This is a genomic window from Streptomyces sp. NPDC046335 (assembly GCF_055587985.1).
Window position 1 is genome coordinate 278,681 of sequence record NZ_JBVJFF010000010.1, and the last position, 177,751, is coordinate 456,431.

A 177,751-nucleotide genomic window follows, 5' to 3' on the forward strand; every position below is an offset into this window, starting at 1 on the left:
TCCGTCCTCGTCGAGGACGAACGCCTCGGTGTGGTCGACCGGCTTGCCGATGAGCACGCTCTCGTCGGTGGCGGCGAGGGGGTGGACCGTGGAGCAGACCGCGTTCTCCGAGGGGCCGTACTCGTTGAACAGGCCTACCTCGGGGAGCCGTCGGTAATGCTCCTTCGTCAGGCTCGACGTGAACCACTCCCCGGCGACCGTCACGCACCGCAGGCTCCGCAGCCGCTGGGCGTCCATGGCTCCCAGGAGGCGCTTGTACAGCACGGGAGTGATCAGGAAGTGGGTGACGCCCGCGCTCTCCATGAGACCGGTCAGATAGCGCCGGTCGGTGATGCGGTCCCTGCGGGGCAGGACCAGGCGCGTACCGGTGGTCAGGGAGCAGAAGGTGTCCGCCACGGAGCTGTCGAAGGACGGCCGCGGAATTGCCAGATTCACGGCGTCCGTGCCGAAACCGTAGTAAGAATTGCGCCACGTCAGAGTATTGACGATCGCGTGGTGTTCGACGGCTATGCCCTTGGGTGTCCCGGTCGTTCCCGACGTATAGATCACATACGCCAGGTCGGACGGCGTGGCCACCGGTTCGGGGTCGGATTCGGGGGTTTCGAGTGTGTCGGTCATGACGTCGATGACGAAGAGTTCACCGTCGAAGAACACCGCTCCGGCCGCCGCCGACGATTCGATCACCATCGCCCTCGGCGCCACGTCCTCGATGATCCGCTGCGTCACGCCCGGCGGATTGTCGGGATCGAGGGGGACATAGGCGCCGCCTGCCTTGAGGACGGCCAGTTCGGCGATGATCACGTCCGGCGGGTGCCTGACCAGGAGCGCCACCCGGTCGTCCGGCCGGACTCCGCCGGTCTCCCGCAGGTGGTGTGCCAGTCTGTTGGCGCGGCGGTTGAGTTCGCCGTAGCTCAAGAATTCGCCTTCGAATTCCAGGGCAATGTTTCCCGGGACGTTTCTGGCACATTCCTCAAAAAGGAAAGTCAGGGTCTTCGGATCGTCACGGTTCGTGGACAAACGTCCCCCTGCGGAATTGTCGTGAATTCTCGACTCGCGTAGCCTAGCCCCCACCGAACGGGTGATCAAGGGGGCCTTTAATTCATTCTTCGGCGTCATTCCGGCAGTACGGTCCTACGCCCAAACACCCGAAGATCGGTGCGCCCTAACGGTCGAGAGCACGGACGAGTGCGCCGGTCGTCGCGGCCCGTGCCGTCTGGGGAAAGAAGTGGCCGCCCGGTATCCGTACGACCTCGAACGGTCCCGCGCAGAGCGCCCGCCAGGTCTCCGCCTCCTCGGCCGTCACCACGGGGTCCTCGTCCCCGTACATCACCGTGACCGGGGTGGTGATGTACGGCTGCGCGGACGGCGGCCGGTAGTCCACCTGGGCGGTGAAGTCCGCGCGCAGCACCGGGAAGAGCCATTCGCGGAACCCGGGCCGGCTGAGCCCGGCGGGATCGGCGCCGAGCCGCTTCCAGACCAGTTCGATCTCGTGGTCGTCCACGGGCCGCTCCATCCGCGTCGTCCCGGGGGCGGCCGCCGCCAGGACCACCAGCCGCGTCGGCGGGCGCCCCGCCAGCGTCAGCCGGTGTGTCAGTTCGCAGGCCAGGACGGCGCCGAAGCTGTGCCCGACCAGGACCAGCGGGTCCGGGAGTGCGAGCACGCTCGGCAGCACGTCGTCCATCAGCTCGTCCACGGAACTGAGCGGCGTCTCCCGGCCGCGCTCCTCACGCCCCGGTCCCACGTGGGCGTAGAGATCGAGCTCGTCGGGGAGCAGCCGGCGCCAGGAGGCGAAGCCGGTCGCTCCCCCGCCCGCGCACGGGAAGCAGACCAGGGCGGCGCGGGCCCCGTCGCCCGCGCCGGGACTCGGGTCCGTGCTCGGATTCGTCCTCGGGTTCACACCCGGATTCGTGCTCGGGTTCACACCCGGATTCGTGCTCGGCTTCGTACTCGGTGGACCGAAGCGGCGCAGCGGCGCGCTGCCGCGCCCGGCGTTGCTCTGCATGTACGCACCACCCAAGGGGATTCGCGACGGGCACAGCGGGGAGGGACGGAGCGGGGCCCCGAGGGTTACGGCGCCGCCGGTGTGACGACGGGCCAGGTGCGCTCGCCCCGGTCGCGGAGCAGTTCGGCGGTGATGCCGCGTTCCGCGCTGAGCTCGGTGAGGACGCCGGCCTGCTGGACGGGCTCGGCCTCCGGGTCGTATTCGGAGCCGGTGAGGTGCTTGAGCCAGGGTTCGAGGCCCATGGCGTAGGCGTAGACGTGGCGGGCGTTGAGCTGCTTGGCGAGCTGGTCGGCCTGGGCGGCGTTGCTGCCCTTGAGCCGGCGGCCCGCGTTGTGCTCGCGGGACAGCTTCTTCTCGAGGAGCGGCCCGTACAGCCAGTTGAGGGGGGCTCCGACGCATTCGAGGCCGATGAAGAGCGCGTCGAGCGGTGTCTCGGCGAGGCCGGGGATGTTGTCGTACAGCGCGGGTTCGAGCGGCGTGATGTCGGTGGCGAAGAGCAGCCTGCGGCCGCCGGCCCGGACGAGAGGCACCATCTTGGTGCGGATGTCGAGGTCCGCGTGTTCGCCCACGAAGGGCAGGGCGGTGACCTCGGCCTGGTCGGCTATGCGGTAGGTCTCCAGTTCGGACAGCTCCCGCACGTCGCCGAAGCCGAGGGCTTGCAGCATCGTCTTCAGGCTGGGGTCGGCCAGCGAGCCGCCCGAGGCACGGGGGACGACGATCGTGCCGATGCGGGCGCGGAGTTGGAGGAGGGTCTCCAGGGAGAAGTGGTCGGAGTGGAAGTGGCTGATGACGACGGCGTCGATGTGCCGCGGGAGATCCTCGATGGTGTAGTGCTCGTGGCCGTCGCCGGCGTAGCCGAGGAGGGGGTCGAGGAGGACGGAGGCGCCCCCGGTCTCGATGAGCACGGACGCGTGGTTGAGGTAGCGCACCCTGACCTCGTCGGGCGGGGGCGGGGTGTGGGGCGTCGGCGGGATCTCGTGGAAGAGCGCGGCGAAGGCGGGGAGTTCGGCGTCGGCGACACCGAGGCGCTCCGCGAGGAGCGGGACGTCGACCGGATCGAGGCGCGCCGCGAACAGTTCGTCCCACAGCGGGGAGTCGAAGGGCAGGTCGATGTCCAGGCGGTCGGGGCGGGGAAGGACCGGGCTGCTGTACACGAAGGGCTGGGGGCTCGGCGCGGCGGTGAGGGAGACGCACTGGCCGTGGCGCTCGTAGGCCGGGGAGGTGTACATCAGCGACTCGAAGAAGCGGAACGTGGGCCGGTGAGCGGTGTCGTAGACGAGCTCGACGCGCCCGCGGAGCGAGTCGGGGACCAGGGGGTAGAGGGGCTCCATCGGTCCGCCGAGGGCCTTCTCCCCCAGCAGCGCGCGGAGTTCGTCGATGTCGTCGGCGAGCCGCAGCCTGGCCTGGCCGTCCTTGGCCATGGTCTCGCGGACGGCCTGGATGTCGTCGTGGGAGGCGCCCTGCGGGTCGAGGAAGGGCGCGCCGTAGCGGTGGGGGTCCGCGATGACCGACTCGTGGATGTGCGGGGCCTTCAGGTAGCTGTCCACGATGGGCAGGAGGCGGTCCCGCAGGTTGAGGGCGCCGGTGTGGGGTGCCAGGAGATAGGGCCACGCGTACCAGCGGTGCAGCAGGGGCTGAGCGACCACGGACGGGCGAAGGTACAGCTTCTGGTGTGCCGGCACGGTACTTCCCTCACTGTCGATGTTGTCGGTGGGTGGGGACGGTTCGCGGCATGGGCGTACGTGCGCGCGTCACTGAGGGGACGCAGGGCCGGGGGGTGTGCGGCCTGGTCCAGGAGGAGAGGTTCGGGGCACCGGGGGGTGGGAGCGGTCGTGGGGGGACGGGTCGGTCAGCTCCTTTACGCACCGTCGCGGATGTCTACCACAGACAGCAGTTTCCGAATCCACTGATTTCGGCGGGCAGTTGAGCAGCGATCACATCGATGGATGTATCTCTAACTTTGATCCCCCGAATGGTTCAAGAAGAACGTAAAGTGACATGGATTACATGGAGCAGGGCCACGCATTCGTGCTTCAATCAGCCCTCTTCGGGCCCTGTCAGGGCGTTGCCCGGCCACCACGGGCGAAGTCGCGCCGACAGGAAACGGCGTTCCGTACCTGCCCGTTGATTACTTCGGCGCACAACTGGACATGAATCTCCGGTTACGCACTTCGGCGCCGCCGGTATCGCGGGGTATCGCGGGCAGTTGTCGGGGCCGGCCTCGGTGAGCGGAACGTCAGCGCACTCGTCCCCGGGGTTTGAGCGGCACGGGCGGCAGCTCGGGTGCGGCCAGCGGATCTCCGTCGTACCCCTTCACTTCACCGAATCGCGCCCCATTCATCCAGTCCGCGCGCGCCTGGGCGATATCGTCCTGCGACCTGCCGACGAAGTTCCACCACATCACCAGCTCCTCCTCGAACGGCTCGCCGCCCAGGAGCATCAGGGAGGCGTCCGACGCGGCGCGCAGCGGAAGTCCGGTGCGGCCGCAGCCCAGATAGAGCATGGAGCCGGGCAGTACGGGGACGCCGTCGACGTGGGCCTCGCCCGACATGGAGAGGACGGCGTACTCGAAGTCCGGCTCCAGCGGGAGGCATACGTCCGCGCCGTCGGACAGCGTGAGGTCGGCGCCGACGATCGGTGTGTACGCCGTACCGGGTGAGCGCGCCCCGTCCAGGCCGCCCAGGATCAGCGTCGCCGTCAGGCCCGGGGCGGTGACCCGCGGGAGCTCCGCGTGGTGCTCGAAGCGCGGGTCCGTGTGGCGGTCGCCGCCGGGCAGGGCGACCCACAGCTGTGCGCCGTGCAGCAGGCGCGCGTGCCCTCGCGGGCTCTCCTCGGAGTGGGAGATCGCCCGGCCCGAGGTCATCAGGCCGAGCTCCCGGGGGCGGATGGTCCGCACGCTGCCGGTGGAGTCGCGGTGCAGGACCTCGCCCTCGTGCAGCCAGCTCACGGTCTGTAGACCCATGTGCGGATGGGGCGGGACCTGCATGCCGGGCTCATCGGCGATGTCATCGGGGCCGTAGTGGTCAACGAAGCACCAGGCGCCGACCATGCGCCGGCCGAGGTTGGGCAGCAGGCGGCGGACCTCCGTGGACTCGCCGAGCCTGATCTGCCGGGGGCTGAGGAGTTCGCGCACCGGTTCGGCGACGACGAAGCCCCGGCCGCCGCACCGGGTCGGGACCGCCTCGCGGGCAAGATTGCTCATGCCGCACAACCTAGTCCCGCCGGGTTCGGGACGGCAGTCATGGCGCGGCACCACGCGGGTGCGTCGTATGCCCGAGGGCCCCGTCAGGACCGGCCGGAATGCGCCGGCGCAAGGATGGGTTACAGGGGGCGAAGGAGGCAGACAGTGGAGATGACCTATTACGACCACGGGACGGCGGCGGAGCGCTGGGAGCGCGCGCGGCAGTTCTTCGACGCCAAGGAGTACGCGACGGCGGCGCGCATCCTCGACGCGCTGGCCGACGAGGTGCCCGAGCAGGTCGCCCCGCGTCTGCTGCTCGCCCGCGCCTACTACCACTCCGCTCAGCTGCGGCGTGCCGAGACGGAGCTGCGCAAGGTGATCGATCTCGACCCGGTCGAGGGCTACGCCCGGCTCATGCTGGGCCGCACCCTGCAACGGCAGAGCAGGGCGGCCGAGGCGGCGCCGCAGCTGCGGATGGCCGCGGCGCTGAACGGCGACTTCACCGAGGACGAGGCTCGGATCTGAGGTCCCGCACGGCACGACGAGGCCCCCGCGGGCCCACCGCTCGCGGGGGCCTTCGCCGTCGCGTCGCCCGGTTCGCGGCGGGGCCCGGCGTATCGTCGCCGCCACGAGCGACCGTGACCGCGATGCGAGGGCGAGGGCCGAGATGCGGAAAGTCGTGTGGGCGATGTCCGTCTCCTTGGACGGCTTCATGGAGGGGCCGGACCGCGAGATCGACTGGCACCTGGTCGACGACGAGCTGCACCGGCACTTCAACGAGGAGACCGCGGCGATGGGCGCGTTCCTCGACGGCCGTGTCACCTGGGAGCTGATGGCCGGCTTCTGGCCGACCGCCGACCAGCATCCGTCGAGCGAGGCCGAGGCGGAGTTCGCGGGCATCTGGCGGTCGAAGCCCAAGTACGTCTTCTCGCGCACCCTGAAGGAGGCGGGCTGGGGCACCACGATCCTGCGCGAGGTGGTGCCCGAGGAGATCCGCGCGCTCAAGGAGCGGGCCGACGGGGATCTCGGCCTCGGCGGGGCCGAACTGGCCTCGTCGTTCCTGCGCCTCGGCCTGGTCGACGAGATCCACACCTACGTCCACCCCATCGTCCTCGGCGGCGGCAGAGCCATGTTCCGGGCGCCGGTCCCCCGGGCCCACCTGCGGCTCGCGGACACCCGGACCTTCGGCAACGGCGTCGTGCGGCTCCGCCACCTGGTCCTCAACTAATGCGCTTTAGCGCCGCCTTGCCCTAGCGATTGCGGCTGTCTCCCCGTAAGAATTGCGGCGACTTCGATCCAGGGGAGAGATGAGCATGAAGAGGCGCAGCGTCCTGCTCGCGGCACTGGCATTCACCGCCGCGTCCGGCGGTACGGCCATGGCGGCGAGAAAGCCGGCCGCGGCGGCGAAACGTGTGGTCGTCTATTACCAGACGCAGTACACGAACGGCACCTACGTCTCGCCGCTCGCGCTCACCGAGCACCGCACCGGCGTGACGGACGTGCTGGTCGCGGCGGTGCACATCAACGACCTGGGCGGCCCGTACGCCCCCGTCCATCTCAACGACGACCCGCCGAACGCGGCCAAGTTCGACCGCATGTGGGCCGACCTGAAGACGCTGCAAGGCCAGGGCGTGCACGTGCTCGCGATGGTCGGTGGCGCGGCGCCGGGCAGCTTCACGCGGCTCGACGAGGAATTCGACACGTATTACCCGTTGCTGCGGGACTTCATCCGGGAGTACGGGCTCGACGGTGTCGACCTCGACGTCGAGGAGGACATGTCGCTCGCCGGAATCGAGCGCGTCATCAGAGCCCTCCGTGCCGACTTCGGCGCCGGATTCCTCATTACGCTCGCGCCGGTCGGCAGTGCGCTCAGCGGCGGCGGAAATCTCTCCGGATTCGACTACGACGCCCTTTACCGCAGCCGCGGCGGTGACATCGCGTGGTTCAACGCCCAGTTCTACAACGGCTGGGGCCGCATGAGCTCGACGTCCAGTTACGACGCCATCATCGCGCGCGGCCTGATACCCGCCGACAAGGTGGTGGCGGGCACGCTGACCTCGCCGGCCAACGGCGGCAGCGGCTATGTCGACATGGCGACGCTCAAGTCGACGCTGGGGAAGCTCGCCTCGAAGCACCCAGGGTTCGGGGGCGTGGCCGGCTGGGAGTACTTCAACTCCGAGCCCGGCGGCACGGCCGCGCCCTGGAAGTGGGCCGCCGAGGTCTCCTCGGCGCTGACGGCACGCCGCTGAGCGTGCTCCGTCAGGCCCACAGGGCCTCGGCGACGGCCACCCCCACGAAGGCCGCGCCGAGGCCCGCGCCGACGCTGCCGAGCGCGTTGGCCACCGCGGAGAACCCGGCACCGGTCTCGGCGAGCCGCAGCGTCTCGTAGGAGAAGGTCGAGTACGTGGTCAGGGCCCCGCACAGTCCGGTGCCGAGGAAGAGCTCCAGGTGCGAGGAGGCGGCCCCGGCGGTGACGGCTCCGGTGAGGACCCCGAGGATCAGGGAGCCCGCCACGTTCACGCCGAGGGTTCCCCAGGGGAAGGCGGTGTTCAGCCGCGTCCGGACCGCGCGGTCGGTGAGGTAGCGCAGGGGCGCGCCGATCATCGCCCCGGCGATGACGAACAGCCAGTTCATCCGCGCACCGCCCGCACGAGGCGGCGCGTCGTCCACGCCGCGCCCCACACCGCCAGGAGCGCCGCGGCGAGGGTCAGCGCCAGATAGGCGAGGCCCGTGCGGACGTGGCCGCCGTCGACCAGGCGTTCGATGTCCGTGGCGTACGTCGAGAACGTGGTGAAGCCGCCGAGCACCCCCGTACCGAAGAACGGTCTCAGCAGGGGGTGCGCCGGCCACACGTCGGTGATCAGGACCATGAAGGCGCCGATGACCGCGCAGCCGACGGCGTTCACCACGAGCGTCCACCAGGGGAAGGCGTCGTCGGCGGCCGGCCAGAGGAGGGAGGTGCCGTAGCGGGCGGAGGCTCCGACGGCACCGCCCACGGCCACCGCCGCGAGGATCTTTCCCTGGCCGCGTGTGAGGCCCTGCCGCGGCTCGGGGCCGATGGAATCGATGTCCGGGTCAATGGGTTCCGCGGCCGTTCCGGGGCGTCTGGTTCCGGGGCGTCCGGTTGCCCTGGGCATGTTCCTCCTACTCGCATGCGCCCGTCGTCGGGCGCGCTCGTACGCAAGTAGGGACCGTTGGCGGCATCCTTCGCCGCGGTTCGGGTACGGCGGGCCCCACCGCCGCGCGGCTGCCCCCCGAGGGGGACCGCCGCTGTCATCAGGCTACCTTTCGCCCCGGGAGCGGCCCGACCGGACGGGACGGTCAGCCGCGGTACGTCTCCAGGAGCCGCAGCCACACCTCGCTGATCGTGGGGTAGGCGGGGACCGCGTGCCACAGGCGGTCGACCGGGATCTCCCCGGCCACCGCCATCGTCGCCGAGTGGATCAGCTCGCCCACTCCGGGGCCGACGAAGGTGACGCCGAGCAGTACCTCGCGGTCGAGGTCGACGACCATGCGGGCGCGTCCGCGGTAGCCGTCCGCGTAGAGGCCCGCGCCCGCGACGCCGGACATGTCGTAGTCGACGGCGCGCACCCGGCGGCCCGCGGACTCCGCCTCCGCGAGGGTCAGGCCCGCCGACGCGGCCTCGGGGTCGGTGAAGACGACCTGCGGGACGGCGTCGTGATCGGCGGTGGCCGCGTGCGCGCCCCAGCGGTCGCTCTCCAGGATCGGCACGCCCTGGGCGCGGGCGGCGATGGCGGCGCCCGCGACGCGCGCCTGGTACTTGCCCTGGTGGGTGAGGAGCGCCCGGTGGTTCACGTCGCCCACCGCGTAGAGCCAGTCGCTGCCCGTCACGCGCAGGCTCTCGTCGACGTCGAGCCACGAGCCGGGCCGCAGGCCGACGCTCTCCAGGCCGATGTCGTCCGTGCGCGGCGCGCGGCCGGTGGCGAAGAGGATCTCGTCCGCCTCCAGGGTCGAGACGTCGTCGAGGGTGGCCCTGACCGTGCCGCTCTCGCGGGTGACGGCGGTGACCGAGACGCCGGTGCGGACGTCCGCGCCCGCCTCGGTGAGGGCCTCGCGCACCAGCTCGCCCGCGAACGGCTCCATGCGCGGGAGCAGCCCTTCGCCGCGCACCAGCATCGTCACCTCGGAGCCGAGCGCCCGCCAGGCGGTGGCCATCTCGACGGCGACGACGCCACCGCCGACCACCAGCAGGCGGCCGGGCACGTGATCGGCCGCGGTGGCCTCGCGGCTGGTCCACGGCTTGACGTCGGCGAGCCCCGGCAGATCGGGCAGGGCGGCGCGGGTCCCGGTGCAGACGGCCACCGCGTGGCGCGCCTCGATGATCTGCTCGGTGCCGTCCGTGCCGGTCACCGAGACCTTGCGCGGCCCGGCGACGCGCCCGTGGCCCCGGTACAGCTCGACGCCGACACCCTCCAGCCATCCGACCTGGCCGTCGTCCTTCCAGTTCGAGGTGTAGTAGTCGCGGTGGGCGAGGACCTCCGCGGCGTCCAGTGGGCCCCGCACGGCTTCGCGCAGCCCGGGCACGCGCCGCGCGTCGGCGCGGGCGATGACGGGGCGCAGCAGCGCCTTGCTGGGCATGCACGCCCAATAGGAGCATTCACCCCCCACGAGTTCGCTCTCCACGATCGCGGCACTGAGGCCCGCCGCGCGGGCCCGGTCGGCCACGTTCTCCCCCACGGGACCTGCTCCGATGACTACTACGTCGTACGTCTTGGCATCCGTCATGAGGACAGTCTCACCGCAGGTGTGCGCCGTGGCCACATGGGTAAGCGCGCCGGACATGCCGGTGCGTGCGCGGTTCGCCGCGCGCGCATGACGGGCGGAATACGTTCGCACCATCGGCCGTTACCGAAAGCGGTCATGCCTCACACAGGAAGCAGGGACACACCATGAGCACGACGATGGAGCTCACCAAGGAGAACTTCGACCAGACGGTCACGGACAACGGATTCGTCCTGATCGACTTCTGGGCCGAGTGGTGCGGCCCCTGCAAGCAGTTCGCCCCCGTCTACGAGAAGGCGGCCGAGGCCAACCCGGACCTCGTCTTCGCCAAGGTGGACACGGAGGCGCAGCCCGAGCTGGCCGCGGCGTTCAACATCCAGTCCATCCCGACGCTGATGATCGTGCGCGACCAGGTGGCGGTGTTCGCCCAGCCGGGCGCGCTGCCCGAGTCGGCGCTCACGGATGTCATCGGCCAGGCGAGGAACCTGGACATGGACGAGGTCCGCAAGCAGGTCGCCGAGGAGCAGTCCAAGCAGGCGGAACAGGGTCAGTAGGGCGCACCACGGGGAGCCGCGGACCGGCGGTTCAGCTGGACTCGCGGTGCACGACGTCCGCCCCGAGCACGTCGTGCACCTCGGGTTCGGTCCCCGGGTCGCGGACCACGCGGTCGACGAGTTCGGCGAGGCCGCTCCCCGAGGGCAGCTCGACGCGGACGGTGCTGAGCCGCGGCCGCAGCAGCCTGCCGAGCATGAGGTCGTCGGAGCCGATGACGGCCGTCTCGTCGGGCACCGCGATGCCTTCGTCCTGAAGCGCCCGCAGCAGCAGCATCGCGTACTCGTCGTTGTACGCGAAGACGCCGTCGATGCCCAGTGAGCGCCAGCGCGCCGCGAGCCGCGCGGCGGACGCCTCGTCGTAGGCGAGGGGCACCTCCGTGATGGACGCGCCGGTGATGCGCGCGGCGCGGAGCGCCTTGCGGAGTCCCTCGACCCGGGGCTCCGAGAAGATCTCCAGGCCTTGTTCCTCGGGGACGATCGCGCCGATCCGGCGCCTTCCGCGGGCCAGCAGGTGCAGGGCCGCGGCCTCCCCCACCCGGCGGCCGTCCATGAGGAGCGCGTGGGCGCCCTCGACGCGCTGCGGGCCGAGGGTGAAGACGGCCTTGGCGCCGGACCGCTTCAGGACGGTCACGCCCTGCGGTCCCAGCGCGGAGGCGTCGGGCGCGAGGACCGCGACGGGCCGCAGCTCGGCCCAGGCGCGGGCCGCGGCCTCGCCGGTCATGCCGAGGCTCGCGTACTGCACGACGGTGTAGTCGAGGCGGCTGAGCGCCCACTGCAGTTCGTTGAAGAACCGGCTGAAGAGCGGGCCCAGCGGGATCTCCGACGTGGGCATGAGGACCATGCGGCTGTGCCCGGCGCGCAGGCTGCGGGCGGCGGCGTGCGGGACGTAGCCCAGTTCCTTGGCGGCGGCGTGGACGCGGCGGCGCGTGGGCTCGCTTATCCGCACGGCGCTGGTGTTGTTGAGGACGTAACTGACGGTCGCGCGGGAGACCCCTGCCAGACGTGCGACGTCGGCGCTGGTCGGCACGGAGCCCTGCGCGGTCTCCTTGTTCGGTATCTGCACCATGACACCGGCATCTTCGCAGATCCCCGCAAGGGCCCTTTTGGTGGGCAAGCCATGTACTTTCCGGCAGCCTCGCGCGAACTTCCCCGGCCCCGTTCCCCGTTGGGCTACCGGCCGGTTAACGTGCGGGCACCCGTCCCGACCGGAGGTGTCCCCACATGACCGCCGACCGTGCCGAAGGGCTCGCGCACTCCGCCCGCGCGCTGGCCGCGGGAGAGGTGTCCTCGCGGGAGCTGACCGAGCGGGCCCTGGCCAGGATCGAGGCGGCGCAGCCCACGCTCAACGCCTTCAAGCGGGTACGGAAGGACGCCGCGCTCGCCGAGGCGGACGCCGCCGACCGGCAGCTCGCGGCGGGCGGACCCTTCGAAGGGCGGCCGCTGCTCGGTGTGCCGCTGGCCGTGAAGGACGACATGGACGTGGCGGGCGAGCCGACCGCGTTCGGCTGCCGGGGCGAGTTCCCGCCCAAGAGCGAGGACTGCGAGGCCGTGCGCAGGCTGCGGGCGGCCGGTGCGGTCGTCGTCGGCAAGACCAACACCTGCGAGCTGGGCCAGTGGCCGTTCACCGAGGGCCCCGGCTTCGGCGACACCCGCAACCCGTGGAACACCGCCCACACGCCCGGCGGTTCGTCGGGCGGCTCGGCGGCGGCGGTCGCCGCGGGCCTGGTCCCGGCCGCCCTCGGCTCGGACGGGGCGGGCTCGGTGCGCATCCCCGCGGCCTGGACCCATCTGGTGGGGATCAAGCCGCAGCGCGGCCGGATCTCGACGTGGCCGTGGCCCGAGGCGTTCCACGGGATCACCGTCAACGGCCCGCTCGCCAGGACCGTCGCGGACGCCGCGCTGCTGCTCGACGCGGCGAGCGGCAGCCACCGGGGCGATCTGCACCGGCCGCCGGCGGTGCGCGCGGCCGAGGCGGCGACGCGGGAGCCGGGGCGGCTGCGGATCGCGCTCTCGCTGCGCATGCCGTTCACCGGGACGCCCAAGCGGCTGCACCCCGCGGTGCGGCAGCGGGTCGTGGCGCTCGCGGACCGCCTCGCCGCGCTCGGGCACGACGTGGCGGAGGCCGACCCCGCCTACGGCCTGATCGGCCCGGCCTTCGTGCCGCGCGCCACCGCGGGCATCGCCGAGTGGGCGCGGCACGTGCCCGACGCCGCGCTCCTTGACCGGCGCACGCGCGAAGCGGCGCGGACGGGGCGGCTGCTCGGCGGCGCCCCGCTGCGGCTCGCCCGCCGCTTCGAGGCCGCGCTGCACCGCAGGGTGGGCGCCGTCTTCACCGCGTACGACGTGGTGCTCACGCCGACCACGGCCACCCCGCCGCCCCGCGTCGGCGCCCTGGCCGCCCTGAGCGGCTGGCGCACCGACCAGGCGATGATCGCCGCCTGCCCCTACGCCTGGCCGTGGAACGTCCTCGGCTGGCCGGGCGTCAACGTCCCCGCCGGGCATGTGCGGGGCGGCCTCCCGGTCGGCGCGCAGTTGCTCGGCCCCGCGGGCAGCGAGCCGCTCCTGATCTCCCTCGCCGCCCAGTTGGAGGCGGACCAGCGGTGGTACGAGCGGTGGCCCGAGCCGGTCCCCGGCCCCGCGCCCGCCGGATGATCAACGCCCGGCCCCGCCGGCCTCCGCCGCGAACGCCGTCTCGAACGCCGTCTCGAAGGCCGCGCGGGTCACCGCGCCCTTCGTGCGGTCGAGCACCCCGAACACGACGTGGCCGAACTGCCCGGCGAACCTGCCGCCTTCGCCGAGCAGCGCCCGGAAGGCGCCCGCGACCCGCGCGGGGTCGTTCATGAAGACGCCGCAGCCCCACGCGCCGAGCACCAGGCGGTCGTAGCCGCACGCGAGCGCCGTCTCCAGGACGCGCTCGGCGCGCACGGCCACCGCGCGCGGAACACCGGCCGCCCGCTCCGGGGCCGCGCGGCGGATCACCCCCGCGTTGGGCGCCGCCGCGGTGAGGAAGCCGACGGTGTACGCGGACTCCAGGAGCCGCCCGCGGTCGTCGCGGAAGACCGGGACGCCCGGCGAGTGGATCACGCGGTCGCTGTAGAACGGGTCGCGGTCGGCGCGGTGGTGGTCGTAGAAGGCGCGGACCTCCTTGACGCAGGTGTAGAGCGCGGAGGCGCGGCACAGCGCCTCCTCCTGCGCCTGCGCGCCGTTCAGATAGCCGCCGCCGGGATTGCGCGCGGACGAGAAGTTGAGCACCGCCACCGGTGACTCCGCGCCCTCCGTGAGCCTGCGCGCCGCCTCCAGGCTGCTCTCGCCGGTCACCTCCAGACGCGTCGGCACGGGCTCGCGCGGCACCACCGCGACCGGCTCGGGCCCGTACATCCGCGTGCCTGCGCGAGCGGCGGCCACCTCGTCGGCGATGGACACTTTCCGGCCACCGGGCGCGGCGTACCCGCCCGCCGCGATGATCTGCTCGGTCTCGTGCGCCTGGCCGCGCAGTCTGGTGCTCAACCGCGTGCCCCCGTGTCTTCCATGAACGCATGGTGAGCCGTGCGCGTCGGGCGGCGCAACAGAAATTCCCGGTGCCGAAACGGCCTGAGGGGCACTCTTGTGCACAACGCCCGAAGGGTTTTGGGTATACCGAGCACTCGCGCGAACGGAAGGATCTCCGCATGCCTGAGGGAGACTGTACGAAGCACCGTCCGCCGCCTCGCACCGAGGCGCCGGACGCGGTGACGGAGGCCGAGGTGGAGGCGTTGATCCGCGGCATCTGCTTCAAGACCGGCCCACCCCGTACCGTCGGTGTCGAACTGGAATGGCTCGTTCATGAACCGGGGCAGCCCCATCTGCCCGTCCCTTCCGCCCGCCTCGAAGCGGCCTTGACCGCACTGCGGGCCCTGCCTCTGAACGCCCCCCTCACCGTCGAACCCGGCGGCCAGCTGGAGCTCAGCTCGCTGCCCGCCGCCTCACTGACCGAGTGCGTGACGGCCATGCGGGCCGATCTCGAAGCCGTCCGGCGCACCCTGCACTCCCATCGCCTCACCCTCAGCGGATTCGGCGCCGACCCGTGGCGGCCCCCGGCCCGCGTGCTGCGCGAACCCCGCTACGACGCGCTGGAGGCCTCCCTCGACCGCGGCGGCCCCGCCGGGCGCCGCATGATGTGCTCCACGGCCTCCGTGCAGATCTGCCTGGACGCGGGGCACGAGGAGCCGGGCCCGCTGGGGTACGCGCGCCGCTGGCGTCTCGCGCATCTGCTCGGGCCCGTCCTGGTCGCCTCGTTCGCCAACTCGCCGCTGTCGGAGGGCCGTCCCACCGGCTGGCGGTCCACGCGGCAGGCCGTGTGGGCGGGCATCGTGCCCGGCAGGTCCGGCGCCCCGCCGCTGGAGGGGGAGCCGCGCGAGAACTGGACCCGGCACGTCCTCGACGCGCCGGTCATGTGCGTCAGGACCCCGGAGGGCGAAGGACCGTGGAGCGTCCCCGACGAGCTCTCCTTCCGCTCCTGGGTCCGTTCCGCCGACCCCAGACCCCCGACCCGTGACGATCTCGACTACCACCTGACCACGCTGTTCCCGCCGGTCAGGCCGCGCGGCCACCTGGAGCTGCGCATGGTCGACGCCCAGCCCGGCGAGGACGGCTGGATCGTGCCGCTCGCCGTGACGAGCGCGCTCTTCGACGACCCGGAGGCCGCCGAGACCGCCTACCGGGCCGTCAAGCCGCTGGCCGAGCGGGACGGACCGCCGGGTTCGGCCACCGGGCCGCACAGCTCGCTCTGGCTGGACGCCGCGCGCCACGGCCCGGCCGACGCCGAGCTGCGCGAGGCCGCCGTCGTCTGCTTCGCCGCCGCGGGCGACGCGCTGGCCCGGACGGGCGCCGACACGTCCGTGCGGGACGCCGTCGCGACGTACGCCGAGGAGTACGTCGCCCGGGGCCGCTGCCCGGCCGACGACCTGCTCGACGCCTCTCGACCGCACGACACCACGGGGAAGGACGCACACCGATGACCGGCGCAGGCACCGAACCGGAAGTCCTCAGGGAACGCGCGCTCGCCGCCCTGCTGTCCGCGCGGCAGCGCACCACCGTCCTGACCGGCTGCGTCGAGGACGGCGAGCTGACCGCACAGCACTCGCCGCTGATGTCACCGCTCGTCTGGGACCTGGCGCACATAGGCAACCAGGAAGAGCAGTGGCTGCTGCGCGCGGTCGCGGGCCGCGACGCCATGCGGCCCGAGATCGACTCGCTGTACGACGCCTTCGAGCATCCCCGTGCGCAGCGGCCGAACCTGCCGCTGCTCGCCCCCGCCGAGGCCCGCGGCTACGCGGCCGAGGTGCGCGGGCGCGTCCTGGACGTGCTGGAGAGGACGCCGTTCCACGGCACCGCGCTCACCGAGGCGGGCTTCGCCTTCGGGATGATCGCGCAGCACGAGCAGCAGCACGACGAGACGATGCTCATCACCCACCAGCTCCGCTCGGGCCCCACCGCGCTCGCCGCCCCGGACCCGCTGCCCGGCCCGCCCTTCACCGGGCCCGCCGAGGTCCTCGTCCCCGGCGGCCCGTTCACGATGGGCACCTCCACCGAGCCATGGGCCCTGGACAACGAACGCCCCGCGCACCGCCGCCTGGTGCCGCCGTTCTTCATCGACACCACGCCGGTGACGAACGCCGCGTACCAGCGTTTCATCGCCGACGGCGGCTACGACGAGATGCGCTGGTGGACGCCCGAGGGCTGGGCGACGGTCCGGAAGAACAAGCTGCGCGCGCCGCTCTTCTGGCGCCGGGAGGGCGGCCAGTGGCTGCGGCGCCGCTTCGGGGCCGTCGAGCCGGTGCCCGCCGACGAGCCCGTCCTGCACGTGAGCTGGTACGAGGCGGACGCCTACGCGCGCTGGGCGGGCCGGCGCCTGCCCACCGAGGAGGAGTGGGAAAAGGCCGCCCGGCACGACCCGGCGACGGATCGCTCCCTGCGCTACCCCTGGGGCGACGAGGACCCCACCCCCGAGCGGGCCAACCTGGGCCAGCGGCACCTGCGCCCCGCCCCCGCGGGAAGCTACCCCGCGGGCGAGTCACCGCTGGGCGTACGGCAGCTCATCGGCGACGTGTGGGAGTGGACGTCCAGCGGCTTCCTGCCCTACCCGGGGTTCACCGCCTTCCCCTACAGGGAGTACTCCGACGTGTTCTTCGGCGGTGACTACAAGGTGCTGCGCGGGGGCGCGTTCTCCGTGGACGCGGTGGCCTGCCGGGGCACCTTCCGCAACTGGGACCATCCGGTGCGGCGGCAGATCTTCTCCGGGTTCCGCACGGCACGGGACCCAAGCCCCTCGGAGGCCGCGGCCACGGGGAGCCGCTGATGTGCCGTCACCTCGCTTTCCTCGGCCCGTCACAGCCGCTGGGAAGCCTCATCGTCGCGCCCCCGCACGGCCTGTACCGCCAGTCGTGGGCGCCCCGGCGCCAGTGCCACGGCACCGTCAACGCCGACGGCTTCGGGGTCGGCTGGTACGCGCTCGGCGACCCCGAACCCGCCCGCTACCGGCGCGCGGGGCCGATCTGGGCCGACGGCTCCTTCGCCGACCTCGCCCGGGTCGTGCGCACCGAGGCACTCCTCGCCGCGGTGCGGGACGCCACCGAGGCGGGCGCGGACGGCGAGGCCGCGGCGGCTCCCTTCGCGGCCGGGCGCTGGCTGTTCAGCCACAACGGCGCGGTGACGGGCTGGCCCGGATCTCTCGCCGCGCCGGCGCGGGGCCTTCCGCCCGCCGAGTTGCTCGCGATGGAGGCGCGCTGCGACTCCGCGCTGGTGTGGGCGCTCGTCCTGCACCGGCTGCGGCGCGGCGACGAGGAGGCGCAGGCGCTCGCCGACACCGTCCTGGAGGTCGCAGCGGCGGCCCCCGGCTCGCGCCTGAACCTCCTGCTGACCAACGGCGACACGATCGCCGCGACCGCCTGGGGCGACACCCTCTGGTACCTCGCGGAACCCGGCCGCCGCACCGTCGTCGCCTCCGAGCCCTACGACGACGACCCCCACTGGCGCGAGGTGCCGGACCGCACCCTGCTCGCCGCGAGCCGCACCGACGTACTGCTGACACCGCTCAAGGAGCCTTCCGCGTGAGCCCGTTCCTGCTGACCCGCACCCTGCCCGAGGACGCCACCGGAGCCGCTCTGCGCGCCGATGTCCTGCACGGCCTGAGCCGCACGCCCAAGACACTGCCGCCCAAGTGGTTCTACGACGCGCGCGGCAGCGTCCTCTTCGAGGAGATCACCACCCTGCCCGAGTACTACCCGACGCGCGCCGAGCGCGAGATCCTGGTCACCAGGGCCGCCGAGATCGCGCGGATATCCGGTGCCCGCACGCTGGTCGAGCTGGGGTCGGGCTCCTCCGAGAAGACCCGCCATCTGATCGACGCCATGGAGTCACTGCACACCTACGTCCCCGTGGACGTCAGCGAGAGCGCGCTGACCGGCGCCGCGAACGCCCTGATCGCCCAGCGGCCCTCGCTCGCCGTGCACGCCCTGATCGCCGACTTCACCCGCGGCCTCGCGCTGCCGGGCACCCCGGGGCCCCGTCTGGTGGCGTTCCTCGGCGGCACGATCGGCAACCTGCTGCCCCCGGAACGGGCCGCGTTCCTCGCCTCCGTACGCGATCTCCTCTCCCCCGGCGACGCGCTGCTCCTCGGCACGGACCTGGTCAAGGACCCCTCGGTGCTCGTCTCGGCGTACGACGACCGCTCGGGCGTGACGGCCTCGTTCAACAAGAACGTCCTGGCGGTCATGGACCGCGAGCTCGGCGCCGACTTCGACCCCGCGGCCTTCGAGCACGTCGCCGTCTGGGACGAGGAGAACGAGTGGATCGAGATGCGGCTGCGCTCCACCGTCGACCAGACGGTGAAGATCGCCGCGCTGGAGCTCGCCGTCGACTTCGCCGAGGGCGAGGAGATGCGCACGGAGATCTCGGCGAAGTTCCGGCAGGAGGGTGTGCGCACCGAACTGGCCGCCGCCGGTCTCCACCTGGACCACTGGTGGACCGACGAGAGGGGCCGCTTCGCCCTGTCGCTGAGCACGGCCGCGTAGAGCCGTACGGGTTCCGGCCCCGCCCCCCGGCGGGGCCGGAAGCCCTCACATGCCGCCGAGTTCCTCGGTGATGCGGTCCGAGGCCTTGCGGGCCTCGGTCGCCGGGTCACCGCCCGTGAGGACCGCGGTCATGTAGCCCTTGATGGGGTTGTCGGCCTCGACGGCCGCCCAGCGGGGCGAGTTGGGGGTCGCCCGGCCGTTCGCCGCGCCGACGGCCATGGCCGCAGCGCCCTCCTCGCCCGAGACGACCGGGGCCAGCTTCGCCTTGTTCGGGACGTAGTTCATGGTCCTCGCCAGCTCGGTCTGCCACTTCTTGCCCGCCAGCGCCTCGATCACCTCGACCGCGCCCTTGTGGTCGTCGCTGCGCTCGGGCACCACGAAGTCGGAGCCGCCGGTGAACACCGCGCCGGGCTCGCCCGCCTTCTTGCCCGGGACCGGGAAGTAGCCGAGCTTTCCCTTGAGGTCGGGGTTCTTCTCCTCGATGGCCCGTGCCGCGCCCGGCACCGCGATGATCTGGGCGACGTCGCCCTTCGCGAAGACCCCGGTCTGCGCCGGGTGCTCCTCGTCGGCGTCGCGCGGGCCCCTGCCGAGCGCCTGGAGGCGCTGGTAGAAGTCCATGCCGCGCAGGGCCGCCGCCGAGTGCAGGCCGCCGCGCCAGTTGCCGGAGGACTCCTTGGTCTCCGCGGCGAGTTCGCCGCCCTCGTCCCAGATGAACCCGGCCAGTGTGTACCAGTCCTGGCCCGCCAGGTAGATGCCCTGGTCGCCGCCGGAGTTCAGCTTCTGGGTGGCCGCGAGCCACTCGGCGCGGGTGCGGGGCGGGCGGGTGATGCCGGCCTTCTCGAAGAGGTCCTTGTTGTAGATCACCACGCGGTTGGCGGCGTACCAGGGGATGCCGTACTGGGCGCCGTCGTAGCGGCCCGGTTCGGCGAGGCCGGGCAGCCAGTCGTCCATGCCGAGGTCGCGCGCGGACTCCAGTGTGAGGTCGTACAGGCCGCCCTCGTCGACGTACTGCGCCACCTGGGTGTTGCCGACCTCGATGACCTCGGGCCCGTCGCCGTCCTCGGCCTTGAGCACCTTCTTGACCTTGCCGGTGATGCCGTTCCACGCCTGGACGCGGATGTCCAGGTCGATGTCGTCGTGCTCCTTCTCGAAGTCCTCGGTGAAGCGCTCGACGAACTTCGGTGACGCACTGCCCTTCATCAGCCAGACGGTGACCGTCCTGCGCTCACCTCCCCCGGGCAGCAGGCCGCAGCCGGCCAGCAGGACAGTGGAGGAGAGAACGAGCGCCAAGGGCATGGCGGCACGGCGGTGCGGCTTCACGTGGGTCACTTTCTGCCTGCGGACAGGGCAAGATCAGCCCGACGTGGGGGGTGAGCGGATGGCTCGAACGGGTACGGCTGAATCTTGGTATGTACCAATGAGTCGGTCAAGGGGTGTTCGTCATCTCGCGGATACGGACCGGCTGGGGCACGGTGGAATGACGCACGCCCTGACGTCATTCCACGGCCGGGAGGAACCCCCTCATGTCGGACCACACCTACCGCGTCACCGAGATCTACGGCACCTCGCACGAAGGCGTCGACCAGGCGATCCGCAACGGCATCGCGCGCGCCTCGCAGACCCTGCGCGGCCTGGACTGGTTCGAGGTCACCCAGGTCCGCGGCCACATCGAGGACGGCCAGATCCAGCACTACCAGGTGGGCCTCAAGGTCGGCTTCCGCCTGGAGGACGGGGACAGCGCGTAGCCCGGGGCGAGGCCACCGCGGGAATGTTGCCGGGCGCCGGGCGTTGACCCCTGTGTGAGCTCAGTGATCGCCGCGACCCGGTTCTCCGTCCTTGACCGCTCCCGTACCCGCGAGGGGCACGAGGGCCCCGAAGCGCTGCGCGACACCGTGCGCCTGGCGCGAGACCTGGAGAGCCTCGGCTACCACAGGTTCTGGGTCAGCGAGCACCACGGCGTGCCCGGGGTCGCGGGCTCCGCGCCCACGGTCCTCGCGGCGGCCGTCGCCGCGGCCACCCGCACCATCCGGGTCGGCACGGGCGGCGTGATGCTGCCGAACCACCAGCCGCTGGTCGTGGCCGAGCAGTTCGGCGTCCTTGAGTCGCTCTTCCCCGGCCGGATCGACATGGGGCTCGGCCGTTCCGTGGGCTTCACGGACGGGGTGCGCAAGGCCCTCGGGCGCGACCGGCACGACGCCGACGACTTCGCCGCGCACCTGACCGAGCTGCTGGCCTGGTTCCGCGGGACGTCGGGCACCGGCGTGCGGGCCCGCCCGGCCGAGGGGCTCACCGTCCCGCCGTTCGTCCTCGCCGTGGGTGAGGGCGCGACGATCGCCGCCGAGGCCGGGCTTCCGCTGGTCATCGGCGACATCAGGGGCCGCGAGAAGATGCTGCTCGGCATCGACACCTACCGCCGGGCGTTCCGTCCTTCGCCCTGGCGGGCGGAGCCGTACGTCGTCGTCGCGGGCACCGTCGCCGTCGCGGCGAGCGAGGACGCGGCGCGCCGGCTGCTCATGCCGGAGGCCTGGTCGATGGCGTACTCGCGTACGCACGGCACGTTCCCGCCGCTCCCGACCGCCGAGCGCGTGGAGTCGCTGACGATGACGGACAAGGAGCGCGGCTTCTACGAGGCGGGGCTGCGCGGCCACGTGTACGGCACGGAGGAGCAGGTCACCGACGCGCTGGAGGGCGTGATCAAGGAGAGCGGCGCCCAGGAGGTCATGGTGACCACCAGTACGCACGACAGGGACGGTCTCCTGGACTCCTTCCGGCGCCTTGCCCGCCTCGCGGAGCTGCCCGCGGCCTGAGGCCCCCGGGGCCCCGTCCGCGCCGCCCGCCGGGATCGGCCCGGAGCCGGCGCGGACGAGCACGGTGCCCCCGAGGTCCGGGGGAAGATCCACCGGGAGCACCGCGGTCTCGGAGCCTGTGTCTCAGGCTCTCAGGTGGTGGCCAGCGCCTCGGTCGGCGGCAGCCGGGCCGCGCGCACGGCCGGGTAGAAGCCGGCGAGGCCGCCGATCACCAGCGTGGCGCCGACACCGCCCGCCATGGCCCACACCGGCACCACCGACGGCCAGCCCTGGTAGGAGGCATAGCCCCCGGTGACAGCGATGCCGAGCAGGACGCCGCCGAGGCCGCCGAGGGCGGAGAGCAGCAGCGCCTCCGCGAGGAACTGGGTGCGGATCTGGCCGCGGGTGGCCCCGAGCGAGCGGCGCAGGCCGATCTCGGAGCGGCGCTCCAGGACCGAGATGACCATGGTGTTGGCCACCCCGACCCCGCCGACGAGCAGGGCGACGCCGCCGAGTCCGAGGAGCAGCCCGCTGAGGGCGTCGTCGGTGGCCTCCTTGGCGGCGAGCGCGTCGGAGGGCCGTGAGACCTCGGTCTCGCTGGGCGTCTCCGGGTTGGCGGTGGCACCGAGGACGGCCTGGACGTCACCGACGGAACCTTCGTCGGCCCGGGTGTAGATGGCCGTCGGATAGCCGTCGAAGTCCAGTTCCCGCTCGGCTACGGACCAGCCGACCAGCGCGGCGGAGTCCAGGGAAGGGACGAGTTCGTTGGCGGCGAGCAGCCCCACGACGGTGAACCACTGCCCGTCGAGCCACACCCGCACGTCGTCGCCCGCCCGGTGCACGCCGAGCTGCTCGGCGGCCTTGGGTCCAAGGACGACGGCCGGATAGCGGCTGTTGGCGGAGTTCAGCCAGCGCCCGTCGACGATCTCGGCGCCGACCGACTTCGGCAGGTCGGTGCGGGCGGCGGTGACGGTCAGGCCGCCGGTCTCCTGCTTCGGCGTGCGGTCGTTGCGGTAGACCTTCGCGTCCGTCCTGCCGACGGCGGAGACCGACTCGACGTGGTCGATGTTGCCGATCATGGACACGGCCTCGACGGGCAGATGGGCGTCGCTCCCGCTGAAGGACGTGCCCGGCGTCACGGTCAGGAGGTTGGTGCCGAGCGCCGCCAGGCGGCGGTCGAGGTTCTCCGTGGACGAGCTGGAGATGCCGACCACGCCGACCATGGCGGCGATGCCGATGGCGATGCCGAGCGCCGAGAGGAACACCCTCATCGGGCGCGAGCGCAGCCCCGAGCCGCCGACCCGCAGGACGTCGGCGGGGTTCATCCGGGCGGGCCGCGGCGGGCGCGGCGGGCCGGGACCCGTCGCGGGATCCAGCTCCTTGGTCGCGTTCATCGTGCTCATCGCAGGGCCCCCTCCGGGACGAGGGCCGTGGAGGGTCCCCCGTCGGCGTCGCCGGAGTCGTGTTCGATCCGGCCGTCCTTCAGCCGCACTTCCCGGGGCAGGTTCGCGGCGATGTCCCGGTCGTGCGTGATGACCACCACCGTCGTGCCCGCCTCGTGCAGTTCGTGGAGCAGCTCGATCACGACCGCCCCCGAACGCGAGTCCAGCGCGCCCGTCGGCTCGTCGGCGAGCAGCAGCGGCGGGTCGCCGAGCACCGCGCGGGCGATGGCCACCCGCTGCTTCTCGCCGCCGGAGAGCTGGTGCGGCTCGTGGTGGAGGCGGTGCCCGAGGCCGACCCGGCGCAGCGCCCGTTCGGCCAGGTGCCGCCGCTCACCGCGCGAGCGCCCGCTGTACAGCAGCCCGTCGGCCACGCTGTCCAGCGCCGGTACGCCGAAGGCCAGGTGGAACTGCTGGAAGACGAAGCCGATGGTGCCGGCCCGCAGCGCGGACAGCTCGCGGTCGCTGAGCGCGGACACGTCGTGCCCGTCGATGTGGACGCTGCCCGCCGATGGGCGGTCCAGGGTGCCCATGATGTTGAGCATCGTGGACTTGCCGGACCCCGAGGGGCCGACGATGGCGAGGAGTTCGCCGCGGCGGATGAGCAGGTCCGCGCCGTGCAGGGCGGCCACGTCTCCGTAGGTCTTGGAGACTTCGGCGAGCTCCACCACGGGTCCCGCGGGGGCGCCGGGGGTCTGCGAGGTCACTTGGGGACCCCCACGACGGTGCCTTCCTTGATGCCGGTGCCCGACACCTCGACCTTGCCGTCGGCGAACATGCCCGTCTTCACCGTGCGGTACTCGGTGCCGTCGGCGGTGACGACCTCCACCGCGTAGCCGCCACCGCGCTTCGCCGTCAGGGCGTTGACGGGGACGACGAGGACGTTCTCGCGTGAGTCGGCCTCCAGGGTGACGTCCACGGCCGCTGCCTGGTAGCGGCCGAGGCCCTTCTGGTCCTTCACCGTCAGCTCGACCGGCAGGGTGGCTTCGTCGCTGCCGCTGTCGGAGCCTCCGCCACCGGAGTCGGCCGCGTCGCCCGCTTCGTCGTCCTGCGGGGTCGACGGCGTCCCGATGTCGGTCACCGCGGCCTCGACCGTGGTGTCGTCCGGGAGCTTGACCGTGGCCTTCGCGCCCTTCTCGACCAGGTCCTCGAACTGCGCGTCCAGGTCGACGGCCACGATCCGCTCGGTGCCCGTCCAGGAGAGCAGGTTCCCGCTCAGGGCGGCGCCCGGGGCGGCCTTCACGTCGGCGACCCGGCGGGCACCGGAGGCGACCACCGCGTCCCGCGGCGTCACCGTGCCGGTCTCCTCGCGGTTCAGGTCGTCCTGCCACTGCCGCACCGCGTCGGCCGTGTCCGCCGTATACGTGTCGTCGGCCGTGAACCCCGTATATCCGAGGGCGCGGAGGTTCTTCTCCAGCATGGTGACGTCGGCGCCCTCCGTGCCGGGCTCCAGGGTGCGGTAGAGCGGGAACGAGCCGTACAGGAGCGGGACTTGCCGCTGGTCGACGCGGTAGACGGGGTCGCCGCGCTTGACGACCTTGCCCTCCTCGGGCAGCCAGGTGATCGTCCCGCCGCTCCCGCCGCCCGAGGTGCCGTCCTGTCCGCTCTGGCCGCTGCCCGAGTCGGCCGCGGCGGCCGGGGCCTGGACGGCCATGGCGTCGCCGTAGCCGAGGCTGCCGTCCACGGTCTCGGAGTCGGTGAGCGTGGTGCGCTGCACCTTCGCCGTCGCCGGCGGCCCCGAGGGCGCGGCGCTCGCGGAGTCCGTGCCGTCTCCGCCGAGCGATCCGGTGGCGGCGACACCCGCCGCCGCGGCGACGGCGATCGCCGCGAGCACCAGGAGGGAGGTGCGCAGGGGCCGTCGTTTGCGGCCGTCGCCGGAGGCCTTGTCATCGGCCCCCTCGCCGCCGTCGCCGCCGTCCGTGGCGCGTTCGGCGACGGCGCCCTCGTCCCGTTCGGCGACGGCGCCCTCGCCTCGTTCGCCGTCGTCCGCCTTGGCGAGGACTCCCGTCGACGTGCTCGCCACACCGCCGGAGGTCCGGCGTTCGAGTGCGCCCGACGCCTCGCCCCGGGCGGCCGGGGTCTCGGTTTCGTCCGGGGTCGTCACTGGGGGCCTCCTCCGCCACCGAACTGGACGCTGCCGCCCGGGTACTTGCTCTGGCACTTCTGCATGGCCTCACGGAACTTCGGGTCACCGGGGTCCACGCCGCTGCCCGCGATGTCGATGGCCATGCTGGAGCCGTTGACCTCCGGGTCGGGGAACTTCGGTACGCCGTTCTGGCGTACGCACTTGGCCCAGGCCGCGACCTTGGCCGAGTCGATGGTGCCGCCGCCACCGCTGCCGCCGCCCGGTCCCTGGCCCTGCGGTGCCAGGTCCTGGCAGGACTTCGACGCGTCCTTGAACGCCTGGGAGTCGGGGTCGACACCGTCGTCCGGGCTGAGCCTGATGCCGCCGCCGTCGGGCTGCGGGTCGGGGAAGTCCTTGACGCCGTTCTTCCGCATGCACTCCGAGTAGGCGAGCGCGCGGTCGGCCGGGGCCGAGCTCTTGCTGGACGACGCGGCGGACGATCCGTCGCCCGAGCAGGCCGTCAGAAGTGTTCCTGTGAGAAGAGCCGATACCGCCAGAAGCGACTGTGCGACGGCTCGCTTGTGTGTGTAGGACATGAGGCCAAGTTCTACGCAGTGGGCGGTCACACCCAGGGCACAGAACGGGGCTCGCGCACAGCGCCCTTACGGGTGCCAAGACCTGGCCGCGGGCAGGCCGGAGTGCCGCGTCGCCCTGGCGACGCGGCTGCTTTCCGTACCCCCCTCGGTTCAGCCCGGGACCCGCGACGACCACTCCCCGTATCTGCGGAAGCCGTAGAGCAGGGCGCTCTCGCGGTCGTAGCGCTCCACGGCCCGCACCGCCCCGACGACGATCACGTGGTCGCCGGAGGGGTGGGTGCGCTCCAGGGCGCACTCGGCGACGGCGTGCGCGGCCTCGATCAGCGCGGGGCTGCGGGTGTGTCCCGCGGGCCGCCAGGCGACCCGGTCGAACCGGTCGGGCGCCCCCGACGCGAAGAGCGCCGCGACCCAGTCCGCGTCACCGTGCAGCAGGTTCACCGCGAACGCCCCGCTGGTGAGCACCGCCCGGAGCGTGGGGCTCCCGGTGCGCAGACACAGCAGGAGCGTCGGCGGACTCACGCTCAGGCTGCACAGCGAGGAGCACGTCATGCCCCGGGGGGCGGCGCCGACGTCCATGGCCGTCACCACCGAGACCCCGGTGGGAAAGGCGGCCATCATGTCGCGGAACTCGGTGTCCATGCGTACCGTCACACCCGCTCGCGCATCCGGCGGAAGTACTCGTTCTGTGTCGGCAGGCTGCTCACCAGCGACCGCGCCTTGTCCCTGATCCCCTGGAACGCGGCCAGGGCGTCCTTCTCGTCGACCAGCTCCAGGGCGGGCGAGGGCCTGACGTCGATGCCGCCGGTGCCGAGCAGGATGCAGTTGTACGAGTAGGGCGGCAGCCCGTGGTAGCGGGGGTAGACGGTGCCGGCGTCCGGGACCTTGCTCTCCCACAGCTCCAGGCGCTCGGCCAGCGAGTCGGGCACGGTCCGGGTCCTGGTGTCCCGCCAGTACTGGTTGTCCTGCCGCTTCGCGCCCCGGTAGTGCAGGACGAGGAACTCCCGTACGCCGTCCATCACGTTCATGACCGCGCTGTTGTACTGCTCGCGCAGCGGCGGGTCCCAGTCGGCCGCCGGGTAGTACTTGACCAGTTGCTCGATCGCGTAGTGGATGAAGAAGATGCCGGTCGACTCCAGGGGCTCGACGAAGCCGCTGGACAGGCCGATGGCCACGCAGTTGTTGACCCAGGAGCGCCGGGTCCGCCCGATGCGCATCCTGATGTGGTTGGCACTCGCGTCGGCGGCGGCCGGTCCGACGAACTCACGCAGCGTGCGCTCGGCCTCCTCGGGCTCCAGGTAGTCGCGGGAGTAGACATAACCGGTGCCGATCCTGCTGATCAGCGGAATCGTCCAGATCCATCCGGCGTCCTTGGCGGTGGCCGTGGTGCAGGGCCGGAGGGGGTCCTTGTCCATGTCCATCGGCACCTGGAGGGCGACCGCGCTGTCGTTGGGCAGGGTGTCCTGGTAGGAGACGAACGGCTCGGCGAGCGCCTTGTTGATGAGCAGGCCGCGGAAGCCCGTGCAGTCCACGAAGAGGTCTCCGTGCAGCGACCCGTGTTCGGCGGTGCGCACATGGGAGACCCAGCCGCGCTCGTCGAGGCCGACGTCCACGACGTTGTCGACGACGTGCCGGACGCCGCGTGCGGTCGCGTACTTCGTCAGGTACTTGGCGAGGAGGTGGGCCTCGAAGTGGTAGGCGTAGGGGAACTGGGCGCCCTGGTACTCGGCGATCGTGTTCGGCGGTCCCTCGGACTCGACGAACTCCTGCTCCAGGAGCCGGTTGTCGAGGTGGCGCGGGCAGCGGCCCGCGTCGATGAGCGAGGCCATGACGAAGCAGTCCTTGTCGAACCGCTTGCTGCCGGGGTACCGCAGCCACCAGTCGGTCAGCGGGAAGCCCTTGACCGACTTGAGCTGCTCGAAGGGGTGGTAGAAGTGGTGTCCGGGCTCGCGCCAGTCCTCGAACCGGACGGCGAGTTTGTACGTGGCGTTGCACGCGGGCATCCAGTCCTCCTCGGCCAGGCCGAGGAACTCGAAGAAGTGCCTGATGTCGCTGAACGTGGCCTCGCCGACGCCGATCGTGCCGACGTCCGCCGACTCCACGAGCGTGACGGCGACGCGGTCGCCGAAGGCCGCCGTCAGATAGGCGGCCGTCATCCAGCCCGCCGTGCCGCCGCCGACGATGACGACGTCGCGTACGGCTCCTGTGCCGCCCGTCGCCCTGCCGTCAGCCGTCCTGCCGCCGGTGGCCGAGCTGTTCGCTGCTGCCGGTCCACTCATGATTCCCCCACCCCTGATTTCCCCTGATGTGCTCTGGATCTTTCGCTGTTCCTCCGTGCGCGCGGTGGCACCTCACCAGGCCACCGACAGGCGCTCCACCCCGTACGCGGTCGAACGGACGCGGAAGGCCACGTCCTCGGCCGGCTCGGCGAGGCGGAGCGCCGGGAAGCGGTGCAGCAGCGCCGCGAAGGCGATGCGCAGTTCCTGCCTGGCCAGGGCCGCGCCCAGGCAGTGGTGTATGCCGTGGCCGAAGGCGACGTGGGCCACCGGGTCACGGGTGAGGTCGAGCCGGTCGGGCCGGTCGGTGAGCGCCGGGTCGCGGTCGGCCATCGGGATCGAGCAGACGACGGTGTCCCCCGCCTTGATGCGCCGGCCCGCGACGGTGACGTCCTCCAGGGCGGTACGGGGCGTGGGGGCGTGCGGCACGGACAGATGGCGGAGCAGTTCGTCGACCGCGCGGTCCATGGTCTCCGGGGCTCGGCGCAGGGCCGCGAGCTGGCCGGGGTTCTCGAGCAGGGCCAGCGTGCCGAGGCCGATCATGCCGGAGATGTTGTCGAGCCCGGCGAGCATCAGCAGCACGCAGATGCCGCGCAGTTCCTTGTCCGTGAAGTCGTCGCCGTGGTCGCGCACGAGCGTGCCGAGGAAGCCGTCGTCGGGATCCTTGCGCGCCGCGGCCACGAGCGCGGCCAGGTAGCGGGTGAACGCGTTGCCCGCGTCCGCGCGCCGCCCGCGCCCCTGCCCGGTGGCGAGGTGCGCGTGGCAGCGGCGGAGGAATTCGCCGCGGTCGTCGCGCGGCACCCCGATCAGCTCGCACAGGACGGCGCCCGCGACGGGCTCGGCGAACTGCGCCACGAGGTCGGCGGGCGGCCCGGCACGCTCGATCACGTCGAGGCGCTCGGTCACGATGGCCTCGATCCGCGGTTCGAGCCTGCGGATGCGCCGGTGGGTGAACTCCGGGGTGAGCATCTTGCGCAGGCGGGTGTGGTCGGGCGGGTCGTAGTCCATGAGCTGCCCGATCGCCTCGTCGGGGCGGTACTCGTCGGCCCCGCCGGGCGTGCCGACGCGGCGGCGGGTGGAGAACCGCACGTGGTCGCCAAGGACTTGGCGCACCTCGTGGTAGCCCGTCACCAGCCAGACGGTCCCGTCCCCCGCGTGCGGGCCGGCACCGTCCATCTCGACGACGGGCCGCCCCCCGGCCGCCCGGCGCAGCTCGTCCGCGGGGTCGAGGCGTGTCCTGCGGGTGTGGACGGGGATGGGCGGCGCGTCCTGCGGCATGGCGTCTCCTACCAGGTCTACCGGGTCTACCAGGTCACGGGCAGCGACTCGACGCCGTAGATGCCCGTCGGCGCCTTGTAGCGGAGGTCCTCCGGTGGTACGGCGAGCCGGAGGTCCGGGAAGCGGCTCAGCAGCGCGGGCAGGGCGATCCGCAGCGTCATCCGGGCGAGCGGCGCGCCCAGGCAGTGGTGGATGCCGTGCCCGTACGCCATGTGGTTGGTGTCCGCGCGGGTGATGTCGAGGTCGTCCGGCGGCGCCCCGGGGCACTGGGCGCGGTTGGCGGCGAACAGCGAGCAGAGCACCACGTCACCGGCCTTGATGACCTGCCCGGCGAGCGGTACGTCCTCCAGGGCGGTGCGCGGTGACGCGGTGGCGACGACCGTCGCGTACCGCGTCAGTTCCTCCACCGCGCCGTCGATCAGGTCCGGCCGCGACCGGAGCAGGGCGCACTGCTCGGGGTGGCGCAGGAGCGCCAGGACGGACAGGCCGAGGGTGCCGCCGACGTTGAGGACGGAGGGCGCGAGAAGGGTCGCGACGGTGCCGGTCAGCTCCTCGTCGGTCATGTCCGTGCCGTGCTCGCGGATCAGCGCGCTCAGCAGGTCGTCGCCGGGGCGGCGGCGCTTGCGTGCCGTGAACTTGGTCATGTAGGCCATGTACGCCTTGCCCGCCGCCATCCGCTGCTCACGGGAGCGGACGTCGGTGCGGCTGATGTCGAGGTTGCGGGCCAGTTCGGCGTGGTCGTCGCGGGGGATGTCGAAGAGCAGGCAGCCCACCAGGCTCGGGATGGGCGCGGCAAAGTGCCGGATCAGGTCGGCGGGCCGCCCGGCGCGCTCCAGGGCGTCCAGGTGGTCCCCGACGATCTCCTCGATCATCGGTTCGAGGCGGCGCATCCGCCGCTGGGTGAACTCCGGTGTCTGCATCTTGCGCAGCCGGGCGTGCTCGGGCGGGTCGTACTGGAGGAGGTTGCCCGCCTGGACGAGCCGCCTCGAATCGGCGTCGTTGTCGGCGGGCGGCAGGGTGCTGAACCTGTCCGCGTCGCCGAGCACCGTGCGCACCTCGTCGAATCCGAGGGCCAGCCAGGTGCGTTCCGACGTCGCGGGGACGTCCAGTTCGACGAGTGGTGTGCGCCCGGCTGTCTCGGCGAGGCCGGGTACGGGGTCGATCCCGTTCCGCTGCTCGTGCGGGGGGACCTCGGTCGGCTTCGGCATCTCTCGGTTCCTCTCCCCTGTTCAGCCGTGGCTCGACGCGCGGAGCTTCTGGGCGACGACGCGCCCGATGTGTGCCACGGCCGCGGGCTGGAACAGCTCGTAGTGGCCGGCGTCGACCTCGTGCGTCTCGATGGCGCCCTCGATGTACGGCTGCCAGGTCGCCGCCGCGCCGCTCACCGGCAGCTCGGCGGGGCGGTCTCCGGTGGCGACGAACAGCAGCAGGTCACCGCCGAAGCGGGGCGGGGTGTGGTCCGGCGCGAAGGCCGCCGCGTTGCGGATCACCTTGCGCATCTTCGCGAGCAGTTCGTCGCTCACCCCCATGCGTACGGCGTCGATGTCGCCCGGCATCGCCCGGTCTTCGTCCTGCCCGCCGGGGGCCGCGCGACGCCCGGAGCCTTCGCCGTCCGCCGGTGCCGTGCCGTCCGCCGGTCGCGTGTCCTCGTCGGTGACGACCCTGCCGACGTTGCCGGGGTAGGCGTCGAGCACCGCGAGCAGCGCCACTTCCTCGCCCTGTTCCTCCAGGCGGGCGGCGAGCGCCTGGGCGATCAGACCGCCGAGGGAGGAGCCGAGCAGGTGGTAGGGGCCCGTGGGCTGGACGGAGCGGATCTGCTCCAGGTAGTCCACCACCATGTCCTCCACGCTGCGCGGCATCGGCTCGGGCCCGGCGAGGCCGCGGGACTGGAGGCCATAGACCGGCCTGTCCTGCGGGAGGTGCCGAAGGAGGCTGCCGTAGCTCCAGCTCAGGCCCATGGCGGGGTGCACGCAGAACAGCGGGGGCCTGCCGCCCTCCGTACGCAGCGGAAGCAGCACCGCGAGGTCGCCGTGGCCGCGGCCCGCGCGGCGTGACGTGGCGTTGCGCCGCTCGCGCAGCCGCTCCTCCGCCTTGTCCCGCAGGGTGAGCAGGCCCGTGGCGGTGCGCTTGGCCCGTTCGCCGGTGCGCAGCATCCGCTCTCCGCCGGGCCCGAAGGGGCAGGCGACGAAGCGCTCGCCGGTGCGGCCGGGGCCGCTCGCGTAGCCGCGGGCGAGTGAGGCCGAGGTGATGTAGAGGTCGCCCACCACGCCGGGCGGCACCGGGTGCAGGAACTCGTCGACCACGAAGGCGCGGGTGTTCGGCAGCAACGCGCCGGGGTGGGTCGGTTCACCGGCGTCGGCGTCGGCGTCGGACCATGGGCCCACGGTCTCGGCCGGGCCTCGCAGGCTCTCGGGCGTGCCGTCCACGGCTGTGCCGAACCGTACGCCGCCGCCACCGCAGAGCGCCGCGAGCAGGGGGGCCGCCAGGTCGGCGGCGGAGCGCCGGGCGTCCAGCGTCACCGGCCGCCCGGACGCGCGGTGGGCCGTGTGGTTGCTCAGCGCCCGGTGCTCGATCACCGCGAAGCCGGCCGGCTGCTCCACCGTGGGCAGCAGGAGCGCCGCCTGGCCCGGCAGCGCGAGGCGCCCCCCGCGCCCGGGAGCGGTCGTGACCGGGGCGACCGACGCCGGGCCGTCCGCCCGCACCACCGGCACCGTGAGGTCGGCGGGCAGCCGCGCGGCGGTGTCCGCCGTGCAGAGCAGGGCGGCGGGGCGGCCGCCGTTCAGGACGGCGGTGCTCTCGTCCAGGGGCCTGTCCGGTGCCGTGAGGAGGCACGCGGCACCGGACTTGAGCACAGCAAGGAGGGCGGTGGCGAGTCCGGCCGCGGGTGCCATGGCCACCGCGACGACGTCCTCGGGCCCCACGCCGAGCGCGGTCAGCCGGCGGGCCGCCGTATCGGCGTGGGCGTCCAGTTCGGCGTAGGTGAGGATGGCGTCCGGGCCGGTGACGGCCACCTCGTGAGGTGTGCGGGCCACTCGCTCGGCGAGGACGTCGACCACCGTGCGTCCGGGCGGCCGGGCCGCCGTGCCGTTCCAGCCCTCCACCACCTGACGCAGCTCGTCCGGGCCGAGGAAGACGTCGATCTCGCTCAGGCGCGCCCCCGGCCGTGCCGCGACCTGTTCGAGGACACGGACGAGGCGTTGGGCGAGCGCGGTGGCGGTGGAGTGGTCGAACAGCTCGGTGGCGTACCGGAGTTGGCCTTCGATGCCGTCCGGTGTGCCGTCGGGGCGGTGCCGTTCGGTGAGGCCGAAGCGCAGGTCCAGTTCGGTGGCCGCCGCGCCCGCCTCGACGCGGGTGGTGTGCAGGCCGGGCAGCTCGGAGGGGTCCCACTCCTCGGTGCCGTCGTCGCGCACGTCGAGCAGCACCTGGAACACGGGGTGGCGTGCCGCGGAGGGCGGTGGCGCGAGGGCGTCCACCAGGTGGGCGAAGGGCACGTCGTCGTGCCTGCGCGCCTCACGGCCGCCCTCGGTCACCCGGTCGAGCAGTTCGAGGAAGGTGGGGTCGCCGGAGGTGTCCGTACGCAGGACGAGCGGCCCCGCGAAGGGGCCCACCACGCCCTCCAGGTCTCCCTCGCTGTCACGGCGCGGCAGCTCGGTGGCGAGCAGGATGTCGTTGCCCGCGCCGAGCCGGGTGAGCAGCAGGGCCAGGGCGGCGTGGAGCACCGCGGACGTCGGGGAGCCGCCCGGTTCGGCGGCGTCGACGAGCCGCTGGTGGGTTCCGGCGTCCACGTGCAGCGGCACGGTGTCCGCGCGGTGGGAGGCCAGGGCGGGGCGCGGACGGTCGGTGGGCAGCTCGATCTCCGGGTCGGCGTCCGCCAGGGCGTCCTTCCAGTAGGCGAGTTCCTCGCCGATCAGACTGTCCGGCTCCCGCGCGCCCTTCAGGAGCTTCTCCTCCCAGAGGGCGTAGTCGGTGAACTGCAATGGCAGCGGTGCGCGTTGCGGGGCGCGGCCCTCGCGTCGCGCGCCGTAGGCCGCGCCGAGGTCGCGCACCAGGACGTCGAGGGACAGGTCGTCCGTGGCGATGCGGTGCACCACGAGCAGCAGGACGTGCTCGCTCTCGGAGAGCGTGCACAGGTGCTGCTTCCAGGGCGGCTCCGTGGCCAGGTCGAAGGTGTGGCCCGCGTGCTCGGCGAGCAGTTCCGCGAGCTCCTCCTCGGTGACCCGCTGCCGCGTGGGCTCGGGCCGGGCGGCTTCGGCGTCGAGGACGCGCTGCCGCGGCCGCGCGTCCCGGGAGCCGCCGCCGACGAAGACGGTGCGCAGGATGTCATGGCGGGCCGCCACGTCGCCGAGGGCCGCCCGCAGCGCGTCCACGTCGAGATCGCCGCGGAGCCGCAGCGCGACCGCGCTCCGGTGCGCGGCGGTGTCGCCGCCGAGCCGGCCGAGGTGCCAGGTGCGGAGCTGGCCGGCGGTGACGGGCACCTCGTCGGGGCGGTCGTCGACCGGTACGAGGGCGGGGCGGGCCTTGGCGGTCAGCATCCGGGCCACGCCCATCGGCGTCGACTCGCCGAAGAGGCGCCGCATGCCCAGCTCGACGCCGAACTCCTCGCGCACACGGGCGACGAGGCGCATCGCGAGGCCCGAGTCACCGCCCAGGTCGAAGAAGTTGTCGTCGACGCCGACGCGTTCGAGGCCGAGGATCTCGGCGAACAGGGCGCACAGCCTGGCCTCCGTCTCGCCCTGCGGCGCCCGGTCGGAGACGCGCTCGGCGAGGTCGGGGGCGGGCAGCGCCCGGTGGTCGACCTTTCCGTTGGGCGTCAGGGGCAGCGCGTCGAGGACGGTGACCGCCGAGGGAACCATGTACTCCGGCAGGGACGCGGCGACGTGCTCGCGGATCTGCCGCAGGTCGGCTTCCCGCCCGTCAGGAACGATGTAGGCGGTCAGGCGTTTGTCGCCGGGGCGGTCCTCCCTGGCGACGACCACGGCCTGGCCGACCGCCGGGTGGGCGGTGAGGACGGCCTCGATCTCGCCGGGTTCGACGCGATGGCCGCGTATCTTCACCTGCGCGTCGGCGCGGCCCACGAAGTGCAGCTCGCCCCCGGCCGTCCACTGGGCGAGGTCCCCCGAGCGGTACATCCGGGTGCCTTCGGCGAAGGGGCAGGCCACGAAGCGTTCCGCGGTCGGGCCCGGCCGCCCGATGTAGCCGCGCGCGACGCCCGCGCCCGCCACGTACACCTCACCGGTCACCCCGGCGGGCACCGGCCGCAGGAAGCCGTCGAGGACGTGGACACGGGTGTTCTGGATGGGCCGTCCGATGGACGGGGGCCGGTCCGCCGGAGAGGTGCTCTCCGCGAGCGGTACGGCGGTGGTGATGACGGTGGCCTCGGTGGGGCCGTAGGTGTTGCAGACGCGGGCCTGACCGGTCCAGCGGCCCGCCAGGTCCGCGGTGAGTCGCTCGGCGCCGAGGACCCAGTTGCGCACCCACGGCACGTCGGCCGGGTCGAGGAGGCTCAGCAGCGAGGGCACCACGCTGGCGGTGCTCACCCCGGCCGAGCGGATCATCCGGGCCAGGGCTGCGGGGTCGGTGCGCTCGTCCTCGGTGGCGATGGCCAGGGTGCCGCCCGCGGCCAGGGTCGTCGCCACGTCCAGGACGGCCGCGTCGAAGCTGAAGGAGGCGAACTGGAGCGCGGTCACGCCCTCGGCCATCGCGAGGACCGGCCGCATCGCCTCGGCGAGGTTGACCACACCCTCGTGCGGCACCGCCACGCCCTTGGGGTGCCCCGTCGACCCCGAGGTGTAGATGACGTACGCGAGTTGGCCCGGCTCGGTGAGCACGACGGGCGGCTTGGCCGACTGGGCCGCGACGGTCTCCTCCACCTCGTCAAGGCGCACGGTCCGCGCGGCGGCCGACGGCACCCCGGTCAGGCTCTGTGCCGTGCCGAGGACGATCTCGGCCCCGCTGTCCTCGATGAGACGGCGGAGCCGGTCCGGCGGGTAGGCCGGGTCCAGCGGGACGAACGCGCCGCCCGCCTTCCACACCGCGAGCAGGGCGACCACCAGGCCGGTCCCGCGCGGCAGACACAGCCCGACGCGGGTCTCGCGGCCCACGCCGGCGCCGGCCAGGTACTGGGCGAGCCGGTTGGCCCGGCGGTCGAGCTCCGCGTACGACAGTGTCTCGGAGCCGCAGCGCAGCGCGGGCGCGTCCGGCGACCACCGGGCCCGCTCGTCGAAGGCGTCCACCCAGGTGCCGGGCGGCACCGCGCGCGCGGTGTCGTTCCACTCCTCGACGAGCCGTGTCCGCTCCCGCGGCGCCAGTACGTCGATGTCGGCGATCCTGGCCTCCGGATCGGCGACCATCTGGGCGAGCACCCGCACGACGCGCGCGAGGACGGCCTCCGCGGTGTCGTGGTCGAACAGGTCGGGCCGGTGGTCCAGCTTGCAGCGCAGCCGCTCGCCCGGGGTGACGACGAGGGTGAGCGGGTAGTGCGAGGCGTCGCGGGCCATGCCTGACGGACGCATGACCAGCGCGTCGTCCGACGGTGACCCGGCGGGCGGGTGCGGGAAGCTCTCGTAGAGCACCAGCGTGTCGAAGACCGCCGCGGGGCCCGCCAGTTTCTGGATCTCCAGGAGGCCCACGTGCTGATGGCCGAGCAGCGCGGTCTGCCGCTCCTGGAGGTCCGTCAGCGTGTCGGCCACCGACCGCGCGCCGTCGAGCCGCACCCGTACGGGAAGCGTGTTGATGAGCAGGCCCACCATGGTCTCCACGCCCGGCAGTTCGGCGGGCCGCCCCGCCGTCGTGCTGCCGAACACCACGTCGGTGCGGCCCGCGAGGCGCGCGAGGACCAGCGCCCAGGCGGCCTGGACGACCGTGTTCGCCGTCAGGCCCTTGCTACGGGCCAGCTCCGCCACGCCCCGCGAGAGGTCCTCCGGCAGGTCGGTGACGACGTGTTCGGGGAACGTGGGCAGCCGCGTCGGGTCCGCGGGCACCACCCGCGTCGGCTCGTCGGCGCCCGCCAGCTCCTTGCGCCAGGCGGCCCGCGCCGCCTCCTTGTCCTGCCGGGCCACCCAGGCCACGTAGTCCCCGTACGACGCGGCGCGCCGCAGCGCCGACGCGTCGCCGCCCGCCTCGTACACCTGGGAGAGCTCGCCGAGCAGGACCGGCATCGACCAGCCGTCCATGAGGATGTGATGCAGCGTCATGACCAGGTGGTGCCGGTCATCGCCGAGCCGTATGAGCAGCAGCCGCAGCAGCGGTGCGACCGCGAGGTCGAAGCGGTCGGCCAGTTCACCCTCGGCCAGCTCCCGCAGCCGGGCCCGCGCCTCGGCGTCACCGAGCCCCGAGACGTCCGCCTCGGTCCACGGCACCGTCACGTCGCGCACCACGACCTGGACGAGCTGGGCCCCGCTCACCGGACGGAAGCAGGCCCGCAGCGCCGGGTGCCGGGCGACCAGCGCCTGCCACGAGGCGCGGAGCCTGGCGGCGTCCAGGGGCCCCTCGATGTCCAGGGCGGACTGCACGGTGTAGACGTCGGGCCCCTCGTCGGCGAGGCCGGCGTGGAACAGCAGGCCCTCCTGCAGCGGTGAAAGCGGCCACACGTCCTCGACCAGAGATCGGGTCATCGCTCCTTCTCCTCATTACGGTTGGGGCCTGGTGGGGGCCTGTCGGGAACGGTTTCCCTCGGCGAGTGCCGCTTCGAGCTCCTCGATCTGGTTCTGTGCGAGGTCGAGCAGGGGGAAGTCGGACGGGGTGTGACCGCCCGCTCCGGGGTCGTCGGTGTGGGCGGCGACCCCTTCGAGCACGGCGAGCCAGGCGCGGCCGAGCCGTTCGGCGTCGGCCGCGGCGAGCACCTGCCCCGGCCAGCTCAGGGTGATCTCCAGTTCGGGCCCGTCCGCCGTGTCCCGGATGACCGCGCCCGCCGCGATGGCGTGGGTCACGGGCATGTCCGGGGCGGCCGAGCCGCCGACCGCCGTGCCACCGGCCGGCTGCCAGGGCCCGACGGGCCCCGTACGCGTACCGGTGGCGAAGCGGCCGAGGTAGTTGAAGCCGATCTGCGGTGCCGGTGAGGCCTCCAGGGCCGGTCCGGTCCCGGAGTTGAGCCGGCGCAGCAGTTCGTACCCGAGCCCGTCGCCGGGCACCGCCCGCACCTGCTCCTTCACGGCCTTGACCAACGTACCGGCCGCCGGGCCGCCCGCCATAGCGCTGTCCAGGTCGGCGCCCGCCACGTCGAGGCGCACGGGGCGGACGCTGGTGAACCAGCCGACCGTGCGCGACAGGTCCACGTCCGCCACGCTGTCGCGGCCGTGCCCCTCGATGTCCACGAGCACCCCGGTGTCACCGCCGGGACGCCAGTGCGCGACAGCTCCCGCGAGCGCGGCGAGCAGCACCTCGCGCACACCGCAGTGGTAGGCCGCCGGGGTCTTCGCCACCAGAGTCTCGGTCTGCTCCTCGGGCACGGTCCACGACTGGTGGAGCAGGGTGTTCGCGACATCGACGGCGGGGTCCAACGCCCGTGCGCCCAAGGTTGGTTCGGGCGCTCCGAGCAGCTTCTTCCAGTCGTCGAGTTCGGCGACCCGGCCCGCGTCGGCCGCCTGTGTCACGAGGTGGTCCGCCCAGCGCCGGAATGATGTCGGGACCGGGTCGAGCGCCGGTTCGCGCCCGGCGGCCACTGCTTCGCACGCCGCCCGCAGGTCGGGCACGAGGACGCGCCAGGACACGCCGTCGACGACCAGGTGGTGCACGGCGAGGACGAGCCGGCCGACCCGTGCGGGCCCGGCGTCCACCCACACGGCGCGCACGAGTTCACCGGAGGCGGGGTCGAGCCGCTCGGCGGCCTCGCGGGCCGCGTCCGCCGCGACCTCGTCGATGTCGTCCGCGTTCGCCTCGACACGGCTCACGAGCCGCGCCGCGTCCACGGAACCGCGCTCGCCGACCACCAGCTTCGGCTCACCGGGCACGGTGCGTGCCCGCAGCATGTCGTGGGCGTCCAGTACGGCGGCCAGGCCCGCGGCGAGAACCGGGAGCCCCAGCCCGTCCGGCGCGCCCAACGTCACCCACTGGGCGAACCCCGGCCGGGTGGCCCGCTCGCCGAAGGCCCGCATCACGGGCGTCCACGGCACCTCGCCGACTCCGGTGCCGTCGGCCTCGGCGGGCCGCCCCGCCACCTCAAGGACGGCTGCCAGGCGCTCGGGGGTCTTCTCCTCGAAGACCTGGCGCGAGGTCAGCACGAGGCCCGCGCGGCGGGCCCGCGAGGCCATTTGCATCGACATGATCGAGTCTCCGCCCAGCTCGAAGAAGCTGTCGTCGACGCCTACGCGGTCGAGCCCGAGGACCTCGGCGAACAGCTCGCAGACGATCCGCTCCTCCTCGGTCCCCGGCTCACGGCCGCCGCTCCTCCCGGCGAAGTCGGGGGCGGGCAGGGCGGCCCGGTCCACCTTGCCGTGGGGCGTGAGCGGCAGCCGGTCCAGCGGCACGACGGCCGTGGGCACCATGTACTCGGGGAGCCGCTGGGCGAGGAACGCGCGCAGGGTGGCGGGCAGATCGCCCGAGGTGTGCCCGGCCGTGGCCGGGCCGCCGGGCCCGTCGTCCGGCCACGAGGCGGAGGCCGGGCCGTCGGGCGGCTCCGGGTCCGTGCCGCGGGGCGTGTCCGCGACGACGTACGCCACGAGGCGCCGGTCACCGGGGCGGTCCTCGCGTGCCACGGCCACGGCCTGCGCGACGCGGGGATGTTCGGTGAGGGCCGCCTCGATCTCGCCGGGTTCGATCCGGTGGCCGCGGATCTTGAGCTGGTCGTCGGCGCGGCCCGCGAAGACCAGTTCGCCCCCATCGGTCCAGCGGACCACGTCACCGGTCCGGTACATCCGCTCGCCACCGGACCCGTAGGGGCACGCCACGAAGCGCTCGGCGGAGAGCCCGGCCCGTCCGAGGTAGCCGCGGGCCAGGCCGGGGCCCGCCACGTACAGCTCACCCGCCACCCCGGCGGGCACCGGCAGCAGGAAGCCGTCGAGCACATACGTCCGTACGCCCGCCATCGGGCCGCCGATCGGCACCACGTCACGGCCGGGCGTCAGCGGGGCGCTCATCGTCGCGCAGACCGTCGTCTCGGTCGGCCCGTACGCGTTCACCATCCGCAGGCCGTCCGACCACCGGTCCACCAGGCTCACCGGGCAGGCCTCACCGGCCACCACCAGCGTCTCCAGGGCCTCCGGCAGCGCGTCCTCCGCCGCGAGGACGCTCGGCGGCACCGTCACGTGCGTCGCCCCCGCCCGGTCGAGCGCCTCGGCGAGGGACACCCGGGGCGGCAGCGCGTCCGGTGGCGCCAGGGCCACCGAGCCGCCGGACAGCAGGGCCATGCACAGCTCGGAGACCGCCGCGTCGAAGCTCGGCGACGCGAATTGCAGCACCCGCGACTCCGCCCGTACCCGGAACCGCTCGATCTGCGCACGCGCCAGGTTGCCGAGACCGGTGTGCGTGACCACGACGCCCTTGGGCCGGCCCGTCGAACCCGAGGTGTAGATGACGTACGCCGCGTGGGCTGCCGTCAGCGGCGACAGCCGCTCCCCGTCGGTCGGCGGGTGGGCCGGATACCCGGCGACCTCCGCGGCCACCGCCGGGTCGTCGACGACCACCAGGCGTCCGGAGTAGTCGGCGGGCACCACGTCCCGCGTCCCCGTGCCGCACACCAGGACCTGCGGCCCGGCGTCGCCGAGCACCCGCGCGATCCGGTCCGCCGGGTACGCCGGGTCCACCGGCACGAACACCCCGCCCGCCATCGACACCGCGAGCAGCGTGACCACCAGGGACGCCGACCGCTCGGAGACGACCGCCACGCGGCGCTCGGGGCCGACGCCCAGGCCGATCAGATGGCGCGCGAGGCGAGCGGCGTCCGCCGCCAGCTCCCCGTACGAGAGCGACCGCTCCCCGTCCACCACGGCGATCGTGTCCGGCGTCCACGCGGCCTGGCGGCGGAACAGCTCCGGCAGCGGTACGCCCGCCGGCACACCCTCCGTACGGTTCCACTCCTCCACGACCAGTCCGCGCCCTGCGGCACCGGTCACGTCCACCCGGCCCACGGGCACCGCCGGGTCGGCCACCACCTGCTCCAGCACCCGTACGAGCGAGGCGACCATGTCCTCGGCCCTGGCCCGGTCGAAGACGTCGGGCCGGAAGACGAGGTCACCGCGCATCCGCTCGCCCGGCGACACGACGAACGTCAGCGGGTAGTGCCCCATGTCGCGGGGCGCGCCGACCGGCCGGACGGCGAGTGCGTCCGGGTCCGGCGCGCCGGCGGGCGGCAGCGGATAGTTCTCGTACACGACGAGCGTGTCGAACACCGCGCCTGACCCCGCGAGTTGATGGATCTCGGAGAGCCCCACGTGCTGATGCCCGAGCAGCTTCACCTGCCGTTCCTGCAGGTCGGTGAGCATGTCGGCCACCGGCTGCCCGGCCGCGAGAGCCACCCGTACGGGCAGGGTGTTGATGAAGAGCCCGATCGCCGTCTCCGCCCCCGGCAGGTCCGTGGGCCGTCCGGCGACCGTGGCGCCGAACACCACGTCCGTACGTCCGACGAGGCGCGCGAGGAGCAGCGCCCAGGCGCCCTGCACGGCGGTGTTCAGCGTCAGGCCGCGCGCCCGGGCCAGCTCGGCGAGCCCGCGCGACAGCTCTGCGGGGAACTCGAACCGCACCCGCTCCGGCTCCACCGGCACGACGGCCGTCTCCGCGGGCACCACCAGCGTCGGCGCGTCGAGTCCCGCGAGTTCCTTCTGCCACGCGGCGCGCGCGGCGCGACCGTCCTGCCGGTTCAGCCACCCCAGGTAGTCCCCGTACGAGGCGGCCGACGGCAGCAGCCGCTCGTCCCCGGCCGCGTCGTACGCGGCGGAGAGGTCGCCGATCAGGATCGGCAGCGACCAGCCGTCCATGATGATGTGGTGGCTGGTGAGCACCAGCCGGTGGCGGTTCTCGCCGAGCCGCACGAGCAGCAGCCGCAGCAGGGGTGCCGCCGACACGTCGATGCGGTCCGCCCGTTCGCCCTCGGCGAGCCGCTCCAGCGCGGCGAGCGCGTCCGGCTCCGCGCGTCCCGTCAGGTCGGCCTCGCGCCACGGCAGCTCCACGTCCCGCGCCACGACCTGCACGGCCTCGCCCGACGCGAGACGGTGGAAGCCCGCCCGCAGGATCGGATGCCGGCGCAGCAGCGCCTCGCAGGCCGCCCGGAGACGGCCGGTGTCGAGGGGCCCGTCCAGCGCCAGCATGCGCTGGCTCTCGTAGAGGTCGGGGCTCGCGTCGTCGTACGTGGCGTGGAACAGCATGCCCTGCTGCAACGGCGACAGCGGCCACACGTCCTCCAACGCCGGTACAGCCGCCTCCAGTTCGGCCAACCCGTCCTGCGTCAGCGCGTCGACCAGGGGGAAGTCGGAGACAGTGTGCCCTCCGGCGCCTGGCCCGCCGGTGTGCTGGGCCAGGCCGCCGAGCATCTCCAGCCAGATCCGTCCGAGCCGCTCGACGTCGGCCTCGTCGAGCAGGGCCGCGGGCCAGCTCAGACTGACCTCCAGCGCGGGCCCGTCCGGGGTGTCCCTGACCACCGCGCCCACGTCCAGGGCATGGGCGACGGGCGTCCCCGGATCGACCGCACCGCCGATCGCCGCGACACCGGCGGGCTGCCATGCATCGGCGGCCCCGGGGCGGGCGCCGGCGGCGAACCGGCCGAGATAGTTGAAGCCGATCTGCGGGGTAGGTGCCGCGGCGAGTACGGGAGCGGTCTCGGGGTTGAGGTGACGCAGCAGGCCGTGTCCCAGCTTGTCGCCGGGCACGGCCCTGACCTGTTCCTTGACCGCCTTGACCAGCTCACCGGCGGCGGCTCCGCCCGCGAGGGCCTGCGGCAGTTCGATGCCGGTCACGTCCATCCGCACCGGGTGCGCGCTGGTGAACCACCCGACGGTACGGGACAGATCGACACCCTCGACCGCCTCCCGGCCATGCCCCTCCACATCCACCAGGACCTCACGCTCACCGTCCGGCCGCCAACGCGCGACGGCCCCGGCCAACGTGGCGAGCAGCACGTCGTCGACTCCGCAGTGGAAGGCGGTGGTCGTGCGGGCCACCAGGGCCGCGGCTTCCGGCACGTTCCAGGTGCGGCGGCGTTGGGTCTCGGCGGTGTCGATGGCGGGGTCGAGGGGGCGGTTGCCGAGCGGCGGTGACGCTGTGCCGAGGTGAGTCCCAAGGTGAGCTGTCCAGTCCGGCAGCTCGGCGGTGCGGTGCTCGGAGACCGCCTCGGCGGTGAGGAGTTCGACCCAGCGGCGGAACGAGGTCCCGGGCGGGTCGAGTGCGGGTACCTGACCTGCGGCGACCGCCTCGCACGCGGCCTGGAGGTCCGGGGTCAGGACACGCCAGGACACCCCGTCGACCACCAGGTGGTGGACCACCAGCACGAGACGACCGTCCTGACCGTCCCCCGCGTCGACCCACACCGCCTGAACCATGACTCCGGCGGCCGGGTCCAGACGGCGGACGGCGTCACGGGCCGCGCTCGCCGCCAGTTCGTCGATGTTGGGGGTTGGTTCGGGGCTTTCGGTTGGTTCGAGGCCTTCGGTTCGTTTGGAGCTCTCGGTTGGTTTGGGGCTCTCGGTTGGTTCGGGGTTTTCGGTCGCGGCGGTCCTGCCGGGCGCGGCGGTTTCGGCGGACGCGGCGGACGCGGCGACCACGCCGGGCTCAGCGGTCCTGCCGGACGCGCCGGTCTCAGCGGTCCTGCCGGACACGGCGGGCGCGGCGGGCGCGGCGGGCGCGGCGGTCACGCCGGACACGGCGACCACGCCGGACACGGCGGTCCTGCCGGACACGGCGGACGCGGTATCGACGCGGGTCACCAGCCCTGCGGCGTCGACGCTACCTCGCTCACCGACGATCAGCTTCGGCTCGCCCGGCACCGTGCGGGCCCGCAGCATGTCGTGTGTATCCAGTACGGCAGCCAAGCCCGCGCCGAGAACATCGAGCCCCAGCCCCGCCGGAGCCACCAACGTCACCCACTGCGCGAAGCCGGGCCTCGCCGCCCTCTCCCCCAACGCCCGCATCGCAGGCGTCCACGGCACCTCACCCACACCGGCGCCGTCAGCCTCGGCAATCTGCCCTGCGGCCAACACCGCCACGGCCGCCAGACGTTCCGGCGTCTTCTCCTCGAAGACCTGGCGGGGGGTCAGGACCAACCCTTCCCTGCGGGCCCGCGACGCGAGCTGCATGGAACTGATCGAGTCACCGCCCAGCTCGAAGAAACCGGCGTCCACGCCCACGCGGTCCAGACCCAACACCTCGGCGAACAGTCCGCAAAGGATCTCCTCCGCCTCCGTACGAGGCTCACGACCACCCGCTCGCTCAGCCAAGTCGGGCGCAGGCAGAGCCGCCCGGTCCAACTTCCCGTTCACCGTCAACGGCAGCGCATCCAGGACCACCACGACCGCCGGAACCATGTACTCCGGCAACTGGACGCCCGTCTCATCACGTATCGCCTGGACATCCACGTCTTCGACGTCCGTCACGATGTACCCGATCAGGCGTTTGTCGCCGGGTCGGTCCTCGCGTACGACGACGGCCGCCTGCCAGACAGCGGGGTGGGAAGCAAGAACCGCCTCCACCTCGCCGGGCTCCACCCGGAAACCCCGGATCTTCACCTGCTCATCCGCACGCCCCGCGAACGCCAACTCCCCGTCGGAGGTCCAACGGGCGAGGTCACCGGTGCGGTACATGCGCCCGCCGGCTGCGAACGGGCACGCCACGAAGCGTTCCGCGGTCAGGCCCGGCCGGCCCACGTACCCCCGAGCCACGCCGGGGCCTGCTATGTACAGCTCGCCCGTCACTCCCGGTGGGAGCGGCCGCAGGAAACCGTCCAGGACGTAGGTGCGTACGTTGCCCAGCGGGCGCCCGATCGACGGCGATGGGTCACTCGGGCTTACCGCAGCGTCCACCGGCCCGGCAGTCGCCATGACCGTGGCCTCCGTCGGACCGTACGTATTCCAAACCCGCGCCCGGCCCGACCAACGACTCGCCAGATCCGCCGTCAGCAACTCCGCACCCAGCACCCAGTTCCGCACACCCCCAACCGCCGCCGGGTCCAGCACACCCAGCAGCGAGGGGACAACGCTGGCCGTGCTCACCCCGGTGCGCTCGATCATCGCCGCCAGCGCGATAGGCTCCGCCCGCTCCCCCGCCGAGGCGACGGCGAGTGTTCCGCCACCGGCCAGCGTCACCGCCACATCCAACACCGCAGCATCAAAGCTGAACGACGCGAACTGAAGCACAGTGACACCCTCGGACACACCCAGCACCGGGCGCATCACCTCCGCCAGATTCGTCACACCACCGTGCGCCACCGCCACACCCTTGGGACGACCCGTCGAACCCGAGGTGTAAATGACGTACGCGAGCTGATCCGGACCGGCATACCTCACACCCAACGGCTCAGCGGACTCCTCCGTGATCGCCGCATCGTCCATGGAGACAGCCCGCACCCCACCCAGGCGCACCGAGTCGTCGCCCACGCCGAGCACAACCCCCACACCACTGTCCTCGACCATGAACGCCAGCCGCTCCACCGGATACTCCGGATCCAGCGGAACAAACGCGCCCCCCGCCTTCCACACCGCCAACTCCGCCACCACCATGTCCACCCCACGCGGCAAACACAGCCCCACCCGCGACTCAACCCCCACACCCAAACCCACCAAAAAGCGAGCCAACCGATTCGCGCGAGCGTCCAACTGCACATAAGACAAGCCTTGCTCAGCACCCGACAGCACTGCTACCGCATCCGGCGTCCGCGCCACCCACCCCTCGAACGCCTCCACCACCGAACCCGCCACCACCCGACGAGCCGTGTCGTTCCACCCCTCCACCACCGAGCCCGGCTCCGACGCTCCCAGTACGTCGATCCGGCCTACCGGCGCCGTCGGGTCGGCCGCCATTTGTGCGAGGGCCCGTTCTAGCCACTGGCCCACCTGGTGGGCCTGCGGCTGGTCGAAGAGGTCGGGGCGGTACGTCACCCGTATCTGGAGGCGTTCGTCGGGGACGACGCTGACCGCCAGGGGATAGTGGGTCCCCGCCTGGGTGCGTAGCTGGGTCATCGTCAAGCCGTCGCCATCGCCGTCACCGGAGCCGCGGCCGGTGGCCGGCGACTCGTCGCGCGGGTAGTTCTCGAACATCAGCATCGTGTCGAATACCGCACCCGAACCCGTGACGGCCTGGATCTCCGGCAGACCCACATGCTGGTGGGCCATCAGTTCCGACTGCTTCTGCTGGAGCCCCGCCAGCAGGTCCGCCACGGGCTGTGCGCCGTCGAGCCGTACCCGTACCGGCAGGGTGTTGATGAACAGGCCCACCATGCTTTCCACGCCCGGCAGTTCCGCCGGGCGGCCGGCCACCGTGGCGCCGAACACCACGTCCGTACGTCCCGCGAGGCGCGCGAGGACCAGCGCCCACGCGCCCTGCGCGACGGTGTTCAGGGTCAGCCCATGCAGCCGGGCCAACTCCGTCAAGGCGTCGGACGACTCCTTCGTGAGCCGCAGCGCGATCTCCTCCGCTACGGACTGGGCGCTGTCGTTCAGCGCCGAGGGAGCGACGAGGGTCGGTTCGTCGGCGCCTGTCAGCTCCGCCCGCCAGGCGGCACATGCCGCCTCCTTGTCCTGGTCACCGAGCCACGCCAGGTATTCCCCGTACGAGGCCGCGCGCTTCAGTACGGAGGCGTCGCCGCCCGCCGCGTACAGCGCTGAGACCTCGTTGAACATGACCGGTGTCGACCAGCCGTCCGCCACGATGTGGTGGCTGGTGACGATCAGCCGGTGCCGTTCGGCGGCGAGCCGCACGAGCAGCAGCCTCAGCAATGGTGGCGCCGTCACACCCATCCGCGCCGCCCGCTCCTCCTCGGCGAGACGGTCGAGACCGGCCAGGGCGTCGGACTCCGTACGTCCCGTGAGGTCGGCCTCGCGCCAGGGCAATGTGACGTCATCCGCCACGACCTGCACGGCCTCACCGGAGGCCAGGCGGTGGAAGCTCACCCGTAGCGCCTCGTGGCGCGCCAGGAGTGTCTCCCACGACGTTCGCAGCAGGCGTGGGTCGAGCGGCCCGTCCACGGCCAGCACGCGCTGGCTCCGGTAGACGTCCGGCCCGTCCTCGTCGAACGTGGCGTGGAACAGCATGCCCTCCTGCAACGGCGACAGCGGCCAGACGTCCCGCAACGCCGGTACCGCCGACTCCAGGTGCTCGACGTCGTCCTGGGTCAGCACGTCGTCGAGCAGGGGGAAGTCGGTCGGGGTGCGTCCGCCCGCGGCCGGGTCGGCGGTGTGTGCGGCCAGGCCTCCCAGCATCCGGGCCCAGGCCCGGCCGAGCCGCTCGACCCGTTCTTCGTCGAGGACGGCGGACGGCCAGCTCAGCCTCAGTTCGAGCTGGGGTCCCTCGGCGGTGTCCGTGACGGTCGCGTTGGCCTCCAGTGTGTGCGGCAGGGGCAGGTCCGGGGCGACCGAACCTCCGATCGCGGCCGCTCCGGCGCTCTGCCAGGCGGCCGTCGGCCCCTTCCGCGTACCGGTGGCGAACCGGCCCATGTAGTTGAAGCCGATCTGCGGGGCCGGTGCCGCCGCGAGTACGGGAGCGGTCTCGGGGTTGAGGTGACGCAGCAACGCGTATCCGAGCCTGTCCCCGGGCACGGCCCGCACCTGTTCCTTGACCGTCTTCAGCAACTCACCGGCGGCGGCTTCGCCCGCGAGGGCTCGCGGCAGGTCGATGCCGGTCACGTCCATCCGCACCGGGTGCGCGCTGGTGAACCAGCCGACGGTACGGGACAGATCCACGTCCCCGAGCGGCTCGCGGCCGTGGCCCTCGACATCGACCAGGACCTCGCGCCCACCGTCCGGCCGCCATTGCGCGACGGCACCGGCCAGCGCGGCGAGCAGCACGTCGTCGACTCCGCAGTGGAACGCCGCGGTCGTCCTGCCGAGGAGCGTCGCGGCCTGTTCCGACGGCACCGCCCAGGTCCGCTGGTGCAGGGTGCGGGCGGTGTCCGTCGACGGGTCCAACGCGCGATCGCCGAGCGGCGGTGACGCCGTGCCGAGGTGGGCCCCGAGGTGGGTCGTCCAGTCCGGCAGCTCGGCGGTGCGGTGCTCGGAGGCCGCCTCGGCGGTGAGGAGTTCGGCCCAGCGGCGGAATGACGTGCCGGGCGGGTCGAGTGCGGGTGTCCGGCCCGCGGCGACCGCCTCGCACGCGGCCTGGAGGTCCGGGGTCAGGACGCGCCACGACACCCCGTCCACCACCAGGTGATGGGCCGCGAGCACCAGCCGGCCCACCTGCCCGGGGCCCGCGTCCACCCACACCGCCTGGACCATCACCCCGGCGGCCGGGTCCAGGCGCTCGGCAGCCTCGCGGGCCGCCCTCGCCGCCACCTCGTCGGGGGCGTCGAGTTCGTCGAGCCCTTCGGCAGTGGCCTCGACGCGGGTCACCAGCTCTGCCGCGTCGACCGACCCTCGCTCACCGACGATCAGCTTCGCCTCGCCCGGCACCGTGCGGGCCCGCAGCATGTCGTGCGTGTCCAGTACGGCGGCCAGGCCCGCGCCGAGTACGTCGAGCCCCAGCCCGGCAGGTGCGCCCAGCGTCACCCACTGTGCGAAGCCCGGCCTCGCCGCCTGCTCGCCCAGGGCTCGCATCACCGGGGTCCACGGCAGCTCGCCCACGCCCACGTCCTCGACGGTGGCCGCGCGTTCCGCCGCGCCCGCCGCGTCCACGACCGTCGCGAGGCGTTCCGGGGTCTTCTCCGTGAAGACCTGGCGCGGCGTCAGGACGAGTCCGGCCCTGCGGGCGCGCGAGGCGAGCTGCATCGAGCTGATCGAGTCGCCGCCCAGCTCGAAGAAGCCGTCGTCGGCGCCGACCCGCTCCAATTTCAGTACCTCGGCGAACAGGGCGCACAGGGTTTCCTCGGTCGGTGTGCGCGGCTCCCGGCTGCTCGCCCGGGAGGCGAAGTCCGGCGCGGGCAGGGCCGCGCGGTCCACCTTTCCGTTCACCGTCAGCGGCAGGGCGTCGAGGATCAGGACGGCCGCCGGGACCATGTATGCGGGCAGGCGTGCCGCCACGTAGGCGCGTACCGCCTCGGCCTCAACGGCCTCGGTGCGCTCCGTGCGCTCAACGGGCCCGACGCGCCTCTGTTCGGGCACGACATAACCGATCAGCCGTGTGTCGCCCGGGCCGTCCCGGCGCGGCACCACCACGGCCTGCGCCACGGCCGGGTGCGCGGCGATAACCGCCTCGACCTCGCCCGGCTCCACCCGAAACCCACGGATCTTCACCTGCTCGTCCGCACGCCCCGCGAACACCAACTCCCCCTCGGGAGTCCAACGGGCCAGGTCACCGGTCCGGTACATCCGTCCACCAGAACCGAACGGGCACGCCACGAACCGTTCCGCCGTCAGCGACGACCGGCGGAGGTAGCCTCGCGCCAGGCCCGCGCCCGCCGCGTACACCTCGCCCACCGTCCCCGGCGGCACCGGGCGCAGGAAGGCGTCCAGCACGTACACCTGCCGGTTGCCCAGGGGGCGCCCGATCGGCAGTACGGGGCCGCCGGCCGTGCCCACCGGCAGCACATGCCATGTGGCGCACAGCGTCACCTCGGTCGGCCCGTACAGATGCCGCACCGCGACCTGCGGGCACACCTCCCGCACCCGTGCCACCGACCCGGCGGGCACGACGTCTCCGCCGGTCAGCACCTCGCGCAGCCCCGTGAAGCAGTCCGGGGACTCCTCCGCGAGCACCCTGAACAGGCCCGCGGTGATGTGCACCGCGGTCACCCCGCCCTCGACCGCCTCCCGCACCCGTCGCGCGTCCACCGCGCCCGGACCGGCGATCACCACCCTGCCGCCCGCGACGAGCGGCACCCACACCTCGAACAGCGATACGTCGAAGGCGTGCGGGGCGTGCATGAGGACGGCGTCCCCTGCGCCCACCGACCACCCCCGGTCTCCGGCGAGGCTCGCGACGCCGCCGTGCGGCACCGCGACGCCCTTGGGCACGCCCGTCGACCCGGACGTGTACATCACGTGGGCCAGGTCGTCCGCGCCCACCGCGGGCTTCGGCGCCGGGGCACACCGGGCGATCGCCGACCGCACCGCGGGGTCGTCGAGGACCACCGCGGCCGTCCCCGCCCGCTCCGGCACGGCCTCGCGGGTCTCCCGTGTGCACAGGACCGCCACCGGCTCGGAGTCCGCCATGAGGAACGCGATCCGCTCCGCCGGGTACTCCGTGTCCACGGGCACGTGGACGGCTCCCGCCTTCCACACGCCGAGCAGCGCCACCAGCAGCTCGGCCGACCGGCTCATGGCGAGCGCGACCCGGTCGCCCCGGCGCACTCCCGCACCGGCCAGGTGGGTGGCCAGCCGCCCGGACGCCTCGTCCAACTCCCCATAGGTGAGGCGGTGTTCGCCGTCCTCCACGGCCACCGCGTCCGGTGTCCGCTCCACCTGTGCGGCGAACAGTTCGGGCACCGAGGCGCCGGGCACGGGGGCCGCCGTCGCGTTCCACTCCTCCACCACGAGCGCGCGTTCCGCCGTGCCGGCCACGTCCACCCGGCCCACCGGCATGGACGGGTCCGCCACCATCTGTTCCAGGACGCGCACCAGCCGCCCGAAGACCGCGTGCGCGGTGGCATGGTCGATGACGTCGGTGCGGTGGTCGAGTTTGACGCCCATCCGCTCGCCCTCCGGGGCCACGACCAGCGTGAGCGGATAGTGCGCGGCCTCCACTCCGTCGATGAAACGGACGGCGAGGCTGTCCGGGTCCGGCTGCTCCTCCGGAGGGCGCGGGTAGTTCTCGTACACGACGATCGTGTCGAAGACGGCTCCGGGCCCCGCCAGCTTCTGGATCTCCGGGAGTCCGATGTGCTGGTGCGCCATGAGCGCGGACTGCCGCCGCTGAAGGTCGGCGAGGAGTTGCCGTACGGGCTGCGCGCCGTCGAGGCGTACGCGCACGGGCAGGGTGTTGATGAACAGGCCGATCATCGTCTCCGCGCCCGGCAGGTCGGTGGGCCGCCCCGCCGCGGTGGCGCCGAAGACGACATCCGTGCGCCCGGTGAGCCGCGCGAGGAGCAGCGCCCAGGCCCCCTGCACCACCGTGTTCACCGTCAGCCCCTGGGTGCGGGCAAGACCCACCAGGCCCTGGGTGAGTTCTTCGGAGATGTGGTTGATCAGGCTCTGCGGGGTCACGGGGGCGCGGCCCCGGTCAGCGGGCGCCACGAGCGTCGGCTCGTCGACTCCGGCCAGCTCGGCGCGCCAGGCGGCGCGCGCGGCTGCGCCGTCCTGCCGGTGCAGCCACGCCAGATACTCCCGGTAGGAGGTCGTGCGGGGCAGTGCGCGTACGTCGCCGCCCGCCGCGTACGCCGTGGTGAACTCGTTGAAAAGCACCGCCATCGACCAGCCGTCCATGACGAGGTGGTGGCTGGTGACCACGAGACGGTGCCGTTCGGCGTCGAGGCGGATGAGCAGCAGGCGCAGCAGCGGCGGCACCGCCGGGTCGAACCGTTCCGCGCGCTCCTGTGCCGCGAGCCGTTCGATCGCGGCGGACGCGTCGGCCTCCGTGAGCCCGGAGAGATCCTCCACCGTCCACGGCAGCGCGGCCTCGCGGGCCACGACCTGCACCGCCTCGCCCGACTTTCGGCCACGGAAACCCGCCCGCAGCGCGCTGTGCCGGGCGAGCAGCGCCTCCCACGTGGCGCGCAGCCTGCCCATGTCGAGCGGTCCGACCAGCTCCAGCATCCGCTGCCCCTGGTAGACGTCCGGGCCCTGGTCGTCAAAGGCGGCGTGGAACAGCAGGCCTTCCTGCAACGGTGACAGCGGCCAGACGTCCTCTACCTGGGATCGGTTCATGGTTCTGTCTCCTCACAGCGGCCAGTGCGTGGCTCAGTGACTCAGGTGGCTCAGGTGACTCAGGTCGCTCAGGTGTGGTCTTCGGCGAAGTCGGCCTCGAACTCGTCGACCTCGTCCTGCGCGAGGTCGAGCAGCGGGAAGTCCGACGGGGTGTGACCGCCCGAGGCGGGCGCGACGGTGTGGTGCGCCAGGCCGAGGAGCATCTCCAGCCAGGTACGGCCGATGCGTTCGGCGTCGGCCTCGTCGAGCAGGGCGGCGGGCCGGCTCAGGCTGATCCGCAGCTCGGGCCCGTCCGGGGTGTCCCGGACCATGGCGCCGGCCTCCAGGAGGTGCGTCAACGGCGTGTCCGGGTCGGCGGCGCCTTCGAGCGCGGCCTCTCCGACCGCCTGCCAGGGCCTCGCGGATTCCGAGCGGGTACCGGCTGTACGAGGGTGCGTGCCGGTGGCGAAGCGGCCCATGTAGGTGAAGCCGACCTCCGGGGCCGGTGCCGCCGCGAGTACGGGGGCGGTCCCGGGGTTGAGGTGGCGCAGCAACTCGTATCCGAGCCCGTCCCCGGGCACGGCCCGCACCTGCTCCTTGACCGCCTTGACCAGCTCACCGGCGGCGGCTCCACCCGCCAGGGCCTGCGCCAGTTCGATCCCGGTCACGTCCATCCGCACCGGGTGCGCACTGGCGAACCAGCCGACCGTACGGGACAGATCCACGTCCCCGAGCGGCTCGCGACCGTGCCCCTCCACGCCCACCAGAACCTCACGCCCACCGTCAGGACGCCACAGCCCCAGCGCCCCGCCGAGCGCGGCCAGGAGCACGTCGTCGACCCCGCAGTGGAACGCGGTGGTCGTCAGGTTCAGCAACGTCTCCACCTGCTCCCTCGGCACGTCCCAGGTGTGGTGCCGCAGGTCGCGCACCGTGTCGGACCCGGGGTCCACCGCGCGTCGGCCGAGGGGGCGTCGCGGTGTACCCAGCAGCCGCCGCCAGCCAGGCAGTTCGGCGGTGCGGTGCTCGGAGACCGCCTCGGCGGTGAGGAGTTCGGCCCAGCGGCGGAACGAGGTCCCGGGCGGGTCGAGTGCGGGCTCCTGACCAGCGGCGACTGCCTCGCAGGCAGCCTGGAGGTCCGGGGTCAGGACACGCCAGGACACCCCGTCGACCACCAGGTGGTGGACCACGAGCACGAGGCGACCGTCTTGCCCGTCCCCCGCGTCGACCCACACCGCCTGAACCATGACGCCGGCGGCCGGGTCCAGACGGTGAACGGCGTCACGGGCCGCGCTCGCCGCCACCTGGTCGAGCTCTTCGGCGGTGGCCTCGACGCGGGTCACCAGTTCCGCCGCGTCGACGGAGTCCCGCTCCCCGACGATCAGCTTCGGCTCGCCCGGCACCGTGCGGGCCCGCAGCATGTCGTGCGTGTCCAGTACGGCAGCCAAGCCCGCGCCGAGAACATCGAGCCCCAGCCCCGCCGGAGCCACCAACGTCACCCACTGCGCAAAGCCGGGCCTGGCCGCCCTCTCCCCCAACGCCCGCATCGCAGGCGTCCACGGCACCTCACCCACGCCCGAGGCGTTGGCCTCGCTGTCGGCCCCGACAGCCTCCGCGACGCCCGCCAACCGCTCGGGGGTCTTCTCCTCGAAGACCTGGCGGGGGGTCAGGACCAACCCTGCCCTGCGGGCCCGCGAGGCGAGCTGCATGGAACTGATCGAGTCACCGCCCAGCTCGAAGAAGCCGGCGTCCACGCCCACGCGGTCCAGACCCAACACCTCGGCGAACAGCGCACACAGCGTCACCTCCGCCTCCGTACGCGGCTCACGGCCACCCGCTCGCTCAGCCAAGTCGGGCGCGGGCAGAGCCGCCCGGTCCAACTTGCCGTTCACCGTCAACGGCAGCGCATCCAGAACCACCACGACCGCCGGGACCATGTACTCCGGAAGGCGCGTCGACATGTACGCACGCAACTCCTGCGGGTCGACGTCCGCGACCACGTATGCGGCGAGGCGCCTATCGCCGGGGCGGTCCTCCCGTACGACGACGGCGGCCTGCCGGACAGCAGGGTGCGCGGCAAGGACCGCCTCCACCTCACCCGGCTCCACCCGGAACCCACGAATCTTCACCTGCTCATCCGCACGCCCCGCGAACACCAACTCCCCCTCGGGAGTCCACCGGGCCAGGTCACCGGTCCGATACATCCGCTCACCCGACCCGAACGGGCACGCCACAAAACGCTCAGCCGTCAGGTCCGGCCGTCCCACGTAACCCCGCGCCACGCCAGGACCTGCCACATACAGCTCGCCCGTCACACCCGGCGGGAGCGGCCGCAGGAAACCATCCAGGACATACGTACGTACGTTGCCCAGCGGGCGCCCGATCGACGGCGACGGATCGGCCGGGCCCACCGCAGCATCCACCGGCCCGGCAGTCGCCATGACCGTGGCCTCCGTCGGACCGTACGTATTCCAAACCCGCGCCCGGCCAGACCAACGACTCGCCAAGTCGGACGTGAGCAACTCCGCACCCAGCACCCAGTTCCGCACACCCCCGACCGCCGCCGGGTCCAGCACACCCAGCAGTGAAGGGACGACGCTGGCCGTGCTCACCCCCGTGCGCTCGATCATCGCCGCCAGCGCGGCAGGCTCCGACCGCTCCCCCGCCGAGGCGACCGCCAGCGTCCCGCCACCGGCCAGCGTCACCGCCACATCCAACACCGCAGCATCGAAACTGAACGACGCGAACTGAAGCACGGTGACACCCTCGGACACGCCCAGCACCGGGCGCATCACCTCCGCCAAGTTCGTCACACCACCGTGCGCCACCGCCACACCCTTGGGACGACCCGTCGAACCCGAGGTGTAAATGACGTACGCAAGCTGATCCGGACCGGCATACCTCCGTATCGGCTCAGCGGACTGCCCCGTGATCGCCGCGTGGCCCATTGGCACGGTCCGCACCCCACCCAAACTCACGGGGTCACCCGTACCGAGCACAATCTGTGCGCCACTGTCCTCGACCATGAACGCCAGCCGCTCCACCGGATAGCCGGGATCCAGTGGTACAAACGCGCCCCCCGCCTTCCACACCGCCAGCTCCGCCACCACCATGTCCACCCCACGCGGCAAACACAGCCCCACCCGCGACTCAACCCCCACACCCAAACCCACCAAAAAGCGAGCCAGGCGATTCGCCGCCGCGTCCAACTGCACATAAGACAAGCCTTGCTCAGCACCCGACAGCACTGCTACCGCATCCGGCGTCCGCGCCACCCACCCCTCGAACGCCTCCACCACCGAACCCGCCACCACCCGACGAGCCGTGTCGTTCCACCCCTCCACCACCGAGTCCCGCTCCGACGGACCCAGTACGTCGATCCGGCCGACCGGCGCCGTCGGGTCCTCGATGATCTGCTCCAGTACCCGTGTGAGTCGCCGGCCCGCCTCGGCGGCCGCTCGGCGGGAGATGAGGTCGGGGCGGGAGGTGACGCGGACCGTGAGGTCGTCGGTCAGGAGGACGCCGAGGGTCAGGGGGTAGTTGGTCGCCTGGTGGCCCGCCGAGGCGGAGAAGGTGGGCAGGTCGGGCGTGGGTGGGGCGCCGGGGGGCTGGGGGTAGTTCTCGAAGACCATGAGTGTGTCGAAGACGGCGCCGGGGCCCGCGAGGCGCTGGATCTCCGCGAGGCCCAGGTGCTGGTGGGCGATGAGCGCCGACTGGTCCGCCTGGAGCTCCGCCAGCATGTCGGCCACGGGCTGCGCGCCGTCGAGCCGTACCCGCACCGGCAGGGTGTTGATCAGCAGGCCCACCATGGCTTCCACGCCCGGCAGTTCGGCGGGGCGGCCGGCCACCGTGGCGCCGAAGACCACGTCCGTGCGGCCTGCGAGGCGTGCGAGGACCAGCGCCCACGCACCCTGGACCAGTGTGTTCACCGTGAGGCCGTGCGTGCGGGCCAGTTCGACCAGGGCGCGGGTGGGCTCCGCCGGGAGCCGTACCGTGCTCTCGTCCGGCAGGGCCATCGGCCGGCCCGTGTCCGCCGGGGCGACGAGGGTCGGTTCGTCGGCCCCCGACAGTTCCTGCCGCCAGGCGACGCGTGCCGCCTCCTTGTCCTGCCGGCCCAGCCAGGCCAGGTACTCCCCGTAGGACGCCGCGCGCCGCAGCACGCCGGGGTCGCCGCCCGCTTCGTACACCTCCGCCAGTTCGTTCAGGAGGACCGGCATCGACCAGCCGTCCATGAGGAGGTGGTGTGACGTGACGATGAGGCGGTGGTGGCGCTCGCCGAGGCGGATGAGCAGAAGCCGCAGCAGCGGCGGGACGGCGAGGTCCAGGCGCTCGGCCCGTTCCTGCGCCGCCAGCTTCTCGATCCGGTCGGCCACGGCGGCACCGGAGTCGGTCGTACCAGGATCGACGGCACCGGAGTCGGTCGGGCCTGACAGGTCGGCCTCGCGCCAGGGGAGCCGCACGTTCCGCGTGATGAGTTGTACCGCCTCGCCCGACTTTCGGCGGTGGAAGCTGGCGCGCAGGGCGGCGTGCCGGTCGAGCAGGGCCTCCCAGGAAGCACGTAGCCGAGGCGCGTCCAGCGGTCCTTGCACCGCCACCGTGAACTGGACGGCGTAGACGTCGGGGCCCCGGTCGTCGAACCCGGAGTGGAACAACAGCCCTTCCTGGAGCGGCGACAGCGGCCACACTTCGGTCAGTGCCGAGCCGTGGGCGGCGGTTGAGGACTTCACCGGGACAGGCCTCCCTCTAGTTTCGCTGCTATCGCCTGGAACTGGTCGATCTCGTCCTGGTCGAGGTCGAGCAGGTGGAAGTCGGACGGGGTGTGGCCACCCGCGTCCGGGGCGTCCGTGTGGGCGGCGAGGCCGCCCAGGAGCCGCACCCAGGCCTCGCCGACCCGCTCGGCGTCGTCCGCCGCCAGGAGGCGGTCGGGCCAGCTGAGCGTGACGGTGAGCTCCGGTCCTTCCGGTGTGTCGCGGACGACCGCGATGCCTTCGAGCACGTGCATCGCGGGCAGGCCGTGCCCCGCGGTGCCACCGACCGCCGCCGCGCCCGCCAGCCGCCAGGCCGCGACCTGCCCGCTCCGCCCGTCCGCGGCGAACCGGCCGAGGTAGTTGAAGCCGACCTGCGCTTCGGGCGCGGCGTCGAGGGCCGGGCCGGTGCCGGAGTTGAGGCGGCGCAGCAGCTCGTATCCGAGGCCGTCGCCCGGCACCGACCGCACCTGCTCCTTCACGGCCTTCATCAACGTACCCGCCGCCCTGCCGCCCGCCATAGCGGCGTCCAGGTCGGCGCCCGTCACATCGAGCCGCACGGGGTGGGCGCCGGTGAACCAGCCGACGGTGCGCGACAGTTCGGTGTCGCCCAGCGGTTCGCGGCCGTGCCCCTCGACGGTCACCAGGAGTCCGGCGCCGGTGCCGGGCCGCCAGTGCGCGACGGCGCCGGCCAGCGTCGCCAGGAGCACGTCGTCGACACCGCAGTGGTACGCGGCCGGGGTGCGGCTCACCAGGGTGTCCGCCTGCCGTGGCGGCACCACCCAGGAGCGGCGGCGCAGCGTCTCCGCCGTGTCGACCGCGCGGTCCAGTGGCCGCCGGCCCAGCGGGCGGCGGGTGGCGCCGTCACCCAGCAGCTCCAGCCAGTCCGGCAGCTCGGCGACGCGCCGCTCCTCGTACGCCTCGGTGGCGAGCAGTCGCGACCAGCGCCGGAACGAGGTGCCCGCCGGTGGCAGCTCGGGCGGGCGCCCCGTGGCCGCCGCCTCGCACGCGGCTCGCAGGTCCGGGAGCAGGATGCGCCAGGACACGCCGTCCACGACCAGGTGGTGCGCCACCAGGACGATCCGGCCGGTGCGGCCGGGGCCCGCGTCCACCCACACGGCGCGCACCATCACACCGCGCGCCGGGTCCAGCCGTCCGGCCGCCTCCCGTGCCGCCCGCCCCGCGATCTCGTCGAGCGCCCGCGTCTCACCGGGGCCGGCATCGGGGACGTCGGGCACGGCCTTCGCCTCATCGGAGCCGGCCTCGGGCAAGGCTTCCGTCGCGTCGGAGCCGACCTCGGGCACGGCTTCCGTCGCGTCGACGCGGGAGACGAGTTCCGCCGCCGCGGGCGCTTCGTCGGGCTCGGGGACGATCAGCTTGGGCTCGCCCGGGACCGTGCGGGCCCGCAGCATGGCGTGCGTGTCGAGCAGGGCGGCCAGGCCGGCCGCCAGTACGTCGGTGCCGAGGCCTGCGGGGGCGCCCACGGTCATCCACTGGGTGAACCCCGCGTCGGTCGCCCTCTCGCCGAACGCCCGCATCACCGGCGTCCACGGCACCTCGCCGACCCCGGTGTCATCGTCGGCGGCCATGCCTTCGGCGGCCTCCGCGACCAATGCGAGGCGCTCGGGGGTCTTCTCCTCGAAGACCTGCCGGGGCGTCACCACCAGGCCGCCGCTCCTGGCCCGCGACACGAGCTGCATGGAGGCGATCGAGTCTCCGCCCAGCTCGAAGAAGCTGTCGTCCGCGCCGACCCGTTCGAGCCCCAGCATGTCGGCGAACAGGTCGCACAGCAGTTCCTCCACCGGGGTGCGCGGCGCCCGTCCTGTGACGCGCTCCGCGAAGTCGGGTGCGGGCAGGGCGGCCCGGTCCACCTTGCCGTTCGCCGTGCGCGGCAGCGTGTCGAGGACGACCACCGCGGCCGGGACCATGTAGTCGGGGAGCACGGCTGCGACCTGTTCGCGCAGGGTCGGAGCTTCCGCCGACGCGTCGGCGGCCACGTAACCGATGAGGCGGCGCTCGCCGGGGCGGTCCTCGCGCACGACCACGGCGGCCTGGCGGACTCCCGGGCAGGCGGCGAGGGCGGACTCGATCTCGCCGGGTTCCATCCGGTGTCCGTGGAGTTTGATCTGTTCGTCCGCCCGCCCTGCGAAGACGAGTTCGCCCTCGCCGGTCCACCGCACCACGTCCCCGGTCCGGTACATCCGCTCGCCCCCGGCCCCGAACGGGCTGGCCACGAAGCGGGCTGCGGACAGGCCCGCGCGCCGCAGGTAGCCGCGCGCGAGGCCGGTACCCGCCACGTACAGTTCGCCCGCCACGCCGACCGGCACCGGCCGCAGGGTGCCGTCGAGGACGTACACCCGGGTGTTGGCCACCGGCCGGCCGATCGGCGGTGTGCCGTCGCTGTCCCGGATCAGCCCCGCCGTGGAGATGACCGTGGCCTCGGTGACGCCGTACTGGTTGTACATCGTGCGGCCCGCCGACCACCGTCGCCGCACCTCGGCGGGCATGGCCTCGCCGCCGGTGATCAGGAGCCGCAGCTCCGGCAGCTCCTCGGACAGCATCTGCGACAGGAAGGCCGGGGGTATCGCGGCGTGGGTGACGCGGCGTGTGCGGAGCAGGCGGGCCAGCTCGTCGCCGGGTACGTCGGGCCGCGCGGGCGCGAGGACGAGGCGCCCGCCCGCGCAGAGAGTCGGCCAGATGTCCGCCATGGAGACGTCGAAGCTCGGCGAGACCAGTTGGAGGACGTGGCTCTCCGCGTCGATCCCGTACCGCCGGATGTTCTCCCCGACGAGGTTGGCGAGCCCGCGGTGCGAGACCGCCACCCCTTTGGGCGCCCCGGTCGATCCCGAGGTGTAGATCACGTACGCGGCGTGGTCCGCCCGCAGCGGAGACCGCCGGTCGGCGTCGACGACCGGGCCCGCGGCGCACCGCGCGACCGCGTCCGCCACCGCCGGGTCGTCCACGGCCACGGTCCGCCCGGCGAACTCCGCGGGCACCACGTGCCGCGTCGCCGTGGTGCAGAGGACCACTTCGGGGTCAGCGTCGGCCAGTACGTACGCGATGCGTTCCGGCGGATAGCCCGCGTCCACCGGCACATACACCCCGCCGGCCGCCGAGACCGCGAGGAGCCCCACGAGCAGCGCCACCGAACGCTCGCCCACGACGGCCACGCGACGCTCGGGCCCTACGCCGACGCGGCCGAGATACCGGGCGAGCCGCTGCGAAGCGTCCGCCAACTCCCTGTAACTGAGCGTCGGCTGCGGTGCCCGTTCGTCGGTCACCAACGCCACCGCGTCCGGCGTCCGCTCCGCCTGCCGGTCGAACATTTCGGGTACGAGGGTGACGGGCTCGGCGTCCGCGGTCACCGTGTCGTTCCAGTGGCCAAGGAGCCGAGCGCTCTCTGCGCCCGTCAGGATGTCCACCTCGCTGAGGTGGAGCCGCGGGTCGGCCGCGACCTGTTCGAGGACGCTGGTCAGCCGCTCGGCCAGGGCGTGGGCCGTGCCCTCGTCGAAGAGATCCGTCGCGTAGAGGATCTCGCCGTCGAGCCCGGCCGGGGCCCCGCGCTCATCGCGCCGTTCGACGATCGAGAAGGCCAGGTCGAACCGGGCCGCGAGCTCGGACGGCAGGGGCGCCGGTGTCACCGTGACGCCGGGCAGCTCCCAGGTGACCTCGGGCACGTTCTGCAACGCCAGCATCACCTGGAAGAGGGGATTGCGGGAGAGCGAACGGTCGGGGTTGAGCTCGTCCACGAGGCGTTCGAAGGGCACGTCCTGGTGGGCGTAGGCCGCGAGGTCAGTGGCTCGTACGCGCTCCAGCAGCTCGGCGAAGGTCGGGTCACCGCTCAGGTCCGACCGCAGCACCAGCGTGTTGACGAAGAACCCGGCCAGCTCCTCCAACGCGGCATCCCCACGCCCCGCCGCCGGCGTCCCCACCACCACGTCATCGCCCGCACCCAACCGCGACAACACCAGCCCCACCGCCGCGTGCACGACCATGAACATCGTCGCCCGACCCCGCCCGGCCACCTCCACCAACCGCGCATGCGTCCCGGCATCCGTCCCCACCGACACCCGACGCCCACGGAACGACGGCACAGCCGGACGAGCCCGGTCCACCGGCAAAGCCAACTCCTGCGGAACACCCGCCAACGCCTGACGCCAATAGTCGAGTTGAGCGCTGAGCATGCTCGCCGGGTCGTCCAACTCCCCCAACGTCTCCCGCTGCCACAGCGCGTAATCCGCGTACTGCACCGCCAACGCGGCCCACTCGGGCGCCCTGTCCGCGCACCGCGCCGCGTACGCCACCTCCAGATCCCGTGCCAGCACACCCATCGACCAGCCATCCACCGCCACGTGATGAGCGACCACCGACAGCACGAACTCCTCTGGCCCCAGCATCAGGAGCCAGGCTCGCCACGGCAGATCCACCCGCAGGTCGAAGCCGTCGGCCAAGTGCCCGGTGACGTGGGACTCGACGTGGTTCTCGGCCGTCCGCACGACGGTCAGCGGCGGGTGGCCCGCGGTGCCGTGCAGGATCTTCTGCCGCGGTACTCCGCCGACGTCCGGGAAGACCGTGCGCAGGCTCTCGTGACGATCGGCGACGTCACGGAACGCCGCCTCCAACGCGGCCACATCCAGCGCACCCGAGATCCGCAATACCAGCGGCATATTGTAGGCCGCCGCAGACCCTGGGACCGTCTCCTCCAACCGGTTGAGGAACCACATCCGCTGCTGCGCGAACGACAAGGGAACGACACTCGGCCGTTGGGCCTTGGCCCGCAGCGCGACCCGCGCACCGCCCCCGGCGCTCTCACCCACGACGTACGCCAGCGCTTCCACCGTCGGCGCGCCGAACAATTCCCCGATCCCCACCTCCGCGTCCAGCACCGCCCTCACCCGGGCGACCAGCCGCATCCCCCGCAGCGAGTCCCCGCCGAGGTCGAAGAAGCCGTCCTCGATGCCGACCCACTCCAGGCCCAGCACCTCGGCGAACAGCCCGCAAAGGATCTCCTCGGTCTGCGTACGCGGCTCGCGGCCGGTCACCCGGGCCGCGAAGTCCGGCGCGGGCAGGGCGGCACGGTCCAGCTTCCCGTTGGCGGTGAGCGGCAACGCCTCCAGGACGAGCACGGCTGTCGGGACCATGAACTCGGGCAGCTGGCCCGCCATGTGGCGCCGCACGTCCTGTAGCTCCGGGGCGCGGCCCTCGACGGGCACGATGTAGCCGATCAGCCGTTTGTCGCCGGGGCGGTCCTCGCGTACGACGACGGCGGCCTGCCGGACACCGGGGTGGGAAGCAAGGACCGCCTCCACCTCGCCGGGCTCCACCCGGAAACCCCGGATCTTCACCTGCTCATCCGCACGCCCCGCGAACGCCAACTCTCCCTCGGGGGTCCAGCGGGCCAGGTCACCGGTGCGGTACATCCGCTCACCGGCTGCGAACGGGCACGCCACGAAGCGTTCAGCGGTCAGGCCCGGCCGTCCGACGTAACCCCGCGCCACGCCGGGGCCTGCTATGTACAGCTCGCCTGTCACTCCCGGCGGGAGCGGCCGCAGGAAGCCATCCAGGACATACGTGTGTACGTTGCCCAGCGGGCGCCCGATCGACGGCGATGGGTCACTCGGGCCTATCGCAGCGTCCACCGGCCCGGCGGTCGCCATGACCGTGGCCTCGGTCGGGCCGTACGTGTTGTAGAGCTGTGCCTGGCCGGTCCAGCGGCTGGCCAGGTCAGAGGTCAGCAGCTCCGCACCCAGCACCCAGTTCCGCACGCCTGCGACCGCCGCCGGGTCGAGTACACCCAGCAGTGAGGGCACGACGCTGGCCGTGCTCACCCCCGTGCGCTCGATCATCGCCGCCAGCGCGGCAGGCTCCGCCCGCTCCCCAGCCGAGGCGACGGCGAGTGTTCCGCCACCGGCCAGCGTCACCGCCACATCCAACACCGCAGCGTCGAAGCTGAACGACGCGAACTGAAGCACAGTGACACCCTCGGACACGCCCAGCACCGGGCGCATCGCCTCCGCCAGATTCGTCACGCCGCCGTGCGCGACCGCCACACCCTTGGGGCGGCCCGTCGAACCGGAGGTGTAAATGATGTACGCGAGTTGATCCGGACCGGCATACCTCCGTATCGGCTCAGCGGACTGCCCCGTGATCGCCGCGTGGCCCATTGGCACGGTCCGCACCCCGCCCAAACTCACGGGGGCATCCGTACCGAGCACAATCTGTGCGCCACTGTCCTCGACCATGTAAGCCAAGCGGTCCACCGGATAGTCGGGATCCAGTGGTACAAACGCGCCCCCCGCCTTCCACACCGCCAGCTCCGCCACCACCATGTCCACCCCACGCGGCAAACACAGCCCCACCCGAGACTCAACCCCCACACCCAGACCCACCAGGTAGCGAGCCAGACGATTCGCCGCCGCGTCCAACCGCGCATAAGACAAGCCTTGCTCGGCACCGGACAGCACTGCTATCGCATCCGGCGAACGACCGACCCAGCCCTCGAACGCCTCCACCACCGAACCCGCCACCACCGGACGAGCCGTGTCGTTCCACCCCTCCACCACCTGCGACCTTTCGTCGGTGGTGAGGACGTCCACCTCGCTGAGGCGGAGCCGGGGATCGGCTGCGACCTGTTCGAGGACGCGGGTCAACCGGTCGGCCAGGGCGTGGGCCGTGTCGTCGTCGAAGAGGTCCAGGGCGTACAGGATGTCGCCGTCCAGTCCGGCCGGTGCCCCATGCTCATCGCGCCGCTCCGTCAGTGTCACGGCCAGGTCGAAGCGGGCGGCGGGCGCGGTCATCGACGCCGAGTGCACCTGAGTGCCGTGCAGTTTCCACACCGGTTCGGGCACGTTCTCCAGGGCCAACATCACCTGGAAGAGCGGGTTGCGGGAGACGGAACGCGGCGGGTTGAGCTCCTCCACAAGGCGTTCGAAGGGCACGTCCTGGTGGGCGTAGGCCGCCAGGTCGGCGGCCCGTACGCGCTCCAGCAGCTCGGCGAAGGTGGGGTCACCACTCAGGTCCGACCGCAACACCAGCGTGTTGACGAAGAACCCGGCCAACTCCTCCAGCGCGGCATCCCCACGCCCCGCCGCCGGCGTCCCCACCACCACGTCATCACCCGCACCCAACCGCGACAACACCAGACCCACCGCCGCGTGCACGACCATGAACATCGTCGCCCGGCCCCGCCCGGCCACCTCCACCAACCGCGCATGCGTCCCCGCGTCCGTCCCCACCGACACCCGACGCCCACGGAACGACGGCACAGCCGGACGAGCCCGGTCCACCGGCAAAGCCAACTCCTGCGGAACACCCGCCAACGCCTGACGCCAGTAGACGAGTTGAGCGCTCAGTACACTCGCCGGGTCGTCCAACTCCCCCAACATCTCTCGCTGCCACAACGCGTAATCCGCGTACTGCACCACCAATCCGGCCCACTCGGGCGCCCTGCCCGCGCACCGCGCCGCGTACGCCACCTCCAGATCCCGCGCCAGCACACCCATCGACCAGCCATCCACCGCCACGTGATGAGCGACCACCGACAGCACGAACTCCTCGGGCCCCAGCATCAGGAGCCAGGCTCGCCACGGCAGGTCCACGCGCAGGTCGAAGCCGTCGGCCAAGTGCCCGGTGACGTGGGACTCGACGTGGTTCGCGGCCGTCCGTACGACGGTCAGCGGCGGGTGGCCCGCGGCGCCGTGCAGGATCTTCTGTCGCGGTACTCCGCCGACGTCCGGGAAGACCGTGCGCAGGCTCTCGTGACGATCGGCGACGTCACGGAACGCCGCCTCCAGCGCGGCCACATCCAGCGCACCCGAGATCCGCAACACCAGCGGCATGTTGTAGGCCGCCGCAGACCCGGGGACCGTCTCCTCCAACCGGTTGAGGAACCACATGCGCTGCTGCGCGAACGACAAGGGAACGACACTTGGCCGCTGTGCCAAAGCCCGCAGGGGCCGCAGAGCATTCCCTGCGCCTCCGCTGGTGCTCTCCGCCACCACACGCGCCAACCCCTCCACCGTCGGCGCACCGAACAACTCCCCGATCCCCACCTCCGCGTCCAGCACCGCCCGCACCCGGGCGACCAGCCGCATGCCCAGCAGCGAATCCCCGCCCAGCACGAAGAACGAGGCGTCGGCGGCTACCTGTCCCAGGCCCAGAACTTCACCGAACAGCCCGCACAGCACCTCCTCCACGGCGGTCGCGGGCCCCCGGCCGGTCGCGGCGCCCGAGAAGTCGGGGGCGGGCAGGGCGTTCCGGTCGACCTTCCCGTTGGCAGTGAGGGGCAGTGCGTCCAGCTTCAGGACCGCCACGGGCACCATGTACTCCGGCAACTCCTGGCCCGCGTACTCCCGGAGACCCTGCGGGGATATGTCACTCGCCCCGTCCGCGACCACGTACCCGATCAGGCGTTTGTCGCCGGGGCGGTCCTCCCGTACGACGACGGCTGCCTGCCGGACAACGGGATGCGCGGCAAGAACCGCCTCCACCTCACCCGGCTCCACCCGGAACCCACGAATCTTCACCTGCTCATCCGCTCGCCCCGCGAACGCCAACTGCCCGTCGGGGGTCCAGCGGGCCAGGTCACCGGTCCGATACATCCGCCCACCCGACCCGAACGGGCACGCCACAAAACGCTCAGCCGTCAGGTCCGGCCGGCCCACGTAACCCCGAGCCACGCCAGGACCTGCCACATACAGCTCACCCGTCACACCCGGCGGGAGCGGCCGCAGGAAACCATCCAGGACATACGTACGTACGTTGCCCAGCGGACGCCCGATCGACGGCGACGGACCGGCCGGGCCCACCGCAGCATCCACCGGCCCGGCAGTCGCCATGACCGTGGCCTCCGTCGGACCGTACGTGTTGTAGATCTGTGCATGGCCGGTCCAGCGGCTGGCCAGGTCAGACGTGAGCAGCTCCGCGCCCAGCACCCAGTTCCGCACGCCTGCGACCGCCGCCGGGTCGAGTACACCCAGCAGCGAGGGCACGACGCTGGCCGTGCTCACCCCGGTGCGCTCGATCATCGCCGCCAGCGCGGCAGGCTGCGCCCGCTCCTCCGCCGAGGCGACGGCGAGTGTTCCGCCACCGGCCAGCGTCACGGCCACATCCAACACCGCGGCGTCGAAGCTGAACGACGCGAACTGAAGCACGGTGACACCCTCGGACACGCCCAGCACCGGGCGCATCGCCTCCGCCAGATTCGTCACACCACCGTGCGCCACCGCCACACCCTTGGGACGGCCCGTCGAACCCGAGGTGTAAATGACGTACGCAAGCTGATCCGGACCGGCATACCCCCGCATCGGCTCAGCGGACTGCATGGCCACCGCCGGGTCATCCACGCACACGACCCGCACCCCGCCCAGGCGCACCGCGTCGTCGCCCACGCCCAGCACAACCCCCACACCACTGTCCATCACCATGAACGCCAGCCGCTCCACCGGATAGTCGGGATCCAGTGGTACGAACGCGCCCCCCGCCTTCCACACCGCCAACTCCGCCACCACCATGTCCACCCCACGCGGCAAACACAGCCCCACCCGAGACTCAACCCCCACACCCAAACCCACCAAATAGCGAGCCAACCGATTCGCCGCCGCGTCCAGATCCCCGTACGACAGCGCCCGCTCACCCGACACCACTGCTACCGCGTCCGGCGTCCGCGCCACCCACCCCTCGAACGCCTCCACCACCGAACCCGCCACCACCGGACGAGCCGTGTCGTTCCACCCCTCAACCACCCGCGAAAGCTCCGGCCCCGTCATCGCGTCCACGCGCCCCATGGGTGCCGTCGGGTCGTCGACCATGTGCCGCAAGAAGGCGAGGAACGAACGGTGGCACTCGCGGGTCCACTCGCGGTCGTAGAGCGCCGGGTTGGCCTCCAGGGTGATCTGCATGCCCTCGTGTTCGGTCCAGCCGCTGACCAGGACGCCGAACTCCTCGACGCGGCGGCTCGACGCATCGCGGACGACGCCCCGTGCTTCGCCGAAGAGCAGGCTCTCGCCGAGCGTCGGCATCACGTTCACGTAGGGCCCGAAGTGGCGGTGGTCGCCGAGTGGCCAGGCGAGTTCGCGGCGTAGGTGCTCGCCACGGAAGTTCTGGTGGTCGAGGAGGGTGCTGATTTCGTGGTCCGCTCGGCGCGCCAGGTCCAGCAGGCTCTCGGTGGGGGCGGCGGCCAGGCGCAGCGGCAGGATGTTCGCCGTCGTGCAGGGGGTTCGGCGGGCCTGGAGCGTGGTGCGGGCGGCCACCGGCAGGCTCAGGATCGTTTCGTCAGATCCGCTCAGCCGGGCCAGGAAGGCCGCGAACGCCCCTACGACGAGCCTCGGCCAGCTCACCCCGGCGCGGGCCGCCGCCGCGCGCAGTCGCTCGACCGAGGCGGGGGGCAGCACGCCCGTCTCGCGCAGCGCCTCGGATTCCGCACCGCCAGACGTACCGGCCGGCCCGGACGACCGGTGACCAGGGATCGTGCTGCGCTCCGGGCGGTCGGCGAACCGGTCGAGCCAGTGGCCACGGTCGAGCGCGAACCGCTCCGACTCCCGGTAGACGGATTCCTGTTCCAGCAGTTCACGCAGGGAGGCATGTCCGGAAGGGGCGGGAGCGCGGCCCTGGAGCATCGCCGTGTAGACGTCCGCCACGCGGCGGCTCATCAGGGAGCAGCCGTAGGCGTCCATCAGGAGGTGGTCGTAGCGCTGGCACCAGATGTGGCGGTCGGGCGCCGTCCGGAAGAGCGCGTACGAGTAAGGGTGGCCGCCGGGGTTCTCCCTCATCCAGGCTTCGGCGATCGTCCGCACCTCTTCGCTGACGCTGTCACCGATGGATTCGCCGTGGGAGAGGTCGATTCGCTGCATCAGCCGGCCGGGGGCCGTGAGCAGCGCTTCCCTCTCCGCGGCCGAGGCAAGGATTTGCGACGCCTTGCCCCCGTCACCGTCGCCGTCCACGTGACCGTCAACGTCACCGTTCTCCACTGCTCGCACATGCAGGATCTCGGTTTCGGCGACGGCTCGGCGCAGGGCGCTTTCCAGAGTGTTCGCGTCGAGTGGGCCGGTGATTTCGACGTATTGGCCGACGGTGTATTGACGGCTGGAGCCGTCCACGCGCTGCGCGAGCCAGATTCCTTCCTGGGAATCGAAAAGAGGCAGCACGTTGTCAGCCTTGCCGGTCATATTTCCCCCTAGCCGAGCTGTCCGCGTCGGCTGAATGCTGGAATTCCCCGGACGAACACGCATCAGGACGATACCGATTGCCCGTCGGGATTCCCAGCGACCAGCTGAGCAGGGCTCAATGGGGGAACAAGCCGGTCATGGACGCCGCATCTGTCCGCACTCAAAGCAAACCGTGAATCGCGGGAAACGTCCAACCGCTCACTTTCGCGGTTGGACACGTGGATTCATGGACACCGGACACCTGGAACCGGGCTCGGGCTCACGCATTCACGTGCGGCGGCCGGTGCGTTCCGTGGTGGTGGCGCGGGGGCTGGTCCGCCACCCGCAGGGGAAAGGCCGCCTCGACGACGAGGCCGCCCTGCGGCCGGGCCTGCGCGCGCAGGGTCGCGCCGTGGACGTCGGCGATGGAGCGCACGATCGACAGGCCGAGGCCGTGGTGGCCGTCACCGGCGGTGCGGTCGAGCCGCTGGAACGGTTCGAGGAGGCCGTCCACCCGGTCCGGCGGGATCACCGGGCCCGAGTTGCTGACCCGTACGACGGCACGGTCGTTCTCGACGCGTGTCTCCGCCGCCACCCAGCCTTGGGGGACGTTGTATCCGGAGGCGTTGTCGAGGAGGTTGGCCACCAGCCGTTCGATCAGCGAGCTGTCGCCCCAGATGTCGGCGGAGGCGGTCCTCGCGTCGACCCGCAGGCCCTGCCGTTCCGCTTCCGCGCGCCAGCCGAGCACCGCACGGTCGGCCAGTTCGCCCAGGTCGAGCGGTTCTCGGCGGTCCAGGCCGCGTTCGCTGCTGGAGAGCGTGAGGAGCGACTCCAGGAGCTGTGCCTGCTGTTCGCTGAGGATCAGCAGGCGTTCGAAGTTGGCGCGGAACGACTCCGCGGTGGCGGCGCGGTCTATCAGTGACTCCTCCAGGAGCGCGTGTTCCACGGTCAGGGGGGTGCGCAGCTCGTGCGCGGCGTTGGCCACGAAGCGTTTGTGGGAGTCGAGCGCGGTCTCCAGCCGGCCGAGCAGCCCGTCCACGGTGTCCGCGAGGTCCTTCAGCTCGTCGTCCGGGCCCGCGACGGCCAGCCTCTCGTGCACATTGCGGGCGGAGATCCGCTGGATGCTGGAGGTCATGGTGCGCAGGGGGCGCAGTACGCGGCCCGCGATCAGCCAGCCAAGGCCGATCGCGATGACCGACATGATCGCGAGGGCGATGCCCGACTCTATGAGCAGGTCGTGCATCTCGGCGGCGTGCTGGCGTTCGGCCTGGTCCCGCTGCGCCTTGGCGAACGCGTTCAGCGCACTGGGGTCCACGGTGTTCGGGTAGAGGTGGATGCCGCCGTCGGCGGGGAAGGAGGCGCCGCCGTCGCCGCGGCTGAAGAGGAAGAAGCCGTCGGGCCGGTTGGCGAGCAGGTAGGTGATGGTGAGCAGGATGCCGCCCGACAGCACGAACATCACCCCGTACAGGAGCGTGAGCCGTGTGCGGACCCGCCGGGGCCCGCGGCGCGAGAGCAGCCCCCCGGCCGGCCGGGGGCGGCGACGGGAGATCCTTTCGGACCAGGCACCCGGCGTCATCAGATCCGGTACCCGCCGCGCGGGACGGTCTCGATGACGGGCGGGGCACCGAGTTTGGTGCGGAGCCGGTTGATCGTCGCCTTGACCGTGGTGGTGAACGGATCGGCCGCCTCGTCCCACACGCGGTCCAGGAGCTCCTCGGCCGACACGACGCGGCCCTGAGCCCCCATCAGGCACTCCAGGACCCCGAACTCCTTCGGGGTCAGGGGGAGGCGCTCGTCGGCGCGGGTGGCGACCCTGCGCGCGGGGTCGAGCCGCAGGTCGCCGTGGACCAGGATCGGCGGGACGGCGGTCGCGGAGCGGCGGGCCACCGCCCGGATGCGGGCGACCAGTTCGGCGTAGGCGAAGGGCTTGGGGAGGTAGTCGTCGGCGCCGAGCGTCAGGCCCTCCACGCGGTCGGCGATGGTGGCCGACGCGGTGAGCATCAGTACGCGGGCCGGGGCGGGGCCCTCCAGGAGGGTCCCGCAGACCTCGTCGCCGTGGATGTCGGGGAGGTCCCGGTCGAGAACCACCACGTCGTAGTCGACGACGGAGGCGTGTTCCAGCGCGCCTTTTCCGTCGTGCACGACGTCGACCGCCATGCCCTCCCTGCGCAGCACTCTGGCGACGGACGCCGCCAGTTCGACATGGTCCTCGACCACCAGCACCCTCACCCGGTCACCCCCAACTAGCGTGCGCTGCGGCCGGGACGAGTGGGCTACGGCGTCGGATCACGCGGCTGACCACGATGCCCGCGCCGAGGTCACACACCGGTCACACCGCGCCCCCGCCGTGTGCGAAGCACATTCAGCTCCAACGTACCCCCCGCGAAGGCCCGGCATCCGCGACACCGTCGTGAGGCGTCGCGGATGCCGGGCTTCCGTGTCCCCGCGGGCTCGCTACCCGCCGCGGACCCTCGGGCCAGGACCACCCGGGCCGCCGGGGCCGGGGCCGCCGTTCGGACCCGGGCCGGGGCCGCCGTCCGGGCCGGGGCCCGCGCCGGGCGGCAGCAGGAAGAGTCCGGGGCCGCCGGGACCGCCGGGCATGGGGCCTTCCGGGCCGCCGTGCAGGACGGGGCCGCCGACCGGTTCGGGCACGGGTTCGGGGCGTGGCTGGTCGCCGTTGCCGTTGCCGTTGCCGGAGGCCTGGCGGGCGAACTGGGTGCGGTAGAGCTCCGCGTAGAGCCCGTTCATCGCGAGGAGCTCCTCGTGCGTGCCGCGCTCCTGGACCCGGCCCTCGTCGATGACCAGGATCTGGTCGGCGTCCCGGATGGTGGAGAGCCGGTGGGCGATCACCAGGGAGGTCCTGCCGCGCAGCGCGGTCTTCAGGGCGCGCTGAAGGGCCGCCTCGGACTCCGAGTCGAGGTGGGCGGTGGCTTCGTCGAGGACGACGATGGGCGGTGCCTTCAGGAGCAGCCGGGCCATGGCCACGCGCTGTTTCTCGCCGCCGGAGAGGCGGTAGCCGCGGTCGCCCACCACGGTGTCGAAGCCGTCGGGCAGCGCTTCGATGAGGTGGTAGATCTGGGCCGCCCTGCACGCGTCGATCAGTTCCTGCTCGGTCGCGTCGGGCCGTGCGTAGGTGAGGTTGTCGCGGATCGTCGCGTGGAAGAGGTGGGCGTCCTGGGTGACCATGCCGACGGTGTCGTTGAGTGACTTCAGGGTGACGTCGCGCAGGTCGTGGCCGCCGATGCGGATGACGCCCTCGACCGGGTCGTAGAGCCGCGGCACGAGGTGGGTGATGGTGGTCTTGCCGGCGCCTGACGGGCCCACCAGGGCGGTCAGTTGACCGGCCGGGGCGGTGAAGCTGAGGTCGCGCAGGGTCCAGGAGTTCTGCCCGCGTTCCTGTGCGGGCAGGGCGATGGACTCCAGCGAGGCGAGCGAGACGTCGGCGGCCTTCGGGTAGCGGAAGGACACCCCGTCGAACTGGATCTCGGGCGCGACAGCGCCACCGTCCGCGACACCGCCACGGCCACGGACCACGACATCGCCACCGTCCCCGGCAGCCCGGCCATCCGCTGCCTTGCCGTGCTCGGCTGACGAGGGCAGTGCCACGGCGTCCGGCTTCTCGGAGATCAGCGGCTTCAGGTCGAGGATCTCGAAGAGCCGGTCGAAGCTGACGAGCGCGGTCACCAGGCTGGTGTGGGCGCCGGAGATCTGGTTGATGGGAGCCATCAGCCGGGTGAGGAGCGTGGCGAGCGCCACGAGGGTGCCGATCTGGAAGGTGCCGTCGATGACGAGACTGCCGCCGAGGCCGTAGACGAGGGCGGTGGCCAGCGAGCCGACCAGCGTCATCGTCAGGAAGAGCATCTTGCCGTAGACGGAGGTCAGGATGCCCAGGTCACGTCCGCGTGCGGCGAGGCCGGAGAACAGGCCCGTCTCGGAGGCGGGCCGGCCGTAGAGCTTGGCCAGGAGCGCGCCGGTGACGTTGAACCGCTCGTTCATGAACGAGCCGACCTCGGCGTTGACCTGCATGTGCTCGCGCATGATCCGCTGGAGGCGCTGCCCGACGATCCGGCCGGGCAGGATGAACAGCGGGATCACCACCAGGGAGATCAGGGTGACCACCCAGGAGAGGTAGAACATCGCGCCGAGCACGAGGATCAGCGTCAGCCCTGCCGAGACCACCGTGGAGAGCAGGGTGGTGACGGCCTGCTGGGCGCCGACCACGTCGGTGTTGAGCCTGCTGACCAGTGACCCGGTCTGCGCGCGGGTGAAGAACGCCAGCGGCTGCCGCTGCACATGGTCGAAGATCTTGGTGCGGAGGTCGTAGATGAGACCTTCGCTGATCCGGCCCGAGTACCAGGCCTCGGCGAACCCCACGGCCGCGCTGAGCAGCGCGAGGCCCGCGACGGCCACGGAGATCCAGACGACGAGCGAGGTGTTGCCCTTGGCGATGCCGTCGTCGATGAGGTACATGAACAGGATGGGCATGGCCACCACGTTGCACGCGTTCAGCGCGGTGACGACCAGGAGAAGGATTATGTTGAAGCGGTACGGTTTTGCGTAGGGGAGGATTCGTTTAGCCGTGCCGGCCTTGATCTGCTGCCTGGTCACCGACTCGTCCGGCCCCATCCCCCGTATCACCATCGGCCCCGGGCCGCCGATCATGGCCACGAAAACCTCCTGTTTTCGTTGTCGTTCCGGTCGGGGTTCGCCGTCGTCCTAGCTGGCGGCGTCGTACTTCTCCATCTCGTCGATGAGGCTCTTGGGGCGCATGTCCGTCCAGTTCTCCTCGATGTACTTGAGGCAGGACTTTCGGGTGTCCTCTCCGAACACGGCCTTCCAGCCGTCCGGAATCTCGGCGAACACGGGCCAGAGCGAGTGCTGGTTCTCGTCGTTGACGAGGACCAGGAAGGTGCCGTTCTCGTCGTCGAACGGATTTGGCATGACATCCCCCGTCAAGGTGCGTCGATTGGGCGTGGATTACGTTATCCGGGGCCTTCAACAGCGACAAGGCTGTCCAGATGCAAGGCCGGATTCCTGTCCGGACGTAAGGCCGGAATCACGGGAATGAACGGGCCGCCGTTCGGCGAAGAAGGCGACGATCGCCTCATTCACCGCCGCGGGATTCTCCAGATATCCGTAGTGGCCGCAGCCCGGTATTTCGGTGTAGCCGGCGCCGGGAATGCTGTGTGCCACCTCGCGGGACAGGTGCGGGCGGACGACGAGGTCGTCCTGGAAGCCGATCACCAGGCAGGGCGTGCTGATGCGCCGGTAGGCGGGGCGGCGGTCCGGGATGAGCTGGAGCCCGAGCTGGCCCCGGACGCCCGAGAGGTCCACCGCCGACATCTCCAGGACGGCGAGCCAGTCCCGCAGCAGCTCCTCGTCGTTCAGGGTCCGCGGCGAGAGGTTCTGCAGCGCCTGCACGTAGGCCATGAAGCGCGGCGGCACCTTGCCGCCCCCGCCGCCGAGTTCGAGGTCCGCCGACGTCATCGCCTCGGTCAGGGCGTCGGTGCGCCCGCTGGTGGCGAGCAGGACGGCCTGGCGTACGAGGTCGGGGCGGGCCAGGAGCAGTTCCTGGACCGCGATGGCGCCGAGAGAGTAGCCCACGACGCGGCAGGGGCCCGCGTCGAGGTGCTCGATGAGGCCCGCGATGTCCGCCGCCATGTCGTCGAGGGTGAAGTCCTCGGGGCAGGGGTCGCTCGGCGGGATGCCGCGGTTGTCGAGCGTGACCACGCGGTGGCCCGCCCGCGTCAGGGCGGGCACCTGGTGGGTGCGCCACATGCGGCCCGGTGCCCCGGTGCCGGTGACCATGACGACCGGGTCGCCGGTGCCGTACTCGTCGTAGGCGAGGTTGATCCCCCGCAGCCGGGCGATCGGCATCGCGTACTCCTCTCGGATGCGTCAGGTGGCGGGGAGTTCGGTCTCTTCGGGCGGGGGTGGCGTCCGCGGGGCGGCGGCGAAGCGGCCGACTTTGGCGATGACGTCCTGGCCGTAGATCCGCAGTGCCTGCTGGAGCGCGAACTCCGCCACGTAGGCGCGGAACGCGTCCGGCGGTTCGTCGGCGAGGTTGAGCATGCGGCGGTTGGCGAGGACGGCGGCGCCGTCGAGCCCCGCCAGGCTCCGCTCGACGGCGGCGTCCATCTCCTCGGGCTCGACGACCTCGTCGACCAGGAGCCTGGCGTCGGGCTCGGCGGCCCTGATCCTGCGCCCGCCGAGGATGACCTGGCGGGACAGGCGCGGGCCCGCGTACCGGCCGAAGCGGTAGTTGGCGACGCCGGGGATGATGCCCTCCTTGGCCGCGGGCAGGCTGAGATAGGCGTCGGACGCGGCGAGCACGTGGTCGCAGACGAGCAGGACCTGGGCGCCGCCGCCGATGGCGAAGCCGTCCACGGCGGCGACCCACGGCTTCTCCACGTACGGCGAGTGCCACTGGCCCGGGTGGGCGGTGCGTACGCCGCGGACGAGCTTGTGCAGATAGCCGAGTTCGCGGCGGAGCAGGAAGCCGACCAGCGGAATGTCGCCGGAGCTGAGGCTCTTGAGGTTGATGCCCGCGCTGAACACGCGCCGGCCGCGGTAGCGGGGGTGGCTCATCTCGGCGCCGCGCAGCAGCCCGACCCGGACGGCCGGGTCGAGCAGGGCGAGGTCGACGGCGGTCTCCATGTCGTCGACCTGGCGGCTGTCCTCGGCGTTCAGGCAGGTGTCCCGGCAGAGGGTGATCCGGGCGACGCCGTCGTCGCCGCGTTCCAGGCGTACGGACTCCATGCGGACCACGCCGGTGCGTGTGAACGCCGGCAGGAGGGCGAGGGCGCGGTCGGTGGGCCTGAGCATGGCGTCGAGGAGGTGCGGCCCGGCGAGCGGCGAGCGGAGCACGGCCCGCAGGAAGATGCCCTGGTCGATCTCGTCGCCCTCCTTGGCGGCCTGGGTTTTGCTGCGTTCGGCCGCGAGGCGGGCGTCGTCGGGCACGAGGCCGGGGAAGTCGGCCGCGGCGGCGTCCAGCAGTGCGTCGATCCGCAGCGGCACGGTGCGTCCGGCGGTCAGCCGGTCGTACACGGCGTCGGCGTACGTGTCGAGGAACGTGACCCGCAGCGTGCGCGCGGCGTCCTTGGCGGCGTCTATCTCGGCCCGCTGGTCGGCGGTCCTTGCGGGCGGTGGCGGCAGGGCCGCCGCCAGTTCGTCGGCGCGGGCGACGGCTCCGGACGAGGCGGCGAGGCCCCGCCAGCCCTCGCGCACATCCCGGTGCGCGGCTGGTGACGGCGGTCCGGCGGGCTGGGCGTGCCGCCCCGGCAGCAGCGAGGTCATGACGCCACCCCCGTGACTCCGGAGCCCTGCGGCAGGATTCCCCGGGCCCCTTGTGCGCCGCCGCCCGGCGGCGAGACTTCCCGGGCTTCGCCGCTCTGCCGCGAGCCCGCCTGTGCTCCATCCGCCGGCCGCGAGGTCTCCCGTGTCTCGGCCCCCCGCCGCAGCATGCGGTCGCAGGCCGCCAGGTGGGCGCCGAGGGCGTCCTCGAAGGTGGTCGTCGACGCGTCGAAGAGCAACTGCCGCCGGATGGCGATCTCCTGCCCCGTCAGGCCGTGGGCGAGTCCGGCGGCCATGCCCACGGCGGCCACCGATCCCTCGGTCAGTTCGTCGACGATGCCGAGGGCCAGCGCCTCGGCGGCCTCGATGGGGTGGCCGAAGAGCACGGCCCTGCGGACACGGGCGGCACCGGCGAGCTGGACCAGGCGGTAGCCGGCCATGCCGGGCCAGGTGGCGGTGGCGTCGCGCGGGACGAGGAGGCGGCTGCCGGGGGCGGCCACGCGCAGGTCGGCGGCGAGGAACGCGTCAAGCGCGGTGCCCCCGCAGTCGCCGTGCGCGACGGCTACGGTGGCCGTGGGCAGGCGTTCGAGGCGGCGCAGGGCGCGCTCCCACTTGGTGACCAGCATGACGTCGAGGCCGCCGGTCCAGTCGCCGTCCGGTGCCCCGGTGACGTGGACGACGGCTATGCCGTTCCCGTCCTGGTCCTCGGTCCGGTCGCAGAGGTCACCGACCGCCTTGACGGCCGTGGCCGAGAGGGGCTCGGAGCCGTCCAGCTCCAGTGCGTGCAGGGGTTCCATGGTCTCGTCAGTCCTCACCATCGGATCAGTGCCGTCTCGATCGTGGAACCCGGCCCCATGGTCATCAGCACCCCGTGGTCGCCGGGCCGGGCGGCCTCCTCCTCCAGGAGGCGTTCGTAGGAGAAGAGGAACGAGCCGCTGGACACATTCCCCTGGTCGCGCAGGACACCGACCGTGTGGCGCACGTCGTGGCGGGTCAGACCGAGGTTGACCACGACGGCGTCGACCACCTTCTTGCCGCCGGAGTGCACCAGCCAGTGCCGGATGTCGCTCCTGCGCAGTCCTGTGCCGTCGAGCAGCCGGTCGACGACGAGTTCGGCGTGCGCGCCCACGACGTACGGGATCTGCGGGTCGAGGAAGAAGCTGAACCTGCCCTGCTCGCGGTCCCAGTCGTAGCGCATCGCGTCCAGTGCCTCGGGGATGATGCAGCTCGCGAACTTGAGGACGCGCGGGCCCCGCTCCTCGGCCGGGCCGCTCGGCGGCTCGGTCGCCGCGGGCCCGGTGCGGAGGGCTACCGCCGCGGCGCCGTCGCCGAAGAGGCTGTTGACGACCGCTGTGCGCATCGTCCCGTCCACCGTGTACGCGGCGGAGCACGCCTCCACGCAGAGGACCACGGCGAGGTCACCGGGGTGTGCCGCGGACCATCCGGCCTCCACGCTCAGGGCGTTGAGCCCGGCGTTGCAGCCCATGCCGACGATGTCGGCCCTGCCGCAGTGCCGGTCGATGCCCAGTTCGCGGATGAGCAGGGCGCTGAGCCCCGGGGTGAGGAAGCCGGTGGACGTCACGCAGCACAGGTGCCGCAGGTCGGCGAGGTCGGCTCCGGCGCTCTTCAGGCAGGCGCGCAGGGCTTCGCCGCCCATCTCGACGGCCAGCGCCTTGTGCTTGTCGAGCAGGTCGCCCTGGGCCTCGGGGGCGCGTACGCCGTGGGCGTCGGCCGGGGGCAGCGAGAGGTTGCGGCGCTCGATCGCGCTGTTGAGGAAGACCGAGCGCACCTTGGGGTCGGTGATCCGGAAGGCGTCGAGCACTTCGGCCTGCGTGTACGACGTGGGGGTCACCGCGGTGCCCACCCCGATGATCTCCGGGGTCCTGACGTCGTCCCGTAAGCCGGGCCGTGTCGTGTCCATGATGGTCATCGGAAGGTCCACCCCCACATTCGCGGCTTGCTGCGACGCGGTTCTCGCATGATGTCGGTGCCGGTCACGGTGCTGTCTCCCTCGCGGTGTCGGTGCTCTCGTTTGCGGTGTGTGCGCTGTCGCTCGCGGTGTGCGCGCTCTCGGCCTCGATGAAGCGCGCGAGCCGCGCGGTGCCCTCCGCGATCTGGGCGGGCGTCAGGTAGCTGGTCGAGAGGCGGATGCCGTGCAGCCCGCCGCCGCCGGGGTGGAAGTACGTCATCGGCGTCCAGATGACGCCGAAGTCCTGCGCCGACCTGATCAGGGCCGCGTTGTCGGCGCGGAACGGCACGCGCAGGGTGAGGAAGAAGCCGCCGGTGGGTTCGTTCCAGCGGACCCCCAGGGCCTCGCGCCGGTCGTGCGGCAGATGGGTGTCCAACTCCCGGAGGGTGGCGCGCATGGCGTCGCCGTAGTACGCGGCGGCCGCGGTGTTCAGCTCGGAGACCCGCCCTTCCGCCGCGAGGAGTGCGCCCGCGACGGCGGCCTGGCTGAGCGAGGAGGTGTTGACCGTCACCATGCTCTTGATCTTGGCGAGTTCGTCCGCGAGCAGCCCGGTGCGGCCCGAGTCGTCCAGGACGGGCTGGTCGGCGACGACGAATCCGACGCGGGCGCCGGGGAACACCGTCTTGGAGAATGAGCCGAGGTGGACGACCGTGTGCCCCCGGTCCATCGACTTCAGGGTGGGCAGCGGCGGGCCCGGGCTGACCAGCCGGTAGGGGCTGTCCTCAAGGACGAGGATGCTGTGGCGCTCCGCGAGTTCGAGCAGCTCGGCGCGGGCCCGCGGCCCCATCGTCGTACCGGACGGGTTGGAGTGGTCGGGCACGACGTAGAAGGCGCGGGGGCGGCGCCCGCGGGCCCGCTCGGCCTTGACGGCCGCCTCCAGGTCGGCGCACGAGAACCCGTCGTCGCGTTCGTCGACGGGGGTGACCGTGACGTCGAGGAGGCGGGCCGCGCCGGTGATGCCCACATAGCAGGGGCTGGAGACGAGGAGTACGTCGTCGGGGCCGGAGATGAGGGCGCGCAGCACGAGGAGCATCGCCTCCTGCGCGCCGACGGTCACCACGATGGACTCGGCCGGTACGTCGATGTTCTCGTCGGCGCGCAGCGAGTCGGCGATGATCTCGCGGATCTGGCCGGACGTGGGCCCGTACTGGTACATGGCGGTGCGCACCTGCTGGGGTGAGCTGCCCTGCTCGGCGAGGTGGTCCAGGTACCGCCGCAGGTGGGTGAAGATCTGCTCGCTGTCGAAGAAGCCGTCGTACGGGCGGCCCGGCGCGAAGGAGACGGCTTCGGGGTAGCGGGAGGTGATCTCGTTGAGGAACGTCATCGTGTCGAGGACCGGGTCGGACACGCTGGCGTGCAGCTCGCTCTTGCGCAGGGGCCTGGCCGTCCGGATCGGGGCCTCTTCGGCTGGGCGTGGCCCGGTGCGGATGGCCCCGGGACCGATGTCCGTGACGGTGGCCGCGCCCGTGAACGCCATGGCGTCGGCCAGCTCGCCGATGAGGCCGCCGAGCACCTCGGCGACGCCGGGGCGTCCGCCCGCCCGGAGTCCGTCGATGACGGGGCGGCCCGCGATGACCGCGTCGGCGCCCGAGGCGAGGCAGGCGAGGACGTCCGCGCCGCGGCTGATGCCGCCGCCGAGCAGGACGGGGCAGCGGCCCGCCACGCGGGAGGCGATCTCGGGGAGGGCGTCGAAGGCGGTGACCACGATGCCGTCGGCGCCGGTGTCGACGGCGCGCAGCGCGTCCTCTGCGGTGCGCACCCCCGCGACGAGCAGCGGCAGAGCGGTCGCGGAGCGCAGCCATGCCACGTCGGACCAGTCGGTGTGCGCCCGCAGCAGTGTGCGTACGTCGCCCAGGGGCCCCGCCACTCCCAGTTCGGCGGGGGCGGCGACGCGCCGGGCACGGACGTCGTCGCGGTCACCGAGCGCGAGGAGCAGCGCCCCGAAGCCGGCGTCCTCGGCGCGCCGGGCGAGGTGCCGCCCGGTCTCCCGGTCACCGAAGGCGTAGGTCCGCAGCCAGGGCGGTACGTCGGCGGCGAGTTCGGCGAAGCTCCGCTCGGCGAAGGCGCTCACGACGGCCGGGAGCCCGGCCGCCCCGGCGGCCCTGACGACGGCGAGCTCACCGCCGGGGCGGGCCGGCGCGTCCAGCGGTCCGACGACCAGCGGAGCCGACCAGATCCGGCCGAGGATCTTCACGGCGGTCTCGGGCGGCCCCGCGTGCCCCCGCCGGCCCTGGCGCAGACCCGTGCGGTCGAACGCGTCGCGGTTCGCGGCCGCGGCTTCGTCGGCGGCCGAAGGCGAATGGCCCGGCACGGCGTCGGTGTTCTGTCCCGCCATGAAATTCCCCCAGGCGTTCGGCATTCGTCTCGGTCACCACGGTCATGGATGTCGCGATGTTCATCGATGCGTTCATCGAGGCGTTCATCGAGGCGTTCACGAAAGGCGATATCTGCCGCTCAGGCTCACACAAAAACCGACGGGCCGACAACGCGTCCAACCGCCCGATTCACGCACTTGGACGTCGCCGGACACAACGGCGCGCGGGAACCGGCGCGATATCTCATGAGCCCACCGGGCCCATGGAGGCGCCGGAGGCGTGAAGGTATTCACGTTCATCGTGAGGCGTGTGGCACAGGGGCGCGAGCCGCTCCCGTACGGCGTCCCATCCCCCGGCGGCGAGCATCGCCACGAGGCGGTCGGCGGTCGGCGGCGGCGCGGTGAACCGGACGGTGAGTCCCGCCTCCGCGAGGGCGTCGACGGTGGCGTCCTCCGCGGTGACACCGAGGCTCTCGACGGCGGCGAGCAGCCGCGCGAGTTCGCCGGGACGGTCACCGACGACCACCCGTGCCCCATGGCCTGCGCCCTCGCCGGACCCGGTCCCGGACCCGGCGTCGGCGTCGGCGCCGGGCAGCCCCGCGAGGCCCGAGACGCCTCGGTCGAGGAGGTCCACCAGGACGCGCATGCCCAGGTCGCGCTCGGGTCCGCCCCGAGTCCTGGCGAGCGCGTCGAGTGCCGGTACGAGCCGGGACAGGTCCGTGTGCAGCTCCCTGAGGACGCCGGCCACAGCCTCCGCGTTGGCCTGGAGGATGTCGCTCCAGAGCCGGGAGTCGCCGCCCGCCACCCGGGTGGCGTCCCGCAGCCCCTGCCCGGCGACCCGGTCGAGACCGGCCGGGCCCTCGCGCAGCCGGGCCGCCATCAGGCTGGCCAGCAGGTGCGGGACGTGCGAGGTCACCGCCACGGCCGCGTCGTGGTCCCGGCTGCGCATCACGACGGGGACCGCGCCGCACAGGGCGACGAGGTCAAGGGCGCGCTCGAAGGCGGCGTCCGAGGTCAGCCGGGAGGGCGTGAGCACCCAGTTGCGGTCCCGGAACAGCTCGGCGCGGGCGGCCAGCGGCCCGGAGCGCTCACGCCCCGCCAGGGGGTGGCCGCCGACATACCTCGCGGGGTCGGGAGCGCGGCGCAGCGCGGCCTGTTCGGGCCCGGCCTTCACGCTCGCCACGTCGGTGTACGCGTGGGCGATGCCCTGCTCCTGCGCCTGTGCGAGGACGGCGCCCACCTGGCTGGGCGGGACCGCGATCACGGCGAGGTCGACGGGGCCGGCGGGGGCCCGGGCGTGACCGGCGCCGAGGGCGGCGGCCACGCGCGCGGCGGCGGGGTCACGGTCGGAGAGGTACACCGTCACTCCTCGGCCGCTCCCGGCGAGCGCCACCGACGTACCGATCAGACCGGCCCCGATCACGGTCATCGTGCGCATCACTGAACATCACCCGTCCAAAAGGCCGTCGGCCATAAACCGTGGCGCCACCACCGTGAGTTCCGCCGATTTTATACACGGCCCGCCGACCGGAATTCCTTGACGGACGAGGCTTTCTGGACACCTCAGAACGGCCGTCCATGATTTCCGTGACGTCCATGACTTCCATAGCCAGAACGGAGATCCGGCTCGTAGAGTCCCAGGAAATCTTCCCTCTCCGGCTGGAGACATTCATGAGCGAATTACCGAAAGCCGCGGGACCGCTCGCCGACCTGTCGCTCGACTACGTGGAGATGTACGTCGAGGACGTGGAGGCGGCGGCAGCGTCCTGGGTCGACGGCTACGGCTTCACGGTGGTCGGCACGGGCTCCTTCGCCGAGCACCGCGGCATCGCGCTGCGCCACGGCCGGATCACCCTCGTCGTCACCCAGGCGACGTCCGACGAGCATCCCGCGTCGGCGTACGTGATGGACCACGGGGACGGTGTCGCGGACATCGCCCTGCGCAGCGCGGACGCCGCCGCGGCCTTCCGCGCCGCGGTCGAGCGGGGCGCGGTGGCGTACCGGCAGGCGCGGGACGGGCAGGCCGGCGCGGCGGTCCGCGGCTTCGGGGACGTCGTCCACACCCTGGTCCAGCGCGCTCCCGGCGAGGGGCCCGGGCTGCCGGTCGGCTACGTGCCCGTACGGAACACGCGTCCGCACCCGCGCCCGGCCGACGACGCCGGTCTCCTCGAACTCGACCACATCGCGGTGTGCCTGCCCGCGGGCGACCTCGGCCCGACGGTCGGTCACTACCGGCGTGCGCTCGGGTTCCGGGACATCTTCGAGGAGCGCATCATCGTCGGCGCCCAGGCGATGGAGTCGACGGTGGTGCAGAGCCCGTCGGGCACCGTGACGCTGACGCTCATCGAGCCCGACACCGAGGCCGCGACGGGACAGATCGACGAGTTCCTCAAGGGCCACCAGGGGGCGGGCGTCCAGCACCTGGCGTTCTCCTCGAAGGACGCGGTGCGGTCGGTCAGGGCCCTGTCCGGGCGCGGTGTCTCCTTCCTGCGCACACCGCCGTCGTACTACGACCTGCTCGGCGAGCGCATCGACCTGGGCGCGGAGCGTCTCGCCGATCTGCGGTCGACGAACGTGCTCGCGGACGAGGACCACGACGGCAGGCTCTTCCAGATCTTCACCGCCTCGGCCCATCCGCGGCACACGCTGTTCTTCGAGGTCATCGAGCGGCAGGGGGCCGCGACCTTCGGGAGCGCGAACATCAAGGCGCTGTACGAGGCCGTGGAGCTGGATCGGACGAAGCAGCGTGGATTCCACCAGCGGTGAGCCGCCGGCCGGCGCCGCCCCCGACCTCGGTGTGCACTGCCTCGCCGACGTGGAGCGCGCGGCCGCCGCGGTGCTGCCCAGCGGGGTGCGGGACTTCGTGGCCGGCGGCAGCGGGGCGGAGACGACACTCGACGCCAACCGCGCGGCCCTCGACCGCGTCCGGCTGGTCCCCCGCGTCCTGCGGGACGTCTCGCGGTGCACGACGGAGACGACCCTGCTCGGGCACGCCGCCCGGCTGCCCGTGGCGCTCGCGCCCGTCGCCTACCAGCGGCTGCTGCACCCCGAGGGCGAACTGGCCGCCGCGCGGGCGGCGCGGGCGGCGGGTGTGCCGTTCACCGTGAGCACCCTCAGCAGTGTGCCGGTCGAACGCCTTGTGGCGACGGGCGCGGCCGTCTGGTTCCAGCTGTACTGGCTGCGGGAGCCGGGGCGCGCGCTCGACCTGGTGCGCAGGGCCGAGGACGCGGGGGCGGAGGCCGTCGTCCTCACGGTCGACGTGCCGTGGATGGCCCGCAGGCTCCGGGACGTACGCAACGGCTTCGCGCTGCCGCACCACGTACGCGCCGCCCACCTGCCCCCGGGCCCCACAGCGGCGCACCGGCCGTCCGCGGGCACCGCCTCCGCGCTGGCCGCACACACCGAGGCGGTGTTCTCCCCCGCCCTGACCTGGTCATCGGTGGCGGAGCTGCGGGCGGCGACCCGGCTGCCGCTGGTCCTCAAGGGCGTCCTGGCGGCCGAGGACGCGGTGCGTGCCGCCGAGTGCGGGGTGGACGCGGTGGCGGTCTCCAACCACGGTGGCCGCCAACTGGACGGCGCGGTCCCGAGCGTCGCCGCGCTGCGGGAGGTGGTGCCCGCCCTGGCGGGCCGCTGCGAGGTCCTGCTCGACAGCGGTATCCGCACCGGAGCAGACGTCCTCAGGGCACTCGCCCTGGGCGCCCGCGGCGTCCTGCTCGGCCGCCCGGCCCTGTGGGGCCTGGCCATGGCCGGCGAGGCGGGCGTGAGGCGGGTCCTCGATCTCCTGGCCCTGGAGTTCCGCGACGCCCTGGGCCTCGCGGGCTGCCCGGACGTGGCGGCGGCGACGGAACTGAGAACACGGTGGGACGACCACGCGGAGGCGTGGCCCTACGCGACGGAGGGGGCCGCCCGCGGGGCTCCGCGGGTCCCCCGATTCGCGGCGGGGCCCTCGGCCTAAGATCGTGGGGTTTGTCGCCGAGTCGCGTTCGGAGCGTCGCCCATGCACAGCCCTCACGATCCGTTCGTACGTGTCCGGGGTGCCCGCGAGCACAATCTGCTGGGTGTCGACGTGGACGTGCCGCGTGACGTTCTCGCCGTCTTCACCGGTGTCTCCGGTTCCGGGAAGTCCTCGCTCGCCTTCGGGACCATCTACGCCGAGGCCCAGCGGCGCTACTTCGAGTCGGTCGCCCCGTACGCCCGTCGGCTCATTCACCAGGTGGGCGCGCCGAAGGTCGGGGAGATCACGGGGCTGCCGCCCGCGGTCTCGCTCCAGCAGCGCCGCTCGGCGCCGACGTCGCGCTCCTCCGTCGGCACGGTCACCACCCTGTCCAACTCGCTGCGGATGCTCTTCTCCCGCGCGGGCGAGTATCCCGCGGGCGCCGAGCGGCTCGACTCCGACGCCTTCTCGGCGAACACGGCGGCGGGCGCCTGCCCCGAGTGCCACGGGCTCGGCCGTGTCCACCGCACCACCGAGGACCTGCTGGTGCCCGACCCGTCGCTGTCCATCCGCGAGGGCGCCGTCGCCGCCTGGCCGGGCGCCTGGCAGGGCAAGAACCTCAGGGACGTCCTGGACGCCCTGGGGTACGACGTCGACCGGCCGTGGCGTGAGCTGGCCGCCGCCGACCGCGAGTGGATCCTGTTCACCGACGAGCAGCCGGTGGTGACCGTGCACCCGGTGCGCGAGGCGGGACGCATCCAACGCCCGTACCAGGGCACGTACATGAGCGCCCGCCGCTATGTGATGAAGACCTTCGCGGACTCCAAGAGCCAGACCCTGCGCGCCAAGGCCGAACGCTTCCTCGCGAGCACTCCCTGCCCGCTCTGCGGCGGCAGCAGGCTGCGTCAGGAGGCGCTCGCCGTCACCTTCGCGGGCCGCACGATCGCCGAGCTCGCCGCACTCCCCCTGTCCGAGCTCGCGGACGTCCTCGCGGGCGCGGCAGGCGTCTCCGAGACGGCCCGTGTCCTGACCGGGGACCTGCTGGCCCGCATCGCGACCGTCACCGAGCTCGGCCTCGGCTATCTCAGCCCGGACCGCGCCACGCCCACCCTCTCGGCGGGCGAACTGCAACGCCTCCGTCTGGCGACACAGCTCCGCTCCGGGCTCTTCGGTGTCGTCTACGTCCTCGACGAGCCTTCCGCGGGCCTGCACCCGGCGGACACCGAGGCCCTGCTCGAAGTCCTCGACCGGCTGAAGGACGCGGGCAACTCCGTCTTCGTCGTGGAGCACCACCTCGACGTCATGCGCCACGCGGACTGGCTCGTCGACGTCGGTCCGCGGGCCGGGGAGCACGGCGGCCGGGTGCTGCACAGCGGCCCGGTGGCCGGCCTCGCGGGGGTCACCGAGTCGGCGACGGCCCGCTTCCTCTTCGACCCGCCCCCGGCGCCCGTACGCGAGGTGCGCACCGCCGAGCGGTGGCTGAAGGTCGGCCCGGTCACCCGGCACAATCTGCGGGCGGTGACGGCGGAGATCCCGCTCGGCGCCTTCACGGCGGTCACGGGCGTCTCGGGCTCGGGCAAGTCCACGCTCGTCGGTGAGATCACCGAGGAGCTCGACGGGGTCGGCCGCCTCGTCCGCGTGGACCAGAAGCCCATCGGCCGCACACCGCGCTCCAATCTCGCCACCTACACGGGCCTCTTCGACGTGGTGCGCAAGGTGTTCGCGGCGACGGACGAGGCGAAGGAGCGGGGTTACGGCGTCGGCCGGTTCTCCTTCAACGTGGCGGGCGGACGGTGCGAGACCTGTCAGGGCGAGGGCTTCGTCAGCGTCGAGCTGCTCTTCCTGCCGAGCACCTACGCGCCCTGCCCGGACTGCGCGGGCGCCCGCTACAACCCCGCGACGCTCGAAGTGACGTACCACGGGAAGAACATCGCGCAGGTGCTCGACCTCACCGTCGAGGCGGCGGCGGACTTCTTCGCGGACACCGGCACGCCCGCCGTCGTCCGCAGTCTGCGCACGCTCCTGGACGTGGGGCTCGGCTATCTGCGGCTCGGCCAGCCGGCCACGGAGCTGTCGGGCGGCGAGGCCCAGCGCATCAAGCTGGCGAGCGAGCTCCAGCGGGCCCGGCGCGGCCACACCCTGTACCTCCTCGACGAGCCGACGACGGGGCTGCACCCGGCCGACGTCGAGCTCCTCACCCACCGGCTGCACGAACTGGTCGACGCGGGGAACTCGGTGGTCGTCGTCGAGCACGACATGGCGGTCGTGGCGGGCGCGGACCGGGTGATCGACCTCGGTCCCGGCGGCGGCGACCGGGGCGGCGAGATCGTGGCGGAGGGCTCCCCGGCCGAGGTGGCCCGCGCCCGGGGCAGCCGCACCGCGCCGTATCTGGCACGGGCCCTGGGCTGATCACCCGCCGCCGTAGGTCACCCGCCGCGGTAGGCGTCCCGCAGCCGCGCCTTCGCCAGTTTGCCGGTCGGCGTTCGCGGCAGCCGGTCGGTGAAGTCGACGGTACGGGGCACCTTGTAGGAGGCGACGCGGGCGCGGACGAACTCCCGTAACTCGTAGGCCAGTCGCGGTCCGGGATCGGTGCCTTCGGCGGCCAGGACCACGGCCTTGACGGATTCGCCCATCTCCGCGTCGGGGACGCCGATCACGGCCACGTCCTCGACCGCGGGGTGCAGGACCAGGACGTCCTCGATCTCCTGGGGGTAGATGTTCACCCCGCCGGAGATGATCGTGAAGGCCCTGCGGTCGGTGAGGAAGAGGTAGCCGTCCTCGTCGACGTGGCCGACGTCCCCGGTGGTGGTCCAGTTGGGGTGCTCGGGGTGCTGCGCCTCGCGGGTGCGCTCCTGGTCGTTGTGGTAGCGGAAGGGCACGTCCTCGCGCTCGAAGTACACCGTGCCGGTGGCTCCCGCGGGCAGCTCTTTGCCCTCCTCGTCGCAGATCCGCAGCGTGCCGAGGAAGCCGTCGCGGCCCACGGAGCCGGGCTTGCGCAGCCACTCCTCGGGGGAGACGAACGTGATGCCGTTGCCCTCCGTCGACGAGTAGTACTCGTACAGGATCGGCCCCCACCACTCCATCATCCGCCGCTTGACCTCGACGGGGCACGGCGCGGCGGCGTGGATGGCGACCTTCATCGACGACAGGTCGTGGCGTTCCCGCGCCTCGGCGGGGAGTTTCAGCATCCGCACGAACATCGTCGGCACCCACTGGCTGTGCGTCACCCGGTGCCGTTCGACGGCCGCGAGGGCGCTCTCCGCGTCGAAGGAGGGCATCAGGACGACGGTCCCGCCGAGCGCGGTGACCACGCCGCAGAACCGCAGGGGCGCCGCGTGGTAGATCGGCGCCGGCGAGAGGTAGACGGTGTCCTCGCCGAAGCCGTACATCGCCTGGAAGATGAGCGTGTACGTGGTGGGCTGCTCGCGGATGTCGCCCTCGGGGAGCGCGGGTTTCACGCCCTTGGGGCGGCCCGTGGTGCCGGAGGAGTAGAGCATGTCGGCGCCGCGCGGCTGGTGCGCGGGCGGCTTCGCCGAGGAGGCGGCGAGGGCCCGCTCGTAGGTGCCGTCGTCGAGGCCGAGCACGTGCGGCGGGCCGCCCGCGGCGTCCCGCACCCGCGCGCCGAACCGGGTGAGCGACCCGGAGACGATCAGCGTGCTCGCCCCGCAGTCCCGCACGATGTACGCGGCCTCGTCCGCCCGCAGATGGTGGTTGACGGCGGTGAGGTAGAGGCCGGAGCGGAGCGCGGCCCAGTAGACCTCAAGGGCGCGTGGGTCGTTGTCGCAGAGCAGCGCGATGTGGTCGCCCCGGCGCAGCCCCGCGGCCCGCAGATGGTCCGCGAGCCGCAGGGAGCGCTCTTCGAGCTGTCCGTAGGTGAGGGTCCGGGTGCCGTCGGCGGTGACGACGGCCGTCTTGGCGGGGTCGTACGCTCCAGGATGCATGCACCGAAGCTAAGCGCCCGAAGGGGCGCGGGGAACTGCGCGACCAGCCACGACGAACCCGCACCAGGGGCTCAGCGGCTGACCTTCCGCGTGGCCCGCAGCCACTCCTTGTTCATCGCCGCGATGGACGGCAGCGGGATGCCCTTCGGGCAGGCGGTGGCACAGGCGCCGGTGAGCGTGCAGCCGCCGAATCCCTCCTCGTCCATCTGCGCCACCATGTCAAGGACCCGCGTCTCGCGCTCGGGCGCGCCCTGCGGCAGGACGTTGAGGTGGTTGACCTTCGCCGAGGTGAACAGCATGGCGGAGCCGTTGGGGCAGGCGGCGACGCAGGCCCCGCAGCCGATGCACTCGGCGTGCTCGAAGGCGAAGTCCGCGTCCGGTTTGGGCACGGGCGCCGCGTGCGCCTCGGGGGCGGCGCCGGTCGGGGCGCTGATGTAGCCGCCGGACTGGATGATCCGGTCGAAGGCCGAGCGGTCCACCACCAGGTCCTTGACGACCGGGAAGGCGGAGGCGCGCCACGGTTCGATGTCGATGGTGTCGCCGTCCTCGAAGGACCGCATGTGGAGCTGGCAGGTGGTGGTGCGCTCGGGGCCGTGGGCGTCGCCGTTGATGACGAGTGAGCAGGCGCCGCAGATGCCCTCGCGGCAGTCGTGGTCGAAGGCGACGGGGTCCTCGCCCTTGACGATGAGTTCTTCGTTGAGGGTGTCGAGCATCTCCAGGAAGGACATGTCCTGGGAAATGCCGTCCACCTCGTACGTGGACATCGCGCCGTCGGCTCCGGCGTTCTTCTGGCGCCAGACGCGCAGGGTGAGCTTCATGCGTAGCTCCGCTGAGTGGGGTGGACGTACTCGAAGACGAGGTCTTCTCGGTGGAGGACGGGAGCTTCACCGGTGTCGGTGAATTCCCAGGCGGCGGCGTAGGAGAACTCCTCGTCGACGCGGGCGGCCTCACCGTCGGGGGTCTGGGACTCCTCGCGGAAGTGGCCGCCGCAGGACTCGGCGCGGTGCAGGGCGTCGAGGCACATCAGCTCGGCGAGTTCGAGGTAGTCGACGACGCGGTTGGCCTTCTCCAGGGACTGGTTGAACTCCTCGCCCGTGCCGGGGACCTTGATGCGGCGCCAGAACTCCTCGCGGATCTGCGGGATGCGGTCCAGGGCCTTGCGCAGCCCCGTCTCCGTACGGGCCATGCCGCAGAACTCCCACATGACCTCGCCGAGTTCGCGGTGGAAGGAGTCGGGCGTGCGGTCGCCGTCGACGGCGAGGAGCAGGTTGAGGCGGTCCTCGGTCTCGGCGAGGACTTCCCGCACGACGGGGTGGGTGTCGCCGACCTCGTCCTGGTGCGGGTGGCGGGCGAGGTAGTCGTTGATGGTGGAGGGCAGGACGAAGTAGCCGTCGGCGAGGCCCTGCATGAGCGCGCTGGCGCCGAGCCGGTTGGCGCCGTGGTCGGAGAAGTTGGCCTCGCCGACGGCGAAGAGCCCGGGGACGGTGGTCTGGAGGTCGTAGTCGACCCAGAGGCCGCCCATCGTGTAGTGCACGGCGGGGTAGATCCGCATGGGCACCTCGTACGGGTTCTCCGCGGTGATCCGCTCGTACATGTCGAAGAGGTTGCCGTACTTCTCCTCGACCACTCGGCGGCCCATCCGCTGGATGGCGTCGGCGAAGTCGAGGTAGACGCCCTGGCCGCCGGGGCCGACGCCGCGGCCCTCGTCGCACACGTTCTTCGCGGCGCGCGAGGCGATGTCGCGGGGCACGAGGTTGCCGAAGGCGGGGTAGATGCGCTCCAGGTAGTAGTCGCGCTCGTCCTCGGGGATCTCGTTCGGCGGGCGGTCGTCGCCCTTGGCCTTGGGCACCCAGATGCGGCCGTCGTTGCGCAGCGACTCGCTCATGAGCGTGAGCTTGGACTGGTGGTCGCCGGTGCGCGGGATGCAGGTGGGGTGGATCTGGGTGAAGCAGGGGTTGGCGAAGTACGCGCCGCGCCGGTGGGCGCGCCAGACGGCGGTGGCGTTGGAGTTCATGGCGTTCGTCGACAGGTAGAAGACGTTGCCGTAGCCGCCGGAGGCCAGGACCACGGCGTCGGCGAAGTAGGTGTCGATCCTGCCGGTGATCAGGTCGCGGGCGACGATGCCCCGCGCCCGCCCGTCGACCACGACGAGGTCGAGCATCTCGGTACGGGGATGCATCTCCACGTTCCCGGCGGCGATCTGGCGGCTGAGCGCCTGGTACGCGCCGAGGAGGAGCTGCTGCCCCGTCTGGCCGCGCGCGTAGAAGGTGCGGGACACCTGCACGCCGCCGAAGGAGCGGGTGTCGAGGAGCCCGCCGTACTCGCGGGCGAACGGCACGCCCTGCGCGACGCACTGGTCGATGATCTCGACGGAGATCTGCGCGAGGCGGTGCACGTTGGACTCGCGGGCGCGGAAGTCGCCGCCCTTGACGGTGTCGTAGAAGAGGCGGTGCACGGAGTCGCCGTCGTTGCGGTAGTTCTTGGCGGCGTTGATGCCGCCCTGCGCGGCGATGGAGTGGGCGCGGCGCGGCGAGTCCTGGTAGCAGAACTGCACGACGTGGTAGCCCTGTTCGGCGAGCGTGGCCCCGGCGGAGCCGCCGGCCAGGCCGGTGCCGACGACGATCACGGTGTGCTTGCGGCGGTTGGCGGGGTTGACCAGCTTCGCCTGGAAGCGGCGGGTGTCCCAGCGGTCCGCGACGGGTCCGCCGGGGGCCTTGGTGTCGGCGATGGGTTCGCCGGTGGTGTAGTCGGCGTATTCGCTGGAGTGATTCATGGGTCAGCTCACCAGTCCGGTCATGACGGCGACGGGTACGGAGACGAAGCCCGCGCTCAGCACGAGGGCGATGCCCGTCGCGAGGGGCTTGAGGACGCGGTCGCGGGCCGCGGTGCCGACGCCCAGGGTCTGTGCGGCGCTCCACAGCCCGTGCCGGACGTGGAAGCCGAGGGCGACCACGGCGACGATGTAGATGACGTTGCCGTACCAGGTGGAGAAGGTGTCGATCACGTTCTGGTACGGGCGCAGGTGCTCGTATCCGCCGGGGTGCACCGTGCCGGTCGTCAGGTCGAGGATGTGCCAGACGATGAACAGGCCGAGGATGACACCGCCCCAGCGCATGGTGCGGGTGGCGAAGCTCGCGCCCGGCTTCTTGTGGACGTACTGGGTGGGACGTGCCCTGATGTCGCGGCGGCTGAGCTGGTAGGCGGACGTGGCATGGGCGACGACGGCGGCGACGAGGACCACCCGGACCAGCCAGAGCGTCCACTCGTAGTGCATGAACGGCTCGCCGAGCGTGCGCAGCCAGTGCGCGTAGTGGTTGATCTCCTCGGGCCCGAAGAAGATCTTCAGGTTCGCGAACATGTGCGCGAGCAGATAGAGCAGCATGATGAGACCGCTCACCGCCATCACGGTCTTCTTGCCGATGGTGGAGTCCCAGAGCGTGCGGGTCATGGACGGCCGTTTGTCCGTCCGCGTTGCCAGAGCCATGTCAGGGACGCTACGGCCGGAGGTGCCGATCGGTCCAAGACATGGATCACCTGATGTCGATAGCCAGGAACTATCGACCCACGTATCGTTGGGGTATGCAACTCCAGCAGCTGCACTATTTCGTCGCCGTCTCCGAGACCCGGCACTTCACACGGGCCGCCGAGCGGGTCCACGTGGCGCAGCCGTCGCTGTCCCAGCAGATCAGGGCCCTGGAGAAGGAGCTGGGCGCTGAGCTGTTCAGCCGGGCCCGCGGCAACATCGCGCTCACCGACGCGGGCGAGGCCCTGCTGCCGCTCGCCCGCCGCATCCTGGCGGACGCGGACACCGCCCGCATCGAGGTGCAGGAGCTCGCGCAGCTCCGCCGCGGCCGCATCCGCCTGGGGGCGACGCCCAGCGTGTGCACGGGGCTGCTTCCTGAGGTGCTCCGCGCCTTCCACGACCGCCACCCCGGCATCCAGCTGCTCATCGAGGAGGGCGGCTCCCACGACCTGGTCCGCGAACTGGCCCGCGGCGCCCTGGACCTGGCCCTCGTGGTCCTGCCGCTGCCTTCGCCGTCCCCCGCGCTGACCACCGTGGAGCTGCTGCGCGAGGACCTGGTGGTGGTCTCCGCGCCGCACGAACGCGGCCTGGGCAGGACCGTCCGGATCGCCGACCTCCAGGGCGAGCGCCTCGTAATGTTCCGCCACGGCTACGACCTGCGGGAGCTCACCGTCGCCGCCTGCCGCGCCGAGGGCTTCGAGCCGGAGTTCGCGGTGGAGGGCGGCGAGATGGACGCGGTCCTCGGCTTCGTCCGCGCGGGCCTGGGCCTCGCGGTGGTCCCCCGCATGGTCGCCGAACGCTCCGGCGCCGACCTCCGCATGACTCCCCTGGCGGGCCCGAGCCTCCACCGTACGATCGCCCTGGCCCACCGCAGCGACGTGGCTCCGCCACGGGCGGCACGGGAGCTCCAGCGCATGCTGCTCGAACGCTGAGGCCGTCGGCGCCGCCCGCTAGGACACCCGCCCCGTCACCGGGTCACGCCCCGTCAGGCAGTACGTGCCGCCCGCCGGGTCCCGCATCACCAGCCAGTGCCTGCCGCGTGACACGAACGTCGCGCCGAGGCTCTCGTGCCAGGCGCGGGCCGCGTCCGGGTCCGAGCAGGACAGGTCGAGGTGGGCCCCGGCGGGGCCGGGCGAGTCCAGGCGTTGCAGCAGCAGCCTGACCGGCAGGTGCGCGGGTGGCTGCACGTCGAGGAACTCGGGGCTCGTGCCCTTGACGGGCTGCCAGGCCGTGAGGGCCACCCAGAAGGCGGCTTCCCTGTCGTACGCCTCCGGGGGCACGTCCAGGCACACCTGGTCCAGGAGCGTGAGGGAGCCGTCCGGCCCGGCGGTGGGCGCCGGCCGGGACGTCTCGCCGGTCCAGGGCACGAGGCAGAACGGCAGCCCGGCCGGTGAGCGCAGGACTTCGAGGCCGGGCTCCGCGTGGAGCGGTCCTGCGCCGAGCCTTTGGGCCTCACGCGTCGTGGCGGCGAGGTCGTCCACCGCCAGGTCGATGTGCGCGCCGCCGGGTCCGGCCACGGCCTGCGCCTTCACGCATGCGTCGGCGGGGGCGCCGGGCAGCAGCGTCACGAACTCGCCGTCGGCTCCCCGGTGGTCCGACAGGTGCGTGCCGGTGGCCGCCGTCCAGAAGGCGCACGCGGTGGCGAAGCCGTCGCGCGGCCGGTCGATGAAGGCGTACGCCCAGCGGATCACGGCTCAGCCCGTCGCGTCGAGGAGTGCCAGCTCGTGCAGGCGGTCCGGCGGTCCCGGTCGGGCGTAGTACCAGCCCTGGGCCGTGTCGCAGCCCAGCTCGCGGAGCTGGTCGGCCTGGTGGCCCGTCTCGACGCCCTCGACCGTGACCGCGAGGTCCAGGCTGTGCGCCAGGGCCACGATGCCCTCGACGATCTTCAGGTCGACGGGGTCCGCGGGGAAGTGCTGCATGCCCTGCGTGAAGGAGCGGTCCAGCTTGAGCACGCTGACCGGCAGCCGGCGCAGGTTGGCGAGGTTGGAGTAGCCCGTGCCGAAGTCGTCGAGCGCGATGTCCACGCCCATCTCGGCGAGCCTGCGCAGCGGCTTCAGCAGGTCGTCGTCGGCCCCTATCAACGCGGACTCGGTGACCTCCAGGCAGAGCGCGGCGGGCGCGAGGCCCTCGCGCTCCAGGATGTCGACCGTGTCGGAGACGAGGTTGGGGTGGGTGAGCTGCATGGGAGAGAGGTTGACGTTGACCCGCAGCGGCCCGGCGTCGCTGTGCCGGGACTCCCACGTCCTGGCCTGGCGCACCGACTCCTCGAGGACCCAGCGGCCGAGCGGCACGATCAGGCCGGTGTGCTCGGCGAGCGGGATGAACCGGTCGGGGCCGATGATGCCGTGCTGCGGGTGCAGCCACCGCACCAGCGCCTCGGCGCCGCGCACACTGCCGTCACCGAGGCGCACCAGCGGCTGGTACTCGATGAAGAACTCGCCGCGCTCCAGGGCCGCGGGCAGCGCGGTGGTCAGGCCGTGCCGGGTGATGGCGCGGGCGTCGGCCTCGGGGTCGGCGAGTTCGTAGCGGTTGCCGCCCGCGGACTTCGCGCGGTACATCGTGATGTCGGCGCTGCGCAGCACCTCCGCCGCGCCGCGCTCGCCCGCGGGGCCCTCGACGATGCCGATGCTGCCGCGCACGGTCAGCTCGCGGCCGTCGACGCGGACCGGGGTGGCGAGGGCGTGCATGATGCGGCCCGCGAGCTCGTCGACCTCGGTCTCGGTGTCGGGCCCTGTGGTGAGCGCCACGAACTCGTCGCCGCCGAGGCGGGCCACCATCTCGCCGGGCGCGGTCGCGCAGGACTGGAGCCGGTCGGCGACCTCGACGAGCAGCCGGTCGCCCGCCGCGTGCCCGAGGCTGTCGTTGACGGTCTTGAAGCCGTCGAGGTCGAGGTAGCAGAGCCCGAAGCGGGCCTCCTGCCCCGCCGAGAGCGCCTTCTCCAGGCGCTCGAAGAACAGGGTGCGGTTGGGCAGCCCGGTGAGCGCGTCGTGCGTCGCCTCGTACCGCAGACGCAGGTTGAGCAGGCGGCGCTCGGTGGTGTCCTCCATCAGCGCGAGCTGGTACTGCGGCACGCCGTCCGCGTCCCGCAGCAGCGAGACGGTCAGGTTCGTCCACAGGACCGTGCCGTCGGGGCGGTAGAAGGCCTTCTCCACGCGGTAGTGCTCGCGCTCGCCGCGCACCAGCTCTTCGTAGAGCCGCCATACGTGGGGCGAGTCGTCGGGGTGGGTCCACTCGCCCACGTTGCGTCCGCGCAGATGCTGCTCCAGGCCGCCGAACATGCGGATCAGCGCGTCGTTGGCCTCCAGGACCGTGCCGTCCAGGTCCGCGATGCCGATGCCGATCGCGGCGCCGTGGAACACCGCGCGGAAGCGGGCCTCGCTGGCGTGCAGGGCCTCGGCGACCGCGCTGCGCGCGCTGAGGGCCGCGCGGGAGATCGCCTCCTGCTCGGCGAGGGTGCGCTCCCGCAGCGCCTGCGCGAAGCCCGCGGCGACGGAGTGCTGGATCCGCGCGCAGCGGGCCCGCAGCTCCTCGCGGGGCCTGTCGCCGCCGCAGTACAGGACCAGGTAGGCGTCGACGCAGTCGAGCGTGCGGCTGAGCGCCTCGGGCTCGGTGCAGTGCGTGCCGATGAGCGCGGCGCCGATGGCCTGGCCCTCCGTGGCGTCGAAGACGCGCTCCTGGAGGGCGTCGCGCAAGCGCCGGGCCAGCGGCACCAGTTGCAGTTCGAACTCCGGCCGGGTCAGCGAGGTCGCCGTGGCGGGGAAGATCGCCCGGCTCCAGATGGTGGCGAACCTGCGCAGTCTTCCCTCGGGTCCGTCCGCCTCGCCGCTCAACGCTTCCGCCCCACGCCCGCGAACCCCGAGAAGGAATAGGGATCCTCGTCCTCGGGCGCGGTGTCGGGCCGCCAGTGCGGCATCGGCACCAGGCCGGGTTCCACCATGTCGTATCCCTCGAAGAACCGTGCGATCTCGTCGCGCGAGCGCATGATCAGCGGATTGCGGATGTCCTTGTATACACCGACCGTCCGGCCGGCCTGCTCGGGGGGAACCGGAATCCCTTCGTACGAGGCGTGGGTGAGGACGATCAAGCTGCCGGGCGCGAGTCCGTCCCGCAGCTCCGCGACCGCCGCACGAGGATCGTACGCGTCCTCGACGAAGTGCAGGACGGCGACGAGCAGAAGAGCCGTCGGACGGTTCAGGTCGAGCAGCTCGCCGACTTCCGGGCTGCCCAGGATGTCCTGCGGTTTGCGCAGGTCCGCGGTGATGACCCCGGCCTGGTCGCAGCCTTCGAGGACCGCCTTGCTGTGGGCCACGGCGACCGGGTCGTGGTCGACGTACATGACGCGCGCCCCGTCGTCGGCCTGCCGCGCGACCTCGTGGACGTTGCCGAACGTCGGGATGCCGGAGCCGATGTCGAGGAACTGGGTGACGCCGTGCGCCACGGCGTACCGCACCGCGCGCCGCATGAACGCCCTGTTCGCCTGCATGATCTTCGGGAGGCCCGGCATGAACTCCATGGCTTTGCGGGCCGCCTCCCGGTCCGCCTCGAAGTTGTGCGAACCGCCCAGGTAGTAGTCGTAGATGCGGGACACGCTCGGCATCGAGATGTCGATGCCCGGCGGGGCCCAGGCGGGACGCTCCATCAAGACTCCAAGACGTAGGGGGCGCGCTGGGGGCGATCCGTTGTTCGAGGGTGAGGCTACTGATCGTCTGCCAACGGAGCGAGCAAAAACGGAAATTGGCCGTCCGTTCTCGGTCACTGCCTTTGGCAAGTGCCTGACGACACACAGCGACCGGCCCGTCCCGCCTCGTGACGAGGGGGACGGGCCGGTCGGCCCCGTGGGGGGCTCTACTGGGATCTACTGAGGGGCGCCCACGGGCTTGCCCTCGGGGCTCGCGGCGTACCACGTGCCTCCGACGCCCTGCCCGTTGGTGTCTCCCGGCTTCTTGTCGCCGGAGAAGGTGTACAGCGGCCAGCAGTCGATCGTCTGCTGCTTGCCGCCGTCCGGGCGGTCGTAGGTCATGTAGCCCTTCTTCTGGACGCCTTCGGCGTCGGCCTTGGGCACGGGGGCCACGGCGGGCCACTTCTCGGCGCAGGCGCCCACGCAGTTGGACTTGATCGGCCAGGCCGAGTCCTTGGTGAAGCGGTAGACGGTCATGCCGTTCTTGTCGACGACGATCTCGCCGAGCTTGGGGTCCTTGCGGGTCGAGAGGCCCGCGGGGTCGGCGGGCGCGGTCTGCGCGGGGGCGGGCTCGGCCGCCCGCGCGGACGCCTTCTTGCCGTCGGGTGCCGCGGCGTACCAGGTGCCGCCCACGCCCTGCCCCTTGGCGTCGCCGGGCTCGGCGTCCTTCGCGTACCGGTACATCGGCCAGCCGTCGATGGTGAGCTGCTTGGTGCCGTCCGTGGCCGTGACCTCGCCGAGCAGGGACTCGTCGACGCCCGGTGCGGCCTTGGCCCCGTCTGCGGCGACGACCGGCCACGCCTTGAGGCAGGCCCCTGCGCAGTTGGACTTGGGCGGCTGTGCGGTGTCCTTGTCGAAGCGGTAGAGCGTGAAGCCCTCGCTGTCCGTGACGACCTCGCCGAGCTTCTTGCTCTCCCACACCGCGAGTTGTCCGGCGGCCTTGGGCTTGGCGCCCGCGGCGTCCTTGTCGGCGCCGTAGCCGTCACCGGCGCCGTAACCGCCCTCGGCGGGCGCCTCGTTGCCCACGTTCTGGCCGGTCGGCGACTGGCCGCCCTTCTCCTGTCCGCACGCCGTCGTCAGGGCCAGCAGGGCCGCAGCCGTCGCTACGAGCGAGGCGCTCCGCCAGGCCCGGTGTGTGGGTTGCCGCATCTCTGACTCCCGCTGTCCACTTGGGTGTTGTGACGCCGTTTGCGTCACACATGGCCCTAGGTACGGGCGGAGACCGCCGGCGTGTTCAACGGGGGCGCAAGATTCTTTGCGTGGGACGTAGGGCGTGGGGCCGGGGGCTGGGTGCCGGGGGCCGGGGGCCGCGGTGACACGGACTTCGCGTCGCCAAACCTCCGGGCGCTCCCTCTCCCCCCTTCGGGTCAATCAGGAGCATCCCCGGCGTGCCGGGCGCGTCCACTGCCCATGATCTCCGTCGTGCACGGAACTAATCGGGCTCTGCCGCCCCTGGTGACCCGCGTGTTGGCGCTCCTGGCACTGGCACTGCTGCTCGGCGCCTCATCGACCACCGGCGCGGCCGTGGCCGGCGACTGCGCGTACGCGTCCATCGACCAGAGCGGTGGCGCATCGGGCGGCGACAACTGGGCCGTGGCGGGCGACGGTGCTCGCTGCCACGCCGGGCCCACGCACCGGCCGAAGCCACCGCCGCCGCCCGAACCGCCGCCGCCCCCACCTCCGCCGCCACCTGCGCCTCCGCCCCCACCTCCGCCTCCGCCGAAGCCCGCGGTCCCGGAGCCGCCGCCCGCCCCGGCCCCTTCGCCGACCCCGACGCCGCGTGCGCCCGCGCCCGCACCCGCGCCGCCGAAGCCCGCCGAGCCGAAGCCTTCCGAACCGAAGCCTGCGAAGCCTTCGAAGCCGAAGCCCACCCCCTCCAGGACGGCGGAAAAGCCGCAGCCGGTGGCCTATCCCTCGTATCGCGCCAAACCGCACAGGTCGCCGCCGCGCGACGGCCCGTCCATCGTCACGCTCATGTTGCTCATCACGGCGCCCGCGGTGCTCGCCGTCGCCGCGCTCCGCCCGCGCTGACCGCCGGAGGTCCTCATGTCGGAATGGCTTGTTCTCACCCTCGCGATGGCGGCCGCATGCGGTGTCGTGCTCGTCGTGACCCTGCTGCGGCACCGCAGGACCGGCGAGGACTACGACGCGTCGGACACCCCCGACGTCATCGAGTACATGACCATGATGATCGGCGTCGTCTACGCCATCGTGCTGGGTCTCGCCATCGCGGGCGTCTGGGAGGCCCGCGGCGCCGCGCAGGAGTACGTACGCCTGGAGGCCCAGGCTCTGCACGAGGTCTCGGAGCGGGCGGACGCCTACCCGGACGACGTCCGTGACCGTATTCGTGCCGATGTCCACAGCTATGTCAGCCATGTCGTCACCAAGGAGTGGGACACCATGGCCGACAAGGGGGAACTCACCGACCGGGGACGCGAGTTGCTCCGCCAGGTCCGGCACGACGTCACGGACTACCGGCCGAAGTCGGACTACGAGGCCCAGACGTACCAGCCGCTGGTCGACGCGGTGGCGGCGGCGGACGACGCGCGCAGTTCCCGCGCGGACAGCACGGGGGCGACCATGCCCGGCGTGGTCTGGTTCGGCCTGATCATCGGCGGGCTCGTCACCATCGGCATGATCTTCGCCCTGCAGATCCGCCGCACACCGCGCGAACTGATCCTCGCCGGGCTCTTCTCCGCGCTCTTCGCCTTCCTGCTCTTCCTCATCTGGGACTTCGACTCCCCCTACAGCCGGGGCGCCGCCGCGGGCGCGGAACCGCTGCGGGAGCTGCTCTCACAGCTCGGCGGCTGAGGCGACGGGGCCCTCCCCCACCCGATTCCCCCACCCCATGGCCGTGAATTCCGCTGCGCCGCGGGCCCGCGCGGCGCATCCTGTATGCCATGCCCTGGCAGTCACCGATCGTCGTCCATCCGCCCGCCCCCGACGGCGGGCGGCGGGTCACCGTGCGCGGTCGCGCCGTCGGCGTCGCCCACAGCGACCCCGACCTCGTGGAACTCCTGCGCCGCGCGGGCCTCGGCGAGGCCGACGTGGCGCTGGACGACCCGCATCTCGTCGAGTGGCGCGGCGGACGCCACGTCTGGGCGGCGCACCGGGACTGACCGGCCGGACCCGCCGCCGCGCTTGCCACACCGCCCCGTACACCGCGGCGCGCCACGCCGCCGCGTTCGCCCGCAAGGCGGCCCCGGTTCCCCCGTTCGCACGACACCGATCGCGGCCACCACGGTCCGTATCTAGCGTTTCCGGCATCGAGGTGCATTTCAGGCGACAGCGGAAGAAGGTCCGCGGCTGCTCCTCGGAGACACCGGAGGATCACCATGCGCGCGATACGCGTCGCTTCGGCCGCTCTGCTCACCGCTTCCCTCCTGACGCTCACGGTCCCGCCCGCCTCGGCGGCCGTCACGGGCGAGGAGAACAACGACATCACGTCGTTCGGCTTCCGCGTGACCCCCTCGACCATCGCCGCGGGCGGCCAGGTCACGCTCGGCGTCGACAGCTGCGACGGCGACACCAAGATCACCTCCGGCGTCTTCGACGACGCCCACATCCCGCGGGGCCAGTCGTCCACCACCGCCCAGGTGTTCTGGGACGCCAAGCCCGGCGCCATGTACGAGGTGACGTTCGACTGCAAGGGCGAGACCGGCAGGACGGACCTCACCATCGCCACCGGCCGGGACGGCGGCCACGGCCGGCCCGAGCACCACCGCCCCGAGCACTCGGCCCAGAAGGGCGTGAAGGCGGGCACCGGGGGCAGCCTCGGCGGGCTCGACGCCCATGAGATCGCCCTCGGCAGCGCGCTGATCCTGGGCGCGATCGGCACCGCGTACTACAAGGCCCGCCGCCGCACCGGCGAGGACAACTCCTGATCACCGGGCCCGTTTCGCCCCCGGGGCGTCTCCAGGCCCCGGGGGCGAAACCGGAGCCTCAGGTCTTGTTGCCCGAGCGGCGGCGCATCCAGAAGATCCCGCCGCCGACCACGGCCGCCGTCACCAGGGCGCCGCCGATCGCCATGTCCGTGGTGGTCGCCCCGGAGTGCGTGCCTCCGCCGAAGCCGCCGCGCACGCCGCCGTGGATGACGGTGAACGCGGCCGGGCGGGTGAGCTTCCCCTTGCCGCAGTAGGCCGTGATGTCGTACGCGCCGGGCCTGGCGTTCCGGTGGATGACGGCGGTCGCGCTGGACGTCGTGCTGTTCTTCAGCGGGTGCAGGTGGGCGTCCGGGAAGGCGTGCGAGGTGATCCTGCCGCCCCGCTGGCAGGACGAGCCGTCGACCGTCACCGTCAGCTGGCCGCCCCTCGGGATCACGCTGGGCATCGCCACGATGTTGGTCGGGTCGGCCCACGCGGACGCGGCCGGGGCCGCGAGTCCGACGACAGCGCCTGCCGCGGCAGCGACCGCGAGCGCGCGCGTTGTTCGCATACGAGAGGTACGCATGGCAATCCTCCGCGGAAGGCGCCCCGGGGATACCGTCCCCGGTCGATCGGCGAGAGCGCCTCCCGGTCCGACCCTCAGTTGCCGTGCGGCGCCCCGCACTTCGGCGCTCGGCCGTCCTGGTGAGACGACACGCCGGGGCGCGTCCGCGCGACCCGACATCGCCGCAGGTCACGGACTGTCACAGATTTCCTGCCTGGGGCGACACGGATGGCGCACCGCGGCCGCGGTGCCACCCGTTCGCTCCCGCCCTTTCGCACGCCGGGCGCCCCGCGCTTAGCGTTCTCGTACGCGCAACGGACGCGGCGCGCACGCCGCGTCGAGAGGGGACAGAGAATGCCTTCGCCCCATTCCGCCGACGATTTCGAGCTCCAGGAGGAGGAGAGGCAGAAGAAGCGCGCCCCCTGGGGTGTCATGGCTCTTGTCCTGCTCACCGGCCTCGCGCTGATCCGCAACGGGTCGGGGGAGTTCGACGTGGGCCCCCCGCAGCCCGCGTCCGCCGCGGCGGCGGACCGCGCCCCCGAGGCGCGGCCCGGCGCCCCCGCCCCGCTGCCCTTCTCCCCCGCGGACCGCATCGGCATCAAGGGCATCCAGGTCGACGCGCCGGTCGTGCCGGTGGGCCTGGACGCCGAGGGGTGGGTGGACGCGCCGCCCCCCGAGGACCCCAACCTCGCGGGCTGGTTCACCGGCGCCGTCGCACCGGGCGAGAGGGGCACGGCCGTGATCGTCGGCCACGTGGACAACCAGCAGGGCCCCGCCGTCTTCTACGGCCTCGGCTCCCTGAAGAAGGGCAACCGGGTCGAGGTCAGGCGCAAGGACGACAGGACCGCGGTCTTCGAGATCTACGGCATCGAGGTGTTCTCCAAGGAGAACTTCCCCGGAAGCCGGGTCTACGGGAACGGCGGCACCCCCGAGCTGCGCGTGATCACCTGCGGCGGCGGATACTCCGACCGGACCGGTTACGACGGCAACGTCGTCGCCTTCGCCCGCCTGGTCGCGGTGCGCTGACCTCACGCCGCAGCGCCTCACACCTCGTCGCGGTTGGGCAGCGTGATGCGGTAGCCGGAGTCGAGGAGTTCCGGCAGGTAGTCGCGCAGGGCTTCGACACTGCCCGAGCGGTCGCCGCCCGCGTCGTGCGAGAGCACCACGACGCCCGGCGCGGCCCCCTCGCGGACGCGGCGGACGATGGCCCTGGGTCCCGGCTCGGTCCAGTCCAGGGTGTCGACGGTCCAGGCGAGCGGCTCCATGCCGAGTTCGGCGCCCAACTGGAAGGCGTTGCGGTTCCAGGCACCGTAAGGAGCCCTGAACCAGGCGGGGTACTCGCCGATGGTGTCCTCGATGACGTCGCAGGTGCGCTCGATCTCGTCGCGCATCGAGGAGCGGTCGAGCCGGGTCAGCAGGGGGTGGGTCCAGGTGTGGTTGCCGATCACGTGGCCGTCGTCGGCCATCTCGCGCAGCAGGTGCTTGTTGTCGACGGCCATCTCCCCGCACACGAAGAACATGGCGCGCACGTCGTGCTCGCGCAGCGTCCGCAGGATGCCGGGGGTGTAGCGGGGGTCCGGCCCGTCGTCGAAGGTCAGCACCATCGAACGCTCCTGCCCGTCCACGCTCAGGATCGGCGCCCGGCGCACCCGGGGCAGGGCGCGGGTGGCGCGCGGGGGCCCGTTCCCGGCGTAGGGCTGGAGGCGGTACGCGGACGGCCGGTGCACACGGGCGGCCGGGGCGCCGGCGGCCGGACCGCCGGTGGGCGCCGGGGCCGTCGGACGGCCGGACCCCGCACAGCCCGCGGTCGCGGCGAGACCGAGGGCCGCGGCGACACGGAGCACCAGCCGGCGTCCCGAAGTCAGCTCATCGTCTTTCATGAGTTATCCGTCGCATGGCCGATGTCCCGCGCGGCACACCAACACGGGACGGCCGCGGAATGCACCCGAACAGACGCGGCGGACAAAGGAGAGGGGCAGCGGAGGGCAGCGGAAGGGCACGGCTGCCCGCAAGCTCTTCTTTCCCCTCCGCTAACCTCTCGGCGTGAGTGATGACCAGTCCCACCAGTTCGAACGCGGCACCGACGGGCCCAAGGTGATCGTCGTCGGAGTCGACGGCTCCGATTCCTCCCTGCGCGCCGCCGCGTATGCCGGAGGCCTGGCCCGGCGGCAGCGGGCCCTGCTCGCCGTCGTCTACGTCCAGCCGGTCATGGCGGCCGGGGCGGCGCTCGGCGCGCCGATCGCCGAGACCACCGACGAGATCGCCGAGGGGCTCATCACGGAGATCCGGGACGCGGCCGAGCGCGTGAAGGACATATTCGACGTCCGGTGGGAGTTCCACACCTTCCGCGGCGACCCCTACAGCGGTCTCGTCACCGCCGCCGACGACCTGAAGGCGGACGCCGTCGTCGTCGGCGCCTCCGAGCAGGCGGGCCACCGCATCGTCGGCTCGGTCGCCGTCCGCCTCGTGAAGGCGGGCCGCTGGCCGGTCACGGTGGTGCCGTAGCCCCCGCGGGTGTGGCGTCTTCCTTACGCGCCCGGGCTGGGCCATCATGATCCGCCATCAGCCGGTCGCGTTCGCGAAGAGGTGGAGCTCATGGCGGGACTCCGGATGGGCAAGGGCGTGCTGCGCCGCAAGCCCATCGAGCACATCGACGACTCCGAGGTATCGAGCGGCGGGCTCGTCCGCTCCCTCGGGCTCTGGCAGCTCACCGCGATCGGTGTCGGCGGCATCATCGGCGCCGGCGTCTTCACGCTCGCGGGCACCGTGGCGAACGAGAAGGCCGGGCCCGCGGTCCTGATCTCGTTCCTCGTCGCGGGCGTCGCGAGCGCCGCGGCGGCGTTCTCGTACGCCGAGTTCGCGGGGCTCATCCCGAAGGCGGGGTCGGCGTACACGTACGGCTATGTGGTGCTCGGCGAGATCACGGGCTGGTTCATCGGGTGGGACCTGCTCCTGGAGTACACGGCGATCGTGGCGGTGGTCGCGATCGGCATCTCCGGCTACTTCAACTTCCTCCTGAACGACATGGGCGCCCAGTTGCCCCAGTGGATGCTGGGCGCGCCGGGCACGGGCGACGGGCGCAAGGTCGACCTCTTCGCGGCGCTGCTCTGCCTGTTCATCGCGTATCTGCTCACGCTCGGGATCAAGAACGCGGCGCGCTTCGAGATGGTCGTCGTGGTCCTCAAGGTCCTGGTCGTGCTGCTCGTGATCGGCGTGGGCTTCTTCCACGTGAACACCGGCAACTACCAGCCGTTCCTCCCGTTCGGGATCAGCGGCGCGTTCACGGGTGCGGCGACCGTGTTCTTCGCGGTCTTCGGCTACGACGCGATGAGCACCGCCGCGGAGGAGTCCAAGGACGCCCAGCGCCACATGCCGAAGGCGATCCTGTACTCCCTCGCCATCTCGATGGTGCTGTACGTCCTCGCGTGCCTGGTGCTGACCGGCATGCAGGACTACAAGGACATCGACCCGGAGAGCGGCTTCTCCAGCGCCTTCAAGGCGGTGGGGCTCGGCGGGCTCGCCGACGTCATCGCCGTCGGCGCCATCATCGGCATTCTCACCGTGATGTTCACGTTCATGCTGGGCGTCACGCGCGTGTGGTTCTCCATGAGCCGCGACGGGCTGCTGCCCAAGTGGTTCGCGAAGACCCATGAGACCCGGCATGTGCCGACGCGCGTGACGTGGATCGTCGGCTTCGCGTCGGCCGCCATCGCCGGGTTCCTGCCGATCGGCGAGGCTGCCGAGCTGACCAACATCGGCATTCTGCTGGCCTTCGTCGTGGTGTGCGTCGCGGTGATCGTGCTGCGCTACAAGCAGCCCGACCTGCCGCGCACCTTCCGCTGCCCCGGTGTGCCTGTGGTGCCGGCGATCGGCGTCGTCTTCTCCCTCTGGCTGATCACGTTCCTGCAGTGGCAGACCTGGCTGCGGTTCGCCGTGTGGTTCGCGCTCGGCCTGGTGATCTACTTCGCGTACTCGTACCGGAAGTCGGAGCTGGCGAAGGTGGAGCGGCGCGGCGGGGCGTGACGGCTTTCGCCTACTCGCCCATCTTCAGGCCGCTCTTCCCCGCCCCCCTGCTCAGGACGATCCGGCGGATGCGGTCCCGGGTGGCGGACACGTCCGCGCCCTGGGCCAGGGCCCTGTTGAGGTTGACGACACGCATGACGCGGGTGTCGAACCACATGGGGATGAACTCCGCCTTCTCCACCACCCATCTGCCGCCCGGCTCGGCGGGCGGGGCGAAGGTGAAGCGGCCGATGGAGCCCTGGTTGCCTCGGGGGTCGTGGACGCCCTGGTGGTTGATCATTCTGTTGGCGATCTGGTCGCCCATGCCATAGATGACCCAGGTCCCGTTGATCTTCTCGTACGCCTGGGGGACGTGGGCGTGGGTGCCGATGATGAGGTCGATGTCCGGCCGCGTGCCCGACCGTGAGGCCGTGAGCTGCTTGCCGAGGGTGAGCTGCCGCCGGTCGGGGGCGTCCTGCCACTCCGTGCCCCAGTGCATGCTGACGACGACCACGTCGGCGCCCGCCGCGCGCGCGACCCGGGCGTCCGCGACGATCTTCTCGCGGTCGATCAGGTCGACCGACCACGGCTTGCCCTTGGGCATCGGATAGCCGTTCGTGCCGTACGTGTACGCGAGCTGAGCGACCTTCGCGCCGCCCGCCCGCAGCCACGCGGGCTCCTTGTCCTCGGCGGCGGTGCGGGCCGAGCCCGCGTGCTTGACGCCCGCCTTGTCCAGGGCGTCCAGGGTGCGGCGTACGCCCGCCGCGCCGCCGTCCAGGGTGTGGTTCGAGGCGGTGGAGCACGCGTCGTACCCGGTGGCCTTGAGGGCGCGGGCCACCTGGGGCGGGGACCTGAAGGAGGGGTAGCCGGTGTAGTGCCCCTTCTCCCCGTACGACGTCTCCATGTGACAGATCGCCAGGTCGGCCTTGGAGACGACCGGTTTGGCGCCCGCCAGCATCGGCTCGAAGTCGTAGCCGTCGCCGCCCGCGTCCGCTTTGGCCTGGCGGATGATCGCGGCGTGCGGCAGTACGTCGCCGGAGGCGACCAGGGTGAAGCCGCGCCCGTCGGCCGTGCTGCCGGCAGCCGGCTCGCGCTCGCCTTCCGGCGCGGAGCCGCTCGGTGACGCCTCGCTCGGTGACACCCACCAGGCCGATCCGTCGTGGTCCGTCTGCACCGTGCAGCCCGTCACCACCAGAGCCGCCGCCGCTGCGGCCGCCACTCGCGTAACCCGCCCCTTCGCCGTGGTCCGTGGGGTGCCTGAGGTGCGAGTGTCGCGTGAACTGACTGCGCGCTGCGTCATCGATCTGGCTCCGTCAATAGGGCGGTATCCGGACAGATGAATCCACATACGTACTTAATGATTAATCAAGCAGCAATGCCGCCGTAGTCCCTGAAACGGAGTCAAACCGCTGACCCCTGTGACGCGAACAACACGGCACCGCCGACCTGCGGTGAAACCGTGGGCCGGGTCAAGGCTCCGTAAAGCGCCTTGCTCAGCACCCCCTTCGGGTAATCGGCTGTCCTCATCCGTGTTCCGGGGTGGGGGCCAGAGGCCGGTGACGCGCACGGACCGGAGGAAGGCGGAACGGGATGCTGTACGAGAGCAGAGGGAACACCGAAGGCCCCCAGGACGGCGAACTGGCCGTGCCCATGGCCTGGTTGTACGCCGAGTACATCGCCGACGAGCTGCTGCGCACCGGCGATCTGATGCCGCCCACGTCGTTCGAGTACCGCGCGGGGCGCGACGCGCTCGCCCTGACGGTCTTTCTCTCGGACCACAGGGGCGAGCTGTCCGGCATCCGGGTCATCACGCAGATGGAGACCTGGCTCTCCCTGACGGAGTACGACCAGCTCTGGCAGGACTGGGTGCGTGAGCGGATGGCGCTGCTCCTGGAGGACGCCGAGGCGGCCGACGGCCCCGGGCCCGACCTGGAGCTGGCCGAGCTGGCCTGGCGGTGGCTGGAGGAGACCGAACTGCTCGCGCCCGACCTGGACGCGGTGCCGGGCGGCGGGGCGCTGCCGGGTGAGGAGGACGGGCCGAAGGTGTGGACGCCCGCGTGGCGGCTCGGGCTGCCGCTGGGGCATCTGGCGATCCATCTGTTCTGAGCGGCGTTCCCTGACGGGCCTTGAGTGATTCGGCGGTCCGCCGCGTACCGGAGGGAAGGCAGCACCCCTCACCCCAAGGACCGCCATGAAGCCCCTGGAGCGGCACCGCGACGCCGGCGCCTACGCGCTCGGCGTCCTCGACGCGGCGGACGCGTTCCGCTTCGAGGACCACATCGGCGGGTGCTCCGCCTGCCTCCTCGCCCTGGGTGAGCTGCGCGGCACGGCACGCCAGTTGCGTGACTTCGGCCGTGTGCCTCCCGGTGCCGGGGCGCGGCCCGGGTTCGCGGACCGTGTCCTGGGGGAGCTCGGACGGCTCCGCCGGGCCCGGCGCAGGCGGCGGCTGTGCGTGGCCACCGTCGCCCTCGTGCTCGCCGTGGGCGCGCCCGCCGCGGCCGTGGCGACGGCCGGCGGCTCGGGGGACGGCCGCGGCGAGGTCACCGCCTCGTTGGCGGCGCGCGACCGGGCGTGGGGCACCGAGATCGACCTCACCGTGCGCGACCCCTCGCCGGGTCCACGGGTCTGCGAACTGGTCGCCGTCGGCAGGGACGGCTCGGAGCGGACGGTCACGACGTGGCGGACGGCGGGACGTCCCGTGCGCACGCAGAGCGTCTCGGACCTGCGCACCGCGTCCACCGATCACTACGAGGTGCGCACCACGGGAGGGCGGCGTCTCGCGACGCTACGGCCGTGAGGCGGTGACCTGTGGTGGCCCTACTTCAGCAGCCGCGACATCCTGCGGTCCGCCAGTGGCTTGCCGCCCGTCTGGCACGTCGGGCAGTACTGAAGCGAGGAGTCGGCGAAGGAGACCTCGCGGATGGTGTCGCCGCACAGCGGGCACGGCTCGCCCGTGCGGCCGTGCACGCGCAGGCCGCTCTTCTTCTCCGCCTTGAGCCTGCCGGCCGCCAGGCCGCGTGAGCGCTCCACCGCTCCGGTCAGCGTGGTGACCATGGCTTCGTACAGCCCGTGCACGTCCGCCCCGGTGAGGCTCGACGTCAGTTTGAAGGGGGACATGCGGGCCACGTGCAGGATCTCGTCGCTGTACGCGTTGCCGATGCCCGCGATGAGGCTCTGATCGCGCAACGCCCCCTTGATCTGCCGCCGTTCGCCCGCGAGCAGGGCGGCGAACCGCTCCTCGTCGAAGTCCGGGGCGAACGGGTCGGGCCCCAGGCGTGCGATGCCCTCGATCTCCGCCGGCTCCGGCGTCACGTACACCGCGAGGCGCTTCTGGGTGCCCGCCTCCGTGAGGTCGAAGCCCTGCCGGGTGTCCAGGGCCACGCGCAGTGCCAGTGGGCCCTTGCCGGGGCGTGGCAGGCCCTCGGGGAGCGGGTCCCGCCACTGGAGCCAGCCCGCGCGGGCCAGATGCGTGACCAGGTGCAGCCCCTCGGCGTCGACGTCGAGGAACTTGCCGTGCCGCGCCACGCCCGTGACGGTGCGGTCCTTCAGGGCGAGGAGCGGAGGGTCGTACGTCTTGAGGACGTTGACCGCAAGCGGCAGGACGTTCGTGATCCTGCGCCCGACCAGCTCGTCCGCCAGGAAGCCCCGCAGCGCCTCCACTTCAGGCAGTTCCGGCATGGCTCTCCCTCATACTCGTACTCGTCCCCGGCCGCTTTCCGGCCGCCGGCACGGTCACGGTCGCCCCCCTTGGTCTCTGGCGGGCACGATGAACTCGCACCAGACGCATTTGCCGCTGCCCCGGGCCTCCACGCCCCAGCCGTCCGCGAGGCGGTCCACCAGGAGCAGGCCGCGGCCCGAGACTCCCTCCTCGCCCGCTTCCCTGCGGCGCGGCAGGGTGCTCGATGAGTCCTCGACGTCGACGTGCAGCCGCCGGTCGGCGCCGCTCAGGACCCGCAGGGTCACGATCGCGGAGCCTTCGGTGTGCATCAGCGCGTTCGTGATCATCTCGTCGGCGACCAGCTCGATGTCGTCGGCCCGCTCCCCCGCGCCCCAGGCGCGCACGGCGGCCTTGATCATGTGCCGTGCCTCGGTGAGCGCCTCGGGGTCGCCGGGCGCGACGTGCTGCTGGAGGCGGCCGCCGGACTGGGGCGCGTCGAGGACGCTGCGGCGCAGCAGGAGCAGCGCGGCGTCGTCCTCACCGCTCCGGCCGTCGACGATGCCGCAGAGCCGGTCGGCGAGCTTGTGCAGGTCGCGGGGGCCGGAGGCGGCAAGCCCCGCGAGGGCCCGCATGCCGTCGTCCAGGTCGTGCCCCGGCTCCTCGACGAGGCCGTCGGTGCAGAGCAGCAGGGTCTGGTCGGGGTCGAGTTCGAGGGTGGTGACGGGGTAGTCGAGCCGCCCGAACTCGGCGGAGAGGCCGAGTGGGAGGCCGCCCGCGACCGGCACCCTGCGGCAGGAGCCGTCGCTGAGCAGCAGGAGCGGGTCGAGGTGCCCGGCGCGCACGAGCCGCACCACGCCGGTGGTGAGGTCGGCCTCCGCGTAGAGGCAGGTCGCGAAGCGGTCGGTGTCCAGCTCGTGCAGGAAGCCGGAGGCGCGGGCCATGACGGTGGCGGGCGTGTGCCCCTCGGCGGCGTAGGCGCGCAGCACGATGCGGAGCTGGCCCATGACGGCGGCGGCGTGCGTGTCGTGGCCCTGGACGTCGCCGATGACGGCGCCGACCCGGCCGCCCCCGGATGCGGTGCTCCCGGGCAGCGGGATCACGTCGTACCAGTCGCCGCCGATGTCACGGCCGAGCGCCGCCGAGCGGTACCGTACGGCGATCTCCGCGCCGGGCACGCCGGGGATGGTGCGCGGCAGCATGGCCTGCTGGAGGCCCTGGGCGAGGTCTTTCTCCTGCTCGTAGAACATGGCGCGCTGGAGGCTCTGGGCGATGCTGCTGCCGAGCGCGACGAGGACGTTGCGCTCCTCGACGGTGAAGCCCGTCTTGTCCTGGTAGAGCAGGCCGAGCACGCCGATGGGCCTGGCCTGCGCGATCAGCGGGAGGTAGGCGGCGGCGGTGATGCCGAGCCGGGCGATGTGCGGCCACAGGATCGGGTAGGACTCGGCGAAGTCCCGCTCGGACTCGATGTAGCGGGGCGCCAGCTTCCGGACGACCTCGCTCATGGGGTACGGCTCGTCCACGCGGGTCAGCCGGGTGCCCGGCACGAAGCTGCCCGTGGGGCCCTCGGCGACCAGGCGGATCCGTCCGGCCTCGACCAGGCCCATGACGAGGTTGGCCGCCCCCAGGTTCGCGAGGCCGTGGGTGTCCTTGAGCACGTCTATGACGTCGGCGACCGTACGGGCGTGCGCGAGGGCCGCGGTGGTGCCCTCGACGAGGCTGGTGGTGCGGCGCCGCTCGGCCTCGGCGTCGGCCTGTTCGCGCAGGGCGGGCGGGCTGTCGCCCAGCTCACGGGTGGCGTCCCTGACGACGCCCACGATGCGGTGCGGGCGGCCCGTCCCGTCGCGGCGGATGCAGCCGTGCGTGTGGGTCCAGCGCAGTGCGCCGTCGCGGTGGCGTACGCGGAAGTAGGCGCCGTAGGTCTCGCTGCCGTCCTTCAGGGCGCGCGCGACGGTCTGGTCGAGGCGGTGGCCCTCGGCGGTGGGGACGCGGGCGGCGAGCGTCTCCGGCCGGCCGTCGTATTCGTCGGGGCGCAGGTCGAAGACGTCGTGCGCGGTGGCGTCCATGATCATGAGGCCCTTGTCGAGGTCCCAGTCGAAGCACCCCATGCGCAGCGCGGGCCCGTACAGCTCCAGAAAGCAGCCGGCCGGATGCCCGGCCGGCTGTCCACAGCGGCAGTGCCCCGACGGGCCGTGCCCGCCGCTACCCGCGTCCATGGCCCCACGCTAGGCGGAGCCCCCCACGCGCGCACGCGGGGACGCGTCCGGCGCCCCCGCCCCGCGCTACGCCGTCTCGGCGACCTGGTTCTGGACCCGCACCGCCACCTCCGTCCACATCTCCGCGCTCTCCTTGGCCAGGTACGCCACGACGCCCCGGCAGTGCGGCGGGACCTTGTCCAGGATCTGTTCCCACTCCTCGACAGTGATCGAGTGGACGCTGAGCAGCCGCAGCAGCGTGCGGCCGATCTCGCTGAAGCGCAGCGCCGGGTCCGCCTTGAGGCGTTTGACGGCGGCGGCACGGTCGAGCGCCGACTCCTTGTCCAGTACGGCGGAGGGGGCACGGCCGAGCCTCGGCGTGACAGCCCGGGCTGCCCCGTTGCCGCCCTGCGCCTGCCTGCCGCGGCGCGTCAGCGGGTCCTCGCCCCGCATCATGCGGTTGCGCACGTCCCGTACGGTCTCCGGAGAGATCGCCGCCACGCGGGCCACCTGGCGCAGCGACAGCGTGGGGTCCTGTGCGATCAGCTCGCTGGCGATCCTGCGGCCCTCGGCGCCGTTGATCGGCCTGACCCGGCCGTCGTGGCCGACCCTGCTGCCCCCGGCCGCCCCGCCGGCGGGCTCGCGGCGGCGGATGTCCGCGACGGTGCCCGCCGCGATGCCGCTCACCGAGGCGATCATGCGGTCGGACCACTGTGGGTGCGAGGCGATGATGCGGGCCGCGGCGCGCTTGCGGTCGGCGGTGGTCAGCGGCAGGCCGTGCGTGACGTTCGACTCGACGGCGAGGACGAAGGCGTCGTCCTCGGCCCCGTCGAAGTACTGCACCGCGATCTTCCGCTGCCCCCGCAGCTCGGCGGCGCGCAGCCGGTGCAGGCCGTCGATGACCCGCATCGTCGGCCGGTGCACGGTGATGGGCGGCAGCGGGGTCTCCACGACCGCCAGCGCCTCGACGTGTTCCTGGTCCAGTCCGGACGTACGTGGTGAATCCGGCGCCGAGAGCGTACCGATCTCCACCTCGACGACCATCAGACGATCGAACTCTTCGTGCTCGGGTGCTGCCAACTCGACTCCCCCTGGTTCCGATGTCCCCCGTGCGCCCCGTGTCCCCGCACAGAACGCCGCACGCCACACCCGCGCCCGGCCCGGCCCATGTCCATGGGCGCCTGAACGAGCACGACGCGGGTCCCGCTGACGTGTCTCACCGTGTTTCGGCCGGGTTTCGGTGAGGCGCGGCGCGCGACGGCACACGGAAAGAAGTCCTCGGCCATCGCGCTGAATCCGGGCCTTACGTCCCGTCGGAATCGACGGAATTAAACCTGACCGAACACGTTCACCCTAACAACGCCCATTCGGAGCCGGTACCCCTCACTAATAGCGGTTGCACAGGTTCCGCCACCCCTACACACCCCTACCGGACGGCACTTCGGCGCTCATACGGCCAGGGGCGCGCCCCATGAGCGGCAGGGCGAGGTCGCAGCGCGCGCGGGGGTGCGCGGGGCGGACGATCACCGGCGCACGGCGGATCGGCGGAGCCGAATTCACGCGGTGACGCCCCGGGGCATTCAGCGGGATTCCACGGGACTACCCGGTACTCCACGGCAGGAGTGCCGTGGTATTTCCCCATTGAATTCGCGTGTTCCTGTCCGGCCGCGGAATGCGTTCAAGGCCTTTGGGACGCTCTTCGGGCGAGCGCGGGCGTGGGGCGTCCGCCGCGGCGGTCACAGGTCTTCGGACCGCCCTGTGACCGGCCGCCGCGTAGAAACGGGACCGTGCCCGATCCCCGTCTACCCCACATGCAGCCGGTCGCGGTCGTCGCGGGCCGGGCCGAGCTTCGCCGCGAGCTCCTCGCGCCGCTGGACGGCGAGCTTCCGGTAGGCGCGCGTCAGATGCTGCTCGACGGTGCTGATGGTGATGCAGAGCTTGTCGGCGATCTGGCGGTTGGTGTGACCCTGGACGGCGAGCGTGGCCACCCTCAGCTCGGCGTTGCTGAGCTCATCGGGGTGGCGGCGGCCGCCCGGGGGCCACGGCTGTTCGGCGGGCGCCGGGTTTCCCGCGTCGGCGGGCCGAGCGGCCCTCGGCACCGGCACCCCGCACTCCCCGGCGAGCTGCTGCGCCTTGCGGGCCAGGGCGCGCGCCTGGCCGCTCTTGCCGAGCTCACGCTGGGCGCGCGCCGACTCCTCGGTGGCGCGGCTCAGGTCGAGCCGGTAGCCGCGCTCCCGCAGGATCTCGATGGCCTCGCCGAGCAGCGGCGGCCTGCGGGCGGCGCTCAGGGTGTTCGCGAGCGCCCGCAGGGAGGTGGCGCGGGCCCAGCCCTTGCCCCGTCCTGCCAGGGCGAGTTGCTCCTCGGCGAGGGCGCGGGCGCGGTCGGGTTCGCCGAGGCGCAGATGAGCCTCGGCGGCGTCCGTGCGCCAGGGCACGAGCGCTGGCAGGTCGTACTCCCAGCGCGTCATGAGGTCCCCGCAGGTGAGGAAGTCGTCGAGGGCCGCGTACGGGCGCCCGGCGGCGAGGTAGTGGTGGCCGCGCGCCCGCAGGTACAGCAGTCCGGCGGGGGTCTGGAACGCCGGTTCGGGTACGGGGACGCTCAGCCTGGCCGCGGCCTCGTCGAGGCGGCCAAGGGCGGTCAGCGCGGAGACCGAGGTGGCGAGGGGCGAGGCGACGGCCAGGCCCCAGCCGTCGGCGGGCACCAGGGCGAGCGCCGAGCGCGCCGCCTCCTCGGCCGCGGCGAGGGAGCCCGTGCGCAGCTCGACGCGGGCGGTGGCCGAGGCGAGCAGGGCCTGCCACATCGGGGCGCGGCGCGCGGCGGCCTCCTGGCCCAGGGTGGCGCACCAGTGGGCGGCCAGGTCGAGGCGGTCGGCGAGGACCAGGGCGTTGAGCGCGACCAGGAGCGCGGTCAGGGTGCGGTCGCCGAGGCGGGTGCTCTGGAGGATCTGCTCGGCCCGCACCACCGCCTCGCCGTCCGCTCCGGCGAGGAGGGCCTTCGTCAGGGTCACCGCCCGCTCGTGCGGCCCGCGCGCCCGGCTCCGCGCGTGCCTGAGGGCCGCGTGCTCGGCTGTCCCGTGGCCGGCGGCGGCGTGCTCGGGCGTCTCCTGGCGCGGCGAGGTCGGCCCGGTCTCCATCGGCGTCCAGTTCCGTGGGGCGTCGGCGACGCGGGCCCCGGCGGCCGCGGCGAGCCCCGGGTACGCGTAGACCATCCAGCGGTGCGGGCCGTCCTGCCCGTACGGGGTGGCGGTCGTGCCCGGCCGTCCGCAGGGTTCGGTGCCGTCCCGTTCGGCGGCGCGGAGCACGCCGAGGGCCCGCTCCACGTGACCGAACCACAGGAGGTGCCAGGCGAGTTCGTCCGCGTGCCGGGGGTCGAGGCGGCCGTCGAGTGCCGCCTCGGTCAGCTCGGGGAGGTGCTGGGCGACCCCCGCGGGGTTGACGCGCCAGCCCGCCCGGGTGAGCGCGGCCCGGATCTCCAGGGCCTGGCGCGCGTCGGTACGGGAGTCGCGGGCGACCCGCAGGCAGGTGAGGGCGAGAGCGACCTCGTCGTCGGCGAGGGCACGCGCGGCGGCCTCGATGAGGACACGCAGCGCCCAGGGCTCGTCCACCTTCCGGGCGGCGATGAGATGGCGGACGACGACGGGAGCGGCGGCGCCGTGCTCGTGCAGGACCTGGGCGAGGCGGGTCTCCAGGCGCGTACGGTCCGCGGGGTCGATGCTCCTGAGCACCGCGGCGCGCCCGGCCTCGTGCCGGAACCAGCCGGCGTCGAGCAGGCCCGCCTCGTTCAGCGCCCGCAGGCTGCGGTGCGCGGACTCCCGGGTGCCGCCGAGGACCTCCACCAGCTCGGCGAGGGAGACGTCGGGTCCGGCCGCGGCCAGCGCCTCGGCGGTCCGGCGGGTGGCGGTGCCGCTGCGGTACAGGGCGGTCACCACGGCCAGCGCGAAGGCCTCGCCCGGCACCAGGTCGGCGCAGTCCGTGTCGGTGGCGCCCGAGGACCGGTGGTCCTCGATGAGCGCCCGGGTCAGCAGCGGGCTGCCGCCACCCGCCCGGTGGAGCTGCGAGACGAGCTTGCGCGTGCGCCACCGCGGCTCACCCGTCTCATGGATCATTTCCGCCACTCCTTGTCGCTGGAGCGGCGCGAGTCTGATATTGCGGCACCCTGACAGGCGCAGCAAATCGACGTGCAATCGCGTATTGGCGGACGGGAAGGAACTGTTCTCCGCGAGGACTACCAGAATGCGGCCGGAGTCGAGCCTGCGCGCCAGGTAGAGGAGGCATTCCAGCGACCGCTCGTCCGTGTGGTGTACATCGTCGATGCCGAGCACCACGACGCTTTCCCGCGATTTTTCGAGCACGATCCCGCAGAGCCCGGAAATCACGTTCAGTGCCTCGGCCGCCGGCGCATCCGCGGGCTCGGGGCAGGAACGCGCGTCGCCGCGCACACCGATGAGCCGTGCCGCACGCCGGGTCTCCGCCCCCGAGAGCCCGGCGCCGAGCAGCAGTTGACCCATGACCCCGAAGGGCTGGTCGCTCTCCGCCTTCGACGCTGTGGCCTGGAGATACAGCGCTCCGGTGGCGGTCGCCCGGTCGCCGAAGGAGCGCAGCAGCGCGGTCTTCCCGCTCGCCACCGCGCCGCTCACCAGAAGCACTCCGCCATGCCCGCCCGCGCACGAGTCGAGCATGCTGTCCATGATCGAATGTTCCGTACCGCGTTCCACCAAGTTCATGAGCCGACTTCTCCCCCGTACTTGACGGCTGATCCGCGAGCGGCCGGACGACCAGCTTGACCACATTTCCTGACTTGACCGGCGCGCTGCACACGACTGTGCCATATCCGAAAATCAACTACCAGCGTTATTTGACTCAATGCCATCTTATTACCGTCACGAACACGCCACACCCTAGAAAATCGGACGCGGCCACTCCATATGCGGCAGACCCCTTCGCACAATTGCCTGAAGACGAAATTCAGCGCCTATCCAGAACAAATGCGCGAGACGCGGAAAAGGACGGAAGGGGCAGCGGGGGCGCCAGCGACACGAGGGTCCGGCTCCGATTGGCCCGATCGGCACGACACCGCCGACCGCCGCCTGACCGGTTGTCGACCGCCGTCCGACGCCACAATGGAGGCGTGCAATGGTTCACGGCTGACGCGTACGGGTTGAGCCGCCTGGTCTTCCAGCGGGCTCTGGCCGTGATGTATCTGGTGGCGTTCCTGGGGGCCGCCCTCCAGTTCCGGGCGCTCCTCGGGGAGCGCGGCATGCTGCCGGTGCCGAGGTTCGTCGCGCGGGTGCCGTTCAAGCGGGCGCCGAGCCTGTTCCAGCTCCACTACTCGGACCGGTTCTTCGCGCTCTGCGCGTGGACGGGCTGCGCGACGGCGGTGGCGCTCCTGGCGGGCATCGACGGCCTGCTGCCGCTGTGGGGCGCGATGCTGCTGTGGCTGCTGCCGTGGGCGCTGTACCTGTCCATCGTCAACGTGGGGCAGACCTGGTACGGCTTCGGCTGGGAGTCGCTCCTCCTGGAGGTGGGCTTCCTCGCGGTGTTCCTCGGCAACGAAGAGGTCGCCCCGCCCGTCCTGGTGCTCTTCCTGCTCCGCTGGGTGCTGTTCCGCGTCGAGTTCGGCGCCGGGCTGATCAAGATGCGCGGCGACGCGTGCTGGCGGAAGCTGACCTGCCTGTACTTCCATCACGAGACGCAGCCGATGCCGGGGCCGCTGAGCTGGTTCTTCCACCATCTGCCGAAGCCCGTGCACCGGATGGAGGCGGCGGCCAACCACGTCACCCAGCTCGCCGTGCCGTTCCTGCTGTTCACCCCGCAGCCGGTGGCGACGGCCGCGGCGCTCCTCATGATCGTCACCCAGCTCTGGCTGGTCCTCTCCGGCAACTTCGCCTGGCTGAACTGGATCACCATCGTGCTCGCGGTCCCCGCCCTCGACCTCTCCGGCCTGCGCGCGCACGGGCCCTACCCCGCCACCCCGCTCTGGTACGAGGTGGTGGTCATCGCCGTCTCCGCGCTGCTCCTCACGCTGAGCCACCGCCCGGTCCGCAACCTTCTCTCCCGGCGGCAGGTCATGAACACCTCCTTCGACTCGCTCCATCTCGTCAATTCCTACGGCGCGTTCGGCAGCGTCAACCGCGTCCGCCAGGAGATCGTGGTCGAGGGCACGGCGGACGCGGTGGCGCGCGAGGACGGCGACTGGCGGGCCTACGAGTTCAAGGGGAAACCGGGCGACGTGCACCGCTGGCCGCGCCAGTTCGCCCCGTACCACCTGCGGCTCGACTGGATGATGTGGTTCGCCGGGCTCTCCCCCGCGTACGCGAGGGCGTGGTTCGGACCGATGGTGGAGCGGCTGCTCGAAGGCGACCGCGACACGCTGCGGCTGCTGCGCAGCTCCCCGTTCCCGGCCGAGGCGCCCCCGAGGTTCATCCGAGCCCGGCTGTACCGCTACCGCTACACGACCTGGCGCGAGCTGCGCGCCACGGGCGCCTGCTGGGAGCGCACGTACGTCCGTGACTTCCTGGCGCCGACCCGGCTGAGCACGTCTTCTCAGCCGCCGGGCAGGCCGTAGACGCGGCGGGCCGTGCCGGCGAAGACCTCGGCGCGCTCGTCGGCGCCGAGGGAGCGCGTCAGCAGCTCGGCCGCAGCCAGCACTTCGCCGTACGAGGCGGCGAGCAGACTGACCGGCCAGTCCGAGCCGAACATCAGCCGCTCGGGCCCGAAGGCGTCCAGGACCGTGTCCGCGTACGGCCGCAGGTCGTCCACAGTCCACCTCTCGTGGTCGGCCTCGGTCACCATGCCGGAGAGCTTGCAGACCGTGTTGGGCCCGGCGGCGAGCGCGCGGACCGCGGAGGCCCAGGGCTCAAGGGCGCCCGCGGCGATGGGCGGCTTGCCCAGGTGGTCGAGGACAAAGGTGAGCCCGGGGTGGTCGAGGGCCGCCCTGGCGCAGGACGGGAGCTGGTGGGGCAGCACCACGAGGTCGTAGGCGAGCCCCGCGTCGGCGAGGGCGGCGAGGCCCCTGCGCACGTCGGGCCGCAGCAGCCACTCGGGGTCCCGCTCGCCCTGCACCTGGTGGCGGATGCCCACAAGGCGGTGACCGCCGGGGAGTTCGCGGAGGCGGGCCAGGGCATCGGCCACGTCGGGGCGGGTCAGGTCCGTCCAGCCGACGACGCCCGCCACGAGGTCGTAGTCCGCCGCGAGGGCGAGGAACTCCGGGGTCTCTTCGGCCACCGTCACCGTCTGCACGAGGACCGTGGCGCCGACCCCGGCCGCGCGGGTCTCGGCGGCGAGGTCGGCCAGGGAGAAGTTCCTGCGCAGCGGCGCGAGGGCCGCGCCGGTGATCCAGTCCTGGTCCCGCACGGAGAGGTCCCACACATGGTGGTGGGCGTCGACGAGCGGGCCCGTCCCGCGCAGGGCGCTCACGGCAGCTCCCACACCACGGGGAGACCGGCGTCGGTGCCCTCGGCGGAGTAGTCGTGCGCGACGTCGAGGAGTGCGTCCATGCGCGCCTGCCAGGCGACGTTGACCGGCAGCTTCTCCAGTTCGGCGAGCAGCCGGGCGTAGTCCTCGCACTCCAGGAGGTGGAAGAGGTCGGTGCCGCTGCGCCAGATCGTCCAGGAACGGGCGCCCGCGGCGCGGATCGCCGCGATGAGTTCGGCGGGTACCTCGCGGTGGGCGGCGTCGTACTCCTCGACGCGGTCGGCGCGGACCTTGGTGTGCAGGGCGATCCTCATGGGCGGGCCTCTCCTGTCTCCCCGGGTACGGGCACCTCGTCCGGCAGCAGCCCTTCCGCGCGGGCTTCCCGCCAGAATCCGGCGGGCACCTCCGCGGCGAACTGCCGTGCCACGTCCAGGACTTGCCCGGGTTCGTGGATGCCGACGAGCACGCTCGCGACCGCCGGGTGCCCGAACGGGAAGGCCAGCGCAGCGGCGCGCAGCGTGCTGCCGTGCCGCTCGGCGAGGGCCGCCAGCGCCCGGGCGCGGCGCAGGAGGTCAGGCGGCGCCTCCGTGTAGTCGAACCGCGCGCCCGGCTTCGGGTCGGCGAGCAGACCGGAGTTGAAGACGCCGCCGATGACGACGGACACGCCCCGCTCCTGGGCCGCGGGCAGCAGTCCGGCGAGGGCCCCGTGGTCGAGGAGGGTGTAGCGCCCCGCGCAGAGAACGGCGTCGACATCGGTGTCGCGGACGAAGCGGGTGAGCATCTCCGCCTGGTTCATGCCAGCGCCGATCGCGCCCACCACGCCTTCGGAGCGCAGCTTCTCCAGGGCCGGATAGCCCTCCCTGAAGGCCTCTTCCTCGTGGTGGTCGGGGTCGTGCAGGAAGACGACGTCGACACGGTCCGTGCCGAGCCGCTCCAGGCTCGCCTCGATCGAGCGCCGCACGCCGTCCGCGCTGAAGTCCCAGACCCTGCGGTGCGTGGCGGGCACCGCGAAGCCGCCGTCGGCGAGGTCGTCGCCGCGCACCTCACCGACCGGCTCAAGGAGCCGCCCGACCTTCGTGGAGAGTACGTACGAGGAGCGGTCCCGGCCGCGCAGCGCCTCGCCCAGCCTGCGCTCGGAGAGACCGAGGCCGTAGTGCGGGGCAGTGTCGAAGTAGCGGATGCCCGCGTTCCAGGCGTGGTCCAGGGCGGTGGCCGCCTGTGCGTCGGTGACGGGCGAGTAGAGGTTGCCGATGCCCGCGGCCCCGAAGGACAGCTCGCTCACCTCGACGCCGCTGTGGCCGAGGGGCCGCCGGGCCAGGGCGTTCACCGGGCCACCGGCCGCGGGCGCAGTCCCTGCATGCCACCGTCGACGGCGAGCGCGGTGCCGGTGGTGGCGCCGGACAGGGGGCTCGCCAAGTAGGCGATGGCGCCCGCGACCTCGGCGGCCGTCACCAGGCGCCCGGTGGGCTGGCGGGCCTCCAGCGCGGCCCGTTCGGCGGCGGGGTCGGGGGCCGCGTCCAGCAGGCGGCCGACCCACGGGGTGTCCACGGTGCCGGGGTTGACGCAGTTGACGCGTATCCCCTCCCGTACGTGGTCGGCGGCCATCGCGAGGGTCAGGGAGAGCACCGCTCCCTTGGACGCCGAGTACAGCGCGCGCTGCGGGAGGCCCGCGGTCGCGGCGATGGAGCAGGTGTTGACGATCGCCGCCCGCGCCGATGAGCGCAGGTGGGGCAGGGCGGCACGGGTGGTGCGGACGACACCGAGGACGTTGACGTCCAGGACGCGGTGCCACTGGGCGTCGTCGTTGTCCTCGACGGTGCCCTGGGCGCCAATGCCCGCGTTGTTGACCAGGATGTCGAGCCCGCCGAGGTCGGCCGCCGCCGAGGCGACCGCCGCCCGCACCGAGCCGTCGTCGCCGACGTCGGCGGTGTAGGCGCGCAGCGGCTTCTCCACGCCGCCCGGGTTCAGGTCGAGGACGGCGACGTGGGCGCCGCGCTCGGCGAGCAGTTCGGCGGTGGCCCGTCCGATGCCGGAGGCGCCGCCGGTGACCAGCGCCTTGAGCCCTTCGAAGTCGGTCATGCGGCTGCTCCCTTGTCGGGTGTGAGGGCGTCGTGTGTGAGGGCGTCTTGTGCGAGGTCGGCGGCCCAGAACGTGCCGCCCGGGTAGGTGAACCCGGCGATCGACTCCGCCCGCATCGTCGCCGAGAAGCCCGGCGCGGTCGGGGCCGTGTAGTGGCCCTCGCGCATCACGACCGGGTCGGTGAAGTGCTCGTGCAGATGGTCCACGTACTCGATGACGCGGTTCTCGGTGGTGCCCGCGAGGGCCACGTAGTCGAACATCGACAGGTGCTGGACCAGCTCGCAGAGGCCGACGCCGCCCGCGTGCGGGCAGACGGGGACGCCGAACTTGGCGGCGAGCAGGAGGATCGCGAGGTTCTCGTTGACTCCCCCGACGCGTGCCGCGTCGATCTGGAGGACATCGATGGCGCCGGCCTGGAGCAACTGCTTGAAGACGACGCGGTTCTGCACATGCTCCCCGGTGGCGACCTTGACCGGGGCGACGGCCTCGCGGATCGCGGCATGGCCGAGGACGTCGTCGGGGCTGGTCGGCTCCTCCACCCAGTACGGGTCGAACTCGGCGAGGGCGCGCGTCCACTGCACCGCCTCGTCGACGTTCCAGCGCTGGTTGGCGTCGATCGCCATGCGGATGTCCGGGCCGATCGCCTCGCGGGCGGTGCGGCAGCGGCGGATGTCGTCGGCGAGGTCGGCGCCGACCTTCAGCTTGATCTGGGTGAAGCCTTCGGCGACAGCCTTGCGGGCGAGGCGGGTGAGCTTCTCGTCGCTGTAGCCGAGCCAGCCGGGCGAGGTGGTGTAGCCGGGGAAGCCGCGCTCGCGCAGGGCCGCCTCGCGCGCCGCCGCGCCCTCGCGGCCCGACCACAGCAGGGCGAGGGCCTCCTGCGGGGCGAGGACGTCGGCGATGTAGCGGAAGTCGACCTGCGAGACGAGCCACTCGGGGGCGGCGTCGGCCAGGAGCTGCCACAGGGGCTTGCCCGCGCGCTTGGCGGCCAGGTCCCAGACGGCGTTGACGACCGCGCCGATCGCCATGTGCATCACGCCCTTCTCGGGGCCGAGCCAGCGGAGCTGGCTGTCGCCGATCAGGTCGCGGTTGACGGTGCCGGGGTCGGCGCAGACCTCGTCGACGGCGCGGCCGATCACGTGGTGGCGCAGCGAGCGGATCGCGGCGACCTGGACGTCGTTGCCGCGGCCGATGGTGAAGGTGAAGCCGTGCCCCTCGATGCCGTCGCCCGCGTCGGTGCGGAGCACCACGTAGGCGGCGGAGTAGTCGGGATCCGGGTTCATCGCGTCGGATCCGTCCAGTTCCCGTGAGGTCGGGAACCGGATGTCGTAGGTGTCGACCGCGGTGATGCGGGCGGGCGTCGGTGACACGGAAGGCCTTTCCGGAAAGGGGCGGGGAGGCGGCAGGACGGTGCGGAGTCAGTCCTGGGCACGGCCCGTCGTGACGCGGGCGATCATCAGGGCGACCAGGATGATTCCGCCGTAGATGGCCTGGATCCAGAAGGACGGCACCTGGGCGAGGGTGAGCAGGTTCTGTACGACGCCGAGCAGCAGTACGCCGGTGAGGGCGCCGAACATGGTTCCCTTGCCGCCGTCCAGGCTGATGCCTCCGATGACGGCGGCGGCGAACACCGTGAAGATCATGTTCTGGCCCTGGTTGGCGTTGATCGCGCCGACGTAGCCGGTCTGCATGAGCCCGCCGACCGCGGCGAGGGCCCCGGCGACGACGAACACGCCGAGCATGACGCGCTCGACGCGGATGCCGGCGGCGCGTGCCGCGTCCGGGTTGCCGCCGATCGCGTACAGGGCGCGGCCCACGCGGTGGTACTTCAGGACGAACCCCGCGATGCCGAAGGCGGCCGCCGCGAGCCACACCGACAGCGGGATGGACAGGAAGGTGGAGGTGGCGAGGGTGTAGAACGCCTCCGGCATGCCGAACAGCGTCTTGCCCTCGGTGGCGCCGACGAGCAGGCCGCGCAGGACGATCAGCATGGCGAGCGTCACGATGAACGCGTTCAGTTTGAGCTTCACCACGAGGACGCCGTTGAACGCGCCGATCGCCGCGCCGACCAGCAGGATCGCCGCGAGCCCCACGGCGGCGGGCAGCTCCGTGCCGAACCCCGCCTGTGCGGCGGGCAGGACGAGGAGCGCGCCGAGCGCCGGCGCGATGCCGACCACCGACTCCAGGGAGAGGTCGAACTTTCCGGTGATCAGGACGAGCGATTCGGCGAGTACGACCATCGCGAGGGCGGCGGAGGCGCCGAGGATGGAGATGAGGTTGCGCTCGGTCAGGAACGAGTCGTTGAGGAGCGCTCCGAGCAGCGTGAGCAGGGCGAGGGCCGGCACCAGGGCCAGTTCGCGCGCGCGGCGCAGGGCGACGCTCTTCGCCGCGCGGGGCCGGACGCCCGGCCCCGCGGGGGGCGCGGCCGCCTTCGCGGCCGAGGGGGCCTTGATGTCAGCCATGGTCGTCTCCTCGTTGTTCGGCTGTCGGCCGGCGGAAGCTCGTCGCGCGCCCCGCGCCCCTTTCGGGGTCCGTGTCCGGGTCCGTGTCGGGGCCGGTCCGGCCCACCCCCTCGATCGACGCGATCAGGTCGTGGTCGTTCCAGCCCGCCGCGTGTTCCGCGACCACGCGGCCGTGGAACAGGACCAGTACGCGGTCGCAGCGGCGCAGGTCGTCCAGTTCGTCGGAGACGACGAGGACCGCCGTGCCGTCCTGCCGGGCGTTGTCCATGCGGGCGAGCAGGGACTCCTTGGACTTCACGTCGACCCCGGCGGTGGGGTTGATGAGGACCAGGAGACGGGGATCGGAGGCCAGGGCGCGGGCCATGACCACCTTCTGGGCGTTGCCGCCCGAGAGGTCGGAGACCGGCTGGTCGGGACCCTCGGCGTGGATGTCGAGGCGGTCGATCAGGTCGTCGGCGAAGCGGCGCTTGCTGTCGGCGGCGACGAACCCGTACCGGCCGAGACGGTCGAGGACGCTCATCGTGGCGTTGTCCCCGATGGACATGGAGAAGACGAGTCCCTGGCCGTGCCGGTCGCGCGGCACGCAGCCGACCCCGGCCCGCAGCGCGGCGCTCACGTCGCCGAACGGCAGGGCCCGGCCGTCGAGCCGTGCGGTGCCCGCCGTCGGCGTGTGCAGTCCCGCGAAGCTCTCGGCCAGGTTGATCTTGCCACTGCCGCTGGACCCCGCGAGGCCGACGACCTCGCCCTTGCGGACGGTCAGGTCGACATCGTCGTACGTCTCGCTGGTCAGGCCCGTGACGTCGAGCATCACGGGGGCGTCTGCGGGGACTCCGGTGCGGGCGACGGCCGCCTCGGCCAGGGCCTGTCCGGCGATGGCCTCGCCCGCCATGGCCTCGACCAGGGCGGCCCGCGGCAGTTCGGCGACGGGGGCGCTGGTGATCCAGCGGGCGTCGCGGAGCACCGTGACGGTCTGGCACACCTCGTACACCTCCTGGAGGTGGTGCGAGATGAACAGGAAGGTGACGCCGGACTCCTGGAGGGCGCGCATGCGTGTGAAGAGGCGTTCGATCTCCCGGTTGTCGAGCTGCGCGGTCGGCTCGTCGAGGACGATGAAGCGCGCCCCGAAGCTCAGCGCCCGCGCGATCTCCACCATCTGCCGGTCCTCGACCTTGAGGTCGGCGGTGCGCGCGTCGGGGTCGACGCGCACGTCCCAGGTGTCGAGGACCCCGGCGGCCTCTGCGCGCAGCCTGCGCCAGCTGATGAAGCCGCCGCGGCCCGCGGGCTGCCGGTTGATGAAGAGGTTCTCGGCGACCGTCAGTTCGGGGACGACGGTGGGCTTCTGGTAGACGCAGGCCACCTTGCGGCGCCAGGCGTCGCGGTCGGTGAGCGGCGGCGCGGGTTCGCCGTCGAAGCGGACGGTGCCCGCGTCCGGCGCCTGGAGGCCGGTGAGGATGGTGACGAGGGTGGACTTGCCCGCGCCGTTGCGCCCGACGAGGGCGTGGGACTCACCGGGCAGGACGGTGAGGCGGCCGTCCCGCAGCGCGACGGTGGGCCCGTACCGTTTGGCTATCCCTGACGCCTCGACGAGCGGGGCGGTCATCGTGTGCGCGCTCATTCGACCGTGTTGCCCCACAGCTCGGCGTCGTCGACGTTCTCCTTGGTGACCAGGGGCGCGGGGAGCTGGTCCTCCAGGATGCCGCTGGGCAGCTTCACGATCTCGGAGCCGTGGTCGGTCGGTCCCGGCTCGAACTTCTTCCCGTTCATCGCGGCCTTGATGTAGTACATGCCGTACTTGGCGTACGCGTCGGCCGGCTGCGAGACGGTGGCGTCGATCTGGCCCTTGCGGATGGCGTCGAGCTCCTGCGGGATGCCGTCGTTGGAGATGACGCTGATGTGGCCCTTCTCCCCCGCCTTCTTCAGCATCCCCTTGGACTTGAGCGTCTGGAGGGTGGGTGCGAGGTAGACCCCGCCCGCCTGCATGTAGATGCCCTTGATGTCGGGGTCGGAGTTGAGCAGGGTGTCCAGCTTGGAGGCGGCCGTGTCGGACTCCCACTTGGCGGGGATCTCCAGGACGTCGAGCTTCGGGTACTTCTTCTTGGCGCAGTCGCGGAAGGCCTTGGAGCGCTCGCGGCCGTTGACGGAGGCGAGATCGCCCATGATCTGCACGACCTTGCCGGACGTGACCTTCTTGCCGAGGTAGTCGCAGGCCTTCTCGCCGTAGGCGACGTTGTCGGCCCGCACCACCATCGCGACCTTGCCCTTCTCCGGCGCGACGTCGACGGCGACCACGGGCACGCCCTTGCGCTCGGCCTGGTCGAGGCCCGCGGAGACGGCGGCGCTGTCGAGGGGGGCCACGACGAGGCCCTTGACGCCCTGGTTGAGCTGGTTGTTGATGTCGGTGATCTGCTGGGACGGATCGCTGTTGGAGTTGACGGTCTTCATCGCGTCGACGTCCTCGGACTTCGCCATCTTCGGCACGTAGTCGTTGTACGACTGCCAGAACGGCGAGGTCAGCAGGGGCAGGATCACCCCGACCTCGCCCTCTCCGCCGCCCGCACCGCCGCCCGCCGCGCTGTCCTTCGTACTGCCGCACGCGGCGAGCGCGAGGGACGCGCAGGCAACGGCGGCCGCGGCGCGCACCGCCCGTGACGTCCGCATCCTGCTGGGCCTGTTGCGCACTGTCCTGCCGGCCATCTGACGGCTCCTCATCGCACGGGAATCGGCGAGCTTCGACGGGCTTGGTCACCTGCTGACGCGAATATTTATCAGACCACTTGGCGCCCACAACACCCCTCGGTGCCAAGTTTTCCCGTATTCAGGCCATAGTGGTCCGACCACATCTCTGGCTAGACTGCGCCGCACGCCGTACCGGTCAGGCCAGTGGAGGAGCGTTACGTGGACCAGCCCGCCCCGCAGAAGGGCACCGTGACGCAACGGGCCATCGAGCAGATCAAGGCGCTGATCGGCGAGGGCCGCCTGGAGCCTGGACAGCGCCTGCCCACGGAACGGGAGCTGGCGGCGCAGCTCGGCATCTCCCGCAGCTCCATGCGCGAGGCGATCCGCGCGCTGACGGTGATGGGTGTCCTTGAGGCCCGCCATGGTTCGGGCATCTACGTCACGCAGTTGGAGGCCGAAGACCTCCTGGAGACCTTCGGGGTGGTGGCCGACTTCTCGCGCGGGCCCCGGCTCGTGGAACTCCTCGAGGTGCGGCGGGTCCTGGAGTCCACGGCGACCTCGCTGGCCGCGGCGCGCATCTCGGCGGATCAACTGGCCGATGTGGAGAAGCACTTGGCGGCGATGAACGCCACCGACGATCCCGAGGAGATCCTCGCCCACGACCTGGCGTTCCACCGCACGATCGCCCTCGCCGCGGGCAACGACACGATGGCGGCGATCCTGGACGGCCTCTCCTCGCAGACGTTCCGCGCGCGGGTGTGGCGCGGCTACCAGGAAGAGGGCGCCTTCGAGCGCACCCGCCGCGAACACGCCCGCATCCACCGCGCCCTCGTCGCCCGCGACCCGGAGGCGGCCCGCGCCGCCGCGGCGGCGCACGTGGGTGAGGTGGAGGAGTGGCTGCGGGCGCAACTGGACGGATGACCGGGCTCCAGTTGCGCCCTACGCCTCAGCCCCTGCTGAACCGCAGCGTCACCAGCTCGAACGGCCGCAGCCGCACCGCCACCGCACCGCCCGTGAGCTCCGGCGCCGCGGTGTCCGCGAGCGGACGCTCCAGCAGGTCGGTCACCGCGACCGAGGCCGCTTCGAAGCCCGTCGTCAGGGTGGCCCTGGCCCGGCCTCCGTGCGCCTCGTGGAAGCGGACGACCACGTCGCCGCTGCCGTCGTCGGCGAGCTTGACCGCCGTGACGACCACCGCGTCGTCGTCGACCGTGACCAGCGGCGCCACCTCGGAGCCGCCGGTGAGGCCGCGCTCGGGCAGGTTGATGCGGTAGCCCTCGCGCACCGCGTCGCCGATCGCGGCACCCGGCACCAGGGCGTGCCGGAAGCGGTGCACGCCCTGGTCGGTCTCGGGGTCGGGGAAACGCGGGGCGCGCAGCAGTGAGACGCGGACCGTGGTGGTCGTACCCGCGTCCTCGGTGCGGACCGCGCGGGTCACGTCGTGGCCGTACGTCGAGTCGTTGACCAGCGCGACACCCCAGCCGGGCTCCTCGATGTGCACGAAGCGGTGGTTGCACGCCTCGAACTTGGCGGCCTCCCAGCTCGTGTTGGTGTGGGTCGCGCGGTAGAAGTGGCCGTACTGGGTCTCCGACGCGTACCGCTCGGCGTGGATGTCCAGCGGGAAGGCGAGCTTGAGGAACTTCTCGGTCTCGTGCCAGTCGACCTCGGTGTCGATGTCGAGGCGCCGGCCCCCGGGTGCCAGCGTGAGCACCTGCGTGAGGCGCGAGTCACCGAAGGTGCGCACCACCCGCACCGACGCGCCCTCGCCCGCCGCTGCCTCCTCCGCCGCGACCTCGTCCACGTCGGTGAGGTCGGTGACGGTGTTGCGGTAGAACTCGTCGACGTCCCAGGCGTCCCACATGTTCGGGAAGTCGGCGTGGACCTGCGGCAGGTTCGCGGCCCGGCCCGGCGCGACGGTCTCCCGGTCGGCGACGAGATCGTACGCGGAGACGACCAGACCCCGGCCGTCGATCTCCACCCGAAGCAGCCCGTTGTCCAGGACGAAACCGCCGGACGCGCGCGCGGCGACGGCCGACCTCCCGTCCACCGTCGCGCGCCCGGCGCCGCCCGCGGGCACACCGCCGCGGCTGTGCGGCGTGGAGTTGAAGACCAGCTCGGCGGTGCCCTCACCGGCGAGGGCGCGCTGCGCCTCGTCGATGATGCCGGTCAGCTCCTGCGCGAGCGCCGCGTACGTGGCGCGGGCCTCGCGGTGCACCCAGGCGATGGACGAGCCGGGCAGGATGTCGTGGAACTGGTGGAGCAGCACCGTCTTCCAGATGCGGTCCAACTGCTCGTAGGGGTACGCGTATCCGGTCCGCACCGCCGCCGTCGCGGCCCACAGCTCCGCCTCGCGCAGCAGGTGCTCACTGTGGCGGTTGCCCCGCTTGGTGCCGGCCTGGCTGGTGAGGGTGGCGCGGTGCAGCTCCAGGTAGAGCTCGCCGACCCAGACGGGGGCGTTGGGGTACTCGGCCTCGGCCTTCCCGAAGAACTCCGCAGGCGTCTCCCACTGAACCGTCGCCGAGCCCTCCAGGTCCCGCATCCGCGCGGCCTTGGCGATCATCTCGCGGGTGGTGCCGCCGCCGCCGTCGCCCCAGCCGGTGGGCGCGAGGGAGTGCCGGGCCACACCCTTGTCCTTGAAGTTCTTCGCCGCGTGGGCGATCTCGCTGCCCTTCATCGAGCAGTTGTAGGTGTCGACGGGCGGGAAGTGGGTGAAGATCCGGGTCCCGTCGATGCCCTCCCAGTTGAAGGTGTGGTGCGGGAAGCGGTTGGTCTGCGACCACGAGATCTTCTGGGTGAGCAGCCACTTGGAGCCGGCCGCCTTGATGATCTGCGGAAGACCCGCGGCGAAGCCGAAGGTGTCGGGCAGCCACGCCTCGTCGTTCTCGACGCCGAACTCGTCGAGGAAGAACCGCTTGCCGTGCACGAACTGCCGGGCCATCGCCTCGGACCCCGGCATGTTCGTGTCCGACTCGACCCACATGCCGCCCGCGGGCACGAACCGCCCGTCGGCGACGGCCTTCTTGACCTTCGCCCACACCTCGGGCCGGTGCTCCTTGATCCACGCCCACTGCTGCGCCTGGGACATGGCGAAGACGAAGTCGGGCTCGTCCTCGATGAGCGCGGTCATGTTGGACGTCGTACGCGCCACCTTGCGCACCGTCTCGCGCAGCGGCCACAGCCACGCCGAGTCGATGTGGGCGTGGCCGACGGCGCTGATGCGGTGCGCGGAGGGCTCGGCGGGGGTGGCGAGCACCTCTGCGAGTCGGTCGCGCGCGGCCGCGGCCGAGCCGTTCACGTCCTGGAGGTCGACGGCGTCGAGCGCGCGGCCGACCGCGCGCACGATGGCATAGCGCCGCCCCGAGTCCTCGGGCAGCTCCTGCATCAGCTCACCGAGGACCTCCAGGTCGATGACGAGCTGCCACACCGTCTCGTCGAAGACGGCGAGGTCCATGCGCGCCAGCTCGTACTGCGGTTCGCTGCCCGCGGTCTCCTTGTCGCCGAGCTGGGTGGGCAGGAAGGGGTGGTAGTCGAGGATGACGGGGTTGGAGGCGGCCTCGATGTGCAGCCGCACCTCCTCGCCGCCCTCGGCGGGGGCGGCCACGCGCACCCACTGGTTGCGCGGATTCAGCCCCTTCACCGGGGTGCCGTCAGGCCGGTACACCAGACCCTCGCACTGGAAGCCCGGCATGTTCTCGTCGAAGCCGAGGTCGAGGATCGCCTCGACGGTCTTCCCCGCCCACTCCTTCGGCACGGTCCCGGTCACCCGGAACCAACTGGTCCCCCAGGGCGCGCCCCACCGCTCCCCCACCCGGGTCGCCACCGGCTCGGCGGCGAGCCCCTCGGCCACGGGTACGGGTTCGCCGGGGGCGTTCCACACGGCGACGTCGAGCGGTACGGAGGCGGGATAGACGGCGGGCCTGATGCGCTCGTCCAGAACACGCTTGAGGCGGGCTTCGACGAGACTGCGGTCGTCATGCATGAGGGATCTCCTGGGGAGGTGCGACTTCTTCGGTGCGGGCCGGCCGGCTGGCTTTCAGCCCCTCCGGCGTTTGAGGAGCGGGGTCCGGGGCGGAGCCCCGTTCGTGACGGGGCTAGCGGACCTCCTCCGGAAGAACAACGGACGTGATGCCCCGCGCGGCGAGATACCCGAGATCCGCCACCCGTCCGGCAAGGACCACCGCGGGGCGCACACCGTCCGCCACCAGGCGGGCGAACGCCTCGAACACCGCTCCCCCCGGAGCACACTCGGACCGCCGCTCCAAGGCGTCGTCCACGACGACCGCGGTGGTCCGGGGCGCCGGGTCGTACGTACGGCCCCGCCACTCCGCGGCGATCCGCGCGACGGCCGCCCCGGCGGGCTTGACCTGCCCGGAATTGCTCAGGAGCCCCAGGCTGTACTCCAGCTCCGGAAAGTCCGCGAGGTCCCGCGAGACGTCGTGGGAGCACCACCACGTCACGCCCCACACGTCCTGGCAGTCGAGCGCGGCGGCGATCGTCTCCTCGGTGAAGGCGGCGGCGTGCTCGGCGGGAATGAGCGGGGCGGGAGCGCCGACCTCCTGGAGCCAGACGGGCCGGCGCGGGTCGTCCGCCCAGGCCTTGGAGAGCTCGATCATGTACGCCGCGTGGGTACGGGTGGCCGTGCCCGTACGCCCGTGCCGCTGCGCCGTGCCGTTGAACACCCAGGAGTGCACGGCGGTCACCGCGCCGATCCCGGCGGCCTGGGCGGGGGTGAAGGGCTGGTCGTCCTGGTACCAGGCGGCGTCGTACTCGGCATGCAGATGCAGCTTGCCGGGGGCGCCCTCCTCGCAGGCGGCGAGGACGGTGCGCAGCCAGGCGTCGGCCTGCTCGGGGGTGATGCGGTCGGGGTCGGGGTGGGGTCCGGCGGAGAACTGGTTGACCTCGTTGCCGATGGTCATGCCGATGAAGTTGGGCCGGTCGGCGAGCGCGGCGGCGAGCGTCCGCAGATACTCGGCCTGCCCGGCCACCACGTCGGGGTCGGTGAAGATGTTCCGCCGGTGCCAGGTCTGCGTCCAGGCGGGCAGGAAGTCGAAGCTGGACAGGTGGCCCTGGAGGCCGTCGACGTTGACGTCGAGGCCGCGCTCGGCGGCGGCGTCGGCGAGCTGGACGAGCTGCTCGACGGCGCGCGGGCGGATCAGGGTGCGGTTGGGCTGGAAGTACGGCCAGATCGGGAAGACCCGGACGTGGTCGAGGCCGAGGGCGGCCACCGCGTCGAGGTCGGCGCGCACCGCGTCGATGTCGAAGTCGAGCCAGTGGTGGAACCACCCCTGTGCGGGCGTGTAGTTGGCGCCGAAACGCGGCGTCCTTGCAGGCGGTGCGGAAGGCAATGCGGATCCTGGTTCTGGGGGAGGTGTGGCGCGGGACAGCCCCGGGAGGCCGGCGGCGGTCAGCCCTTGACCGCGCCCTCGCCGACGCCGCGGAAGAAGTACCGCTGGAGGCAGGCGAAGAGGACGATCAGCGGCAGCACGGCGATGACCGTGCCCGCGGCGACGAGGCGTTCGTCGTTGGCGAAGGTGCCGTGGAGGTAGTTCAGGCCGATGGTGAGCGTGAAGCGCTCGGGGTCGCTGAGCACGATGAGCGGCCAGAGGAAGTCGTCCCAGGCGCCCATGAAGGCGAAGATGGCGACGACCGCGAGGGTGCCCTTGACGGCGGGCAGCGCGATCCGCAGGAACCGCTGCCAGACGTTGGCGCCGTCCACGAAGGCGGCTTCCTCGATCTCGTAGGGCACGTTGAGGAAGGCGTTGCGCATCAGCAGGACGTTGAGCGCGGACACACAGCCGGGCAGCAGCACCCCGATGAGGGTGTTGTTCAGGCCCAGCTCCCGCATGGTCGTGAACTGGGCGATGATGATGCCCTCCACCGGCACCAGCATGGCCAGGACGAAGACGACGGTGGCCGCCTTGCGGCCGCGGTAGCGAAGCCTCGCCAGGGCGTAGCCGGCGAGGGTGGCGCCGACGCAGTTGGTGACGACGTTGGCGGCGGCCACCTTCAGCGAGTTGAGCGCGTAGTCCCACACGGGGATGGTGTCGGCGACCCGCTCGTAGTTGTGGAGGGTCGGGTCGGAGGGCAGGAACTTCGGCGGCGAGCTGAAGATGTCCTCGTGCGGGCCCTTCAGGGAGGTGGAGAGCTGCCAGAGGAAGGGGCCGATCATCAGGGCGAGGACGGCGAGCAGCAGTCCGTAGCGCAGGATGATCTCCCATACGGGCATCCGGCGGCCGTTCTCGTCGGTGATCCGTCGGCGGCGGGGCTTCGGCTCCGGACGCGACCCGTGTTCGACGGCCGTCGCGGGGGCCTTCTCGGTGGTGCTCACGCGTCCTCCTTCCGGTCCGCCCGCAGCACGAGCAGCATGAGCGCGACGGTGACGACGAAGACGACGACCGAGATGGCCGAGGCGTAGCCGACCCGTCCGGTCAGGCCGGTGCCGACGCGCTGCACCAGCATCACGAGCGTGGTGTCCTCGCCCGCGGGCCCGCCGGTGGGGCCCGCCATCAGGTAGACCTCGGAGAACACCTTGAAGGCGGCGACCGAGGAGAGCGCGCCCACGAGGACCATGGTGGAGCGCACGGCGGGCACGGTGACGGAGAGGAAGCGGCGCACCGATCCCGCTCCGTCGACCGCCGCCGCCTCGTGCAGCTCGCGCGGCACGTTGGCCAGCGCCGCCAGGTAAATGATCATGTAGTAGCCGAGGCCCTTCCAGACCGTGACGGCCATGGCGCTGAACAACAGCAGCCACTGGTCGCTGAGGAAGCCGATCTTGCCGACGCCCACCGCCTCCAGGACCGCGTTGACCAGGCCCCGCTCGTCCAGCATCCACACCCAGATCAGTCCGACGACGACGATCGAGGCGACCACCGGGGTGTAGAAGGCGGACCGGAAGAAGGTGATGCCGGGGATGTGCTTCTGGACGAGCATGGCGAGCAGCAGGGGCAGCAGGACCAGCGCGGGGACGACCACGAGGACGTACAGCGTGCTGTTGCGCAGCCCGATCCAGAACATGTCGTCGTGCAGCAGCTCACGGAAGTTGGCGAGCCCGACGTACTCGCCCGGCATCAGCGTCCGCTTGTCCGTGGTGGAGTTGATGAGGGTGCTGATGAACGGATAGAGGATGAAGACGGCGACGATTCCGAGCCCGGGGGCGGCGAACAGCCAGGGGCTGGTGGGCAGTTGTCGCCTGATCTTGGCGGGCCCGCGGGGCGCGGGCCGCTCGCCGCGCTCGGCGGCGACGCGGCTCGCGTCCGTGGTTGGGGTGGCGGTAGGTGTCTTCATTGCTGGCGTTCCCTGGTCATGGCTCGGCTCAGTGCCCGGCTTCAGCTCTGCTGGAGCAGCCGGTCGCAGTTCTTGACAGCGTTGTCAAGTGCTTCCTTCGGGCTTTCCTTGCCCTGGAGCGCCTTCGCGACGGAGTTGCGCAGCTCGATCTTCATCTGCTCGCTGAACAGCACGGGCGTGTAGTTCACGGCTGTCTTGACGGACTTGGCGGCGGCCACCCGGACGCGGGTCTCCTCCTTGCCGTCCTGCTCGGTGAAGTACGGGTCGTCGAGCGAGCCCTTGGTGCTGGGGAAGATCGCGACCTGCTTGGCGAAGTCCATCTGGTGCCGCGCGTCGGTGATGAAGTGCGCGAAGGCGACGGCGGCCGGCGTCTGCTTGGTGCGGGCGTTCACCATCACGCCCATCACGTACATGTTGTCCTTGCCGGTGCTGCTGATCTGCGGGGTGATGCCGATGTTCTTGTACAGCTTCGGCGCGTCCTTCTTGAACTTCTCCAGGTCGAGCGCGCTGCCGGGGTTCATCGCCACGGCCTCGGTGAGGAACTTCTTGCCGGTCGACTCGGGGGTGGCGGTCAGCGCCTGGCCGTCGAGCGCCTTGGCGTCGTACAGCTTCTTGTACCGCGTGAGGAGCTCGACGCCCTTGGTGTCGTTGAAGGAGAAGCCGGTGCCTTCCTCGTTCATCAGGGGCACGCCGTAACGCCCGAAGTCCTCGATGGTGGGGACGTTGGCGAGCGTGGCGATCTCCCCGTCGCTCTTCTTCGCGATGTGCAGGGCCTGGTCGAAGAGCTGGTCGTACGTCTTCGGGGGCTTGTTCTCGTCGAGGCCCGCGTCCTTGAAGAGGCGCTTGTTGTAGAACAGCGGCCCGGTGTTCAGGTACCAGGGGAAGGCGTACGTGCCCTTCGTGCCCGGTATCTGGTGGCTCTTCCAGGCGCCGGGGAGGTACTCCTTCTCGTACTTCCCCGCGGCCTTGTCGAGGTCGAGCGCGATGCCCGCCTTGGCCAGCGGGGCGACGAGGTCGGGCGAGACGTTCACGACATCGGGCAGCGTGCCGGCGGCGGCGTCGGCACTGATCTTGTCGGCGTAGCCCTCACCGGGCTGGTCGACCCACTTCACCTCGGTGTCGGGGTACTTCTTCTCGAACTCCGCGACCACGCCCTCGAAGTAGGGCTTGAAGTTGGCCTTCAGGTTCCAGGTCTGGAAGGTGATCTTGCCTTCGATCTTCCCCGAAGCGTCGGTCGAACCGCCGCCGTCGCCTCCGTCGCCACAGGCGCTCAGCGGCAGCAGGACAGCGAGGACGGCGCCCGCGGCGACGGCTCTGCGGGGGTTACGGGAGATACGCACGGTGAAACGGCTCCTTTGCTCGGCCCAGCGTGAGACGGCGGTGACTGCGGCCGTCAGAGCCGGTCAATCCACGCCGAGGCTGACCCTGCATCGCGCGGTGGCGCAAAGTCAATGGATTCGTGGCAGAAAAATTCCACTTCGTCGCCTCTTGCTGTCAACTGGCCTGGTCAGGTGCGTGTGTTGTAAGTCTTGCGGCAATCGACTAATGCGCTTTAGAGTCACAGCGCTCAAGCGCATTAGTGCACGGGCGCCAGGAAAGGGGCAACGGGGTGCAAGGCAAGCGGTCACCTGCGCGCAGGCCGACCATGAAGGACATCGCGCGCCGCGCGGGGGTGTCCGAGAGCGCCGTCTCCTTCGCGCTCAACGACCGGCCCGGCGTCTCCGACATCACCAGGGACCGGGTCCGCAGGGTCGCCGAACAGCTCGGCTGGCGGCCGAGCACCGCCGCGCGCGCCCTGTCCGGCGAGGGCTCGGCGACGGTGGGCCTGGTGGTGGCGCGCCCGGCGGCGACGCTGGGCGTCGACTCGTTCTTCCTCCAGCTCATCTCGGGCGTCCAGGAAGTGCTCGCCGAGCGGCACCTGGGGCTGTTGTTCCAGGTGGTGGAGGACGTGGCCGCCGAGTGCGCGGTCTACCGGCGCTGGTGGGCCGAGCACCGGGTGGACGGTGTCCTGGTGGTGGACCCGCGCACCGACGACCCCCGGCCCGCGCTCCTCGACGAGCTGGGCCTGCCCGCGGTGGTCACGGGCGGCGTCCCCGAACCGGACGCCCGACACCCCTCGCTGTCCACGGTGTGGGCGGACGACGCCGGGGCGATGGCGTCGGTCGTGGGTCATCTGCACGCGCTCGGGCACCGCCGCATCGTGCACATCGCGGGCCTCGAAGGCCTCGCGCACACCGAGCGCCGCATCCGCACCCTGCGCGCCGAGGCGGAGAGCCGCGGCCTGTCCGGGGTCCGCTCGGTGACCACGGACTACTCCGACGCGGAGGGCGACGCCGTGACCCGACGGGTCCTCGAATCCGCCGACCCGCCGACCGCGCTCGTCTACGACAACGACGTCATGGCGGTGGCCGGTGTCGCCGCCGCGTCCTCCCTCGGCTTCGGTGTCCCTGCCGACGTGTCGGTCGTGGCCTGGGAGGACTCGGCGCTCTGCCGCATGGTGCGCCCCTGGCTCACCGCGCTCTCCCGGGACACGGTGGCGTTCGGCCGCACCGCCGCCCGGGAACTGCTCGCCCTCCTGGACGACGGGCCCGCGGCGACGGTGCAGGTGCCGCTGCCGCGGCTCATCGAGAGGGAGAGCACGGGGCCCGTGCGGCGGTAGCGGCGGCGCGCTCTACTCCCCCGCGGGCGGTACCGGCGGCCACGGCAGCCCCGCGAGGATCGGAAGCAGCGACTCCTCCTCGAAGTCGAGGTGGCGGGTCAGCTCGTCGGACATCCGCTCCAGTTCGGCGCGGAACGCCTCGGGGTCCGCGTCACCGAGGCCGGCGAGGAGTCCGGTGAGCTGGCCCTGGATGCGGGCGACCTCCCGGTGCTCCCGCGCGAGCCGGTCGAAGGTGTCGCGCAGCTCGGGGTGGTGGCCCGCCATCACCGGGAACAGGTGCGCGTCCTCACTGGTGTGGTGGAACGCGAGGGCGTCGCAGAAGGCCAGGCAGTGCTGGCGGATCTGCAGTCCGAGGCCCGGCGCCGGGGGTGCCCCGGGGCCCTGATGCGCGGCGAGCGCCGCGAAGTACGCGTCCGTCTCGGCCCGTACGTGCCGCAACTGGCCGCGCAGCCAGAGGTGCACCTGCACCATCTTCTCCGCGAAGTTCCCCGCCTCCTCGGGGATGTCGGCCTCGTGGGCGGGCCGCTCCAGGGCGACGACCGGCAGGACCCGGTCGGTGCCGGCCTGGTAGTCGGCGTAACCGGGCTCGGCGGCCACCACCCGCTCGAAGAGCAGGTCGCGGCGCTCCCCCTCGGCGGGGACGGCGATCGCCTGGAACTCCGCGCTACCGAGCTCGACGCTCACGGTGGGGCGGGCGAGGACGTTGTGGTACCAGTCGGGGTGGTGCGGCGCACCGAGGTTGGACCCGACGATCAGCAGCAGGTCACCGTCGCGGACGAAGCCGAGCGGGGTGGTGTGCGCCTTGCCGGACTTCGCGCCGGTGGTGGTCAGCAGGAGGAGTTCGGCGCCCTCGAAGGGGCCGCCGACCTTGCCGCCGTTGGCGCGGAACTCCTCGACGACGGACTGGTTGAAGGGTGTGGGCATGACGGTGTCAGTTCTCCGTACGGGTACTGGAACCGCGTCGGCACGCGCGGAAGTCGGCGGCGGCGAGCGCGGCGGAGGGTGGAGGACGGATCACGCGGAACAGGTCGGCGTGACCGGGGCGCGCGAAGGCGCGCTGCTCAGGCGGAAGCCTCGGGGTGTGAACTCACGACGTATCCATCGGCGTCGTCCTTGAGTGAAGGTGCTCGCCCGGCCCGCCGACCTGCCCACTGCTCTTTGGTCGGCGCCACGCGGCACGAGCACCATTACAGTCACCCGTTCCCGCCCCTGTCAACGCGCCCCCGCTCCGGCGCCTCTCACACCCGCGGTCACGCCTGCGGTCACACCCGCGGTCACGCCTCCGAGCGGTAGAGACCGAACTCCGCGACGCGCACGCGCTGCCGGGCGCCCGTGACCCGCAGCCGCCAGGTACGTGCCGTCACCGGAGCGGCCAGGGTGAGCACGCGGCTCGCGCCCACCGTGTCGACCTCGGTCACGGTGCGCCAGCCCCGGCCTTCGCGGACCTCGATGACCGCGTGCTCCAGTTGCTGGCCGTGCCGAATGTCCTCGGCGAGGCGGATGCGGTCGACCTCGCGGGCCCGGTCGAGAGTGACGGTGACCGTGCCGGCGTCACGGTCGTGCCGCGGGCGGGAGCCGCGCGCGAGGTCCTTGGGCAGCTCGCGCCGTATCCGCTCGCGGAACTCGCGCAGCCGCGTCACGTCCGCCTCCGGCAGCAGCCCCCGCCTGTCCGGCGGAACGTTGAGCAGCAGGACGGAGTTGCGCCCCACGGACCTGAACCAGATGTCCGTCAACTCATCGACGCTCTTGGGCTGTTGGTCCGCGTGGTAGAACCACCCCGGCCTGATGGACACGTCGCACTCGGCGGGCCACCACTGGAGGTACTGGGCGACGGAGCGCGCCTCGGCGAGCGCCTCGCGGCTGCCCTGGTCGGGCGCGTCGTACTTGAGGGCGTAGTCGACGCTGCCGTTGCCCGAGTCCTTGACGGGGACGACGCTCCACTCGTTCTCACGCGCGAGCCCGCCCTCGTTGCCGACCCACCGCACGTCGGGCCCGCGCACGGCCACCGTGGCGTCCGGGGCGAGCTCACGGATCAGGGTGTACCAGCTGTCCCAGTCGTACGTCTCCACCTTGTCCGGCGGGATGCGGCCCTGCGCCCCGTCGAACCAGACCTCGTCGACCGGCCCGTACTCGGTGAGCACCTCGTAGAGCTGGTTGAGCATGTGGGCGCCGTAGTCGGTGGCGTCGAGCGTGAAGGTCCTCGGGGCGCTGTCCGCCCGGTCGTCGCCGTCGGCCAGGGTGGGGATGGTCCGTGCGGTGCGCGCGCTGCCGTTGGCGTAGACGCCGTCGAGGTACTGGTTCTCGTCGGCGGGCGAGATGTAGACGCCGACCTTGATGCCGTACCGCCGCAGCGAGTCGGCGAAGGAGCGCAGCACGTCCCCGCGTCCGCCCTGCCAACTGCTGCTCGCCACCGAGTGCCTGGTGTAGCGCGAGGGGTACAGGACGAAGCCGTCGTGGTGCTTGACGGTGAGGATGGCCAGCCGGAAGCCGCCGTCGCGCAGGGCGCGGGCCCACTGGTCGGTGTCGAGGCCGGACGGCTGGAAGACGTCCGGGTCCTCGTCCCCCGTGCCCCACTCCAGGCCGGTGAAGGTGTTCACGCCGAAGTGCAGGAACGCGGTCTGCTCCAGCTTCTGCCAGGCGATCTGCCGTGGCGTGGGCCGCACCCGAGCGGCCTTGGCGACGAGCGTCCCGGGTGAGTCGTCGGGGCCGACGGGGATGCGGAACGACGGTTCGGGGACCGCCCTGCGCGCGGGCCCGCCCGGTGCGGCGACTGCGAGCGGCCCGCTGGAGGCGACGGCGGCCGTACCGACGGCGGCGGCGATGAAGAGGCGTCTGCTGAGAGGCATACGGGGTCCTTACGCTGTGGCCGATGTCCTTACGCTGCGGTCAATGTCCATACGGTGGGCCTGCGTTGGTCGGCGGGGTACTGGACGATCCGTCCGTCCTCGGTGGCGTGCGCCGCCATCCGCGTGATCGCGTTGACGAGGCGGTGGCCCTTGCCGTCCCGCTCCACCTGCCACCGCTGGAGCGTGTTCTTCGCGTCGCAGGTCTCCTCGGTGACGGCGCTCCCCGGGCGCAGCGGCACGTTGAGGGTGAGCTTGCCGCTGCGGGTCTCCAGGCACGTGCCGCTCGCGGCGGTCCGCAGCGTGACGTAGCCGTCCGCGGTGTGCCCGACCGTGACGGGCGCGGCCTCGGTGCGGCCCTCCGTGTCGCGCAGGGTGTACGTGCCCTCGGCGACCTGCGGCTTCGTCAGGTCCCGCCATCCGGGGGCGTGGCCCACGGCCACGGCGCGCGCGACGAACGCGGCGTACGTCGGGTCGGGGTGCGCGTCGCCCCAGGTGACCTGCGCGATGTGGTCGAGGGGGCGCGCCATGGCCGCCGCGACCTCGTTCTCGGTCTCGCCGCGGCCGTTGTCGGGCCACAGGCTGATCTTGGCGCCGGTGATGCCCTCGCTCGTGGTGAGCTTCTCGCCCTCGAAGCTGCGCGGGTCCCAGCGCTCGTCGTACAGCTTCGCGGTGTTCGTGTGGAAGCCGCCGCGCACGAGGTAGAGGGAGTAGGCGGCGTTCATCACGGGATGGCCCCGGTCGATGAGCTCGCTCGGTTTCGTCCTCACGTCGAGCCAGTGCTCGACCGTCGTGCCGGCGGCCACGGGGACGGTGTTGTCACCGGTGAGGCCGTCGTTCCAGATGCGCAGGTGCTTGCCCTTGCCGCGCGCGTAGGCGTGCACGCGGTTCACGAAGTCGATGAAGGCGTCCTGTGGCGTGGCGTCCTCGCCGTACTTCTCCTTCGCGTACCGGAGGATGTGCGGATACTTGGCGAAGTCGGAGCCGAGCATGTACTCGTCGGCGCCCATGTGCCAGGACGTGGCCGGGAAGACGTCGGCGTACTCGTCGATGAGGCTCTGGTAGTAGGCGAACGACTCGTCCTTGGTGACGTCCAGGCGCGAGGGCTGCCGGACGCCGTCGGAGTCGGTGAGCTGAAGGTCGGGGCGGTGCTCAAGCCAGGGGTCCATGTGACCGGGCGAGTTGATCTCGGGGATGATCGTGACGTGGTACTTCTCGCCGAGCGCCACGAGGCGGCGCATCTCGCGCCTGGTGTAGTAGCCCCAGGAGTTGGCCTCGGGGTGCCGGTCGCTCTTGACCTTCACTTCGAGGAGGAGCTGGTTCTGCTTGCGGTACGCCATGTCGCGTACGAGGTTCTCCAGCCAGGGCGTGGAGACGTGGATGTAGCAGGCGCAGACGCCGACGCCGCGCTCCTTGTACCGCGGCACGTCGACGGTGCGGCCCGCCGGTACGCGGTCGCCCCGCGCGAGGAGCTGGAGCAGGGTCCGGGTGCCGTAGAAGGCGCCGGTCTCCGTGCCGCCGGTGATCTCGACGCGGGCGCCCGCGCGGAGTTCGTAGCCTTCGGCGCCCAGCGGTTTGCGGGCGCGGTCGACGTCGATCACGATGTCACCGGCGCGCGCGGCACCGCGGGTCACCGGCGCGCGGTCGCCTCGCGCGGCTTCGAGGTCATCGGCCAGGGTGGCCGCGACGCGCCGCGACTCGGGGTCGCGGGCCACGAGGCGGGCGCCGGCCTCGTAGCGGAACGCGCCTTCGGCGGGCGTCCAGTCGGTGAGGGCGGGGACGGTCCGGGGCACGTCCGGGAGGTCGGCGCCGGTGGCACCGGCGGCGGGGACCGGCGCGGCGAGCAGCAGCAGGGCCACGGCCGCTCCGAAGCCTCTGGACAGGCGGCGGTGGCGTCGGGGTGGCCGGGGCGCGGGGAACGAGCGCAGTTCGGTCATGAGGTCCGATGATTCAAGCGCCTCACTGGGGTGTCAATGCATCGCACGTCGCGGGCGCTTGGACATTTCCGCGCCTCGCCGGGCGATGTCACCGGCGACTCATCGGATGAATGTGCTCAGGGGGCAAGGCCCGCACACGCCCGTGCCCCCGCCGTCGAAGGGCGGGGGCACGGGCGAAGCGGGGACGCGGCGCGCTGCCGGTGAGCCGATCGCGGTCAGTCGATCCCGGGAAGGATGTGCGGCTCGGCGAGGTCGTCCTCGTAACCGGCGAGGCGGATGGGGGCCGCTTTGGCCCACGCCTCCAGGTTGCGGAGTTTGTGGGGCCTGCCGGCCCGCTCGCCGCCGCGTTCCGCCGGTCGCTTTTCCTGCTTCGTCAGATCTGGTGTCACCGCGCACTCCTTTGTGTCGCGTAACGGAAGGACAAGAGCCGTTCGGTCGCGGTGGCGCCGGTTCTCTGGCGGGACCGCGGCCGTGATTGCCGGCCTGTCCCCGGGGTGACCGAGAGATGTTCGTGGATCTCTCTTGGTCACCCACTCGCCTAAGGTTAACCAAATGAGCGCGCCCGCGCTCGATGGACGCTCAAACTCGGGCAGAATCCGGACAAGAGCACCCCTGCGGCGAATCGTCACACCGTGCCCCTCACGGGGCTGCTACCACTTGCCGTTCGCGTAGTCCTTCAGGAACACGCCGTAGACGTCCTCGCCCGCCTGGCCCCGCACGATCGGGTCGTAGACGCGGGCCGCCCCGTCGATCAGGTCGAGCGGCGCGTGGAAGCCCTCCTCGGCGAGGCGCAGCTTGTCGTAGTGCGGGCGCTCGTCGGTGATCCAGCCGGTGTCGACGGAGGTCATGAGGATGCCGTCGGTCTGGAACATCTCCTGGGCGCTGGTCCGCGTGACCATGTTCATCGCGGCCTTGGCGGCATTGGTGTTGGGGTGGCCCGCCCCCTTGTAGCCACGGCCGAAAACACCCTCCATGGCGGAGACGTTGACGACGTAGGCCCGTCCGCTCCCGGCCTTCTTCGCGGCGTCGGCCATGGCCGGGCGCAACGCGCTGATGAGGATGAACGGCGAGGTGTAGTTGCAGAGCTGGGTCTCCAGGAGCTCCACGGGGGAGATCTGCTCGATGGTCTGTACCCAGGTGTTGCTGTCGACGACGTCCGGGACGAGGCCGCCGGCGTCGATGGCGCTGCCGTCGAGGTGCCGGGCGATGCTGGCGTTGCCCGCGACGAGGGCGAGGTCGGCGACCTGCTGCGCCTCAAGACCGCTGGTGCCGACGGGCAGCGCGGTCAGACCGTCCACCGCTCCGGAGTTGAAGGCGCCGAGGACCGAGTGGGCGGGCAGCTCGCCCGCGGGCAGCGGCGCGCTCTCGCCGTCGACCAGGGCGGCGTAGGCGGAGGGCAGGCGGCGCACGGTCTGCGTGGCGTTGTTGATCAGGATGTCCAGCGGACCCGCCTCCGCGGTCCGCTCGGCGAGGGCCACGGTCTGCGCCGGGTCGCGCAGGTCGATGCCGACGACCTCCAGGCGGTGCAGCCAGTCCGCCGAGTCGTCCATCGCCTTGAAGCGGCGGATGGCGTCCTTGGGGAACCGCGTCGTGATGGTCGTGTGGGCACCGTCACGCAGGAGGCGCAGCGCGATGTGCATGCCGATCTTGGCGCGGCCGCCGGTGAGCAGGGCGCGCTTGCCGGTCAGGTCGGTGCGGGCCTCGCGCTTGGACCGGTTCAGCTGGGCACAGTCCGGACAGAGCTGGTGGTAGAAGTAGTCGACTTCCGCATACCGCGTCTTGCACGTGTAGCAGGAGCGCGGGCGCTGGAGTATCCCCGCGAACCTGCCCTGCTCGGTCCGCGAGGACGGCAGCAGCCCCTCGGTCTCGTCGTCGATGCGCTCGGCGGAGCCGGTGGCCGTGGCCTCGGTGACCGCCTTGTCGTGGGCGGTCTTGGCGGCGCGGCGCTCCTGGCGGCGGCGCTGCTTGACCGTGCGGTAGATCCCGGCCGTGGCGCGGCGCACCAGGATCGCGTCGGGGTGGTCGACGTCGAGCTTGTCCAGCTCGTCGAGGACGCCGAGGCAGACGGCGAGACGGTCCGGGTCGATGCCGGGGCCGTACGCACCGATTTCGGCGGACCCCTCCTGGCTTTCGTCTGTCACCGTCATCGCCGCTGTCCTCATGTCATCCCGTGCCGCGGCGCCTCTGGTGGTCCGCGGTAGCTCCAAAAGCGCAACTTTACGTAGCGGCGGCCCCGGTCACCAAACCCGCGTCCCGCGCGCACACCGCCACGAGGTCGTCCAGCTCCTCCCGCACGCTGCGCGCGAGGAGGTCCAGGTCGGGCACGGCGGTGGCGTCGGCGAGCAGGCCGTAGTGCACGCGCCCCCGGTAGGTGGAGACGGCCACGGCCAGGGACTGGCCCCTGGCCAGCGGCGCCAGGGGGTAGACCTCGGCGAGCGGGCAGCCGCCGAGCCGCAGGCCGACGCCGGGCAGCGGGACGCTGGTGACGAGGATGTCGAAGAGCAGCCGCGCGGCCTGCGCCACGGCGGGCCCCCCGACGCGGTGGCCGATCGGCGGCACGTGCTCGGCGAGGAGCGCGACGGCCCCCGCGCCCCGCTCGGGCCCCGCCTCCTTGTTCCGGTCCATGGCGGCGCGCACGCCCCGCAGCCTGGCCAGCGGGTCGTCGTCGCCGACCGGCAGCCGGACCAGATAGCCGGAGAGGCGATTGCCCGGCGGCTGGGCGGCGCGCGGGCGGCGCCGGGACACGGGAACCAGGGCGCGCGGCTCGACGCCCTCACTACAGTCGCCGCGCTCGTCGAGCCAGCGCCGCAGGGCTCCGGCGACCACGGCGATCAGTACGTCGTTGACGGTGCCGCCCACGGCCTTGCGCACCTGGTGGACGTCGTCGAGGTCGAGGACGACCCCGGCGGTGGCGCGGGTGCCTGTGGCGTCCGAGGTGAGGGCGGAGCACGACCGTACGCCCAGGGTGGCGCGCGCCACGGAGGTGCCGATGCCGAGGGTCCGGCCAAGACCCGACACGGTCTCGCGGGCGAGCCCCGGCAGCCTGCGCGGGTCGGGCAGCGGCCACCGCGAGGGCGCGTGCGCCGCGGGCCGCGGCCGGGACGGCGGCAGGTCGACGGGGTCGAGGAGCGCGGCGGCGAGCGTCAGCGCGCGCAGCCCGTCGGCGAGCGCGTGGTGGAACTTGAACAGCACCGCGAACGACGCGCCGTCCGCGCCCGGCAGCACATGCGCCTCCCACGGCGGCCGGTCACGGTCCAGCGGGCGCCGCATCAGCTCCCCCGCAGCCGCGTGGAAGTCGCTCACGGGCGCGGTGGTCCGCACGTGCTCAAGCGGCTCGAAGCCGGGCGCCGGCTCACGCCTGGCACCGCCGACCGGCAGCCAGACGGGACGTATGCGCATGCGAAGGCCCGGGACTGCCGCCGCGCGCCGGGCGAGCAGCGAGGCGGCGCGTTCGGCGGCGCCCGGCCCCTCGGCCCCGAAGACGCCGAGCGCCCCGAGGTGCATGGGATGTTCGGCGGTCTCGATGTTCCAGAAGGCCAGATCGAGAGGGGCGAGCAGGTCAGAGGTCGGTGCAGGCGATGAAGTCAAGGAATCGCTCTCGCGTCGAGGACCATGCGGGGGGGGTGCTGAGCGTGCAGTCAACCTCTGCCGAGCGATTACGGTCAAGTACGATCAAGCTACGCTGCGTTAACAACATGTGAAGACCCGCCCTCCTGAGGAGGGCGGGTCTCAAGTGACGCTTGTGGTGCATTCGTGAACTGTCTGACGCGTCACGTCGCCGCGGACGGCAGGTGGCGACTCAGTCGCCCCGCGGTTGGCTCACGAGCCGGAGCAGCCCGGCACCGTCTCCTCGGACGCGTCGCGGATCAGCGCTTCGTGCGCCGCCTTCACCCGCTTCACGTCGGGCTTGACGACCTTGCGGTCGTAGGTGAGCAGGCCGTTCAGCTCGCCCTCCACATCGGAGATCTGGGTGTAGACGGCGCCGTTGCCGCCCTTGCAGGCGAGAGCGCGCACCTCCCCCAGCTTGGTGAGGTAGTCGTCCGTGTACGTCGCCGGGTCGACGTCGACGTAGGACTGCTGGACCGACCACGCGTGGCCGGGCACCGCGAGTCCGAGGCCGCCGTACTCGCCCGCGACCAGGGCGCGCTTGCCGTCGGGATGCGGTGGCAGCGCCGGGCTCGGATAGCCGTGCTCGTCCATGAGGTCGCCGCTGCCGCCGTCACGGCCGAGGTTGAGGCCCGACTGGCCGTTGATCAGCCGGGTCGGGTCCCAGGACTTGGCCTGGTCGGCGAGGCGCCCCTCGTCGTACTGGCCCCAGCCCTCGTTGAGGGTGACCCACATGATGACCGACGGGTGGTTGTAGTGCTGGTCGATCATCGTCTTCATCTCGCGTTCGAACGTGGCGCGGGCGGCGGTGGACGGATTGACCCCGGCCGTCATGGAGGGCATGTCCTGCCAGACGAGCAGGCCCAGCTTGTCGGCCCAGTAGAACCAGCGGTCGGGCTCGACCTTGATGTGCTTGCGCACGGAGTTGAAGCCCATCTCCTTGTGCATCTTCAGGTCGTACGCGAGGGCCTCGTCGCTCGGCGCGGTGTGCAGGCCGTCGGGCCAGAAGCCCTGGTCGAGCGTGGCCATCATGAAGACCGGCTTGCCGTTGAGAACGGTGCGCGGGGTGCCGTTCACCTTCTCCACGGCGATCGAGCGCATACCGAAGTAGCTGCTCACCCGGTCCTTGCCGACGCGCACCTTCAGGTCGTACAGGAAGGGGTCGTCGGGCGACCACAGGCGCGGCTTCGCGATCTTCAGGGTGAGCGGCTCACCGGTGCGCCCGCGGACCTCGGCGACCTTGCGCTTGCCCTCGTACGCCGTGGCCGTGACCGGCACGCCGTCGCGGACGCCCTTGGCCTCCACGCTCACCCGGCGGTCCTTCACGTCCGGTGTGATCTTGAGGGAGTCCGCGTGGTCGGCGGCGACCGGCTCCAGCCACACCGTCTGCCAGATGCCGGACGACGGCGTGTACCAGATGCCGCTGGGGTCCAGGCGCTGCTTGCCGAGCGGCGGGTTCTCGCCGTTCGCGGCGTCGGTCGGGTCGTAGACGCCGACGATGAGCTCCTGGGTGCGGCCGGGCTTCAGCGCGTCGGTGACGTCGGCGCTGAACTTGTCGTAGCCGCCCTTGTGTTCGGTGACCTTCTTGCCGTTGACGTACACCTCGGACTGCCAGTCGACGGCGCCGAAGTTGAGCTTGAGGCGCTTGCCTTCGCCGACCTTCCAGTTCTTCGGGACGGTGAAGGTGCGGCGGTACCACATGCGGTCCTCGTGCCGCTCCAGGCCGGAGAGCTGGGACTCCACCGGGTACGGGACGAGGATCTTCTCCTTGAGCTGCTTGCCGACGGGGGGCCGTTCGCCCTTCTCGGCCGACTGGAACTGCCAGTTCCCGTTCAGGTTCTGCCAGTCGTCGCGCTTGAGCTGGGGCCGCGGGTACTCGCGGTGGGCGTTGCCCGGCGTCACCTTGTCGGCCCACTTGGTGCGCAGCTCGTACGTGGAGAGGTTCTTGCCGCTGCTCCAGAACGCGGCGATCTCCTTGCCGTCCTGGCCCTTGAGCCCGCCCTTGCCGTCGTAGCGCAGGTCGGCGGTGCCGCGGGCGGTGCCTTCCTTGTTGCCGACGACGGGCTCCTTGAGCTTGACCAGCAGGGCCCGGGGGTCCTTCGGGTCGGCCTCGGCGCCGCTCAGCGGCCACTTGGCGCCGCCGATGACCGCCTCGATGTGCTGGTCGAGTCCGGCCGGAACGGCGGCGATGCGCTGGGCGAAGGCGAGCTTGAGGGTGCGGCCGTCGGCGAGGACCGTGGCGTCGGTGGCGCCGTTGTAGTCGAAGCCGTCGGGCAGGCGGAACGCGGAGCGCGGGATGGCCTTCTTGGTGCCGCCCGGCTCGGTCCAGCGCAGGTGCAGGTTGGAGCCTCCGTAGTGCTCGAAGTACTCCACCTTGATGTCGTAGGCCTTGCCGGCGGTCAGCTCGACCGGCGCGCCGGTCTGCTCCTTGTCCCAGTCGTCGACCCAGTGGTCGATGACGGGCTTGCCGTCGACCCAGAGCCGGAAGCCGTTGTCCCCGATCATCGAGAACGTGTGGGCGCCGCTCTTGGCGGGGACGACCTTGCCGGTCCAGCGCACCGTGGCGTCGTCCGCCTTGCCGGTGGCGAAGGACAGCCGCGGGTCGAGGTTGTCGAAGTCGATGCCGGCGTCGAAGCCGGTGGCCTTGAGCTCGTGGAAGTCGAAGGCACCGGGGGCGGACTGGGTGTAGTACTCGCCCTTGAGGCCGTGGACTTCCTCGGGGTCGTCGGCCGCGTTCGCCGCGGGCACCGCGCTGAGCCCCGCGAAGGCGAGGGCGACGGTGAGCAGCAGGGCCAGCCGGTGCCGGGCACCTCTGGGGCGTGGGGGTCGTGAGAGTCGATGTCTTGTCAGTCGGGGGCGCACTGATCCTCCTTGTCGAGGAAGGGTGGCGGCTCGTCACTGCAGTCGGTACAACGAATCTGTACAACGTTAGAAACAACGGCAGTTGGCATGACAGCACGGGCTCAGCCGTGCTGTCCAGGGTCATGACAAACGCCCCGGTGGACGGGGGCGTCCGGACGCAGGGAGATGTACGTGCGGGTGAGCCTCAAGGACGTCGCGGAACACGCGGGCGTCTCGATCAAGACCGTCTCGAACGTGGTGAACAAGTACCAGCACGTCACCCCGGCGATGCGGGCGCGCGTGCAGCAGTCCATCGACGAGCTGGGCTACCGGCCCAATCTGACCGCCCGCCACCTGCGCAAAGGGCGGACCGGCATCATCGCGCTCGCCGTTCCCGAGCTCGGCAACCCCTACTTCGCCGAGCTCGCGGGCGCCGTCATCGACGCGGCGGCCGAGCACGACATCACCGTGCTGCTCGACCACACCCGCGGCGAGCGGGAGCAGGAGATCCTGGTCAGCCAGGGGTTCCGGGCCCGGGTGATCGACGGTCTGATCCTCAGCCCGCTGGAGCTGGAGGCGGAGGACCTGCGGCAGCGCGACGACGACGTGCCGCTCGTGCTCCTCGGCGAGCGCGAGTACGACCTGCCGCACGACCACATCGCGATCGACAACGTCGCCGCGGCCCGTACGGCGGTGCGCCATCTGATCAGCAGGGGCCGCGCCAGCATCGCCTACCTCGGCGCCCGCACCGACTCCGCCAACCGCCCCGCCCACCTGCGCCTCAAGGGCTGGCGCGAGGAGCTGACGCGGGCCGGGATCGCCGCCCCGGACTCCCTGGTGGGCCCGGTCGGCGGCTGGAACCGCTGGGACGGGGCCAAGGCCATGGCGCGGATGCTGGACGCGGGGGTGCGGCCCGACGCCGTGTTCGCCTACAACGACCTGGTGGCGATCGGTGCGATGCGGGTCCTGCACGAGCGTGGCCTGCGGGTTCCGTGGGACGTGGCGGTGGTGGGTTTCGACGACATCGCCGAGGGGCAGTTCGGGGCGGTCACCCTGACCACGGTCTCGCCGGACAAGCAGGCCATCGCGCGGCTCGCCGTGGAGTCGCTGCTTCGCAGTCTGGCGGGCGGCGCGGAGCCCGGCGGACGCGCGCTGACCGCGGAGTTCAGGCTGGTGGAGCGGGAGAGCACGCTCGGGCGGCGGTGACGTCGCGCCGCCCCGCCGCGGGCCGCCGGGGAGAGCCACGGTGTGCGGGGAGGGTTTACAGCCACCTTCCAACGATGTAAAAAGCTCCCCGTACCGCTGAGTTGACCGTAAGTGCCGATCCTGCCGTGAGCGCTCTCAGTGCCGGGGCCGTGCCGTTTTGGGGACTCCATGAAGCCGAACACCCTCCTTCGCCGTACCTCAGCCAGGACCCTTCTCGCCGCCGGCCTCGCGGCGAGCCTCGCCTTCGCCACAGGCTGCGCCAAGTCCGAGGACGACGCGTCCGGCGGCTCCGACTCCGCCTCCGGCAAGGGTGACTCGGGCCAGGTCGTCTCCGGTGGAGGCGGCGGCGCGACGTGCGCGATCGACGCGTACGGAGGCAAGAAGATCGACCTGAGCACGGCGACGGTCGGCTTCTCGCAGTCCGAGAAGGAGGCCAACCCCTTCCGTATCGCGGAGACGGCCTCCATCAAGGCGGAAGCCGAGAAGCGCGGCGTCAAACTCCTCACCGCCAACGCCCAGTCGCAGTTCTCCAAGCAGATCAGCGATGTGCAGGACCTGATCGCCAAGGGCGCGGACGCGCTGGTCATCGCGCCCCTCAACTCCGACGGCTGGGAGCCGGTCCTGCGCGCGGCGAGCGCCAAGCACATCCCCATCGTCACCGTCGACCGCAAGATCAACGCCAAGGCCTGCGAGGACTACGTGAGCTTCATCGGCTCCGACTTCGTCGAGCAGGGCAGGCGCGCCGCAGACCGGATGATCGAGACGACCGGCGGCAAGGGCGAGATCGCGATCCTGCTCGGCGCGGCGGGCAACAACGTCACCACCGAGCGCACCAAGGGCTTCCAGGACCGCCTCAAGGAGAAGGCCCCGGACCTGAAGGTCGTCTTCAAGCAGACCGGTGAATTCGCCCGCGAGAAGGGCCAGCAGGTCACCGAGCAGCTCATCCAGTCCAAGCCCGGCATCACCGGGATCTACGCCGAGAACGACGAGATGGGCCTCGGCGCCGTCAACGCGCTCAAGGGCGCGGGCAAGAAGCCGGGCGACATCAAGATCGTGACGATCGACGGCACCAAGGGCGCCGTGCGGTCCATCGTGAGCGGCTGGATCGACGGCGTCATCGAGTCCAACCCGCGCTTCGGCCCGCTGGCCTTCACGACCCTGGACTCCTTCACCAAGGGCGAGAAGGTGAAGCAGGACATCGTCATCAAGGACAGCGCCTACACCAAGAAGAACGCCAAGGCCGACCTCTCGAAGGCCTACTGAGGTGCTCTCCGTCACCGGCCTGACCAAGTCCTTCCCCGGTGTGCGCGCCCTGGACGCCGTCGACTTCACCGCCCGCGCGGGCGAGGTGCACGCCCTGATCGGCGAGAACGGCGCGGGCAAGTCCACGCTGATCAAGGTCCTGACGGGGGTGTACCGGCCGGACGCGGGCGAGGTGACGTACGCGGACCGGCCCGCACGCTTCGCCACTCCCCTGGAGGCCCAGAACGCGGGCATCTCCACGATCTACCAGGAGGTCAACCTCGTCCCCCTGATGAGCGTGGCCCGCAATCTCTTCCTGGGCCGCGAGCCGCGCAACCGGCTTGGCCTGATCGACTTCCGCCGCATGCACCGGGAGGCCGACGAGGCGCTGCGGGACCTCGGCGTCCGGGTCGACGCGCGCCGCCCGCTGCGCGAACTCGGCGTCGGCGCCCAGCAGATGGTGGCCCTCGCGCGCGCCGTCTCGGTCGACGCGCGCGTCGTCATCATGGACGAGCCGACGTCGTCGCTCGAACCCCGCGAGGTCCAGACCCTGTTCGGCGTGATCCGCGTGCTCCGCGAGCGCGGCATCGCGGTGATCTACGTCAGTCACCGCCTGGACGAGCTGTACGCGGTGTGCGACGCCGTCACGGTGCTCCGCGACGGCAAGGTGGTGCACACCGGACCCCTGGCCGACCTCGACCGGCTGCGCCTGGTGGCGCTGATGCTCGGCCGGGAGGTCGGGGAGGTGGCCGACGAGGGCGTCACCAAGTTCACCGGCGAACACCACACCGAGGGCGAACCGGTGCTGCGCGCCGAGGAGTTGTCGGTACGCCACCGGCTCAGCGGCGTCTCGGTCGCCATCCGCCCCGGTGAGGTGGTGGGCCTCGGCGGGCTGCTCGGCTCGGGCCGCAGCGAGACGGCCAAGGCCATCGCGGGCGCCCTGCCGCCGGACTCGGGCCGCGTCACCGTGGCCGGCACGCGCGTGCGCACCGGTTCCACCCCGGCGGCCATCAGGGCGGGCATCAGCCTCCTCCCCGAGGACCGCAAGGCGGAGGGCATCGTGCCCGGTCTGTCGGTGCGCGAGAACATCGCCCTCGCGGCGCTGCCCCGGCTCTCCCGGCTCGGCCTGGTCGACGAGTCCCGTATCGACGCGATCGTGGACACGTTCATGAAGCGGCTGCGCATCAAGGCCTCGGGGCCGCACCAGAAGGTGGGCGAGCTCTCCGGCGGCAACCAGCAGAAGGTCCTGCTCGCGCGCTGGCTGGCGATGAACCCCAAGGTCCTCCTGCTCGACGAGCCGACGCGCGGCATCGACGTCGGCGCCAAGGCCGAGGTGCAGAAGCTCATCGACGAACTGGCGGCGGACGGCCTCGGCGTCCTGCTGATCTCCTCCGACATGGAGGAACTCGTGGAGGGCTCGGACCGGGTGATCGTCCTCAAGGACGGCGCGGTCATCGAGGAGCTCACCGGCTCCGCCGTCACCCCCGACGCCCTCCTGCGCGCCATCGCGACCACGGGCGAGACGGCGGGCACGGGAGACACGGCCGACAGGGGAACCGCCGCGACCACGGAGGCCACCGGTGGGTGACCTGCCCCGCTCCTTTGACCACCGCTTCTCGGACCACCCCGGCGCGGCCGGCGACCCCACCGCACCGCAGCACTTCTGGGAGACGTCATGACCGATCTCGCCCTGGGCCGCCAGGCGGCCGACCGCGACCGTGTACTCCGCCTCCTCCAGACCTACGGCGTCTACCTGGGCGTGGCCGTACTCCTCCTCGTCAACATCCTCTTCACCCCGCACTTCCTCTCCGGGGAGAACTTCCGCACCCAGGCCGTGCAGGTCGCCCCCGTCCTCATCGTGGCGCTGGGCATGGCCCTGGCCATCGGCAGTGAGGGCGTGGACCTCTCCGTCGGCTCGGTGATGGCCCTCTCCACCTCCCTGATCTCCCTGTACCTCGGCTACGGCATGTGGATCGCGCTCATCGTGGCCGTGCTCGGCGGCATGGTGATCGGCGCGGCGAACGGCTCGCTCGTGGCGTTCATCGGCGTCCAGCCCATCGTGGCCACGCTGGCCCTGATGGTCGCCGGGCGCGGCCTGGCCCTCGTACTGCTGCCCCAGCTCAAGGACGTACGCGACCCCACCATGGCCTCGCTCGGCTCCGGGGCGCTGCTCGGCATCCCGTACCTGGTGATCATCGCCGCCGCGCTCGCGCTGCTCGTCGCGTTCGTCGTGCGGCGCACCACCTTCGGCCGGCAGCTCCTGGCCATCGGCGACAGCCGCCCGGCCGCGCAGCTCGCCGGTCTTCCGGTGCGCCGGGTGCTGATCCTCGTGTACGTGGCCTCCGGCGCGCTCGCCGCGATCGCGGGGCTGCTGGCGACCGCGCGGCTCTCGGCGAGCGACCCGACGTCGCTCGGCAACCTGATGGAGCTCTCCGCGATCACCGCGGTCGTGGTCGGCGGCACCCCGCTGAGCGGCGGCCGCGTCCGGATCGGCGGCACCGTCGCGGGCGCCGTCCTGATCCAGCTCCTGACGGCCACGCTCATCAAGCACGACCTGCCACCGTCCTGGACGCAGATCGCCCAGGCCGCCGTGATCGTCCTCGCCGTCTACGCGGCCCGCGAGAGGGGCAAGCGATGACCACCGACACCAGGAGCACGGCGGACCCCGTGAAGACCGCCGCCCACCCCGCCCCCGACGCCGCGGCACCGCACGGCGCCGCCCGCTCCGAGCGGCTCAGCGCGCTGGCCCAGCAGCACGGCGCCCTTGTGACGCTGGTCGTGGCGGTGATCGTCGCGTCCCTGTCCTTCGACACGTTCATGACGAGCGACAACCTGGAGAACATGGCGGTCTCCTCCGCCTTCCTCGCGGTCGTCGCGCTCGGCATGACCTTCGTGATCATCACCGGCGGCATCGACCTGTCGGTGGGTTCGCTGTTCGCCCTCGGCGGGGTGCTCGCGGCCTGGGGCTCGCGGTACGGAACAGTCGTGGCGCTGCTGCTGCCCCTCGCGGTCTGCGGACTGATCGGCCTGGTCAACGGGCTGCTGATCGCCCGCTCGCGGCTCGCGCCTTTCATCGTCACGCTCGCGGCGATGCTGGGGGCGCGCGGCATCATGCTCGCGGTCACCGACGAGGGCTCGAAGACGTACCTCGTCGACAAGGACACCTTCTTCGCCACGCTCGGCCAGGGCAAGCTGCTCGGCGTCGGCGCCCCCGTGTGGATCACCGTCGCCCTCTTCGTCGCGGGCGCGGTCGTGCTGCGGCGCACCCGCTTCGGGCAGTACGTGTACGCCGTCGGCGGCAACGAGGACGCGGCGGCCCTGATGGGCGCCCCCGTGGCCCGTACGAAGATCGCGGTCTACACCCTCTCCGGGCTCTGCGCGGGCCTCGCGGGGGCGCTCAACGCGGCCTGGCTCGTCTCCGGGGTGACCATCCTCGGCTCCGGCATGGAGCTGGAGGCGATCTCCGCGGTCGTCATCGGCGGCACCCTGCTGACCGGCGGCTTCGGCTTCATCAGCGGGTCACTGGTGGGCGTGCTGCTCCTGAAGGTCATCCAGAACGTCATCAACCAGATCGGCTCGCTCGACTCCGCCTACCAGCAGGTGGTCAGCGGCGCCTTCCTCGCCGTGGTGGTGATCGCGCAGACGTGGCTGGGGCGCCGGCGCAGGGTGCTGTGACCGCGCGGTCTCACACCGGCACCGTCTGCCCCTTGCCCAGGGCGATCACTCCGCCCTTGGACACCGTGTAGAGCTCCTCGTCCCGCTCGGGGTTGACGCCGATCGTCGCGCCCGGCGGGACGTCGACGTTCTTGTCCAGGACGGCGCCGCGCACCACCGCGCCCCGCCCCACCCGTACGTTGTCGTGCAGCACCGACCCCTGCACGACAGCGCCCTGCTCGACGGTCACGCCCGGCGAGAGGACCGAGCGGGTGACCTGGCCGCGGATCACACAGCCGGGGCTGACGATCGACTCGCCCGCGATGCCGCCCGCGCAGAACTTCGCGGGCGGCAGACCGCCGGGGTGGGTGTAGATCGGCCAGCTCCGGTTGTCCAGGTTGAACACGGGCTGGTCGGAGATCAGGTCCATGTGGGCCTCGTAGTACGAGTCCAGGGTGCCGACGTCACGCCAGTAGCCGTGGTCGCGCGGGGTCTCGCCGGGGACGTGGTTGCCGTCGAAGTCGTAGACCTGGGCCAGGCCCCGTTCGGTGAGCATCGGCAGGATGGAGCCGCCCATGTCGTGCGCCGAGTCCCCGTTCTCCGCGTCCTGCTGGAGGGTGTCGACGAGCACCTTCGTGGTGAAGAGGTAGTTGCCCATCGAGGCGTACACCTGGTGGGGGGCGCCCGGGAGACCCGGCGGGTCCGCGGGCTTCTCCAGGAAGCTCTCGACGCGCGTGCCGTCGCGGGCGGGCGTGATGATCCCGAACGACGGTGCATCCGCGCGCGGCACCCTGATCCCGGCGACGGTCACCGCGGCGCCGTTGTCGATGTGCTGCTGGAGCATCTGCCGGGGGTCCATGCGGTAGACGTGGTCCGCGCCGAACACCGCGATGTAGTCGGGCTGTTCGTCGTGGACGAGGTTGAGCGACTGGAGGATGGCGTCGGCGCTCCCCGCGTACCAGCGCGGGCCGAGACGCTGCTGCGCGGGCACGGGCGTGACGTAGTTGCCGAGCAGGCTCGACATGCGCCAGGTCGTCGTCACGTGCCGGTCCAGGGAGTGCGACTTGTACTGCGTCAGGACGCAGACGCGCAGGATGTCGCCGTTGACGAGGCTGGAGAGGACGAAGTCGACGAGGCGGTACGTCCCGCCGAAGACGACCGCGGGCTTGGCCCGGTCGGCGGTGAGCGGCATCAGCCGCTTGCCCTCGCCGCCGGCGAGCACGATCCCGAGCACCGAAGGTCCACCGCGCATCCCAGCCTCCTACTTGTCGGCCATCCGCCGGCTAACCACCGGCGTGCAGGATCTCCTCGTACACCTCGACCGTGCGCCGGGCGATGGCGTCCCAGCCGAAATCGCGCAGGGCGCGGTCACGTCCGGCCTCGCCCATCGCGCGGGCCCGTCCCGGGTCGGTGGCGAGGGCGTTCATGAGCAGCCCGAGGTCGCGCTCGAAGCCTCGCGGGTCCTTCTCCTCGTACGGGACGAGCAGGCCCGTCTCCCCGTCGGCCACGACCTCGGGGATGCCGCCGACCCGCGAGGCGACCACGGCGGTGCCGCAGGCCATGGCCTCCAGGTTGACGATGCCGAGCGGCTCGTACACCGAGGGGCAGACGAACAGCGCCGCGTGCGTGAGGAGTTGGACGACCTCGGGGCGCGGCAGCATCTCGGGTATCCACCGCACGCCCCCGCGGGCGCGGTCCAGCTCCTCGAAGAGCACACGGAACTCGGCGTCGATCTCCGGGGTGTCGGGTGCTCCCGCGCACAGGACGAGCTGGATGCCCGGGTCCAGCTCGCGCGCCGCCCGCAGCAGATGGGGGACGCCCTTCTGCCGGGTGACGCGTCCGACGAAGAGGACGTAGGGGCGCCCGAGGTCGATGCCGAGCCGTTCCAGGACGTCCGTGCCCGGGTCGGGGCGGTACAGCGTGGTGTCGATGCCGTTGTGCACGACGTGGACCTTCGCCGGGTCGACGGCCGGATAGCAGGCCAGGATGTCGTCGCGCATGGCGCCGGACACCGCGATCACCGCGTCGGCGGCCTCGGCCGCGGTGCGCTCGGCCCAGCTCGACACGGCGTACCCGCCGCCGAGCTGCTCGGCCTTCCAGGGGCGCAGGGGCTCAAGGGAGTGCGAGGTCATCACGTGCGGCACGCCGTGCAGGAGTCCGCCGACGTGGCCCCCGAGGGCGGCGTACCAGGTGTGGGAGTGGAGCAGTTCCCGCCCGGCGAGCGCGGCGGCCATCGACAGGTCCACGGAGAGGGTCCGCAGGGCGTCGTTGGCGTCGTCGAGCGCGGGCCAGGCCCGATGGCGCACCAGACCGGCGGCGCCGCCCTCTCCCCAGCTGTGCACGTCCAGGTCGACGAGGGAACGTAACTCCCGGGCCAGGAACTCCACATGGACGCCCGCGCCGCCGTACACATCGGGCGGGTACTCCCGGGTGAGCAGTCCCACTCTCACGTGAAACCCTCCGTCGTCCGCCTGAGGCCGGCCGCGCGCCTCCTCATGGTCACCCAGACGACGCCCGGTGGGAAGAGCGCGACGGCGGGTGTTCGAAGCAGCAGTCACCGCAGACTCCGCCGCTCGGGCACCGGTAGTACAGGCAGCAGCTCCGGCGCCGGAAGGCGGTGCCGTCCAGGGTGCCCGTGGAGCGCAGATCGGGGTGGCCGAGGAGCTCGGCGGCCATGGCGAGGCCCCGCTCCCCCACGTCCTCGCGCCCCTCCCGCACCGCCCAGGCGTGCAGTTCGCGCGCCGCGCCCGCGAGCGCGGAGCCCGCGTTGCCCCACAGCAGCTTCGCGGAGACCCGGTGGCGGGCGCGCAGCGCGGCGGAGAGCGGCTCCAGATGCCCGTGCTGCACGACACGCCGCACGGTCTCCGCGCCGGCGGTCAAGGGCCGTACGTCGGTCAGCGGGTGCGGCTCGCTCAGCGGGCGTGCGTCGGTCAAGGGCCGTACGTCGGTCAGCCAGAGGTCGTCGGGCGAGGTGGAGCCGGGGTTCCAGCGCAGCAGGGCGGGATCGAGGTCGGGCACGGCTCCGAACAGCGCCGCCGAGCCGAGCGCGACCGACCAGAGCCTGGCGGCGAGTCCGAGCTGGGCCACGGACGCCGCGACGCGCTCCTCGGGGGTGCCGAGCCGCCGCGCCACCTCGCCGACGCGGAAGCCGAGCGGATCACCGGCCGCCGGAGGCGGAGCGTATACGTCCGCGAACGGTACGGAGCCGGGCCCGGAGCCCGTGCGCAGCGCGAAGAAGCCGCCGACGGATCCGAGCTCTGCCAGGTCGATGAGGGGAGTCACGACAGCAGTACAGCAAGGCCGACGGCGGCCGGGCGGAGCGGGGGGTCCACCTCAGCCCCTAGGGGACAGCCCGCCCTGGGGAGGACATCGGGGAGGGCGTACTCCATCGGTAGTAGGACCGATTGCCTGCTCAGGTACGACGACGCGGAGCGATTTCAGAGGGAGCATTGTCACTATGGAAGCCGACCGTTCGCCTCGCCGGGACCTCAGGGATCACCGGGCACACCGCACGCAGCGGAGCACCTCATGAGTGCCCTCGCGCTGTCCGTGCTGCTCTCCCTCGTCTCCGCCGTGGCCTACGCCGGCGGGGCGATCCTCCAGGAGCGCGTGGCCGCCACCACGCCTGGCCAGCGGTACGCGCGCCGCCCGTCCTGGTGGGCGGCGATCGCGCTGAACGGCCTGGGCGCGCTCCTGCACGTCATCGCGCTCGCGTACGGCCCGCTCAGCCTGGTCCAGCCGCTCGGCGCCCTCACCATTGTCTTCGCCCTGCCGATGGCGGCCCTGTTCGTGCGCCGCCGGGCCGGTGCCACCGCCTGGCGCGGCGCGATCATGGCGACGGTGGGGCTCGCCGGGCTGCTCTCGCTCACCTCGGCGTCCGGCTCGACCTCCCTGGCCGGCGCGGAGCGCGTGATGCTGGCCCTCGCGACGGGCGGCGGCGTCCTCGCCCTGACGGTCACCGCGCACGCGGCCCACCGGCACCCGGTGGTGCGCAGCGTGCTCCTGGCCTGCGCGGCGGGCGCGGCGTTCGGCATCGCCTCGGTGTTCACCAAGACCGTGGCGGTGGATCTGGACCGGGGCATCGCGCTCGTCCAGCAGCTTCCGAGCCTCGGCGTGATCGCGGTCCTCGCGGCGGCCGGTGTGCTGATCTCGCAGGCGTCCTACCGTGGCGCGGGCCTCGCGGCGCCCCTGTCGACGGTGACCGTGGTGAACCCGGTGGTCGCGGCGGCGGTCGGCCTGACCCTCTTCGAAGAAACCTTCCGCTACGGAACCATGGGCACCGCTCTGGCGCTCGGCTGCGGCGTTGTGGCCGCGGGCGGCCTGATCCTGCTGACCACGGAGCGCATCGCCCGGGAGACGTCGTCGGTGCCGGAGACCGTGGCGCTGCCCGAAGCCGGGGAGGTCGCAGTGTCCGCGGAGGAGGCCTTGGCGGTACCCGGAGCCGGGCGGCCCCCGGTGTCCGCGGAGGAGGCTGTCGTGCGGCGGCCCGAGCCCGTGCCCCCGGTGGACGCGGCGCTGCCGGGACCGCCCCTGCCCACGCTGCCGTCCCAGCTCACGGTGGCCGCCTCGCAGGCGCACCGCGGGGTGCGGCACCGGCATCCGCTGCGGCCCCGGGAGCGGATCGGCTCCTGAGGCCTTCTCCACGACCGGGAGCCGGGGCCGGGCGTCGGCGGTCAGACGCGTACGCCGCGGGCCCGCAGATAGGCGAGCGGGTCGATGTCGGACCCGAAGCCGGGCCCCGTCCGTATCTCGAAGTGCAGGTGGGGCCCCGTGCTGTTGCCGGTGGAGCCGGACCGGGCGATGCGCTGTCCCGCGCCGACCTTCTGCCCGGCCTTCACGGAGAGCGCCGAGAGGTGCCCGTACTGGCTGTACTTGCCGTCGGCGTGCCGTATGACGACCTGGTAGCCGTAGCTGCCGCCCCAGCCCGCGGAGACGACCGTGCCCGCGGCGACGGACTTCACGGAGGTGCCGGTGGGCACGGCGAAGTCCACGCCCGTGTGGTAGCCCTTCGACCATGAGCCGCCCGCCGCGCGGTAGGGCGTGCTCGGCGAGGCGGCGACGGGGGCGGAGACGGCGGTCTGCTGGGTGCGGGGGCCGGAGGCCTTGGAGGACCGCGCCTGCTCACGCTTCTTCTCGGCGGCCTTCTTCTCGTCCGCTTTCCGCTCGGCGGCCTTCTTCTCCGCGGCCTTCTTCTCGGCGGCCTTCTGGCGGGCCTGGGCCTCGGCGCGTTCCTTCGTACGGTCCTTGGCCCGCTGCTCGGCCTTGTCCTGTCCGGCTTTGTCCCGCTGCTCGGCCTTGTCCTGCCCCGCGCTGCCCCTGCTTCGGGACTTGTCGGACTGCTGGGGGACGCGCTTGCCCTCGCCGCGTACAGAGAGCCGCTGCCCGGGGGTGATCAGATCCGGGTCGCTGCCGATGACGCGCCGGTTGGTGTCGTAGAGCTGTTGCCAACCGCCCCGCACGGTGCGCTCGTCGGCGATCCCGGAGAGGGTGTCGCCGCGCACCACGGTGTACATCTCGGCGGTACCGGCCGTGGACTGCGGGGTCACCTCCGGCTTGACGTCCTTGACGTCCCGCTTGGTCCGGACGTCCCGCTTGGTCTGCTCCGGCTTGCTCTGGGCGCGGGACGGGGTGACGTCGGGCGAGGGGCCGCCCTTGGTGAGGCCGGCCTTCGCGGAGCACACGGGCCAGGCGCCGGGGCCCTGCGCGTCGAGGACCTTCTCGGCCACGGCGATCTGCTGGGCCTTGGTGGCGCGGTCGGCACGCGGGGCGTATGCCGTACCGCCGTACGCCTCCCAGGTGGACTGCTTGAACTGGAGCCCGCCGTAGAAGCCGTTGCCGCTGTTGATGCTCCAGTTGTTGGTGGACTCGCAGGCCGCCACCTTGTTCCAGGTGTCGAGGTCGGCGGCATGGCCGGTGCCCACGACGGTCAGGGGCAGCGCCATGCCCGCGCCGCCCGCGGTCACGGTCAGCGAGGCACGGTTGATGCGGTTCGGCTGGTACCGGCGGTGCCGACCCCGTAAGGCCATTGGGAGCCCCCTAGACACACGTCATCACGGATTGCGCACAACAGACACACGACAAGCCCGCAAGCTAGCCGGTCTCGCCGATCCGTGACAAGGGCGTTGCGCGAAGGGGGCTGCCAACGGGGCTGCCGACCGCTACTGACCCCTCAGCCCTTCAAGCACCCCTGGAGCCACCGCAGTTGAACTTCCTGCTGGTAGGGGCCGCCGCCCTCGTGATCGTTGAAGGAGTACACCTCCATCGAACGCTCGCTGCCCGCGTACGCGTTGTGCGCCGCGAACACGGTGGACGGCGGACAGGTCTGGTCCTCCAGGGCGGCGGAGAAGAGGGCGGGCGCCCGGCCGCGGGCGGCGAAGTGCACGCCGTCGAAGTAGGAGAGTGTCTGAAAAACGCGCTCCTGTCCGCCCCGGCGCGCCTTCAGGTACAGCGCGATCTCCTTGTAGGGCTGCCGGTCGGTGAGCGTGATGGCGCGCGGGAAGTCGCAGAGGAACGGCACGTCGGACGCGACGGCGGCCAGGTCGGGCACGAGCCCGCCGACCGCGAGGGCGAGCCCACCGCCCTGGCTGACGCCGAGCGCGGCGACGCGGGAGGCGTCCACGAGCGGATGGGAGCGCACGGCCTCGACGGCGCGGACGGCGTCGACGTACAGGCGGCGGTAGTAGTACTCGTGCGGGTCCTCGATGCCGCGCGTCATGAAGCCGGGGTGCGCGGGCCCGCTGCCCACCGGGTCCGGGGTGTCCCCCTGGGCCCATCCGGCGCTGCCCTGCCCGCGGGTGTCCATCACGAAGTGCGCGTAGCCTGCGGCGGCCCACAGCAGATGCATGTGCGGCAGCCCGCGTCCTCCGCCGTACCCGATGTACTCGACGACGGCGGGCAGCGGCGCGCCTTCCTCGGCGCCCGCGGGAACGACCAGCCACCCCTTGACGGCGTGCCCGCCGAACCCCGAGTAGGTGACGTCGAAGACGCGCACCCCGGTCAGCGGCAGCGGCACCGCGTCGAAGCGCGCGTCCAGCTCATGCTGCCGCGCCTCGAGCAGCGTCTTCTCCCAGAACGCGTCGAAGTCGTCGGGCTCGGCCGATGCGGACCGGTAGCGGCGCAGCTCATCGAGAGGCAGATCGAACTGGGGCACGGGCGGCTCCTCCTCCGTACACGGATTTACGTGGATGCAGGAGGGCCACGCTATGCGGTACGCCCCGCTCTTGGGCAGGGCGTCTCGTCAGAGGGCCTGGCTGAAGGGAGGCGCCTATGGGCGGGGCTCGGGGCCCCGCCCATGGGCGTCAGGAGATCGGCCCCGGCTGAGGCTGGGGTTCCGGGCTCGGCGGCTCGGGGACCGGAGAGGGGGAGGGCCCAGGAGCGGGCCGCGGTTCGGGCTGCGGCACGGGGTCCGGAAAGGGCCGCTCCGGTTCGGGCAGCGGCTTGGGCGGCCCGGGGGTGGGCGGCGGTCCGGGGGTGGGCGGTCCGGGCTCCGGGAACGGTTGCGTCATCGTGATCCTCCAGCCAGTGGTTCGTCGGCTTCTCCCCCGCGTACCCGACGCCTTCGGCCCCAAGCCTTCCACTGTTCGGCGCGCACCGCTTCCCGCGTTCCCCCGGCGGCGGCTCAGACGCTCAGCGGACTCCGCGCCATGCCGTCGTCACCCGGCACGGGCTCGGCGGGGTCGTCACCGAGAGCCACCACACGATTGGCCTCGTCGACATGGACGACCCGCGGCACGAACGCCCGCGCCTCGGCGTCCTCGACCTGGGCATAGCTGATGATGATCACCCGGTCACCGGGGTGCACGAGATGCGCGGCGGCACCGTTGATCCCGATGACACCACTGCCGCGCTCCCCCTCGATGGTGTAGGTCTCCAGGCGCGCGCCATTGGTGATGTCAACGATGTGCACCAGCTCGCCGGCCAGCAGATCGGCGGCGTCGAGAAGATCGGCGTCGATGGTGACGGATCCGACGTAGTGCAGGTCGGCGTGGGTCACGGTGGCTCGGTGGATCTTGGACTTGAACAAAGTACGCAGCACTTTGGACTCCTGGAAGATGGCTCCCTGCCTGCTTTGTGCAGGTCAAAGGCGTCCTCGACCTTACACCGACGCCCCGTTCGATGTGAGGAACATCGCTCCGGCCGGGCTGAGACGGCTTCCCGTCAGGGCTTCCCTTCGCACCGGCGTCTATTGAGACGACCGCCCCGGAACGCGCGGGGACTCATGCTGACCGGATACTGACTTGCCTGATGAGCCGTCAAGCAAGCGGGAGAACACTCTGCGCACGCTGCCGGATGGCGTCCCGCTGCGCCCTGCTCAACTGGCAGGCCATGGCCTGCGTGGTCACCGTCTTCTCCCGGTGCCCGTTGCGCCAGGTCGTGCGGGCGTCGGTGTGTTCACCCCACTCGGCGCCGATCTTGGTGGTGGCCTCGGCCTCGATCAGGTCCTGCAGCAGCCTTTCGGCGACCTCGCGGACGAGTTCAAGACCATCGGCCGAACGTAGTGACTCAAACAGGCGAAGTAGATCATGCTGGGACAAGGCCACCGTGCACCCCCTGGGGTCGAACTGTTCCTTCACTCCGGACAGTTGCACGGTGGCCTGCCGGTTGAGCAGGGAGCAGACACCGGGCAGACGGTGCACCCGAGGGAGCAGAACCCGCGCACTCAGCCATAGAGATCCCCTACACCACACACCGGGACGCCATCGGGATCTGCGTGGTCAGGGACAACGAACCGCTGGACCCCGGCTACGTGTCTGCTCGTTGGGACGCCCTCAACTTGAGGCGCTTCCGTACGTGCCAACGAAGGAGTCCGAAGCCGTCTTCCCGCAACGCTGTTGGCGTCGGATCGCAAGCCGCGCCGCTGGCGGTCGGTGCCCAACTTCTGGTACTAGGAGGCGGAATGGAGGCTGCACATCTCCCGCTCGGCCATCCACTCATCGGTGATGGGCAGAGCACTCTCCACCCCAGAAAAATCTGGTAGCTTCCATGCCTCCGATGAGCAGGGAGCAGGGTGACGAATCAGCAGATTGCCACCGGCGCGTCAGATCAGAGCGACTACGAGGCGACCCTCGAAGTGGTGAGCACGATCGTCGCCGAGACCTACTACGCCCAACAGGTACAGGCCGTCAGTTCTGCCAGAGGACGTGCTCAGGCAGCACAGTCAACGGTCACCCTGTTCGCCGGCGGGCTCATGGCAGCGCTGAGCGTCGCCACACTGACGGATCATGCGTGGTGGACGCAGGCGACGGCCATCCTCGCGGTCGCCACCTGGCTGGTAGCCGCCTGGTGCTACTTGTGGGCCGTCGCGTCCCCCATCAAGGACCCCAGCACACAGAGCCGGACCGAGGATCGGCAGGTGCTGGTCAACCGGGTCCTGGACAAGGTCGAGAAAGAAGCGGAGAAGGTCGACCTGCGGCAAGCCTGGGGGAACCGGGCGGCTGCCGTGGCCGTGACCCTGAGCCTGGCCACCTTCGCAATGACCATCGTCACCGACCCGGTGCGAAAGACGGCCCCGGGCGCGGTGGTCGTCGACCCTTCGTACCGGTCCGTTCTCAAAGAGCTGTGCGGTCCGGCGGCGGACTGGTCGAGGCTAGTCGGCGGAGACATCACCGAGGACTCCCTCAAGGGCCAGTTCGTGGAGATCCGATTGGCCAGGGGCACCTGCACCGGATCCCAGGACACCCTGCAGATCCCGCGCAGCAAGGTCAACGGGTTGAGGTGGCAGAAGGATGGCTGAAGGAAACGCGACCTTATACTTCCTGCTCATCCGTGAGCTGCCTACGGACGGAGTCGGTCGGGACACCGCCCGGAGACTCGCGCTGGCCGATGTCGGCCGCTTGCACGAGTCGGGGCACCGAGTGGACGCCATCTTAGTCCTCGGCGGTTCCGGTGGTGACCTTGCTTCCGAAGAGCTCGTCTTCCAGTTGCAGGACGCCTGCGACGCGTGGGACTACCAGCCCCACGTCGTACCCGTGCCCGGCTTGGGTGACCGAACTCTGCCCGCCTCCCGGCTCCTTGCTCGCAGCCTAACCGAGGACTGGGGACGTGACGGGCCCGACCTCTGGGCCGGTAATCTCACGGAGGATGTCGTCACACCGCTGGAGACAAAGGTCTTCGCGGACTTCATGCGGTGGCACCACCAAGCAACGGGCTCCATCACCGGCTGGCGTCGGGGGCTCCTGCCCGGTGACGGCTCCGTGCGTCTTGACGCTGGAGGTCGCACGGTCGGTCTGGTCTCCCTCAATACGGTGTTCCGCATGGTCACCGAGGAGATCGAGCCCGACACCGCGCAGTGCTTCTCGGAGCAGCTTGACCAGGCGGTCGGGGGTGTCTTCGCCGACTGGACCCGGGACAACGACCTCACCCTGCTGGCCACCGGCCGATCGGGGGCCCTGCCGGACCTCCCGCCCGAGTCGGCGCCTCTGGTCAGGGTGGCGGGAGGCGGATCGCGCGCGGATCGCTGGGAAGTCGCCTCGGGTGACGGCTCCCACCATCAACTGCTGGTGGCAAAGATTGGTGCCGGCCGGGCCGAGGTCACCGATGTGTCGGAGCGGCGTAGGATCGGAGCCTCCCTCCCCCAGGCTGCATCAGCGGTTCAGCCCATGCACCCCGCGGCCGAGCCGGAAGAGCCGTACGACGGGACAGCCGTCCTCAATGCTTTTCAGCAGAATTTGTCCACGGGACGGATGGCACTCGTTCTCGTCTCGGGTCCCGAGCCGTCACCTCCGATCACTCTCGACGAGCTGCACCTCCGCCTGGCGGGAGCCCTCTACCCCGAGGTGCCCACCGTTCTCTCCTATCCCCTCCGGGAAACCTGGGCGGCTGCCCGGTCCTTGTCCGAACAGGTGCGGGCGCGCATTCTCGACGAGCTCCGGGCGCCTGCCGGGGACGTCCCGGCCACGGTGCACCGTCTGCTGCGCGCTCCGTGGCACCGGGTCTACGACTTCACGGGCACGGACCTGTTCTCCAGGGCGAGGAGCAAGAGCCCGGCCGGCGTCTCTCTGGTCAACGCCTGCGAAGAGAATCCAGGAGACAAGCGCGAGGCACTGGAGGTCGTCATGATGCACGGACTTCCGCTGGAGGGCAGTGCCCCTCCGGACTTCGGGGACACCGACGAACTGCCCCGGGGCCATCCTCGTCGAAGCTGGGCGAATCGCTTCCGGGCCGAGCTGCTCGAACGGCCGGCCCTCTTCATCTCCCTGACGGCCGACAGCCCTGCCCTCTGGGATGCGCTGAGGGCGGCGGACCGGCACGTTGATCGGGCCGGATACCCGACGTTTCTCGTGGGTCCGGAAGGGACCCCGACCGCCAGGGCCCGCCTGCGCGCCACCGGCCTCCAGCACATCCGGATGGAGGCGTCGAACTTCGTCGCCACTCAACTCGCCCCGGGCGGCATCTCCTATCAGCAGGGCAGGCAGCTCCTCTCTCGAGCTCACGAGAGCACCGTGCACGGGGTGGGGGTGGAACGGGTCGACCAGCTATTGGCCGGCGCCCGGGAGGGTGACTCCACCTTCCTGCGGGGACGGGACCCCCACTGGGGCGACATCAAGGCGAAACAACTCGCTCCCCGCCTGTCCCTCTTCGACGAGGTACTGGAACGCACCGCCCCCTCCGCCGAGGGGCGACTGCCCATCGTCCTCGTCAAGGGCAGCGCCGGCACCGGGAAGACCACCACGCTGATGCAGGTCGCCCACCACCTGCACCAGAAGCATGCCTGGCACGTGGGATGGGTCGATCGCGGCACCCAGATTTCCTCGTTCGCCGTGGCGAGCCAAGTGCAACAGCAAAACCTGGGAGCCGTGTTCGTCGACGACATCGACCTGTTCAAGAGCAGCGCCTCCGACTTCATGCGCAGGTTGAACGACAACGGCCGGCGGCTGGTGATTGCTTCCATCAGAAGCAGCCGGTACAACGAAATCCCCGCGGGATTTCCTGCCGAGGTCGTCAACCTCAATCGCGAAATCACGGACGGCGACCTGAAAAAGCTGATCAAGGCGCTGGACAAGAACACGCTCATCTCCGACCTCAAGGGCCTGAACAGATCAGCGCGACTTGACGAACTCAAGAGAATGTCCGAAAAAGGACTTCTGGCCGCGATGATTAAGGCCGTGACCGGCAGCACCCTCCGCGAGAAGGTCATCAGCGAATACGATGAACTCGCGAAATACGGTTGTGAATTTCAGTGGGCTTATGCCGTCGTCTGCATCTTCAACTCCGAGACGGTTTTCCGCAGTAAGGACATCAGCAGCACCAGCCTGCTGGAGATCCTCTCCTATCCGGATGCCCCCACCCATAGGGACCGGCTCGCGGTGGAGGGCCTCAAGGAAATGGGCCTGCTCATCACCACGATCGGTCAGATGCTGCGGTCCAGACAGCGCACGCTCGCGGACGAGGTGGTGATGAGTGCGCTGGCGAACCGACCCGCCGACCTGGAAATCGTGATGCTCAAGCTGCTGTCCGCCTACGCGGAGAAAGCACGCTTCATCAAGGACGACAAGCACCCTGATCGCCGCACCATGATCCGCCTACTGAACCACAGCGTCCTGGGCGGGCTCTTCGGAGATCCTGCTGCCGCCCGCAGGACCTACCAGGCTGCTCACGACTTACTCCACGACGATCGTCACTACTGGCTGCAGCGAGCCGAGTTCGAGATCGACAACAGCGACTTCCCGACCGCCCTCAGCTACGTCCAGGCGGGACAGGGATGCGAAGGCGGCGAGAACGACCGCTATCTCCGCACCTGCAGCGCGCGGCTTCGGCTCAAGTGGTCCGCCGCCAACCCCACGGACAGGTCCCTGCTGGAGGAAGCCTGCAACGCTGTGGAGGTCCTGCACAAGCTGGTGCGAGGCCCGCAGGGCAAGGACACTCCCCACGCCTTCGTGGCCCTGGCCAACGACGGAGCGCGGTGGCTCCTGAGATGCAGCAAATCGCTGGGCTATCAGCGGTACACCGACTTCTTGGACCTCATCCGCGACGACGTCTCCCACCGGGAGCTCTACCAAGGGCGGAACGACGTTGAGGCCGCGGCCCGGCGATTCGCTGGACGGCTGGTCACGCTGGAGGAACGCGTGCCGGGCCTGCGCCTCTAGCTTGATCTTCAATGTCCGAGGTCGAAGGATGCCTGGCATTGGACGGGACGGGAGAGGCCCAGCCCCCTTGCTGGGTGGCGCGGGGACCGAGCCTCGAGCGGGGTCGCGTCCGAGGGCGGTTCAGGAGGTGTGAAAACGACGGCAGGCCGGACAGGAGGCTTCGAGGAGGTGGGCGGCCTCCACCTCGCCAAGGCCCCCGCGTCACCCTCTGCTTCCCCCAGGCTCGACGACGGTGCACGGCGCCGTGCAAGTACCACATTACGAAGACTCGTCGTCGGCCGGCCTCCCTTCACCGGGTCGTCCGCCATGACCTCCCTGATGCTGTCAGCACTGGTAGTAAATGGATCCAGCCGGAAGCCTTCCGACCAATTCTTCGAGCTGGCCGTTACCGAGTTCCACCGTCGGGACCCTGACTGGACCTGAGAGTGGGAGCGGGATGCAGTGTTTGACCGTTACCGCAGCCCGGTTTCGCCGTGAGGCCACTGCGGGGTATCGCTCGGCCGACCTGCGCATCCGCCGTGTAGGGCAGCCACCACTGTGGACGGCTCCGGGTTGGAACCTGCTGCACCGCAACCTCTCCTTGCAACAGCCGTAGAGGGAATGGGCGCGCTACCGCCTCTCAGGCGTTCTCGTCATGGATCCGCGCACCCAGATCCTCCGCCCACGCCAGCGCCCACGCCTTGAGTTCTTCGATCTGCCGGGAGGTGAGCCCGTATGCGGTGTAGTCCTCATCCTCGTACCAGTCCGCGCCGATCAGCCGGTCCCGGAGGTCTTCGAGGCTGAACTCGTCGTGGGCGCGACGGCGGCCCAGGGATTCGAGGTCGGCGGTGGAGCGGTGGCGGGAGGCGGCCTGGACGTCGATGAGGTCACGGACGGTGCCGCGGTCGGCGAGGGCACGGACCTTGGTGCCGATCACGTCGTCGAGGGAAAGAACGGGGCCGTAGGGGGTCTGGGCAGGCGGCGCCCAGAACGCCTCTTTGAGGACGTCGACCTCACACTCCTCGCCGGTGTCCGGATCGGTGACGAGAAACCGGCCGCTGAGCGGATCGGTCTGAACGTGCGTGGTCCGCCATCCGCGCCCGCTGAGGCCGACTGTGAGTGAGGCGACGATCTCCTGCATCGGAGCGGGGTTCTCGGTGGCGACGTCGAGGTCACGGCTGAAGCGTTCGACCAGGCCGTGGGCCTGCACGGCGTATCCGCCGGTGAGGACCAGAGGGTAGGGGGATCCGAGGTCGAGGATGTCGGCGAGGAGACGCTCGTGGAGCGGAGTGAGCTTCACGCGGCGGTCGTGTCGGCCGGAGCGGTGCGGAGCAGCTCGGGGAAGGCATCCTCCCAGACCTCGCGGATGTAGGGACTGATCAAGCGCCGCAGCACGGGCCACTGCTCGGTGAGCAGCCGGTGGTGCAGGAGGGCCGCCAGGTCCTCACTCAGTCCTTCGGCGAGGACGGTCCTGTAGAGCGTCATGCGGGACTTCGGACGGTCCAGGCTGTAGCTCGTCCGCCCGGACCAGACGATGTGGAGCGGCAGGTCCACGTTGCCCTCGATGGGGCCGGCCAGCTCCTGCAAGCGCTCGGGCAGTCGGCTGCGATAGCGGTCCCGCAGCACCTCGGCGCGGGGCGCGGTGGTCGTCGTGTCCATGCATCCAGTATCGCTGCTGGGAGGCGGCGGCGTGACGGATACGGGGCTCCCCTTTCGTACGTACGGGTCGGGCGGCCGACCGCCCTTCCCTCGGGCATCTCACCCAGTGGGCGCTTGGCACATCATCGCCTACCCGCGCAGGCCCCCAGGTGGCGCGGCAACCGGCTGCCCTGCAGACCCGGACCAGCCCCGCATGCGGGCGCGGGTGATCATGACGCAGTAGGTCACGCGGAGGGCCGCCTCAGTGGAGTCGGCTGCGGCTTCGGTCTCGGTATCGGAAATGACGACGGTGCCGAAGCCGGGCCCATGACTCCAGCGCATGCCGCGGACGAGCTGCCGAGTAACGCAGCGAACGTCCCAAGCGGGAGCCAGGCACCTGCGTCCAGGTCCCCCGTCATGGCGGCCACCTGGACAGCAAGCTGGGACGCTCCCGCGCCCGATGCTGACCGTTTGCTGACCCAGAGGCCGCAGCCAGGGCTCTGACCTGCGAAAACACCCAAACGCTAGATCTTGGACTTGAACAGAGTGCGCAGCACTTTGGACTCCTTGAGGACGGCTCCCCGCTAGCTTTATGCAGGTCAGGGGCTTCCCTTACTGTACATCGGCACGCCTTCGGCTCGAAGGTCCCAGGAAAATTGTGCGTTGCTGCGATCAGGCTTCCCGCTTGCGCATTTCGGTGACCGGCGGGCCGGATGGCACCTCCCCGTGCCGGCCGACAGGATCTGAAAGGAGGCCCTACGGCCGCCCCGCGCGTATGCGGCACAGCGTGTCCGTGAACGCCTGTACCCGGGACGTGAAGCCGTCGCGGCGCCAGATCAGGCCGTAGTCGATGGACGGAGCGTCGCAGAACGGGACGTAGGTGAGGCCGGGGCGGCCGTGGTAGCGGGCGGCGAGCAGCGACGCGACGGAGATGCCGCGGCCGGAGACGACGAGCGGGGGGACTTCCAGCCAGTACACGAAGGTGGGGCCCTGGGGGATCGGCTTGCCCTGCGGCGTCTTGCTGGGCCAGATGTACTCGCGCCAGTACGGCGGGCTGTCGCCCGTGACGCCGATCAGCGGGGCGCGGGCCAGGTCCTCCACGGAGACCGACTCCTGCCGGGCGAACGGGTGGTCCGCGGGCACCATCATCGCCCGGGTCTCCGAGAAGATCACCGAGCCGGCCACCAGGTCGGGCTCCTCCACCGGGAACTCGGTGAGCTGCAGATCCACCCCGCCGGCGCGCAGCGGGCCGAAGGTGTCGTAGAGCGGGATCTCCTGGATCTCGACCAGGCAGCCGAGGTGGGTGCGGCGAAAGGCCTCGGCGGTCCGCAGCACCATGTCGCCCGCCCACGCCGAGGAGAAGCCCACGCGCAGCGTGCCGGTGATGCCCTTGCCGGTCGCCAGTGCCTGCGCGACCGCCTCCTGGATCTCCTGGTGGGCCGGGGCCAGGCCGTCGTACAGGCGCTGCCCCGCCGGGGTCAGGGTTACCTTGCGGCTCGTACGGGCGAAGAGCGCGACGCCCAGGCGGCGTTCGAGCCGGCCGACGATCTGGCTCACCCGGCCCTGGGCGAGCCCGAGCCGCTCGGTGGCGCGGCGGAAGTGCAGCTCCTCGGCTACGGCCAGAAATGCCTCGATCTCATGCCGCTCCAGCATCGCTGACCACCGCCCCGCCCCCGCCCCGTGAAGCCAACTGGTGAGCTTCGCGCACCGATCGTAGGTCAGGTCGCTCTCGTTCCGGCAGGTGTCAGCGGACAGCATGTAGGCCATGGCGATGGACAACGAGCTCTACGACTACAGTCCGATCACCGAGCGGGAGCGCTTCAGCTGGCCCGGCGGCGCCCGGGTGGCGTTCTACGTCGGGCTGAACATCGAACACTTCCAGCTCGGCACCCCCTCGACCAGTCTGAACGAGGCGACCGCCGCGCTCGTCCCGGACCCGCTGAACCACGGCTGGCGCGAATACGGCGTCCGGGTGGGTATCTGGCGCGTCATGCAGGCCCTCGACCGGCACGGCGTACGCGCCAGCGCGCTGCTCAACTCCGCCGTCTGCGAGCACTATCCGCAGATCGTCGAGGCCGGCCTGGCCCGTAACTGGGCGTGGCTCGCGCACGGCCGCGACAACTCCACCCTGCAGGCCGGGATGACGGAGGAGGACGAGCGCGGCTATCTCATCGGCGTCGTCGAGACGATCGAGAAGGCCACCGGGCAGCGGCCGCGCGGCTGGCTCGGCCCGGCGCTCACCGAGACCTTCCGGACGCCGGCGCTGCTTGCCGAGCTCGGCCTCGGTTACGTGCTCGACTGGACCAATGACGATCAACCGTACCCGCTGAACGTCCCTGGCATGCTGAGCGTGCCGTACTCGGTCGAGCTCAACGACCTCGGACTCTTCACCACGCACGGCATGACCGGGCCCGATTTCGTGCAGCTGGTCAAGGACCAGGTCGACCAGCTGTACGACGATTCGGCCGCCGGCGGCCGGGTGATGGCGCTGGCGCTGCATCCGTTCGTCATCGGTCAGGCGTTCCGGACCAAGTACCTCGACCAGGCGCTGGAATACGTCGTGAACCACCCGGGCGTGTGGACGGCAACCAGCGACGAGATCGCCGAGCACTACGTCCGTACCTTCACGGGCAGACCGTGACCGGGCGGGCGGTCACCGCGAAGGCCGTGGCCGAGCGGCCGCGAGCCACATCGCCCTGGCTGACGATCACCGTGCTCTGCATCGGGCAAGTGATGATCGTCATCGACCAGAACATCGTCAATGTCGCCCTCCCGACCGTGCAGCGCGGCCTCGGCTTCTCCGCGGAGAACCTGGTCTGGGTGGTCAACGCCTACGTCGTCCCGTTCGGCGGGCTGCTGTTGCTCGCCGGCCGACTCGGTGACCTGATCGGGCGCAAGCGGGTCTTCCTCGTCGGCGTCGCACTCTTCAGCGCGGCCTCGCTGCTGTGCGGATTCGCGACCAGTGAGGCCACGCTGATCGGCTTCCGGTTCCTGCAAGGCGTCGGCGGCGCGATCGCCTCGGCCTGCATTCTCGGCATGGTGGCGACCCAGTTCACCGACGCGCGCCGGCAAGCCCAGGCCATCGGCGCCTACAGCTTCGCCTCCGCGGGCGGCGGCACGGTCGGGCCACTGCTCGGCGGCGTCCTGACCGACCTGCTCAGCTGGCACTGGATCTTCTTCATCAACGTACCGATCGGCGCGGCGGTCATCGCCCTCGGCCTTCGTGCGATCCGTAAGGACGAGTCGCAGGGCCTGGGCAAGGGCACCGACTTCCTCGGTGCCGCCCTGGCCACGGCCGGCATGATGCTGCTCGTCTACACCATCGTCGACGCCGAGCAGGCCGGCTGGGTCTCCGCCCGGACCCTGCTGCTCGGCGTGCTCGCCCTCGCGCTGCTCGCCGGATTCGTCGTACGGCAGGCCCGCGCCGAGCGGCCGCTGCTGCCGCTACGGCTGTTCCGCTCGCGGCGGCTGACCGCGGCGAACGCCGTGCAGTTCATGGTGATCGCAGGCATGTTCGGGCTGCTGTTCTTCGGGACGCTGTATCTGCAGCAGGTGCTTGGCTACAGCGCGCTCGCGGCGGGGCTCGGCTTCATGCCGGTCGCCGCTGTCATCGCGGTGATCTCGCTCGGCCTCTCGGCCCGCCTGATCATGAAGTTCGGGCAGCGGCCGCTACTGTACCTGGGGCTCGTCCTGATCACGGCGGCCTTCGTGCTGCTGTCGTTCAGCCGAGCGGACGGCACGTACGCGGTGGACTTCCTGCCCGCGTCCCTGCTGATGGGCATCGGTTTCGGCCTGGCCGCGCCCGCCATGATGGGGCTCGGCATGGCCGCCGTCGCCCCTGAGGAGTCCGGCATCGCCTCCGGCCTGTTCAACACCACGCAGCAGATCGGCGGCGCCATCGGCCTCGCCGTGATGAGCGCGGTTGTCACCGCCCGTACGAGCGGCCTCGAAGCGGGCAGCGCGGACAGCGTCGGATCCGGCGGCGAGGCCGCCAGGTCCGCGCTGCTCGAGGGCTATCACGCGGCCTTCCTGACCGCCGCCGGTTTCGTGGCGGCGGCGCTTGTCCTCGCCTTCGTGCTGCTGCGGGGAACTCCCGGAACTACCTCAAGGAGCCACTCATGACCACCCCTACGCGCACCCCCGCCTCCATCCCCCGCACCAGCCGCGAGATCCGCCTGGCCTCGCGCCCCACCGGCGCCCCCGGCGCCGAGAACTTCGACCTGGTCCACGCCGACATACCGGACCTGGCCGACGGCGAGATCCTGGTCCGCAACGACTGGATGTCGGTCGACCCGTACATGCGCGGCCGGATGACCGACGTCCCCTCCTACATCCCGCCGTTCCAGCTCGGCGTCGCACTTGAGGGCAGCGCGGTGGGCGAGGTCGTCGCCTCCCGGGCGCCGGCGGTCCCGGCCGGTGCCACGGTGTCGCACTTCGCCGGGTGGCGGGAGTACGCGGCGCTGGACGCCGCCGCGGTCTCCGTGGTCGACACGGCGCTCGCCCCTGCCGAGGCGTACCTGGGCGTGCTGGGAACCACCGGTCTGACGGCGTACGCCGCCGTCACCGAGGTCGCGCCGGTGCGGGAGGGCGACGTGGTGTTCGTCTCCGCCGCGGCCGGCGCCGTCGGCAGCGTGGCCGGGCAGCTGGCCCGCCGCCTCGGCGCCGCGCGGGTGATCGGTTCGGCGGGCGGCCCGGCCAAGACGGCCAAGCTGCTCGACGACTTCGGCTTCGACGCGGCCCTGGACTACAAGGCCGCCCCCATCGCCGAGCAGCTGGCGAAGGCGGCTCCCGGGGGCATCGACATCTACCTCGACCACGTCGGCGGCGACCACCTGGAGGCGGCCATCAACGCCGCTCGCCCCGGCGCCCGCTTCGCCTTGATCGGCGCGATCAGCGCGTACAACGCCACCGCCCCGGTGCCGGGCCCGACCAACCTTTTCCAGGCGTACACCAAGGAGCTCAGCCTGCGCGGCCTGCTGGTGAACTCGTACTTCCGCCTCTTCCCCGACTGGATCAAGCAGGGCGCCGCCTGGCTGGCCGATGGCACCCTGCACACCGAGCAGACCGTGGTGCACGGCCTCGACCACGCCCCGGCCGCGTTCCTGGGCGTCCTCAGCGGCGCGAGCATTGGCAAGATGCTCGTCCGCCTGGACAGCGGCGGCGCCAAGTGAGCGGCCGAGTGCGGGGGTGAGTTCGTCTTCGGGCAACCCGACACCTGGAACACCCCGGACACCGAAACCAACACCGACACCCGCCTCTACGGCACCGCCGGGGCCCGGTCCTGGGACCGGCTGCACCCCAAGCCGACCCACCGGTCCTGCGTGGGCCTCCCCGAAGGCCCGCAGCCCCGAGGCAGCCGACCGACGGACCTGGCTGATCCTCGCCGCCTGTACCCAACTGCGACTCCCCCGCCCGACGATCTTCGGCACATCCGCCCACAATCGGCCTGCCCGGCCCAAGCACCGAAACCATCTCGTCCAGGCCCCGGACGGCCGCCAGGCCAAAAGAACACACGTGCGGTCCCGGCTGGCATGGCAGGCGGTGGCGGTGGTGCGGCCGCAGGCGTGGGTGGTGGACGACACCGGCTTCCCCAAGGACGGCCGCTGTTCACCCGGGGATGGCTCGGCAGCTCTACCAGGCCCTGGACCTCCTCCAACACCTCATCGCCACCTGGACCGCACCTGGACCGGCACCTGCCCCACCCGCCGACAACCCACCTGGCAGCCCTACGACACCACCTGACAAAGCACTACTAGGCGCACTCAGCGGTCCACGCGCTTCTCGTGCGGTCCTGTGTCCGGGACCTCGCCCACCTCCGCCGCCGCAGGATCGAGTACGCGCGCAAGGAACGTCCGGGTCCGCTCGTGCTGCGGGTCGCCCACCACACGTTCGGGCGTGCCCTCCTCGACGATCACTCCGTCGTCCATGAAGACCACCCGGTCGGCGACCTCGCGCGCGAAGCTCATCTCATGGGTGACGACCAGCATCGTCATCCCCTCCCGGGCGAGCGAGCGCATCACCGCGAGTACGTCCCCGACCAGTTCCGGGTCGAGCGCGGAGGTCGGCTCGTCGAAGAGCATCAACTCGGGGTCCATGGACAGCGCCCGAGCGATCGCGACCCGCTGCTGCTGGCCGCCGGAGAGCTGCGCCGGATAGGACCGCTCCTTGTCGACGAGGCCCACCCGCGCGAGGTTGGACCGCGCGATGCGCTCCGCCTCCTCCTTGCCGCGCCGCAGCACACGGCGCTGCGCGATGGTCAGGTTCTCCAGCGCCGTCAGGTGCGGGAAGAGGTTGAAGGACTGGAAGACCATGCCGATCCGACGGCGTACGCGATCGATGTCCACATCGGGGTCGGTGACCTCCGTGCCGGCCACCGTCACCGTGCCCGACGTGGGCTCTTCCAGGAGATTGACGCAGCGCAGCAGAGTCGACTTGCCGGAGCCCGAAGGGCCGATGACGCAGACCACGTCACCGCGCCCGACCGTGAGGTCGATGCCCTTGAGCACCTCCAGATCGCCGAACGACTTGCGCAGCTCGCGCACCTCGATCGCCTGGCCCGACGGTGCGGGCGCGTCGGGTGCCTTGTCCAACTTCATGGTGCTCACCTGGCTTTCGCCGTACGGGCCTCGAGCCGCCGCACCAGCTGGCCGAGCGGGAGGGTGATGACGAGATACAGCAGTCCGGCGATCAGGATCGGGGTCAGGCTCTTGTGCTCGTTCAGCGCGTCCCGGCCGAAGTTGGCCAGCTCGAACTGGCCGAGCGAGAGGCCGAGCAGATACACCAGTGAGGAGTCCTTGGTGAGCAGGATCAGCTCGTTGGTCAGCGGCGGCAGCACGATCCGGAACGCCTGCGGCATCACGATCGACACCATCGCACGCCCCGGTGACATGCCCAGCGAACGGGCCGCCTCCGACTGCCCCTTGGGCACCGCCAGAATGCCCGCCCGGATCGTCTCGGCCATATAGGCGGCGCCCACCAGGCCCAGAGACAGCATCACCGTGATGTCCATGTCGAGCGCGACCTCGAAGGCCAGCGGCACACCGAAGCCGAGCGCGATGAACACAAGGAGGGAGGGAACGCCGCGGAAGAACTCGATGTAGGCGATCGCGATCCAGCGGTACGGAGGCACCGTGGACAGCCGCATCAGCGCGAGCACGATGCCGAGCCCCAGGCCGAAGCCGAAGCCGAGCAGCGTGTAGTAGGCAGTGTTGACCAGCGCGGTGGTGATCACCTCGGGGAACAGCGCCTTGGCGATCTCCACGTCGAAGAACGCCTGGCGCAGTGTCCCCCAGTCGGCCACCAGCGCGAGCACGGCTATGGCGATGAACAGCACGGCGTACTGGACGCCGCGGAACAGCCGTGCCCGCCGCCGTCGGGACATGGACATACGTGCAGAACTCCTCTGGTCAGGCGTTTGAATGCTCGAGGTCAGCTCTGCGGAGTGGTGCCGAACCACTTCTTGTAGATCTTGTCGTAACTGCCGTCGGCCCGGGCCTTCTTGAGGACCTCGTTGACCTTCGTGCGCAGTGAGTCGTTGCCCGTGCGGAAGCCGATTCCGTACTTCTCACCGGTGTCGAACTCCGCGGTCACCTCGGTGTCCGGGTTGTCCTTGATGTATTCGAAGAGCACGCCGTTGTCGTTGATGCCCGCGTCGACTTTGCCGGCCTTGACCGCCGTGAGCAGCAAGCCGACGTCCTCGTACTCCACGAGCTCCATGTCGAGGCCCTTGCTCTCCTTCTTGGCGTAGATGCCGCCGGTGGTGGCCTTCTGGTAGCCGAGTTTCTTGCCCTTGAGATCCTCGAAGGTCTTGTAGGGCTCCCCCTTCTTGGTGATCAGCGCCTGGGTGGCGTTGAAGTAGGGGTCCGAGAAGTCCATCACCTTGTCGCGCTCGTCGGTGATCGTCATGCCCGCGGCGGCCAGGTCGCACTTGCGGATGTTGAAGTCCTGGCCGGTTTCGATGCCCTCGAAGGGTGTGTTGACGATCTCCTGCTCGACCCCCAGTTCCTTGGCGACCAGGTCGACCAGTTCCACGTCGAAGCCGACGATCTCGCCGTCCTTCTTCGACTGGAACGGCGGATAGGGCAGATGCGTGCAGGTCTTGATCTTGCCGGACGAGACGAGCTTGATCCCGGAGGCGCCCTTGTCGCCGTCGCTGTCGGACTTGGTGCTGGTGCAGCCCGTCATCAGCAGGCCGGCGACTGCGGTCAGGGCTATGGCAGCCACCGGGAAACGAACGGACTTCGGGGGACGAGCGGACACAGGACCTCCAGGGCAGGCTCGAACCAGGGCGCGAGCAAGATCAACAGCGCCGTGTGCTGCGCACGCTGCGGTGCATCCTGCCACCGGCCAGGGCTCTTGTCCTGCCCCCGGGATTGCGTATGGGTAACACACTCGATCTCCGCTGCATCGACTCCCCTGCGTGAACGGTCACTTGCGCCGCTGCACCCGGGTCTCGCGGGGTGAGCACCGCCCCGGGCCCCAGCAGTCGTCGCGATGGATTTGAACTGGCTCGAATGCTTTCCGGTGCGAGGTCCCCACGTGGTGGAGTCGTGTTGCCGAACAACGGCAGCAACGTTCACTGCCCGATCTGAGGCGGTCGCCTCCGCACGACGGTGAGGTTGCGCATCCGGCACTCGAGGAACCTGGGAGTGGTTGCCATGGTGAGGTTGAAAGACGCGTCGAAGGTGAAGAGCCGCACGAGGAAGGCCGGCGTGGCCGTGACCGCAGCCGCGTCGGTTGCCGGGATGGCCTTCGCGGCGACACCCGCGACCGCCGTCGGCGCCGCTGCCGCCACCGTCTCGATCGAGTATGGGGCGAGCTACTACAAAGGCACGGCCAGTTGGTCCAACCGGTCGGTCGGCATCGACGCGACGTTCAAGGCCAGCAATTGTCGGCGGGTCTACGCGCGGGCGTTCGCCGGCAGCACCTCACTGGACTTCAAGAGCAGCAGTACTTGGTGCAATCGTTCCGGGCCGGCGGACTTCACCCTTGCCGCGAACGTCGTCGGTGGGTCCGACAAGATCTGGGTCTACATGACCGACGAAAACCAGAAGTACCTCAAGGGCCAGACCTGTTACCGCGCCGGCTACTGCGTCGACGGCCTGTACTAGTACGGGGGAGGGCGGGGCTGACACATCCGGCAGGCCGCAGCCATGCGTTGTTCGCGGCGATGAGAGTCATCGCCGCGAAACGGACCGCGACTTCGCCGAACCGGTTCGCCACCGCCCTGTTTCGCTTCAACCGGTCGGTGCCGCACGCAACCGCGCGTCGGGCGCGCCCGTAGTCCCCATCCTGGAGATCGCATGAAGAAGACTCATCTCACCGCCGCCCTCGGTTCCATCGTGGTGACCGCGGGCACCTTGCTGGGCGCTCCCTCCGCCGGCGCGCAGACAGCTCCCCCCTACCCGAGCACCTCTTTCGACATCACGGTCGGTGCCAGCTCCGTCCGCGGCACCCTGACTTGGCGCGACCGGTCGGTCGGAGCCGCTGGAACACACCGGGCCGTCGGCTGCAGCAGGGTGCGGTTCAGCACGTACGGTGCCTCTGGCAACGAGCTCGGCACGTGGAGCAGCGGCACTCGGTGCAACGTGACGTACCAATTCAACGCCGGGCTCCCTGCGGATGTGCCTGGCGGGGCGGCGTCCGTCAGCATCTGCCTTGAGGCGAACACGGCAGCCATGTGCGAGTGGTACAACCGGCCCTGACCCGCCTGACCCACTCGTGCGGCCAGGGAGACCCGGGATGCGCAAGGGCGGCGCAGGGCAGCAAGCCGGACACCGTCCGGGCCGGTGCTGACCATGTACGCAACCTTGGGGCACTCCCAAAGGCAGGCTGCCCGGCCGGGCGCCTCTCCTCTCGGCGCTCATCCCCGCGCACGCGTCCCCAACTGCGCTGATGGGGCCCGTATGGCTGGTCGGGGTGGGGGCGGCGGCACACGCCGGATCCGGTGGCAAGATCGAGTCGCCGCGACGGGATCTCCCGCGCACACTGGAGTTGGAGGCGCCTCACCAGCTCGCGTCGTGACCATGCCGACCGGGAATCGAAGCGGGAGGCAGGACAGACCATGGAGATGGAGGAGCACGGACCGGGACCGTGGGCCTTTCTCAGAGAGTTCACCGACCTGGCTCCCGCGTTCATTGCCGCGACCCGGGCCATGGGCGGTGTGGGGGAACACGCCGAGGAGCGATACCAGGCGGCGCTCGATGAGTTGAGGAGGAGGCCACAAGGCGACCTTGTCGCCCTTGTGCGGCGCGGGTGGGAGTCCCTGCCCCAGGCGGCGTACGTCGAGCGGTGGGGGCTCGTGCAGCTACTCACCGATCTGCGCCTCTCGTCGGCCTGTGAACTCCTCGGGGACATGGTGGCTACCCCGATCCCACAGGAGCGCGCCCCCGAGCACGAACACCGTTTCCCCCCGGCCGTCCGTGAAGTGATCCTCCGTACGACGGCCGTCGAAGGCCTTGTCCGGCTGGCCGGGCAGGGGGACCGCGAGGCCGTCGAACTGTTGGCACGGCACGTGGGCGACGGTCAGCGTGCCGTACGCGTGGCCTGCATCGTCGCGCTGAGGGAGCTCGGTGACCGGGCCGGTGTCGACGTGGGGGCGCTGGTTCGCGAGCCGGACCGTGAGGTGCTCGGCTTCCGGGTGACGGACCTTGAGGAAGTCCGGCGGATCGACCGCGTCGACCATGTCCTGAACCCCGGGAAAGCAGAGGGCTCACAGCCCGAACCGCAGTCGCCCACGTCTCGATGATGTGGAAGGAGGAGCGGCCATGCCCGCACCCTGTTCCGCGACGGTGCCGGACAAGAACGTCTCCGGAGACAACGGATACGGGCTGCTGTGGATCGGCCAGCCGGCGATATCCGACTACTTCTGGCTCACGTACGGGTTCAAGAGCAACAAGAGCTACTGGTCCAATGGCTTCGGCTACGAGGCCCCGATCGACACCGACCTGCCGTTGGCCCGGACGTACAACGCACTCGCCCTGCTCGGCTATTCGGCCCAGAACTGGGCGCTGGACGACTACAGCCAGCCCATCTTGAACTGGGCACGCCGATACGTCCGGGAGAACGTCACGGACCTGCGATCCTTCTGTGGCACGGGCGCGCTCATCGCGAAGTCGTTCTACGGCGTCCCCGTGCTCGGCGGGGCCCACCTCGAACTGTATAAGCCCATGTGGTACGAACAGGGAGTCCCCATTCGCGCCTCGACGCTCGTCCACGAGGCCCGTCACCTGGGCGGATCGAGACACAACGCCATCTTCCCGGCCGGCTCAGCCTACGGGGGCGGCCTGACGGGCGCGGATTCGGACTGGGCCTACAACGGCGCGTGGCGCTACGAGACCGCCTACCTCTGGGATTTCTACCTCAACGCGGTCGGGGCCACCTCGGCGATGCGTCAGCTCGCCCGGCAAGCGGGCAACACGATGCTCGCGGGTGCCTTCGCCACCGCCCCGCCCTACGTGATCGTCTGAGCGCGGTACCGCCGGGCGATACCCGCGGTAGGGGCCCATCACGCAACAGATCGCCATCCCGCCTCGTTACCGGCTCGTCCGCTCCCGGAGGATGTCGGCCAGGGAAAGCTTTTGAGCGCGAGCCGCGTCATCCGCCACGTCCGCCACGTCCGCCACGTCCGCCAGGAATCTCTGGTTGACGTCCATCAGGTGATCAAGCGCTTCCCTTGCGGCGGCCAGGCTGTCAATCGCGGACGAAATGCGGGTTCGCTCCTGGTCCATCGCCGCCAGGGCTTGCCGGGCTCTGTCCGTGTTGGGCTGAGTCATGCAGGGGACCAACTGAGCGATGGTTCTGCTGGACATTCCGGCGGCCAGGAATACCTGGATCAGCGCTACCCGCTGGACGTGCTCATCGTCGTAGCACCGCTGGCCACTGGGAGACCTCGTACTGACCAGCAAACCCTGCTGCTCGTAGTAGCGCAGTGATCGACGGCTCGCTCCCGTCCGGGCGGACAGTTCACCGATCCGCATCCCCACCCCAACCCCCCGTGCGCTGAGTCACAGCGCCTTGCCCATGACACCGATGTGAGCGTTTAGGTTAACCCCATGGCTCGCGCATCCGCGGGAACACGAAAGGGAGAAGTCCGTGATCAAGTTCGCTTTCATGGTCAACCGTGTCGATGGAATGACCTTCGGGGAATTCGTCGAGCATCACCGGGACCGCCACGTTCCCTTGTTCAGCTCCATTCCGGAAGCGCGGCAGTACGTGAAGAAGTACACCGTCTCCCACCCGATAGCCGCCGAAGGGTACCCGAGTCCGGCCTACGACGGACTCACCGAAATCTGGTTTGAAAGCTGGGCAGATCACGACGCCTTCTTCGCGTCCAAGAATTACAAGGAATTGGTGAACCCGGACGAGAGCACGTTCATTGACATGAATTCGGTGGCCGTCATGGTCACTGAGGAACGGGTTGCCATCTAGAGATCTTCAATGGCTGGGGTTACGGCGGCTGGAGGTCGAGGCCGGTTTTGGCGATGAGGCCGTCGATGAGGCCGGGTCGGTACTGCATCC

At 71.7% G+C, this 177,751-nt stretch carries 122 protein-coding genes and 3 pseudogenes (1 of these 125 only partly in view); 44 read left to right on the forward strand and 81 right to left on the reverse strand.

All coding sequences use genetic code 11. The features are described 5' to 3' along the window. From ACZ6JY_RS25490 to ACZ6JY_RS25505, 4 genes are all read right to left on the reverse strand, one after another. On the reverse strand, positions 1–1,116 hold the 5' portion of the coding sequence (locus tag ACZ6JY_RS25490; protein ID WP_469199182.1) for a non-ribosomal peptide synthetase. 780 nt of this gene lie to the left of the window's left edge; the window shows 1,116 of its 1,896 coding nt (coding positions 1–1,116); it begins with the start codon at positions 1,114–1,116; the stop codon falls past the left edge of the window. A gap of 46 nt (positions 1,117–1,162) precedes the next feature. After that, on the reverse strand, positions 1,163–2,002 hold the full coding sequence (locus ACZ6JY_RS25495; protein ID WP_469199184.1) for a thioesterase II family protein: 840 nt from the start codon (positions 2,000–2,002) through the stop codon (positions 1,163–1,165). Positions 2,003–2,067: 65 nt separating this feature from the next. Next, on the reverse strand, positions 2,068–3,648 hold the full coding sequence (locus tag ACZ6JY_RS25500; protein WP_469199186.1) for an MBL fold metallo-hydrolase: 1,581 nt from the start codon (positions 3,646–3,648) through the stop codon (positions 2,068–2,070). A gap of 590 nt (positions 3,649–4,238) precedes the next feature. After that, positions 4,239–5,204 (reverse strand): pirin family protein, encoded by a 966-nt coding sequence (locus tag ACZ6JY_RS25505; RefSeq protein ID WP_469199188.1) that lies wholly within the window; start codon positions 5,202–5,204, stop codon positions 4,239–4,241. 144 nt (positions 5,205–5,348) lie between these two features. Here ACZ6JY_RS25505 and ACZ6JY_RS25510 point away from each other — a divergent pair, with 144 nt between their 5' ends. From ACZ6JY_RS25510 to ACZ6JY_RS25520, 3 genes are all read left to right on the forward strand, one after another. After that, the gene (locus ACZ6JY_RS25510; RefSeq protein WP_469199190.1) at positions 5,349–5,708 is read left to right on the forward strand and encodes a tetratricopeptide repeat protein; all 360 of its coding nucleotides are present in this window, start codon (positions 5,349–5,351) and stop codon (positions 5,706–5,708) included. Between the two features lie 142 nt (positions 5,709–5,850). After that, positions 5,851–6,411 (forward strand): dihydrofolate reductase family protein, encoded by a 561-nt coding sequence (locus tag ACZ6JY_RS25515; protein WP_469199192.1) that lies wholly within the window; start codon positions 5,851–5,853, stop codon positions 6,409–6,411. An 85-nt stretch (positions 6,412–6,496) separates the two neighbouring features. Further along, positions 6,497–7,432 carry a glycosyl hydrolase family 18 protein gene (locus ACZ6JY_RS25520; protein WP_469199194.1) on the forward strand — a complete coding sequence of 312 codons (936 nt, stop codon included), beginning with the start codon at positions 6,497–6,499 and terminating at the stop codon, positions 7,430–7,432. Between the two features lie 10 nt (positions 7,433–7,442). On the opposite strand, the gene crcB (ACZ6JY_RS25525) is transcribed toward ACZ6JY_RS25520, so the two are convergent. The 3 genes from crcB (ACZ6JY_RS25525) to ACZ6JY_RS25535 form a co-directional block, all read right to left on the reverse strand. Next, positions 7,443–7,817, reverse strand: a complete 375-nt coding sequence (gene crcB / locus ACZ6JY_RS25525; protein WP_469199196.1) for a fluoride efflux transporter CrcB — start codon at positions 7,815–7,817, stop codon at positions 7,443–7,445. Beyond that, positions 7,814–8,320, reverse strand: a complete 507-nt coding sequence (gene crcB, locus ACZ6JY_RS25530) for a fluoride efflux transporter CrcB (protein ID WP_469199198.1) — start codon at positions 8,318–8,320, stop codon at positions 7,814–7,816. The genes crcB (ACZ6JY_RS25525) and crcB (ACZ6JY_RS25530) overlap by 4 nt, the downstream gene beginning before the upstream one ends. 184 nt (positions 8,321–8,504) lie before the next feature. Continuing rightward, entirely contained in the window at positions 8,505–9,929 is a 1,425-nt protein-coding gene (locus ACZ6JY_RS25535; protein ID WP_469199200.1) for a dihydrolipoyl dehydrogenase family protein, read from the reverse strand. A gap of 164 nt (positions 9,930–10,093) precedes the next feature. Between ACZ6JY_RS25535 and trxA the strand changes: the two genes are divergently transcribed. Continuing rightward, a complete protein-coding gene (trxA, locus tag ACZ6JY_RS25540; protein ID WP_469199202.1) occupies positions 10,094–10,480 on the forward strand; it encodes a thioredoxin in 387 nt (128 codons plus the stop codon). Between the two features lie 31 nt (positions 10,481–10,511). Here trxA and ACZ6JY_RS25545 read toward each other — a convergent pair whose 3' ends face one another. Next, positions 10,512–11,546: a LacI family DNA-binding transcriptional regulator gene (locus tag ACZ6JY_RS25545; RefSeq protein WP_469199205.1), complete on the reverse strand. Its 1,035-nt coding sequence runs from the start codon at positions 11,544–11,546 to the stop codon at positions 10,512–10,514. Between the two features lie 155 nt (positions 11,547–11,701). Between ACZ6JY_RS25545 and ACZ6JY_RS25550 the strand changes: the two genes are divergently transcribed. Then, the gene (locus ACZ6JY_RS25550) at positions 11,702–13,132 is read left to right on the forward strand and encodes an amidase (RefSeq protein ID WP_469199207.1); all 1,431 of its coding nucleotides are present in this window, start codon (positions 11,702–11,704) and stop codon (positions 13,130–13,132) included. On the opposite strand, the gene ACZ6JY_RS25555 is transcribed toward ACZ6JY_RS25550, so the two are convergent. Then, the gene (locus tag ACZ6JY_RS25555; RefSeq protein ID WP_469199209.1) at positions 13,133–13,987 is read right to left on the reverse strand and encodes a TIGR02452 family protein; all 855 of its coding nucleotides are present in this window, start codon (positions 13,985–13,987) and stop codon (positions 13,133–13,135) included. It abuts the gene before it with no gap. A 161-nt stretch (positions 13,988–14,148) separates the two neighbouring features. Here ACZ6JY_RS25555 and egtA point away from each other — a divergent pair, with 161 nt between their 5' ends. Genes egtA through egtD form a run of 4 tightly spaced genes read left to right on the forward strand, consistent with a single transcriptional unit; the run spans position 14,149 to position 18,531 of the window. Further along, positions 14,149–15,477, forward strand: coding sequence for an ergothioneine biosynthesis glutamate--cysteine ligase EgtA (egtA, locus tag ACZ6JY_RS25560; RefSeq protein ID WP_469199211.1), 1,329 nt, complete (start codon positions 14,149–14,151; stop codon positions 15,475–15,477). After that, entirely contained in the window at positions 15,474–16,817 is a 1,344-nt protein-coding gene (egtB, locus tag ACZ6JY_RS25565; protein WP_469199213.1) for an ergothioneine biosynthesis protein EgtB, read from the forward strand. The genes egtA and egtB overlap by 4 nt, the downstream gene beginning before the upstream one ends. Next, the gene (gene egtC / locus ACZ6JY_RS25570; RefSeq protein ID WP_469199215.1) at positions 16,817–17,572 is read left to right on the forward strand and encodes an ergothioneine biosynthesis protein EgtC; all 756 of its coding nucleotides are present in this window, start codon (positions 16,817–16,819) and stop codon (positions 17,570–17,572) included. Before egtB ends, egtC begins: the two co-directional genes overlap by 1 nt. Beyond that, on the forward strand, positions 17,569–18,531 hold the full coding sequence (egtD, locus tag ACZ6JY_RS25575; RefSeq protein WP_469199217.1) for an L-histidine N(alpha)-methyltransferase: 963 nt from the start codon (positions 17,569–17,571) through the stop codon (positions 18,529–18,531). Before egtC ends, egtD begins: the two co-directional genes overlap by 4 nt. Positions 18,532–18,576: 45 nt before the next feature. On the opposite strand, the gene ACZ6JY_RS25580 is transcribed toward egtD, so the two are convergent. Beyond that, a complete protein-coding gene (locus ACZ6JY_RS25580; RefSeq protein ID WP_469199425.1) occupies positions 18,577–19,827 on the reverse strand; it encodes an extracellular solute-binding protein in 1,251 nt (416 codons plus the stop codon). A 227-nt stretch (positions 19,828–20,054) separates the two neighbouring features. Between ACZ6JY_RS25580 and ACZ6JY_RS25585 the strand changes: the two genes are divergently transcribed. Next, positions 20,055–20,276: a dodecin gene (locus ACZ6JY_RS25585; RefSeq protein WP_469199219.1), complete on the forward strand. Its 222-nt coding sequence runs from the start codon at positions 20,055–20,057 to the stop codon at positions 20,274–20,276. A 54-nt stretch (positions 20,277–20,330) separates the two neighbouring features. Continuing rightward, positions 20,331–21,338, forward strand: a complete 1,008-nt coding sequence (locus ACZ6JY_RS25590) for an MsnO8 family LLM class oxidoreductase (protein WP_469199221.1) — start codon at positions 20,331–20,333, stop codon at positions 21,336–21,338. A 131-nt stretch (positions 21,339–21,469) separates the two neighbouring features. On the opposite strand, the gene ACZ6JY_RS25595 is transcribed toward ACZ6JY_RS25590, so the two are convergent. The 22 genes from ACZ6JY_RS25595 to ACZ6JY_RS25700 all read right to left on the reverse strand — a co-directional run bounded on the left by ACZ6JY_RS25595 (position 21,470) and on the right by ACZ6JY_RS25700 (position 79,716). After that, positions 21,470–22,711 carry an ABC transporter permease gene (locus ACZ6JY_RS25595; protein ID WP_469199427.1) on the reverse strand — a complete coding sequence of 414 codons (1,242 nt, stop codon included), beginning with the start codon at positions 22,709–22,711 and terminating at the stop codon, positions 21,470–21,472. Between the two features lie 5 nt (positions 22,712–22,716). Further along, positions 22,717–23,463, reverse strand: coding sequence for an ABC transporter ATP-binding protein (locus ACZ6JY_RS25600; protein ID WP_469199223.1), 747 nt, complete (start codon positions 23,461–23,463; stop codon positions 22,717–22,719). Next, the gene (locus tag ACZ6JY_RS25605) at positions 23,460–24,860 is read right to left on the reverse strand and encodes a peptidoglycan-binding protein (RefSeq protein WP_469199225.1); all 1,401 of its coding nucleotides are present in this window, start codon (positions 24,858–24,860) and stop codon (positions 23,460–23,462) included. Before ACZ6JY_RS25605 ends, ACZ6JY_RS25600 begins: the two co-directional genes overlap by 4 nt. Beyond that, a complete protein-coding gene (locus tag ACZ6JY_RS25610; RefSeq protein WP_469199227.1) occupies positions 24,857–25,417 on the reverse strand; it encodes a hypothetical protein in 561 nt (186 codons plus the stop codon). Before ACZ6JY_RS25610 ends, ACZ6JY_RS25605 begins: the two co-directional genes overlap by 4 nt. Positions 25,418–25,567: 150 nt before the next feature. Continuing rightward, positions 25,568–26,056, reverse strand: coding sequence for a flavin reductase family protein (locus ACZ6JY_RS25615; RefSeq protein ID WP_469199229.1), 489 nt, complete (start codon positions 26,054–26,056; stop codon positions 25,568–25,570). 8 nt (positions 26,057–26,064) lie between these two features. Continuing rightward, the gene (locus tag ACZ6JY_RS25620; RefSeq protein ID WP_469199231.1) at positions 26,065–27,693 is read right to left on the reverse strand and encodes a tryptophan halogenase family protein; all 1,629 of its coding nucleotides are present in this window, start codon (positions 27,691–27,693) and stop codon (positions 26,065–26,067) included. Between the two features lie 72 nt (positions 27,694–27,765). Further along, a complete protein-coding gene (locus ACZ6JY_RS25625) occupies positions 27,766–28,968 on the reverse strand; it encodes a cytochrome P450 (RefSeq protein ID WP_469199233.1) in 1,203 nt (400 codons plus the stop codon). A gap of 26 nt (positions 28,969–28,994) precedes the next feature. Then, on the reverse strand, positions 28,995–30,176 hold the full coding sequence (locus ACZ6JY_RS25630) for a cytochrome P450 (protein WP_469199235.1): 1,182 nt from the start codon (positions 30,174–30,176) through the stop codon (positions 28,995–28,997). A 21-nt stretch (positions 30,177–30,197) separates the two neighbouring features. Further along, positions 30,198–36,581, reverse strand: coding sequence for an amino acid adenylation domain-containing protein (locus ACZ6JY_RS25635; protein WP_469199237.1), 6,384 nt, complete (start codon positions 36,579–36,581; stop codon positions 30,198–30,200). A 15-nt stretch (positions 36,582–36,596) separates the two neighbouring features. Then, on the reverse strand, positions 36,597–50,837 hold the full coding sequence (locus ACZ6JY_RS25640) for an amino acid adenylation domain-containing protein (protein ID WP_469199239.1): 14,241 nt from the start codon (positions 50,835–50,837) through the stop codon (positions 36,597–36,599). 68 nt (positions 50,838–50,905) lie between these two features. Next, a complete protein-coding gene (locus ACZ6JY_RS25645; protein WP_469199241.1) occupies positions 50,906–55,540 on the reverse strand; it encodes an amino acid adenylation domain-containing protein in 4,635 nt (1,544 codons plus the stop codon). Next, positions 55,537–66,786 (reverse strand): non-ribosomal peptide synthetase, encoded by an 11,250-nt coding sequence (locus ACZ6JY_RS25650; RefSeq protein ID WP_469199244.1) that lies wholly within the window; start codon positions 66,784–66,786, stop codon positions 55,537–55,539. The genes ACZ6JY_RS25645 and ACZ6JY_RS25650 overlap by 4 nt, the downstream gene beginning before the upstream one ends. Positions 66,787–66,982: 196 nt before the next feature. Then, on the reverse strand, positions 66,983–68,158 hold the full coding sequence (locus ACZ6JY_RS25655) for a sensor histidine kinase (RefSeq protein WP_469199246.1): 1,176 nt from the start codon (positions 68,156–68,158) through the stop codon (positions 66,983–66,985). Positions 68,159–68,277: 119 nt separating this feature from the next. After that, the gene (locus ACZ6JY_RS25660; RefSeq protein ID WP_469199248.1) at positions 68,278–68,931 is read right to left on the reverse strand and encodes a response regulator transcription factor; all 654 of its coding nucleotides are present in this window, start codon (positions 68,929–68,931) and stop codon (positions 68,278–68,280) included. A gap of 225 nt (positions 68,932–69,156) precedes the next feature. Beyond that, positions 69,157–71,364 carry an ABC transporter ATP-binding protein gene (locus ACZ6JY_RS25665; protein WP_469199430.1) on the reverse strand — a complete coding sequence of 736 codons (2,208 nt, stop codon included), beginning with the start codon at positions 71,362–71,364 and terminating at the stop codon, positions 69,157–69,159. A 54-nt stretch (positions 71,365–71,418) separates the two neighbouring features. Then, positions 71,419–71,643, reverse strand: a complete 225-nt coding sequence (locus ACZ6JY_RS25670; RefSeq protein WP_469199250.1) for an MbtH family protein — start codon at positions 71,641–71,643, stop codon at positions 71,419–71,421. A 54-nt stretch (positions 71,644–71,697) separates the two neighbouring features. Further along, a complete protein-coding gene (locus tag ACZ6JY_RS25675) occupies positions 71,698–72,579 on the reverse strand; it encodes an alpha/beta fold hydrolase (RefSeq protein ID WP_469199252.1) in 882 nt (293 codons plus the stop codon). A gap of 21 nt (positions 72,580–72,600) precedes the next feature. Beyond that, positions 72,601–73,998, reverse strand: a complete 1,398-nt coding sequence (dpgC, locus tag ACZ6JY_RS25680) for a (3,5-dihydroxyphenyl)acetyl-CoA 1,2-dioxygenase DpgC (RefSeq protein WP_469199254.1) — start codon at positions 73,996–73,998, stop codon at positions 72,601–72,603. Next, complete coding sequence (gene dpgB / locus ACZ6JY_RS25685; RefSeq protein ID WP_469199256.1) at positions 73,995–74,792, reverse strand: enoyl-CoA-hydratase DpgB; 798 nt, start codon at positions 74,790–74,792, stop codon at positions 73,995–73,997. Before dpgB ends, dpgC begins: the two co-directional genes overlap by 4 nt. 14 nt (positions 74,793–74,806) lie before the next feature. Continuing rightward, positions 74,807–75,916: a 3,5-dihydroxyphenylacetyl-CoA synthase DpgA gene (gene dpgA, locus ACZ6JY_RS25690; protein WP_469199258.1), complete on the reverse strand. Its 1,110-nt coding sequence runs from the start codon at positions 75,914–75,916 to the stop codon at positions 74,807–74,809. Positions 75,917–75,989: 73 nt separating this feature from the next. Continuing rightward, positions 75,990–78,299 (reverse strand): aminotransferase class I/II-fold pyridoxal phosphate-dependent enzyme, encoded by a 2,310-nt coding sequence (locus ACZ6JY_RS25695; protein ID WP_469199260.1) that lies wholly within the window; start codon positions 78,297–78,299, stop codon positions 75,990–75,992. Between the two features lie 223 nt (positions 78,300–78,522). Next, complete coding sequence (locus ACZ6JY_RS25700) at positions 78,523–79,716, reverse strand: prephenate dehydrogenase (RefSeq protein WP_469199262.1); 1,194 nt, start codon at positions 79,714–79,716, stop codon at positions 78,523–78,525. 233 nt (positions 79,717–79,949) lie between these two features. On the opposite strand from ACZ6JY_RS25700, the gene hppD reads away from it, so the two are divergent. The 3 genes from hppD to ACZ6JY_RS25715 are packed head-to-tail and all read left to right on the forward strand — an operon-like array spanning position 79,950 to position 84,621. Beyond that, the gene (hppD, locus tag ACZ6JY_RS25705) at positions 79,950–81,044 is read left to right on the forward strand and encodes a 4-hydroxyphenylpyruvate dioxygenase (protein ID WP_469199264.1); all 1,095 of its coding nucleotides are present in this window, start codon (positions 79,950–79,952) and stop codon (positions 81,042–81,044) included. Beyond that, on the forward strand, positions 81,025–82,233 hold the full coding sequence (locus ACZ6JY_RS25710) for an alpha-hydroxy acid oxidase (protein WP_469199266.1): 1,209 nt from the start codon (positions 81,025–81,027) through the stop codon (positions 82,231–82,233). The genes hppD and ACZ6JY_RS25710 overlap by 20 nt, the downstream gene beginning before the upstream one ends. 42 nt (positions 82,234–82,275) lie before the next feature. Continuing rightward, positions 82,276–84,621 (forward strand): ATP-binding cassette domain-containing protein, encoded by a 2,346-nt coding sequence (locus ACZ6JY_RS25715; protein WP_469199268.1) that lies wholly within the window; start codon positions 82,276–82,278, stop codon positions 84,619–84,621. A gap of 17 nt (positions 84,622–84,638) precedes the next feature. Here the strand turns inward: ACZ6JY_RS25715 and ACZ6JY_RS25720 are convergent, their stop codons facing one another. The 4 genes from ACZ6JY_RS25720 to ACZ6JY_RS25735 form a co-directional block, all read right to left on the reverse strand. Next, positions 84,639–86,153, reverse strand: coding sequence for an acyl-CoA synthetase (locus ACZ6JY_RS25720; RefSeq protein ID WP_469199270.1), 1,515 nt, complete (start codon positions 86,151–86,153; stop codon positions 84,639–84,641). A gap of 71 nt (positions 86,154–86,224) precedes the next feature. Next, positions 86,225–86,971, reverse strand: a complete 747-nt coding sequence (locus tag ACZ6JY_RS25725) for a succinate dehydrogenase/fumarate reductase iron-sulfur subunit (protein WP_469199272.1) — start codon at positions 86,969–86,971, stop codon at positions 86,225–86,227. Next, positions 86,968–88,926, reverse strand: coding sequence for a fumarate reductase/succinate dehydrogenase flavoprotein subunit (locus ACZ6JY_RS25730; RefSeq protein ID WP_469199274.1), 1,959 nt, complete (start codon positions 88,924–88,926; stop codon positions 86,968–86,970). Before ACZ6JY_RS25730 ends, ACZ6JY_RS25725 begins: the two co-directional genes overlap by 4 nt. A 3-nt stretch (positions 88,927–88,929) precedes the next feature. Continuing rightward, entirely contained in the window at positions 88,930–89,637 is a 708-nt protein-coding gene (locus tag ACZ6JY_RS25735) for a succinate dehydrogenase (protein WP_469199276.1), read from the reverse strand. A gap of 95 nt (positions 89,638–89,732) precedes the next feature. Here ACZ6JY_RS25735 and ACZ6JY_RS25740 point away from each other — a divergent pair, with 95 nt between their 5' ends. Further along, a complete protein-coding gene (locus ACZ6JY_RS25740) occupies positions 89,733–90,608 on the forward strand; it encodes a LysR family transcriptional regulator (RefSeq protein ID WP_469199278.1) in 876 nt (291 codons plus the stop codon). 18 nt (positions 90,609–90,626) lie between these two features. Here ACZ6JY_RS25740 and ACZ6JY_RS25745 read toward each other — a convergent pair whose 3' ends face one another. The 4 genes from ACZ6JY_RS25745 to ACZ6JY_RS25760 form a co-directional block, all read right to left on the reverse strand. Beyond that, positions 90,627–91,367: a VOC family protein gene (locus ACZ6JY_RS25745; RefSeq protein ID WP_469199280.1), complete on the reverse strand. Its 741-nt coding sequence runs from the start codon at positions 91,365–91,367 to the stop codon at positions 90,627–90,629. 3 nt (positions 91,368–91,370) lie between these two features. Continuing rightward, positions 91,371–93,506 (reverse strand): putative bifunctional diguanylate cyclase/phosphodiesterase, encoded by a 2,136-nt coding sequence (locus ACZ6JY_RS25750; protein ID WP_469199282.1) that lies wholly within the window; start codon positions 93,504–93,506, stop codon positions 91,371–91,373. Continuing rightward, positions 93,503–94,315: an SAM-dependent methyltransferase gene (locus tag ACZ6JY_RS25755; RefSeq protein WP_469199284.1), complete on the reverse strand. Its 813-nt coding sequence runs from the start codon at positions 94,313–94,315 to the stop codon at positions 93,503–93,505. Before ACZ6JY_RS25755 ends, ACZ6JY_RS25750 begins: the two co-directional genes overlap by 4 nt. Positions 94,316–94,531: 216 nt before the next feature. Next, complete coding sequence (locus ACZ6JY_RS25760) at positions 94,532–95,503, reverse strand: SCO0930 family lipoprotein (RefSeq protein WP_469199286.1); 972 nt, start codon at positions 95,501–95,503, stop codon at positions 94,532–94,534. A 273-nt stretch (positions 95,504–95,776) separates the two neighbouring features. On the opposite strand from ACZ6JY_RS25760, the gene ACZ6JY_RS25765 reads away from it, so the two are divergent. The 4 genes from ACZ6JY_RS25765 (at position 95,777) to ACZ6JY_RS25780 (ending at position 98,238) form a co-directional block, all read left to right on the forward strand. Continuing rightward, entirely contained in the window at positions 95,777–96,385 is a 609-nt protein-coding gene (locus ACZ6JY_RS25765; protein ID WP_469199288.1) for a hypothetical protein, read from the forward strand. 15 nt (positions 96,386–96,400) lie between these two features. Next, a complete protein-coding gene (locus ACZ6JY_RS25770) occupies positions 96,401–97,165 on the forward strand; it encodes a bestrophin-like domain (protein WP_469199290.1) in 765 nt (254 codons plus the stop codon). Positions 97,166–97,254: 89 nt separating this feature from the next. Then, positions 97,255–97,473 (forward strand): hypothetical protein, encoded by a 219-nt coding sequence (locus tag ACZ6JY_RS25775; RefSeq protein ID WP_469199292.1) that lies wholly within the window; start codon positions 97,255–97,257, stop codon positions 97,471–97,473. A gap of 216 nt (positions 97,474–97,689) precedes the next feature. Further along, positions 97,690–98,238, forward strand: a complete 549-nt coding sequence (locus ACZ6JY_RS25780; protein WP_469199294.1) for a hypothetical protein — start codon at positions 97,690–97,692, stop codon at positions 98,236–98,238. A gap of 58 nt (positions 98,239–98,296) precedes the next feature. Here the strand turns inward: ACZ6JY_RS25780 and ACZ6JY_RS25785 are convergent, their stop codons facing one another. Further along, positions 98,297–98,788, reverse strand: coding sequence for a hypothetical protein (locus ACZ6JY_RS25785; protein WP_469199432.1), 492 nt, complete (start codon positions 98,786–98,788; stop codon positions 98,297–98,299). A 348-nt stretch (positions 98,789–99,136) separates the two neighbouring features. Here ACZ6JY_RS25785 and ACZ6JY_RS25790 point away from each other — a divergent pair, with 348 nt between their 5' ends. Then, entirely contained in the window at positions 99,137–99,808 is a 672-nt protein-coding gene (locus ACZ6JY_RS25790; RefSeq protein ID WP_469199296.1) for a class F sortase, read from the forward strand. Positions 99,809–99,825: 17 nt separating this feature from the next. Here the strand turns inward: ACZ6JY_RS25790 and ACZ6JY_RS25795 are convergent, their stop codons facing one another. After that, positions 99,826–100,662 (reverse strand): polysaccharide deacetylase family protein, encoded by an 837-nt coding sequence (locus tag ACZ6JY_RS25795; RefSeq protein ID WP_469199298.1) that lies wholly within the window; start codon positions 100,660–100,662, stop codon positions 99,826–99,828. Between the two features lie 163 nt (positions 100,663–100,825). Between ACZ6JY_RS25795 and ACZ6JY_RS25800 the strand changes: the two genes are divergently transcribed. Both ACZ6JY_RS25800 and ACZ6JY_RS25805 read left to right on the forward strand, forming a co-directional pair. Further along, positions 100,826–101,287, forward strand: coding sequence for a universal stress protein (locus tag ACZ6JY_RS25800; protein WP_469199300.1), 462 nt, complete (start codon positions 100,826–100,828; stop codon positions 101,285–101,287). 90 nt (positions 101,288–101,377) lie between these two features. Continuing rightward, positions 101,378–102,805 (forward strand): amino acid permease, encoded by a 1,428-nt coding sequence (locus tag ACZ6JY_RS25805; RefSeq protein WP_469199303.1) that lies wholly within the window; start codon positions 101,378–101,380, stop codon positions 102,803–102,805. 10 nt (positions 102,806–102,815) lie between these two features. On the opposite strand, the gene ACZ6JY_RS25810 is transcribed toward ACZ6JY_RS25805, so the two are convergent. Continuing rightward, a complete protein-coding gene (locus tag ACZ6JY_RS25810) occupies positions 102,816–104,003 on the reverse strand; it encodes a CapA family protein (RefSeq protein ID WP_469199306.1) in 1,188 nt (395 codons plus the stop codon). A gap of 371 nt (positions 104,004–104,374) precedes the next feature. Here ACZ6JY_RS25810 and ACZ6JY_RS25815 point away from each other — a divergent pair, with 371 nt between their 5' ends. Beyond that, positions 104,375–104,890, forward strand: a complete 516-nt coding sequence (locus tag ACZ6JY_RS25815) for a hypothetical protein (protein ID WP_469199308.1) — start codon at positions 104,375–104,377, stop codon at positions 104,888–104,890. 85 nt (positions 104,891–104,975) lie between these two features. After that, positions 104,976–105,581, forward strand: coding sequence for a zf-HC2 domain-containing protein (locus ACZ6JY_RS25820; protein WP_469199310.1), 606 nt, complete (start codon positions 104,976–104,978; stop codon positions 105,579–105,581). Positions 105,582–105,601: 20 nt separating this feature from the next. Here ACZ6JY_RS25820 and ACZ6JY_RS25825 read toward each other — a convergent pair whose 3' ends face one another. The 4 genes from ACZ6JY_RS25825 to ACZ6JY_RS25840 all read right to left on the reverse strand — a co-directional run bounded on the left by ACZ6JY_RS25825 (position 105,602) and on the right by ACZ6JY_RS25840 (position 113,463). Continuing rightward, positions 105,602–106,462, reverse strand: coding sequence for an Fpg/Nei family DNA glycosylase (locus tag ACZ6JY_RS25825; protein ID WP_469199312.1), 861 nt, complete (start codon positions 106,460–106,462; stop codon positions 105,602–105,604). A gap of 54 nt (positions 106,463–106,516) precedes the next feature. After that, positions 106,517–108,655: a SpoIIE family protein phosphatase gene (locus tag ACZ6JY_RS25830; protein ID WP_469199314.1), complete on the reverse strand. Its 2,139-nt coding sequence runs from the start codon at positions 108,653–108,655 to the stop codon at positions 106,517–106,519. Between the two features lie 66 nt (positions 108,656–108,721). After that, on the reverse strand, positions 108,722–109,714 hold the full coding sequence (locus ACZ6JY_RS25835) for a ParB/RepB/Spo0J family partition protein (RefSeq protein ID WP_469199316.1): 993 nt from the start codon (positions 109,712–109,714) through the stop codon (positions 108,722–108,724). A gap of 722 nt (positions 109,715–110,436) precedes the next feature. Then, positions 110,437–113,463: a helix-turn-helix transcriptional regulator gene (locus ACZ6JY_RS25840; protein ID WP_469199318.1), complete on the reverse strand. Its 3,027-nt coding sequence runs from the start codon at positions 113,461–113,463 to the stop codon at positions 110,437–110,439. A gap of 299 nt (positions 113,464–113,762) precedes the next feature. On the opposite strand from ACZ6JY_RS25840, the gene ACZ6JY_RS25845 reads away from it, so the two are divergent. Further along, positions 113,763–115,199 carry a lipase maturation factor family protein gene (locus ACZ6JY_RS25845; protein ID WP_469199320.1) on the forward strand — a complete coding sequence of 479 codons (1,437 nt, stop codon included), beginning with the start codon at positions 113,763–113,765 and terminating at the stop codon, positions 115,197–115,199. On the opposite strand, the gene ACZ6JY_RS25850 is transcribed toward ACZ6JY_RS25845, so the two are convergent. From ACZ6JY_RS25850 to ACZ6JY_RS25885, 8 genes are read right to left on the reverse strand one after another with little or no spacing between them, the layout of a single operon-like run. Then, positions 115,178–116,050, reverse strand: a complete 873-nt coding sequence (locus ACZ6JY_RS25850; protein WP_469199322.1) for an amidohydrolase family protein — start codon at positions 116,048–116,050, stop codon at positions 115,178–115,180. The two genes, ACZ6JY_RS25845 and ACZ6JY_RS25850, sit on opposite strands and share 22 nt — an antisense overlap. Next, on the reverse strand, positions 116,047–116,361 hold the full coding sequence (locus tag ACZ6JY_RS25855) for an L-rhamnose mutarotase (RefSeq protein ID WP_469199324.1): 315 nt from the start codon (positions 116,359–116,361) through the stop codon (positions 116,047–116,049). The genes ACZ6JY_RS25850 and ACZ6JY_RS25855 overlap by 4 nt, the downstream gene beginning before the upstream one ends. Next, the gene (locus ACZ6JY_RS25860) at positions 116,358–117,374 is read right to left on the reverse strand and encodes an aldo/keto reductase (RefSeq protein ID WP_469199326.1); all 1,017 of its coding nucleotides are present in this window, start codon (positions 117,372–117,374) and stop codon (positions 116,358–116,360) included. The genes ACZ6JY_RS25855 and ACZ6JY_RS25860 overlap by 4 nt, the downstream gene beginning before the upstream one ends. Beyond that, positions 117,371–118,126 carry an SDR family NAD(P)-dependent oxidoreductase gene (locus tag ACZ6JY_RS25865; RefSeq protein ID WP_469199328.1) on the reverse strand — a complete coding sequence of 252 codons (756 nt, stop codon included), beginning with the start codon at positions 118,124–118,126 and terminating at the stop codon, positions 117,371–117,373. Before ACZ6JY_RS25865 ends, ACZ6JY_RS25860 begins: the two co-directional genes overlap by 4 nt. Continuing rightward, the gene (locus tag ACZ6JY_RS25870; protein ID WP_469199330.1) at positions 118,123–119,493 is read right to left on the reverse strand and encodes an L-fuconate dehydratase; all 1,371 of its coding nucleotides are present in this window, start codon (positions 119,491–119,493) and stop codon (positions 118,123–118,125) included. The genes ACZ6JY_RS25865 and ACZ6JY_RS25870 overlap by 4 nt, the downstream gene beginning before the upstream one ends. A 48-nt stretch (positions 119,494–119,541) precedes the next feature. Continuing rightward, positions 119,542–120,585 (reverse strand): ABC transporter permease, encoded by a 1,044-nt coding sequence (locus ACZ6JY_RS25875; RefSeq protein WP_469199332.1) that lies wholly within the window; start codon positions 120,583–120,585, stop codon positions 119,542–119,544. Continuing rightward, the gene (locus ACZ6JY_RS25880; protein WP_469199335.1) at positions 120,578–122,185 is read right to left on the reverse strand and encodes a sugar ABC transporter ATP-binding protein; all 1,608 of its coding nucleotides are present in this window, start codon (positions 122,183–122,185) and stop codon (positions 120,578–120,580) included. Before ACZ6JY_RS25880 ends, ACZ6JY_RS25875 begins: the two co-directional genes overlap by 8 nt. Positions 122,186–122,196: 11 nt before the next feature. Then, positions 122,197–123,279, reverse strand: coding sequence for a sugar ABC transporter substrate-binding protein (locus ACZ6JY_RS25885; protein ID WP_469199337.1), 1,083 nt, complete (start codon positions 123,277–123,279; stop codon positions 122,197–122,199). 201 nt (positions 123,280–123,480) lie between these two features. Here ACZ6JY_RS25885 and ACZ6JY_RS25890 point away from each other — a divergent pair, with 201 nt between their 5' ends. Next, positions 123,481–124,182 (forward strand): FadR/GntR family transcriptional regulator, encoded by a 702-nt coding sequence (locus ACZ6JY_RS25890; protein WP_469199339.1) that lies wholly within the window; start codon positions 123,481–123,483, stop codon positions 124,180–124,182. Positions 124,183–124,207: 25 nt separating this feature from the next. On the opposite strand, the gene ACZ6JY_RS25895 is transcribed toward ACZ6JY_RS25890, so the two are convergent. From ACZ6JY_RS25895 to ACZ6JY_RS25915, 5 genes are all read right to left on the reverse strand, one after another. Continuing rightward, the gene (locus tag ACZ6JY_RS25895) at positions 124,208–127,237 is read right to left on the reverse strand and encodes an alpha-mannosidase (RefSeq protein WP_469199341.1); all 3,030 of its coding nucleotides are present in this window, start codon (positions 127,235–127,237) and stop codon (positions 124,208–124,210) included. 112 nt (positions 127,238–127,349) lie between these two features. After that, complete coding sequence (locus ACZ6JY_RS25900) at positions 127,350–128,603, reverse strand: glycoside hydrolase 5 family protein (protein ID WP_469199343.1); 1,254 nt, start codon at positions 128,601–128,603, stop codon at positions 127,350–127,352. Positions 128,604–128,662: 59 nt separating this feature from the next. Then, positions 128,663–129,586: a carbohydrate ABC transporter permease gene (locus tag ACZ6JY_RS25905; RefSeq protein ID WP_469199345.1), complete on the reverse strand. Its 924-nt coding sequence runs from the start codon at positions 129,584–129,586 to the stop codon at positions 128,663–128,665. Then, positions 129,583–130,542: a carbohydrate ABC transporter permease gene (locus ACZ6JY_RS25910; RefSeq protein WP_469199347.1), complete on the reverse strand. Its 960-nt coding sequence runs from the start codon at positions 130,540–130,542 to the stop codon at positions 129,583–129,585. Before ACZ6JY_RS25910 ends, ACZ6JY_RS25905 begins: the two co-directional genes overlap by 4 nt. 41 nt (positions 130,543–130,583) lie before the next feature. Beyond that, complete coding sequence (locus ACZ6JY_RS25915) at positions 130,584–131,882, reverse strand: extracellular solute-binding protein (protein ID WP_469199349.1); 1,299 nt, start codon at positions 131,880–131,882, stop codon at positions 130,584–130,586. A gap of 305 nt (positions 131,883–132,187) precedes the next feature. Between ACZ6JY_RS25915 and ACZ6JY_RS25920 the strand changes: the two genes are divergently transcribed. After that, positions 132,188–133,201: a LacI family DNA-binding transcriptional regulator gene (locus tag ACZ6JY_RS25920; RefSeq protein WP_469199351.1), complete on the forward strand. Its 1,014-nt coding sequence runs from the start codon at positions 132,188–132,190 to the stop codon at positions 133,199–133,201. Positions 133,202–133,213: 12 nt separating this feature from the next. Here the strand turns inward: ACZ6JY_RS25920 and ACZ6JY_RS25925 are convergent, their stop codons facing one another. From ACZ6JY_RS25925 to ACZ6JY_RS25955, 7 genes are all read right to left on the reverse strand, one after another. Continuing rightward, positions 133,214–134,125: a nitroreductase/quinone reductase family protein gene (locus tag ACZ6JY_RS25925; protein ID WP_469199353.1), complete on the reverse strand. Its 912-nt coding sequence runs from the start codon at positions 134,123–134,125 to the stop codon at positions 133,214–133,216. 350 nt (positions 134,126–134,475) lie between these two features. Next, the gene (locus tag ACZ6JY_RS25930) at positions 134,476–136,047 is read right to left on the reverse strand and encodes an alpha-L-fucosidase (RefSeq protein ID WP_469199355.1); all 1,572 of its coding nucleotides are present in this window, start codon (positions 136,045–136,047) and stop codon (positions 134,476–134,478) included. Positions 136,048–136,076: 29 nt separating this feature from the next. Then, positions 136,077–137,981, reverse strand: a complete 1,905-nt coding sequence (locus ACZ6JY_RS25935) for a family 20 glycosylhydrolase (protein WP_469199357.1) — start codon at positions 137,979–137,981, stop codon at positions 136,077–136,079. A 215-nt stretch (positions 137,982–138,196) separates the two neighbouring features. Beyond that, on the reverse strand, positions 138,197–138,370 hold the full coding sequence (locus ACZ6JY_RS25940; protein WP_162933544.1) for a hypothetical protein: 174 nt from the start codon (positions 138,368–138,370) through the stop codon (positions 138,197–138,199). A gap of 261 nt (positions 138,371–138,631) precedes the next feature. Then, complete coding sequence (locus ACZ6JY_RS25945; RefSeq protein ID WP_469199359.1) at positions 138,632–140,128, reverse strand: SDR family NAD(P)-dependent oxidoreductase; 1,497 nt, start codon at positions 140,126–140,128, stop codon at positions 138,632–138,634. A gap of 70 nt (positions 140,129–140,198) precedes the next feature. Beyond that, complete coding sequence (locus ACZ6JY_RS25950) at positions 140,199–141,569, reverse strand: wax ester/triacylglycerol synthase family O-acyltransferase (protein ID WP_469199361.1); 1,371 nt, start codon at positions 141,567–141,569, stop codon at positions 140,199–140,201. A gap of 231 nt (positions 141,570–141,800) precedes the next feature. Then, on the reverse strand, positions 141,801–144,449 hold the full coding sequence (locus ACZ6JY_RS25955) for a PA14 domain-containing protein (RefSeq protein ID WP_469199363.1): 2,649 nt from the start codon (positions 144,447–144,449) through the stop codon (positions 141,801–141,803). A 171-nt stretch (positions 144,450–144,620) separates the two neighbouring features. Here ACZ6JY_RS25955 and ACZ6JY_RS25960 point away from each other — a divergent pair, with 171 nt between their 5' ends. From ACZ6JY_RS25960 to ACZ6JY_RS25980, 5 genes are all read left to right on the forward strand, one after another. Then, positions 144,621–145,634: a LacI family DNA-binding transcriptional regulator gene (locus ACZ6JY_RS25960; RefSeq protein WP_469199365.1), complete on the forward strand. Its 1,014-nt coding sequence runs from the start codon at positions 144,621–144,623 to the stop codon at positions 145,632–145,634. A gap of 168 nt (positions 145,635–145,802) precedes the next feature. Then, a complete protein-coding gene (locus ACZ6JY_RS25965; protein ID WP_469199366.1) occupies positions 145,803–146,897 on the forward strand; it encodes an ABC transporter substrate-binding protein in 1,095 nt (364 codons plus the stop codon). A 1-nt stretch (position 146,898) separates the two neighbouring features. Then, the gene (locus ACZ6JY_RS25970; RefSeq protein ID WP_469199367.1) at positions 146,899–148,464 is read left to right on the forward strand and encodes a sugar ABC transporter ATP-binding protein; all 1,566 of its coding nucleotides are present in this window, start codon (positions 146,899–146,901) and stop codon (positions 148,462–148,464) included. Positions 148,465–148,551: 87 nt separating this feature from the next. After that, a complete protein-coding gene (locus tag ACZ6JY_RS25975) occupies positions 148,552–149,514 on the forward strand; it encodes an ABC transporter permease (RefSeq protein ID WP_469199368.1) in 963 nt (320 codons plus the stop codon). Beyond that, positions 149,511–150,551, forward strand: a complete 1,041-nt coding sequence (locus ACZ6JY_RS25980; RefSeq protein ID WP_469199369.1) for an ABC transporter permease — start codon at positions 149,511–149,513, stop codon at positions 150,549–150,551. Before ACZ6JY_RS25975 ends, ACZ6JY_RS25980 begins: the two co-directional genes overlap by 4 nt. Positions 150,552–150,561: 10 nt before the next feature. On the opposite strand, the gene glgC is transcribed toward ACZ6JY_RS25980, so the two are convergent. From glgC to ACZ6JY_RS25995, 3 genes are read right to left on the reverse strand one after another with little or no spacing between them, the layout of a single operon-like run. Next, positions 150,562–151,782 (reverse strand): glucose-1-phosphate adenylyltransferase, encoded by a 1,221-nt coding sequence (gene glgC / locus ACZ6JY_RS25985; protein ID WP_469199370.1) that lies wholly within the window; start codon positions 151,780–151,782, stop codon positions 150,562–150,564. A gap of 31 nt (positions 151,783–151,813) precedes the next feature. Next, complete coding sequence (gene glgA, locus ACZ6JY_RS25990; RefSeq protein ID WP_469199371.1) at positions 151,814–152,980, reverse strand: glycogen synthase; 1,167 nt, start codon at positions 152,978–152,980, stop codon at positions 151,814–151,816. Positions 152,981–153,029: 49 nt separating this feature from the next. Beyond that, positions 153,030–153,812: an IucA/IucC family C-terminal-domain containing protein gene (locus ACZ6JY_RS25995; protein ID WP_469199372.1), complete on the reverse strand. Its 783-nt coding sequence runs from the start codon at positions 153,810–153,812 to the stop codon at positions 153,030–153,032. 246 nt (positions 153,813–154,058) lie between these two features. Between ACZ6JY_RS25995 and ACZ6JY_RS26000 the strand changes: the two genes are divergently transcribed. Beyond that, entirely contained in the window at positions 154,059–155,162 is a 1,104-nt protein-coding gene (locus ACZ6JY_RS26000) for a DMT family transporter (RefSeq protein WP_469199374.1), read from the forward strand. A 41-nt stretch (positions 155,163–155,203) separates the two neighbouring features. Here the strand turns inward: ACZ6JY_RS26000 and ACZ6JY_RS26005 are convergent, their stop codons facing one another. The 4 genes and pseudogenes from ACZ6JY_RS26005 to ACZ6JY_RS26020 all read right to left on the reverse strand — a co-directional run. Continuing rightward, the gene (locus ACZ6JY_RS26005) at positions 155,204–156,556 is read right to left on the reverse strand and encodes a transglycosylase family protein (protein WP_469199376.1); all 1,353 of its coding nucleotides are present in this window, start codon (positions 156,554–156,556) and stop codon (positions 155,204–155,206) included. A 143-nt stretch (positions 156,557–156,699) separates the two neighbouring features. Continuing rightward, complete coding sequence (locus tag ACZ6JY_RS26010; RefSeq protein WP_469199378.1) at positions 156,700–157,680, reverse strand: acetylxylan esterase; 981 nt, start codon at positions 157,678–157,680, stop codon at positions 156,700–156,702. 468 nt (positions 157,681–158,148) lie between these two features. Continuing rightward, entirely contained in the window at positions 158,149–158,565 is a 417-nt protein-coding gene (gene panD, locus ACZ6JY_RS26015) for an aspartate 1-decarboxylase (protein WP_469199380.1), read from the reverse strand. A 274-nt stretch (positions 158,566–158,839) separates the two neighbouring features. After that, positions 158,840–159,070 (reverse strand): annotated as a pseudogene (locus ACZ6JY_RS26020) (transposase); the annotation flags it as partial. 467 nt (positions 159,071–159,537) lie between these two features. Between ACZ6JY_RS26020 and ACZ6JY_RS26025 the strand changes: the two are divergent. Beyond that, positions 159,538–160,263: a hypothetical protein gene (locus tag ACZ6JY_RS26025; RefSeq protein ID WP_469199382.1), complete on the forward strand. Its 726-nt coding sequence runs from the start codon at positions 159,538–159,540 to the stop codon at positions 160,261–160,263. After that, complete coding sequence (locus ACZ6JY_RS26030; RefSeq protein WP_469199384.1) at positions 160,256–163,615, forward strand: P-loop NTPase; 3,360 nt, start codon at positions 160,256–160,258, stop codon at positions 163,613–163,615. The genes ACZ6JY_RS26025 and ACZ6JY_RS26030 overlap by 8 nt, the downstream gene beginning before the upstream one ends. Positions 163,616–164,234: 619 nt before the next feature. Here the strand turns inward: ACZ6JY_RS26030 and ACZ6JY_RS26035 are convergent. From ACZ6JY_RS26035 to ACZ6JY_RS26045, 3 genes are all read right to left on the reverse strand, one after another. Next, positions 164,235–164,894, reverse strand: coding sequence for a nucleotidyl transferase AbiEii/AbiGii toxin family protein (locus ACZ6JY_RS26035; protein ID WP_469199386.1), 660 nt, complete (start codon positions 164,892–164,894; stop codon positions 164,235–164,237). After that, positions 164,891–165,253, reverse strand: a complete 363-nt coding sequence (locus tag ACZ6JY_RS26040; protein ID WP_469199388.1) for a hypothetical protein — start codon at positions 165,251–165,253, stop codon at positions 164,891–164,893. Before ACZ6JY_RS26040 ends, ACZ6JY_RS26035 begins: the two co-directional genes overlap by 4 nt. Before the next feature lie 735 nt (positions 165,254–165,988). Further along, positions 165,989–166,885, reverse strand: coding sequence for a LysR family transcriptional regulator (locus ACZ6JY_RS26045; RefSeq protein WP_469199390.1), 897 nt, complete (start codon positions 166,883–166,885; stop codon positions 165,989–165,991). A 112-nt stretch (positions 166,886–166,997) separates the two neighbouring features. Between ACZ6JY_RS26045 and ACZ6JY_RS26050 the strand changes: the two genes are divergently transcribed. The 5 genes and pseudogenes from ACZ6JY_RS26050 to ACZ6JY_RS26070 all read left to right on the forward strand — a co-directional run. Next, positions 166,998–167,873 carry a polysaccharide deacetylase family protein gene (locus ACZ6JY_RS26050; RefSeq protein ID WP_469199392.1) on the forward strand — a complete coding sequence of 292 codons (876 nt, stop codon included), beginning with the start codon at positions 166,998–167,000 and terminating at the stop codon, positions 167,871–167,873. Continuing rightward, entirely contained in the window at positions 167,870–169,354 is a 1,485-nt protein-coding gene (locus tag ACZ6JY_RS26055; RefSeq protein WP_469199394.1) for an MFS transporter, read from the forward strand. The genes ACZ6JY_RS26050 and ACZ6JY_RS26055 overlap by 4 nt, the downstream gene beginning before the upstream one ends. After that, positions 169,351–170,403 (forward strand): NADP-dependent oxidoreductase, encoded by a 1,053-nt coding sequence (locus tag ACZ6JY_RS26060; protein WP_469199397.1) that lies wholly within the window; start codon positions 169,351–169,353, stop codon positions 170,401–170,403. Before ACZ6JY_RS26055 ends, ACZ6JY_RS26060 begins: the two co-directional genes overlap by 4 nt. A 12-nt stretch (positions 170,404–170,415) precedes the next feature. Beyond that, positions 170,416–170,757 (forward strand): annotated as a pseudogene (locus ACZ6JY_RS26065) (NF041680 family putative transposase); the annotation flags it as partial. Continuing rightward, positions 170,747–170,848 (forward strand): annotated as a pseudogene (locus ACZ6JY_RS26070) (transposase); the annotation flags it as partial. The pseudogenes ACZ6JY_RS26065 and ACZ6JY_RS26070, both read left to right, overlap by 11 nt. 146 nt (positions 170,849–170,994) lie before the next feature. On the opposite strand, the gene ACZ6JY_RS26075 reads toward ACZ6JY_RS26070, so the two are convergent. Genes ACZ6JY_RS26075 through ACZ6JY_RS26085 form a run of 3 tightly spaced genes read right to left on the reverse strand, consistent with a single transcriptional unit; the run spans position 170,995 to position 173,416 of the window. Then, entirely contained in the window at positions 170,995–171,828 is an 834-nt protein-coding gene (locus ACZ6JY_RS26075) for an amino acid ABC transporter ATP-binding protein (RefSeq protein WP_469199399.1), read from the reverse strand. A gap of 5 nt (positions 171,829–171,833) precedes the next feature. Next, positions 171,834–172,619: an amino acid ABC transporter permease gene (locus tag ACZ6JY_RS26080; RefSeq protein WP_469199401.1), complete on the reverse strand. Its 786-nt coding sequence runs from the start codon at positions 172,617–172,619 to the stop codon at positions 171,834–171,836. Positions 172,620–172,660: 41 nt separating this feature from the next. Continuing rightward, positions 172,661–173,416 carry an ABC transporter substrate-binding protein gene (locus ACZ6JY_RS26085; protein WP_469199434.1) on the reverse strand — a complete coding sequence of 252 codons (756 nt, stop codon included), beginning with the start codon at positions 173,414–173,416 and terminating at the stop codon, positions 172,661–172,663. A 464-nt stretch (positions 173,417–173,880) separates the two neighbouring features. Here ACZ6JY_RS26085 and ACZ6JY_RS26090 point away from each other — a divergent pair, with 464 nt between their 5' ends. From ACZ6JY_RS26090 to ACZ6JY_RS26100, 3 genes are all read left to right on the forward strand, one after another. Continuing rightward, complete coding sequence (locus tag ACZ6JY_RS26090) at positions 173,881–174,342, forward strand: hypothetical protein (RefSeq protein WP_469199403.1); 462 nt, start codon at positions 173,881–173,883, stop codon at positions 174,340–174,342. Between the two features lie 953 nt (positions 174,343–175,295). Next, on the forward strand, positions 175,296–175,979 hold the full coding sequence (locus tag ACZ6JY_RS26095; RefSeq protein WP_469199405.1) for a HEAT repeat domain-containing protein: 684 nt from the start codon (positions 175,296–175,298) through the stop codon (positions 175,977–175,979). A 19-nt stretch (positions 175,980–175,998) separates the two neighbouring features. Then, complete coding sequence (locus ACZ6JY_RS26100) at positions 175,999–176,700, forward strand: hypothetical protein (protein ID WP_469199407.1); 702 nt, start codon at positions 175,999–176,001, stop codon at positions 176,698–176,700. Positions 176,701–176,766: 66 nt separating this feature from the next. Here the strand turns inward: ACZ6JY_RS26100 and ACZ6JY_RS26105 are convergent, their stop codons facing one another. Further along, positions 176,767–177,210, reverse strand: a complete 444-nt coding sequence (locus ACZ6JY_RS26105) for a MerR family transcriptional regulator (protein WP_469199409.1) — start codon at positions 177,208–177,210, stop codon at positions 176,767–176,769. Between the two features lie 115 nt (positions 177,211–177,325). Here ACZ6JY_RS26105 and ACZ6JY_RS26110 point away from each other — a divergent pair, with 115 nt between their 5' ends. Beyond that, the gene (locus tag ACZ6JY_RS26110; RefSeq protein ID WP_469199411.1) at positions 177,326–177,661 is read left to right on the forward strand and encodes an EthD domain-containing protein; all 336 of its coding nucleotides are present in this window, start codon (positions 177,326–177,328) and stop codon (positions 177,659–177,661) included. The last annotated feature ends 90 nt before the right edge of the window (positions 177,662–177,751 follow it).

Bases quoted from the DNA above. Each gene is read 5' to 3' on its own strand.
- ACZ6JY_RS25495 (WP_469199184.1), bottom strand. From the start codon at position 2,002: ATGCAGAGCAACGCCGGGCGCGGCAGCGCGCCGCTGCGCCGCTTCGGT.
- ACZ6JY_RS25505 (WP_469199188.1), bottom strand. From the start codon at position 5,204: ATGAGCAATCTTGCCCGCGAGGCGGTCCCGACCCGGTGCGGCGGCCGG.
- ACZ6JY_RS25515 (WP_469199192.1), top strand. From the start codon at position 5,851: ATGCGGAAAGTCGTGTGGGCGATGTCCGTCTCCTTGGACGGCTTCATG.
- ACZ6JY_RS25520 (WP_469199194.1), top strand. From the start codon at position 6,497: ATGAAGAGGCGCAGCGTCCTGCTCGCGGCACTGGCATTCACCGCCGCG.
- crcB (WP_469199196.1), bottom strand. From the start codon at position 7,817: ATGAACTGGCTGTTCGTCATCGCCGGGGCGATGATCGGCGCGCCCCTG.
- crcB (WP_469199198.1), bottom strand. From the start codon at position 8,320: ATGCCCAGGGCAACCGGACGCCCCGGAACCAGACGCCCCGGAACGGCC.
- ACZ6JY_RS25535 (WP_469199200.1), bottom strand. From the start codon at position 9,929: ATGACGGATGCCAAGACGTACGACGTAGTAGTCATCGGAGCAGGTCCC.
- trxA (WP_469199202.1), top strand. From the start codon at position 10,094: ATGAGCACGACGATGGAGCTCACCAAGGAGAACTTCGACCAGACGGTC.
- ACZ6JY_RS25545 (WP_469199205.1), bottom strand. From the start codon at position 11,546: ATGGTGCAGATACCGAACAAGGAGACCGCGCAGGGCTCCGTGCCGACC.
- ACZ6JY_RS25550 (WP_469199207.1), top strand. From the start codon at position 11,702: ATGACCGCCGACCGTGCCGAAGGGCTCGCGCACTCCGCCCGCGCGCTG.
- egtA (WP_469199211.1), top strand. From the start codon at position 14,149: ATGCCTGAGGGAGACTGTACGAAGCACCGTCCGCCGCCTCGCACCGAG.
- egtB (WP_469199213.1), top strand. From the start codon at position 15,474: ATGACCGGCGCAGGCACCGAACCGGAAGTCCTCAGGGAACGCGCGCTC.
- egtC (WP_469199215.1), top strand. From the start codon at position 16,817: ATGTGCCGTCACCTCGCTTTCCTCGGCCCGTCACAGCCGCTGGGAAGC.
- ACZ6JY_RS25580 (WP_469199425.1), bottom strand. From the start codon at position 19,827: ATGCCCTTGGCGCTCGTTCTCTCCTCCACTGTCCTGCTGGCCGGCTGC.
- ACZ6JY_RS25585 (WP_469199219.1), top strand. From the start codon at position 20,055: ATGTCGGACCACACCTACCGCGTCACCGAGATCTACGGCACCTCGCAC.
- ACZ6JY_RS25595 (WP_469199427.1), bottom strand. From the start codon at position 22,711: ATGAACGCGACCAAGGAGCTGGATCCCGCGACGGGTCCCGGCCCGCCG.
- ACZ6JY_RS25610 (WP_469199227.1), bottom strand. From the start codon at position 25,417: ATGTCCTACACACACAAGCGAGCCGTCGCACAGTCGCTTCTGGCGGTA.
- ACZ6JY_RS25615 (WP_469199229.1), bottom strand. From the start codon at position 26,056: ATGGACACCGAGTTCCGCGACATGATGGCCGCCTTTCCCACCGGGGTC.
- ACZ6JY_RS25620 (WP_469199231.1), bottom strand. From the start codon at position 27,693: ATGAGTGGACCGGCAGCAGCGAACAGCTCGGCCACCGGCGGCAGGACG.
- ACZ6JY_RS25625 (WP_469199233.1), bottom strand. From the start codon at position 28,968: ATGCCGCAGGACGCGCCGCCCATCCCCGTCCACACCCGCAGGACACGC.
- ACZ6JY_RS25630 (WP_469199235.1), bottom strand. From the start codon at position 30,176: ATGCCGAAGCCGACCGAGGTCCCCCCGCACGAGCAGCGGAACGGGATC.
- ACZ6JY_RS25635 (WP_469199237.1), bottom strand. From the start codon at position 36,581: ATGACCCGATCTCTGGTCGAGGACGTGTGGCCGCTTTCACCGCTGCAG.
- ACZ6JY_RS25640 (WP_469199239.1), bottom strand. From the start codon at position 50,837: ATGAACCGATCCCAGGTAGAGGACGTCTGGCCGCTGTCACCGTTGCAG.
- ACZ6JY_RS25650 (WP_469199244.1), bottom strand. From the start codon at position 66,786: ATGCGTGTTCGTCCGGGGAATTCCAGCATTCAGCCGACGCGGACAGCT.
- ACZ6JY_RS25655 (WP_469199246.1), bottom strand. From the start codon at position 68,158: ATGTTCGTGCTGTCGGGCGGCATCCTGCTCACCATCACCTACCTGCTC.
- ACZ6JY_RS25665 (WP_469199430.1), bottom strand. From the start codon at position 71,364: ATGATCGGCGGCCCGGGGCCGATGGTGATACGGGGGATGGGGCCGGAC.
- ACZ6JY_RS25670 (WP_469199250.1), bottom strand. From the start codon at position 71,643: ATGCCAAATCCGTTCGACGACGAGAACGGCACCTTCCTGGTCCTCGTC.
- ACZ6JY_RS25675 (WP_469199252.1), bottom strand. From the start codon at position 72,579: ATGCCGATCGCCCGGCTGCGGGGGATCAACCTCGCCTACGACGAGTAC.
- dpgC (WP_469199254.1), bottom strand. From the start codon at position 73,998: ATGACCTCGCTGCTGCCGGGGCGGCACGCCCAGCCCGCCGGACCGCCG.
- dpgB (WP_469199256.1), bottom strand. From the start codon at position 74,792: ATGGAACCCCTGCACGCACTGGAGCTGGACGGCTCCGAGCCCCTCTCG.
- dpgA (WP_469199258.1), bottom strand. From the start codon at position 75,916: ATGGACACGACACGGCCCGGCTTACGGGACGACGTCAGGACCCCGGAG.
- ACZ6JY_RS25695 (WP_469199260.1), bottom strand. From the start codon at position 78,299: ATGGCGGGACAGAACACCGACGCCGTGCCGGGCCATTCGCCTTCGGCC.
- ACZ6JY_RS25700 (WP_469199262.1), bottom strand. From the start codon at position 79,716: ATGCGCACGATGACCGTGATCGGGGCCGGTCTGATCGGTACGTCGGTG.
- hppD (WP_469199264.1), top strand. From the start codon at position 79,950: ATGAGCGAATTACCGAAAGCCGCGGGACCGCTCGCCGACCTGTCGCTC.
- ACZ6JY_RS25715 (WP_469199268.1), top strand. From the start codon at position 82,276: ATGCACAGCCCTCACGATCCGTTCGTACGTGTCCGGGGTGCCCGCGAG.
- ACZ6JY_RS25720 (WP_469199270.1), bottom strand. From the start codon at position 86,153: ATGCATCCTGGAGCGTACGACCCCGCCAAGACGGCCGTCGTCACCGCC.
- ACZ6JY_RS25725 (WP_469199272.1), bottom strand. From the start codon at position 86,971: ATGAAGCTCACCCTGCGCGTCTGGCGCCAGAAGAACGCCGGAGCCGAC.
- ACZ6JY_RS25730 (WP_469199274.1), bottom strand. From the start codon at position 88,926: ATGAATCACTCCAGCGAATACGCCGACTACACCACCGGCGAACCCATC.
- ACZ6JY_RS25735 (WP_469199276.1), bottom strand. From the start codon at position 89,637: ATGGCTCTGGCAACGCGGACGGACAAACGGCCGTCCATGACCCGCACG.
- ACZ6JY_RS25740 (WP_469199278.1), top strand. From the start codon at position 89,733: ATGCAACTCCAGCAGCTGCACTATTTCGTCGCCGTCTCCGAGACCCGG.
- ACZ6JY_RS25755 (WP_469199284.1), bottom strand. From the start codon at position 94,315: ATGGAGCGTCCCGCCTGGGCCCCGCCGGGCATCGACATCTCGATGCCG.
- ACZ6JY_RS25760 (WP_469199286.1), bottom strand. From the start codon at position 95,503: ATGCGGCAACCCACACACCGGGCCTGGCGGAGCGCCTCGCTCGTAGCG.
- ACZ6JY_RS25770 (WP_469199290.1), top strand. From the start codon at position 96,401: ATGTCGGAATGGCTTGTTCTCACCCTCGCGATGGCGGCCGCATGCGGT.
- ACZ6JY_RS25775 (WP_469199292.1), top strand. From the start codon at position 97,255: ATGCCCTGGCAGTCACCGATCGTCGTCCATCCGCCCGCCCCCGACGGC.
- ACZ6JY_RS25780 (WP_469199294.1), top strand. From the start codon at position 97,690: ATGCGCGCGATACGCGTCGCTTCGGCCGCTCTGCTCACCGCTTCCCTC.
- ACZ6JY_RS25785 (WP_469199432.1), bottom strand. From the start codon at position 98,788: ATGCGAACAACGCGCGCGCTCGCGGTCGCTGCCGCGGCAGGCGCTGTC.
- ACZ6JY_RS25790 (WP_469199296.1), top strand. From the start codon at position 99,137: ATGCCTTCGCCCCATTCCGCCGACGATTTCGAGCTCCAGGAGGAGGAG.
- ACZ6JY_RS25795 (WP_469199298.1), bottom strand. From the start codon at position 100,662: ATGAAAGACGATGAGCTGACTTCGGGACGCCGGCTGGTGCTCCGTGTC.
- ACZ6JY_RS25805 (WP_469199303.1), top strand. From the start codon at position 101,378: ATGGCGGGACTCCGGATGGGCAAGGGCGTGCTGCGCCGCAAGCCCATC.
- ACZ6JY_RS25815 (WP_469199308.1), top strand. From the start codon at position 104,375: ATGCTGTACGAGAGCAGAGGGAACACCGAAGGCCCCCAGGACGGCGAA.
- ACZ6JY_RS25820 (WP_469199310.1), top strand. From the start codon at position 104,976: ATGAAGCCCCTGGAGCGGCACCGCGACGCCGGCGCCTACGCGCTCGGC.
- ACZ6JY_RS25825 (WP_469199312.1), bottom strand. From the start codon at position 106,462: ATGCCGGAACTGCCTGAAGTGGAGGCGCTGCGGGGCTTCCTGGCGGAC.
- ACZ6JY_RS25830 (WP_469199314.1), bottom strand. From the start codon at position 108,655: ATGGACGCGGGTAGCGGCGGGCACGGCCCGTCGGGGCACTGCCGCTGT.
- ACZ6JY_RS25840 (WP_469199318.1), bottom strand. From the start codon at position 113,463: ATGGCACAGTCGTGTGCAGCGCGCCGGTCAAGTCAGGAAATGTGGTCA.
- ACZ6JY_RS25855 (WP_469199324.1), bottom strand. From the start codon at position 116,361: ATGAGGATCGCCCTGCACACCAAGGTCCGCGCCGACCGCGTCGAGGAG.
- ACZ6JY_RS25865 (WP_469199328.1), bottom strand. From the start codon at position 118,126: ATGACCGACTTCGAAGGGCTCAAGGCGCTGGTCACCGGCGGCGCCTCC.
- ACZ6JY_RS25875 (WP_469199332.1), bottom strand. From the start codon at position 120,585: ATGGCTGACATCAAGGCCCCCTCGGCCGCGAAGGCGGCCGCGCCCCCC.
- ACZ6JY_RS25880 (WP_469199335.1), bottom strand. From the start codon at position 122,185: ATGACCGCCCCGCTCGTCGAGGCGTCAGGGATAGCCAAACGGTACGGG.
- ACZ6JY_RS25885 (WP_469199337.1), bottom strand. From the start codon at position 123,279: ATGGCCGGCAGGACAGTGCGCAACAGGCCCAGCAGGATGCGGACGTCA.
- ACZ6JY_RS25895 (WP_469199341.1), bottom strand. From the start codon at position 127,237: ATGCATGACGACCGCAGTCTCGTCGAAGCCCGCCTCAAGCGTGTTCTG.
- ACZ6JY_RS25910 (WP_469199347.1), bottom strand. From the start codon at position 130,542: ATGAAGACACCTACCGCCACCCCAACCACGGACGCGAGCCGCGTCGCC.
- ACZ6JY_RS25920 (WP_469199351.1), top strand. From the start codon at position 132,188: ATGAAGGACATCGCGCGCCGCGCGGGGGTGTCCGAGAGCGCCGTCTCC.
- ACZ6JY_RS25925 (WP_469199353.1), bottom strand. From the start codon at position 134,125: ATGCCCACACCCTTCAACCAGTCCGTCGTCGAGGAGTTCCGCGCCAAC.
- ACZ6JY_RS25930 (WP_469199355.1), bottom strand. From the start codon at position 136,047: ATGCCTCTCAGCAGACGCCTCTTCATCGCCGCCGCCGTCGGTACGGCC.
- ACZ6JY_RS25935 (WP_469199357.1), bottom strand. From the start codon at position 137,981: ATGACCGAACTGCGCTCGTTCCCCGCGCCCCGGCCACCCCGACGCCAC.
- ACZ6JY_RS25945 (WP_469199359.1), bottom strand. From the start codon at position 140,128: ATGACGGTGACAGACGAAAGCCAGGAGGGGTCCGCCGAAATCGGTGCG.
- ACZ6JY_RS25965 (WP_469199366.1), top strand. From the start codon at position 145,803: ATGAAGCCGAACACCCTCCTTCGCCGTACCTCAGCCAGGACCCTTCTC.
- ACZ6JY_RS25975 (WP_469199368.1), top strand. From the start codon at position 148,552: ATGACCGATCTCGCCCTGGGCCGCCAGGCGGCCGACCGCGACCGTGTA.
- ACZ6JY_RS25980 (WP_469199369.1), top strand. From the start codon at position 149,511: ATGACCACCGACACCAGGAGCACGGCGGACCCCGTGAAGACCGCCGCC.
- glgC (WP_469199370.1), bottom strand. From the start codon at position 151,782: ATGCGCGGTGGACCTTCGGTGCTCGGGATCGTGCTCGCCGGCGGCGAG.
- ACZ6JY_RS26000 (WP_469199374.1), top strand. From the start codon at position 154,059: ATGAGTGCCCTCGCGCTGTCCGTGCTGCTCTCCCTCGTCTCCGCCGTG.
- ACZ6JY_RS26005 (WP_469199376.1), bottom strand. From the start codon at position 156,556: ATGGCCTTACGGGGTCGGCACCGCCGGTACCAGCCGAACCGCATCAAC.
- ACZ6JY_RS26030 (WP_469199384.1), top strand. From the start codon at position 160,256: ATGGCTGAAGGAAACGCGACCTTATACTTCCTGCTCATCCGTGAGCTG.
- ACZ6JY_RS26040 (WP_469199388.1), bottom strand. From the start codon at position 165,253: ATGGACACGACGACCACCGCGCCCCGCGCCGAGGTGCTGCGGGACCGC.
- ACZ6JY_RS26045 (WP_469199390.1), bottom strand. From the start codon at position 166,885: ATGCTGGAGCGGCATGAGATCGAGGCATTTCTGGCCGTAGCCGAGGAG.
- ACZ6JY_RS26050 (WP_469199392.1), top strand. From the start codon at position 166,998: ATGGCGATGGACAACGAGCTCTACGACTACAGTCCGATCACCGAGCGG.
- ACZ6JY_RS26060 (WP_469199397.1), top strand. From the start codon at position 169,351: ATGACCACCCCTACGCGCACCCCCGCCTCCATCCCCCGCACCAGCCGC.
- ACZ6JY_RS26075 (WP_469199399.1), bottom strand. From the start codon at position 171,828: ATGAAGTTGGACAAGGCACCCGACGCGCCCGCACCGTCGGGCCAGGCG.
- ACZ6JY_RS26080 (WP_469199401.1), bottom strand. From the start codon at position 172,619: ATGTCCATGTCCCGACGGCGGCGGGCACGGCTGTTCCGCGGCGTCCAG.
- ACZ6JY_RS26085 (WP_469199434.1), bottom strand. From the start codon at position 173,416: ATGACGGGCTGCACCAGCACCAAGTCCGACAGCGACGGCGACAAGGGC.
- ACZ6JY_RS26095 (WP_469199405.1), top strand. From the start codon at position 175,296: ATGGAGATGGAGGAGCACGGACCGGGACCGTGGGCCTTTCTCAGAGAG.
- ACZ6JY_RS26100 (WP_469199407.1), top strand. From the start codon at position 175,999: ATGCCCGCACCCTGTTCCGCGACGGTGCCGGACAAGAACGTCTCCGGA.
- ACZ6JY_RS26105 (WP_469199409.1), bottom strand. From the start codon at position 177,210: ATGCGGATCGGTGAACTGTCCGCCCGGACGGGAGCGAGCCGTCGATCA.